A 230686-nucleotide genomic window follows, 5' to 3' on the forward strand; every position below is an offset into this window, starting at 1 on the left:
GCCAAACCATTGAGAAAACCACCGCCACCCTGACGCTGCTGGTGTCGATGATCGCATTGATTTCTCTGGTGGTGGGTGGCATTGGGGTAATGAATATCATGCTGGTGTCGGTGACCGAACGCACCCGCGAAATCGGCGTGCGTATGGCGGTCGGTGCCCGCGCCAGCGACATCATGCAACAATTTTTAATTGAGGCGGTACTGGTGTGCCTGCTGGGCGGCACATTGGGGGTTCTGCTGTCGCTGGGGATTGGCGTGGTGTTCAGTCAATTCAGCGACAATTTCACGATGGTGTATTCCACCGAGTCCATTGTCGCCGCGTTTATCTGTTCGACGCTTATCGGGGTGATTTTTGGCTTCTTCCCGGCAAGGCGCGCTGCCGGAATGGATCCGATACATGCGTTGGAAAGGGAGTAACCCTCAACCGAAAACGCCGGTGGAGAGGTAGCGATCGCCGCGATCGCAGATGATCGCCACAATCACGCTGCCCGGGTTCGCCGCTGCGATCCGCAACGCACCGGCCACCGCACCGCCGGAGCTGACACCGCAGAAAATGCCTTCGCGCTGCGCCAACTGACGCATGGTCTGCTCGGCGTCGGTTTGCTCGATATCCAACACCTGATCCACCAGATCCGGGCGGAAAATACCCGGCAGATAAGCCGGTGCCCAGCGGCGAATACCGGGAATATTGCTGCCTTCCGCCGGTTGCAGGCCAATGATCTGCACCTGCGGATTTTGGCTCTTCAGGTAGCCGCCCACGCCGGTAATGGTGCCGGTGGTGCCCATGCTGGAGACGAAATGGGTGACCCGCTGCTGGCTCTGCTGCCAGATTTCCGGGCCGGTGGTGGTGAAGTGGGCGTAGGGATTGTCCAGATTGTTGAACTGATCCAGCACCTTGCCCTGCCCCTGATTCTGCATGTCCAACGCCAGGTCACGCGCCCCTTCCATGCCCACTTCCCGGCTGACCAGGATCAGCTCGGCCCCGTAGGCGCGCATCGCCGCCTGGCGTTCCAGACTCATGTTTTCCGGCATCAGCAGCGTCAAAGCGTAGCCTTTCAACGCCGCGATCATCGCCAGCGCAATGCCGGTATTGCCGCTGGTGGCCTCAATCAGCCGGTCACCGGGTTTTATCTCACCGCGCAATTCCGCCTGCTGGATCATCGCCAGCGCGGCGCGGTCCTTCACCGAGCCCGCCGGATTATTGCCTTCCAGCTTGACCCAAACCTCGCTGCCCAGTCCTGCGGCCAGACGTTGTAATTTTACCAGCGGGGTATTGCCGATGCATTGTTCGAGCGTTGTCACGTGCTTTGCCTGTGTGTTGAAGTGCGTAATGTAAAAAGGCAACCCCAGGGTTGCCTTTAAAATGATGTTGGGAGGTAAAAACTATCAGGCGCTTTTAGCTAACGCAACAGGTTGTAGCAGCCGATCGCCAGCGTACAGGCGCGCATTCAGGCTGCCGACGTAATAACGGCCACCGCGAACCGGCGGCTCGTTGCCGTCAGGCAACACCACGCTGATAGGTTCCTGGTGCCAACCGATCGGCTGAACGGTCATCTGCCAGAAGTGGCCACGCGGGCTAACCTCCAGCACCTGCACCGGCAACGGGCAGCGTTCGCTGCTCTCGGTGCCCACTTCCATCTCCCAAGGCCGCAGGAACAGATCCACGCTGCCCTGATGCATCGGCTGGAACGACAGCGGCCACTGGTGCGCGCCGACGAACAGTTGCGAGCCGCGGATTTCGCCGCTCAGGCGGTTCACTTCGCCCATGAACTCCAGCACAAAGCGGCTGGCCGGTTCGCGAACAATTTCTTCCGGCGAACCTACCTGCTCAATATTGCCCTGGCTCATCACCACGATGCGGTCGGCCACTTCCATCGCCTCTTCCTGATCGTGGGTGACGAATACGCTGGTAAACTTCAGCTCTTCATGCAACTGACGCAACCAACGGCGCAGTTCTTTACGCACCTGGGCATCCAGCGCACCAAAAGGTTCGTCCAGCAGCAGAATCTGCGGCTCTACCGCCAGTGCACGAGCCAAAGCTACGCGTTGCTTCTGGCCGCCGGAAAGCTGTGAGGGATAGCGGTTGGCCAAATGACCCAGCTGCACCATCTCCAACAGTTGGGTCACTTTTTGTTTGATCGCCGCGGCATTCGGGCGCTCACGACGCGGCAGCACGCTCAGGCCAAAGGCAATGTTGTCGAACACCGTCATATGGCGGAACAGCGCGTAATGCTGGAACACGAAACCCACCCGGCGATCGCGCGCATGCACATGGCTGACGTCGGTGCCGTGGAAGCCCAGCTTGCCGCCGCTCTGGTTTTCCAGCCCGGCGATAATGCGCAGCAGCGTGGTTTTGCCGGAGCCCGACGGCCCCAACAACGCCACCATCTCACCGGAGGCAATATCGAGCGAGATATCGTTCAATACCTTGGTACGACCGAAGAACTTGTTGATACCGTTAATCTCAATGCTCATGACTTTCCTCCCGCTCGAGACGTGCATTCTGGCGTTCCAGACGCCATTGCAGGCCACTCTTCAAAAATAGGGTCACTATCGCCATCAGGGTCAGTAACCCGGCGGCGGTAAAGGAGCCAACAGTGTTGTAATCCTGTTGCAATAACTCGACCTGCAGCGGCAGGCTAAAGGTCTCGCCGCGAATAGAACCGGACACCACCGACACCGCGCCGAATTCGCCAATGGCGCGCGCGTTGGTCAGCACCACGCCGTACAGCAGCGCCCAGCGAATGTTCGGCAACGTCACCCGGCGGAACATCTGCCAGCCGGAAGCGCCCAGTAAAATGGCGGCCTCGTCTTCCTGGCTACCCTGGCTCAGCATCATCGGCACCAGCTCACGCACCACGAACGGACAGGTCACGAAAATGGTCACCAACACCATGCCCGGCCAGGAGAACATGATCTGGATATTGTGCGCATCCAGCCAACCGCCCAGCAGGCCATTGCTGCCGTAAAACAGCAGGTAAATCAGCCCCGCTACTACCGGTGACACGGCAAACGGGATGTCGATCAGCGTCAGCAGCAGCTGGCGGCCCGGGAAAGTGAACCGCGTCACCAGCCAGGCCAGCAAGGTGCCGAACACCAGGTTGAACGGCACGGTAATCAGGGCAATCAGCACCGTCAACCAGATAGCGTGCAACATGTCGCGATCGACCAGGTTGCTCCACATCGCGCCAGCGCCCTTGGAAAAGGCTTCGGCGAAAATCGAAATGATCGGCACCACCAGCAGCAATACCGAAAACAGCACGCCGATACCGATCAGCGTCCACTTGCCCCAATTGACGCGCGGGCGTTCGACGCCGTTGAACTCAGAGATATCCGCCATCAGTGCCCCCCGATGCGTCGGCCAAAGCGGCTTTGCAGAACGTTAATGCTGAACAGCAGCAGCAGCGAAGCCGCCAGGATCACCGATGCAATCGCACTGGCCGCCGGATAATCGAACTCCTGCAGACGAACGAAAATCATCAGCGAGGTCACTTCCGTCTTCCAGGCGATGTTGCCGGCGATGAAAATCACCGCACCAAACTCGCCCAGGCTGCGGGTAAAGGAAATGGCCGTACCGGCCAGCAGCGCCGGTGCCAACTCCGGCATCACCACGCGGCGAAAACTCTGCCAGCGGGTTGCGCCCAGGGTCTCTGCGGCCTCTTCATATTCGGGTCCCAGCTCTTCCAGCACCGGTTGAACGGTACGCACCACGAAGGGCAAGCTGGTGAAGGCCATCGCCACCGCGATGCCAAGCCAGGTGAACGTCACCTTGATGTCAAAATGCGCCAACCATTGGCCATACCACCCGGTGGTGGAGAACAGCCCCGCCAGCGTCAAACCGGCCACCGCCGTCGGCAGCGCAAACGGCAGGTCGATCAGGCCGTCCAGCAGCGTGCGCCCCGGAAAACGATAGCGAGTCAGGATCCAGGCCATCAGCATGCCGAACACCGCGTTGAACAAGCTGGCGACGCCCGCCGCCAGCAACGTGACCTTATAGGCGGCAACCACCTGCGGGTTGGAAACCACTTCCCAATATTGCGCCAGGCTCATCTGCGCCAGCTGCATCACCAGTGCGCTGAGCGGCAGCAGCAGGATCAGGCAAGTGTAAAACAGGCTGCTTCCCAGACTGAGACCAAACCCAGGCAGAACCCGTTTGCTGGACAACAACATTACTTATGCCCTGCCGCTAACAGTTGATCCAACTCGCCACCGGTAGAGAAATGCGTCTTCATCACCTGTGGCCAGCCACCAAACTGATCTTCTACACGGAACAGTTTGGTCTGCGGGAACTGGCCCTTCGCGGCCGCCATCGCCTGCTTGTCATACACGCGATAGTAGAAGCTGGTGATCACCTGCTGCGCAGCCGGGCTGTAGAGGTAATTCAAATAATCTTTGGCGGCCTGTTCAGTGCCGTTTCTTTCCACGTTTTTGTCGACCCAGGCGACCGGGAACTCCGCCAGAATATCGACCGGCGGCACGATCACCTGATACTTGTCTTCGCCATACTGCTTGCGGATATTGTTCACTTCCGACTCAAAACTGATCAGCACGTCACCCAGGCCGCGTTCCACAAAGGTAGTGGTCGCACCGCGACCGCCGGTGTCAAACACCAGCACGTTTTTCAGGAAACGGGTCATAAAGGCACGGGTTTTGGCCTGATCGTTGCCGTCAGCCTGGCTGGCGGCTCCCCAGGCAGCCAGATAGGTATAACGGCCGTTGCCGGAGGTTTTCGGGTTCGGGAACACCAGCTTCACATCGTCGCGCACCAAATCGTTCCAGCTATGGATGCCTTTTGGGTTGTCCTTGCGCACCAGGAAAGCCATGGTGGAATAGAAAGGGGAGCTGTTGTTCGGTAAACGAGCCTGCCAGTCAGCCGGGATCAGTTGGCCGCGATCGTGCAGGATCTGCACATCGGTCACCTGGTTGTAGGTCACGACGTCGGCACGTAACCCCTGCAATATGGCTAGCGCCTGCTTGGAAGAGCCGGCGTGAGATTGTTTGATGGTCAGCTTGTCGCCCGGATGCTGCTGGTTCCACTGCTGTTCAAAACCCGGGTTCAGCGCGGTAAACAATTCACGGGAAACGTCATAGGAGCTGTTCAGCAGCTCAGCGGCCGAAACGGTACCGCTGGCTAACAGCGCCGCCGCCAACCATCCTTTCAGCATGAAATTTTTAACCCGTGTTTGTTTCATTGTGCACCTTATAGCTGAATCAATCCGCCGGGCTTTCGCCCTGATGTTGACCAGTGTATTTATAACTAGGTGCGGAGCTGTAACGCTTTTATATACCGTTTAGTGATTTTCAAGCATCAAACGCTATAAGGCAGGGGCAGAGCGGTGTGGCAGAGGAGGAAGTTAATCCGGAGCCGGCATGGCCGACCCCGGAGGAAAGGTTAAAGCGACAGCAGGCGCGTCAGCGAAGGCGCAAAGTAATAGCTGCCGGTCACCGCACGGCTGAAACGCAGCATCGCATCACGTTTGCCGTCCAAATCGCCAAACATGCTCAGCAGCTGTTTTTCGATGTTATGCAGGCGGGCGCAATAGGCGATGAAATACAGCCCGTGTTTACCGCTGGCAGTACCGTAAGGCAGGCTCTGACGCAAAATCTTCAGGCCTTTGCCGTCTTCTTTCAGATCGACACGGCTGACATGCGAGGTGTCAGGACGCTGCTCCGGCGGCAACTCTTCGCTGTCGTGCTTGGTGCGGCCGATAATCTGCTCCTGCTGCTCGGTGGTAAAGCGCTGCCACTGACGCAGGTTATGTTCATAACGCTGCACCAGCACGTAGCTGCCACCTGCGTCTTCTTCACCTTCGGCGATGACCGCCACTTCAGGACGTTTGTCGCCCTGCGGGTTTTCAGTGCCGTCGATAAAGCCGCTCAGATCGCGCTCTTCCACCCAGCGGAATCCGTGGGTTTCTTCTTCAATCTTGATGGCGTTGCCGAACGCTGCCAGCGCCGCCTGCGCCACCGTAAAGTTAACGTCATGACGCAAGGATTGGATGTGGATCAACAGATCGCGCTGGGTGGCCGGGGCCAACCCCTTGCCCAACGGGGTGAATGGCTTCAGCTCTTTTGCGCCCTGACCGCTGGAAAGGTCGTGCCAGACGTCATAGCCAAAGGCGATCACCGCGCCCAAATGCGCATCGGGAAACTGCTGTTGCAGCTCGGTCAACGTCTGGCAAAACTGCTTGCAGCCCTGGCGCAAATCGGCGAATTCGCCCTGCACGGTGGCTTCCATAAAAATGGCGAAGCGGCAGTGTTCCAGTAAAATACCGCTCTGAACCTGGGTCATTATCGTTATCCTCAAAATCGAAATCGAGTAACAGGTTACTGTTTGTCCATGGGTTTCCTGTTAAGAATGCGCAGTATCATACCCGATGAAAACGGGATTGCCTTGCATCAGCGCAAAGAAAATAGGGATACCCGCAACCGGGCAATTTCGTCCAAAGGGAGCGGTGATTTAACGTTCAGCGGGGAGGGAAACCAGAGAAACCAGGGGCGCCGCGGATCGGGCGCCCAGGGGGGAAGCTTTATTGCGGTTTGGCGTGCCAGATGATCTTGCTGACCGTCCAGCTTTTCAGCGTGTCATCCGGTGGGATGATATCTTGCGGGCCGGCCCATTTGCCGTCGAAGATATAGGTGACGTACTTGCTCTGCTGTGCGACGCACTCGACCTTGCCGGCATCGTCGCCGTCGGCCGGTTTACAGGCACCGAACGCCTTGCTGTACAGGTCACTGAACGGCGTGCCCAGCTTGCTGCCCCACTCGGTCGCGACTTTGCTGTCCATCACGTCCACGCGCTGCACGTGGCCCTTGGGTTCCCCGGTGATCACCAGCTTCACGTCGTTGCCGTCCATCGCCTGGTAGTAGGAAACTATCTTGCCCTGGCTGGTGGCCATGCCACCGCGCAGGCGGTAATCGCCATTCAGCCCGTCGTTAATGGCGCTTTCCGACATCGGGGTACCGGCGTTGAGGTCACCAACGCCCTTGGCGCTGACTTCGAGGCTGTTGCCAAACCAGTTAAATGGCGACAGGCTGGACCAAGAGAAATTGGACATCGTCGAACAGCCGGTCAGTAACAGCGGAAGCCCTAACAACAGTGGGCGAACATTCATTTTTAGCTCCTTAACATCAATGACGGGGCACAGCCTGCTCTGCCCTGCCGCACTTGGCGTTTTGTTGCGTGTCAGCCTCTCACAACTGTCCACGCATCGCCATCGGTTGCGAGCTTGGAGTGCGGAAAATGAGAAAAGTGCCGTACTGTGCGGCAATTAACCCGCCTCATCCTGTACCACGAAACAGGCCTTAAGACGCGCACTCAGCAGCAAGTAAGCCAGCGCCAACGCATCGAGCAACGCCAGCACGATGTCCAACGCCGAAGGATTGTCGTCTTGTTGCCACAAGCTAAACAGGGAACCGCCCAGCGCTGCCAGCAGCGAAGCAATCAATACCCAGCGCCAGGCACGCCATAGCCGTGGCCACTGGTGACGACGCGGAGCAATCAAAAATGCCAACGCCGCCGGCAGCCCCAGCACGATGCCATACCAGAACCATTGGGTGTCCGGGTAAAACAGCGATAGCAGGGCTTCCCCCTGCTGGCGCGAAACCCCGGCCATCACAAACAGGATCCAGGTACGGGCCTGTAAAATCAGTACGCTCCAAAACCACAGCGGCAAACGCAACGCACCGTGCTGATCGTAATCGTCGGGGGAAAAACGGGGTGGAAGTGGCTTCAACATCGATTCCTTGCCAATATCATGATGATTTTTCAAATGGGTGCCGTGTTTATTGTTTTCAATGCGCGCGCTTAAGAACCCCTTAAGATTTTCATGCTTTACTTAACCCCATCAAACCAGCAGTCCTGATTGGCAGGGCTTTGATTCTAGATTGAGATAAGGAAGCTTAAGATGAAAAAATATACCCTGGCTGCATTAATTGCTCTGTGTAGCGCACCGGTTCTGGCTCAGCAAGGCGGGTTCCTCGATCCTGCGGCACCGCAAACGCACACCCAAAACACGCAGCAAGGCGGATTTTCCGGCCCTAGCGCCGCGTTGACCACCGTCGACAAGGTCAAGTCAATGAGTGATGACACCTGGGTGATGCTGCAAGGCAACATTGAGCAACGCGTCGGTGACGAGACCTATACCTTCCGCGACGCCAGCGGCACGCTGACGGTCGAGATCGACAAAAAACGCTGGAACGGTCAGACCATCACCCCGAAAGATAAAGTGCAGTTGGAAGGGAAAGTGGATAAAGACTGGAGCAACGTGGAAGTCGACGTGAAAACCATCAAAAAACTGCCCTAACGCGCAGTTTGGGCGGTGAAGCCTCACCGCCCAAAATATCGCTCAATATTCCTGATCTTCGATCAGTCGCTTGCCCAGGCTGGTAATGCTCTGGATCTCGTAACCGAGTTTCTCGTACATCTCGATCACCGTGTCGTTATCTTCCCGCACCATCAGTTGGATCTTCGGGCAACCGCGCGCGATCAATTTTTTCTCTAACCGGCTGATCAACGCATTGGCGATACCGCGTCCGCGATAATCCGGATGTACCCCGAGATAATACGCCGAACCACGATGACCGTCGTATCCCCCCATCACCGATCCCACGACTTCTCCGCCCACTTCCGCGACCAGAAACAGATCCGGATCGTGATTCAGTTTGCGCTCAATATCCATCTCAGGATCGTTCCACGGCCGCAGCAGATCGCAGCGCTCCCACAGGGTAATGACTTCTTCAAAGTCGTCTTGTCGAAATACGCGAATTTCCATCGATGTTCGCCGCTGTTAATTAAGATGTTTATCTGATTATCGCGGGATTATTCACTTACGCAATATCAAACTGCGATTTCCCCGGGCAATAATGCAGAAATCCCCGGTAACTCGCGTAATAAATGGACATAGTTATCCGGTCGATTAATGATTATCAATACGATATAACGTCGCAAAATAGAATTTGTCGATGGAGCGTAGCGTTATGAAAAAGCAGGTTAAACCCTTCCTCAATTTTAAACCGCTCCCCGTTTCCCCCACGCGACGTCAATTACTGCTTTCTGGTCTGGCGCTGGTGCTGCTCGGCAGTAAGAGCCAAACGGCCCAAGCCGAAACCGGCGGCATGCTGCGCAAGCAACACGCTAAAACGGCGCCCAAACCCAGCGGCAGCAAAAGGCTGGTGATGATCGACCCCGGTCACGGCGGCATCGATTCGGGCGCCGTCGGCAGAGAAGGTTCGCAGGAAAAACACGTGGTGCTGGAGATTGCCAACCACGTGCGTCGCATTCTGCACGAACAGGAACACGTTGAAGTGCGCCTGACGCGGGAAGAAGACGAGTTTATCCCCCTGTTTCAGCGGGTGGAGATTGCCCACCAGCATCAGGCCGATCTGTTTATCTCTATCCATGCCGACGGTTTTACCAGCCCGGAAGCCTCCGGTGCCTCGGTGTTTGCCCTGTCCAATCGCGGTGCCAGCAGCGCCATGGCGCGTTATCTGTCCAACCGCGAAAATGCCGCCGATGACGTGGCCGGCGGCAAATACAAAAATCAGGACAACTATCTGCAGCAGGTACTGTTCGACCTGGTGCAAACCGATACCATCAACAACAGCCTGACGCTCGGCCGCCACGTGCTCGGCCAGATCCGCCCGGTGCATCATCTGCACAGCAACAGCACCGAACAAGCGGCGTTCGCGGTGCTGAAATCCCCGTCGATTCCGTCGGTACTGGTCGAAACCTCGTTTATCACCAATCCGGCGGAAGAACGCCTGCTTGGCACCACCGCATTCCGCGAGAAAATCGCCCGCGCCATCGCCGACGGCGTGATCAGTTTCTTCAGCTATTACGATTCACACCAACGAAAACCCGGCTGATACTGCCAGTCACGGTGAATAAAGGTATACTCTGCGGCTTGTTCAGTCAGACGCTGTGAATTAATCCGTATGAGTTTATCGACCATCGCAGAAGTAAAATCCTTCCTGCTGGCACTGCAGGACCGCATCTGCACGCAGCTGGCTCAGGCCGACGGCGGCGCCGTTTTCAACGAGGACCGCTGGACGCGGGAAGAAGGCGGCGGTGGCCGCAGCCGGGTATTGACCGACGGCGCGGTGTTCGAACAAGCGGGCGTCAACTTCTCACACGTCTCCGGTGCCACCCTGCCCGCCTCCGCTACCGCGCACCGCCCCGAGTTGGCCGGCCGCAGCTTCCAGGCGATGGGCGTGTCGTTGGTGATCCACCCGCGCAGCCCTTATATCCCGACCAGCCACGCCAACGTGCGGTTTTTCATTGCGGAAAAGCCGGGCGAAGAACCGGTGTGGTGGTTTGGCGGCGGCTTTGATCTGACCCCCTTCTACGGCTTTGAAGAAGATGCCATTCATTGGCACCGCACCGCCGAACAGCTGTGCGCCCCCTTCGGCGAGCAGGTGTATCCCAAATACAAAAAGTGGTGCGATGACTATTTCTTTATCAAGCACCGCAACGAAGCGCGCGGCATCGGCGGCCTGTTCTTTGACGATCTCAACACGCCCGACTTCGCTACCTGCTTCGCGTTTACCCAAGCGGTGGGCGAAGGCTTCCTCGATGCCTATTTGCCGATCGTGGAAAAACGCAAGGCGCTGAGTTGGGGCGATAACCAACGTCAGTTCCAGCTGTATCGCCGTGGCCGCTACGTCGAGTTCAATTTAGTCTGGGATCGCGGCACGTTGTTTGGCTTGCAAACCGGCGGACGTACCGAATCCATCCTGATGTCGATGCCGCCGCTGGTACGCTGGGAATACAACTATCAACCGGCGGAAGACAGCCCGGAAGCGGCGCTGTACCGAGATTTCCTGCCGGTACGCGATTGGTTGAAGGAGCCGGAATAATGCAGATTTGGGTCGATGCGGACGCCTGTCCCAACGTGATCAAAGAAGTGCTGTTCCGCGCGGCGGATCGTACCGCCATGTCGGTAACGCTGGTTGCCAACCAACCGCTGAGAACGCCGCCTTCCAGGCATATCCACACTCTGCAGGTGGCGGCCGGTTTTGACGTGGCGGATAACGAAATCGTGCGCCGCTGCGAGAAAGGCGATCTGGTGATCACCGCCGATATCCCGCTGGCTGCCGAGGTGATCGAAAAAGGCGCGGTGGCGCTGAATCCGCGCGGGGAACGCTATACGCCAGACACCATTCGTGAGCGCCTGAACATGCGCGACTTTATGGACACCCTGCGCTCCAGCGGTATCCAGACCGGCGGCCCGAATACGCTGAACCAGCGCGACCGTCAGCAGTTCGCCAACGAGCTGGACAAGTGGTTGCAGCAGGCAAAACGGGCGCAGTGATTGCGCCCGTACTCAGCTTAGAATCGCACCTCCCCGCCGAAGATATAGGTTCGGCCGCGGGCGGTGTTGGTCGGTGTGAAGTCCTGTGACTGGGACGGCATCGAGTTCATCTTGTTCAACGCATCGGAATAGTCTCTGTCCATCAGGTTCTGCACGCTGAATTTCAACAGCAGGTTACGGTTGAACTGATAGGTGCTGTACAGATCGATAATCGTCGGGATGTGCGGCGCAGGCTCTTTCAGCAATTGCTCATTTTCGTCCCGATCCGAATTTGGCGACAGGCGAACCGCTTTACCCGTGTATTTGACCAATCCGCCCAGCGTCAGTTTCTCGTCCAGCAAACGAACGCCTGAATCTAACGTGAAATAAAATTCCGGCAGTTCGCTGATGTCACCGGCACCGAATTCGTTGCTGGCCTGATTGGTCGGTTGGCTGGTGTGCTCTTTGCTCAGGGAGAGTTTGGTGTAGGCGAAACCGGCGTCATACATTGCCTCTACTTCCACCCCACGCATTCTGACCGGCTCATAAGCATTGCTGTACATGGTCATCACGACATTCTCATTGGCGTTATCCCACTCTTCCTGCGTCGACTGAGCTCGGTTGCACTTGCGACGATTGCTGCACACCATGTAGTTTTGGCTGGAAATGTAATTTTTGATCTTTGATTCAAAATACACCGCCTTCAGCTGGAAGCTGTCCTGCTTGAACAACAGGTCATGAGCATTGGCGTTGAAGCCGGCCTGGTAGGTTTCAGCGGTTTCTCCCTTCAGGAACGGGTTCATCGACTGCCCGCCGCTGTTGGCGAAGAACACCTCCTGAATATTCGGCCCGCGCATCGACTTGCTGTAGCTGACAAACGGTTGCAACCATGGCGTCACCTGCGCCGATAACAGCACCGACGGATTAAAACCGTGCTCTTTCAAATTGATATTGCTGGCCCCCTGCGGGAAGCAGGCCACGCGCTCATCACAGGCAGGTTTATAACCGGAAATATCATAGGAACTGTAGTTCAGATCAAAGTTGCTCTGCCAGATGCCGTAGTTAAGCTGCAGCCCACTGTAAAGGCTGGCGATATTTTGTTTACCCGCGATCCCCACCGGCGAACTTTCCGCCTGGTTATCGTCGGTTACCAGCCCGGATGCGTGCTTCTTGTATTCGTTACGGATCAGCTTGCCACCATAGCTGAAGGCAAAATCGACTTCCTGCAGGCTGAAACGGCTGGTGTTATTGACGTCCAGCGCGTCCGAGATATTTTTCGCCTTGCTGTCGCTAAACCCTGCCATATTGTCAGACATGAATTTCTGCTCACCGCGGCTGGTACTGGCTGTCAGATTAAAATCAATCAGCTCGGAGAAAGGCGCATAGTGATATTTAATATAGAAGTCATTACTGTCGATATGACGGCGGGTTATTTTATTCTGGTAGGTCCTGGCCGACAGTTCGATACTATTAAAAGCGTCTGGCTTAATATCGACTTTGAATAACTGGGATTTAGGGTTCTGTCGATAAGTTTTATCAACGTTAAACTCTTCACTGTCAAAACCGGAGCCGTTTTTGTAATTAGACGTGATGGAACTGCCGCTGATGGCTGCCATCGCGCCCAGGCTGCCGCCTTCGCCAAAGGCGCCGGTTTTCCCGCCCACGGCAATCATGCCGCTGCGGCCAATGCCGTTATTGCCCACGGAAAATTTGGTGCGCACGCCAAAAGGATTATCGGAAAACACCACGTCATCCACACCCAGGGTGCGGAAGTTGGCGCTGCCTGCCAACGCATTCACTCCGGCGGAGCCCGTCGCATTGCCGCGCGCTACATCAACGCCGACGATAAAATTGGGGTCGATCAGCGCACCGAACTGGCTGGTGGGTAACCCGCCATGGGCTGCATCGCTCGGCGAACTGCCGTAGTAGTTCTGGGTAATACCGTCCACCATGGTATTAACGCGGCCAAAGCCGCTCATGCCGCGGATATTGACGCTAACCGAACCCTGGCCCGGATCGATTTGGGTATAGGTGCCCGGCATGCTGCGCAAAATGCTGTCTACCGATTCGAGATTCTTATTTTCCCCTCGTGAGCTGAAGGCACCCGGTTTTTCCAACGCCTCCTTTTCGCTACGGTCGCTTTCTGTCGCAGCCGAAACGTTCAACGGGCTAAACACCACGTTGCCCTTGCCATTGTCTGCCCCGTCTTGCGCAGCCGTCGCCGTCCCGCTCAGCGCTATTCCCGCACCGATCAGGCTTACCAGTAATTTAATTTTCATAGATCCCCAGAAATGACCAAAAAGATGTTATGGCCGACAATGCCCAGCACAAAGCCCGCCGAAATCGACGGTAAAATTAACGCTTTATCGTTTTAATAAGCCGCCAGGTTATTTCCTGGCGGCCAGAAGGGTTATTTCCGCGTTTTCTGATCCACCGCCAAAATAAAGCTGTATTCCAAGGCGCTATTTTCCAGCCGCGTCAGTCGGCCCGATTTTCCGCCGTGCCCGGCCGTCATATCGGTGGCCAGCAGCAGCAGCGAATCGCCCTGTTTAAAGCGACGCAGTTTGGCCACCCATTTTGCCGGTTCCCAATATTGCACCTGCGAATCATACAGGCCGCTGGTCACCAACAGGTTCGGGTACGCCTGCTTGCGTACGTTGTCGTAGGGGCTATAAGACTTCATCAGCGCATAGGCTTCTGGTTGATTTGGGTTACCCCACTCTTCATATTCACCGACGGTCAGTGGAATGCTGTCGTCGAGCATGGTGGTCAAAACATCCACGAAAGGCACCTGCGCCACCACCGCGTTATACAGCTGCGGCGCCTGATTGATCACCGCGCCCATCAGCAAGCCGCCGGCGCTGCCCCCCATGGCATAGATACGCCCCGGCTGGCCGTAACCCTGTTTGATTAACGCCTGGGTTGCATCGATAAAGTCGCTGAAGGTGTTGGGTTTATGGCTCAGTTTGCCCTGCTGATACCAGTTCTGCCCCAATTCACCGCCGCCACGCACGTGGACCAGCGCATAAACAAAACCGCGATCCAGTAAACTGATGCGGTTGGCGCTGAAGGCCGGATCCATACTCATGCCATAGGCGCCATAGCCGTACACCAGCAGCGGGCTGTGCCCCGGTTTGAACATCGCACGGTTGTAAACCAGCGAGACGGGTACCTTCACACCGTCACGCGCGCTGATCCACACCCGTTCGCTGTGGTACTGGCTGGGATCAACCCCTTTCACTTCCTGCTGTTTCAACAGAGTACGAGTGCCTTTATCAAGATCCCATTCGTAGGTGCTGGTCGGCGTGGTCATCGCCGAATAGCCGTAGCGCAGGTGCTGATTGTCCGGATCGGGGTTATAGCCCAGCCAGGCCATGTAGCTGGCGTCATCGAACGGAATGCTGCGCTGGGTTTTGCCGTCCCAACTGATTTGCCGTAGCTGTACCAGGCCATCGCCACGCTCTTTCACCACCAGCCAGTCGCGGAATAAGGTGAAACCTTCGACCTCGCGCTTTTCCTGCGGTGCAATCAGCGTCTGCCACGGGTTATCGAGCGCCGCGGTGTGATAGAGACCAAAATGCGGGCTTTGGTGATTGGAGCGTAAATAGAACTCGCCGCGATAATGGTCGAGGTAGTATTCATGGCCGTTGCGACGGGCGGCAAACAGCACCGGCGCTTTCAGCGGTTGGTTGGCATCGATCAGCCGCGCCTCAGAGGTAGTGTTGCCGCTGATGGTAATAATGACGTAGTCGCGGGAGGAGGAATGAGCCAGGCTCAGATAAAACGCCGCGTCATCTTCCTGATACACCAGTTTATCGTCCGCGACCGGCGTACCAAACTGATGGCGATAAACCTGATACGGCAACAGCGTTTGCGGATGGTTGCGAATATAAAACAGCGTCTTGCCATCGTTGGCCCACACCATGTCGCCAGAGGTGTTTTCAATCACTTCCGCGGCCCATTTCTCGCTGTCGACATTACGCAACGAAATACGGTACTGCCGGCGCCCCTGATAATCTTCGGCGATCGCCATCCGCTGATTGTCCTGGCTGATCTCCAGACCGCCAACACGGTAATAAGCCTGCCCTGTCGCGCGCTGGTTGGCATCCAGCAAGGTTTGCCATGGCGCATCGGCGGTAAGAGCCTGACGCTGGTACAGGGCAAAATCCTTGCCCGCCGCATAGCTTTCCTGATAGCGATAGCCGTTCAGTTGATAAGGTACCGAGCGATCTTCCGGGCTCATGCGGCCGAGCATTTCCTGGTACAGCGTATCGCGCAGTTTTTTGTACGGCTGCATCATCTGTTCGGTATAACGGTTTTCCGCCGTCAAATAATCCAGCATCCTTTTATTCTGACGGCTGTCGTCGCGCAACCAATAGTAATCATCTACCCGGGTTTCACCCTGGGCGGTCAACTTTTTCGGGATGATTTCCGCGCTGGGAGCCTGCGGTGCCGCCTGAACGGCCTGGCCCATTAAGCTTAATGAGATCACGACAGAGGTTGCCGCACGCCAACAACGACCCGGCAAAAGTGGATATTTCATAGTCCCTCACGATGGTTTGACATCGGCAACGCCTGCTTTTGTTTCAGCAAACAAAAGGCCGCTGCCGTCGGCATAAACTATTGGACGGCGTGCAACGCCGCCAGATTAAAATCGATGGGCATCGTCACCCGAACCTTGTCCTGCTGAAGCATCTCCACCGGCGGTTGCGGCAAAGGCTGCGCCCGAGTCACCACCGCCAGTGCCTCCCGATCCAGCGAGGCGGTACCTGACGACGCCTGCAATCTCAAATCAGACACCCGGCCCTGCGCATCCACCGTAAAGACCACCTGCGGCATGCCTGTACGGCGGCGGCGCTGTGCATCCGACGGATAGCGTTTGATGCGGTTCAGCAGCCCCTTAACCTGGCTTTCCCACGACAGCTTGGCCTGCAGTTGACTGGCGGAATCACTGTTCAGCGGTGCCGCCGCCTGCCGGGCAACATTCAACGCTTTCGGTGCCGCGGCGCTGGAGGCCGCAGCGTGTTTGGTCTCTTTTGCCTGCTCCTCGGGCTTCGGCTGAGTTTTCTGCGGCGGCCGCTGTTCAGTTCGCTTCTTTTCGGCCACGGCAATCTTGGTTTTTTCAGCCCTTGCCAGCTTTGGTAAGTCGGGTTGTTCTTGCTGTTCAGCCGGTTGTGCAGCAGACGACTGCGTCTGCTGTACGCCTAGCGGTAAGGGTTTGGGACTTTCCGGCGCTTCAATCTGCGCGGCCCAGCTCATCATTACCGCCGGAGGCGGCAATTGCATCGGCGGCAGCGAGCGTGGCGGCCAGTAAAACAACAGTACCAGCGCCACATGTGCCGCGATAGCGCACACAAAACCGCGCGCCCAGCGCGGTTGCGGCATCGCAGGGGCCGAAAAAGAGAAAGACTGACTTAGCATAGGGACATTAGATTACTTAATTGCGAATGATTGCAGATCACATTTGCTAATGATAATCATTTGTAATTATTATTAACAGTCCTTTTCACTGCCTTAACAGATTCATTTTACGGCCGGGGTGATCCACAGGTAATCGGCCACCTGTTTGTCGACCTGTACCCCGGGTTCCGCCAGCATCAGTACCGTTGGCAACGCAGCCGGTTGCAAATCCTGCACGTGCAGTGACACTCCTACGGATTTGGCGGCATGGTAGCCACCGGCAATCAACAGCGCGGGAGTGGGCGCGGCCAGCAGGCGTTCGGCCATGCGGCGGTCACGCTGCTGTTGGATCGCCAGCATCGCATGCAATTGTTGAGGTTCAATCTTGCCGCCGTGCGAAGTGCGGATAGTTTCCTCCAGCGCTTTCTGCACCACCGGACGCACCGACAGTTGGCCCTGCGGGAAACTTGGCTGCTGATAAAAAGCCATGATTTCATCGCGATCCAGATTAGCCGACCACAGCGGATAGGGTGCACGCATCGCCGCCATTACCACATCGCCGTACAGCGACCATTTCCACCCCGACTGCCAGCCGATCAACTCCGCTACGCGTCCGTCGCGAACGCTGGGGTCCCCCTGCAGCCACTGTTTCACCTGGTTAACCTTGTCTTGCTGATTCGGGTTAATCATTTCCATCAGCACGCTACCCTGGGGACGCTGCTGCGGTAGGTTTTGCACCAGCCACAGCTCAATCTGATGGTGATAGGGGTTATCGTGTTTTTCGCCGACAATGACCCGCGGTTGAGCGGCCAAACGGGCCAGAAGCTGGTCAGGTGACAGGCTTTCTCCACTGCGCAAATCCGTAATTTTGCCCAAACTATCAAGGGTAGTTTTTGGCGAGGAAACCGGGGTTTGGCTACAGGCGGCGAGCGCCAGCGCGGCCAATAAAATCAAAAGTCTCATGATGCTGCCCTGTCATAAAAAGTGGCGACATTATAGATAATAATTATCATTTGCATATAGACAACCCCCTTTCCTGCGACATCGATAACTATTTTTTTACTTTAGGATCTCTGACCACGCATTGATTTCATGAAGTATTGCAGGTATAACCAATAGCCATTTAGCAGCTTAGACGTCTATACGGGTAAAAACACCATGCACTCACCTGTCCCCGCCGAAGGGCAATTCAAACGCACCATGAAGGCCCGGCACCTGGTGATGCTGTCGCTGGGTGGCGTGATCGGTACCGGGCTGTTTTTCAACACCGGCTATATCATTTCCACCACCGGCGCCCTGGGTACCCTGCTGGCCTATCTGATTGGCGCACTGGTGGTCTATCTGGTCATGCTGTGCCTGGGCGAGCTTTCGGTGGCGATGCCGGAAACCGGCGCCTTCCATGTTTATGCCTCCCGCTATCTTGGTCCGGCGACCGGTTATACCGTGGCCTGGCTCTATTGGCTCACCTGGACCGTCGCACTCGGTTCCAGCCTGACCGCCGCCGGTTTCTGCATGCAGTATTGGTTCCCACAGTCGCCGGTTTGGCTGTGGTGTTTGATTTTCTGCGCGGCCATTTTCCTGCTCAACGTAGTCACCACTCGCTTCTTCGCGGAGAGCGAATTCTGGTTCTCGTTGATCAAGGTGATCACTATTTTGGCGTTTATCATCCTCGGCGGGGCAGCCATGTTTGGCCTGCTGCCGATGAAAGACGGCACTCCGGCTCCCTTTCTGCATAACCTGACCGCCTCCGGCTGGCTGCCCAACGGCACCCTGCCGATCCTGATGACGATGGTGGCGGTCAACTTCGCTTTCTCCGGCACGGAGCTTATCGGCATTGCCGCAGGCGAAACCGAAAATCCGGAAAAGGTGGTGCCCTGGGCGATACGCACCACGGTGATCCGCCTGATGCTGTTCTTTGTCGGCACGGTGTTTATTCTGGCTGCGCTGATCCCGATGGATCAGGCCGGGATTGTCAAAAGCCCGTTTGTGTTGGTGTTTGAACGCATCGGCGTGCCCTATGCCGCCGATATTTTTAATTTCGTCATCCTAACCGCCATCCTGTCGGCCGCCAACTCAGGCCTGTACGCTTCGGGCCGCATGCTGTGGTCGCTGGCCAACCAGCGCACCTTGCCGGCCTATTTTTCTCGCGTCAATAAACGTGGCATTCCGATCAATGCGCTGACCTTCAGTATGCTTGGCGGCGTACTGGCGCTGTTAACCAGCGTGATTGCGCCGGACACGGTGTTTGTTGCCCTGTCGGCCATTTCCGGCTTTGCCGTGGTGGCAGTTTGGTTGAGCATCTGCGCCTCACACTACGCTTTCCGCCGCCACTATCTGCGCAGCGGCCAGCCGATCGCCGGCCTGAAATACCGCGCGCCGGGCTATCCGTTAACGCCGATCGTCGGTTTTTCCCTGTGCCTGCTGGCCTGTATCGGACTGGCGTTCGATCCGGAGCAGCGCATCGCGCTTTACTGCGGGCTGCCGTTCGTCGCACTGTGCTACGCCGCCTATTATCTGACCCGCCGCAGCGGGCAAAAAACATCTTTGGGAGAAAATCATGTCGGTTAACAACCCCGTCGCCACGCTGTTGGCTACCCACAACACGCTGATTCTTGACGGCGCACTGGCGACCGAACTGGAGGCTCGCGGCTGTGACCTCAGTGATTCCCTGTGGTCGGCCAAGGTGCTGATCGAAAACCCCGAGCTGATTTATCAGGTTCATCTCGACTATTTCAACGCGGGGGCGCAGTGCGCCATCACCGCCAGCTATCAGGCCACGCCACAGGGCTTTTTGCGCCGGGGGCTGGATCACGAGCAGTCACTGGCGCTGATCGCCAAAAGCGTGCACCTGGCGCAACAGGCGCGCAGCGACTTTCTGGCTCAGCACCCGCAGGCAACCCCCTTGCCGATCGCCGGCTCGGTCGGCCCCTATGGCGCTTATCTGGCCGACGGCTCTGAATATCGCGGCGATTACGCATTACCGCAGGAGGAAATGATCGCCTTCCACCGCCCACGCATCCGTGCGTTGGCCGAGGCCGGCGTAGATCTGTTGGCCTGTGAAACCCTGCCATCGTTCAGTGAGCTGCAGGCGTTGCTCACGCTGTTGCAAGAATTCCCCACGCTCGGCGCCTGGTTTGCCTTCACCCTGCGCGACAGCCAACACCTCAGCGACGGCACGCCGCTGACGCAGGTGCTGGCAGCGCTGCACGGCAATCCGCAGGCGTTGGCGATTGGCATCAACTGCATTGCGCTGGAAAATGTGGCCCCCGCGCTGCGCCAATTTGCCGTGCTGACCGATAAACCGCTGTTGGTCTATCCTAACTCCGGCGAACATTACGACGCGGTGAGCAAAACCTGGCACGCCTGCGGCGGCGAGCACGGCAGCCTGATTGATCAGGTAGGAGAATGGCAACGCATCGGCGCACGGCTGATCGGCGGCTGCTGCCGGACTACGCCAAAGGATATTCGCCAGATCGCGGCACTCTGCAAGGCATAAAAAAGCCCCCTGCGCCAAGGCGTCAGGGGGCGGTTTAATGCCGAAGGCTTATAACGGTTCGGTCTGCGCTTCCACAACCGCCAGCGCCACCATGTTGACGATGCGGCGCACCGAGGCGATTGGCGTCAGGATGTGTACCGGTTTCGCTACTCCCATCAGCACCGGCCCCACGGTAACCCCTTCCGAAGACGACACACGCAGCAGGTTGTAGCTGATACGCGCCGCTTCCATGTTCGGCATAATCAGCACGTTGGCCGAGCCTTTCAGCGGGCTGTCCGGCATCAGATCATTACGAATGCTCTCAACCAACGCGGCATCGCCGTGCATCTCGCCGTCGATTTCCAGCTCCGGCGCCATCTGATTCACCAACTCGAGCGTTTTACGCATCTTGCAGGCTGCCGGGTTATCGGAAGAACCAAAGCTGGAATGGGACAGCAACGCGACCTTCGGCTCAATGCCGAAACGACGCACGGTTTCCGCCGCCATCAGGGTGATTTCCGCCAGTTGCTCCGGCGTCGGATCGTCATTGACATAGGTGTCAGCGATAAAGGTGTTGCCGCTTGGCAGCAGCAGCGCATTCATCGCCCCGGCGACATGGGCGCCCTCACGGAAGCCAAATACTTTTTCAACCACGTCGTAATGCTCGTGATAGCTGCCAATGGTGCCGCAGATCATCGCATCCGCCTCGCCACGATGCAGCATGATGGCGGCAATCAGCGTCGGGTTGCCGATCACCGCACGGCGCGCCTGTTCCTGCGAAACGCCGCGGCGTTTCATGATCTGGTAGTACTCGCCCCAGTATTCATTGAAACGCGGATCGGACTCGTTGTTCACCACTTCAAAGTCTTTACCCGGCGTCAGCTGCAGACCGAGTTTTTTCAGCCGCATTTCGATCACGCTCGGGCGCCCCACCAGAATCGGATAGGCCAAGCCTTGCGACACCAATTCCTGAGTGGCGTGCAGTACCCTTTCTTCTTCGCCTTCCGCCATCACCACCCGCTTCATTTCCTTCTTCGCCTGGGCAAAGATCGGTTTCATGAACAGGTTGGTTTTGTAAACGAATTCAGACAGCTTTTCGACATAGGCATCAAAGTCTTCGATCGGCCGCGTCGCCACGCCAGACTCCATCGCCGCCTTGGCCACTGCCGGAGCGATTTTAACAATCAGGCGCGGATCGAAAGGTTTGGGAATGATGTATTCAGGGCCAAATGACAGATCCTGATCACCATAGGCCGACGCCACCACGTCGCTTTGCTCTGCCAACGCCAGATCGGCAATCGCATGTACGCAGGCCAGCTTCATCTCTTCGTTAATGGTGGTCGCCCCCACGTCCAGCGCACCGCGGAAGATGAACGGGAAGCACAGCACGTTGTTTACCTGGTTCGGGTAATCGGAGCGGCCGGTACAGATAATGGCGTCCGGGCGCACGGCTTTCGCCAGCGGCGGCAGGATTTCCGGTTCTGGGTTGGCCAGCGCCATGATCAACGGATCCCTGGCCATGGTTTTCACCATATCCTGAGTCAAGACACCCGGGCCGGAACAACCGAGGAAGATGTCGGCGTTAGGGATAGCGTCACCCAGCGTACGCTGGCCGTTATCTTCAATAGCATAAGCCGCCTTGGTCTGCTCCATATTGGCGTCACGGCCTTTGTAGATCACCCCTTTGGAGTCGCAGACGGTAATGTTCTGCTGGCGCAGCCCCAGGGCCACCAGCAGGTTCAGACAGGCGATCGACGCGGCACCGGCTCCGGAAACCACCAGCCGCACGTCGGAAATATTCTTTTTCACTACACGCAGGCCGTTCAACACTGCGGCGGTCGTGATGATCGCGGTACCGTGCTGATCGTCGTGGAACACCGGGATCTTCATGCGCTCACGCAGTTTCTGCTCGATGTAGAAACACTCCGGCGCTTTGATGTCTTCCAGGTTAATGCCGCCGAAGGTCGGCTCCAGCGCGGCGATGATGTCGATCAGCTTGTCAGGGTTTAGCTCATCGACTTCGATATCAAACACGTCGATACCGGAAAATTTCTTGAACAGGACGCCCTTCCCTTCCATCACTGGTTTACCGGCCAGCGCACCGATATTGCCCAGGCCCAGCACGGCCGTGCCGTTGGAAATGACCGCCACCAGGTTGCCACGCGCGGTATATTTGTAGGCCGCCAGCGGATCGGCAGCAATTTCCAGACAAGGTGCCGCGACGCCCGGCGAATAGGCCAGCGCCAGATCGCGTTGCGTTGCCAGCGGCTTGGTGGGGGATACCTGGATCTTCCCTGGGACCGGATATTGGTGGAAATCAAGCGCACTCTGTTTGAGCTGTTCGTCCATTGTAGGTTCCTATGCTTTTTGCTTTTATGTTGAGGTAAGGCTATTAAGCTGTGTCCTGCCATTGTTCGTGCCAGCGTCGCAGACCCAAAAGCCCGTAACCAAGGCGGAGGATGCTGGACATAGCGTGCCTATGTTCAAACCCGACAACGCTAAGTACGGTTTTTTGGGCGCGGCCCGAAGGGCTGGCGCTCACGTACAATGGCAGGACGCAGCCTTGTAGTATAGTGAGAGAAACGTCACAAACTTTGAAGCGGGCCAAAACCTTGATCGAAATAGTTTTATAAAAGTAAAAAAAGAAGTACCACAGGACGAAGAAGAAAAACACTGCCATCAGTGCGCTGGCAGTTGGGCGCGCCAGGCATTCAGCGTGGCCACCCGGCCTGCGCAGATTTGTAACGAGGTTTGTAGCGCCAGGGTATAACTCAGCGCATCGCCCCAGGTATTGCCCAGCAGTTGCGGCTGCTCGCACGGAATAAACACCGTTTCAGGGGGCAACAGTACCACCGGCACTGCCGGCTGCGGCGGTTGGGCGCAGGAGCTCAATAACAGCGCCAGGCATAGGCTGCCCAGCGCAGGCGTCATTTTTAATCGCTTCACGGTATTTCCTCTGATAAACATCGCTTTGCTGCCGCAGCTGCTGCTCCTGTTGCTGCTGAGCCGCCATCAGCGCACGATTCTGTGCATCCTGAGTTTGCAGCGTGGCAATCAACCCCGCCTGCTGCGCCAGGGTCTTTTGCTGCTCTAACGCCTGCTGCCGCGCCAGCTCCAGCCGGTGCGACAACAGCGAGCTGTAGCCGCCAAGGCAGATGGCTACCAACAACAACAGCAGCAATCCGCCCTGCGCCAGCCTGTTCAGCCAACCGCTCATGCCGGGTAATCCTTAAAGGAAAGCTGGAAGTGCGGCCCGTCCTTCAGCGTCTTCCATTCCCCGCCCCACTCAACGGCAACCGCACACTCTCGCGCGGCACGACGGACCGCCACCGCGATTTGCGCATAATAGTCCCACTCCCAGGACACTACGCCTGCCGGCATGGCCACCACGTCCACCGCGTGGCCGGTCAAATGGCGGCTTTTCAGCGTCTGGCTTTGCCCACCGCGCACCAGGTCACGCTGACGCGCCATGCTGCGACGCCCTTCGGTGATGGAAAAAGGCACCAGCGAATAATACAGCGCCAGCCGCATCACCCGCACCAGATCCGGATGCACGTCCATTAAATTGGTCTCGCTGCGTGCGGTAAAACGAATGTCTTCAATTTCATTTATCATCTTTAAACCCCGTTTTTTTGCCAATAAATCTTTTAATTAATGCGCTGATATAATCAGCCCCAAGAAAACCAATCAGCACGCTGGCAAGGTTCGCCCACTTTAATTCCAGCCCGGTCAGCGCCAAGGCGTCGCGCACCGTCCAGGCCAATAACGCGCACATGCCTGCATTTAATAAACGGCGCCGCATACCGACATTGCGATAAGCCCCGTGCAATAGCGCCATGAGCCCTGCCAAAATGGCATTCATCACCGGCTGAAGATATTCACATGCTCGCTGAATAATTAAGCCAACAGCGTCTGGCTCTAAGCTGGACATAGCTACACTCCTATTTTATTTTAATTAAACGCCAATCACGGCCGGTGGAATATCGGTACCATCAGAATCTAGTTAAGGATGCTATAACAAAGCAAATGAATAAATACAGCCTCTAAAGTCAAATTCATTCATGCTCACCCATGGCACAACACCCCCCTGCCAAATAACTTGGCAAGCCGATAAAAAATTCATCTTTATTGTGATTTATTTCGACTTCTCTTTATCCGATAAATAAACATTAATAGCGGCGGGAGATTCACTCTCAATGACAAAAACCTTAACTCTGGAGAAATACCATGTCAGAACGTAAAGCCGTTATTGGTTATTATTTCATTCCTACTAACCAAATTAATCACTATACCGAGTCCGATACTTCAATCGTACCTTTCCCGGTGTCCAATATTACACCGGCCAAGGCCAGGCAACTGACCCACATTAATTTCTCGTTCCTCGACATTAACAGCAATCTGGAGTGCGCCTGGGATCCGGAAACCAACGACGCCAAGGCGCGTGATGTGGTTAGCCGTTTGACTGCGCTGAAGGCGCATAACCCGAATCTGCGCATCATGTTCTCTATCGGCGGCTGGTATTACTCCAACGATCTGGGGGTGTCCCATGCCAACTATGTCAACGCGGTCAAAACCCCGGCGGCACGCACCAAATTTGCGCAATCCTGCGTCCGCATCATGAAAGACTATGGCTTTGACGGCGTAGACATTGACTGGGAATACCCGCAGAGCAGCGAGGTCGACGGTTTTGTCGCCGCGCTGCAGGAAATCCGCACCCTGCTCAATCAGCAAACCCAGGCCGACGGCCGTCAGGCGCTGCCTTACCAACTGACCATCGCCGGTGCAGGTGGCGCGTTCTTCCTGTCGCGCTACTACAGCAAGCTGCCGCAGATCGTCGCCTCACTCGATTACATCAACCTGATGACCTACGATCTGGCCGGCCCATGGGAAAAAATCACCAACCACCAGGCAGGCTTGTTCGGCGACAGCGCCGGGCCAACCTTCTATAACGCGCTGCGTGAAGCCAATCTCGGCTGGAGCTGGGAAGAGCTGACTCGCGCCTTCCCCAGCCCGTTCAGCCTGACGGTAGACGCCGCCGTACAGCAACATCTGATGCTGGAAGGCGTGCCGAGCAGCAAGATCGTCATGGGCGTGCCGTTCTACGGCCGGGCGTTCAAAGGCGTCAGCGCCACTAACGGCGGCCAGTACAGCAGCCACAGCACGCCGGGGGAAGATCCCTTCCCTGGCACCGATTACTGGTTGGTCGGCTGTGAAGAGTGCGTCCGCGACAAGGATCCCCGCATCGCCTCTTACCGCCAGCTGGAGCAAATGCTGTTGGGCAACTACGGCTATCAGCGCCTGTGGAACGATAAAACCAAAACGCCGTATCTGTACCACGCGGCCAATGGCCTGTTCGTCACCTATGACGATGCCGAAAGCTTCAAGTACAAGGCGAAGTACATCAAACAGCAGCAGTTGGGCGGCGTGATGTTCTGGCACCTGGGCCAGGACAACCGCAATGGCGATCTGTTGGCCTCACTCGACCGTTACTTCAACGCACCGGACTATGACGACAACCAGTTGGATATGGGCACCGGCTTGCGCTATACCGGCGTTGGCCCAGGTAATCTGCCAATCATGAGCGCCCCGGCCTACGTTGCCGGTACCACCTATAACCAGGGAGCATTGGTGTCGTATCAGGGCTATGTCTGGCAGGCCAAGTGGGGCTATATCACTGCCGTGCCGGGTTCCGATACCGCCTGGCTGAAAGTGGGTCGCGTGGCGTAACGGTCAGCGACGACATAAAAAAACCCCGGGGCTGATGGCGACGGGGTTTTTACTGCTTTAAACGTTTAATTTTCGCATCCCTTCGTGGTCACTCCCTCAGTTGTTACACCAAGGATAACCCCCATCACGTATTACTTCCCGCCCCAGCAGACTGAAGACGTCGCTTTTGCGCGTCAGCCGCTCATGCCACCAGCTAAAACCGGCCCCTTTGCTGGCCGGATGCCAGGCCAGCCAAATCATTTCATCGCCTTTTTGCATATCGACCGGTACCGTCACCAACTCGCCGCTGGCCAGCTCTTTTTCTATCAGCGCCGGCGGCAAGAAGCCGTGCCCAATACCCCGCTTCAACAGCGCCAATTTGCTCTCGACATCGCATACCATCAGTTGGCGCTGCAACGGCATGGCGCCGTGGTTACGCTTGGGCAGCTCGTGGCTGCTGTCGGCAATGCCCACCACGATATCGTTCAGCCGCTGGTTTTTATCCACCGGCTTTTTCTGCGCCGCAAAGGGATGAGAAGGAGAAACGCACAGCACAAAATTCAGCTTGCCGAGCATCAGCGTCTTGGCCTGCACGCTGTCCGGGATCTGGCCAATGGCAATAATCAAATCCGCCCGGTTGTTCTTCAACGCATCCCAGGTGCCATTCAACGCTTCACGCTGCACGGATATGTTGGCGTTTGGGCTGTGCTGGATATAGTCGCGGATATCCTGGGTGAGCGTTTCCAGCGGAAAGAAATTATCAACCACGATGCGGATATTATTATCGAACTTTGGGATGTTTCTTACCCTACTCTCCAGATCCTGTACCGCATTTAAAATCCAGCCACCTTCCTGCAGCAGGAATTCCCCTTCATCCGTCAGGGTAATCATCGGGCCATTACGATGAAAAAGTTTCACGCAGAGTTTACTTTCTATATTGGAAACCCGGTAAGATATTGCCGAAGGGGTTTTATGCAACGCCTCCGCCGCCATTGAGAAAGAGCCGGTACTTTTGATGGTGCTGATTATTTTAATCGCATCCAGGGATAATCTAGTCATACAAATTCCTCTTTGACATAAAATAAGAAAAAAATGACACTAAATTCCCAAGTGGTTGGCGCGTAAAAGTCGTTCAAGTCACACAAGAGTAAGCAAAACCACAAGCAATATACTCTATATTGCAGCACGTCATCTGAAAGACTATTCATCAACACTTTAAATAAAATTCATCATGACGCCGTTTTTTTAGACAGCAGTGTTTAAATAAATTCAATCAAGAAATAAAAGACAATCATCATAATAATTTTAGTTAATAGCCTATAAAACATTCCACCCTGACAGCTGAGTCTAAGGGTAAAAATAAAACAAGCCGCCAAGAATGATGTTTTTAATTTTTTAATAACCTCTCTTTTTGTCGGTGAAAATAAACCCAACTTACAATACAACTTCAGTCAGGAGTGACTTATGAACAATACTTCCCGTACCCTTATGTCCCTTGGCCTGCTGAGCGCCGCGTTGTTCGGCGTATCACAACAGGCCGCCGCCCACGGTTACGTCGAAACGCCGGCCAGCCGCTCCTATCAGTGCAAACTGCAGCTCAATACCCAATGCGGCAGTGTGCAATATGAACCACAGAGCGTTGAAGGCTTGAAAGGCTTCCCACAGGCGGGTCCGGCTGACGGGCATATCGCCAGCGCCGACAAATCCACCTTCTTCGAACTGGATCAGCAAACGCCAACCCGTTGGAACAAGATCAATCTGCACACCGGCGCCAACTCCTTCACCTGGAGACTGACCGCTCGCCACAGCACCACCAGCTGGCGTTATTTCATTACCAAGCCGAACTGGGACGCGTCACAGCCACTGACCCGTGCGTCCTTTGACCTGACGCCGTTCTGTCAACAGAACGACGGCGGTGCGATTCCAGCCGCGCAGGTCACCCACCAGTGCAACATACCTGCAGACCGCAGCGGTTCGCACGTCATCCTCGCCGTGTGGGATGTAGCAGATACGACCAATGCCTTCTATCAGGCGATTGACGTTAACTTGACCAAATAATAAGGAAGGGAAATACCACAGGGTTCAGCCGGGTGCTGAACCCTTTTTTATTGCGAGTGCGCTATGCCACATCTTTTTCCCCTCGGTCAGCCCATACTGACACCGCCTTCGCAGGTGCGGTAAGCGGCTGCAAAACCGCGCCCTACCTGGCTCGTTTCGGGATCCATTGTTCTTATCCATCGCAACAATCAGAAAAAGCGCATTTTAATCATCGGGCTTCTGATGCAGTGTGTTCAGCCTACGATGAAAAACGTTCTCATTTCCCTACATTGACGTTTGGTCAAGGAGCTTATTAATGAACCAATTAGACGCACTCAAGCAGCTCACCACGGTGGTAGCCGACAGCGGCGATATCGAATCCATCCGCCAGTTCGAACCGCAGGATGCCACCACTAACCCTTCATTGATTCTGAAAGCCGCTGCGCTGCCTCAATATAAGCCACTGATCCTCGAAGCTCTGAACTATGCCCGCCAGCAAGGTGGCAATAAAGAAACCCAACTGATCAACGCCAGCGACAAGCTGGCGGTGAACATCGGCGTCGAAATTCTCAAAAGCGTGCCGGGCCGCATTTCCACCGAAGTGGACGCACGCCTGTCCTTCGACCGCGGCATGTGCGTGGCCAAGGCGCGTAAGCTGATCGGCATGTATCAGGAACAGGGTATTGATAAGTCGCGTATTCTGATCAAGCTGGCCTCCACCTGGGAAGGCATCAAAGCCGCCGAAGAACTGGAAAAAGAAGGCATCAACACCAACCTGACGCTGCTGTTCTCTTTTGCCCAGGCCCGCGCCTGTGCCGAAGCCGGCGTGTTCCTGATTTCCCCGTTCGTGGGGCGTATCTATGACTGGTATCAGGCCAAACAGCCTGCTGCAGACTATGACGCCGAGCAGGATCCGGGCGTCAAATCGGTGCGCAACATTTATGAATACTACAAACAGCACCGCTATCAGACCGTGATCATGGGTGCCAGCTTCCGCAAGGTTGAGCAGATCCTGGCGCTGGCCGGTTGCGATCGTCTGACTATTGCGCCGAACCTGCTGGAGCAGCTCAAACAAAGCGAGCAACCGGTAGAACGCAAACTGACGCCATCCACCGAGGCCTTCCACCAACCTGCCCCGCTGGCCGAAGCCGAATTCCGCTGGCTGCATAATCAGGACGCCATGGCCGTTGAAAAACTGGCCGAAGGTATTCGTCTGTTCGCCGTTGACCAGCAAAAGCTGGAAGACATGCTGTCCGCTGAACTGTAATCACTCTGGAGTAAAACATGTCCTCTCGTAAAGAGCTTGCCAACGCCATCCGCGCACTCAGCATGGACGCCGTACAAAAAGCAAATTCCGGTCACCCGGGTGCACCTATGGGCATGGCGGACATCGCCGAAGTCCTGTGGCGTGACTACCTGAACCACAACCCGACCAACCCGCACTGGGCTGACCGTGACCGCTTCGTCCTCTCCAACGGCCATGGCTCCATGCTGATTTACAGCCTGCTGCACCTTACCGGCTACGACCTGCCGATGAGCGAGCTGGAAAACTTCCGCCAGCTGCACTCCAAAACCCCGGGCCACCCGGAATACGGCTACACCCCAGGCGTGGAAACCACCACCGGCCCACTGGGCCAGGGCATCGCCAACGCCGTCGGCTTCGCCATTGCCGAACGCACCCTGGCCGCGCAGTTCAACCGCCCGGGCCATGACGTGGTCGACCACCACACCTACGCCTTTATGGGCGACGGCTGCATGATGGAAGGCATCTCTCACGAAGTCTGTTCCCTGGCCGGTACCCTCAAGCTCGGCAAACTGACCGCGTTCTACGATGACAACGGCATCTCCATCGACGGTCACGTGGAAGGCTGGTTCACCGACAACACCGCCGAGCGCTTTGAAGCCTACGGCTGGCACGTGGTGCGTCACGTGGACGGCCACAACCCGGATGCCATCAAGGCCGCGATTGAAGAAGCCCGCAAGGTCACCGACAAGCCGTCCCTGCTGATGTGCAAAACCGTGATTGGCTTCGGCTCCCCGAACAAGGCCGGTACCCACGACGTGCACGGTGCTGCGCTGGGCGCCGCCGAGGTGGCCGCCACCCGCGAAGCCCTGGGCTGGAAATACGCCGCCTTCGAAATCCCGCAGGACATCTATGCCCAGTGGGATGCCAAAGAAGCCGGCAAGGCGAAAGAAGCGGCCTGGAACGACAAGTTCGCCGCCTACGCCAAGGCCTTCCCGGAACTGGCGGCCGAGTTCAAACGCCGCATGAACGGCGAACTGCCGGCCAACTGGAAAGCCGACGCCAAAGCCTTCGTCGAGCAGCTGCAGGCCAACCCGGCCAACATCGCCAGCCGCAAGGCCTCGCAGAACGCGCTGGAAGCCTTCGGAAAGGTGCTGCCTGAGTTCCTCGGCGGCTCCGCTGACCTGGCGCCTAGCAACCTGACCATGTGGTCCGGCTCGAAAGCGCTGAACGTTGACCCGGCGGGTAACTACATCCACTACGGCGTGCGCGAGTTCGGCATGACCGCCATCACCAACGGCATCGCGCTGCACGGCGGCTTCCTGCCGTACTCCGCGACCTTCCTGATGTTCGTGGAATACGCCCGTAACGCGGTGCGCATGGCGGCGCTGATGAAAATCCGCAACGTGTTCGTTTATACCCACGACTCCATCGGTCTGGGCGAAGACGGCCCGACACACCAGCCGGTTGAGCAGATTGCCAGCCTGCGCGTGACCCCGAACATGAGCACCTGGCGTCCGTGTGACCAGGTGGAATCGGCGATTGCCTGGCAGTACGGCATCGAGCGCAATGACGGCCCGACCACGCTGATTTTCTCGCGTCAGAACCTGACCCAGCAGCCACGTACCGCGGAGCAGCTGGCCAACGTTTACCGCGGCGGCTACGTGCTGAAGGACTGTGCCGGTACGCCGGACGTCATCCTGATTGCCACCGGTTCGGAAGTGGGCATCACCGTGGAAGCGGCAGACAAGCTGAGCGCGGCGGGCACCAAGGTGCGCGTGGTCTCGATGCCGTCTACCGACGCTTTCGACAAGCAGGACGCGGCTTACCGTGAATCCGTGCTGCCGGCGGCGGTCACTGCCCGCGTGGCGGTGGAAGCGGGTATCGCGGACTACTGGTACAAGTACGTGGGCCTGAACGGCGCTATCGTGGGCATGACCACCTTTGGTGAGTCGGCACCGGCAGAGCAGCTGTTCAAAGAGTTCGGCTTCACCGTGGATAACGTGGTGGCCAAGGCGCAGGCACTGCTGAAATAAGGCATCTCGCGTCGCGTTACCCCAGGCCCGGCATCTTGCCGGGCTTTTTCGTTCTGGTGGAGACTCTTTTTAAAACTCCTATTAACTTCCACTCGATTGAGTTAACCACAAGCAGGTAGTTTATAACTTTACTTTATTTAAAATGACGTCAAAACCCGCAACAGACATAATGAAAATAAAATAACCCCCGCGATAGTTTTATTAAGAAATCAGTTTGCGAGATGTTTATTGATTTTTAGTGCCATTATTTTTATTGCAAAATGGCATATTAATAAGCACCTCATATAACTAATGAAACAGCGCCCCTTGGAACATGCTGTGCACATTTAAACAACAAAAACAAAACAACCAATAAAATCAGTTGATTATAAACAATCTCGACAAAACACAATAGCTAACAACTATTGATACTTATTTTTTGATCGATACTACCGATAGATTTAACCGATCAAAAGATAAAAATTAATAGATTGAACGATACGAACATAGCGTGTAATTTTCATTCCTATTTTAAAAACCCAAAAGGATAAAATAAAAAAACAAGAGAAAAGTGTTTCCTTCCGCATTTAGAATCAACTGAGACAATGATATAGGGATATTTAAAACTGACATGAGGGAGACACCATGATTATTATCAGCGAAACACTTGGAAACATAAATCGGCACAAAGAGTGGCAAGACAAGATCCGCGGAACCTCACCAGACTATCTCATTCTGGATTCCGCGCAGTTGGAAAAAGAATGTCATCAACAATCCACCCATGATGGGCTGAGGCTGGCCGTGTTTATGCCACCCAACAGCACGCTGGCGGATGGCGACATTTTAATCTGGGATGAGGAGACGAAAAACGCCGTTATCGTGAAGGTTATCTCGCATGACATTATGGTGATTAACCTGCAGCGCCTGCTCTGCGTCAATGCAGACGCCATTATTCACTATACGTTCAAACTGGGTTTGATTTTGGGGCAACATAAGCTGCACGCCATGATAAAGAACAACCTGGTTTACGTCCCGATCACCATCGCGACCAGCACGTTGGACGCCCTGTTCAAAGAGAACGGTTTTCACTCCCTGTCCTATTGGTATGTCAACGGTGCCGATATTTCGTCCTTGTTAACCCCCAATGAAATCGATCTGCTGTTCGACGGTATCTTTCCCTCTAGCCATGCGTGACATCAGGAACCTATCCCGCCCGCTGTCAGCATTCTTTTTATAAATCAGAGGCCATTCACCCAAGCAACAGAGTATGAACACCCCAAAAAGCCGATGTGATAAAAGGAGTTTTCCATGGCAATTAATATGCAGATTTTTATTAATGACATGATTAAATGGATAGAAAACAATTTGGGTGCAGAGCTGGATATTGAAACCATTGCCAAGAAATCCGGCTACAGCAGATTCCATATTCAGCGGCTTTTCAAATTGCATGCCGGACTGACCATTGCCCAATATATCAGAATGCGACGAGTCACCGAGGCGGCTATCGCCCTGAGGTTCACCGACAGAAAAATCATGGATATCGCACTAGACTATGGCTTTGACTCTCAGCAGGTTTTTACCCGAATATTCAAAAAACAGCTAAAGACCACGCCAGGCGAGCTGAGGAGAAGCAAGCAATTAAACAATAAGCGGCTCTGCCATTCCTTATACATGCCGACGATGCCACAAAAAATACCGACAGGCCCACCTAACGCCCACAAGCATAGTTAGCGAACGTGGGGTCATCTCGCCGTTCACCGGCGAGATGACCAGCAGGTCTCAGCCCATGATCCGATGAATTTGCAGGTACTGCAGCAGCATGATGGTTTTGCCGTCTTTAATACGGCCGTCGGCAATCATCGCCACCGCTTCGGTAAAGGGCAGTTCTACTACCTCAATATCTTCGTCTTCGATACCGCCGCCGGCCGCATTGCGCTCGTCGTCATGGTACTCGGCAATAAAGAAATGGACGATCTCGGTTACGCCGCCTGGCGACATATAGGCTTCGAAAATCTTCTGCACGTCACCGACCTGAAAACCGGTTTCTTCTACCGCTTCGCGACGTGCGCATTGCTCTGGAGAATCGGCATCCAACAAGCCAGCACAGGCCTCTAACAGCATGCCACTGTCGTTGCCGTTCACATACGTCGGCATGCGGAACTGATTGGTCAGCACCACGGTCCCTTTGGCACGGTTGTACAACAAAATGGTTGCGCCATTACCACGATCGTAGACTTCGCGCATCTGCTGAACGGAACCGCCATCCTTACGCTTGAGATCAAAAGTATATTTGTGCAGCACATACCAGTTATCCGAAAGCAGCTCTTTCTTCACATTCTCAATTTTCGCCGACATGAACCCTTCTTCTTTTCCGTTAGCTGAAACGCAAAAATGATACCGCGATTAAGCGCCGAAGGGGCAATGGATTTGCAACAAAAAGCCCCGCGGCTCATGGAGCGCTACGGGGCATTTGACCGCAAAAGATTTAGAACCCGTTAGGAACGTCGCGCATGTCCGGCAGCTTGTGCGCAATCCCCTTGTGGCAATCGATGCAGGTCTTGCCTTCCGTTACCGCCTTGTCGTGCATCTTCGCCGCCACGGTTTTCTGTGCGGTGAAGTCCATATACTCGAAGTTGTGGCAGTTACGGCACTCCTGAGAATCGTTGGCCTTCATTCGCGCCCATTCGTTGCTCGCCATCGCCAGCCGATGCTGGTCAAACTTCTGCGGCGTGTCGATCAGGCCGAACGCCTTGGCGTACAGCTCCTTGCTGGCCTTTATCTTGCGCAGCATTTTCGGCGCCCATTCATGAGGCACATGGCAATCCGGGCAGGTCGCACGCACGCCGCTGCGGTTGTTGTAATGAACCGTGCCCATGTACTCCTCGTAGACGTTTTCACGCATTTCATGGCAGCCGATACAGAACTGCTCGGTATTCGCCGCCTCCATGCCGGTATTGAAGCCGCCCCAGAAGATGATCCCGGCGCCAAAGCCCAGCAACAACAGCGTGCCCAACGCCAGGCGGCTTGGCCTGCGCCACCAGCGCCATAAACGTAACAGCAGGCCGGGCTTTTTCTCAGTCGTGGTGTGTTTGCGTTCGCTCATAGCTCCCCCGCTTAGCGCCCAAAGCCCGGCATGGGCTGGAAATCATTGCCGACAATCGGCGCCGCGTCGGTTTGCGGTACGTGGCACTGCAGGCAGAAGTAGCGACGTGGCGCGACATCGCTCAGCACCTTGCCGTCCCGGTCCATAAAGTGCGTCGGGCTGATGCGCGGTGCGCCGGTGGTGCGGTAATGCTCCACCCCGTGGCACTGCAGGCAACGGTTGGTGTTCTTGCTGATCTGGTAACCGTCAACGCTGTGCGGGATCATCGGCGGCTGATTGACATAGTTCAGCGCCATCCGCTCCTGCTGTTTCGGCATCGAAATCGGCCCGCCGACCGAGGCGGACACTTCCGGAGACTTGCTGAGATCAACATCACCCGCGGCAAACGCCAAGCCGGCGAACGCCAGCGACAATAAGGTCACCCACAGGGCAAGCGTCTTTTTCATAACAGGGCTTTTCATTTTTATTTGGCTCCCGGGTAATAAAATGGGGTCTTCATTCGCAATTCGTCAGCCTCACACCTTCTGCAACTTCACGGCGCATTTCTTGAAGTCGACTTCTTTAGAAAGCGGATCGGTGGCGTCCAGCGTCAGGTTATTCACCAACTGCGCCGCATCGAAGAACGGCATGTACACCAGTCCTCTTGGCGGGCGGTTACGGCCACGAGTTTCGACAGAACTGATCACCTCACCGCGGCGCGACAGCACCTTGACCTTGTCACCACGACGCAGGCCACGGCTTTTGGCATCCAGCGGATGGATAAACAACACCGCCTGCGGAAAGGCGCGATGCAGCTCCGGTACCCGTCGGGTCATGGTGCCGGTGTGCCAATGCTCCAGCACCCGACCGGTGGAAAGCCAAAGATCGTATTCGCCGTCCGGGCTTTCCGCCGCCGGTTCAAACGGCAGCGCAAAGATCACCGCCTTGCCGTCGGGTTTACCGTAGAAACGCACCGCTTCGCCCGCCTTCACATACGGATCCGTTCCTTCGCGGTAGCGCCACAGCGTTTCTTTGCCGTCCACCACCGGCCAACGCAGACCGCGTGCCTGGTGGTAACTGTCGAACGGCGCCAAATCGTGACCGTGGCCACGCCCGAAACCGGCATACTCCTCAAACAACCCTTTCTGCAGATAGAAGCCGACTTCCCGCGCCTCATCGTTGAGCTGGTCCGCCGGGATTTCCGACAGCGGGTACTTATTGACCTGGCCGTTGGCGAACAGCACGTCGTACAACGTTTTGCCGCGATATTCCGGCTTTTGCGCCAGCAGATCGGCCGGCCACACTTCCTCAACCTTGAAGCGTTTGGAGAACTCCACCAGTTGCCACAGATCGGATTTTGCCTCGCCCGGCGCTTTCACCTGCTGACGCCAGAACTGAGTACGACGCTCCGCATTGCCATAGGCGCCCTCTTTCTCCACCCACATGGCAGTCGGCAGGATCAGATCGGCGGCTAATGCGCTGACGGTCGGATAGGGATCGGACACCACCACAAAGTTGCGCGGATCGCGCCAGCCCGGCATCCTTTCTTCATTGATGTTCGGCCCGGCCTGCATGTTGTTGTTACACATCACCCAGTAGGCGTTCAGCTTGCCGTCTTTCAGCGCACGGTCTTGCGCCACCGCATGCAAACCGACTTTCGCCGGGATGGTGCCGGCCGGCAGTAGCCATTTCTGTTCGGCGATTTGGCGGTGTTTCTCATTGGTGACCACCATGTCAGCCGGCAGACGGTGAGAGAAAGTCCCGACCTCACGTGCGGTTCCGCACGCAGAAGGCTGGCCGGTCAGGGAGAACGGCCCGCAGCCGGGCTTGGAGATCTTGCCGGTCAGCAAGTGCAGGTTGTAGCACAGGTTATTGGCCCACACGCCGCGCGTATGCTGGTTGAAGCCCATTGTCCAGTACGACACCACCTTGATGTTCGGGTCAGCATACAGCTTCGCCAGCGCTTCCAACTGGTCTTCCGGCACGCCGCTCATTTGGGCCGTTTTTTCCAGCGTGTATTCCGCCACGAAGGCTTTGTACTCTTCGAAACTCATCGGCTCGGAAGCATCTGAACCTGGGTTTTTCGCTTTTTTCTCCAGTGGATGCGTCGGACGCAAGCCGTAGCCGATATCCGTCGCACCGCGGCGGAAATTGACGTGCCGATTCAGGAAGTCCTGATCCACCGCGTTGTTTTGAATGATGTAGTTGGCGATGTAGTTCATGATCGCCAAATCGGTCTGCGGCGTGAACACCATGCCGTTGTCCGCCAGTTCGAAGCTGCGGTGCTCAAAGGTGGACAACACAGAGACGTTGACGTGCTGGTTGCTCAGGCGACGGTCGGTAATGCGCGACCACAGGATCGGGTGCATCTCCGCCATGTTGGAGCCCCACAGCACAAAGGCGTCGGCCTGCTCGATATCGTCATAGCAGCCCATAGGCTCGTCCATGCCGAAGGTGCGCATAAAGCCCACCACCGCCGACGCCATGCAGTGACGTGCGTTAGGATCCAGGTTATTGGAACGCAGCCCGGCCTTGAGCAACTTGGCGGCAGCGTAGCCTTCCCACACCGTCCACTGGCCGGAGCCGAACATACCGACCGCCTCTGGACCTTTCTCTTTCAAAGCCTGCTTGAACTTGTCAGCCATGACGTCGAAAGCCTGCTGCCAGCTGACCGGGGTAAATTCGCCTTCTTTATGGTACTGGCCGTCTTTCATGCGCAGCAGCGGCTGAGTCAGACGGTCTTTGCCGTACATGATTTTTGGCAGGAAATAGCCTTTGATGCAGCTCAACCCACGGTTGACCGCCGCGTCCGGATCGCCCTGCGAGGCAACAATACGGCCATTCTGAGTGCCGACCAGCACCCCGCAGCCGGTGCCGCAGAAACGGCATGGCGCTTTGTCCCATTTGATAGCGTCAGCACTGCCCGCCACCGCCTGTGCCACCGTGGGAATAGTCAGCCCGGCGGCGGCCGCAGCGGCTACCGCGGCATTAGCTTTCATGAAGTCTCGACGACTGAGTTTCATGGCGTTACCTCACCTTGAGTGTCCTGCTGGTGATAAACCAGCGATACCGCCAGCACGCCATCCAGATTGCGCACCGACTCAATTTTTTCCAGCAGCCCTTGAGAGCATGCCGCTTGCATCACTACCACCAGCTTGCCGTTCTGCTGATCCTGCGCCGGAATTTCCGTGTCAGCGATCGCCAGCAAGGCCGTGACGAGTTGGGGAAAGCTTTCCGGTCTCGCCTGCACGACCAGACCGCTGACATGCCATTCGCTATTCATCATTATTATTTTCGCTCTGGGTTAAGGTGACGGCGCCGGTCGGGCAACCGGCGACACAGGCGCCGCAGCCGTTGCAGGCTGCTGCATCCAATACCGGCTGCGCCATTTCGCCCAAGCGGGGCCGAAAGCGGATCGCCTGGGGCTCGCAGCTGTCCTGGCAGCTGCGGCACTCCACGCCCCGCTGTGCCAGGCAGGCAGTACCGAATACCGCGTGTTGTCGCCAGGGGGTTTCCGTCAGTGGACGAAACACAGGTTCCGCGCAGGCCTGCGCACAACGCCCGCAAAACGTGCATTCCGCGCGTTGGAAATCAATTTCGGGAAAACCGCCGCTGCCGCTGATGAGCACCCCGGTTTCACAGGCGCGAACGCAGGCCTGACAGCGGGTGCAATCGGTAATAAAAAGGGATCCTTGCCGCGACCACGGGGGACGGATCGCAGCGGTTGGCTGACGCCATTGTCCTCCGAGCAGTTTGCGTCGCGACAATATGGTCATGCTGGTTATCCTTGACATTGCAAACACGGCATCGCGTGTAAATAGAACCTGTTTTTGTATTGTTATTGTTGCTGCTGTGCCCAGTGGGTTTCATCATGCTGACAGGCATAAACCCCTGAGAAAGACGGGGGTAAGATAAGAGGAGCGCGGGGGGTATATAATCCCCCTAAAGGGGTAAATACGGGGGTAGCTTGCGCCAGATCAATCTATTAATGGGGTTCGCGGGGTTTTCGTCCCCGATCTGCCGTCAAACGCTATCTAGTTGATTATATAACGTAGATGCTTACCGCTGCGACGAACGACCTGGCGCACAATGCCACGCATTTTAGTTGCAAAAGTTATAATTTTGCTTTCGAATGAAACCCGGCAATGCCCATTGCCTGCAAGAGAAGGATGAAGGATTGCTTGTTAAACGTTCAGTGACCAGCAGCCTGGCCAAGGCGCTGTTTTGCATTGTGATTCTGTCCGTGCTCTCTACCGGGTTGGCGCTGACCACCGTCGCGGACAGCCTGCGCGATGCCGAAGCGGTCAACATCGCCGGTTCACTGCGCATGCAGAGCTACCGGCTGGCGTATGATCTCACCCGCTCCGCCCCGGAGCTGGAACAACACCTGCTGCAGTATCAGCAGTCTCTGCAAGCCCCGGCATTGCAAAAGCTCGATCGTTTTTATGTGCCTGCGGACGTGCGGGAAAAATACCTGTCGCTGCAGCACGCCTGGCAACCACTGGCACAGCAAATCCAGGCCGGTCAGTCGGCCGATTATCAGGCCAATATCGCCGGCTATGTGAACCAGATTGACCATTTCGTGTTAGCGCTGCAGCGTTATTCCGAGTTGAAACTGACCATCGTGGCCACCATTAGCGTCGTGGGCTATATCGCCATCATCGGTCTGGTGCTGTTTTGCATCCGCTTTATGCGCCGTCAGGTAGTGGCGCCGCTCAAGCATCTGGTGGACGCCAGCCAGCGTGTGCAACAGCGCGATTTTAACCATCTCCCGTTGGATACCGCACTGCCGAACGAGCTGGGCGTGCTGTCGCAGGCCTTTACCGCCATGTCCGGCGATCTGGCCAAACTCTACCAGTCGCTGGAACAGAAAGTGCAGGTGAAAACCCAGCGCCTGCAGCAGGCGAACAAGACGCTGGAGGTGCTGTACAACTGCTCGCAGGCGCTGAGCGTGCGGCAGATAGATCAGCAGGCTTTTGAGAAAATCCTGCATATCGTGCGTCAAAGTGAAGATTTGCACTGCATCCGCTTAAAAGTGGCGGACAGCCTCAGCGAATGGCAGTTGCACAGCGGTCTCCCTTCATCGACGCTGGACTGGCAATCGCTGACCATCATCCAGGGCGACAAACCGCTGGGGGAACTGAGCTGGCAATATCAGGAACATCCGCCGCATCCGCACCTGATGCAGAGCGTGGCCAACATGCTCAGCCGCGGGGTTTATTTTAACCGTGCGCAGAAACAGCACATGCAATTCCTGTTGATGGAAGAGCGCGCCACCATCGCCCGGGAACTGCACGACTCTCTGGCGCAGGCCCTCTCCTTTTTACGCATTCAGCTCACCTTGCTCAAGCGCACGTTGGCGGACAGCACCCCCGACGCACAAGAGATTATCGCCGATTTTGATCGGGCTCTGGCCGATGCTTATCGCCAGCTGCGCGAGCTATTGACCACCTTCCGCCTGAACATTCAGGAAGCCGACTTGAACACCGCATTGAACCAATTGTTGGCGCCATTAAAGGTTCTTACCGCAGCACGGATTCAGTTACACTGTCGGCTTTCTTCCCAGGCGCTTAACGCTCAGCAGCAGGTACATGCGCTGCAAATTGTGCGTGAAGCGGTGCTCAACGCCATCAAACATGCCGATGCACGGGCGATCGTGATTCGCTGTGAGGTCACGGCCGAGGGTGACAACAGGATCAGCATCGCTGACGATGGCTGCGGTATTGCCAGCCTGAATGAACCTGAAGGTCACTACGGGCTGACCATCATGAGCGAACGCGCCGCGCGGCTGGGGGGAACGCTGCGCATCCAGCGGGGTGAGCCAGACGGCACGGAAGTCCGCCTGACATTTCCGCCATAAAACCACGGCCGTTCACCCTTCGTTACGGTTTAACGATGTCCGACGGTCATTTCAGGATGTTTGTGGCGCCAATTGCCACTATTTTATAAGAGTCAGTCCCACTGTGAAGCGTGCTGGACAGCGCGTTTGAGTGGCTTTACTCGCTACAGGGAGCATATTTCATGGTGATGAAGAATTACCGAGTGATGATCGTCGACGACCACCCGCTGATGCGCCGAGGCATCAAGCAGCTGTTGGGGCTGGATCCGCTGTTCAACGTGGTCGCCGAAGCCAGCAACGGCAACGAAGCCATTACTTTCGCGCTGCAGCAGGCGCCGGACGTGATCCTGCTCGATCTGAATATGAAAGGTTTGTCCGGCCTGGACACGCTGAAGGCGCTGCGCAATGAAGGCGTCGATGCGCGGATCATCGTGCTGACGGTATCAGACTCGCGCAACGACGTTTATGCGCTGATTGACGCGGGAGCCGACGGCTACCTGCTGAAAGACAGCGAACCTGAACAGCTGCTGGAGCATATTCGCTCAGCGGCGGAAGGACAAAACGTGATCAGCGACGCGGTGGCGGACTACCTGTTATCCCGCAGTGAACAACATAATCCCTTTGCCGAGTTGACCGAACGCGAGCTGGACGTATTGCAGGAAGTGGCGCGTGGCCTGTCCAATAAACAGGTGGCGGCGCAACTGCATATTTCTGAAGAGACGGTGAAGGTGCATATCCGTAACATGCTGCGCAAACTGGACGTGCGTTCACGCGTGGCCGCGACGGTGATGTATCTGGAACACCGGAGTCAATAAGGCTTCCCCGGCGCGCCGGGGAGGGTTTATTCGATGGCGGCAAGCAGCGCCTGATGATGCTGGTGAACCCAGCTCTTGTTGATCGGCCCCCAGCTTTCCAACTGGTAAAAACCGTCGTTATTGCGCACGCCCTGTTGAACAAACTGCAATGCCACTCCCAAGCCCGGCAAGGCTTTCAACACGTCTTGCAGGGTGCGACGCGGCCAACCGGTCAATTCCATCAGCCGCGGGACGTTTGGCCGTTCGCTGTGGCTGATTAACCAGCACAGATAAAGACGACGGGCAAATACCGGGTTAATTTCCATGCCTTGCTCCTGCTTTAAGGTGAGTCCTGATGACGTCGCGGGAACCCCAGCGGTCAGGTCCTTGATTGCAATAAAATTGTCTTAATGACGTTTTTAACGGCAATGATGGCAATATTGCGCGTTTATCCTACCGTTATTTACATTATCTCCTTTTTTTCTCCACGCTTTACTCCCACTTCCCGAGTAAAGTGCATAAGCGCCGGAATCCTTCCCAGCCGCTGATAAACGCAATTCTGATGCGTCTTAAAGATAGAACAAGTCACAACGAGGTTCGCGCTGCATGGCCAATTTTTTTATTGATCGCCCGATTTTCGCCTGGGTTCTGGCAATTATTCTTTGCCTGACCGGCGCCTTGGCGATTTTTTCGTTACCTGTGGAACAGTACCCTAACCTCGCACCGCCAAACGTTCGCATCAGCGCCAACTACCCTGGCGCCTCGGCGCAAACGCTGGAAAACACCGTCACCCAAATTATCGAACAGAACATGACCGGCCTGGACAACATGATGTATATGTCGTCACAGAGCACCAATACCGGCCGGGCTACGGTCACGCTGACCTTTGAGGCCGGCACCGATCCTAACGAGGCGATGCAGCAGGTGCAAAACCAGCTGCAGGCGGCCATCAAACGACTGCCGCAGGCGGTGCAGACCCAGGGCGTGACGGTGTCGAAATCCGGCGATACCACGCTGATGATGGTGGCCTTCGTCTCCACCGACGGCAGCATGGACAAGCAGGACATTGCCGATTACATCGTTTCCAACCTGCAGGATCCGCTCAGCCGTATCAACGGCGTGGGCAGCATGGACGTCTACGGCTCGCAATACGCCATGCGCATCTGGCTCGATCCCAACAAGCTCAACAGCTACCAGCTCACCACCCAGGACGTGGTCAGCGCGATCCAATCGCAGAATGCGCAGGTGGCGGTCGGCCAGCTTGGCGGTACGCCGTCGGTCGACAAGCAGGCGCTCAACGCCACCATTAACGCGCAATCGCAGTTGCAAACGCCAGAACAATTCAAGCAAATCACCCTGCGGGTCAATCAGGACGGCTCACTGGTGACGCTGGGCGATGTTTCCACCATTGAACTGGGTGGCGAAAACTACGATTACCTCAGCCGCTATAACGGTATGCAGGCCGCTGGCATGAACATCAAGCTGGCCTCCGGGGCCAACGAGCTGCAAACCGATCAGTTGGTTAAAGACAAGATTGCCGAACTGTCGCAGTATTTCCCGCACGGGCTGGAGGCGAAAGTCGCCTATGAAACCACCCCGTTCGTTAAGGCCTCAATCAAAGACGTGGTGAAAACCCTGCTGGAAGCCATTGTATTGGTGTTCCTGGTGATGTACCTGTTCCTGCAGAATTTCCGCGCCACGCTGATCCCCACCATCGCCGTGCCGGTGGTGCTGATGGGCACCTTTGCCATCCTTTCCGCCTGCGGATTCAGTATCAACACCCTGACCATGTTCGCCATGGTGCTGGCCATCGGGCTGCTGGTGGATGACGCCATCGTGGTGGTGGAAAACGTCGAACGCGTGATGAGCGAAGAAGGCTTGCCGCCACGGGAAGCTACGCGCAAATCCATGGGGCAAATCCAGAGTGCGTTGGTCGGTATCGCCATGGTGCTGTCGGCGGTATTTATCCCGATGGCGTTCTTCGGCGGCACTACCGGCGCCATTTACCGCCAGTTCTCCATCACCATCGTTTCCGCCATGGTGCTGTCGGTGCTGGTGGCGATGATCCTGACCCCTGCCCTGTGCGCCACCCTGCTCAAACCCATTGCCAAAGGCCACCATCACGGCAAGCGCGGCTTCTTCGGCTGGTTCAACCGCATGTTCAACCGCAACGCCGACCGCTACGAGCGTGGTGTGGCGCGGGTGCTCCATTCCAGCCTGCGTTATATGCTGATTTACGTGTTGCTGCTCGGCGGGATGGCGTTGCTGTTCATCAAGCTGCCGACCTCCTTCCTGCCTCAGGAGGACCGTGGCGTATTCACCGTTCAGGTGCAGCTGCCGCCAGGATCGACCCTGCAGCAAACCACCAAGGTCGTGGAAAAGGTGGAAAATTACTTCCTGACCAAAGAAAAAGAAGATGTGCTGTCGGTGTTCTCCACCATCGGTGCCGGGCCGGGCGGTAACGGACAGAACGTGGCGCGTATGTTTATTCGTTTGAAAGACTGGGAGTTGCGCACCTCAGGTGCCAACAGCTCTTTCGATATCATCGATCGCGCGACTCATGAGTTTAATAAGATTAACGAGGCTCGGGTGATAGCCAGCAGCCCGCCGGCCATCACCGGCCTGGGCAACTCATCCGGTTTCGATATGGAACTGGAAGATCACGCAGGCCTGGGGCACGACAAACTGATGGCGGCACGCGATCAGCTGCTGCAACTGGCTGCGGCCAATCCCCTGCTTTCACGGGTGCGTCACAATGGCCTGGATGACAGCCCGCAGTTGCAAATCGATATCGACCAACGCAAGGCGCAGGCGCTGGGCGTCTCCATCGATGACATCAACAACACGCTGTCGACCGCCTGGGGTTCCACCTACGTCAACGACTTTGTCGATCGCGGCCGGGTGAAGAAGGTGTATGTGCAGGCTGCCGCACCGTTCCGCATGCTGCCCGGCGATATCGACAAATGGTACGTGCGTAACAGCGCAGGCGGCATGGTGCCGTTCACCGCCTTCGCCACCTCGCATTGGGAATACGGCTCGCCGCGTCTGGAACGCTATAACGGCAACTCGGCGTTGGAGATTGTCGGCGAAGCGGCTGAGGGCGTCAGTAGCGGTACCGCGATGGCGGAAATGGAGAAAATCGTCAGCCAGTTACCGACCGGCTTCGGTCTGGAATGGACCGCCATGTCCTACCAGGAACGCCTTTCCGGTTCGCAAGCGCCGGCGCTGTACGCCATTTCACTGCTGGTGGTGTTCCTGTGCCTGGCAGCGCTTTATGAAAGCTGGTCGATTCCGTTCTCGGTGATGCTGGTGGTGCCGCTCGGCCTGATTGGTGCCGTTGCCGCCACCTGGCTGCGTGGGTTGGAAAATGACGTTTACTTCCAGGTGGGGATGCTGACCATTATCGGGCTGTCGGCGAAAAACGCCATTCTGATCGTCGAATTCGCCAACGAGCTGAATCAAAAAGGGCAGGATCTGATGTCAGCCACGCTGGAAGCCTCGCGCATGCGCCTGCGGCCGATTTTGATGACCTCGCTGGCCTTTATCTTCGGCGTACTTCCGATGACCATCAGCAGCGGCGCCGGCTCCGGCAGCCAACATGCGGTGGGCACCGGGGTGATGGGCGGCATGATTTCCGCTACCCTGCTGGCGATTTTCTTCGTGCCATTATTCTTCGTGCTGGTACGCCGCCGTTTCCCAGGCAAGCAACCTATACCCTAAATAATTGGAGTTGCATCGAGGCGGCAACGCAGCGAATCCCCAGGAGCTTACACTAGTAAGTGACTGGGGTGAGTGAGGAAAGCCAACAAAGATGCAGCTTTAAGTATGACGGGTATTTAGCCACTACAACGGAAGACGCAGGGGAATAACGGACATAAAAAAGCAGCGTCGGGTAACCGATGCTGCTTTATTTCGAACCCGAGGCTCGATCCCAAGGTGTTTCAATGACCAACCAATAAACCAACCTTGCTATCAACTTTACCGCAGTGTCAGTTACCTAACATCTCATCGATGAAGTCTTTCCAGTTTCCCAATTCACGATCAACCATAATAATTCACAACCTCAATTAATAGACGAAGCGAATTCTACGCTTGTTTTTTGAGCAAGTGAAGCACCTCGGGAACGATGCCACCCGCGAAAACAGGGGACAGTGCACATTTTCGTACTTATCTTATCGAGCAAGAACTGCGGCTATTCCCTTCCGATATCAATCCAGCAAATGAGATAGATAAAAGATCTAAACCGACCGCCATTGGCTGGCGGCCGGAGCTTTAACTCAGCGAGATTTAGAAATCAACGCGCAGGCCAAGGTTGTAGTGACGGCCTTCAAGCTGCGGATAAGCGCCCCAATTGGTGGTGCGTTTAGGGGCCGTATCCAAGATGTTATACACGCCGGCCATCACTTGGGTGTGCTTATCAAGGCGATAAATCACGCCGGCATCCAACAAGGCATAAGCGCTATAGCGGGTATGATTACCGGTATCCTCGTTGCGGCTGCGATAATTGACCTTGGACCAAACGTCCAATGCCGAAGCTGCGGCCCACTTGGCGGATAAGTTGGCCATGTGTTTCGGGAAGTCATTCAGCGCATAACCCTTGTTGATGCCGTTTTTCTGTTCACTCTTGTTAAACGTATAGTTTGCGCTGAGGTTCAAACTGTCGGTCGCCTGCCAATCGGCATTGAGTTCCACACCGTAGACATTGGCCTTGCCGATATTGAAATATTTATCAATGGAATCGGCGTTATAGCCGTTAACCACGCAAGGGTGATTCTCACTCGCCTCGCAGATGTTAACTTCTGCGATTTTGTCCTTGAAGTCGGTATAAAACACCGTGGCGTCGAGGGACAAATCACGGTTGTTATTCCAGTACAGGCCCAGCTCGGTATTCACGCTGGTTTCCGGCTTCAGCTCGCTGTTGCCCACCGACAGATAGGGATAAGGCGGGTTGCTGCCACGCGGCGTAATGAATTGATCCGAGTTTTCCCGCAGCGAAGGTTTTTTATAGCCGGAAGAGATCCCGCCCTTCAGCGCCCAGGCTTCGTCTAAAATCCAGTTGCCGTAGAGTTTCGGGCTGATGTGGGTGCCGAAGTAGTTGTCCCTGTCCATACGCGCCGAGGTTGTCAGCGAAAAGTCATCGATATTCCACTGCCCTTCGGCAAACAGTGCCCACCCATCACGCGAAATTTTGGTTACCGGATCGATCCCTGGCGCTTTTTTACTGTCGGCGTAGAAATCGTCATTGAGCGTTTCGCGGCTGTAATTGGCACCGACGGTCAGGTTATGTTCCCCCAAACTCAGTTTAGCCTGGCTATTCAGCACATAATTTTCGGTCTGGATATGCTGCGGGGCCAGGCTGACGGAGCGATATACCGATTCGCCTTTCTCGTACTGGAAATAACTGGTGGTGGCGACACTGTCATCCGCGTACCAACCTGAATGAGTCAGGCTCAGAGCATCGCGATCGAAGTCCCAGCCCCACGGCGTACCGCCGCCTTTGGCAGAACGGCTGCGTTTTTTCTCCCCTTTAGCCAGGTTCAGATCGAACAGGTTGGTTTCATTGGCGGCAAAGCCGAGCGTCATGTCGAGCGACTTCTTGTTGTTTTTGCTGAAGGCGTTAGGTTTTTCATCTTCACGGCGATCGAGGTAGTCCGCCGACAGGCTGAGGCCCAGTACATCGGGCACCAAGGGCCCCATCAAAAACAGATTGGCTTGTTGGGTGTTACCGAAGTCCTGATGCTGTTGCAGGAAGCTGTTGCCGGCAATCGAGCCAATCCACTCCCTTACGCCAAACGGCTTTTTGGTGATCACGTTGACCACACCGCCAATGGAGTCGGAACCGTATAACGATGACATAGGGCCACGGATCACTTCAATGCGGTCGATGGCCGCCAGCGGCGGTAAAAAACCGGCTTCGGTACCAATATTCTGACCATACGGGCGCGACTCGCCGGTATTTTGTTTGATGCTGTTGACCATGAACGAGGTGTAACTCGAGTCCATGCCGCGGATCATCACATCGCCGGTCACTTCGCTCCCGGCCCCGTTGCTGACGAACACCCCGGAAACATCCTGCACCGCTTCGGCGACATCCCGGCTGTTCTGCTTTTCGAAGGTCTTTTTATCGATGACGGAGATACTGGCGGGGGCATATTTTTTGTTCTGCTTGAACCCGGAGGCGGTCACCACGACCTGATCCTCTTGCAAGGCATCCTTGTCTTTTTCTGTCCCGCCTTCCTGTGCGTAAACCTGGGGTGCGCACATCAAAGCCAGCGCTATGGCCGTGGCGATGCGGGAGCCCTTTCCCATGGAGGATTGATTGATCATTTCCTTTCCTAATAAAGCCTGTTTCCGGTGGGTGTTGTCGCCCACAAAGCCTTCCCAAAACGGCTGACGCAATAAAACGCAGTACGCATCAATGCCACCACCAGCGTCGCCATAACGATCTGTCGTTATGATTTTTTATTTACACTTCTTAACAGTCGCCGGGCGAATATAGCGGATATTTTCAGACATTAAAACGAAATGAAAATCATTACATAGTTTAAACATACCGGAAACATCGCCATTTAATAACATGATTTTATAAGGGATATTTAATAAATCATTATATTTCAATGCCAAACAACCATATCTTCATATGATTAATTAAATGATATTGATATTAATAATCAATATCATTAGCATCTGCGAATCGTAAACTGATGTAAAGGAATGTATATGAAGATGCACCTGTCCACTTCAGGCAAAAGTTTCTCCCTCAGCGCCCTGGCGTCTGCCGTGCTGCTGTTGTCTTGTTCAACGCTGGCCGCTGACCTTCCCGAGAGTCAATTTCAAACCAAACCGGTCGGGCACGGCCTGTATGAACTGGCTTTTGATGGCACCAGCAACACCCTGTTTGCCGCCTCTACGCCTTCCTTCGCCAAAGAAAAAAACGGCGGTATCGTCTTTAGAGTCAACCCCGCCACGCTGGCCACCGACGCCAATATCGTCACTAAGCGACGCGCCTTCGCCACCGCATTGGATGAGCAGCGCCATCTGTTGTACATCGGCAACACCGTCGACGGCTCAGTCACGGTGATCGATACCCAGACAGGTAAAGAACTCGCGACTATTCAACTCAATGAAAGCGTGAAAGACGATCAGTTTGTCCCGACGCGCGAACTGCTGCTCGATAAGAAAAATCAGCGCCTTTATGTTTCCGGCACGGCGCAAAAAGGCGTGCTATGGGTCATTGATACCGCCAAGCGGGAAAAAATTGCCACGCTGGGCAACATGGGTGAATACCCGACCGGCATTGCGCTGGACAGCGAACGCGGCCATATCTATTGCGTTAACGGCCGTGGCGAACTGATTACGCTGGACGCCACCAGCCATAAGATCCTCAAACGCGTGGTGGTCGAACCGACCAAGAAACACTTCTTCCTCAATATCGCTCTGGACAGCAAAACCGGTCGTGCGTTTATCACCGATCCGGATCTGCCAAACGTACTGGTCGTGGACGTCAACAGCGGGAAAATCCTGCACCAGATTGACGTAATCAATTCTCTGGCGGTGCTATTTAACCCGCTGCGCAGCGAGATCTATATCACTCACCGTGAAGCCAAACGCATCAGCATCGTCGACAGCAACAGCTATCAGGTGAAAAACAGCATCACTACCCATGCATTGCCTAACAGCCTGGCGCTTTCTTCCGACGGCCAGCAGCTGTTCGCCAGCATCAAGCAGTCCAAGGAAGAGATGGAGAAAAAACAGGATTACCTGATCAAGATTGATCTTGGCGGATTGTGAGGCATCTCCATGGCTAGCTTTATGATTCGCCTCTCCGGCGGCGCACTGTTGTGCGTCCCGGTGATGATGGCGCAGGCGGCAGGCACCGAGCAGACCGCCCACAGCCAAAAAGAAGAAACCCTGGAGGTGGTCGCGTCCCCCTTCAGCGATGACGGCAGCACCGAGAATACCGGCTCCTACACCACCAAACAGATGACCACGGCAACCGGGTTGCCGTTGAGCATTAAGGATACGCCACAGTCGGTTTCGGTGATCTCGCGCCAATTGATTGACGATCTCAACGCCAACTCGCTGAAGGAAATTCTGCGCTGGTCTACCGGCGTCAGTGAAAGCAATTACGATAGCGAACGTTCTTCGTTCAACTACCGTGGTTTCAGCGTGGACAGCTATCAATACGATGGTATCCCTACTTTCTTTGACTCGGGCTATTCCGGCGGGGAATCCGAAATTGACTCGATCACGCTCGATCACGTGGAGATCGTCAGGGGTGCGGCAGGATTGTTGAACGGCGTCGGAAACCCGGGCGCTGCGATCAATCTGGTCAGGAAAAAAGCCTCCAGCCTTTCTCCTTTTGCCCGTACCGAGCTTTCGGCCGGTTCCTGGGATCACTATCGCACCACGATCGATGCCGGTACCCCGCTCAATGATGAAGGTACCGTCAGGGTGCGCGTCGCTGCCTCCGGTGAACGCAGCCACTCTTTCATGGATCGCCATCAAGAACGCAAAGGGACGGTCTACGGGACGTTGGAAGCTGACCTGACCAGCGCCACCCTGCTGCGTCTGGGGGCTGACTATCAGCAAAACCGGCCAAAAGCTTCCACCTGGGGCGGCGCGCTGCCGACCGGCTGGTTCAGCGACGGCAGCGAGATCAACTGGGATCGCCACTACAGCGGGGCTTCAGACTGGTCAAGCTGGGACACCACCCTCAGCACCCAGTTCGCCACGCTGGAACACCAGTTCGCTAACGACTGGAAAGGCGTAGCCAACTACACCCACAACCGTCAGGCCTTCGATGCCAAAATGGCGATGAGCCTCGGCGGCCTGATCGACCCGGACACCTGGGCGGTAAAGCCTTCAACCCCTTACGCCGGGCGCTATGAAGGCTATCGGGATCAGCACGCGGTAGACCTGAAGCTGAACGGGGACTTTTCACTGCTGGGCCGCACCCACAAGTTTGTGGTGGGCAGTTCCTCCGCCTGGCAACACAGCTACAGCACCTATCGCAGTGCCAGTACCACACAGCTGTTTAGCGGCAGCCTGAAGGACTGGAACGGCGGCCTGGGTGAACCTGCGTGGTCAGACAAAATGCCGCAGCAGGATTTCCGTACGCGGCAAATCGGGATTTACAGCAGCGCCGACTTCTCGGTGACGGATCAACTGGATCTGGTGCTCGGTGCCCGTTTCAACAGCTTTAAAAACACCACCACCACCACGGCGAACAAAGTGACTCCGTTCCTGGGGGCGGTGTATAAGCTGACCGATCAGGTCTCTGCCTATGCCAGCTACACCGACATCTTCAAGGACCAGAACTATCTCGACAGCAGCGGCCACTATCTGGCGCCGATCGAAGGGGTCAACAAAGAGGTGGGCATCAAGGCCGCGCTGCTGGATGAGCGTCTCAACGTTTCGCTGTCGGCGTTCCGCATTACTCAGGATAATCTGGGCGTACTGGATGAAAATCCGGAAAACATCAACGCGCTGCAACAGACCTATCATGAGAGTCAGGGCGCAACCAGCAAAGGGGTGGAGTTCGAGCTGAGCGGTGAACTGGCGCAGGGCTGGAATGCCCAGTTGGGCATCACCCATTTCTCCTTGAAGGACAAGGATAAGGTTGATCTCAACACCGAGCAGCCCCGCACTCGCATCACTCTGTTCACCACCTATCAGTTGACGGGTGCGCTGCGCGATCTGACGCTGGGCGGTGGCGCACGCTGGCAGAGTAATGTTTATGCCAACGTCCAGGGCGCCAGCAACGGTGAATTTGTCGAGCGCAAAGCCGAGCAAGGGTCCTACGTGCTGGTCGATGCGATGGCGCGTTACAAGCTGACGCCGCAAACCTCGGTGCAGTTGAACCTGAACAACGTTTTCGACGAGAAATACTACTCGCAGGTGAATTTCTACAGCACCCGCAACTATGGCGAGCCACGTAACGTTATGGTGACGCTGAAGCACGAGTTCTGATCGCCCTACAGTATTAAACGGCCCCGGATAACGGGGCCGATTTATTTCTAACCGCTATATCCCTTGTATGATGAATTCTTCCGTAGTAGCGTGCCAAAGGTATAAAAAACCCCCATTTCTCTGAGGCCATGTCATGTCCCCTACGCTGACCATCGAACAACTGAAAGAGCTGGGCCGTTATCAAGACGCCACCGAACTGGCGCAGCAGCAGTTGCTGCAACAACCGGAAGATGCCGTGCTGCACTACCAATTAGCCTGTCTGTACGACGTGCAAGGATTCGAGCAACAGGCAATTCCCTGCTACCAGGCTGCGCTGGCACGTAATTTACCGGCTCCGCAGCGACAGGAAGCCTGGCTTGGCCTGGGCAGCACCTATCGGGCGCTTGGCCTGTATCAGCAATCGCTGGCCACCTTCGACCAGGGGTTGGCCGAATTTCCCGAGGCCAAAGAGATCACCCTGTTTCGCGCCATGACGCTGTACAACCTGGGTGAAACCAAACAGGCAGTGGCCGATTTGTTGGTGCTGTTAGCGGAAACCTCCTCACACAGCGACATCAGCAGTTATCAGCGCGCCATTCGCCAATACGCTGCCGATCTGGACCGTATCGGCTAGGAGGAAAACATGGAAATTGTCACCGATCCAAATCGCTATGGCGTCGACTGGTCGCAATTGGCCGCGCTGTTGGAAGCTGCAGGGCTGGGCCAGCGTGACCCGCAGGTGCTGCAGCGCGTTTACCAACACAGCCAATTTTGCTACTGGGGCTATCGCGATGGCCGATTGATGGCCACCGCCCACGCCATCAGCGACATGACCTCGGTAGCCTATCTGGCCGACGTGGCAATCCATCCGGACTTTCAGGGGCTGGGACTGGGGCGACAGCTGATGGATCGGGTGATGCAGGATTTGGCGCCGCTCGGCAAAGTATTTATCTACTCGGTTCCCGACAAGCTGGCATTCTACAAAAAATACCGCTTCCGCGAGCTGACCACCGGTATGGTCTATGCTGACAGCGTGGCTTTGGAACGCCTGGAGCAGAATGGCTATGTCCGCTAAACAGTCAATTTAACGAGGAAAGTTGCAGAATATGTCTGACCTATGCTGGCTTGGTGAAACCGAGCTGAAAAGCGACAATGTCAGCCTGCTCCCACTGCGTAGAGAGCATGCGCAGCCCCTGGTACAGGCAGCCGCCGACGGACGCCTTTGGGAACTTTGGTTTACCTCGGTACCCACAGAAAATACCGTCTCAGATTATATCGACTTTGCCTTGAGTGAACAGGCCGCAGGACGAGCGTTGCCGTTCGTCGTCGTGCACAACGCCACGCAAAAAATCATCGGTACCACCCGTGTTTGTCATGCCGATGCGCAAAACCGTCGCGTTGAAATTGGCTACACCTGGTATGCCAAGAGTCATCAAAAAACCACCGTCAACACCGAGTGCAAATTACTGCTGCTCAGTTATCTGTTTGACTCTCTGGCGGTGATTGCCGTTGAGTTTCGCACTCACTGGCACAACCAGGCTTCCAGAGCGGCTATCGCGCGACTGGGTGCCAAGCAAGACGGAGTCCTCCGGAATCACCAGAAAAATGCGGATGGCAGCTATCGGGATACGGTGGTTTTCTCCATCATCGACCACGAATGGCCGATGGTGAAAAAGAACCTGGGTTATAAGTTGCGACAGGTCAGAGACGAGTAACGGTCCGCTAAGCTACAGCGTCTTCATCATGAAAACGCGGCTGGTGCCCGCCGGCAGACAGGGTACCTCGCCAAAGCGCGTCCAGCCGTTCAATTCATAAAACTTCGGCGCCTGGAAGCTGATGGTGTACAGCACGGCGGAAACGCAGCCTCTGCGCCGCCCTTCCAGCTCGAAACGGCGCAGCAGTTCGCTGCCCAACCCCGATCCGCGCAGCGATTTTGGCAAATGAAACAGATCCACAAACAGCATGCCCAACGATGAACGTCCGCTGATGCCGCCCAACACTTCACCGCTGGCCGGATCTCGCACCACCACCGCCAACGGGCGACGATCGTTGGTGCCGGTTACCTCGTCGTTATATTGATTCAGCCCGGCTTCAATCAGGGCTTCTATTTCTTCCGTCGCATTTTCGGCAACTTCAATCAGGTATTTTTCCATGCTCATCTTCTTCTTATGTAGGGTGACTGAATAGCGCACTAAGATTAGCAAAATCCGCCGCAATAAATGCGCGCCGTTTTTTTTCAGCTTTTCCCCGGCTTTCAGGCCATTGGACGGTGGAACTCCCCGCCATTTTTCGGCATGCTGGTCGCTGGTTTTCATTTCACCGCCCCGGCGGTTTACCACCGGCCACACGCGCCGGTGTGGGTTGCAGAGAAGGTTCTTACTCCATGACGTTGACCATGTACGGCATCAAAAATTGTGACACCATCAAAAAAGCACGCCGCTGGCTGGAAGAACAGGGCGTGGCTTATCACTTTCACGACTACCGCGCCGACGGGCTGGACGAACAGCAACTGCGTGGTTTTGTCGAACTTTTGGGCTGGGAACCGCTGCTGAACACTCGCGGCACCACCTGGCGCAAACTGGACGAAGCGCAGCGCAACGCCTGCGATAATGCCGATGCGGCCATCGAACTGATGCTGGCCCAGCCGGCCATCATCAAGCGCCCGCTGCTGAGCGACGGCAAGGGGCATGCTCTGCTCGGTTTCAACACCGACAGCTATCAGCAATTTATTTCCGAGGTGGCAGCATGACTTGCCCGGTAATCGAACTGGCCCAACAACTGATCAAACGTCCTTCCCTCAGCCCGCACGACGAAGGCTGTCAGGCGTTGATGATTGAACGTCTTGAAGCCATCGGCTTCACCGTTGAGCCTATGCCTTTCGGCGATACCCTGAATTTTTGGGCCTGGCGTGGCGAGGGGCAAACTCTGGCATTTGCCGGCCACACCGACGTGGTGCCGACCGGCGACGAAAAACGCTGGGACAACCCGCCGTTTGAACCGACCATCCGCGACGGCATGCTGTATGGCCGCGGCGCGGCGGACATGAAAGGTTCGTTGGCAGCCATGGTAGTGGCGGCCGAGCGCTTTGTGGCCGCCAATCCGCACCATCAGGGGCGCCTGGCATTCCTGATCACCTCCGATGAAGAGGCCAGCGCAACCCACGGCACGGTGAAAGTGGTCGAAGCCCTGATGGCACGCAACGAGCGTCTGGATTACTGCCTGGTCGGCGAGCCGTCCAGTACCGAACGCGTTGGTGACGTGGTGAAAAACGGCCGTCGTGGCTCTATCACCGCAAACCTGCACATCCACGGCATTCAGGGCCACGTCGCCTACCCGCACCTGGCGGATAACCCGGTACATCGCGCCATGCCGGCGCTTAATGAGCTGGTGGCGATAGAATGGGATCGCGGCAATGAATTCTTCCCGCCGACCAGCATGCAGATCGCCAACGTGCAGGCCGGTACCGGCAGCAACAACGTGATCCCCGGTGAGATGTTCGTCCAGTTCAACTTCCGTTTCAGCACCGAATCGACCGATGCGACGATCAAACAACGCGTGGAAGAGCTGCTCGAGCGTCATCAACTGAACTACAGCATCGAATGGCGTCTGTCTGGTCAGCCGTTCCTCACTGCGCGCGGCGCATTGGTGGATGCGGTGGTTAATGCCGTCGAACATTATTCTGAGCTGACGCCGCAGTTGCTGACCACCGGCGGGACTTCTGACGGTCGCTTCATCGCCCAGATGGGGGCGCAAGTGGTTGAGCTGGGCCCGGTAAACGCCACCATCCATAAGGTTAACGAATGCGTACACGCGGCCGATCTGCAACTGCTGAGCCGCATGTATCAACGCATCATGGAGCAATTGATCGCATGATCACGCCAGAAATGCTGACCGGGCGCTCGACCGACCATCTGGCGCCGCTAAGCGGTAACCACCGCATGCAGCCTGCCGCAGTGGCCGCGTTTCTCGCCATGCAGCAAGCGGCGCATGCCGCCGGGTTCAATCTGCAACCCGCCAGCACATTTCGCGATTTTGAACGGCAACAGGCGATCTGGAATGGAAAATTCTGCGGCGAGCGACCAGTATTAGATAAGGACAGCCGACCGATCGACATCACGCCGCTGTCTGACGCCGAGCGCTGCGAAGCGATCCTGCGTTGGTCGGCCTTGCCGGGCGCCAGCCGCCATCACTGGGGCAGCGACCTGGATGTCTATGACCCCGCACTGTTGCCCGAAGGGCAAAAGCTGCAGCTGGAGCCGTGGGAATACGAACAAGGCGGTTACTTTTACCCGCTTAATCAGTGGATGACGGAACACATGGGCGAATTTGGCTTTTATCGTCCGTTCACCGAAGACGGCGACGGCGTGGCGGTGGAGCCCTGGCACCTGAGCTACCGCCCGCTGGCGCAGGAAGCCGAACATCTGCTGACGCCTGCGCTGCTGTTGGCGGCCTGGAAAGATAAGGATATTGCCGGTGCTCAATGGCTTGAAGCCCATCTGCCAGCGATATTTTCGCGTTTTATACGCGCTGAAGGAAAGGAGTGAATATGGAATGGTTAGCTGACTACTGGTGGATTATCCTGCTGATTCTAGTAGGGATGATCATCAGCGGGATCAAAGAACTACGCCGCGTCGACGTGAAAGGCTATCTGGCCGATAAGCCGAAGCTGCCGCCGCACCGCGATAACAACGCCGAGTGGGATGACGAAGACGACTGGCCGAAGAAAAAATGACATCAGGGCGCATTATGCGCCCTGAAGCTTATTTAAAGGCGATCAAGTCGCCGCGCTTGCCGAACATAGCCTCTTCCCAGTAGCGCTGCGGCACGTAGTAATGCAGCCGTTCAAGCGCGCTGTCCATCATGTCCTGATTGATGGCATGCCCCACGCCCTCTTCCACGTCCAGCGTAAAATCGACGCCGTTGGCCTGCAGCCTTTCCGCCGCCGCCTGGGCATGTTGCACTGAAATCACCGCATCCTGCTCACCGTGGATCAAATGCACCACGCTGTCACCGAACGCCTGGTCGGGCAGACTGGCAAAGCGCCCGCTGAAAGCCACCACGCGGCCGGCCAATTTAGGCTCCGCCTTCAGAGCTTCCAGCGCCATGATAGACCCCTGAGAGAAGCCCACCAACGCCGTGCCGGCGTCATTCACGCCGCTGTGTTGCTGCCAGTAACGCACGGTTTCAATAAACAGTGGCATCACTTCAGCAATGCGCTCAACGCGATTTTCTTCGGTGACGTCCTGCACTGAAAACCACTGGCGGCCGCTGCCGTTACCAAAAGCAGAGGGGCCACCCACGCTGACCACCAGCGCCTGCGGGAATTCTTTAGCGAAATAACGGCCAATTTCCCCCATTGCCACCGGGGTATCGCCGACACCGTGAAACAGCAGGATCAGCTGCGCAGCCGGTGTTGCCGGGCTCTGGACAACGAAATGCTCATGTTTCATCGGTGACTCCTCGTGTGATTAAGATCCTGTCCGGCGCCAGATGCCCCGGTTTCTGCCAGCTACTATACGCCGCTGAGAAATCAGGAAAATCGGGTTTTATTGAGCAACATCTTCAATTTATTGCAACGACTGGGACCACGCTTTCCAGCGCAGACCGTGCTGCGCATCCAGCTGTTCGAGCGCCAGTCCTGCCTCGTGTCGCCAGCGGCGCAGCAAGGCTTTCTGCCCGCTAAACCCTAGCCGTTCCACGCAGACTGCCGGCGCCAGCGACTGCTGCAGATGCATCCGCAGTGCGGGCAATGATAGCGTACTGGCCAACAGTAAGCGTTGCAGTGCCCCGAGGCTGGCCTCCAGCGGCCGATGCGCGAAGGCAAATCCTGCCAGCTCACGCCAGTCGTCCTCCCCTAGCTGCGTATCGCCGTCGTCTCCGGGGATCTCTATCTGCAGATCAATACGCGGCTGCAACCAGCGCCAGTCACGTGCCAGGTGTTTATGGGCGGCATGGCGCAACGCCTCGCCCTGTTCGCTCAGCGGCAGGATCGCCATCGCGGTGTAACAACCACTACTGGCCTCTGTCTTGCTGCCGATACGAGCCAGTTCAAAACCGCAAGATTGCCAGAAACGCCACAGCGGCTCGGTATAGCCAAAGCTGACCGAGAGATAATCCAGCCCCTGTGCTTGCTGGCGCTGCCGAGCAATGAGATCGCGGGCAATGCCCTGTTGACGCAGTGCGGGTAACACCGCAATGCGGGTGATGCGCCGCGAACGTAGCGTAGGTGCCCACCACTGGCCCCCGTGCGCCGCCAGCGATTGTGCCACCAGGTTGCCACGCGGACGCCGTCGACCGGCCCAGACTTCGTGTGCCAGTTCGGCGCTCAGCCCGCCTTCTTCCACCAGCCACAGGGCGCCGACAACCTCATCGTCTACCTGAGCCAAACCAAAGTGCATGCCCGGCGCATCCATCAACCGCCGTAAGTCCAGTGGTGAAGTACGGTAATGGGCACTGCTCAACAAAGCGTAAAAACGCGCTAACCTTTGCGGATCGGCGCACAGCATGGCTTGCTCAGCCCCGCTGATGCTCACCGGCTTATCCGTTACCGGCCAGCAGGGTTGCTCGTTAAACAGCAGCGCGTTATCTATAATGCGCTCCAGCGCATCGCCCTGCGCCCAACGCATCGGTTGATCTAACCCCAATGGCTGGAACGCGGGCAGTCCGGCGCAGAATTTCAGTAAAAAACCCCGGCCGGTGCCTTCATAACCCTGCACCGTGGTGGTCAGCAAAACGCGCGGGAAATAGCTCACCAACTGCTGCAACAGTGGGCCAGGTATCGCCGCCGCTTCGTCCACCAGCAACCACCCTACGTCACTGACGTCCTGTTCGCGGCAATGGGCCAACAGCGCATCCGGTGCCCAGAATTGCGCACGTCCCTGTGCCCATTCGGCGGCGACTTCGGTGGCGGCGCGGCTCGGTCCGACCAACCAGCAGGTCTGCGAGGTGTTCGCCACCAGCATCCCCGCTACCGTTGACTTGCCGCGACCGCGTGCGGCGGTCAAAACCCAAATGCCCGACGCCGCGCTCAGTAATTGCGCCAGCAGCCGCTGCTGCTCGGCGGTGGGTTGGCCGTCTGGTGCCTGCCACTGTGGACGCAGCGGCAATGGCGCCAGCGTCAGCGCCTCACCCTGCCGCCAGACGGTGACTTCGCTGTCCGCCGTCAGATGCCGCTGCAGATGATGAATAAAATTTGGGGTGGTGATCGGTTGTGGGCAATCGCTCCAGCGCAGGCTGTCGTCATCCGGTTGCTGAGGCCACTGCTGCCACGGCGGCGTCAGCAACAGCAGCCAACTGCCGGCTCGCAGCGTGCCCGACAGCGCGGCCAGGGCTTCAACGTCCAGCCCTTTCGTCGCATCAAACACCGCGTGCAGGCGCTCTTGCCCCAGCAGCGTCCGCACCGCACCGCTCGCCAAGGCCTGCAGGCCCGGCGGCGGGTTTTCCCCTACCCACGGCCAGTCACCCGGCAGGGTACTCGCCAGTTGTAGCGCCTGCTGGCGACACCATTGCGGCTCGCCACTGATCACCAGCAGGCGCCTGATGCCCTGCTGCTGCATAAGTTGTTGCATTGCCAGTAACATAACCGTGGATCCAGACCTGAAAAAAATGCCGGAGTCAGGCTCCGGCATGGCATGTTAACGGGATGCGAAGGTGTTGCAGGTGTTCGGATCGCCGCTGTCGAAGCCCTGTTTAAACCAGGTGTAGCGCTGCTGCGAAGTACCGTGGGTGAAGCTGTCCGGCACCACCCGTCCCTGCCCTTGCTGCTGCAAACGGTCGTCGCCGATCGCCTGCGCGGCGTTCAATGCCGCCTGCAAGTCGCCCTCTTCCAACATCTGCTGTTTCTCGGCGTATTTGCCCCACACGCCGGCAAAGCAGTCCGCCTGCAGTTCCATTTTCACCGACAGGCGGTTCACTTCCGCCTGGCTGGCACCCTGCTGCATTTGGCGCACTTTCGGCTCGATACCCAGCAGGTTCTGCACATGGTGGCCGACTTCGTGCGCCACTACGTAGGCCTGGGCAAAGTCACCGCCGGCACCCAGCTTGGTTTTCATATCCTGATAGAACGACAGGTCGATATACACCGTTTTGTCACCCGGGCAATAGAACGGCCCCATCGCCGCCTGACCGGTACCGCAACTGGTGCGCGTTACGCCACGATACATCACCAGTTTGGGTGGCTGATAGGTTTTGCCCATACGCTGGAAAACTTCTTTCCAGTTATCTTCGGTAGACGCCAGCACCACCGAGGTAAATTTAGCCAGTTCATCGTCTTTTGGACTGATGCTGGCGCTTTGTTGCTGAGTTTGCGGGCTCACGTCCCCACCGTTCAACAGCGGCGAGAGATCGATGCCGTAATAGCCGGCCACCAACACCACCACCAGAATGGCGATACCGCCTTTGCCGCGAGGAACACGAAAGCCGCCACCGCCGCCACCCAGACCTGAAGACTGCCCGCGACGATCCTCAACATTGTCACTTTCCCGACGCCCTTGCCAACGCATAAATAAACTCCAGATTAGGTTTTTGTCATTGTACGCAATACCCAAAATAATTGGAGTTGCATCAAGGCGGCAAATGAGTGAATCCCGATGAACTTACTCATGTAAGTGATTCGGGTGAACGAGTGCAGCCAACACAGATGCAGCTTCAAGTATGCCGGGTATTATCATTATAAGTGCTGAGCAGCGGAGGAAATGTAGAATTTTTCCGGAAATGCAGTCAGAGAGAAATATTGCGGGAAGTTAACGGGGCCGAACGGCTCCGTGAGACTGCTGACAAACAGAGAATGTTTGGCGGCAGGCGCTAAAGGTTTTGAAAATAAATCTGGAAAATCAATTTATTGATTTTCGGCTGATAACACAAAGGGGGAAAAACCACGCTTTATCCCCCTTTGTCAAAATCTGACGGGGCCGGATGACCCCGTAGAGCGCGACAACGCTTAGTCGAGCTTGACGCCGATGCGACGGGCCACTTCTTCATAGGCTTCGATCAAGCCACCCAGGCTCTGGCGGAAGCGGTCTTTATCCATCTTGTCCAGGGTGTTTTTATCCCACAGGCGGCTGCCGTCCGGCGAGAACTCATCGCCCAGCACCACTTCACCGTTGAACAGGCCGAACTCCAGCTTGAAGTCGACCAGGATCAGGCCCGCGTCGTCAAACAGCTTGCTCAGCACGTCGTTTGCCTTGTAGCTCAGCTCGCGCATACGCGCCAGGTGCTCTTTGTTCACCCAGCCGAAGGTTTCACAGTAGGATTCGTTGACCATCGGATCGTGCATGGCATCGTTTTTCAGGAACAGGTCGAACAGCGGCGGGTTCAGTACCAGGCCTTCTTCGATGCCCAGACGCTTCACCAGTGAACCGGCAGCGCGGTTGCGGATCACGCATTCGACCGGCACCATGTCCAACTTCTTCACCAGCACTTCGTTGTCTGACAGCAGGCGTTCCATTTGCGTCGGGATGCCGGCCTCTTCCAGTTTGCTCATAATGAAATGGTTAAACTTGTTGTTCACCATGCCTTTGCGATCGAACTGCTCAATGCGCTGACCATCCAGTGCTGACGTATCGTTGCGGAACTCCAACACCAGCAAATCAGGGTTTTCGGTGGTGTAGACGGTTTTTGCCTTTCCGCGATACAACTCAGCTAGCTTTTGCATCTTACATACTCCAATAAAGAATTGTTTTAAAAATGCTTTAACACACAGGCGTGATATACCCAAAATAATTGGAGTTACAGCAAGGCGGCAGGTGCGGGACTCCCCGCGAGCTTACTCAAGTAAGTGACAGGGCGAATACACGTAGCCAACACGGTTGTAGCTTCAAAAATGATGGGTATATTGTGCCAAAACTGCGACGCAAACGATACCGTATTGTTCAAAGAAAAAGGGGCCGTAGCCCCTTTTCAATCAGTTAACGCTGGTTTTACTGAATGCTGCCTGGAAGGCCGCCACCAAGCCGTCGTTTTGCGACTGGGTCAATGGCTTCCCTTTAGGATCGATAAATTGCAGGCTGGTGCGGTTGTTCAAGTCCCCGACCTGCAGTTTGTAATCGCCCTCTTTCAGTTCAGGATCCTTGGCGCCCAACGCATCCCAATCGCTACCGCTCAGGGATTTGTAGGTGACGGCGACGGTGCCCTGCGGACGGCTGCGGTCACCCACTTTCATCCCCAGTTTCTCCAACGCCGCAGGCAGGCGATCCCATACCACGGTGTAAGGGCCGCGCACTACCAGCATCGGCAGGCCGGTGTCATCAGCGCTGCTCTGCACGTCCAGCGCGCCGAAGCGGTTGGCCGTCTGGCTGCTTGCCAGGTTGTCCTGCTTGTCCAGGCCTTCAACGATGGTGTTCATCATCATGCCGTTGTAGCGCTGCACTTCTGACGGGTCGGTAATCTGTTCGGTTTTACCCTGCTGCTGCAGGCCCACGGTTTTCACCGTCAGCGCCTGCTGGTAACCCTGCTGCTGTACGCTGATCTGGTAGCGGCCTTCGTACTGGTTGTCTTCATCCAGACGGTTCCACTTCACCCAGTCGGTGGTCAGCGTCTGACCGGCGTCCTGACGTGAGGCGATTGCGATATTTTTCGTCTGCAGCATGCTGACAACGCGCGACCACAGGTTCTGGTTCTGCGGGTTGTTTTCCAACAGCAGCGTACCGCTGTCGCCGGCATATTGCGCGCGTGAACCGCTCAGCAACGCCAGTGGCTGCACCGGCGGACGAATATCCAGTTGCTTGCCGACGCCGCCTTTCAGCGTGGTGGCCGGAACATCATAATTACCGCTTTGCACCGGCAGGATCATACCGGCTGGTGCGTTCAGTGGCTTGAGCACCGACGCATCGAGGTAAGACTCATCGCCGCTCACCTGGCGTTTGTAACGCTGATCGGTGGTGCAGGCGGCCAGCATCATAACCAGCGAAATACCCACGACTTTTGCTACCGTCGACTTTTGCAATGAATAAACCATCAAATTTCCCTTAGAGTTACAGCAAACCGGCGCTTTTCAACGCGCGTTCCACTACCGGACGGGCAGCGTCGGTCAACGGCGTCATAGGCAGACGCATCGTATCGGTTGCCATCAATCCCAATGCCTTACAGGCCCATTTCACCGGAATTGGGTTTGCTTCTACAAACAAATCCTGATGCAACGGCATCAAGCGCTGATTTAAGCGGCGTGCTTCAGCAAAGTCGCCCTGTGCTGCCAGCGCGCAAAGCTGCGCCATTTCACGCGCCGCCACGTTGGCCGTCACGGAAATCACCCCTTTGCCGCCCAGTTGCATGAAATCCAGACCGCTGGCGTCATCGCCGCTCAGCAAAATGAAATCTTCATCATCAACCAGCACTTGGATCTGACTTACACGACTTAAGTTCCCTGTTGCCTCTTTAACAGCAACAATATTCTTAATTTTTGCCAAACGCGCAATCACCGGCGGCAGCATGTCACACCCGGTGCGCGAAGGCACGTTATAGAGGATCTGCGGCAGTGCGGTGCTTTCGGCAATCGCCTTGAAGTGCTGGTACAGCCCTTCCTGAGTCGGTTTGTTGTAGTAAGGCGTGACCGTCAGGCAACCCACTACGCCGGTATTTTCAAAGCGCTGGGTCAGCGAAATGGCTTCGGCGGTGGCGTTGGCGCCGGTACCTGCGATCACTGGAATACGGCCTGCGGCCAGTTCCAGCGTCTGCAATACCACGTCAACGTGCTCGTCATGGGCAAGCGTTGCGGACTCGCCGGTAGTCCCTACGGAAACGATGGCCGCAGTTCCACTGGCTACATGATAATCAATCAATTTTTTTAGGCTCGCGCGATCGACAGCACCTGTGTCGTCCATCGGCGTAACCAGTGCAACAATACTTCCCGTAAACATTGGCCGTCCCCTCCACAAACAAGTCACTCATGGTACTTTTGCTGCCTATCCAAAAGCAAGCAAACAACGGCGTTGTAAGCGCTTGGCAGGCGGTTTTTTTTATGTTTACCATGGTAACCCCATTGAGCACGACAGGAAGCTCCATTTTGCCTAAGCCAGATGAACACTATCTCGTGATTACCGCGCTCGGCGCCGATCGCCCCGGAATCGTCAATGCCATCACCCGCCACGTCAGCAGCTGCGGGTGCAATATCGAAGATAGCCGTCTGGCCATGCTGGGTGAAGAGTTCACTTTCATCATGCTGCTTTCCGGCAGTTGGAACGCCATTACCCTGATCGAATCAACCCTGCCGCAAAAAGGCGCGGAGCTGGAGCTGCTGATTGTGATGAAGCGCACCAACTCACACGAAAGGCCACCGATGCCGGCCACGGTGTGGGTGCAGGTTGAGGTGAAAGACTCGCCGCACATCATCGAACGCTTTACCGATTTGTTCGACTCCAGCCAGATGAACATTGCCGAGCTGGTATCGCGCACCCAGCCTGCGGAAGGCGACCTGCCGCCGCAGCTGTATATCCAGATCACCGCGCACAGCCCCGGCAATCAGGATGCCTCAAATATTGAACAAGCCTTTCATCGCCTATGTACAGAATTGAAAGCACAAGGCAGTATTAGCGTTGTGAACTATCCACAGCATGATGAGAAAGATGGAGAGTAGTGATGAGCCCATTGAAAGCCGGTGACACAGCGCCGAAGTTTAGTTTGCCTGACCAGGACGGTGAGGAAATTAATTTGGCCGACTTCCAGGGACAGCGAGTGCTTGTTTATTTTTATCCCAAGGCGATGACGCCGGGCTGTACCGTACAGGCCTGCGGTTTGCGGGATAACATGGATGACTTGAAAAAAGCGGGTGTCGAAGTTCTGGGCATCAGCACGGATAAACCAGAGAAACTGTCGCGTTTTGCCGAGAAAGAGTTGTTAAACTTCACGTTGTTGTCTGATGAGGATCATCAGGTGGCGCAGCAGTTCGGCGTTTGGGGTGAGAAAACCTTCATGGGGAAAACCTATGACGGCATCCACCGCATCAGCTTCCTGATCGACGCCAAAGGCAAGGTTGAAAAAGTGTTTGATGATTTTAAGACCACCAATCATCACGACATCGTTCTGGATTACCTGAAACAATAATTCTCACGAAGCGCAGCGACCTGCTGCGCTTCGTTATCCACGCTTATTCCTGTTCCGTTTCTACCCGCAGTTCGTCCGGCCAGGCATGAATAACCGCCTTCACCAAGGTTGCCAGCGGGATAGCGAAGAACACGCCCCAAAAACCCCACAGCCCGCCAAAGATAATCACCGACAGAATGATCACCAGCGGATGCAGGTTGACCGCCTCAGAGAACAGAATCGGCACCAGCAGGTTGCCATCCAGCCCCTGCACCACCAGATAGGCGACGATCAGCGTCCAAAAATCGGCGCCAACACCCCATTGGAACATCGCCACCACCACCACCGGAATGGTCACCAGAACCGCACCGATATAGGGGATCAGCACCGAAAAACCGACCAGCACCGCCAGCAGCAGCGAATAGCGCATATCGAGAACCGCGAACACCAGATAGGTCGCCACCCCGACGATCACCATCTCCAGCACCTTGCCGCGAATATAGTTGGTGATCTGCTGGTTCATTTCGATCCACACCTGCCCGGCCAGCCCACGGTTGCGTGGCAGTACCCGGCGCACGGCATTGAGCATCTGTTCCTTGTCCTTCAACAGGAAGAACATCATCATCGGGACCAGGATCAGATAAATCGCCAGCGTCAGCAGGCCTACCAGCGACGCCAGCGAGAATTTCACCACCGACTCGCCCATGCCCGACAGGCGTCCGCGCAGGTTCTCTGCCATCATGTCGATGATGCCGGCATCCACCAGCGCCGGGTAACGCTTCGGCAGCGTCGCGGCGAAGTTATAGAACTGGTTGAGCATGCCCGGCAGATCGGTCATCAGGTTGATGCCCTGTTGCCAGGCGGTCGGCGCCACCACGAAGACCAGCAGCATCGCGATACCGGCAAACAGGATCATCACCATGCTTGCCGCCCAATTTCGCGAACAGCCGATGCGCTGCAACCGCGCGGTTGGCCACTCCAGCAGATACGCCAGCACGATGGCCACCAGCAGCGGGGTCAGAATACCATGCAGAAAATAGAGAATGAGGAACCCGGCGAGCAGGATCACCAACAGCGCGATGGCTTGCGGATCGGTGAAGCGGCGGCGGTACCACTGTAATAACATCTCCAGCATCAGAGAGGGCTCCTAGAGGTTTGACTGGCAGGCATTGCTGTTCCTGTAATAAGTATTATTGACCCTACGCTGGCCAAGCCAAAAAGAGGAAAGGCTGAAGGCCGGGCATTCAGCGTATGGTTGTACCATGCCGCCCCTTTGCCATCCAGCGATTGTCGGCACAGACCGGGGGAAAGAAAACGATCGATTTACCGCGGGGAAAGTCGCGGCGGTTTAACGGTGAGTCAAACCGCCGCTATGCCATCAGGCCTGAGAAGATCAGAAGTCGTAAGTCAGCGAGGCTTTAAGGGTGCGCGATTGCCCCTGGAAGATATAGGTGCCGTTGCTCTCCACGCTGGACCAATACTTCTCGTTGGTGACGTTATCCACGCCAACGCGCCAAACCATGGTGTTTTGATCCGCGTTCATGCGCATCCGGTAACGCACACCGAGATCCAGCGTGGTGTAACTGTCGAGTTTCCTGGTGTTCGCCGCGTCGGCAAACTGCGAGCCGGTATGGCGAACCCTGGCGGTCGCAGTCAGGCCTTCAACCGGTTGGATGTCATACTCGGCGCCCATCACCATATAGAAATTCGAAACGCCGATAGCATCCTTGCCGTCGTTGGTGCCATTTTTGGTTTTGGTCAGCTCAGGCGACAGCCAGGTGGTGCTGCCGTTAAGGCGCAACCCGAGCATCGGCTCACCGAACACGTTCAGTTCCACGCCGCGGTTACGTTGCTCGCCATCCAGCGCATAATAATTCTCGCTGTTGAGCATGGCTGAAGGCTTCTTGATTTCAAACAGCGCCAGCGAACCGCCCACGCGCTCGAAATCGACCTTCACCCCCACTTCATTTTGTTTGGAACGGGCAATACCGGTGCTCTGGCCAAAGTTCGTGGCTTCCTTCGGCGCGTTGCTCCCCGGCTGCAGAGCTTCGGTGTGGTTGGCGTAGAGCGACACTTCTTCCCACGGCTTGTAGACCAGACCAAAGGTCGGCATCCAGCGGCTTTGGGTATAACGGGACGAGGTGTCCTCCAAGCCGGTGGCGTTGCTGTAGTTGCGCACCACCACTTTCTGATGGCGCGCCGCTGCGGTAAACAGCACCCGATCGCTAAAGAACCCCAAAGTATCGCTGAACAGCCAGCCCTGGGTGCGATTACGGGCGGTGGTTAACGGATCGGAATAGTTGCCGCCAAAGTAAGCGTTATCCGGCACCGCCACATCGTGATTGTCATAAATATTGGTCGTCGGGTTGTTGGCCGACATGCGCCAGGCGGTTTTGTCGCGTTTGATTTGCGCAGAATAACCCAGGTTCACCTTGTGCGAGACATCCCAGGTATTGAATTCGCCGCTGACCCCGGCCATGCCGCTGAACGCATCGATAATGCGGTTGGTGTCCAGACGCCCTACCGTGGCGTCGCCGTTGGCATTGATCAGCTTGGGTGCGCTGTAGAGCCCGGTTTCATGAGCATGCTGCGCGCCCAACCCGGTATAAATTTTCCAGCGTTGAGTGAGGTCGTATTCCGCCTTCACCATACCGAATTCGTTTTCGATATCGCTGTAGCCCCATTTCTGGCTGTAGTTTTTGGTCGGATCCGGCACGGCTGGAATAAAGTCGACGCCGCTGATGTTGACCCCCATGGTTCCACCGTGGAAGGTCTTCTTCTGGTAGCCAAAATCCAGCGAAGTGCGGAAGCGATCGCCACGGTAATCCAGTCCCACCGAGGCCAGCGTGGTACGGCGTTTGTCGTCGTTGACGGCAGCTTCACCTTCGCGGTGCACCAGGTTCACCCGCGCGCCAAACTGGTTGTCGTCACCGAAGCGACGGCCTACATCCAGCTTGCCGCCGACCTGAGAGTCAGAGGTGTAATCGATGCCCACCTGCGTGGTAGGCGTCTCTTCCGCACGTTTGGGTTCGAGGTTAATCATACCGCCCACCCCACTGGTGGCTACGCCGTTCAGCAAGGCGTTAGCGCCTTTGAACACCTCCACGCGCTCCAGCATTTGGGTATCCATCACCTGACGCGGCACCACGCCCGACAGGCCGCCCATGGTCATGTCCTCACCATCCAACTGGAAGCCGCGAATGCGGTAGGTTTCGGCGAAGTTGCCGTAGCCCTGCACCGCCTGAACGCCTGCGTCATTGCTGATGACATCGGCAATGGTTTTCGCCTGTTGATCCTGCACCAGCTTCGCGGTGTAGCCGACCACGTTAAAAGGTACGTCCATGGCTTTTTGTTCGCCCAGCATCCCCAGACGTCCGCCATGCGCGATTTGTCCATCGAGATAAGCGGGAACCAGATCTTCGCCGCCGGCTTTAAAATCGCTCTCTTTGGTGGCCTGAACCACCAGGGTTTCTTCCTGATTTTTTTTGCTGCTTTCTGCCGGAGCGGCCAGCGCGCCCTGGCTTACCGCACCGATGGCCAGCGCCAATAACGTCAGGCGTTGCGGAAATGATGTTGAACTGGTGTTGTGCATAATTCACTCATGTATGAGGAGAAGTGGAACAAAATGGCCCGTTACCGGGCCGATAGAGCTTATTTATTTAAATCAATGCGAACGACGCTGTCCGGCCCCTGAGTAGAGTGATCCTTATTAAAGGGTTGCTTGACGGTGACAAACAGCACCTGGCCGTCTGGGGAAAGCTGCAGGCTGTTTGGATTTGGCGTTACCGCCCAGCTCTGTTTCACGGCATAGGTCGTGGCATTGAGGCTCAGCACCTTGCCGGACTCACGCTGCGAGAGGTAGATTTCATTGCGTTTGGCATTGAACAGCACTGCCAGAGAGTCGCCGACATCCAGCTGCTTGAGCAGTTTTCCACTATGAATATCCAGCACCAGCGTGGTTTTGGCTTTGGAATTGTCGGTCACAAACAGGCGCCCGGTTTCGCTGTCTTCCGCCAGGTTAAGCAGCAGCGCCGGCTTCTCGCCCAGTGGCTTCCAGCGTTTTTCGATTCGGTTGTTTTTCGGGTTGATGACCAGAATTTCACCGCTGCCGTTCGCGGCGTACAAACGCTGGGTTTGTTCCGAGTAATGCAGGCCGGTCATCCATTTGCCGGTGTTTTTGATCCGCGCTTTTAATTTCAGCGTGTTGGCGTCCACCACCCAAATCAACGCCGGGTCAGCCACAGCACCTACGTACAGCGTATCTTTGTGCAGCAGAATTTGGCGCGCGCCATACGGCAGCCCTTTCTCGTTGCGTTCGCTAAACAGAAAGCGGCCTTTCACTTTGCCGTCGGCGGTATTGATCGCGGTGATGCCGCCGTCCAGGGAGTTAGTGACATAAAGAGTTTTGCCATCCGGGGAGATCTGCATGGCGAAGTTTTTCAGATCGGTGTGGGTAGCGCCGAGCGTTTTCAGCGTTTTCGCATCCAGCTTATAAACCACCCCGCCCTGCACATCTTTAAAGCCTTCGGAACTGGCCACGTACAAGGCATCGCCCGCCGGCGACAGCGCCATCTCATACAGGCCATCCGCCAGATCGCGTCTAACCACGTTGTCGGCAGATTGAGCCGCCGCAGCGACAGGTTGGGCAATCGGAGAAGCGTCGTGTTGCTTAGGGGCGACGCAACCGCTCAGCGCCAGTGTCATCACCACGGCGAGCGCAGAAACTTTCATCTTCATCAGGAAATCCTTGGCCATATAAACTGATTGAGTGGAGGCTCTTGCGGATTATTTTTGGCTTTCTCAACAGGAGAAATGAGCCCCACCGTACGTCTCAATGTTTCCTTGTGAATGGGGTTCACTTTATCGCAGGCGGCTGGACCGCCTTAGCTGCGAATAACAAAGAGAATAATAATCATACTCATTACTTTTTTGGCGAGCAAATGTAATTGGTCATCTTGAACAGGGGAAAACGTCGTGCTGCGAATGCCCTCCGCCGCTCACAGAATTATCTCGCGACATTGGCAAACGCGGCGGGAAGTGGTCATGCTGTAAGGCCATCTCATCCTCATGTCTGACCAAGGAGAATTTATGTCAGTTTCAGCCCGTAACCAGTTATCCGGCATCGTGTCTGCCGTCGCTAAAGGCGCCGTAAATGACGAAGTGGAAATCACTTTGCCGGGCGGCGAGAAGTTAGTCGCTATTGTGACGGTACAAAGCCAGCAGTCGCTTGGCCTGGTCGCCGGTAAGGAAGCGGTGGCGCTGATTAAGGCCCCCTGGGTTATTTTGGCTTCGGAAGACTGCGGGCTGCGTTTCTCCGCCCGCAATCAATTCGCCGGGGAAGTCAGTGCAGTGGAGCAAGGGGCGGTGAACAGTACCGTGCACATTAAAACGGATGCCGGTTTCAAACTGACCTCGGTGATCACCAATGAAAGCCTGCAGGAGATGGCGTTAAAGAACGGGGCCCGTGTCATCGCTCTGGTCAAAGCCTCCTCCGTGCTGCTTGCCGTCAGGGTGTAGTTTCCAGGCCCTTTCAAGCCCGCATCGGCGGGCTTTTTAGTGAGGTAACTGCCTGAGACATTACTTTATCCCCTGCTCGACAAGCAGCCCGACGGCGATCAACACCATGGCCGCGCCGGAAAAACGGCTGACAACCCGAGCAGCCTGCGGGCGCGTCTGCAGTACCGACTGCGAGCCATACCCCACGATCAAATAAACCACCCCGCAGCTGATCAGATGCAACAAGCCAAGCGCGAGAATTTGGTTCGGGATCGACCAACTGGCACCTGCATCGGTGAACTGAGGCAGTAAAGCCAAAAATAGCAGGAATACCTTGGGGTTCAGGCCACTGACGCAAATGCCCTTGCCGGCCCAACGCAACCAGGAGCCGGACGCCTGCGCATCGCTGGCGCTCGGCGTCGGGGGATGGCGCAGCATGTTGATGCCAATCCACAACAGGTAGCCGGCCCCCAGCAGGGTGAGCGCCGTGAGGGCCATAGGATTGCCTGTCACCAAAGCGCCCACGCCTGCCGCCACGATCGCTATAGCGATAAGGTGCCCACACAGCAACCCTACTACTGCAGGCACCACCACCCGCCCACGGATACCGGCCGAGATGATGTACGCCCAGTCCAACCCCGGCGTGATAACGAACAGAATCGAAACGGCCCAGAAAGCCGCAAAAATGGCGAGCGTCATAAATATCGCCCCCGCCACCGACACCCGGCAGTCTGGCTTATCCATTTCATCACTTCGCGTTCCTCCGCTGGACAGCGTTAACAGGCCAAAAGCCATTTATGTCCAAAGTTGTTCAATTATTGAAAAGAATATCCCCAAGTTGTTAGAATGTGGTTTCAATTATTTGCTTATAAATCGCAAATTGAGGGAAATTTTTCCAAATGGACAAGATTGACCGCAAAATCCTTGCTGAACTTCAGTTTGATGGGCGTCTTTCTGTTACCGACCTGGCTGACCGAATTGGGCTGAGCGTTTCCCCCTGCCACCGCAGGGTGCGAGCGTTGGAACAATCTGGCGTGATCAGAGGCTATCGTGCTCACCTCGATCCCGGCAGTCTGGGCTTTAACTTTTCCGCGCTGGTTTTCGTCACCATGCGGGAAGGGGATCGCCAGGCTGTTGAAGCCTTCGAAAACGCCATGGTGGATATTCCCCAGGTTATCCAGGCGCAGCGATTGTTCGGCGATCCCGACTACCTGTTGCATGTCATCGCCCGCGATTTACCGGCTTTTCAGCGGCTTTACGACGAACAGCTTTCCGCCCTGCCTGGCGTTCAACGCCTGACCTCCACGCTGGTGATGAAAAGCGTGGTGCAGGACCGGCCCTTTCTGCCGTTGTAGATCCCAATCAAATCCAGAAGGATACAGTTATGAACAGTGGTTTCGAGGACTCAAAGGCCTTGTACATCGGCATATGCACGGTGGTAGGCGATGCCTTTCTGGCGTTGGCCAATGAAGAGCATGAAACGCAAAAAGCGGACGTGATCAATGAGCTTAAAACGGCGATCACCCGCGAAGGTCGTGATGTCAATTTGGATGAAGCGCGCGAATTGGCGATTGAGTGGCTGGAGCGATAAGTAGCGCCGGTTACCTTGCTTTTACGGGCGTTACCAGGGTCATTACCGCGCTCTGGGCTGCCGTTCTGGTGAAAAAAATGGGAGCGTCTCCGCTCCCATAGGGTATTCAGGGCACAATCACGTAGTCGGGATTGGCAACGGCGAACAACGCCTGCCGATCCGCTGCCGGTGGATAAATCCACTGCGTATTGATTTCCTGTTTGATCTTTTTGCCCTCTTCACGCGTAAAGCGCACCTGACGATCCCAACCTTCGGTGTAGAGCGCGCCCCAGGCTCCAAGATCAAGACAGGTCACATACTTTGGCTGGCTGTAAGGGTGCAGCGGCAAACCTACCAGTTCCGCTGCGGCATTATGGCCCGCTACACGGCCCAGACTCATCGCATGCTGGCATGTCATCAGGTTGTGATTGCCCAGCTCGTCGGTCGCTGCCTTGACCGTGTCCCCGCTAACAAACACGCCGTCCGCCGCAGGCGCGTGCAGGAAGGCATCACCGACAATACGTCCGGCACTGTCGCGCTCACCCGGGATTTGCTCAACTAATGGATGCGCCCGTACCCCGGCGGCCAGAATCACCGTATCGGTGGCGATGCGCTCACCGCTAGACAAGGTCACACTGCCTGCGTCAATAGCCGTAACGCGAACCCCGGCTCGAGACTCAACGCCACATTCTTCCAGTGCCTGGCGGATCACCACGGCAGGTTCAGCCCCCATGCCGGCGCCAACCTCGGCCGCCGTATCGACAATCACCACGCGAATATCAGCCTGGTTGCCCAAAATGGCACGTAAGCGCATCGGCATTTCAGCAGCGCTTTCCAGCCCGGTAAGCCCACCACCGACCACCACCACGGTATTGCGTGCCGGGGTCTCAGGTTGAGTCGCCAACGCTTTTAAATGGGCATCCAGCCGTTGCGCGCTTTGCAGCGTATCGACATTAAAACCATGCTCGGCAAAACCGGCGACCGCAGGCACGAACAGTTTGCTGCCGGTTGCCAGTACCAGCCGGTCATACGCCAACTGAAGTTTTTTCCCTTCGACGCTCTCCACCACCAGCGTCTTGTTTTCACCGTCTATCTGCTCAACCAGACCGGCCAAATGACGAACGCCAATCGCAGCGAGCTGTGCCGAAATGTCCGGGCTCATATTTTCCAGTACGGCTTCGTACAATCTAGGGCGGATGGTGACGTTCGGGGTCGGCGAAACCATCGTCACCTCAACGCTCTGTTCCTTACCGGCAAGCGCTACGGCTCGCATGGCGGAGACAGCGGCCCAAAACCCGGCAAAACCAGAACCGGCGATCACTATTTTCTGCGTCATGGAATGACTCCTTCAAATACCTGTTGTCGAGCGCCTGACGTATTTTTCAGGCGAGTTTTACCGCTGCCCCCTGAAAAAGGGTGCAGAAGGGTGACCGCCTGTGGCACACAGGCGGGTAAAAAGCATCAGAAAAATGACGGGGGCGTTATTGCGGTTTGGCGCGAGGGGGCTTGCCGCTGCGAGTCGTACGCTCGCTCAGGCGTTCATCAAGCCAGATATTGACCTCGCCAAAGAACCCTTCCGGCGCCTTGCGCCCAAAACGAGAGGCGACAGTGCCCAGTGTTTGTAGCGCCAGCGCATCGCGCATGGCCTTTTCGGCCTGCAGCATCACCGCATGGATCGCACACTTGCCTGATATGGCCCAGTCAGGCGGGTTATCATCGAATACCGCGCAGCGACCGCGGACTTCCTGACAATCGAACAACGGCTTGTGTCCTTCAATGGCATCGATAATCTCCAGGAAAGTGATCTCCTCTGCCGGACGGGCCAACCGATACCCACCGCGCACGCCTTCACTGGCAGCGACGATCCCCGCCTTCTCCAGCTTGGGGAAAATCTTGGCCAGGAAACTGGGTGAAATTCCCTGCAGTTCCGCGAGATCGCGACTGCTTAACGCGCGTTGATCCTCGCCGACCAACCAAAGCAAGCAGTGGATGCCGTATTCAACGCTGGTAGTGATGTAAGCCATATTGGGTTTGCGCTGCACTCTTGAATTCAATAACGCAGACTATATTAGTCCACGTTTATTCTGTCAATTAAAGCACGGACAAACTTTGTCTTTGTTTTTTTGTGAGTGGCGAAAAAGCGGTATCGACGAGGCCCAAGGACGTTGATCATCAAGCGAAGATTCAGAAATGAAAAATCAAACAATTCTGTCTGATTATTGCCGAACACAAGTTTCCTTGTCGTCTTCGGCTGACTATGATGTTATCTGCCGACAGGGCGCCGCAATGCGTGCATTTTTGTGAGCCAACACGCTTTCGCACTGATTGTTTTGGCGAGTCCGGCAAGGAAGAAGAACTCTTGTGTGATGCTGACGTCTTAGAGATGACTATTTAAGGGAAAGGCCTGACTATGACCACCCGGTTGACCAAAACAGCGATTGCAGTACTGTTGCTCGGCACACTCAACGCCACGGCGCTGGCGCCGGTGCAGGCGGAAACCCAGGATCAACTGCCGGATATGGGCACCTCTGCGGGTGGCACCCTGAGTATTGGCCAGGAAATGGCGATGGGTGATTTCTACGTGCGTCAGCTTCGCGCCAGCGCGCCCCTGATCAACGATCCCCTACTCACACAATATATTAACCAATTGGGTAACCGGTTGGTGGCGAGCGCCTATTCGGTACGCACGCCGTTTCATTTTTATCTGGTGCGCAACGACGAGATCAACGCCTTCGCCTTCTTTGGCGGTAACGTGGTGTTGCACTCAGCCCTGTTCCGCGAAACCGACAACGAAAGCCAACTCGCCTCGGTATTGGCGCACGAAATCTCGCACGTGACTCAACGCCACCTGGCGCGTGCGATGGAAGACCAGCAACGCAACGCCCCGCTGACCTGGGTAGGTGCCCTTGGCTCCATCCTGCTGGCAATGGCCAACCCGACCATGGGGATGGCGGCGTTGAGCGGCACTCTGGCCGGCACCCAGCAAGGCATGATCAGCTTTACCCAATCGAACGAACAGGAAGCCGATCGTATTGGCATTCAGGTGCTGCAACGCGCCGGGTTCGATCCTGAAGCCATGCCCGACTTTTTGCAAAAGCTGTCCGATCAGTCACGCTACGCCTCCAAACCGCCGGAAATGCTGTTGACCCACCCCCTGCCCGACAGCCGCCTGTCCGATGCGCGCAACCGCGCCAACCAGATGCCCAAGCACCTGGTGCAATCGACGCAGGATTATCTGATGGCCAAGGTGCGTTCGCTTGGTATGTACAGCTCAGAGGGGTACGGCCTGCGTGAAGAGCTGCTCGATACTTACAGCAAAGGTAACGTACGCGAGCAGACGGCAGCCAAATATGGCCGCGCCATTTTGTTCTACGAGGCCAAAAAGTATGACGATGCCCGTAACATCATTCAGCCACTGCTGACGCAAGATCCGAAAAACGTCTGGCTGATCGATCTAATGACCGATATCGACCTCGGTCAGAAACGTGCTCCGCAGGCGATTGCCCGTCTGCAGGCCGCCAATGCCGCTCAAAGCAACAACCCGGTGCTGCAACTCAACCTGGCCAACGCCTACGTGGAAGGTAACCAACCGGCGCAGGCGTCAAAAATTCTCAACCGTTACACCTTCGCCCATCCGGACGATCCCAACGCCTGGGATCTGCTGGCGCAGGCCAGCGCCGCACAGGGGCTACGCGATGAAGAGCTTTCCGCCCGTGCCGAAAGCCTGGCCCTGACCGGCCGTCTCGATCAGGCTATTGGGTTGCTCAGCAATGCCAGTTCACTGCAAAAACTCGGCAGTCTGAAACAGGCGCGTTATGATGCTCGCATCGACCAACTGCGCCAGTTGCAACAGCGTTTCCGCCAGTACCAGCGCAGCTGATTTTCATAAAGGATGAAGTTAAATGAAAAACGTCACTATTTACCACAACCCACGCTGCTCCAAGAGCCGTGAAACCCTGGCGCTGTTGGAACAGCATGGCGTGACGCCCGACGTGGTGCTGTATCTGGAAACGCCACCGTCGGTAGACCAACTGAAGAAACTGCTGAAAGAACTGGGTTTCAGTTCCGCACGCGAGTTAATGCGCAAAAAAGAAGATCTGTACAAGGCATTGAAGCTGGCGGATGAAAGCCTGAGCGAAGCCCAACTGTTGCAGGCGATGGTAGACAATCCAAAGCTGATTGAGCGTCCCATCGTGGTCAAAGGCACCCAGGCACGCATCGGTCGGCCACCGGAACAGGTGCTGGAGATTTTGTAAGTCTCCCGGCACTTTATTGAGCAACATTATGATAATAGCCCTTACCTGGGCTATTTTTAATTGATTGTTATATAAATACTTTTCATCATCCCCCTGAGTCCTGACTGATATTATCCTCCCGGTGTGTTGTATTAATGCACAGCCAGCGTTGACATATGTCAACAGCTAAAATATCCTCAATAAAGACGGCAGGCAGGTGATGAAAAACCATCCTAATAAACATATTCAGGCTGCGTTAGCCTATGCCATTTCGCAGGGTTGGTTATTTCGCGCCAGTAATGGACATGCGTTCGGCCGCCTCCAGTGCGCTCTTCCTCAGCACAGGGAGCATATGATGAGTATCTGGTCTACGCCGAAGAACCCAGAACAACATGCCAAACAGATACGCCGTAAAGTCGATGAATGTCTGGCTCTTTCCCAGAAAGGATAAAGGAGGTCCATCATGGCGCTCTATAATTTCTCGTTAACACTCTCCGGTGTGACGTCGCAAACTCCGGGTTTGGAAGATGCTCTCTACGCCAGTGGTTGCGATGACGGGTTGATTTGTTTCTATGGCAAAGCGGTTTACGTGGAGTTCGATAGAGAAAGCGATAGCTTCGCCAACGCCATTCTTGGGGCCATCAAAAATATCGAATCCGCCGGTCTGGGCGCGCAGGTAATGGCAGTCGACTCTCATCTGGTAGGATTAAGTGATATCGCAGCACTCACCGGCATGTCTCGGCAAGCTATCGCGATGCTAAAGGACGGTACTCGCGGCTCTGGAGACTTCCCTTCTCCCATTCAAAGGCTTAAGGGGTCATCCCCTTTGTGGCGTTGGCATAGCGTTGCGGCCTGGTTGGCAAGCAAGGGGAAAATTGGCCAGGCACTGGCCGAGAATGCGCAGTATCTGGAAAATATCAATTTAGCGTTGCAGCTCCGGGCCAACAATCAACGCAGCCAGATCGATAGCTACGTAACCCTGCTGGAGCACGGCGAGAATTGAGCCTGGCGAGCCAGAATTATAACCCGAGGATCTCTTTCACAAACGGGATGGTCAGCTTGCGTTGGGCGGTGATCGAGGCGTGATCGAGTTGATCCAGGGTCATAAATAAGGTGCGCATTTCGCGATCCAAGCGCTTCAACAGGAAGCGGCCGACGTCTTCCGGCAGCTCAAAGCCGCGCAGTTTGCCGCGCAGTTGCAGGGCCAGCAGTTTTTCTTCATCTGACAGCGGCTGTAACTTGTAGATTTGCCCCCAGTCCAGGCGAGAAGCGAGGTCGGGTAAATGAAGGTTCAATTGACGTGGCGGACGATCGCCGGTAATGAACAGGCGCGTGCGGCCGGTTTCCAGAATGCGGTTGTAGAGATTAAAGATCGCCATTTCCCACTCTTCGTCACCGGCAATGCATTCGATATTGTCGATGCACACCAGCGCCAGCTGCTCCATCCCGTCCAAGACTTCCGGCACGAAATAGGCTCGCTTATCCAGCGGCACATAGCCCACGGCTTCACCGCGCTGCGAAAGCTCCGCACAGGCCGCATGCAACAGATGACTGCGCCCACCGCCCTCGCGTGACCAGAAATAGATATAGCTGCCATGTTCCTGACGAACGGCGGACTGGATCGCGCTCAATAGGGATGGGTTCTCCCCCGGATAAAAACTGGCGAAAGTCTCATCATCGGGAAGATAAAGTGGCAGTGAAAGCTGTGCCGGCGTATTCAGAAAAGCACCTCAACCAAAACTGGCAGGAAAACGCGGTAAGTCTACCACAGAAAACGGGCTCTGTTGAACCGGCAGGATTTTATGGCGTAATAGTGAACAACGCTCAGCAGCAAGATTAAATTGCCAACGACTTTCACCGGTGAAATTTGTATTTTATCCAAGAGTTATCCTAGTATAGAGGGGCGAAACGCAATCTCCTTAAACAAGGTTTCTACAAGGATATAGACAATGAAAGTATGGAATAAAGTGCTTTTGGCCTCAATCATTGGGCTATTGCTTGCCGGCTGTGATGACTCATCCAAAGTCGACGCCAATCTTGAAAAAGCCAAAGACAGCGCTGAGCAAATGAAAGATGCCGCACAGAAAAAAGCGGACGATCTGACCGATAAAGCCGCCGCAGTGGCCAAGGACATCAAGAAAGAGGCCACCACTCAGGCCGACCAATTGAAAGACAAGGCTTCGGCAATCAAAGACGATGCCGCCAAGCAGGCTGATGCCATCACCAATGATGCGAAAGCTAAGGCTGACGCCATCAAAGAGGATGCCAGCAAGCAAAGCCAGCAGTTGGTCGATCAGGCTAAAACCATTAAGAACGATGCCATTAATGGTGCCAATGATTTGACCGAGCAAGCTAAAGCGAAAACCGAAGCGATTAAAAACAGCGCAGAAAATAAAGCGGAAGAATTAAAAAGTGATGCCGACGCAGCAGGGAAAGAAAATACCCCGCCGGCCGCACAACAATAATACTTAGCAATAAAGAAAGGAGCAGTAAATGGGGATTATTTCCTGGATTATCTTCGGTCTGATCGCCGGTATTTTAGCCAAGTGGATTATGCCAGGCAAAGACGGCGGCGGTTTTATTCTGACCGTTGTCCTGGGTATCGTCGGTGCCGTGGTTGGGGGCTATATCAGTACCTTCTTTGGCTACGGCAGAGTTGACGGTTTCAACTTCGGCAGCTTCGTGGTGGCGGTGATTGGTGCCATCGTGGTGCTGTTTGTATACCGTAAAATCCGCAGTTAATTTATTGCGCATCAACAAAACGGGCAGCCCATTGGCTGCCCGTGAGACGGCTGACAAACATATAATGTTTGGCGGCAGGCGCTAAAGGTTTTGAAAATAAATCAGGAAAATCAATTCATTGATTTTCGGCTGATAACACAAAGGGGGAAAAACCACGCTTTTATCCCCTTTGTCAATAATCTGACGGGCAGCCTATTGGCTGCCCGTTTTCCTTACTACTTCTGTTCGGCCGACTCGTCCGGCGCTTCGATCACTTCCTCTTCCTTGCGGTACAGGCTGATGACCTTAAACAGCAGGCTGAGGCCGATGCCGACGATGGTCGCCAGCGCCATGCCTTTCAATTCGGCAGCACCGATGTGCACCTTGGCCCCGCTGACGCCGATAATCAGGATCACCGAGGTCAGGATCAGGTTTTGCGCCTTGTTGTAATCCACTTTGGATTCAATCAGCACACGAATACCTGACGCGCCGATCACCCCATACAGCAGCAAAGAGACCCCGCCCATCACCGGCACCGGTACCGCCTGGATAGCCGCCGCCAGTTTACCGACGCAGGACAGCAGAATGGCCAGAACCGCCGCGCCGCCGATCACCCAGGTGCTGTATACCTTGGTGATAGCCATCACGCCGATATTCTCACCGTAGGTGGTGTTTGGTGTGGAACCGAAGAAGCCTGAAATCACTGTCGATATGCCATTAGCGAACATTGAACGGTGCAGGCCAGGGTCACGGAGCAGGTCTTTTTTGACGATATTCGCAGTCACCACCAAGTGGCCGACGTGCTCGGCGATCACCACCAGCGCCGCCGGCAGGATGGTGAAGATGGCGAACCATTCAAAACGCGGGGTGTAGAACGTCGGCAGCGCGAACCAGTGCGCCTCGCGGATCGGGGTCAGATCCACCACACCCATAAAGAACGACAGCGCATACCCTACCAGCACACCGATCAGGATCGGGATAATCGCCAGAAAACCACGGAACAGCACGGAACCCAGGATGGTCACGCCCAGCGTCACCAGCGAGATAGTGATAGTAGTGGTGTCTGCGCTGACGCCGTCAGCCGGCAACAAGCCCGCCATGTTCGCCGCCACACCGGCCAATTCCAGGCCGATGACCGCCACAATCGCCCCCATCGCCGCCGGAGGGAAAATGACGTCCAGCCAGCCGGTACCGGCTTTTTTTACCAGCAACGCGACCAGGCAAAACAGCACCCCGCACATGATAAAACCGCCCAACGCCACTTCATAACCCAACGGCAACAGCAGCAGCACCGGGGAAATAAACGCAAAGCTGGAGCCGAGATAGGCCGGGATCTTGCCCTTGCAGATAAACAGGTACAGCAAGGTTCCGACGCCGTTAAACAGCAGCACCGTCGCCGGGTTAATCTTGAACAAAATAGGCACCAGCACGGTCGCGCCAAACATGGCAAACAGGTGTTGGAAGCTGAGCGGAATAGTCTGGAGTAGCGGCGGGCGTTCGCTTACGCCTATCACGCGACGGGTCATGGATGTTTTTCCTCTGGGTCGTTATCAGTTGTGTAAGCCTAATGATATATGCTCAATGGATTTCAAGTTACAGCTAGGCGGCAAGGGCGTTAATCCCCTGGAGCTTATTTATAATAAGTGACTGGGGTTAGCGCCCGCAGACAACAACGCTGTAGCTTGAAAGACGACGAGCATTAAAAAGCCGACTCATCAGTCGGCTTTATTTTTGTTTATTTGGTACCAAATATCTTGTCGCCCGCATCACCCAGGCCCGGTACGATGTAGCCCTTCTCGTTCAGGCATTGATCGATAGAGGCCGTGTACAGCTCGACGTCCGGGTGCGCTTTCTCCAGCGCGGCGATCCCTTCCGGCGCGGCAACCAGCACCAGCACCTTGATGCTGTTGCAGCCGGCTTTCTTCAGCAGATCGATAGTGGCGATCATCGAGCCGCCGGTAGCCAGCATAGGGTCGACAACCAGTGCCAAACGCTCTTCGATGTTGGACACCAGCTTTTGGAAATACGGCACCGGCTCCAGAGTTTCTTCGTCACGGTAAACGCCAACCACGCTGATACGTGCGCTCGGTACGTTTTCCAGTACCCCTTCCATCATGCCCAGACCGGCACGCAGAATAGGCACAACGGTAATTTTTTTCCCTTTAATCTGGTCTATTTCAACCGGGCCGCACCAGCCATCGATGGTGACTTTCTCTGTTTCCAGATCGGCGGTCGCTTCATAGGTCAGCAAACTACCCACTTCTGAGGCCAGCTCACGGAAGCGTTTGGTGCTGATATCATTTTCACGCATCAGGCCAAGCTTGTGTTTCACCAGCGGGTGTTTCACCTCAACGATCTTCATCATTTTTCTCCTATTAAGGTGGTTTACGGCCAAAAAAATCGCCGGATTATACCTCCTTTTGCCGACTGCGCCACCCACAATAGCCCGATCGGGATCAACAAAAGTTTGAATAACAGTATAGATGACGAAAAAGCGGAGCTGGTTCACAAGCCACTCGCAAACGTTTGCCTGCGCTGTTAGAATTGCCGCGCCTTATTCCGGAATCAATGCCGGAAGCACAGTATTCAAACCGCAAACCGTCGTGGGGATCGCGCAGTGACCGACAAAACCTCTCTCAGCTATAAAGACGCAGGTGTCGATATCGATGCTGGCAATGCATTGGTAGACCGCATCAAAGGTGTAGTAAAACAGACCCGCCGCCCGGAAGTGATGGGTGGTCTGGGCGGTTTTGGCGCCCTGTGTGCGTTGCCGCAGAAATACCGCGAGCCGATACTGGTTTCCGGTACCGACGGCGTAGGCACCAAGCTGCGTCTGGCGATGGACCTGAAACGACACGACACCATCGGCATCGATTTGGTCGCAATGTGTGTGAACGACCTGGTGGTTCAGGGCGCTGAGCCGCTGTTCTTCCTAGATTACTTTGCCACCGGCAAACTGGACGTGGACACCGCGGCCAGCGTGATCACCGGCATCGCCGAAGGCTGTAAGCAGTCTGGCTGTGCTCTGGTGGGCGGTGAAACCGCTGAAATGCCGGGCATGTACCATGGCGAAGACTACGACGTGGCCGGCTTTTGCGTCGGCGTGGTCGAAAAGTCCGAGATTATCGACGGCAGCAAAGTGCAGTCCGGCGACGCACTGATCGCCCTGGGCGCTTCCGGCCCGCACTCCAACGGCTACTCGCTGGTACGCAAAATTCTGGAAGTCAGCAACACCGACCCGACCACTACCGTTTTGGAAGGCAAACCGCTGGCGGACCACCTGCTGGCGCCGACCAAAATTTACGTGAAATCGGTGCTGGAGCTGATCGAGAAAATCGACGTGCACGCTATCGCCCACCTGACCGGTGGCGGCTTCTGGGAAAACATCCCGCGCGTGCTGCCGGAAGGCATGCAGGCCGTTATCGAAGAATCCAGCTGGCAATGGCCGGCCGTCTTCAACTGGCTGCAGCAAAACGGCAACGTCAGCCGTCACGAAATGTACCGCACCTTTAACTGTGGCGTGGGCATGGTGATCGCGCTGCCGGAAGAAGCCGTGGAATCCGCCATCGCATTGTTGACCGCAGCCGGTGAAAAAGCGTGGAAGATCGGTAAACTGACCGCTTCTTCTGACGAACAACAAGTGGTCATCAACGGATGAAAAAGATCGTGGTGTTGGTCTCCGGCCAGGGGAGTAATCTCCAGGCGCTGATTGACGCCTGCCAGCAGGGCAGAATTGCCGGCGAGATTGTGGCGGTGTTCAGCAACAGGGCGCAGGCTTACGGTTTGCAACGTGCAGAAGCGGCAGGTATTGCCGCTCAGGCACTGGACGCCAAGGCCTTTGCCGACCGGGCCGCGTTTGACGTCGCCCTGGCGGATGCCATCGACCAATACCAACCGGATCTGGTGGTGCTGGCCGGTTACATGCGCATTCTCAGCCCGCAGTTCGTGCAGCGCTATGCCGGACGCATGCTGAATATCCACCCTTCCCTGCTGCCCAAATACCCTGGGCTGCATACTCACCGTCAGGCCATCGACAACGGCGACAGCGAACACGGCACTTCGGTGCACTTCGTGACCGAACAGCTCGACGGCGGCCCGGTGATCCTGCAGGCCAAGGTGCCAATCTTCCCCGGTGACGAGGAAGACGAGGTGGTTGAACGGGTACAGTCTCAGGAACATACCCTTTACCCGCTGGTGGTGAACTGGTTTGTCGAAGGCCGCCTGGCGATGCGCGATAACGCCGCCTGGCTGGATGGCGAGCGCCTGCCCGAACAAGGGCATGCGGCAGACTAAAAAGCCAATCTTAACCCCTTCTAAACGGTGCCGCTCACGGCGCCGTTTTTTTTTCGCCGCAACCCATCGCCGACGTTATACTTGCCCACAGTGGCAACCGCCCCTATCTATAACGACATTGAGGAACCCCCATGTCCAGCACTACCAACGTCAGGCTACGCCCACTGGAACGGGATGATTTGACGTTTGTCCATCAGATGGACAACAACGCCAGCGTGATGCGCTACTGGTTTGAAGAACCCTATGAAGCCTTCGTAGAACTTTCCGATCTCTACGACAAACATATCCACGACCAGAGCGAACGCCGCTTTATCATCGAACACCAGGGTGCCAAGGTCGGGCTGGTGGAACTGGTGGAGATCGACCATATCCACCGCCGCGCGGAATTCCAGATCATCATCGACCCGACGCATCAGGGCAAAGGCTACGCCACTATCGCCGCCAAGCTGGCGATGGACTACGGTTTCTCGGTACTGAACCTGTACAAGCTGTACCTGATCGTCGATAAAGAAAACCCGAAGGCAATCCACATCTACAGCAAATTGGGCTTTGAAGTCGAAGGCGAGCTGATTGACGAATTCTTCGTTAACGGTGAATACCGTACCGTGCTGCGCATGTGCATCTTCCAGCCGCAGTACATGGCGAAATTCAAAACCGCCGCCAGCGATCAACCTTTGGTTAAGTGACAATAAAAAACCCGCGAGAGCGGGTTTTTACTATCATGATATTCGGGCTTATCCCAACGGCAGAATAAGACAGCTGCGGCATCAACCATAGCGTCCGGTAATATAATCCTCGGTGCGGCGCTGGCGCGGTGAAGTAAAGATGTCGTCGGTGTCGTTGTACTCCACCAGCCGCCCCTGATGAATAAAGGCGGTGTAGTCGGAGACGCGTGCCGCCTGCTGCATGTTGTGCGTCACCAGCACCACGCTGTACTGCTGCTTCAGCGCGGAAATCAGCTCTTCAATGGTCAATGTGGAGATCGGATCCAACGCCGAGGTCGGCTCATCCAGCAGCAGCACTTCCGGCTCGATGGCTATCGCCCGGGCAATCACCAACCTTTGCTGCTGGCCGCTGGAAAGACGAAACGCGTTCTCGCGCAGCCGGTCTTTGACCTCGTGCCACAGCGCGGCGGCACGCAGCGAACGCTCCACCGCCTCATCAAGGATCCGTCGGTCACGCACGCCCTGCAGACGCAGGCCGTAAACCACGTTTTCATAAATCGATTTCGGGAAAGGGTTCGGCCGTTGGAAAACCATGCCGACCCGCCGTCTTAACGCCGCAACGTCGATTTGCGCGCCGCCAATGCTTTGACCGTTCAGTTGCAAATCGCCTTCAATCCGGCAGTTGTCCACCAAATCATTCATACGGTTGAAACAGCGCAGCAGCGTGGATTTGCCGCAGCCGGACGGGCCGATCAGCGCCGTCACCCGGTGCTTGGGAATACGCAGCGAGATATCGTGCAGCACCTGTTTTTCGCCATAAAACAGGTTGAGGTCGTTTACCGCCAGCGCGGTATGTTCATCATCAAGGTGCTGGACATCCAACCGGGGCAAACTGCCTGGCGTCATCAAACTCATTAGGCACTCCCCAGGAATAACATCGTTGTTACTGCGACCATGCTCTGTACCGCTCCCTCAGCGAATGGCGAATACCCATCGCCGCCAGATTCAAGCCCACGACAATCGCCACCAGCAGGAAGGCGGTGGCGAACACCAGCGGCCGGGCGGCCTCCACGCTCGGGCTCTGGAAGGCCATATCGTAGATCTGGAAGCTCAGGTGCATAAACTTCCGCTCCAGATGCAGATACGGGAAAATATCATCTACCGGCAGCACCGGCACGGATTTCACTACCCCCACCAGCATTAATGGTGCCGTCTCCCCGGCGGCGCGCGCCACCGCCAGGATCAGGCCGGTCATCATCGCCGGCGCCGCCATCGGCAACACAATACGCCACAGCGTTTCCGCCCGGCTGGCGCCCAACGCCAACGAGCCCTGGCGCAACGAAGCAGGAATGCGCGACAGCCCCTCTTCGGTAGCGACAATCACCACCGGCAACGTCAACAGCGCCAGCGTCAAGGCCGCCCACAGCACGCCCGGCGTGCCAAAGGTCGGATTAGGTAACGACTCCGGGTAGAACAGCTGATCGAGCGTGCCGCCAATCATATAGACGAAGAAGCCAAGACCAAACACGCCATAGACAATCGACGGTACGCCGGCCAGATTAACCACGGCAATGCGAATCAGCCGCGTCAGCAGATTATTGCCTGCGTATTCATGCAGGTAAACGGCGGCAATCACGCCAAACGGCATCACCACGATCGACATCAGGATCACCATCAGCACCGTGCCGAAAATCGCCGGGAATACGCCGCCTTCGGTATTGGCCTCTCGCGGGCTGTCGCTGAGGAATTTCTTCACCTGTTCGCCCCAGTGCACCAACTTTTGCGTGGTATTCATCGCGTTGGGGTACCAGGCATCACGCACCTGGCTTAGCGCAATGGTATGGGTCTGGCCGTGCATGTCACGCAGCAACAGCGCATCGCGGTGGCGATCGCGGTTCAAACCTTCCAGACGATCGGAAAGCAGTCGATATTGACGTTGCAGTTCCAGCCGCTCGGCATTGATTGACGCCTGTGCGCGGGCGTCTAACTTATCTTCCCGCTGTAAGCTTTTCTCTCGCAGACGCAGCGTATCGAACCGCTGGTTAATGCGCGCCATATCGCGAAACTGAATATCATGGGCCTGACGCGAAAGCGCGGCAATCTGCGGCAAACGCTGCAGCAGCGCCTGGCTAAGATTGCGGCCGGTCAACGGCTGACCATCCTCCAGCATACCGGCCAGATAACCGTAAGCGGTGCCGTTGTTATTACGTTCCAGCACCAGCAGATCGCGCGGCGTGCTTTGGCGAACAATGTCACCGGCCAGTAGCGTACGGAAGTCTTGTCCTTCGCTCTCGCGGTTGCCTACCTTGATCAGATAGCGCTCAAAACTTTGCGCATTCCCCGGCGGCAGTGCGATACCGGACTCCAGCAGTTGCCGACGCGGAATGCTTTGCTGCTGATACAGCTCGCCGATCATCGTCACCGGCCCTGCGGCACTCTGGTTGAGCTCAAACTGATAGACCGGGCTCGGCCAGAAATAGCGCATCCCCTGTCCGGCCAGCAGCAGCATGATGCCGATCAGCGCCAACAGGCTGACGGCCACCGACCCGGCGGTCAGCCAGATCCACGGCGAACCGCTCTTCGCCCAGCGCTTCATGGCGCCTCCTGGTTCAGGGTATAGCGCTCACGCAGCCGCAGTCGGATCGCCTCCGCCAGCGTGTTGAAGACAAAGGTGAAAATAAACAGCACCAGCGCAGTCAGGAACAGCACCCGGTAATGGCTGCTGCCGGCGACCGCTTCCGGCATTTCTATGGCGATATTGGCCGCCAGGGCACGCAGGCCCTGGAACAGGCTGCCGTCGATAACCGGCGTATTTCCGGTCGCCATCAGCACAATCATGGTCTCCCCCACCGCGCGGCCAAAGCCAATCATCAGCGCCGAGAAAATGCCGGCGCTGGCCGAAGGCAGCACCACGCGTATCACGGTTTGCCACTGGGTCGCCCCCAACGCCAGCGACCCTTGGCTCAGGGTTGCCGGTACGCTGAACAACGCGTCTTCCGCCAAAGAGAAAATAATCGGCACTAACGCAAAGCCCATCGCCACGCCAACCACCAGCGCATTGCGCTGGTCATAATCATCGCCCAGCCAGAAATGCAGCGGCTCGCCGAACAGCTTCACTTCCAGCCAGGGCCCCACGCTAAACGCCAGCCAGACGGTCAGTACAATCAGCGGCAACAGGATCAGCAGATCGACGCCCGGCGGCAGGCGCCGCGGGGCAAACCGGTTCATCAGCGCACCGCACGCCAGCACCACCGCCGCCAACAGCAAGGGGAGCGACAACACCGCCAGCAGATAATATTCAATCACCGGCGCCAGCCAGATGCCCGCCACCAGCCCGATCACCACCGTCGGTAAAGCCCCCATCACCTCAATCGCCGGTTTAATCACCCGCCGCAGTCCGGCCGACATGAAATAGGCGGTATAAACTGCCCCGGCCAGCGCCAGCGGAATGGCGAACAGCATGGCATAGGCCGCGGCCTTGAAGGTGCCAAAAATCACCGGCATCAGGCTGAATTTGGCCTGATAGCTGTCCTCGCCAGAGGTGGATTGCCAGACGTAAGCCGGTTCGGGGTAATTCTCGTACCACACCTTGTGCCAAAGCGAGCGCCAGGTGACGTCGGGATAAGGGTTGTCGATCGCATAATGTTGCCAGCCCTGTGCCGTTTCCAGCAGCAGGCCATCACCGCGTGGAGCGAACGCCATCTGCTGTACCCCGGCGCTCAGCCTGCCGTTCAACAGTGGCTGCGGCTGGATGCTGGAAAACAGCGAGAAACCGCCGTCCGGTCTCAGGGTGGCGAACACCCGGCGATAAGGTTCGGCCACCAGCAAATCCTGCGGCTCGGACTGGTGGTCGAAATGCTGCACCGGCGTCAGTTGCCAGCGCCGATCTTTTTCGACATCAAACCATTCGCGTACGCTGCCGTCAGGCGCTTCGATCAGCAACGCGCTGCCGCCAGGCAACGCCGTCAGTTGATAAGGAGAATGTTCGCCAAGCGTACGCGTTTCTTTTAGCTGCAGCTGCGTGTCGTTAATTTGGTAGCGCGCCAGCCGATTCCCCGCCAGCAGATACAATTGGCGACCGTCGGGCGTCAACACCAACTGCTGCACCGCACTGTCCAGCGTGATCTCACTTAGCTGCGGCGGGTGGTCGCTGCCGAAACGGCCAAACACCAAACGACGATCTTCGGTCACACCGGCCAGAAGGTACTGCCCACGGCGTGCTTCAGCCAACGTCAGCAGCGTTAATGCTCGCCCCTGTTTATCCAACGTCAGCGGTCGTTGCCCAAGCGGAAACAACCACTGCGGTGCCGACGCCCCGGCTGCTGCGAAGTCCGCGCTGGCGACAATAAACCGGCCGTCGGCCTGTGCCAAAGCAAACAGATCGCGTTCGCCGGCCGCCTGAGTCAGCAGCGTCGGTTTGGCCAGCAGCGTCTGTTGCGTCAGAGGATGGGCGTTCTGCTGCGTCAGAGGATAGAACTGCCCCTGCCCTTGCGCATCGATGCGGTAACCTATCCGCTGCTGCACATCCATACCCAGCGCCAGCGCAGGTGCAGAGGCACTGATCGTCAGCGGTTTCGCCTGCCCCATTGCCGCCGGTTTAAACAGCGGCAGCACCGCAAACAGCAGGTAAACGAAGATCAGCATCAGCGTCATCAACACCAGCAGCCCGCTGACGGTAACCGCCGCCTGAACGCTACGGTCGATGCGCGCGCGCAGGCGATCCCGGGGATGTTGGTTTACCGTAGTTTGTGCCATGTCTCTCGCTGTCGCTGATGTAAGCAGGCTTGCGCCATAGAATAACCGGGCATCTTATGTCAGTTTTGTGACGTTTGCATGACAAAGTTGCCTGCCGCCATTATCGAATTTAACGCTATTCATTAGCATTATTAACCCTATATATTGCTGAAAAATGATGGTTAAGCCGATCATCTGTAGAGATATTTAGCATTATTGTCTTCATTTTATATTGCTCCGACATGTTCAACGCCCCGGACGCCGCAGAGAATATTTTTACGCCTTAAAATGCCTCGCCCCAAGGTAATGGATATGTTGGACTTTCCTGTCAATCTCTCGCAATAATGATGAAGGACACTAGAGCGGCATCCGGGCGCTGCGTCCCGGATCCTTTTCTAAAATTGAACTGGAGTGGCAATGGGTCAGGAAAAGCTCTACATCGAAAAAGAACTAAGCTGGTTATCCTTTAATGAACGCGTGTTGCAGGAAGCCGCAGATAAGAGCAATCCCCTGATTGAACGCATGCGTTTTCTGGGCATTTACTCCAATAACCTTGACGAGTTCTATAAGGTCCGCTTTGCCGATCTCAAACGACGCATTCTGATCAGCGAAGAACAGGGCTCTGGCGGCGCTTCACGCCATCTGCTGAAAAAGATCCAGGCCAAGGTATTAAAAACCGATCAAGAATTCGACAGCCTGTATAACGATTTGCTGCTGGAAATGGCACGCAACCAGATCTTCCTGATCAACGAACGCCAGGTGTCGGAAAACCAGCAAATCTGGCTGCGGCAATACTTTAAACAGCATCTGCGCCAGCACATCACGCCGATCCTGATCAACAATGAAACCAACCTGGTGCAGTTCCTGAAAGACGATTACACCTATCTGGCGGTGGAGATTATCCGCGGTACGCGTATCGATTACGCGCTGCTGGAGATCCCGTCCGACAAGGTACCGCGCTTCGTCAACCTGCCGCCGGAAGCCCCTCGTCGCCGCAAGCCGATGATCCTGCTGGATAACATTCTTCGCTACTGCCTGGACGACATCTTCAAGGGCTTCTTCGATTACGACGCGCTCAACGCCTATTCGATGAAAATGACCCGCGATGCGGAATACGATCTGGTTACCGAGATGGAATCCAGCCTGCTGGAACTGATGTCTTCCAGCCTGAAGCAGCGCCTGACTGCAGAGCCGGTGCGCTTTGTTTATCAGCGCGACATGCCCAATGAAATGGTGGAACTGCTGCGCGGCAAGCTCGGTATTTCCAACTATGATTCGGTCATTGCCGGCGGCCGTTACCATAACTTCAAAGACTTCATCGGTTTTCCGAACGTCGGCAAGGCCAACCTGGTCAACAAACCGCTGCCGCGCCTGCGCCATACCTGGTTCGAAAAATTCCGCAACGGGTTTGACGCCATTCGCGAGCACGACGTGCTGCTTTACTACCCGTACCACACCTTTGAACACGTGCTGGAGCTGGTGCGCCAGGCGTCGTTCGACCCCAGCGTGCTGGCGATCAAAATCAATATTTACCGCGTGGCAAAAGACTCGCGCATCATCGAATCGATGATCCACGCCGCCCATAACGGCAAAAAAGTCACGGTGGTGGTGGAGCTGCAGGCGCGCTTTGATGAAGAGGCCAATATCCACTGGGCCAAGCGCCTGACGGAAGCAGGGGTGCACGTTATTTTCTCCGCGCCTGGCTTGAAAATTCACGCCAAACTGTTCCTGATCTCACGCCGTGAAGGCGACGAGATTGTGCGCTATGCTCATATCGGCACCGGTAACTTTAACGAGAAAACCGCGCGCATTTACACCGACTATTCATTGCTGACCGCCGATTCGCGCATCACCAACGAAGTACGCCGGGTGTTCAACTTTATCGAAAACCCGTACCGGCCGGTCACCTTCGACAACCTGATGGTGTCGCCGCAGAACTCGCGTCTGAAACTGTATGAGTTGATCGACAACGAAATTGCCAACGCCGAAGCCGGGCTTCCGGCCGGCATTATGCTGAAAATCAACAATCTGGTGGATAAAGGGCTGGTAGATCGGTTATATACCGCCTCCGGCGCCGGCGTAAAAATCCGCCTGTTGGTGCGCGGGATGTGTTCTTTGATTCCCAACCTGCCGGGGATCAGTGACAATATTCAGATAATCAGCATCGTCGACCGCTATCTGGAACACGATCGGGTTTACGTTTTCGAAAACAAAGGTGACAAACTGGTTTATCTGTCCTCTGCCGACTGGATGACCCGTAACATAGATTACCGCATCGAAGTCGCGGTCTCGCTGCTGGATCCAACGTTGAAACAACGGGTTCTGGATATTCTGGAAATCCTGTTCAGCGACACGGTCAAGGCGCGTTACCTCGATAAAGAACTGAGCAACCAGTACGTGCCGCGCGGCAACCGCCGCAAAGTCCGTTCTCAGGTTGCCATTTACGAGTATTTAAAAGCTCTGGAACAACCAGGACAGTAGGCCAGCAACTATGCCGCTAAAAAGCACTGCAACGAACAAACCGCAGGAAATCGCTGCCATCGACCTCGGGTCGAACAGCTTCCACATGGTGATTGCCCGCGTCGTCAATGGCGCCTTACAGGTATTGGGGCGTTTAAAACAGCGGGTCCACCTCGCCGATGGATTGGACAGCAACAATGTGCTCAGTGAAGAGGCAATAGAACGCGGCCTGGCCTGCCTGGCGCTGTTCGCCGAACGGCTGCAAGGCTTCCCGGCGGATAACGTCACCATCGTCGGTACCCACACCTTGCGCCAGGCGGTGAACGCCGAGGTATTCCTCAAGCGCGCAGCCAAAGTGATCCCCTACCCGATCGAAATCATCGCCGGGCAGGAAGAGGCGCGCCTGATCTTTATGGGTGTGGAACATACCCAACCGGAAAAAGGTCGCAAGCTGGTGATCGACATCGGCGGCGGTTCTACCGAACTGGTGATCGGCGAAGATTTTGAACCCCTGCTGGCGGAAAGCCGCCGCATGGGCTGCGTCAGCTTCGCCCAACAGTTCTTCCCGGGCGGGGAAATCAGCAAAAACAACTTCAAACGCGCACGCCTGGCTGCGGCACAGAAGCTGGAAACGCTGGCCTGGCAGTACCGCATTCAGGGCTGGCAATATGCTCTGGGCGCGTCGGGCACCATCAAGGCCGCGCACGAAGTGCTGGTGGCAATGGGCGAAAAAGATGGCCTGATCACCCTCGAGCGACTGGAAATGATGGCGGAACAGGTGCTGCAGTTTAAAAATTTCAGCGCAATGAGCCTGCCGGGGCTGTCGGAAGACCGCCAGTCGGTGTTTGTGCCGGGGTTGGCAATTCTGTGCGGCGTGTTCGATGCGTTGGCGATCCGCGACCTGCGCCTTTCCGACGGTGCGCTGCGCGAAGGCGTGCTGTATGAGATGGAGGGCCGTTTCCGTCATCAGGACATTCGCAGCCGCACCGCCAAGAGCCTGGCCGATCACTACAATATCGACCGCGAGCAGGCCAAACGGGTGCTGGATACCACTGAGCTATTGTATGCGCAGTGGATGGCGCAAAATACCAAGCTGGCGAACCCGCAGTTGGAAGCCTTGCTGAAATGGGCAGCGATGTTGCACGAAGTGGGGTTGAGCATCAACCACAGCGGCATGCATCGCCACTCGGCCTACATTCTGCAAAACACCAACCTGCCGGGCTTCAACCAGGAGCAGCAGTTGCTGCTGTCGGCGCTGGTACGCTTCCATCGCAAGGGTATCAAGCTGGAAGAATTGCCGCGCCTGAACCTGTTCAAGAAAAAGCATTACCTGCCGCTGATCCAACTGTTGCGTCTGAGTACCCTGCTCAACAACCAGCGCCAGTCGACCACCACGCCGGAAACGCTGCGCCTGAGCACCGACGATAACCACTGGACGCTGCGCTTCCCGGCCGGTTATCTGGCGCTGAACAACCTGGTGCAACTGGATCTCGAACGTGAACAAGCCTATTGGAACGACGTCGTGGGCTGGAAACTGATTTGCGAAGAGGAAGGTTCGCAAGACGAGCAGCGCTCGGCCTGAGTCTGTCGCCCCCGTACTGCGGGGGCGACCATCAATTCTGTTCTGATAGCAACGTCACCAAGGGTTGCGGTTCGCCGACGAAATACCCCTGCATATAGTCTACGCCCACCCCTTTCAACGCGACCAACTGCTCCATGCTTTCTACGTATTCCGCCACAATGGTCAAGCGCTTCATTCGCGCGACTTTACAGATAGAGGCAATCACCTGGAAATCCACCGCGCTGGTCAGCATGTCACGTACAAAGCTGCCGTCGATTTTCAGCATATCAACCGGCAACATCTTGAGCCGATCGTAACCGGCATAACCGGTGCCGAAGTCATCCAGAGCAATGCGGCACCCCATCTCGCGCAGCGCCTGCAGATTGGCGCCGGCGTAATCCGTATTCTGCAGCAGATGCGACTCGGTCACTTCCAACGTCAGTTGATATGGCTCAATTCGGTACCGCTGTAACAGGTTGCGCACATCCTGGCTGAGCATTGGACGGCACAGCGAAGAAGGCGACAAGTTCACCGCAAAGCGCGCGCTGGGCAGCGCAATACGGTGCTGGTCCATAAACTTCAACGTATTGCGCAGGACCCACAGATCCAGCCGATAAGCCAGGCCAAACTCATGCGCCACCGGCAGAAAATCATTCGGCGATACTGTGTTCCCCTGATCGTCGCGCATACGCAGCAGAATCTCATAATAACGATCACCGCGCAGGCCCACTATCGGCTGCGCCATTAAGATAAAGCCGTCGTTATCCAACGAACGTTGTACTCCATGCAAGAGCGCCACCTTGCGTTTGACTTCATCCTGCACCAAATTGCCGCTGCTCTGCACATTCTCCGGCTTACCGCTGGTCAGAGACACTTCCGCCAACGCGCTAAGCTCCCCCAACAACTGGTAGAGGTGTTCAAAATCGGGCAGCACGCTGCAATACCCTAACCCCAGCGGAGGATGGAGCGGCAAACCGTTCCAGATCAGGCGGAATTTTTCCAACGCGCGGTAAATCGCTTCGACCTTTTCTTCGCTATTGTCCGCATCCACTCGCAGCAACAAGTCATAGCCCGGCAGATGATAAACCCCTTCACCAAGGGCCAATACCTGATGCAGCAGCGCCGCCAGTTGCTGTTTGAAACGAATACGAAGCTGCATGCCATAGTTACGGCTCAGCAAATCCAGTTCGCTGACGCGCAGGAAACACAGGGTTGAAGGCGGAGACTGAGCCAGATCACGCTTGAGGGCACGCAGGTTCGGCAGGCCAATTACCGGATCTTGCAGCGAGGCACTTTGTGCCCTGGCATGGCTTAACCGTTGGTGAGTATTGAGCGCCGACATCAGGAAAATGCACAGGGTGAACACCACCATCATCGAAGAGATGACCGCCAGGTTATGCAACAGGTTGTCGGGTTGTGAAGCGCCGGGATAATGAAAAAACAGCACCAACAGAGTGGCAGACCAGATAAGGCAGTTGAATTGATAGCCAAAACGCATCGCACCGTAGAGCATTACCGGCAGCAGTAAGACCAGTCCGTACCCCCCGAGCAACAGGGGAATGGCTTCTTTGGCGTGATGGGACAGCACCGCCACCATCCCCACCAGCACCAACAGCCACAGCGACAGCTCTTTTTTATCGACGTTTGGCGCCATTTCACGACCAAAGCGTCGCCAGAGCGTCAGGGCAAAACGGGGTTTATTCAAGATGCGCAACATGATGTAGAGCAAGGGCATGGCGGAGAGACAGCCCAGCAGTAGCGCTTGAAAATTAACCAGCGCCATCAGGTAGCTGTTATCGCCGGGCATCATCCCGAGTTCGTCGGGCAACCGGGCAAAGGCGACCAGCAGCTTCAGGCCGAAGACAAACAGCAATGCCGGTAGCACCACCAGCCAGATTAGCCGCTCCTTCACCAGCGCCGCGCCACCCGGGGCCGCACACCAACGGCGTTGCGTTTGCCTGCGATACCCCAGCCAACACAGGCTCAGGCAAGACAGGTACAGCAGCGTCACCAGCAAGCCGCTTTCCAGGCCCAGCCGGTGGGCGTAACGCAGCATGATGGCGAGGGCAATACCCGGCAGCGCCCGCCAGTCGTAGACCATCAACAGCGCAATACAGGCGGTGAGCGGTAGATAGAGCAGATAGACTTTGCCTTCAGGCAGCATTATCCGCGGCGATAGCCAACCTGCGAACGGGATCAATAACAGGCTCCAGAGGAGGGGACACCCCCACCAGCGCTCGCGTAAATGCTTCCAGAATATTGGCTTGATCATAAAAATAACGAGTCCGTCAGGGCGTAATTCCATTCACGCGTTCGGGTAACAAGGCAGGTTCCTTTTCGTACCTCTATCCATTCATGAGGCAAGCTGAAAGTATCATATGCGACAGGAGAATGGCGGAAATTTTAGGCGCCAGGCGGGGGTGAGGCTTGACTCCGATCAACCAAAGAGGAAAAGTTGGGTAAAAATGTGTAAGCCTATTTTTTGTCTCATCTTAAGCTGCTGATCCGACAGATAAAGCCAAACTTAAGCTAAACAGCGGCGAGATACCGGGTTTTGCTGTCCGGAAATAAATAGACAATATTTGTCATCAATGGCTAGAATTCCGTTTACACTCTATCGGCCTGCATCAGCGTTCAATATCTCTATAAATTTCAAGTGGCCGCAGCACGGCCAGCGTGAAAGATGGCGGGCATAACACAGGAAACCGGCATGCCGGGTGATATATGCGTAGAAAATCCACCGGACAGATGACCAAAATAGTGCTGTTTGTCAGCTTTATCATTTTAGTCGGCCGTCTGCTGTATGCCGCGGTCGTCGCGGTGCCCCACCATCAGGAAAAAAAACTCGCCCCTCAGCAAAGCACCACTGAGATGAGCGACGAAAACCGGGACACCACTCCCTGAACTCACAGATTCAAGTTATCCCGCAGGGCTTGCGAATAGTTAAGCAGCCTGCCGTCGGCCAGTATCTCGGCGCGCCAGACCCCTTACTTATTCCTCAGCAACTGCTCCCATTTCATAAAAATGACGCCTGCATTCACTATGCTCTATCTAGTCCAGAGTGGGTCTTAAGGATCACTGAGTGCCAGTAAGGAAGACCATGTCAGCTGCAACACATAACGTTAAAAAAGTCGCTGAGTACCGCCAGCGCATTCTTTCTCTGCTGTTAAACAACAAAGATCTGGTCGATGGCATTCTCGGCCGGCCAGGGGATGAGAACGCCCTCAGCAAAAGCGAGCTGCTAAACCAGACTGCAGAAATCACCGGCCTGCTGGACGACATGCACGCCGCTGACCTGGCGGACCTGCTGGAAGCGCTGCCCCAAGACGAGCGTCTGGCACTGTGGCGGCTGGTGGGGAACGCCAAACGCGGTCAAACGCTGGTGGAAGTTGCCGAGCCCGTGTGGGACAGCCTGATCGAAGAGATGAGCGACAAGGACCTGCTCAAAGCGATCAAGACGCTGGACGTCGATGAACAGGCCTATTTGGCACAATACCTGCCGCGTAACCTGATGGGCCGCCTGTTGACCTCCATGGAACCGGATCAACGCGCACAGGTGCGCGAGATGATCCACTACGGCAAGGACACCGTCGGCTGGATGATGGATTTTGAACTGGTCACGGTACGCCCCGACGTCACTATCGGTGCCGTACATCGCTTCTTGCGCCTGCGCAAAACCATCCCGGAAGCCACCGACAAGCTCTTCGTCACCGATCGTAAAAATACTCTGCTGGGCGAACTGCCGCTCACCGCCGTGCTGCTTAATGACCCGGAAACCCTGGTCCAGACGGTGATGGACAGCGACCCTACCAGCTTCCAGCCAGATGACAAGGCCGAAGCGGCAGCCAGCGCATTCGAACGTTATGACCTGATCAGCGCCCCGGTGGTCGACGCCAAGGGCAAGCTGATGGGCCGTTTGACCATCGAAGAGATCGTCGACGTGGTCAATGAAGAAAGCGACAGCAACCTGCGCCGCATGGGGGGCTTAAGCCCGGAAGAAGATGTGTTTGCCCCGGTCAGTAAGGCGGTGAAAACCCGCTGGGCGTGGCTGGCCATCAACCTGTGTACCGCGTTTATCGCCTCGCGCGTCATCGGTCTGTTCGAACACACCATTTCACAACTGGTGGCGCTGGCGGCGTTAATGCCGATCGTCGCGGGTATCGGCGGCAATACCGGTAATCAGACCATCACCATGATCGTACGCGCGCTGGCACTGCACCAAATTGAGGTCGGCAACATTTCCCGCCTGATGTTCAGAGAACTGGGGGTGGCCATTATCAACGGCGTGGTCTGGGGCGGCATCATGGGCGTCGTGACCTGGCTGCTGTACGGCGACTGGGCGATGGGCGGCGTCATGACGCTGGCGATGATCCTCAACCTGCTGGTAGCCGCGCTGATGGGGGTGGTGATCCCGATGACCATGCTCAAACTGGGACGCGATCCGGCGGTAGGTTCCAGCGTATTGATCACCGCTCTGACCGATACCGGCGGCTTCTTTATCTTCCTCGGGCTGGCCACCTTGTTCCTGCTTTAAACCTCCAGAAGGCCGGCCCCGCGCCGGCTTTTGCGTTTGCTCACTAAAGCTGTCTGATTCAGTGGGTTTTATTGCCGCGCTGTACTACCCTTTGCCAATAAACTTTCCATCTCATTCGCGTCATGACTTCGTTCAGCGACAGATGCCAGAGTTAAGGGTTGTCTATGGATATCAGCGCACCGAATCATCTCATCACGCGTCAGGGCGCCTTGTTGACGCACAGCCTGCTGGCGGCGGTGGCAGTATTTTTACTGGCATTGCTGTGCCTGACGCTGTCGAACGAATCCAGCCACTTTACCCCGCTGTGGTTCCCCACTGCCGCCATTATTGCCGTGCTGTTTCGCCACTCGCCACGCCAATGGGGGTTACCGCTACTGGCATGCGGGGTTGGCATCGTAGCCGCCAGCTTCACGCTGTTCGGCTTTAGCTGGTTCCCGGTAAAACTGACCCTGATCAACCTGCTGGAAGCCGTGGTTTGCACCCTGCTGTTGCGCCGCATGCTGCTGCAGGACGATCCGCTGAACAGCCTGGCCAGTTGGCTTAAATTTGTCGTCTGCGCGGTGATATTCACCCCGTTGTTCAGCGCCCTGCTGGCCGCCTGGTGGGTTCCGGCCCCGGGGCACCCTTTCTGGCACCCCTTCAGTACCTGGTTTATTTCAGAAGCTATTGGCGTCCTGTCGCTGACGCCCATCGGGCTGGTCTATCGCCGTCGCATGCTGGATACGCTGAATCTGTACACTCTGCTGCTAACGTTGATAGTCGCGCTGACCTTCAGCTATCTGGCACTGAGCTACCTGCCCTTTCCGTTCACCTTTGTCATTCTGCCGCTGCTGTGGGCGGCAATCGCGCTGCCGCGGCTCGAGGCTTTCGTCATCTGCTTTTGCACCACGCTGATGATCACCGTGATGATTTCCATCGGGTTGCTGCATTTTCATGCACCCACCGGTCCGTTCAGCGATATCGAGATTTACCTGCCGATCCTGTTAATTTTGATCCCGGCGCATTCGATGGCCATGGTGATGCACGCCTTCCGGGTGGAAAAACAGCATATCGTCGAGAGTGAAACTCGCTTTCGTAATGCGTTGGAATATTCGGCCATCGGCATGGCGCTGGTGTCGCCGCAGGGGAAATGGCTGCAGGTCAATCAGGCGTTGTGCAAACTGCTCGACTATACCCCGGAGGCTCTGCGGCGCCTGACTTTCCAGGAAATCACCCACCCGGACGATCTGAACGCCGATCTGACGCAGCTGCACGATCTGCTCGACGGGCATATCAGCAGTTACACCCTGGAGAAACGCTATATTCGCAGCGACGGCGAGCACGTCTGGGCGTTACTGGCTGTATCGCTGGTGCGCGATGCCGAAGGGCTGCCGCTGTATTTTATTTCGCAGGTAGAAGACATCAGCGAATTGAAACGCACGGCCGCAGAGAACCATCGACTGATGGAGCGTATTACGCTGGCGAATAAAGTGGGCGGCATCGGCGTTTGGGAATGGATGATGCACGGCGAAGAGCTTACCTGGGACAAGCGTATGTTTGAACTTTACGACCTCAGCCCGGACCAGACGCCAACGTTTTCGCTATGGCGGACGCTGCTGGTACCGGAGGATCGTGAACGCACCGACCGTGAGATGGCCACATTGTTGAAGCGGCCGGGCCCCTTTGTACTGGAGTTCCGACTGCTCACCCGCGAGGGAAAAGTGCGGCATATCCGCGGCCAGGGTAACGTTATTTTAGACGCTCAGGGTCTGCCGCTGCGCATGATCGGCACCAATATCGACATGACGGAAGTCCGTAATCTGACCGAAGCACTGCACGAAGAAAAAGAGCGCCTGCACATTACGCTCGATGCGATCGGCGAAGCGGTGATATCCACCGACGACGAAATGCACATTACCTTTATGAACCCGGTGGCCGAACAAATGTGCGGCTGGCCGCTCAGTCTGGCGATCGGCATGCCCGTCGCCGGCGTGGTTCGAATGACCAACGGCAAAGACGGTGAAGAGGTAGAAAACCCGATCCAGTGCTGCCTGCAGGAAAACCGGCAGCTGTCCGCAGACTATGCCCTGGTGCTGCATGGTCGCGACGGTCGCTGTTTTGACATCCAGCAGTCGGTATCACCATTGAAAACGATCGACGGCAACGTCATGGGCGCGGTGATGGTACTGCAGGATGTCACGGCCTCGCGCGAACTGATGCAGAAGTTGAGTTACAGCGCGTCCCACGATGCCCTGACCACGCTGCCCAATCGCACCAGTTTTGAAAAGCGCCTGAAGGCCGCTATTGCCAACGCCACTGAAAAACGACTGCAGCACGCGCTGGTGTTCCTCGATCTCGACCGTTTCAAGGCGGTCAATGACAATGCCGGCCACGCCGCGGGCGACGCGCTGTTGAAAGATCTTTCCCTGTTGATGCAGCACCATCTGCGTAACAGCGACTGTCTGGCCCGGCTTGGCGGCGATGAGTTCGGGCTGATCCTGTTCGACTGCACGCGGGAACAGGCCCAGTCGCTGATACAGCAATTGGTTAATCACATCAGCCAGCATCCGTTCTTTTGGGAAGGGAAGATTTACCACGTCGGCGCCAGTGCAGGCGTAACCCGTATTGATGCCGATGCCGGCAAGAGCAGCGAGCTGCTGGCGCAGGCGGATATTGCCTGTTATACCGCCAAGCATCGCGGACGTGGCCAGGTTTATCTCTATGAGGCGCGTCAAAAAATGATCCTGGAACGTCAGCATGAACTGCTGACGCGTCAGGAAGTGACGGACATCATCAACGATGGGCAATTATTGCTGCATGTCAGGGCGGTCGCACCGCCAAAAACGCCGCTGGCGGTCTGTTTCTATCAGTTGAAACTGCAGGTGAGGGATCAGGACGGTCAGGCGCTGGCGAGCGACGATTTTATCTCCGCTGCCCGGCTATACGATCTGACGCAAGAGGTTGACCGCTGGATCATCGGGCAGATTTTGACGCAGCGCGCCCCTGATATTGCCCGCAAGGGGTTGTCCATCGCGCTGCCGCTGACAACCGACAGCCTGCTGGACGCCAGCTTCCAGGACGATCTGCTGGCAGCGCTGGACGCCTCCCCCTTGCAACCAGGGGCATTGCTGCTGGCGGTCGATGATGCGGTGGTGCTGGAGCACGCCGGTATTTGCAGGCCGTTCCTCCAGCAGTTGCAGCAACGGGGCTGCAAGCTGATCGTTAACGGTTTTGGGCACAGCCTCAACGCCTTTGACGAGTTGCATGGCCAAAAGATTGACTATATCCGCGTCGACGAACGCTTCATCACCAACGTGCACTGCAACCAGATGGACGAACTGATGGTGTCGATGCTCAATGGGGCGACGCATCGGGTGCACGCCCAAACGCTGGCCGGCCCGGCACACCAGCAGATAACGCTGAACACCCTGCAGGCGATTGGCATCGATCTGTCGGACGGCGACGCCATCGCACTGGAACAATCGCTGACGGAACTGCTCAGCGGCGGTTACTTTGGTATCCGCTAGTCGCCATTCCCAGCAATATCCCCCTGCCTTTCGAGCGGCGGCCTCGCCGCCGCATCTCATCCATTCTGCTTTTTTTGCTTAGCCCGCCTGAGGTTAGTGGTATAACTAACAGGTCAAAGTTAATCGCTTGCATAACACCTCGATACGGAAATCAGCATGCGAATTAATTTTTTCCTCTCTCAATACACCTAATTGTTCAGGGATGAATGGCTATGAAAAAAGAGTGGTTTGCCGCCAGAGAGCTGACCGGCATTGCAGGACTGCCCTCCTCGCCACAGGGCATCAATTTAATGGCCCGCCGCGAAGGCTGGATCAGTCGCCGGCGCAAAGGCGTGCAGGGCAAAGCGGTGGAATACCACATCAATAGCCTGCCGACCGGCGCGCGCAGCTTACTGATACTGCAAGAAGATCCTGCTGAATATCAGGTTGAACGCCAGGATCCGCTGGCGGTGTGGATTGAGTATTACCATCATCTGAGTGAAAGCGAGCGCGAGAAGGTACTGGCCTTCCTGATGCGCGAAGGAATAGACGGCCTGCTGACGCGCATCGCTGCCAAAGACTAGCCCGTCGCCGCTACCCGACAGCCTCCGTTGACGGCGCCCAGCCATCGTTATGCCACAGATGCAGCGTGGCGTAGGAACGCCAGGGTCGCCAGCTTTCAGCATAGCGCTCAATCTGGCGTGGCGTCATGCCGGGAAAACGCTGTTTGATCAGATAATCCCCCGCCAGGAACACGTCCGGCCACGACCAGGCTCGCATGGCGATGTAGCTGGCGGTCCAACTGCCAATCCCCGGCAGCGCAGTCAGCGCCTTGATCCCCTGCTCAATATCCAGCACGTTCTCCAGTTGCAACCGCCCTTCGGTCACCGCCTGCGCAATACCGATTAACGCCGCCGCTCGTTTCAGTTGCACGCCCAAGGGGCGCAGCGCCTCAGGCTGTAATCGCGCAATCTGTTCGGCAGTGGGAAAGACGTGGGTAATGCCACCGTAGGGCTGTTCCAGAGGGGTGCCCCAAAGTTCAGCCATCCGTCCGGCAAAGGTCGCCGCCATTTTGACGCTGACCAACTGCCCAAGCACCGCGCGGGTCGCCTGTTCGAATGCGTTGACGCAGCCCGGTAGCCGCAGGCCCGGCGCATCGGCAGCCAACGGCCCCAATGCCTGAGCGATAAGGTCCGGCGCGGCGTCGAGATCAAACAGTAGGCGAGTGCGGCGCAGCACTTCCGTCGTCACCCGGCTCAGGGAAGGTGCAATTTCCACCCGTACCCGATTATGCGCCTCTTCCGGTTGCACGCTGACCCAGCCACGATATTCGATGCCGCCCTGAGTGATGGCTATCGCCCGCAGGTACTGTTGCCCCTCCACCCGCTCCACACCGCTCACCGCACGGGTTTGCAAAAAACCCAGCATGCGCGACCAGTCATAGGGCGGTCGATAGCCCAGATGAAACACCAGCCCGCTGGCGACGGTACGTTCGTTACGGCCACTGCTGTTGCGCAGTGCCGAAGGGATCAGCCGGTAGCGCGCCTTGAACAGTTCGTTAAAACGCCGCAGGCTGCCGAAACCGGCGGCAAAGGCCACCTCACTCAACGGCATATCGGTATCCGCCAGCAGGCGTTTGGCCTGTAACAGCCGGTGCGACTGGGCATAATCAATTGGCGAGGCGCCAAACTGATCGGCAAAAATACGCCGCAGGTGGCGATCGGAAATGCCTAGCCGCGTCGCCAGTTGCTCGCAGCTGTGCTCCGACAGATACCCCTGCTCAATCAACTGCACCGCCACCTGAGCATAACGATTACCGAGATCGATCAACGCCAACCCCGGTGCCAATTCCGGCCGACACTTCAGGCAGGGGCGAAACCCCGCCAGTTCCGCCGCCGCCGCGCTCGGGTAAAAGGTGCAGTTTTCAATTTTTGGCGTACGGGCGCTGCACACCGGGCGACAATAAATACCGGTCGACGAAACGCCGACGAAGAAGCGACCGTCAAATTTGCGATCGCGCGCACTCAGTGCTTCATACAACGCCTGCTGTTGGTTTTTCATAGCCACGCTCGGGGTCAGTTTTTTGTGCATTATGCGACTCGATGGGTGCGCTGACGTGCGAGATTCGGACATTAAGTTAAGCATGCTAGCGCCGTCGCCGCTAAATTTTTCGTCAGTTAAGCGCTCTCAGATTGCCCAGGGGCCGAGTCTCGGGTAAAGTCGCCCCCCTTCATTGGCATGGGGATAGAGAAAAGACATGTTTATTGGATTTGACTACGGAACGGCCAACTGTTCCGTCGCAGTGATGCGAGAAAATGGCCCCGAGCTGCTGACGCTGGAAAACAACGAACCCTATCTGCCGTCGATGCTGTGTGCTCCGACGCGCGAAGCCGTCAGCGAGTGTTTGCACCGCCACTGGCAGGTGCCGACCGCCAGCGAGGAAAACCAGCAACTTCTGCGCCGGGCAATCAACTATAACCGCGAAGAAGATATCCCGGTCGCCAGCGACAGCGTGCTGTTTGGCCTGCAGGCGCTGGCGCACTACGTTGAAGATCCGGAAGAAGTGTATTTTGTCCGCTCCCCGAAATCCTTCCTCGGCGCCAACGGCCTGAAACCACAACAGATCGCGCTGTTTGAGGATCTGGTGTGCGCCATGATGTTCCACATCAAACGTCAGGCGGAAAACGTACTGCAAGACAGCATCAGCCAGGCGGTGATCGGCCGTCCGATCAACTTCCAGGGCATCGGTGGCGAAGAAGCCAACCGCCAGGCGCAGGGGATTTTGCACCGCGCTGCCGAGCGTGCAGGCTTCAAAGACATTGAATTCCAGTTCGAACCGGTCGCCGCAGGCCTGGATTTCGAAGCGACTCTGGAAGAAGAAAAAACCGTGCTGGTGGTGGATATTGGCGGCGGGACAACCGACTGTTCGGTGCTGTTGATGGGGCCGCAATGGCGTGACCGTGCCGATCGCCAGCAAAGCCTGCTGGGCCACAGCGGTTGCCGCGTTGGCGGTAACGATCTGGACATCATGCTGGCGTTCAAGCAGTTGATGCCGCTGTTCGGTATGGGTGGCGAAACTGAAAAAGGCATCGCTTTGCCTGCGTTGCCTTACTGGAACGCGGTAGCCACCAACGACGTTCCGGCGCAGATCGACTTTTACAGCGCTGCCAATGGTCGCATGCTGCGCGATTTGATCCGCGATGCCGCCGAGCCTGAAAAAGTTAAACGCCTGCTGAAAGTTCATCAGCAACGCCTGAGCTACCGTCTGGTGCGCGCCGCGGAGGAGAGTAAAATCGCCCTGTCAGCACAGCAAAACATCAGCGCTCCGCTGGCCTTCGTCCAGACTGATTTGGCAGAAACCATCAGCCAGGATCAGCTTGCCGAGGCCATCTCACAGCCGCTGCTGCGCATTCAGGAGCAGGTCAGCGCCGCGCTGGCCAGTAGCCAGACCGCACCGCAGGTGATTTATCTCACCGGCGGCAGCGCACGTTCCCCGCTGTTGCGCGCCGCGCTACAACAGCAGTTGCCGGGCATTCCTATCGTCGGCGGCAACGACTTCGGCTCGGTCACCGCCGGGTTGGCTCGCTGGGCGCAGACGCTGTTCCGTTAAGGGCACTAGGGCGCGGTAGCTCAATGCCGCGCCCCGCCGCCAAGCCATTCGCTGCGAAATCAGGTACTGTATCGGCTGGAACCATAATCATGGCAGGAACAACAATGCTGATCGTTCTTTCCGGGCTGCCAGGCAGCGGTAAAACCACGCTCGCACGGGCGCTGGCTCGCGCATTACCGGCAATGCATCTCCGTATCGATACCCTTGAACAAGCTATCCGTAACAGTGGCTCCCTGGCCGATGACGTCGGCCCCGCCGGGTATTTTGCCGCTTATGGCGTTGCCGAAGACAACCTGCGTCTGGGCCACAGGGTGATTGCCGACTCGGTCAACCCGTTGCCGGTCACTCGCGAAGCCTGGCATAACGTCGCACAACGGGCTGGTGTAGCCTGCATAGATTTTGAGGTGGTTTGCTCAGACAGTGCCGAGCACCGTCGCAGGGTTGAAACCCGCGACGGGGACGTTGCCGGACTGCGGCTCCCTAACTGGCACAGCGTCACCCGCCACGATTACCTACCCTGGCATACCCCGGTGGCCCGTATTGATACCGCAGGCCAGCCAGTGGAAGCCAGCGTGGCTCAGTTGCTGTCCTTGATTAACGCCGTCGGCAACTGAGCAGGTCACCAGGCGCTGGCGTCGTTCAGGATGCGGATATCCTCGGCATCCAGTCGCAGCCGGGTAGCGCTGATCAGCTCATCCAACTGCTTTAGCGACGTGGCGCTGACGATCGGCGCGGTGATGTCCGGCCGCGCTATCAGCCAGGCCAGTGAAACCTGCGTTGGCGAGGTGTGGTGTTTTTCCGCAACCCGATCCAGCGCAGCCAAAATCTTGAAACCGCGTGGATTAAGGTAGCGCTCAACGATGGTGTCACCACGTTGGCTCTTGCCGATATCTTTTTCACTGCGGTATTTGCCGGTCAGGAAACCGCTGGCCAGCGAGAAGAAGTTAATCACGCCCAATCCATGGCGCTGCACCACCGGCGCCAGGCTGCGTTCATACTCCTCACGCGCATAAAGATTGTACTCCGGTTGCAGGGTCTCATAGCGCGCCAACCCATTCTCTTCACTGACTTTCAATGCCTCCTCCAGACGATCGGCCTGATAGTTGGAAGCGCCTATCGCCCGCACCTTACCGGCCTTGATCAAGCCGTCGAACGCCGCCAGGGTTTCCGCCAACGGCGTGTCCCGGTCGTCGTCGTGCGATTGATAAAGGTCGATATAATCGGTCTGCAAACGCCGCAGTGAATCCTCTACCGCCTGCTGGATATAGCGTGGTGACAGCCCCTGCTTACCCTCGCCCATCGGCTTGCCGACTTTGGTAGCGATGATCACCTGGTCACGCTTGCCGCTCTTTTTTAGCCACTGGCCGAGGGTGGTTTCCGATTCACCGCCCTGATTGCCCGGCACCCAGCTCGAGTACACGTCGGCGGTATCGATAAAGTTGAGCTGATTTTCCACCAGCGCATCCAACAGGCTGAATGAAGTTTCGCGATCCGCCGTCCAGCCAAACACGTTACCGCCGAAGGTCAATGCCGGCACTTTGATGCCCGAACGGCCCAGTTCTTTATGACTCATTGCATGCTCCATAGAGTTGATGATTCGCAGGATAATTATTAGCGCGAAAGCAGGAAATCCGCTAAAACGCATTCGCTATAAGCCGGATGGCAACGCTTATAAACATAGCATGATCAAATCTACAACTTATTCGGACAATGCTGACGGTTCCTCCATATTTCCTTCATTTTTATGCCGTCTTTCCTCGCTAAACTAGTATTCTGTAAGGAGTGTAACTTTTTTGGCAATGAGTGCCCGCACGCCTGCCTTTTGGAGAGATTTTCGCCACCATGAATGCAAAAAACCCACGTCGTTCACTGTTACTGCGCCTGTTGGTGGTGGTTATTGTGGCTATTGCCGCCGTGCTGATTTGGCGTCACTTCAGCGCTCCGCAGCCGGCCGACAATGCTGCCCCTGGGGCGCGTCACGCCGGTGGGGGCAAAGCGGCGGCAGGCGCAGGACGACGGGGAGCGCCAATGTCACCGGTACAGGCTGCGACCGCCACACAGCAAACGGTGCCGCGTTACCTTTCCGGGCTGGGCACGGCTACCGCCGCTAACACAGTGACCGTCACCAGCCGGGTCGATGGCCAACTGATGGCGATCCACTTCACCGAAGGGCAACAGGTCAAAGCCGGCGATTTGCTGGTTGAAATTGACCCGCGTCCGTTCCAGGTACAGCTGGCTCAAGCGCAGGGACAACTGGCCAAAGATCAGGCCACCCTCGCCAATGCCCGGCGCGATCTGGCACGTTATCAGCAACTGGCCAAAACCAATCTGGTGTCGCGGCAGGATCTGGACACTCAGCTGTCGCTGGTGCAACAGACCGAAGGCGCAATCAAAGCCGATCAGGGCTCCGTCGACAGCGCCAAGCTGCAAATCACCTACAGCCGTATCACCGCACCAATTGACGGTCGTGTCGGTCTGAAGCTGGTGGACGTCGGTAATTACATCACCAGCGGCAGCACCACCGGCATTGTAGTGATCACCCAAACTCACCCTATCGATGTGGTATTTACCCTGCCTGAGGCTACTATCAGCGATTTGATCAAAGCGCAAAAAGCCGGCCCGGTCAGCGTCGAAGCCTGGGATCGCACCAACCAAAATCTGCTGTCGACCGGTTCACTGCTGAGCCTGGATAACCAGATCGACACCACCACCGGCACCATCAAACTGAAAGCGCGCTTCACCAACGAGGACGACGCGCTGTTCCCCAACCAATTTGTTAATGCACGCCTGAAAGTGGCAACGCTGCTGGATGCGATCGTTATCCCTACGGCGGCCTTGCAGATGGGCAACGAAGGCAACTTCGTCTGGACCCTGAGCGAAGATAACAAGGTCAGTAAACATTTGGTGACCACCGGCGTGCAGGACAGCCAAAAAGTGGTGATTAACGCCGGGCTGAACGCCGGTGACCGGGTGGTGACCGACGGCATAGATCGCCTGACCGAAGGCATGCAGGTTGAGGTGGTCACGCCGCAGGCGGCTTCTGCGGCCGGCAAACCAATCCACTCACCTCGCACCCAGGGGAAATCCTGATGCAGGTGATGCCACCTAACGCCGGCGGCGGTCCATCCCGCCTGTTTATACTGCGGCCGGTTGCCACCACGCTGTTGATGCTGGCGATCCTGCTGGCGGGGATCATCGGTTATCGCGCTCTGCCGGTGTCCGCCCTGCCGGAGGTCGACTATCCGACCATTCAGGTGGTCACGCTGTATCCCGGAGCCAGCCCGGACGTGGTCACCTCGGCGATCACGGCCCCGCTGGAGCGTCAGTTTGGCCAGATGTCCGGCCTCAAGCAGATGGCATCGCAAAGTTCCGGTGGCGCCTCGGTCGTCACCTTGCAATTCCAGCTTGAGCTGCCGCTCGACGTCGCCGAACAGGAAGTGCAGGCGGCAATCAACTCCGCCACCAACTTGTTACCGAACGATCTGCCCTACCCGCCGATTTACAGCAAGGTTAACCCGGCTGATCCACCGATCCTGACGCTGGCCGTGACCTCCAGCGCCATGCCGATGACCCAGGTGGAAGACATGGTGGAAACCCGTGTCGCGCAGAAAATATCGCAGGTCACCGGCGTCGGACTGGTGACCATTTCCGGTGGCCAACGGCCAGCGGTCCGCGTGAAGCTCAATGCGGCGGCCGTTGCCGCCTACGGTCTGGACAGCGAAACCATCCGCACCGCCATCAGCAACGCCAACGTCAACTCTGCCAAAGGTAGCCTGGACGGCCCGACGCGTTCGGTCACCCTTTCGGCCAATGACCAAATGAAATCAGCCGACGACTATCGTCAGCTGATTGTCGCTTACCAGAACGGTGCGGCTATCCGCCTGCAGGATATCGCCACCATCGAACAAGGCGCGGAAAATACCCGGCTGGCGGCCTGGGCCAATAAGCAGCCGGCCATCGTGCTCAATATTCAGCGCCAGCCAGGCGTAAACGTCATCACCACCGCCGACAGCATCCGCGAGATGCTGCCTCAGTTGATTAAAAGCCTGCCCAAGTCGGTCGACGTCAAGGTGCTGACCGATCGAACCACCACCATTCGCGCCTCGGTCAGCGACGTGCAGTTCGAGCTGCTCTTGGCGGTAGCGTTGGTGGTGATGGTGATTTACGTGTTCTTGCGCAATGTCCCGGCCACTATTATTCCCAGCGTCGCTGTACCGCTGTCGTTGATCGGTACCTTCGCCGCCATGTACTTTTTGGACTTTTCGATCAATAACCTGACGCTGATGGCGCTAACCATCGCCACCGGTTTTGTGGTCGATGACGCCATCGTGGTGATCGAGAACATTTCACGCTATATCGAAAAGGGCGAGAAACCGCTCGACGCCGCCTTAAAAGGCGCCGGCGAAATCGGCTTCACCATTATTTCACTGACCTTCTCGCTGGTAGCCGTGCTGATCCCCTTGCTGTTTATGGGCGATATCGTTGGCAGGTTGTTCCGTGAATTTGCCGTGACGCTGGCGGTGGCAATTTTGATTTCGGCGGTGGTTTCGCTGACGCTGACGCCGATGATGTGCGCACGCATGCTGAGCCACGAATCCCTGCGCAAGCAGAACCGTTTTTCCGCCGCTTCTGAACGCTTCTTTGACCGGGTCATCGCCCGCTACGGCAAATGGCTGAAAACCGTGCTGAATCATCCCTGGTTGACGCTAGGCGTGGCGTTCAGCACGCTGGTGCTCACCGTCTTGCTTTACCTGCTGATCCCGAAAGGATTCTTCCCGGTACAGGACAACGGCATTATTCAGGGCACGCTGGAGGCGCCGCAGTCGGTGTCGTTCAGTAATATGGCCGAGCGCCAACAGCAGGTGGCGGCAGAAATCCTCAAGGATCCGGCGGTGGAGAGCCTGACGTCGTTTGTTGGCGTCGATGGCAGCAACGCCACGCTCAACAGCGGCCGGTTGCAAATCAACCTCAAACCCTTGAGCGAACGCAGCGACCGTATTCCGGCCATCATCACTCGTCTGCAGCAGTTGAGCGCACAGTTTCCTGGCGTGAAGCTGTATCTGCAACCGGTGCAGGATCTGACCATCGACACCCAGGTCAGCCGCACCCAGTACCAGTTTACCCTGCAGGCCATGTCGCTGGACGAGCTCAGCCTGTGGGTACCGCAGCTGATGGCGGAATTGAAACAGGCACCGCAGTTGGCGGACGTCACCAGTAACTGGCAGGATCAAGGACTGGTGGCCTACGTGAACGTCGATCGCGATTCGGCTTCCCGCCTCGGTATCAGCATGAGTGACGTGGATAACGCCCTGTACAACGCTTTCGGCCAGCGGTTGATCTCCACCATTTACACCCAGGCCAATCAGTACCGGGTGGTGCTGGAACATGACGTCAGCACCACGCCAGGATTGGCGGCGCTGAGTGAAATCCGCCTGACCAGCAGCAACGGCACCATCGTGCCGCTGAACACCATTGCCAAAATTGAAGAGCGCTTCGGGCCGCTATCGGTCAATCATCTCGATCAGTTCCCGGCGGCCACCATCTCCTTTAACGTGGCCGGCAATTATTCGCTTGGGGAAGCGGTCGACGCCATCACTCTGGCGGAAAAAAACCTCGATATGCCGAAAGATATCACCACCCAGTTCCAGGGCGCGACGCTGGCGTTCCAGGCGGCGTTGGGGGGGACCCTGTGGCTGATCCTGGCGGCGGTGGTAGCGATGTATATCGTGCTGGGCGTGCTGTATGAGAGCTTTATTCATCCGGTTACCATTCTTTCTACCTTGCCCACCGCCGGGGTCGGTGCCTTGCTGGCACTGATGATGGCCGGCAGCGAACTGGATGTGATCGCCATCATCGGCATCATCTTGCTGATCGGCATCGTGAAGAAAAACGCCATCATGATGATCGACTTCGCGCTGGCCGCCGAACGTGAGCAAGGTATGACGCCGTACGATGCGATTTATCAGGCCTGCCTGCTGCGTTTCCGGCCGATACTGATGACCACGCTGGCGGCGTTGCTGGGGGCACTGCCGCTGATGCTCAGCACCGGCGTCGGCGCGGAACTGCGACACCCGCTCGGGGTTTGCATGGTCGGCGGGCTGGTAATGAGCCAGATCCTGACGCTGTTCACCACTCCGGTGATCTACCTGCTGTTTGACAAGCTGGCGCGTAACACTCGCCGGCAGCCGGATGTGCAGGAGCTGCCGTGAAATTCTTCGCCCTGTTCATCTACCGACCGGTGGCCACCACGCTGCTGACGTTGGCAATTGCCATCAGCGGTGTGATTGGTTTTAGCCTGTTGCCAGTATCGCCGCTGCCACAGGTCGACTATCCGGTGATTTCGATCAGCGCTTCGTTGCCGGGGGCCGATCCGGAAACCATGGCCTCGTCGGTAGCTACACCGCTGGAACGCGCTCTGGGCCGGATAGCCGGGGTCAATGAAATGACCTCGATGAGTTCACTCGGCAGCACCCGGGTCATTTTGCAGTTCGATCTCGACCGTGATATCAACGGCGCGGCCCGTGACGTGCAGGCGGCGATCAACGCGGCGCAAAGCCTGTTGCCCACCGGTATGCCGAGCCGCCCGAGCTACCGTAAGGTCAATCCGTCAGACGCGCCAATCATGATCCTGACGCTGACCTCCGACACCTACAGCCAGGGCCAGCTTTACGACTTCGCCTCGACTCAGCTGGCGCAAAAAATCGCCCAGACCGAAGGGGTGGGCGACGTCTCGGTGGGCGGCAGTTCGCTGCCTGCGGTACGTGTCGAACTTAACCCAAGCGCGCTGTTCAATCAGGGGATATCGCTCGATGCGGTGCGCCAAACCATCAATGATGCCAACGTACGCAGACCGCAGGGTTCGGTAGACAATCAGCAGCAGCGCTGGCAGATTCAGGCCAACGATGAATTGAAAACCGCCGAGGCTTACCGCCCGCTGATTATCCACTACAACAACGGCGCGGCGGTACGCCTGAGCGACGTGGCCGAGATCAAAGACTCGGTACAGGACGTACGCAACGCCGGGATGACCAACGCCAAACCGGCGATTATTCTGGCCATCAGCCGGGCACCGGACGCCAACATCATCGAAACCGTCGATCGCATTCGCGCCGAATTGCCCGCCTTGCAAGACAACATCCCGGCGTCCATTCAATTGAATATCGCGCAGGACCGCTCGCCAACCATCCGCGCCTCGCTGGCGGAAGTGGAACAGTCGCTGGTGATCGCCATTGGGCTGGTGATATTGGTGGTGTTCATCTTCCTGCGGTCCGGGCGCGCGACGCTGATCCCGGCGGTGGCAGTACCGGTGTCGCTGATCGGCTCTTTTGCCGCGATGTACCTGTGCGGCTTCAGCCTGAATAACCTGTCGCTGATGGCGCTGACCATCGCCACCGGCTTTGTGGTCGATGATGCCATCGTGGTGCTGGAAAATATTTCGCGCCACGTCGAAGCCGGCATGAAACCGCTCAACGCCGCGTTGCAGGGGGTTCGGGAGGTCGGCTTTACCGTGCTGTCGATGAGCGTGTCGCTGGTGGCGGTATTTATCCCGCTGCTGCTGATGGAAGGCCTGCCCGGCAGGCTGTTCCGCGAGTTTGCCGTCACTCTGTCAGTCTCGATCGGGCTGTCGTTGATTATCTCTCTGACGCTGACGCCGATGATGTGCGCCTACCTGCTGCGTCACCAGCCGCCGCGAGCGCAGCGGCGCATTCGTGGTTTCGGTAAAATGCTGCTGGCGCTGCAAAAAGGCTATGGACGCTCGCTGAGCTGGGTGCTTGGCCATTCACGCTGGGTATTGGCCCTATTTCTCGCCACCATCGCGCTCAATGTCTGGCTGTATATCAGCATTCCGAAAACCTTCTTCCCGGAGCAGGACACCGGCCGACTGATGGGCTTTATCCAGGCAGACCAGAGCATCTCCTTCCAGGCTATGCGCGTTAAGCTGGAAGATTTCATGAAGATCGTGCGTGAAGATCCGGATGTGGAAAACGTCACCGGTTTCACCGGCGGTTCACGCACCAACAGCGGATCGATGTTTATCTCGTTAAAACCGCTGTCAGTGCGCAGCGACGATGCACAGAAAGTGATTGCCCGGCTGCGTGCCCGGTTAGCGAAAGAACCAGGAGCCAGTCTGTTCCTGATGGCGGTGCAGGATATCCGCGTCGGCGGCCGGCAGGCTAACGCCAGTTACCAGTACACGCTGTTGGCGGACGATCTCGCCGCGCTACGCGAATGGGAACCGAAAATTCGTATTGCGCTGGCTGCACTGCCAGAGCTGGCAGACGTCAACTCCGATCAACAGGACAAAGGTTCAGAAATGGATCTGGTTTACGATCGCGAGACCATGGCCCGTTTGGGTATTTCAGTTTCCGATGCCAACAACCTGCTGAATAACGCCTTTGGCCAACGTCAGATTTCGACTATCTATCAACCGCTCAATCAGTACAAAGTGGTGATGGAAGTCGCCCCCCCATACACCCAGGACGTCAGTTCACTGGACAAAATGTTTGTGATCAACAAAGACGACAAGGCAATCCCGCTGTCCTACTTTGCCAGTTGGCGGCCCGCCAATGCACCGTTGTCGGTCAATCATCAGGGCCTGTCGGCCGCGTCGACTATTTCGTTTAACCTGCCGGATGGCGGCAGCCTGTCGGACGCCACCTCCGCCGTAGAGCGAACCATGACGGCGCTCGGCGTGCCTTCCACCGTACGCGGCGCTTTTGCCGGGACCGCCCAGGTGTTCCAGGAAACGCTGAAATCTCAGTTGCTGCTGATCGCCGCCGCCATCGCTACTGTGTATATCGTGCTGGGCATTCTTTATGAAAGTTACATTCATCCGCTGACCATTCTGTCCACCCTGCCTTCCGCCGGGGTGGGTGCCCTGCTGGCGCTGGAGCTGTTCGGTGCGCCGTTCAGCCTGATAGCGTTGATAGGCATTATGCTGTTGATCGGTATCGTGAAGAAAAACGCCATCATGATGGTCGATTTTGCCCTCGACGCGCAGCGCAATGGCGGCATCAGCGCACATGACGCCATTTTCCAGGCGTGCCTGCTGCGCTTCAGGCCAATCATGATGACCACCCTGGCGGCGCTGTTTGGCGCATTGCCGCTGGTGTTGACCCACGGCGACGGCGCCGAGCTGCGCCAACCGCTCGGCATCACCATCGCCGGCGGCCTGATCGTCAGCCAGCTGTTGACGCTGTACACCACCCCGGTGGTGTACCTGTATTTTGACCGGCTGCAGATGAAATTCCGTCGCGGCAAGAAACTGGATCCATTGCCCCAATAATGGCCACCCGATGCTGATAAAACACACCGCCTCCGTACAATGGCAACTTTGGATCGTGGCGTTCGGCTTCTTTATGCAGACGCTGGACACCACTATCGTCAACACCGCCCTGCCGTCGATGGCCGTCAGCCTGGGGGAGAACCCGCTGCGCATGCAGTCGGTGATTGTCTCCTATGTGCTGACGGTGGCGGTGATGCTGCCTGCCAGCGGCTGGTTGGCGGATCGATTTGGGGTGCAGCGGGTGTTCTTCAGCGCCATAGTGTTGTTTACTCTGGGGTCCATTCTGTGCGCCCGTTCTGAGACGCTGAATGAGCTGATCGCCTCGCGCGTGATCCAGGGCATCGGCGGCGCCATGATGGTACCGGTGGGTCGCCTGACGGTGATGAAAATCGTCCCGCGCGAACAGTATATGGCCGCGATGACCTTCGTCACCCTGCCCGGCCAAATTGGCCCGTTAATGGGGCCGGCGTTGGGCGGTTTTCTGGTGCAGTACGCCAGTTGGCACTGGATTTTCCTGATCAATATCCCGGTGGGGATCGCCGGTGCCATCGCCACGTTGCTGCTGATGCCCAATTACCGCATGCAGACCCGTCGCTTCGACATCAGCGGCTTTATCATGCTGGCGATCGGCATGGCGACGCTGACGCTGGCGCTCGACGGCCACAAAGGGATGGGGCTCTCCTCTCCCGCCATCGCCGCGCTGGTGGTTGCCGGCATCGCGGCACTGGCGGGTTACTGGTGGCATGCGCATGGCAACAGCCGCGCATTGTTCTCACTGCGGTTATTCAAAACCCAAACCTATAAAGTGGGGCTGACGGCCAGCCTGCTGGGCCGTATCGGCAGCGGCATGTTGCCCTTTATGACACCGCTGTTTATGCAGGTCGGCATGGGCTTCTCCCCGTTCCACGCCGGGCTGATGATGATCCCGATGATTATCGGCAGCATGGGAATGAAACGCATTGTGGTGCGGGTGGTTAACCGCTTCGGTTACCGTAACGTGCTGGTTGCCGCCACGCTGATGCTGGCGTTGATCAGCCTGAGTTTCCCGCTGGTGGCGATGCTGGGCTGGATCTGGCTGCTGCCGGTAGTACTGTTCTTCCAGGGCATGGTCAACTCATTGCGCTTCTCGGCCATGAACACCCTGACGCTGAAAGATCTGCCGGATCGGCTGGCCAGCAGCGGCAACAGCCTGCTGTCGATGGTGATGCAGCTGTCGATGAGCCTTGGCGTCAGCATCGCCGGTATTCTGATCGGCAGCTTTGCCCATCATCAGGTGGTTACCGACAGCCCGGCCATCCATAGCGCATTTATTTACAGCTACTGTTGCATGGCGTTGATCATCGCGCTGCCCGCGCTGGCCTTCGCCCGCGTTCCGGCTGATACCGCCCCCAACCGTACGCTGACCAAAGAGCCGGGGACCGGCTCCACGAGGTTGCAATAATGAAAATAGGCATCACCGGCAAGCTGTTCATGGCCATTTTCGCCACCTGCATGTTGGTGCTCATTACCATGCATTGGGGCGTTCGCATCAGCTTCGAGCGCGGTTTTATCGACTACATCAAAAACAGCAACGAGCAGCGCATCAACATGCTGAGCGAAGCATTGGAAGAACAGTACAGTCGTCACGGTAACTGGGTTTTTCTGCGTAATAACGATCAGGTGATTTACCAGATCATGCGTTCGTTCGAACAAAACAGCGACAGCAGCCACAATTTGCCGCCCAAAGGCTGGCGCACCCAGTTTTGGGTGGTGGACAGCCAGTACAACCGGCTGGTGGGGCACTCCGGCCCGGTACCGAAGGAGGGTCCGCGTCATCCGATTCGCTACAACAATGAAATCGTCGGCTGGGTAATTACGACGCCCATAGAGAGGCTGACACGTAATACCGACATCAGTTTCGATCAGCAGCAAAGACGCACCAGTTGGATGATTGTCGCCCTGTCCACCCTGCTGGCAGCGGCGGTCACCTGGCTGATGTCGCGCGGGTTGCTGGCGCCGGTCAAACGGCTGGTAGCCGGTACCCACCGGCTGGCGGCTGGCGATTTCAGCACCCGCGTAGCCGTCAGCAGCCAGGATGAACTGGGTCGGCTGGCGCATGACTTCAACCAGCTCGCTACCTCATTGGAAAAAAATGAGCAGATGCGCCGCGCCGTGATGGCCGACGTCTCGCACGAGTTGCGTACCCCGCTGGCGGTGCTGCGCGGTGAGCTGGAGGCGCTGCAGGACGGCGTACGTCAGCCTACGGCTGCTTCGCTGGGATCCTTGCAGGCCGAAGTCTCCACCCTGACCAAACTGGTGGACGATCTGCATCAACTGTCGTTATCCGATCTCGGTGCGCTCGCCTACCGTAAATCGCAGGTTGATTGCGTGCATTTACTGCAAATCGCGGTTGCCAGCTTCCGCGAGCGTTTTCACGCCAAAGGGTTGGACATCGAGACCCAACTGCCAGAACAGGCACCGCTGTTTGGTGACCCGGACAGGCTTAACCAACTATTCAACAACCTGCTGGAAAACAGCCTGCGTTACACCGACGCCGGTGGCAAGCTGGAGATTGGCGCCCAGACGCAGCCAGGCCGCCTGCTGATTTACTGGCAGGATAGCGCACCGGGCGTCAATGACGATCAGTTGGCGCGCATTTTCGAACGTTTTTACCGTACCGAAGGTTCGCGTAACCGCGCCAGTGGCGGCTCCGGTCTGGGGTTGTCAATCTGTCAAAACATAGTGGAAGCACACAACGGGACGATCTACGCCCAGCACTCGCCTTTGGGCGGCGTGCGGATTACAGTAGAATTCGCCACCCCGGTAATGAATAAGGCGTCATGATGGAAACCCAGAATCAACCGTTGCAAATTATGATTGTTGAAGATGAGCCCAAGCTCGGCCAACTGCTGGTGGACTACCTGCAAGCGGCGGGATATGCCACGCGCTGGCTGACCAACGGCAGCGAGGTGGTCCCGGCGGTACATGAACATTCGCCGGCGCTGATCCTGTTGGATCTGATGCTGCCGGGCAGCGATGGGTTAACGGTATGCCGAGAACTGCGCCGTTTCACCGATATTCCGGTGGTGATGGTGACGGCAAAAATTGAAGAGATCGACCGCCTGCTGGGGCTGGAGATCGGTGCAGACGATTATATCTGCAAACCTTACAGCCCGCGTGAAGTGGTTGCGCGCGTAAAAACCATTTTGCGCCGCTGCTATCGCCCATTGGACAATATGCAGGAAGAAACGCAGCTTCACATTGACGAACCGCGCTTTCAGGCCAGCTATCAGGGGCAGATGCTGGATCTCACTCCGGCGGAGTTTCGCCTGCTGAAAACCCTGGCCAGCCAGCCGGGCAACGTGTTCTCGCGCGAGCAGCTGCTGAATAATCTGTATGACGACTACCGGGTGGTGACCGACCGTACCATCGACAGCCACATCAAAAACCTGCGGCGCAAACTGGAGCTGATCGACGGCGAGAAATCATTTATCCGCTCCGTGTACGGCGTCGGTTACCGCTGGGAGTCCGAACCTTGCCGCCTGGTGAACGGGCTTTAATCGGCCCTAGGTCCAGTCTTCTACCGTCAGGCCTGGCACCATGGCAAACGCCCGGTCGTTAGTCACTATTGTCGCTCCGCGGCTCTGCGCGTGGGCGGCAATAAGCTGATCCAGGGCCCCCATCACCCGCCCCTTTTGCGTCATTTCCGCCCGCAGCGTGCCATAGCAATGCGCGGCTTCACTGTCCCAGGCATATACCGTCACGGAATCAAGAAATGCCGCGACCGTCGCTTTCAGCGCAAGGTTCTGCCGCTTGGCTACGCCATAAAGCAGTTCCGCCTGCGTAATGCTGGAAATGCATACCGCAGAAGGCGGGATTTTTTCCATTAGGCTCAGCAAGCGGGGATGCCGACGGAACAGTTGGCTGACCGTATTGGTGTCAAACATATACATGCTTACTCTTCCCCGGCGAACGGATCGCGGGTGGCACTGCCCTGCTGACGTTCATCAGCCGCCAGAAAGTCATGCGGTACCTGCGTTTTTTCGATCATTTGCAGCAGCGGAGCCCAGCTGTCAGGTTTGGCCGGATATTTAGATAAAATCACGTTTCCCTCCCGATCGCGGCGGATATACACACGATCTGTATCAAATTCGAATTCCACGGGTAACCTCACCGCCTGATTTCTGCCGTTTTTAAACAGTTTCGCGACCCTTTCCATTTCCATCCCCCTTAACAGGCATAGGCCTAAGCATATGCCTGTTAAGGGGAGATGCCAATATGCGGTGCTTATTTTTTGACCGCAATAATGCAACGGCCTCACCCTAGCCTTCCCAGGTTGCGGTTGAAATACTGCGGGCTCAAGAATGCGGCGGGCTGCGCAAACTTTCGGCATGACAATCCCCCGTTAGCTTCCCGTGCTACAGCAGTATCCGCTGCACAAAACTCCCTGTCAGCGCAAAAAAATGGCGTTTTTTTTGCGCTACCCTTCTCAAGTCCGGTTTATTAGCCGCTCAATTTCAAGCCATTGGCTACACTTACATCACTAATCGGAACCCACAGGAGAAGAACCATGGCAATCGGTCACTATGAGCTGAAAAAAGCAAAGAATGGGCAATACCACTTCAACCTGAAAGCCAGCAATGGCGAAATCATTCTGGCCAGCGAGATGTACGCCAGCAAGGCCTCGGCGGAGAATGGCATTGCCTCGGTGCAAACCAATTCCCCCCACGAAGCACAATACGAACTCAAGCACAGCACCAGCAATCAGCCTTATTTCGTGCTGAAAGCCAAAAACCATCAGGTGATCGGCGTCAGTGAGATGTACAGCTCTGAAACTGCGGCAAAGAACGGTATTCAGTCGGTGATCAAAAACGGTCCAGCCACCGACGTGCGCGATCTGAGCGCTTAATGCATCTGTAAGGCGCGCGATGCCCGCCATCGCGCGTTTTTCTTATGACCAGGATCAATCTCCCTGTAATAAATCCGGTTACCTGCTGATTTCTCGCCGCGCTGCGGCTACAATTCCCCGCTTTTACTGCGCCATTTGGTGGTGTGGTACTGACCTGAAATCAGACCGAGACTCATTATGTTTACACCGGAACTCCTCTCCCCAGCCGGCACGCTGAAAAACATGCGTTACGCCTTTGCCTATGGCGCCGACGCGGTTTATGCAGGCCAGCCGCGTTACAGCCTGCGGGTACGTAACAATGAATTCAACCACGAGAATCTGGCGCAGGGAATTAACGAAGCCCATGCGTTGGGAAAACGCTTCTACGTGGTAGTGAATATCGCCCCGCACAATGCCAAGCTGAAAACCTTCCTGCGCGATCTTAAACCCGTGATCGACATGGGTCCGGACGCGCTGATCATGTCCGATCCCGGCCTGATCATGATGGTACGTGAAGCCTTCCCGCAGATGGATATCCACCTATCGGTGCAGGCAAACGCAGTAAACTGGGCGACGGTAAAATTCTGGCAGCAAATGGGTCTGACGCGGGTGATCCTGTCGCGTGAACTGTCGCTGGAAGAGATCGCAGAAATCCGCACCCAGGTGCCGGAGATGGAACTGGAAATCTTCGTCCACGGTGCGCTGTGCATGGCCTACTCCGGCCGCTGCCTGCTGTCCGGCTATATCAACAAACGCGATCCTAATCAGGGCACCTGCACCAACGCCTGCCGCTGGCAGTACAAAGCGGAAGAAGGTAAAGAAGACGAGACCGGCAACATCGTGCATATGCATGAACCGATCCCGGTGCAGACCGTCGAGCCGACGCTGGGCATCGGGGCCCCCACCGACAAGGTGTTCATGCTGTCCGAAGCGCAGAAACCGGGTGAATACATGAGCGCCTTTGAGGATGAACACGGCACTTACATCATGAACTCGAAGGATTTGCGCGCCATCCAGCACGTGGAGCGCCTGACGCAACTTGGTGTGCATTCGCTGAAGATTGAAGGCCGCACCAAATCCTTCTACTACTGCGCGCGTACCGCGCAGGTCTATCGTCGCGCTATCGATGACGCCGTCGCCGGCAAGCCTTTCGATCCCACTCTGTTGACCACGCTCGAAGGCCTGGCACATCGGGGTTACACCGAAGGCTTCCTGCGCCGTCACGTACATGAAGCGCAGCAAAACTACGATTACGGTTCATCGCTGTCTGAGCGCCAACAGTTTGTCGGCGAATTCACCGGGGTACGGCGTGACGGCTGGGCTGAAGTTGATGTGAAAAACAAATTCCTGCTCGGCGACAGCGTAGAAATGATGACCCCAGGAGGTAACGTCTTGTTTACCCTGGAGAGCATGCAAAATAAGAAAGGTGAAGCGATCGATGTGGCGCCGGGTAACGGCCATATCGTTTATTTGCCGATCCCGCAAGATATCGATCTCAATTACGCGTTGCTGATCCGAAATTTGCCGGATACCAATACTCCTGCGGCATAAAATGCAGGGAGTGATCCTTTAATGGCATTTTTTAGCAAATATTAGAATTGGATCACATCAATTACTCCGCAGCTTGGTTAACATCAGGCTGCTTAAAACTAAGAACGAAAAAGATTTGCATAGCAATACTAGGAACCACCTCCTTAGCCAGTCCAATCTCCCTTGGACTGGCTTTTTCTTTGCTGTCGTAAAATAATCCTATCTAATATATCCATTAGCTTTCAATTCACTGACTTGCCTATTTTTCATTACGGCCTGTTGTCATGGCGATATAAAAATAAAGCTACAACGATTAATTAATGCATTAACAAAAACCACTAACTTGCCCACGGATATATCTTAATTTAAGTCAATCCTGCAGAAATAATCTCTGCCAGGTCAGGATTAATCAGAATTAACTGAATATTCTGATGGCCTGCCGCCGATGGGTAGTTTATCGTTGCCCTATAGTTTACAGCCGGGAGATATCGGAATGCATTCACCAGCACCAGCGCTTCTTATCATTAACGGCAAAGGCGCCGGCAACGACGAGGTTCGCCTTGCCGTACAAAAGTTGCGAGATGAAGGCCAGCCTCTGCACGTTCGCGTAACCTGGGAACAGGGTGACGCAGCGCGTTACGCACGGGAAGCCTGCCAACTGGGTGTTAAAACGCTGATTGCCGGCGGTGGTGACGGCACTATCAACGAAGTGGCTGCGGCGCTAACGGCCTTGCCGGCGGCCGGGCGCCCGGTACTGGGTATTCTGCCGCTGGGCACCGCCAATGACTTTGCCATGGCCTGCAACATTCCTTTGATGCCGGAACAGGCATTGCGGTTGGCAGTAAAAGGCCGCGCGGTGCCGATAGACCTGGCGAAAGTGAACGATGAACGCTATTTCATCAATATGGCAACCGGCGGATTCGGCACACGCATCACCACCGAAACACCAGAAAAGCTGAAGGCGGCGCTGGGTGGCGTGTCCTACTTTATCCACGGTTTGTTGCGCATGGATACGCTCAAGGCCGACCGCTGCGAGATCCGCGGGCCGGATTTCCACTGGGCAGGTAATGCGTTGGTCATCGGCATCGGCAATGGCAAACAGGCCGGAGGTGGCCAGCAACTCTGCCCGGACGCGCTGATCAACGACGGCTTGCTGCAACTGCGCCTGTTGATCGCGGATGAACTACTGCCGGCGCTGGTAGCCAGCCTGTTTAACGACGAAGAAAACAAAAACGTCATCAGCGCCGCACTGCCCTGGTTGGAGATCAAAGCCCCGCACGAGATGACCTTTAACCTCGACGGTGAACCCCTGAAGGGCAAGCATTTTCGCATTGAAGTGTTGCCGCATGCCATTGAATGTCGCCTGCCGCCTAACTGCGGGCTGCTGGGTCAAGGCCCTACCCCCGAATAACCTTCTATGGCGCTCACCGGCAAGGCTGAGCGCCACTCGTCATAGCATCAGCCTCTTTCTCCCAAATAATTTACCGCCTGTCGCCTGCACTTTATTCCGCATCGAAATGTGATCCTCTCCGGCAAATTCTTTAAATCATACTTGTATGGTAGTTAGTTCATGACGTATTTTCCGTCCAATATGATGACCCGTGGGAACAGGATAAAGACGTTATGAAGATTGTTAACGCAGAGGTGTTTGTGACCTGCCCAGGCAGGAATTTTGTCACGCTGAAGATCACTACCGACGAGGGCATTACCGGTATCGGTGACGCCACGCTTAATGGCCGTGAACTACCGGTGGCGTCCTATCTGAAAGATCATGTCTGTCCGCAGTTGATCGGCCGGGACGCCCATCAGATCGAAGACATATGGCAGTTCTTCTATAAAGGCGCCTACTGGCGCCGCGGGCCTGTCACCATGTCCGCCATCTCTGCCGTAGACATGGCGCTGTGGGACATCAAGGGCAAGGCCGCCAATATGCCGCTGTACCAATTGCTCGGTGGCGCATCGCGTACCGGCGTCATGGTGTACTGCCACACCACCGGCCATTCCATCGACGAAGTGCTCGACGACTACGCCAAACATAAAGAGTTGGGCTTTAAAGCCATTCGTGCCCAGTGCGGTGTGCCTGGCATGAAAACCACCTACGGCATGGCCAAAGGCAAAGGCCTGGCTTATGAACCCGCCACCAAAGGCAACTGGCCGGAAGAACAGCTGTGGTCAACGGAAAAATACCTCGATTTCACCCCCAAGCTGTTTGAAGCAGTACGTAACCGTTTTGGTTTCGACGAACACCTGCTGCACGACATGCACCACCGGCTGACCCCTATCGAAGCCGCCCGTTTCGGTAAAAGCATTGAACAATACCGCCTGTTCTGGATGGAGGATCCGACCCCGGCAGAAAATCAGGAATGCTTCCGTTTGATCCGCCAGCATACCGTGACCCCTATCGCCGTCGGCGAAGTCTTCAACAGTATTTGGGACTGCAAGCAACTGATCGAAGAACAGCTGATCGACTATATCCGTACCACCCTGACCCACGCCGGCGGCATTACCGGCATGCGCCGTATCGCCGACTTTGCCTCGCTGTATCAGGTACGTACCGGTTCACACGGGCCATCCGATTTATCCCCTATCTGCATGGCGGCGGCGCTGCACTTTGATCTGTGGGTCCCTAACTTCGGCGTACAAGAATACATGGGCTACTCCGAACAGATGCTCGAAGTATTCCCGCACAGTTGGAGCTTCAACGACGGCTACATGCATCCGGGCAACAAACCAGGGCTGGGTATCGAGTTCGATGAAAAACTGGCAGCCCGTTATCCCTATGAACCGGCTTATCTGCCGGTCGCACGCCTGGAGGATGGCACCTTATGGAACTGGTAAAAGAAGAACGCACCATGCACAGCGTGGTCATTGAAAAACCAGGCCAACTGGTTATCCAGCAACGCCCCTTGCCGCAACCGGCAGCCAACGAAGTGCGGGTGAAGATAAAGTTCGCCGGTATTTGCGGCTCAGATGTGCATATCTACCATGGCCATAACCCTTTCGCTCGCTACCCGCGCGTCATCGGGCATGAGTTTTTTGGCGTCATTGACCAAGTGGGGTGCGATGTCGATCCACAACGCATCGGGGAACGCGTTGCTGTCGATCCGGTCGTCAACTGCGGGCATTGCTACCCTTGCTCTATAGGCCGCCCTAACGTCTGCACCGAGCTGCAGGTAATTGGCGTGCACCGCGACGGGGGATTCAGCGACTACGCCTGCGCCCCGGCGCGCAATGCCTACCGCATCCCGGACAGCATCAGCGATCGCCATGCCGCCATGGTCGAACCCTTCACCATTGGCGCCAATATCACCGCCCACCTGCAACCCACTGCCGATGACATCGCGCTGATCTACGGCGCCGGGCCGATGGGGCTGACGGTGATCCAAACGCTGAAAGGGGTCTACGGCGTGAAGCAGGTGATCGTGACCGACCGCATCAGTGAGCGCCTGGTGATGGCGCAGGAAAACGGTGCCGACTGGACCTTCAATAACGCTGAAGGCTCGCTGCAAGCCGAGTTGGAGCGGCGCGGACTCCAGCCGACGCTGATCGTCGACGCCGCCTGCCATCCGGCCATTTTGCAGGAGGCGATTAACCTGGCATCACCGGCGGCGCGTATCGGCATCATGGGCTTCTCCGGCGAGGCCTGCACCCTGACCCAGCAAAGCATCACCAGCAAGGAGCTGTCGATTTTCTCCTCACGCCTAAACAGCGGACGCTTCCCGCAGGTCATCGATTGGATGGCCAACGGCAAAATCGATCCACAACGATTAATTACCCACTGCGTGTCGGCCAGCGAGGTTGAGCAGGCGATGCTGATGTTCGAACAAGATCAGCGCACCTGCTGCAAGGTGTTACTGCAATTTGACTGATGAATTTACCAGGGCTGAGGGATGCAGGAAGCGCCCTCTTCAACCATGAAGCTTCGCAATTAAGCCAGGCTGCGCCTCGTCACTGTACGTGAACGCCGCTGGTGGTCATTTGAACGCGCAACAAGGCGCGAGCTGTGAGGTTTGGCAGGCCAAATAAGCAGCATGCAATACACGCGCGCGTTCGAATGGCCCCAGCCCTCCGGGTCGCGCCCCAAAGACCCGTACTCTGTGTTGTCGGGCTTGAACGTAGGCCCACTATGCCCAGCACCCTCCGCCTTGATTACGGGCCTTTGGGTCTGCGACGGCGCCACGGACAATGACGGGACACAGCCTATACCAAGTGGAGTGATTTTATGTTTAAAAACCTGCGTTGGACCATAGTGTTCCTGCTGTTTATGGTCTACATGATCAACTACCTCGACCGCGTTGCGCTGTCGATTACCGTGCCGATGATCGAGAAGGATCTGATGTTGAATGCCGAACAGTTCGGCATCATCTTCGGCAGCTTCTTCTTCGGTTACGCCATTTTCAACTTTGTCGGCGGGCTGGCGGTAGACAAGTTCGGCCCGACGCTGGTGCTCGGTGTCGCCGTTGGCCTGTGGTCGATTTTCTGCGGCATGACGGCATTAGCCACCGGTTTCTATTCCATGCTGATCCTGCGCGTGCTGTTCGGCATGGCGGAAGGGCCAATCTGCGCCTCGGCCAATAAGATGATCAACGGCTGGTTCCCGAAGAAACAGGCCGCAACCGCCATGGGGCTGCTCAGCGCCGGTTCACCTTTGGGTGGTGCCGTCGCCGGGCCAATCGTCGGCTATCTGGCACTGGCGTTCGGCTGGCGACCGGCGTTTATGATTATCTGCTCGATCGGTATCGTCTGGATGCTGGTGTGGTTCTTCGTGGTGGCGGATAATCCGGCGAAAAGCAAACGGGTCAGCGATGAGGAACTTGCGCTGGTCAACCGGATGAAACAGGAAACCCACAGCGCGGAAGAAGAGCTGAGCAACGCGGCACACGGGCTGGGTTACTACCTGAAACAGCCGATCATCCTGGTCACTGCGTTCGCTTTCTTCTGCTACAACTACATCCTGTTCTTCTTCCTGAGCTGGTTCCCTTCCTATCTGGTTCAGGCGCATAACCTGAACATCAAGGAAATGAGCCTCACCACCATGATCCCGTGGATTGTCGGCTTTGTCGGGCTGGCGCTCGGCGGCTACATCTCCGACAAGATTTTCAATATCACCGGCAAGCTATTGCTGTCGCGCAAGATCGTGCTGGTCACCAGCCTGCTGGCGGCGGCCATCTGCGTGGCCCTGGCGGGTACCGTCAGCAGCGTAGTACCGGCGGTGGTGCTGATGTCGGTGTCGATCTTCTTCCTGTACATCACCGGCGCCATTTACTGGGCGATTATTCAGGACGTGGTGCATAAGTCCCGGGTCGGCGGTGCCAGCGGCTTTATCCATTTGGTCGGCAGCGTTTCCGGCATCATTGGCCCTATCGTGACCGGCTACATTGTGCAAAACACCGGTAAGTTCGACAGCGCCTTTATGTTGGCAGGCGGCGTGGCTGCGCTCGGTGCAGTGCTGGTGCTGTTGGTGATCAAGGCACCGCGCAACACCGTACAGCCGCAAATCTCGAAATCTTAATGCTTCAGGGGCGGCCAAGGTCGCCCCGCTTTCCCCTTCTTCAGGAACGACAACATGACGCTTTCCAGCACCGCCGCGCTACCGGCGGCAATTGCAGCTCCAGGCTACGATCGCCAACGGCTAAAACCCCGAATCGTACACCTCGGTTTTGGCGCATTTTTCCGGGCTCATCAGGCGATTTACGCCGAGCGTCTGGCAAAGGATCACGCCAGCGATTGGGGCTACGGCGTGATCAGCATGCACAACGGCCAGCAAAAAATCGCCGATATACAACGTCAGGACCTGTTATATACGGTGGCCGAAATGGACGACAGCGCCTGGCGAGGTCAGGTTGTCGGCATTATCAGGCAAGCGCTGCATCTGCAGGTCGACGGGCTGGAAGCCGTACTTGAAGCTATGGCGCAGCCGGAAGTCGCTATCGTTTCACTGACCATCAGCGAGAAAGGCTACTGTTATCATCCCGCCAGTGGCCAGTTGCTGGCTGAACATCCGGACATTCAGCATGATATTGCCCACCCGCAGCGGCCAAAGTCGGCCCCCGGTTTGCTGCTGGCGGCGCTGCGGCTACGTCGTGAGCGTGGGCTGCCGGCATTCGCCGTGATGTCCTGCGACAACATGCCGGCCAATGGCCAGGTGACCCGCAACCTGCTCTGCCAACTGGCGCAGCGACAGGATGCGGAACTGGCGGCGTGGGTTCAACAGCATGTCGCCTTCCCCTCCACCATGGTCGACCGCATTGTTCCGGCGATGACGACGGAAACGCTGCGGCAGATTGAAGGTTTACTGGGTGGTATCGTCGATCCGGTCGCTGTCGCCTGCGAGCCCTTCAGCCAATGGGTAATAGAAGATAACTTCCCACAGGGGCGTCCGGCGTGGGAAAAGGTCGGCGTCGAACTGGTCCACGACGTGCTGCCTTATGAAGAAATGAAGCTGCGGATGCTCAACGGCAGCCACTCTTTTCTGGCTTATCTGGGCTATTTGGCCGGCTATGCGCATATCAGCGACTGCATGCAGGATGCGCATTTTGTGCGTGCGGCGCGCCATCTGATGTTGGCGGAACAGGTGCCGACGCTGCAAGTCAGCGGTGTGGATCTGACGCAGTACGCCGAATCGCTGTTGGCTCGCTATCGCAATGGTGCGCTGAAACACCGCACCGGACAAATCGCCATGGACGGCACGCAAAAACTGCCACAGCGTTTGCTGGACGCCATCCGCTGGCACCTGGTACAGGGCAGCGATTTTAGCTGCCTGGCTTTAGGGGTTGCCGCCTGGATGCGTTACGTCGGCGGCCAGGACGAACAGGGTCAGATTATCGAAATCAACGATCCCCTGCGTGAACGTCTTGCCGAACGGGTCGGCAACAGCCGCGAAGGCGCCGAACGGGTATTGGCGCTGCTGCAGCTTGAAACGGTGTTTGGGCGCGATCTGCCGGACAGCTTACGGTTCGTCAAGGCGGTGACCGATGCCTACCTTACGCTGCTGGCGCAGGGGGCTCGAGCCACCGTTGCCGCGCTGCCCGTCACGGAATAACGATACTGGCAGACCTCCCGCATGTCCCTCCTGCCGACGGAGAGCATCGCTGAGTTATCCTATTTGGCGGGTGGATTAATCCGCCCGCCATCAAAGAATAATCTGCTAGTATGGTGGCACCCGAATCTCAGCCAGATTACCGATCTTCACCATGTCTGAAACCTACAGCCTTACCAACAACCTCCCGGTCAATCAGCAAATCTATCGGTTCCTGCGTAAGGATATCGTCGATTGCACCATTCCCCCCGGCACCTTGTTGTCTGAGAAAGAGATCTCCACCCGCTTTTGCGTTTCACGTCAGCCGGTGCGCGAGGCCTTTATCAAGCTGGCGGAAGCGGGACTGGTGCAGATCCTGCCACAGCGCGGTACTTTCGTGATGAAGATTTCCGCCAAGCGGGTAGCCGACGGGCGCTTTATTCGTCAGGCAGTGGAATGCGCGATTGTTCGTCGTGTCGCAGAACGGATCACGGCGGAGCAGCTGATGACGCTGGAGCATAATTTGCATCGCCAGACGTTGGCGGCGCAAAATCGGCAAACCCGTGAGTTTTTGGCTCTGGACGACGAGTTCCACCAGTTGCTAACCCAGTTTGCCGACTGCCCGCTGGCCTGGGAAACCATCGAAACCATCAAGGCCACCATGGATCGGGTGCGCTTTCTCAGCCTGAGCGAGGTTTCGCCGCCGGAAAGCCTGATCCAACAGCATTACCGCATTTTTGAAGCGCTGAAAGCACAGGATGCCGACGCCGCCGAGCGCGCCATTCATGAACACCTGCAAGAGATGATTTACTCCATTACCCCTATCTCTATGCAAAATACCGAGTGGTTTGAAGTCGAATAATCAGCCACAAATCTTCCGTGGGGCGATCGTCCCCACGTATTTGGCCACGCAAATGGCAATTCCTCTCAATCGCATCTATTGTTTCTCCTTGCCGTCAGGATTTCATTACTATCGTTCTATCAGCTTCAATCACCGCTTTTTGCTACGCCGGTGGTCAGATACCTTAGGTTGCCGGTGTATGAAGAAGCTAAATCGGGAGTTAATCATGACTGATATTGCACAGTTGTTAGGAAAGGAAGCGGAAGACCTGTTGCAACACCGCTGTACTACCATCCCTGCTGAAAATCTCTACCTGCCGGGCGCCGACTTTGTTGACCGGATAATGATCGATAACAACCGCCCCAACACCGTGTTGCGTTCAATGCAAAGCCTGCTTAACCATGGCCGCCTGGCCGGCACCGGCTACCTGTCTATTCTGCCGGTCGATCAGGGCATTGAGCATTCTGCCGGCGCGTCTTTCGCCGCTAACCCGCTGTATTTTGATCCGAAAAATATCGTCGAACTGGCCATTGAGGCCGGTTGTAACTGCGTCGCCTCCACTTATGGCGTGCTGGCGTCAGTCTCGCGCCGCTACGCGCACAAAATTCCGTTCCTGGTCAAACTGAACCATAACGAAACCCTGAGCTACCCGACCCAATACGACCAGACGCTGTACGCCAGCGTCGAGCAAGCGTTCAACATGGGCGCGGTTGCGGTCGGCGCCACCATTTACTTTGGTTCCGAGCAGTCACGCCGCCAGATTGAAGAAATTTCCAGTGCCTTCGAGCGCGCGCACGAGCTGGGTATGGTCACCGTGCTGTGGGCCTATCTGCGCAACCCGGCGTTCAACAAAGATGGCGTGGACTATCATTCCAGTGCCGATCTCACCGGCCAGGCCAACCACATTGCCGCCACCATCGGCGCCGATATCGTTAAGCAAAAAATGGCGGAAAACAACGGCGGCTACCGCGCGGTGAAATTCGGTTATACCGATGACCGCGTTTACAGCAAGCTGACTACCGACCACCCGATCGATTTGGTGCGTTACCAACTGGCCAACTGCTATATGGGCCGCGCCGGGTTGATTAACTCCGGCGGTGCCGCTGGTGAGAATGACCTGCAGGAGTCGGTTCGCACCGCGGTCATCAACAAACGCGCGGGCGGCATGGGCCTGATTCTGGGGCGCAAGGCGTTCAAGAAATCGATGAAAGAAGGCGTGGCGTTGATCAATGCCGTTCAGGACACCTACCTGGACAAGAAAGTCACCATCGCCTGATCCCAAGCCACACCCAGTTCGTTTCTCCAGCCCGGTTCGCCGGGCTTTTTTGTCGCGTTTTTCTGCCGATCCCCGCTCCCCTTTTCTGTTCCCCCCGCCGCTTAATTTTATTTTTCTTTCATTATTAACTTTCACAATAAAATATTTATCTTTCGAATTGTGATCTATTTAAAACAAATGAATCCATAAAGTGATTAGTGTAAGGCCCATGGCGACAGAGCCGCCGTTCGCTCCAGGCCATACCTTCCATCACAGGAGAATAATAATGATTGAGCTAATCACCCACGGAGCCGAATGGTTTATCGGCCTGTTTCAGAAAGGCGGTGAAGTGTTTGTCGGCATGGTGACGGGCATTTTACCTTTGTTAATCAGCCTGTTGGTCATTATGAACGCGCTGATCAAATTTGTAGGCCAGGAACGTATCGAACGCTTGGCGCAGCGCTGTGCGGGAAACCCGGTTTCTCGTTATCTGCTGCTGCCGCTGATCGGCACCTTTGTTTTTTGCAACCCGATGACCCTCAGCCTCGGGCGCTTTATGCCCGAGAAATATAAACCCAGCTACTACGCGGCAGCGTCCTACAGTTGCCACTCGATGAACGGTCTGTTCCCACATATCAACCCCGGCGAACTCTTCGTTTATCTCGGCATTGCCAGCGGGTTGACCACCCTCGGCCTGCCACTGGGGCCGCTGGCGGTGAGCTATTTTCTGGTCGGGCTGTTCACCAACTTTTTCCGCGGCTGGATCACCGATCTCACCACCAGCCTGTTCGAACGCAAGATGGGGATCCGCCTGGATCGCCAGGTGCAACTTTAATTCGTGGAGTGCAGCATGAGTGCTTATATCCGTATTGAGAAAGGCGCCAGCGGCTGGGGTGGCCCATTAACGTTGCCGATCGAACCTGGCAAAAAAGTGGTGTACATCACTGCCGGTACCCGCCCATCGATCGTCGACCGGATTAGCGAACTGACCGGCTGGCCTGCCGTCGATGGCTTTAAAGAAGGCGAACCGCCGGCAGACGAAATTGGCGTCATGGTGATCGACTGCGGCGGTACCCTGCGCTGCGGCCTGTACCCGAAGCGCCGTATTCCGACGGTCAACATTCACGCTACCGGCCAATCCGGCCCGTTGGCGAAGTTTATCCTCGAGGATATTTACGTCTCCGGCGTGCGTGATAGCAACATCAGCCGGGTGGAAGCGGCTACCGATCAGATCCCGACAGCCACGTCGCAACCCAAGGGACGGGATTACGACACCAGCAAAAAAATCACCGAGCAGAGCGACGGCCTGTTGGCCAAAGTGGGTATGGGCATGGGATCGGTGGTGGCGGTGTTCTTCCAGGCCGGGCGCGACACCATCGACACGGTGCTGAAGACCATACTGCCGTTTATGGCGTTCGTCTCGGCGCTGATCGGCATCATCATGGCTTCCGGCCTGGGGGATTTTATCGCCCATGGCCTGACGCCATTGGCCAACAGCCCGATTGGGTTGGTGACGCTGGCGCTGATCTGCTCCTTCCCACTGCTGTCGCCGTTCCTCGGCCCTGGCGCGGTGATCGCTCAGGTGATCGGCGTGCTGGTCGGGGTGCAGATAGGCCTCGGCCATATTCCGCCGCAGCTGGCGCTGCCCGCGCTGTTCGCGATTAACGCGCAGGCCGCCTGTGACTTTATTCCCGTCGGCCTGTCGCTGGCGGAGGCCAAGCAGGACACGGTTAGGGTCGGCGTTCCTTCGGTATTGGTCGGACGTTTCCTGACCGGCGCACCGACGGTGCTGATCGCCTGGGCCGCATCCGCCTTCATCTACCAATAACTTCGTTTGCCAGGGAGCCGTTATGAATACCATTTTCCAGACCATCATCACCCAGATTGGCGACTGCGCCCGCGAGGCGCTGCAAGATGACATGTTGATCACCTTCCGTGAAGGCGCACCGGCAGACATCGAAGAATTCTGTTTCATCCACCAGCACGGCAACACTTCCGGTGAATTGCAGGCCGGGGGGTGGATGGAGCTGGCAGAGCAACGTTATCCAATCACCGCCGTCGGTGACGTCGCCACTCAAAACCTGCGTGAATTGGGTCACCTCACCGTACGTTTCGACGGAGAGCCGCAGGCCGAATTCCCCGGTTCGATCCACGTATCCGGCACCACGCCGGCGGATATCCCACTGGGCAGCACGCTGAAATTTATCGCATAAGGAGTAAACCATGTCTGAAGTAGCTGTAGTGATTGGCGGTGGCCAAACGTTGGGTGCATTTCTGTGCCAGGGTCTGGCGCAGGCGGGCTATCGCGTGGCGGTCGCCGATTTAAACGCGGATAACGCCCGGCAGGTAGCACAACAGATTAACGACCAATACGGCGCGGGCAGCGCGCGTGGTTTCCAGGCCGACGCCACCGACGAACAAAGCGTGATTGCGCTGGCGGCAGCGGTTGACGATGAATTCGGCCCGGCCAACCTGCTGGTGTACAGCGCCGGTATCGCCAAGGCGGCACCGATCACCGATTTCCCGCTGGGGGATTTCGACCGCTCGCTGCAGGTCAATCTGGTGGGCTATTTTCTCTGTGCCCGCGAGTTTTCTCGCCTGATGATCCGCGACGGCATTGCCGGACGTATCATTCAGATCAACTCTAAATCCGGCAAGGTCGGCAGCAAGCACAACTCGGGCTACAGCGCCGCCAAGTTCGGCGGCGTGGGGCTGACACAGTCGTTGGCGCTCGATCTGGCGGAATACGGCATTACCGTGCATTCCTTGATGCTGGGCAACCTGTTGAAGTCGCCGATGTTCCAGTCGCTGCTGCCGCAGTACGCACAAAAACTGGGGATCGCGCCGGATCAGGTTGAAAAGTATTACACCGACAAGGTGCCGCTGAAACGCGGATGTGACTATCAGGACGTGCTCAATACCCTGCTGTTTTACGCCAGCGATAAGGCTTCTTACTGCACCGGCCAGTCGATCAACATTACCGGCGGTCAGGTGATGTTCTGATCTTGTCAACGCTCCCTCTCCTTCGGGAGAGGGAAAACAAACAGGAGGCTATATGACTCAGGCATTGATCACCTTCGCAGTTATGGCCTGGCTACTGCAAATCGCCCTCGGCTGGTGGCAGATCCAACGTTTCAACCGTGCCTTCGACGGCCTGTGCCGACTGGGTGCCGTCGGTGTCGGGCGTTCCGGCGGGCGCTTTCAACCCCGGGTGGTGCTGGCGCTGGCCTTTGATTCCGAGCGGCGGGTTTGCGGCAGCATGTTAATGCGCGGCCTGACCATTTTTGCCCAACCGAAACCTATCGCCCGGCTGCACGGCCTGCATCAGCGCGATCTTCGCCCGGATGTGATCTTCCCCGAGGATCCCGCATGCCAGACTGCACTATCGTTAGCGATTGCCCCTAAATCATGATATTTTCACATTAAAAGACATTACCTTTCATATTGAATTGTTAGCCGAAGGGAAATGCGCAACTCTTGTGAACAGGACGGGCTATGAAACCAAAGCAGCGGCAGGCCGCTATCCTTGAATATCTGCAGCGGCATGGCAAAACGGCAGTGGATGCCCTGGCAGCGCACTTTGCCACCACCGGCACCACCATCCGCAAGGATCTCACCCTGCTGGAAGAGGAAGGTGAAGTGATCCGCACTTATGGCGGCGTGGTGCTCAGCCGCGACGATGGCGATCAGCCTATCGACCGCAAAACCCATATCAATACCGAAAAGAAACGCCAGATCGCCTATGCCGCCATCGGGCTTATCAACGACGGCGACTCGCTGATTTTCGACGCCGGCAGCACCGTGCTGCAAATGGTGCCGCATCTGGCGCAGTTCAATAACATCACGGTCATGACCAATAGCCTGCACATCGTCAATGCGCTGGTGGAGCTGGATAACGACCAAACCATCCTGATGCCCGGCGGCACCTATCGCAAAAAGTCGGCGTCCTTTCACGGCAGCCTGGCGGAATCGGCTTTCCAGCAGTTCAGCTTCGACAAACTGTTTATCGGGGCGGACGGCGTGGACCTTAATGCCGGTGTCACCACCTTTAACGAAGTGCACAACGTCAGCAAGGCGATGTGCGAAGCCGCCAGCCGCATTATCCTGCTGGTGGACTCGTCAAAGTTCGGCCGCAAAAGCCCGAACGTGGTCTGCGACCTGAGCGCCGTGGATACCCTGATCACCGATAAAAACATCAATCCGGATTACCTCGCCGCATTGCAGGCGAAAGGGATCAATATCATTCTGGTAGGAGATTTTGATGAGTAACGCCGCTGCCCTGCTGGCCTTTGCCCGCGAAACGCTGGAAATTGAGCTGACTGAAGCACAACGCCTGCTGGCGCGACTGGACGATAATTTCGTCTGCGCCTGCGAACTGCTGCTGAACTGCCGGGGCAAGGCGGTGATTTCCGGCATCGGCAAGTCCGGCCACATCGGTAAAAAAATTGCCGCCTCGCTGGCCAGTACCGGCACTCCGTCGTTCTTCGTGCACCCGGCAGAAGCACTGCATGGCGATCTCGGCATGATTGGCGCCGACGACGTGGTGGTGTTTATCTCTTATTCCGGCCGCGCCAAAGAGCTGGATTTAATCCTGCCGTTGCTGGCGGAAAATAACATCCCGGTGATTGCCATCACCGGCGGCAAAGAGTCACCTCTGGCGTTGGCTGCGGCCTGCATGCTGGACATCAGCGTCGAACGCGAGGCTTGCCCGATGGGTTTGGCGCCGACCTCCAGCGCGGTCAATACGCTGATGATGGGCGACGCATTGGCAATGGCTTTAATGCGCCAGCGCGGTTTCAACGCCGAAGACTTTGCCCGTTCACATCCGGGCGGCAGCCTGGGTGCGCGCTTGCTCAACCGGGTGCATCATCTGATGCGCACCGGCGATCGTCTGCCGAAAGTCAGTGAAAGCGCCAACGTGATGGAAGCCATGCTCGAACTGAGCCGCACCGGGCTGGGGTTAGTCGCGGTGTGCGATGCACAGCAGAAAGTGGTGGGGGTATTTACCGATGGCGACCTGCGCCGCTGGCTGGTAAAAGGCAATAGCCTGCAGGATGCGTTGAGCCCGGCCATTACCCGCCCTGGCTATCGCTTGCCGGAGCAGTGGCGCGCAGGGGAAGCCCTGGAAGCTTTGCATGAACAGCATATCAGTGCCGCACCGGTGGTCAATCTGGACGGCGTGCTGGTCGGCGCGATCAACCTGCACGACTTGCATCAGGCCGGGATCGGCTAATTAAACTGAAGAAACCCGCAGCAATGCGGGTTCCTCCTTGCCTATTCATCTCGGGTATCAATTCGGTACAGCCTCGACGATCGACAAATAACAACCGGTATCGATAATCCGGTTCAGCTTCAGGTCGGCGCTGGCTAACAGCGCCTTCAGTTCTTCTTCGGTGCGCACCTGCCCACCGTCAAAACTGCCCATCAGAACCAAATCAAGCTCCCGGCAGCTGTCCCAGGCGGTGTTATTCGGCACTATTACAGGTTCAATAAGCAATAGCTTCGATTGCGGGTGCATCGCATTACGACAGGTGCGTAATATGCAACTGGCCGGCTCATCGGCCCAGTCCATTACGATAAATTTCAACAGATAAAAGTCTGCCGTCGGACAAGCTTCAAAGAAACTGCCCGCGCAGGTTTCCCAACGCGAATCATCACCCAACTCACCAAGGCGGTTTCTTGGCAATACCTGCGGTTGGTCAAAAAGAATGCCTTTAACCGTCGGATTGGCGCGTAATACGCTCAGCAACAATCCGCCAAATCCCCCGGCGATATCTACCACCGTAGAATGCTCGGGGAATTTATAACTGCGCATCAAAATTTTATTTTCCAACGCCGACATCGATGCCATGCCGATATGAAAATCATTTTCCGCGTCAGGAATATCCTCTTGCGACCAATAATCATAGAATGGCATGCCGAATATTTGTTTAAATACCGGTTCGCCGCGTAACGTTGCCGCCAATTTTCCCAACGGACGCCACATTGTTTCATCCGTCAGCATCATTACACCGCCGCGCAGTGAATCCGGCAAGTCTGAACGTAAATATTGCGCTACCGGGTTAAGCGAGAAACGTCCGTCTTCGGACGCGGAAAAAATATTGCGCGATGCCAGAATACTCAAGACCCGATGCAGCATTCTGCTATTTACTTCCAGCTTCCTTGCCAGCTCCTGGGCCGTTTTGGGGCCGTCGATCAGATGATCGGCCACGCACAGCTCAGCCGCAGCCCGCAAGGCGGCCTGCACGGTGAATCCCATCGTTTGATCCAACAAATACAAAGAGGCTTTTTCATCTTCAGAAAGAGTGACGTGATTAGTTGCCATGATCATAATGCTCCGTTTGGATATTTAACCCCAGACACCATTGCAAAATTAACAATGATTATTTATTTCAGGTGAAATAAATTCGCCAAACAAGATCATAGACACTAAATAAAATAAAACCATAAATCCAACAAGGTTATCAGGCAAAAATAACCATAAATCATGCAACCAATTAAATGACAAAGGAATATATATAACAGGAAAAACAAAATGATAAAGCATAGATACAATTAGATAATCAATTCATGATGAAGCAATATATTCCTAACTAGGATTTATTTTATATAAATTTCATTTCAATAATAGACACATACCTTAAAAATTCGGCTGAAGGCATCTGCATTCAGCCGAAAACTGATTATTTCCAGTCGGGATTATTCTCAAACTGTTGTTTCAGCAACGCCTTCATATCGTCGTTCGGTTTACCCATCCATTGGTATTTGGCGTATTTCTTCGGATGGTCAACCGCTTCCGGCTTATCCGCCACCTCAACGCGCACGGCCCAGGCCTGTGATTTGTCTTCCTTAAACGCCACTATCATAAAGTTGTTGGCGCAGTCATGCGGCTTGCACAGATTGCCCACCAGATAGTTCTGCCCTTTCCAGCTCAGGCTCTGCGCCGGCGTGGAGGTTCCCATCCCCTTGCGCGCCCAACCCGGCAAGCGAGCCTGCCCTTTGACCATATTTTGCCAACTGGTCTGGTAACCCGGCTGTTGGATCACGTCCGAGGTGGTGACGATCTGCTGAGCGAAACCACCCACGCTGAAGCTGAGTAACGCGCCGAAGATGGCGCCGCGAAGTGCGTTTTGTCCTGTCATGGCCTTCTCCCTAGAAAAAATTCGGTTGCACCCGGCCCAAGCCGGGTCTGGATCTAGTCAGACCACAAGGGTAGCAAAAAGTTGACTTACCACCAGGCATGAAAATGATGTACCGGCCCAATACCGTGCCCCACTTCCAGGGTATCCGCCTGCAGCAGGGCCTGTTGCAAATAGTCCTTGGCGGCAGCGACCGTTCCGGCCCAGTCGTTGTGACGCGGTCGCAGCGCCGCCAGGGCGGCAGACAGCGTACAGCCGGTGCCGTGAGTATGTCGGGTCGCCACGCGCGGCGCGGTAAAGCGCAGCTCCTGCTCGGCCGTAAACAGCCAATCCGGACTTTCGCTTTCGCTAAGGTGACCCCCTTTCATCAACACCGCCTGACACCCCATCGCCAGGAGCGCCCGGCCCTGCTCGCGCATCTGGCGCTCATTTTCCGCCGGGGCGCACGCCAGCAGCGCCGCCGCCTCCGGCAGGTTCGGCGTGATGATCGACACCAGCGGCAACAATTCACGACGGATCGAATCCACCGCCTCCGGCGCCAGCAGCGGATCGCCGCTTTTTGCCAGCATCACGGTATCCAGTACCACAAACGACGGCTGATAATGGCGCAAACGCTCCGCCACCGCCTGCACAATATCGGCGTTGGCCAACATGCCAATCTTGGTGCTGTCGATACGCAGGTCGCTGAAGACGGAATCCAGCTGAGCGGCGACAAAGGCCGGATCTATGTTGTAGACCGACTGCACACCACGGGTGTTTTGCGCCACCAGCGCGGTAATCACCGAGGCACCATAGGCCCCCAACGCAGAAAAAGCTTTTAGATCGGCCTGAATGCCGGCGCCGCCGCTCGGATCGGTCCCGGCAATTGTCAGTGCGTTAATGCGTTTCATTGCAGTTCCTCCGGGCGCAGTTGATACAGTGCGTCGAGGAACGCCGGGGTGAAACTGCCCGGCCCGGCGGCACGGCGCGTGGCCCGTTCACCGCAAAGCGACATCACCCGGCAGGCGGTCGCCACGTTATCGAGCCGATCGCCCGGTAAACTGCAAAACGCCGCCACCACCGCAGAAAGTGCACAACCGGTACCGACCACCCGCGTCATCAGCACATCGCCGCCGGTGACTGCCCAGTCACGCTGGCCATCGGTGATGTAATCAACAACGCCGGTTACTGCCACTACCGCACCGCTGTTGCGCGCCAATTCGCGCGCCGCCGGCAATGCCGCCAGCGAGTCGTCTGCACTGTCTACGCCACGTCCGTTAGCCTGCAGACCACTCAGCGCCATGATTTCAGAAGCGTTACCGCGGATCGCCGCCGGCTTCTCACCCAACAAGCGATGGGCAAACGCGGTGCGATAGACCAACCCGCCGACCGCTACCGGATCCAGCGTCCAGGGGGTTTGTGCCACGTTGGCAGCTTCCACCGCGGCTAACATGGATTCAGCGCGTGATGCATTGAGGGTGCCAACGTTGATCAGCACCGCATCCGCCAGTCGGCTGAATTGCGCCGCTTCGGTCGGTTCCACCACCATCGCCGGCGAAGCGCCGAGCGCCAACAGGACGTTAGCCGTCAGTTCCTGCACCACTTCGTTGGTCAGGCAATGGATCAGGGGCGATTGGCGTTTAAATTGAGTCAAACAGGCCGCGGCGCGGGCGCCGGGGAAAACATCAGGTCGAGCGAGCATATTCCTCCCAACCGGCGTTCAAGAAGGCGGGTACCGGTTGGGGCACCGAGACTTCCCTACGCTGGCATAATCCAGATCAGGTAATACGGGTAAAATCTCAGCCACCGCACATCGCGCAGGGCACCCCGAGTCAAGACGGTCATTATTGGGGTTGCCGCCGGTGAGGTCAATCGCGCTATAGTGTCAAAAAATAAAAAGGAGGCGCCATGCAGATAAGAAAATACCAAGAGGCCGATCGCCCCTTCCTGCGCACCCTGTATCTGGCTTCGCGCAAAGCGGCATTTACGTGGCGCGATACCGAAGATTACCGGCTGGAGGATTTCGATCGCTCAACGCTGGGCGAAGATATTTGGGTGGCGGAAGATCAGGGGAAGCGGCTGGGATTTGTGTCGATTTATCGCCAGGACAACTTTATTCACAACCTGTATGTCGATCCGCATCTGCCGCCGCTCGGCGTCGGCAGCGCTCTGTTACAAGCGGCAGAACAGACCTTTACCGCCACCGGTTCGCTGAAATGCCTGGTGAAGAATGAGAAGGCGCTGGCGTTCTACCACAAGCACGGTTGGCGAATCATCACTACCGGCAATGACGGCGGGGAAGAATATTACCTGCTGCATTCCCCGGCAAAATAAAATAAGGGCACAGCGCAAACCGTGCCCGTTCATTAAAGCCCCCGGCTCAGGCGACAGAAGCTGCCGGGGTCAGTTTTGCGCGTGCGCGGATATTTCTGACCAACAGCCCCGACACTATGATCCCGGCACAGGCAAACATACCCATCAGCCCGAAAACAATCTTGTAACCGGTCAGTCCTGGGAAGGCATCGAGAATATGACCGTACAGGCTAAAACAGAACATCGCCGGGGCATAACCGATAAAGCTGCCCAGCGCCATAGCCGCACCGGTATGTTCTTCGTCAATGCCGGCCTCACCGATGGGGGCAAAGAACACCGCTCTCTGGGTAAAGATCACAGCACCAAATCCCAGCGTACAGGCCATGCCCAAGTAAACCGGCATTTGTTCATGCGGTAACAGGATCAATAGCGCCAGCGCAATGGCGCTGATAATAAAGGTATAGAATAAATACTTGCTGGGAGACTTTAATACTTTATCGGCAATGAGACCACCAATCGGTCCACCCACCATTTTTAAGCAGTATTGATTAATGATCCCGTAAGCACCCACCAGTGCAATCGGCAGCGCATAGACATGACTCAGGAAAGGAATAAAGAACGTCAATCCGCAATACACCGCGTAAACACAGAAAACGCTGAAGGCAATCAGCCATACCGTTTTGTTTTTCAATACGCTGCCCATGCCAGGCTTTTTATTGACAGGGGTTTGTTCTTTAGCGGGTAACTTTTCCTCTGGGCTTTCTTTCATCACCAACAGAATAATAATCCCTACGCAAATGGCGATGGCCGAATAAAACAATATGCCGACTTTAAAACCCAGGTAGCCGCTACCAAATGCGGTAAACAGCGCCAGCGCAGAAAAGGCAACCACCGTGTCGACAACCCCGCGCCCGGTTTCAAAAAAGCCGAACAACCGCCCCTGCTGAGTATTATCCCCCAGCATACTCACCGATTTGAGCAGCACCGGCCAATTCAGCATGTCACAGGTCACGCCGAACAGCGCCCAGACGAACAGTATGCCCCAGTACCCCGGCATGCTGGACAGGTAGATGCCAAGCAAGCCAGTAGCAATCAGCGAAAACGACATGGTAAAACGTCGCGGCAGACGATCGGAAAAATAGATTGATAAGAAGAAGCCAATGGTCGTCACAATCGAGTTAACCGACATGGCATTGCCTATTTCGCCGTTACTCAAGTGAAAATACTGTTGCATCGGAACATAAAAAGCATCTTTAAGGGAAGGCAATTTATAGATTGTCCCTCCACATAAAACCAACAAGCTAAATAATGCCCATCTTTTTTTAGTTAACATAGTCCCCTCACAGCCAATAATTAATAAGCGGTGTTGTTTACCCGATAATGAGGCGAGCGTTGATCGCTCATCAGCGAGAATATGTGATTTATAGATTTATTTTTATATTATGCCGGATTTAGCAGTTCCTGAGCTTGCTGCGTTAAACTGTCAATGATGGTGCGAACATAGTGAATTTGATTTAAAGCATCTTGAGATTCTTTCTTTAATCGCGCTTCCAACCCTTGCTCCGGTAACGCTGTTTCACTCATTTCTCGCCATGGAATGGGTGGATTATTCCCTTCGTCGCTGAAACGAAACGGCGGTGCGTAATAATCCACCTCTTCTTCCAGCCCGTAGGCGGTGACCTGCGGTTGATCTTCACCCAGACAGATCAGCCCCAATAACAGTTCTCGGAATGGCAGATCTCCCTGTCCGGAAATACAGGCACGATGCCCCATCCCCTTGTTCTCTCGCACAATAATTGCGTCCTTGATATGCACCTGAGTGATTTCCCCACTCATTGCCGCCAGTGCCGGCAGCGGCTCTTCATTGGCGTTAATCATGTTGGCGAAATCAAACAGCAGGGAAAGCTGAGGGAAATCTGCCGCCCGGACCAGGCTGACCAATTCATGGCTCTTGAGATCTTCATGCTGTTCCAGAGTAAAACTCAGACCGCTGTGTTGATAACGCTGTTTGATGTACTGAATATCCGCACCGATACGCGCCAACACCTCTTGCAAAGGGCCCTGATAGCGCGGATAAAAACGCACTGAGCTGGCCCCACATTTCAGCGCGATATTCACCGCCTGATCGATAGTTTGCGAGTCGGAGGCACTGGTTTCGATATGAATATCCAATCCATAGCGCCGAGCCTGTTCGCCAAACCGGCGCAGCCGGGCATCATCAGCATGGCAAAGCGCCTGACTTTCCCCATCCAGCACATGCACCTTCACCCCTCGCAACCGCTGCTGATGGGCGATGCTCAGCAAATCCTCTGGCAGGATCTTCTCCATACGCATATTGAGATGAAAGGCGTAAGCATGCAGGTAAAGGGGCAAGTTATGCGCCCGTAGAAGGACTTTCTCCGCCGTTAAGCGATCCATGATATTCACCTATAAGTTAATAAAGAAATCTACCGACTCGAAGCGCCAGTGCTCGATATCCACCTGCACGATACGGCGTTCGGCATCGGCACGATGCTTTTCGACCAAAATCGCAGGCGTGCTGGCGTTTCCGCCCATCACCTTGCAGGCCTCTCCGGATAACCGAGTGGGTTTAAAGGCCAGATGACGGGTTCGCGTGGAAGTGCCATAAGCCTGTTCCCAGACCTCGGCAAACGAGTTCTCACCCAGGCGTTCGATAAAACCGGGTGCCACTCGCGGGCTGATAAAGGTTTCGTGATAAAACACGATGTGATTATCCAGCGCTCCCCAACCAGAAATCTTGTAGATCTCGCTCGCCGCGTCGACCTGCAATAACTCTTTGATAAACCCCGGAGCTGCCAATACGCACTCTTTGGTCATATAGTCCCAGGAGGGACAACGGCCCTGCTCGATAGCCGCCTGTTTGAAACTGGTAGAGGAATTAGGGTTGTAGTTAAAACGCGGCAGTGCCGCAAACCAACCCCGTCGATCCTTGCGGAAGATCCTCGATTCGCTTTCCAGGAACAACAGCGCCTGACGTAACGTCATGCGTTTGATGTTCAGCAATTCTCCCAGTTCTCGCTCCGAAGGAAGCTTGTCACCGGGGGCGATTGCCCCCAGGCTCAGCCAGTCATTCAACCTGGCCTTTGCCAATTCAACGGTTGAGCTGTTTTCCATATCCATACCTAATTGGTTTAAACCAGATTGCACAACAGTATCGCGGTGAATTATGACAAACAATGGGGGTATTGGATTTTATGTGTGACTTCGGTCCCAGAACAGAAGGGATCTTGGCAACCTTGGGCAAGATCCCCCCTCCGGTCCTCTCTTACTGCGGATTAAGCAAGGGGCCAGGCAGAATCAAAAACGCCGTCATTTTCCCAATGCCATCGGCATCGCACGCAGCGTCAGGCCCCAGAACACCAGGGCAATAAAGCTGACGCCCGCCCCCAGCCAGCACACCCCCTGCCAACCAGCCAGTGCAAATACGTGAGTGCTGGCAAAAGCGCCGAGCCCACTGCCAATGGCATAGAACAGCATGTAGACGCCCACTAACCGGCTATGCGCCTGCGGATGTGCGCTGAAAATCAGGCTCTGATTCAACACATGAATGGCTTGGCCTGCCAAATCGAGCAATACAATGCCGATAATCAACCACCCCAGGCCATAACCCAGCATGCCGAGCGGCAGCCAGGCCAGCACCAACAGCAGCAGACAGATGCCGCTCGCCACCTGCGCCAAGCCGCGGTCCGCCAGGTGCCCTGCTCTTACCGCCGCCAGCGCCCCCACCGCGCCCACCAGGCCAAAGGCGCCAATCACCGCATGCGAAAAGTTGAACGGTGCCTGACTCAGCGGCAGCACCAATGCGCTCCAGAAGATGCTGAATGCCGCAAACATCAACAGCGCCAGCATGCCGCGAATTTGCAACGTGCGATCGCGCAGCAACAGCGTCAGCATCGAACGCAGCAAGGCGGTGTAGCTAAGCGTTGAAGGCGGCGTGCTCGGCGCAGGCAGCAAACGTGCCAGAATCGGCAGCAAGATCAGCGTCACTCCGGCGGAAAAAAAATACACCGTGCGCCAACCTCCTGCGTCTGCCAACGCACCGGACAGGGTTCTCGCCAATAGCAGACCCAGCACCACACCGCCCTGCGCCGCCCCCACGACCCGCCCACGCTCATGAGGTGCCGCCAGCGTGGCGGCAAAAGCGATGAGTCCCTGTGTCATGGCGGTGCCCAATAATCCCACCAGCAACATGCCGATCAGCATAAGCAGGCTGCTGTTTGCCCAACCGACCATACACAATGCGGCAATCAACAACAGTTGCTGTACCGCTAACAGCCGATGGCGATTAATGCGATCCCCCAGCGGGACCACCAATACCAGCGCCAACGCGCAACCAAGCTGGGTGGCGGTGATCACCATACCCACCGACGCCACGCTGATAGCAAACTCCTGGGCTATGGCATCCAACAACGGCTGGGCGTAATAGACATTAGCCACGCTAAAAGCGCTGGCGCCGGCCAGCAACAACACCAGCGAAGCCGGCAGCCGACTCAGTCCCCCCGCCTGAGATACGCAGATCGGATCCAGCGTTTTGTCACTCATCGTTTTCTCCAAAGTGGTTTCATTATTAAACCCAATGGACATTACGCGCAGAGGTTTTATAATGCAACCAGATAGTGTGGCAGGAGGGATAACGTGAAACGTAAAAGCCTGGAAGATGCGCCGTGCCCGGTGGCACGCACTTTGGATGTGATTGGCGACTGGTGGTCACTGTTGATTGTGCGCGACGCGTTCGACGGCGTGCGCCGCTTCAGTGAATTCCAAAAGGGGCTGGGGATGGCGAAAAATATCCTTTCCACCCGTCTGCGCACCCTGGTGGCACAGGGCATTCTGGAGATCGCACCGGCCTCAGACGGCAGCGCCTATCAAGAGTATATTCTCACCGACAAGGGCCGAGCCTTGTTCCCGGTGATCGTCGGCTTGCGCCAATGGGGGGAAGACCATCTGTTTGCCGAGCAAGAGGCGCATTCAACCTTAGTCGAAAGCGACAGCGGCCAACCGATCCCACGCATGACGCCGACCGGCAGCGTCGGGCAAACGCTCACACCGCTGAATACCCGGGTGGTAAAGGTGGGTGAAGAGTAAAATCACATTAGTTGAACCTACAGCCGCTGAGACAGATGTTTGGCTGGAACGCAGCTTTGGTGCAAAACTGCAAGAATGGTAATTTCGCTGTTTGCTGTAGCGTAATAAATCATATGGCTGAGGTAGGGAAAGCTATAAACACCGTTCCCTGGATCCTCGACTCGATGCTGCCCAATGCCTGGTATTTCCGTCAGGTTGGTTAATCCTTGGCACAGTCTTACAAGGTAATCTCTGGATTGCTGTATGCCCCAGTTGCTCAATGTGTAGTCGCGAATCTCCAGGATATCGCTTTGCGCCTCACCGGTCAGTCGGTAACTGGCCATTTATCCTTTATTCTGCTCCAGCAGTTCAGAGAAAAACGTCTCGCCATCAACGGTATTGCCGATCGCCATATCATGCTGGGAACGCTGAATCTTCATTTGTAACAGTTGGAGTTTCATCGCTTCAATTTGCTCGTAATCTTCGGCAGACACCACAACCGCAACGGGCTTGCCATTACGGGTGATTTGCACCGGTTCACCCGGAACCTTAAGCAGCAAATCGCCAAACTGGGTTTTGGCTTCATTGGCTGTCAGAATATGCATTTTCATTACCTTTCGACTGAATCGTTCGATTCGCTCATTCGATTTCTTGAGCAAAAATTATTCACACGATTTTATTGGGGGCGATCTTTCGGTTTACGCATTACCCCATATGCCCCTTCGCAAGGCCTCAAGGGTTACTGTATAGTCCGCGTTTTACGGGGAAATCATGCTGACTCAATCATCCATTCGCCTTAATAAATACATTAGCGACAGCGGCATCTGTTCACGCCGCAGTGCCGATCGTCATATCAAACAGGGCAACGTTTTCATCAACGGCAACGTAGCCGCCGTGGCCGCTCAGGTATTTGTCGGGGACGTGGTGCTAGTTAACGGCCAGCGGATTGAGCCACGTAATGCGGAAGATTTGGTGCTTATCGCGCTGAACAAGCCGGTCGGCATCATCACCAGCATGGGAAAGCACGTGCAAAATAACATCGGTGATTTCGTCAATCACAGCAAACGCACCTTTCCTATAGGCCGTCTGGACAAAGATTCCCAGGGGCTAATTCTCCTGACCAATCACGGCGAACTGGTCAATAAGATCCTTCGTGCCGGCAATAACCACGAAAAAGAGTATCTGGTTACCGTCGATAAGCCGCTGACCGACGCGTTTATTCAGGGGATGAGCGCCGGTGTCCCCATCCTGGATACGGTGACGAAAAAGTGCCGGGTGGAGAAAATCGCGCCGCAGATGTTTCGCATCACGCTGGTTCAGGGCCTTAACCGCCAAATCCGCCGTATGAGCAAATACTTTGGTTATCACGTCACCAAACTTGAGCGTGTGCGCATTATGAACGTCGATCTGACAGGATTGCCGCTGGGCGAATGGCGAGATTTGACCGGTGACGAAAAGAACGTGCTGTTTAAGCTGATTGAGCACTCATCTTGCGAGGATGTTCGCCTGCCCGTTTCGCTAGCGCCTGATGTCAGCGAAAATCTCGACACGGAGTGAAGGTTTTCTGGAGCAGAGATATCGCCAGGCAACCAGGTAAAACTGCAAGTTGCCCAACGACATCTCAAGACCAAAGGCCCTTTTCCTCAGTGAATCAGAACGACCATCTGATATTGGCATTGACCGAATTGACCTGGGTATCAGAACCGTACTGCCCCTGATAACCGAGAGCCAACGTAGTGGAACGCGACAGCTTCACGCTCACCCCCACATCCGCCACCAGCAAATTGTCATCTACCGCCTGTCCCTGCGTGATAAATGCGTCGCTGCCGGCAAATGCCATGCGCGATGACGTATTTTTATCGCCGTAAGCGTGCTGCCAGCCTAATGAACCGTAAAGGCTGACGTTTTTCGGCAGTTCGGTAGATCCCCGCACGCCCAGCGTTGAATAGAACGTATTCATCGTTTCATTACGGACGCTCAGCGCTGCTGCCCCGCCTTTCTCCTGGAAGTTATCGGTATGCAAACGGATATAACTCAGGTTGACGAATGGCTCGATATTCGCATCCAACTGACCAAAACGGTAACCCGCTTCGGTGAACGCCAGCAGCGAGTCTGCGTCATAGTCCGCCTTGAGCCGATCCGAGTAATTGCCGAAATTAACGTTGCGCTCATTTTCGAGCCGGTGCCAGGTATAGCCCAGCGCACCGCGCAGGGAGAAGGCATCCTGCTGCCCTGCAGCGTACAGACCCAGGTGGTAATTATCGCTGTCGGAACTGGAGCGACGGCTATCGACATCATAGTCGCCACGGCTATAGCCTACGTATCCCCCAACGCGGATACTGTGGTCAGCGAGTTTACGATCGGCGCCCAACAGGAAACCGCTGGTGTGGCCGTCCAATTTCCCAACGTTGTCATTACCGCTGTTTCTCATCCAGGAGCCGAACGTCTGCCCCCAAACGCCGTTATTTTCAGCCTGAGCCGGTTGAACCAACGTCATCGCCATCGGTGGAACAGGCAGCGCATCATTATCAAATACGCGAAGCATGCGCTGATTCAACACGTTGAGCAGCATGCTACTGCCGGCGATCAGGTTAGACTGAATGGACGGATAAACTTCACCGGACAGTTGATTGAACGCCTCGCGCGCTTCCGGTGCGCTCAACAGCAGCACAGAGTTATACAAGGCCAGCGAAGGACCGCTTTGCGTTAACGTCGAGAGCGCACCGGCGGTATTCCACTGGTTGCTGGTTTGCGCGACCGTCTGGAAAATACCGGGCTTGCCGCCCTCGCCTGGGTTACCACCTTCACCTGGGTTACCGCCCTCACCTGGGTTGCCGCCCTCACCTGGGTTGCCGCCCTCACCTGGGTTGCCGCCCTCACCTGGGTTGCCGCCCTCACCTGGGTTACCGCCCTCACCTGGGTTACCGCCCTCACCTGGGTTGCCGCCCTCACCTGGGTTGCCGTCCTTTTGTGCAATCGTCAGATCCACGGCGTTGGTGCTGTGGTTAAGCGCAACGTCCAAAAATGCAGATTTTGAGACGGCTTCAGCAAACCGACCGTCAATCCCGCCATCCGAGGTCAAAATGCGATAGCTTTGGCCAGTTTGATAGCTGGTTTGCGGATCCAACGCGGTCACCTGCACCTTGGCCTGATCGCTGATGGTGGTTTTGCCTGAAACGACCAGTTTGTCGCTGCTGCCATCACCGGCGATATCGACGTCATAGAAGGATTCACCCAGGAAATTCAGATAGCGTTTCAGCGTCAGGGTACCGATGTTGCCGTCGCCAGGGGAAATATGGCCGCCGGACTGGATTTCAGTCTGCCCCAAGGTGCCGTTGCCGCCCAGCGTCCCGCCGGCTTTGATTGACGCGGCGCTGCTGTAACCCAGACCATTGCTGACGTCGGAACCGGCAGTGGCGTTCAGGATCAGCGTGCCGCCATTCTCGGCGCTCAGCGTCTGCACATCGAAAACGTTGTCTTCTTGCTGCGTATTGATGTCGCTGGCGATGGTGATTTTGCCGCCGCGTGCGGTGACATTCGCCTGGAGTTGAGTCAGATCGCCGCTCAGCGTCGTCTGGCCGGCCGTGTTGATGACTTCGCCTTCGCCGACCATCTTGTTGCGGAAGTCGTAGTTATCTGAGTTGTGATTAAAGTAAACGTAGCTGCCGAACAACCCGCCACGCAGATTGACCACCGTTTGGGCATCGACAGTACCCGCACCACCCGCCGCGCCGAGCGTAGGTTCGGTCAAGCCGGTGCCGGTATCCATGTTGCCGCGGCTGCCGATAATCAACGCGCCGCGGTTAGAGCCGGACCCGGTATCCCCCAGCCGCAATTCGTTGCTGCCGGCAGAGAATGAGCCGCCATCAACAACCGACAGCACCCCGTTGCCATAATCCCCAACGTTGACATTGCCCGCACTGGTAAAGCGTGAGCCGTTGCCGGCGATGTAAAGCTCTGCGGTTTTTCTTGAGCCTGAAACACCGGCAATCTCCGCGCTACCAACGTTGACCGCACCGCCGTTCAGCACGTCCACATCGCCATTGGCGGTGAGCGACTGGGTGATATTCCACAGAGAGTTATTACCGGTCACCGTGGCTTTGGGGTTGAGCTTGTCAGCCTCGTCGGGGCGAAAACCGCTGTCGATTCTGGCGGCGGCCGTGGTGGTCACTACCCCGCCATCTTCAATCAGCAAGGTTGAACGTGCGCCCTGTCCGAAGCCGAGACCGAGTCTCTCACTGATCACCTGGGAACCGGCCCCTTTGACATTAAGATGGCTGTCATACCCCCCGGTGGTGCCGACGATAATCTCTTCCGCCGTCGCCAATCCGCCCTCTTCTACCCGTAACGTCCCCAGCCCCAGATTCAGACTGCCGTGCATAACGGATTGGTCATTGATCGCATTTAATACGGCATTCGGCCCTTTGACCGTGACCAGGCTTTCGTATATCTGGCCATTAGCACGACGGCCAATATTGACGTTATAGGCATTGATTTGGCCATTATCGATCAACAGGTTTCCGCTTTGATTACGGCCGACGTAAACATCCCCGGTGTAAGTCAAAGATTCGGTAATACGTGATTCACCATCAAAAATAGCATCATCGGCACGCGCCACGTCGGCTGGGCCAATCAATATCAACGGTGCGGAAAAAAGTGCGAGGTAAACTTTCGAAAGCGGTTTTCTTACCGCTAAGTTATGCGATGTTTTATCTTTCATGTTTTCTCTCCGGCCCAATTATCTTGATGCCATCAAAGTTATTATTTATATGAAAAACTCAATGCATTAGAGGATGCGCGGCGCGTTGTGCGAGAACACAGGCTGATTTGTCATCGAGACACTAGCTTATTGCCCCCCAGCGCTAACGTCTCGATGCCAAAATTATGGGGACTGCGGATCGGTATTGATCATCCACCCTCGCTAAACGCGTCAGGTGAATTATTTATGCGTAACGACCGGGGTACAGCTTGGTGTGCTTAACGACGGGGCTGAACCTAAAATACCCGGCATCATCATCGAGGAACAGTCAAAGATTCGTCCTTTCTCCGTAGTGGCACGGTAAGAAAGTTTTTGCCCGCCAAGGGCGTCGGGTTGGGCACCATTAACATTGGTGACGGTAATTTCATCAGATGAACCCAGGCCCAGCATTTTGGCCGTTTCCGCCTGCAGCAGCGGTATTGCCTGATCGGTTTTCAATGTGGAACAGCCAGCTACCAGAAGCGTAACGGTTAATGCGATAAGTGGTTTTCTCATAAATTGTCCTTTGTAACCAAACAGTTCCAAATGCTGAATGGCTTTATGTTTTACCTTATCAAAATCCCTGAATAATATATTTCCCTTTCCTAACCGAAAAAACCCTCCTAAAGTAGGGAGGGTAGAAAATAACAAGTCGTCAGACCAATCTGATAGGTTTTAGCAAAAGGAGATACCCTTGGGGCAGGATTATGCGTTGGTCGTTGATGACCATCCGTTGGTGGCAAGTGGCATCGCCAATTTCCTGAATACGCACTGTCGATTTAAACACGCCTACGTGATGACAAACGAGGAGAGTTGTTATCGACATATTCTGGAAAATGGCGCCCCGCGTTTAATCGTCATCGACTTTTGGTTATCCGACGGCACGGCATTAAAATTACTCAAAGAGATCAGACAGCTTTACCCACAGGTAAGATTATTAGTGGTCAGCGGCGATGAAAATAATGAAATAGGCCAAAAGGTACGTGATGCCGGAGGCCATGGTTTCGTGCTCAAAAATGAGCCGCCAGAATTATTCGCCAAAGCCGTTGCTGCGCTGTTAGAAAATCAAAACTGGTTTCCTATGGATAATCTATTGGAGGCTTCCAGTGCCAAAAACCATCTTCAAAACTTCAATTTAACGCCGCGACAAATTGACGTTTTGACCATGATGATGCGCGGTTTTCCCAATAAGAGAATAGCCTCTCAGCTTGCTATTTCCGAACCTACGGTTAAAGAGCACATCAGCAATATCCTTAAAAAAATAGGCGTAAACAGTCGGGTAGAAGCTATTACGTTACTGCATGGCAGGCAGGGGCCGTCCGAATGAAACTACTTAAATCTTTACAAGATGATGGCATTTCGTCGCACGCGCAAATCCGATTATTGAACAATACGTTTATTCGATTGGTCTTTAGTTTCAGTGCTGTGCCCTGCGTCGGCATCCCCTTTGCTATTTGGATTTATTTACTGGGTGAACCGCTGTGGCCGATAATCAGCTGGATAATAGTGTATTTATTCTGCGCTTTGGCTATCCGATTATGGCACCAAAGATATCAACGCGAAGCGGAGAAAGAGGATGCTGGCGTTATTCTTAACCGCTGGCTCCCACATATCAACAAAGTCGCCTTCGTACATGGGATAGGTATATCCTCATTATATTTAATAACCCCACAAATAAATAATTTCGATTTTTTCCTGTTATTAAATATCAGCATCGCGGCCATCGTCGCGGCGAACGCGACCCATTTGACGCCCATCATCAGTACCTTTACCCTGTTTTTCTTTGCCTGCTGGGGCATGCTTAACGTTGGCATCATTTGGCGTTTAAACGACGTCATGCTCATTGTGTTGATGCTCAACCTGCTTTACGGGTTCGCCATCTACCGCCACGCATTGAGTTCTCATCAGTTTTTTATTCAGCAAGCCCGTCTCGAAGAGAAGAGCTCTCGCCTTGCGGAGCAATTCCGCCAGGCCAAAGAGGAGGCGGAACAAGCCCTGCTCGATAAAAACCAGTTTCTGACCACCGCCAGTCACGACTTGCGCCAACCGGTACATGCCATGGGTTTCCTGATCGAGGCCATCATCCATAAAAATCGCGATGCCTCTTTAACCCCCCAGCTGTTGGATCTGCAGCAGAGCGTGCGCTCCGTGCACCTGATGTTCAATTCTTTGCTCGATCTCAGCAAGATTGAGTCCGGCAACGTCAGTACGGCGACCACCCATGTCGATATTGGAACCCTGCTTGACTCGGTGATTACCCTGTTCCGTGAAGAAGCGAACAGCCGGGGATTATCCCTGCGGACATGGCGCCCCAAGCGACGCATTGCCGTGATGGGCGATCAATTGCTCATCCGACAATCGCTGATTAACCTGATACAAAATGCGCTGCGCTACACCCAGAAAGGCGGCGTATTGATTGCCATCCGCCCACAAAAGGGAGAATGCCTGATCGAAGTCTGGGACACCGGCGTGGGCATCGCCGACGAAGAAAAAGGCAAAATCTTCTCCCCCTACTATCGTCCCGAACTGGCGTGGAAAATCGATAGCGCCGGTCATGGGTTAGGCCTTGCGGTAGTGGCCCGCTGCGCCAAATTGATGAAGGTGAAATACGGCATGCGCTCCGTGGAGGGCAAGGGATCGCATTTCTGGATGCGTTTTGCCCTCTATACCGGCGAAGTCAAAGCGCCAGAAAACCTCAACGCCTATACCCACAGCCAGATCCCTACCCGCTATGAGTCATTGAGCGGCGCCTGCCTGGTGGTTGATGATGATCCGCTGGTCACCTCCGCCTGGTCGAGTTTGATGAGTACCTGGGGGATCACCGTGCGTTGCGCCGCTTCCGCCGAGGAGGCTTTTGCGATTATCGACGCAGGCTTCACCCCCTTCGCCGTGCTTTGCGATCAACGGCTTCGCTCCGGTGAAAGCGGCTTCGATATATTGAAAGCGCTGTTCGAACGCCTGCCGAACACCAGCGGCGCCATGGTCAGCGGGGAATTCAACTCCCCCATTTTGCAAGAGGCCGAACAGGAAGGTTATCTGGTATTAAGAAAGCCGCTGGAACCTGCGAAGCTGCATGCCTTGCTGTCGCAGTGGTCATCCTGCTAGCCGGTGCCAGGCCTGTTCGGGGCTTTATCCTGCCGACGTTGCATTTCCGGCATCGGCAAGATTGCGGCTGAGACTGCCGCTTAGGCACCAAGATTGCGCAGCAGGCCTTCGAGGTTGCGCTCACCCACTTTGGTTTGGGCGCCTGCCTTCAGTCCGCCCCGAATGAGTCTCTCCGCTGCAGGGCGTTCAAAAAGCCCCGCCCAGGCCTCATGCTCACGATAAAAACCTTCCCGCAGATCTGCCGCCGGCATCGCCTGCTTGGCCGCCGCGATAACCCCTTCGGGCAGTGCCGCAATGTTGTGCGCCAGGCGTTCGACAAAGTCGTCGAGTTCGGATGCGGGCAAGGCGCGGTTAATCCAGCCATAGCGCTCTGCGGTCGCCGCGTCGATAAGATCGGCTCCCAGGATCACTTCAAGCGCGCGACCACGCGTCATGCGGTTCGTCAGGTATTGCGTCGCGCCGCCACCGGGCGTAATGCCCATCAAGGCTTCGCATTGGGCCAGTCCTGCCCGCCCTTCGGCGGCAAAAGCCATGTCGGCCGCCGCAACGAATTCTGCGCCGCCCCCACGCGCCAACCCGGCAAGCTTAACGATAGTCACCTGGGGCTGGCTGCGCAGCAACTCACCGAATGCCTGGAACGGGTTGAGCCCTTCCGGCGCATTACGCGCCAGCTCATCGAAAGCATGCGGTTCATCGATTAAGGTCATGTCGACATGAGCGATGAAGAACTCCGGATCCGCACTCTGGAAAACCAGCACGCGAGTATCCGGGTCGCCACGCAAGGCACGCAGTAAGCGGCTGATTTCCGACATCAAAGCCACATCAAGCACGTTGACCGGCGGATTATTGAGGGTGATCGTCAAGACCCCCTTTGCGTGAGACAAGCTGAGTTTGCTGAAATCGGTATCTTTCATGTCGATGTCCTTGTTTGTCAGGCGTATCGGCGCTGGACTTTCGCGCCGCTGATCGAATGGTATACTTTGCATACCTGGCGTCAATTACGCACTTGAAGCATCCCAGGGATGCTGGAGGATACCGATGGAGACGAATGAAACTGTCTACCGCGCTGACTGCCCGAGCCGAATCATTCTCGACCAGATCGCGGACAAATGGTCAATGATGGTGCTGGAGGTGCTGCGTGAGCCGAGGCGCTTCAATGCGATCAAGCGTCGCCTTGATGGCGTCACTCAACGTGTGCTCACCCAGACGCTGCGCAAGCTGGAGCGTAACGGCATGGTGAACCGCAAGGTTTTGGATGGGCGGGTGCTCGGCGTCGAGTATTCGCTGACGCCGCTCGGCCAGTCATTGCAAGGGCCGTTCTCTATTCTGTTTGAGTGGACTATGGGGAATATGGAGGCTATTCAGGACTGCCGGCGCAGATATGATGAGCAAAACCAGCAGCTTGAACAGTGAGGCTCCTGCCTCACTTTTCCTTGCGATGAATGGCCGCGTACATCCAGTAATCACCCGGCGATAACCGAAACTCTAGAAATGAGAGGGAGGCGATCAGAGGTTGCGGAATATTCCCGAGATCAGCGTCCTGGAAAGCAGAGACGTCGGGTCAGCCCACTCCATCAGCACATCGAAATGGTTGCAATGGGGCACCTCGAGCAGATCCGTTTCCGCACCGGCCGCTTTATACAAAGAGGCAAAGGCTTCGGACTGCCGCTTGAAGCCGGGCGGATCGCCTTCAGCCCAGGCAACGGTGATGGGGCACCCCGGCGCAGGGATGTGACGCATCGGGCTGTAATCGGCCACGCTGGTGTCGGAGAGTGCCAGCCATGCCTGCACGGGCGTCTTCATCAAAGGTGCGAGTTCAAAAAGCCCGCTGATGGGAAAAGCAAACTTCACCACATCGGTCGGCACGCCAAAAGCTACATGCCAGCCTGGTGCTAATAGTGTTGCAAGCAAATGGCCACCAGCAGAACTGCCACCCAGCGAGATCCGTTGCGGATCCAGCCCAAACTCATGTCCCCGCCGCCAAATGAACGCCACGGCACTGCGTACGGCATGGACGATGTCACCGATGCCGGCTGCCGGCGCGAGTGGATAATCTATAACCACCGTGGCAATGCCATTTGCCGCTAATGTGCCCGCCATCATCGCGGAATCTTCTTTCGACAGCGCTCGCCAGTATCCCCCGTGAATAAAAAGAAAAACGGGCAGCAGCGGCCCGTTTCCATTCACCGTTGGCCCATAAATATCCAGAGCCTGACCACTTTTCTGGCAATAGGTGATATCAAAATGGAGGCCATAAGCCAGTTTCATCTTTTCAGACTGCGAGCGATAACGCGCCATTTCTTTGGCAAAGCCATCGACACCTACCGTAGCGCGTGCATCGTAATCCTCATTGAGGCGTGCCGGATCCATAAACACTTCGTCTGCCAAAAGCGTCATTTTTCAACCTCCCTGATGAATACCGCCATATCCCAGCGGCTGCGGACAAAAAAAGTGGTTAGTCCCGGCCCCGTTTCTCGGGCCGGAGCAATGATCAGGCCAAAGTGCCCGTCGGCAGGCTTAATGCCGTTTTCATACGCTCTGCGCCGATCTGCTCGCAGCGTCCGGTGATACGCAAAACGGCCGATCGAACGTCGTCTGGCCACAGGTTCATATGCCCCATGCGTTCCGCCGTATCTTGGGTATGTTCGGTCAACGGCCTTTCCTGCGCTTCCCAGGCTGCCAGCGCCGCCGGAATATCCCGGTTATTTTCCAGACTGACCGCCAATCCAAGAGCATTCATCAGTGCGCAACCGCCCCCTTGGCCGAGGTAAGGCGGCATCGCATGGGCTGCATCGCCGAGGATCGCCACCTGCCCTTTGCTCCAGGCCTTGAGCTTCAGCACCTCAAACGCATCCCAGCGGCCGGCCTCGCCAAAACGTGCGATCAGGCCGGAAAGGTGTGGGAAGGATTTGCGCCAAAGTGCCGGGGCAATCGGAAGCTGATAGGCACCCACATCGTCCTCAGCGCAGCACAGTGCAACATAAAGATCGGTCGCGCTGGCGGGCGTATAAAGGATCCGCCTCGTGCCTGAAAAGTACTCAATGTAGTTCGAACGATCTGCAGGCGGTACGTCATCGTCATCACGCTTCAACATCATTCTGACCGCGCCATAGTGCAGCGGCTTGCGGTACATCAGCAGGTCCAGAGACTCTCTCACCCGCGAGTTGATACCGTCAGCGCCGATCACCAAATCGGCTGACAGCGTTCGCTTGTCCGCCATCAGCAGCTTTCCATCCGGTGTCGCCCCCACCGCCTCGGAATCGCTGACAATTTCGGCACCGGCGCGGCGAGCCGCATTGAGCAAAGACAGCAGCAGCCGCTCGCGCAGGATGGTAACCAGACGTGGGGCACCGCTGCTGTTGATCGGAATATCCTCCATCGTTGCGTTGCCGTGATCCCGTGTCTGGAATACGGCCCCTTCGTGTGCCCCCACCATAGCTTCGTCATAGGCTCCAATCGCCTCGAGCACACGCAGCCCATTACTCCAGATATAGATGCCCGCACCAAAGGTGCGCAGGTTTGCCGAACGCTCATGCACTCTCACGCTCCAGCCACGCTGAGCCAGCGCCGCCGCCGCCGTAAGCCCGGCGATACCTGCCCCAGCAATTTCTGCATGCAGTTGCTTCATACCCTCTCCTCAGCCCCGTTTGTTTTTGATCGTACCCGTCGTTAAGAACCCGCCTGTACCGCAAACAGATCCTTTCTCCTGGTCATGCAGAACAACGCCAAAGCGGCAATTAATGCGGGAATCGCCATCCAGTAGAAAAAATTCTGCAAATCACCAACCACGGTATATAGCCAAGAGCCAAGATAAGCCCCCGTGATGGAACCCACATGACCCACGCCGATCCCCCATGACACTCCGGTCGCACGTGCCGTGGTGGGATAAAGGCCAGCGCTCAAAATACTGATGTTGTTCAATGCTCCCGTGAGGGTAAAACCCACGAAAAAAACGCAAACCAATAAACGGGTAGAACTGCCGAGCTGGCTGCCGGTAACCAGCAGCGCGACCGAGGCCAATAAGGCTAAAGGAGGAAGTATTTTGGCGATACCGATTCGATCGATGAGAAGTGCTGTGATGATGCCACCGATCATGCCCCCCAGCGGCAGCATTGCGGCAACATATAAGGCCATCCGAGCGTCAAACCCGCTGCTGCGCAATACCGTGGGTAGCCAATTGCTCAACAGGTAGAACGAGAATAAGCAGCAGAAAAAGGTCAGCCAGAGTAGCAGCGTACGCTCGGTTCGCCCTTCAGAAAATAGCGCCGCCACGGGAGACAGCTGCAGGTTTTTTTCACCGGGCTTTCTGTCCATACCGTCGGTAAAGATTACGTCCTGCCACTTCCTATGGCCGCCAATCCGTTCGACGATCCGCAGTAATTTAGCTCTCTGTTGCGGCCTGTTGGCCAGGAAACAGATCGACTCAGGGAGCATGAAATACAGCACTGGCAGCATCACCAAAGGAGCGATACTGCCCACAAAGAGCAGGCCTCTCCAGCCCAGCACCGGCAGCAGCAAGTCGGCCACCCAGCCGCCGAGCGCCATACCCAAGGTAAAGCCGGAAAAGCTCAAGGTGACCAGCAACATGCGCCAGCGAATGGGCGAATACTCTGACACCAGAGTAATGCAACCGGGCAATACGCCGCCTAGTCCCATGCCAGTCAGCAACCGCAGTGCCACAAGCACGCTAATCGATGAGGAAAAGGCATAACCCAGGGTGCCTAAAGCGACGATAACCGAGCAGATCAGCAACACCGTTTTGCGCCCATAACGGTCCGCCGCGGGGCCACAAATGAAACTGCCGAGTAACATGCCGAACAGACCTGCCGCGAAAGCCGGGCCCAACTCGGCGCGATCAATCCCCCATTCTTGAGCCAATTCAGGGGCGATATAACCCATCGCGCTGGCATCCAGACCATTAATCATCAATACAATAAAACACAAGAGCAGCGTCATTATCTGTAAACCACCGATCGGGCTTTGATCGACAATGTCGGTGACGGATTGTTTGTTCATGGCAAAAATCCTCTTTTCTTGTTTTTGTATTACCTTGCATCATGAAAAGCACGCCACCACCGGCAGGAAGACCCGGGATTAACCGGTGAATAAAATGGCATCAACATACTGATTAGTAATAATTTACCTTCTGCCAGTTCCGGAGCTTATGCATAACCTGGTGTTTTACTGGGTAGCGCTGCAGGGGCAGGTTTTCCAGAGAGCAGGGATTGATCGAGTATAGGGCTGTGCTGATATCAGGGAATAATCAAAAAAGGGATCTTTGGTATAACCAAAATGAATACAAGGAGGCGCGCAAAGGGAATATTTTGTGGGCGTCGGAAAAAAGAAAACCCCCGTACAGCCTAGCCGCAACGGGGGTTTTAAAATCATCACTGATAGTCAGTGATTAGCGGTTCATCATTCCCACTCAATGGTAGCCGGTGGCTTACCGCTGATGTCATAAACCACACGGGAAATGCCGTTGACTTCGTTGATGATGCGGTTGGAGACGCGACCGAGGAAATCGTACGGCAGGTGCGCCCAATGTGCGGTCATAAAGTCGATGGTTTCCACTGCGCGCAGTGAAACAACCCAGTCGTATTTACGGCCATCGCCCATCACGCCAACCGAACGCACCGGCAGGAACACGGTGAATGCCTGGCTGACTTTGTTGTACAGATCGGCTTTGTGCAGCTCTTCGATGAAGATCGCATCGGCACGGCGCAGCAGATCGCAGTACTCTTTCTTCACTTCGCCCAGTACGCGCACGCCCAAACCTGGGCCCGGGAACGGGTGACGGTAAAGCATGTCGTACGGCAGGCCCAGTTCCAGACCGATTTTGCGCACTTCGTCTTTGAACAGCTCTTTCAGCGGCTCGACCAGGCCCAGCTTCATCTCTTTCGGCAGGCCACCCACGTTGTGGTGCGATTTGATCACGTGCGCTTTGCCGGTGGCGGAGGCGGCGGATTCGATCACGTCCGGGTAGATGGTGCCCTGCGCCAGCCATTTCACTTCAGTCTGCTTGCAGGCTTCTTCGTCGAACAGTTCAACGAACACGCGGCCGATGATCTTGCGCTTGGCTTCCGGTTCGTCAACGCCGGCTAACGCGCTCAGGAAGCGATCTTCCGCCGCCACGTGAACGATGTTCAGGCCGAAGTGGTCGCCAAACATTTCCAGCACCTGGTCTGCTTCATTCAGACGCAGCAGGCCGTTATCGACGAACACGCAGGTCAGGCGTTTACCGATGGCGCGATGCAGCAGCATTGCGGTCACGGAAGAGTCGACGCCGCCGGACAGGCCGAGGATCACGTGATCTTCGCCCACCTGCTCACGAATGCGCTCTACCGCATCTTCGATGATGGTCGCCGGGGTCCACAGGGCTTCACACTGGCAGATATCCAGCACGAAACGCTCCAGCATGCGCTGGCCCTGACGGGTGTGGGTCACTTCCGGGTGGAACTGCACGCCGTAGAAGCGTTTTTCTTCGTTGGCCATAATGGCAAACGGGCAGGTATCGGTGCTGGCAACGGTCACGAAGTCGGACGGGATAGCGGTCACTTTGTCGCCGTGGCTCATCCACACGTCGAGCAGCGGTTTACCGGTTGGGCTCAGCGCGTCTTCGATGCCGCGAACCAGTGCGCTGTCGGTGGTAATTTCCACCTGCGCGTAACCGAATTCACGCTCGTTGGAACCTTGCACATGGCCGCCCAGCTGCATTGCCATGGTCTGCATGCCGTAGCATACGCCCAGCACAGGTACACCGGCGGTGAACACGTATTCTGGCGCACGCGGGCTGTTGGTTTCGGTGGTGCTTTCCGGGCCGCCGGACAGGATGATGCCGCTCGGATTGAATTCGCGGATTTGCTCTTCGCTAACGTCCCAGGCCCACAGCTCGCAGTAAACGCCGATTTCGCGCACGCGGCGGGCGACCAGTTGGGTGTATTGCGAACCAAAGTCCAGAATCAGAATGCGATGCTTATGGATATTTTTTGTCATGTGAGGCGAATTCCAGCAACAGAGAAAAAGGAAAATCTAAAACGTTAGGACAGTTTCAGTCGGCGAGGCCAAACAGTTGGTGGTCGCCCGCAGCACAGCATGCGCAGTTGACATAAAGTCAATGAGCAATGCGAGCAGCGGACGGCGAACAAATGCGCCGGCCGCAGCCCCTGAAATTAACCCATGCGGTAGTTCGGTGACTCTTTGGTGATGGTCACGTCATGCACGTGGCTTTCCTGAATACCGGCGCCGCTGATGCGAACAAATTCAGCCTTGGTACGCAGGTCGTCGATGGTGGCGCAGCCGGTCAGGCCCATGCAAGAACGCAGGCCGCCCATCTGCTGGTGTACGATCGCTTTCAGCATGCCTTTGTAAGCCACGCGGCCTTCGATACCTTCCGGCACCAGTTTGTCGGCGGCGTTATCGGTCTGGAAGTAACGGTCGGAAGAGCCTTTGGACATCGCGCCCAGTGAACCCATACCACGGTAGGATTTGAACGAACGGCCCTGATACAGCTCGATTTCGCCCGGTGATTCTTCGGTACCCGCCAGCATGGAGCCGACCATTACGCAGGATGCGCCGGCCGCGATAGCTTTGGCGATGTCACCGGAGAAGCGAATGCCGCCGTCGGCGATGACCGGGATACCTGTCCCTTCCAGCGCTTCAACCGCATCGGCGATGGCTGTGATCTGCGGTACACCTACGCCGGTTACGATACGAGTAGTACAGATGGAGCCAGGGCCGATACCTACTTTGACCGCGCTGACGCCGGCGTCAGCCAGCGCTTTGGCACCGGCTGCGGTAGCCACGTTGCCGCCCACGATCTGCAGATCCGGGTATTTGGCGCGCGTTTCGCGAATACGCTGCAATACGCCTTCGGAATGGCCATGCGAGGAGTCGATCAGCAGCACGTCAACGCCGGCGGCGACCAGCGCATCAACGCGCTCTTCGTTACCTGCACCTGCACCCACCGCTGCGCCAACGCGCAGACGGCCATGCTCGTCTTTACAGGCGTTTGGCTTGCGTTCCGCTTTCTGGAAGTCTTTTACGGTGATCATGCCCAGCAGGTGGAAGCTGTCGTCCACTACCAGCGCTTTCTCAACGCGTTTTTCGTGCATTTTCTGCAGCACGACTTCACGCGCTTCGCCTTCTTTCACCGTAACCAGACGCTCTTTCGGCGTCATCACGGCGGTAACAGGCTGGTTCAGATCGGTGACGAAGCGGACGTCGCGGCCGGTAATGATACCGACCAGTTCGTTCTCTTCGGTGACGACAGGGTAACCGGCGAAGCCGTTACGTGCGGTCAGCTCTTTCACTTCTTTCAGGGTTGTGGCAGGGGTTACGGCTTGTGGATCGGTTACCACGCCGCTTTCATGTTTTTTCACGCGGCGGACTTCTTCTGCCTGACGCTCGATAGACATGTTTTTGTGAATGAAGCCCAGACCGCCTTCCTGCGCCAGCGCGATGGCCAGGCCGGATTCGGTAACGGTATCCATGGCTGCGGACAGCATAGGGATATTCAGGCGGATATTTTTGGTCAGTTGGGTGCCGAGCTCAGCGGTATTAGGCAGAACCGTAGAGTGAGCTGGAACCAGGAGAACGTCGTCAAACGTTAGTGCTTCTTTCGCGATACGTAGCATGGGCAATATCTCACCAGAGTGGGCTGTGAAAAAGATAAAATATTGCCGCGGCATTATACAGAGCGTAATCGGTTGCCTCCAGCACTTTCTCACAAAAACTCTTGATTACCTTTTTCAGCCATGTAGTATCGACCAATTAAGTGCTTGTTTTGAAATTTGATCTGGGTCACATGTCGATACCTGTTTCGCCTTCCATTTTTACCGTAAGCCGCCTGAATCAGACGGTTCGACAGCTGCTGGAAATGGAAATGGGCCAGATTTGGCTCTCCGCCGAGATCTCCAACTTCTCCCAGCCGTCTTCAGGTCATTGGTATTTCACGCTGAAAGACGACCGCGCGCAGGTGCGTTGCGCGATGTTCCGCAACACTAACCGTCGTACTACCTTCCGCCCGCAAAATGGCCAACAGGTGCTGGTGCGCGCCAGCATCACGCTGTATGAGCCGCGCGGCGACTATCAGCTGATCGCCGAAAGCATGCAGCCCGCCGGCGACGGCCTGTTGCAACAGCAGTTCGATCAGTTAAAACAGCGACTGAGCGCCGAAGGCCTTTTCGACCAACAGTTCAAACAGCCGCTGCCCAGCCCGGCCAAACGCGTCGGGGTGGTCACCTCCGCCAGCGGCGCGGCGCTGCACGATGTGCTGCAGGTGCTGCAACGGCGCGATCCGTCATTGCCCATCGTTATCTACCCTACTTCGGTGCAGGGCGCGGAAGCCCCCCTGCAGATTGTACGTGCCATCGAAACGGCCAACCGCCGTGACGAGTGCGACGTGCTGATCGTCGGCCGTGGCGGGGGTTCACTGGAAGACCTGTGGAGCTTTAACGACGAACGCGTTGCGCGGGCGATTTTCGCCAGCCGCATTCCGATTGTCAGCGCCGTCGGCCACGAAACCGACGTCACCATTGCCGACTTTGTCGCCGATCTGCGTGCGCCAACCCCTTCTGCCGCTGCCGAACTGGTCAGTCGCAATCAGTTGGAACTGCTGCGTCAGTTGCAATCACAGCAACAGCGGATGGAAATGGCGATGGACTACTACCTGGCGCAGCGCCAGCAGCAGTTCACCCGCATCAACCACCGTTTGCAGCAGCAGCACCCGCACCTGCGTCTGGCGCGCCAACAAACGCTGTTGTTCAAACTGCAACGTCGGTTGGAAGACGGCATGCAAAACCAACTGCGTCTGTCTTCGCGTCGCAGCGAGCGGGTTCAGCAACGGCTGGCGCAGATGCAACCGCAGGCGCGTATTCACCGCTACCAACAACGCGTGCAGCAACAGGAATACCGTTTGCAGCAGGCATGGGATCGCCAGCTTAACGGCCTGCGCCAGCGCTTCGGCGTCGCCTGCAGCCAACTCGAGGCCGTCAGCCCGCTGGCGACGCTGGCCCGCGGCTACAGCGTGACGCAAACCCCGCGCGGCGAACTGCTGAAAACCACCAAGCAGGCTCAGGTTGGCGAACTGCTGAAAACCCGTCTGCAGGATGGTTGGGTGGAAAGCGAGGTGAAAACCATCACCGTTGCCAAAAAGCCGCGCAAGAAACGCGCGGCCGAATAATCCCGCTTACTCCAGCGTAAAACGGCTGCCCGGTACGCCGTTAATCCACAGTTCTCGCGTCTCTCCAGTTGGCAAACTGCAGGCCAACGTCTGCCACGCCGGTTTGAACCGGCCTTCGGCAGTGATGTTCAGCATAATGCGTTGAGTGTCGCTGAGCATCTCCCAGCGCAGCCACAGCGCATCGCCCTGCTGCCAGCCATAACTTTCCCCGTCATCTTCGAATAACAGCCCAGAAGCGCTGCCACAGCCTTTGAGCGGATACAGCTTCAGCTCGCGCCGATCGTCCGCCGTCACGTCAACATGCGCCAATCGCGACGACAAAGGTATCGCGGCACCGGCACGTACCAGCAGCGGCAAGCGCTCCAGCGGTGCCTCCAGCAGCACCGCCTGGCCGCCGCTGAACCATTGGCCGCTGTAGAAGCAGTACCAGCCGTCGCCGTTATCCGGCAGATACACCGGCCGCTGACGCTGCCCCTGCTCCACCACGCTGGCCACCAGCAGATCGCGACCTATCATAAAATCATCGGTTTCGTTCAGCGTGCGCTCATCATGCTCGTGGTCGAGGAAGGTCGGGCGCAGCATCGGTTCGTCGTCGACGCAGGCCTGCCACAGCAAGGTGTAGAAATACGGCATCAGCCGATAACGCAAAGCAATCGCCTCGCGCACTGCCGGCGTCACCGCAGGGTACATCCAGGGTTCGTTAACCGTGGCGTCGTCGTTCCAGGAGTGAATGGTGAAACGCGGATGCATCACGCCATTTTGCACCCAACGCACCAGCAGTTCGGCGTCCGGCCTGTCGCCGGAGAAACCGCCCACGTCGTGCCCGAGGTTGTACAAACCGGACAGGCTCATGCCCAGCCCCATGCGAATGTTGTAACGCAGGGTTTGCCAACTGGTACGGTTATCGCCGCTCCAGGTCTGCACATAACGTTGCATACCGGCACAGCCGGAGCGTGAAATCAGGTACGGCCGCAGCTCAGGAGCAAAGCGCTGCTGCGCCTCCATCGAGGCGCGCATCATCAGCAACGGCATCACCGGGCGAATATGCTTGATGGCGATCGGCTGGCCAAAACCGTGGCAACGCGCCTCGCCGTCCCACACTTCATATTCGTTATTGTCATTCCAGGTGGAATCGATGCCCATTTCCAGCAGTTGCTGAGTCACGCCCTGCTGCCACCAGTGCACTGCCGCCGGATTGGTGAAGTCCAGATGTGAGCCTTCGTCGTCCCAAAAGCTCGAACGCTCCGGCCTATCGCTTTCTGAATCGCGGATAAACAGCCCTAACTGCGCCGCCTGTTGATACTGCGGATGATCCTGCAACAGGCACGGCTTGATGTTGGCCGCCAATTTCAATCCGGCATCGTGGAAAGCCTGACTCAACTGCTTGGGTTGCGGCACCTTGTCGTAGTTCCAGTTGAACACGTAACGCTTGTTGCCGATCGAGGTATAACCCGAGGACAGCTGGAAGGAGTCACAGGGAATGTCATGTTGGTGACAAAGCTCAATAAACTGCCGTAGCTGCTGTTGAGCATCCGGCGCATCGGTGTAATGCATGGTGGATCCGCTGTAGCCCAGGCTCCATTTTGGCCCGAAGTGTGTCTTGCCGGTCAGGCGTACAAACGCCTTGGTGACATCCAGCACCTTTGGCCCGAGGAACAGGTAATAATCCAAATCCCCCGCCTCGGCCTGATAGCGGCGATAGGCCAGGTGGTAATTGTCGATCTCGTTACCCAAATCCAGCCAGCAACTGCTCAGGTTGTCGTAAAACAGCCCAAAGCTGGCCTCTTCTCCACGGGTGATGGTGAAAGGAATGTGCTTGTACAGCGGGTCAGTGCTGGCGGCGTTGTAACCCATCGCATCCAGATTGCGCATTTCAAAACGGCGGCCGCTGCGCTCCAAATCACCGGCCTTCTCGCCCAGGCCATAATAGCGCTCGGCGGCATGGCGACGTTGATAATGGGCCACGCCGTCACCGTGCGGGTTAAGCAAATAGGCGCTGGTGGGCCGATCGGCTGCCAGCGGACGCCATTCACCGGCGGCGTTACAGTGTTCCCATTCCAGCCACAGCGGCTGATGCACGGTCACGCGCAGCGCAGAGGTGGTCAGCACCAACCGATCCTCATGCTGCTGCAAGTGGTAACCCGGCAGGTTGAAACCGGCGACGCTCAGCCGGTCGCGCCCTTCCCAGGGCACGTCGGTCTGTGGCGCAATGCTCCAGGTGCGATCCAGCGCCAGCTCTCCGCTGCGCTTGATCAACACGCGACACAGGTGGTTTTCCAACACGTACATGCAAAACAGATGGCGTTCATCGACCAGCAGTTCAATACGATCGGCATACTGTCCTGCCAGCGTCCAGTTTTTTAAGGTTTTCATAGGCATCCAACTTAACTATTGAGTGTTTTTTTACCGCCGCGTTCGGCGATCAAAGCAATCAGGAACAGGGCGCCGATCAGGTCGAAGAAGCCCATGGCGATGAATAAGGGGTTAAAACCGACGGTGTCGGAGACCGCACCGATCAGCAACGTAAACAGGAAGCTGGCGATCCAGGCGCTGGAGCCGCGCATGCCGTTGACGGTCGCCATTTGGTTTTTATCGAACGACTCCACCACCAGCGCGCTGAGCATGCAGGAGATCACCTGGTGCCCGAAGCCACCGATCGAGATCAGGGCGATCGCCACGTAGGGATCTTTGGTGATCGCCACAAATGCCAGCGAAACCATCATAAAGGCGCCCGTCACCGAGCTGGCGACCACCGAGTTGACGCGGCTGCAGCCGAACCATTTGCGGTACAGGGTGGTGAGATAGCCGCTGGCAACGCTGCCGATGTCCGCCGCCAAAAACGGCAGCCAGGCAAACATGGCGATGTGCTTTAAGTCCATGCCGCGCTCGGTGGCCAGGTACAGCGGCACCCAGAAACTGAACACCGCCCAGGCCGGTTCGGCGAGAAAGGCCGGAATGGCGATGCCATAGAACTTTTTGTTGCGGCACAAAATCGCCAGCGACTTGAGAAACGGCAATCTGGGCAGTTCCGGTTCATTGTCTTCGCGGATCAGATCCAGTTCCTGTTGGCTCAGATTGGGGTGCTGCTGCGGCGAGTGATAGAACAACCACCACAACACTACCCAGATCAACGCCAGCGCGCCGGAGAACAAAAAAGCGCCCTGCCAGCCAAAGGAAACGTGGGCAATCACGATAATTGGCGGAGCCAGCATGGCGCCAATAGAGAAACCGACGCCCGCCCAACCGGCGGCGATCGGCCGCTCCTTTTTAGGGAACCAGTCGGATATCGCCTTGGCGTTGGCCGGTGTGGCCGCCGCTTCCGCCCCGCCCATAAAGAACCGCAGGATAGCCAGTTGAACCCAACTGCCCGCGCCGGCATGCAGCATGCAAACAACCGCCCAGATACTGGCGCAGATCAAAAAGCCCATCTTCAGGCCGATAACGTCGATCAGCCAGCCGCAGATCGGCTGAAATACCGTATAGGCCAGTTGGAACGATGCCACCACCCAGGAGTACTGCTCGGTGGTCATGTTGAGGCTGGTTTTCAGTTCAGGTGCCAGAATGCCCAGCGAATTACGGGTGATGTAGTTGACCGTTACGCCCAGTAAAAACAGCGCCAGCATCCACCAGCGCAGCGATTTGAACTTGCGCCGGCCGGTATCGGCGACCCTTTGATTAATTTCAACACTCATCTGTCTTCTCTCCACGACGGCTGCCCGGTGCAACAGCGCGCCTTTTGGTAGGGTACGTTTTGGTATCGAAGGTATGGGCCGTGGAAAACTGCGGTATGTCTGACAAAGACCAACGCATCACGTTCACAACCACATGATTTATTTTCGTTTTATTTATAATTCAGCCCATTAATTGGACTGATAAATCTATAAAGTTGGTATACCAATTCAGACTAACCAGCCGGAAGCGTGAGCGAAACGAGGTTTTTTGCAAAAATTCTCATGCATAGAATAAAAGCTCGCCATAATGGCGACAGAAGCCTGACAGTACGCTGAAAAAACACCGTGAAAATATTTTCATTACCGAATTTGAAGGAGATCACAGAATGAACGGAAAGCTGAAAATACAGGAAATTGCCCGGCAAACCGGGCTGTCGATCAGCACCGTTTCACGTGTATTAGCCGGTAAGTCCAATACCAGCGTCGAAGCTCGCCAAAAGGTGTTGGCCTGCGCTCAACAGAACGGCATTCTGCAGGGAATTTCCAGCGGCAGGCTGATGCTCAATAACGTGATGGTCTTCGCCCCCCAGCGCGCTTTTGATGTGCGCACCGATATCTTCTACTACAAGGTGATCCAGGGGATCTCCGCCGCATTAGCTGAGCATGAAGTGCGGATCCGCTATTGTGGGCTGGAAGAACTGCACAGCGACGGCGCGTTGTTTCTGGAAAAAATGAGCGATCCGCAAACTCAGGCAGCGCTAATTATCGGCATCGACGACGAACACATTCACCAGTTGGCCGCCGACCTGAATAAACCCTGCGTACTGATTAACTGCACCGACCGCCAGATGCGGCTCGACAGCGTGTCACCCGATCACCAACTGATTGGCGAGTTCTCCGCCAACTATCTGATGCAACAAGGGCATAGCCATATTTTGAATCTGCAATGCCTGCGCCGCCACACCATGGAACTGCGGCTGGCGGGTATTAAACAAGCCTATGCGCGGCACAATATCGCCTTTGACGACGGCCGCCATCTGGTGACTACTTCCGGCTTCGGCAGCGAAGAGGCCGAACAGGCGCTTACCACCTTTATCAACCGGGTGAGCCACCGCTCGCAGCTGCCAACGGCCATTCTTGCCGGTGGCGACTACATGGCGGTCGGCGCGGTCAAAGCACTGAACAAGCTGCAGCTGAGCGTGCCGGGGGATATCTCGGTGATGAGCACCGACGGCTTCAATCTGGCGGAAATTCACGACGTGCCGCTCACCTCGGTGCAGGTACCGCGCGACGAGCTGGGTTATGAGGCGATCCAACTGCTGCAACGCCGCATGCTGCGCGCCGATGCACCGCCTTGTAACCTGCTGCTGCACGGCAAACTGGCGGTACGCGCCTCGGTCAAACGCATCAGTCCCCATAAAACCAGCCCGGCGGTCAGCACCCATGACCACCGCCTTTACGATGTCTGAACTACACTTAGTGGCGCCCCGTTCATTTATTGAGGGCAATTTTTTGGTTCATCGCGTATTGGCGTGAACTAATGGATAACGGCAGTAATAATGTTTAGGTTTGTATTCGCCAAAACTCACCCTAAGCCACGTACAGAGTCTGCGAAGGAGGCGCGGTACCGTACTTCATCACGCAGCTGGCAGACGAGGCCTCAACTGCGCAGCGGGGACGCCGGTAAGGCCACAAAAAGGCTTCATGGATAGAGTAAATTTCCAGTTGGTGCGCCAGCTACCCGAGGATGGCCATCGCTCGGTGAGATATGTCGACGTTTATGTGGAATACAAAATCAAGAAAAACGGCTCCAAAGAGCCGTTCGTAAGGACGTTAGATTTACGACAATCCTGGCCTGCAGTGTTACTTGGTTACCTTCGCTAGCACCAGCATGCGCAAAACGTGCTTAATCTCATACTTTTGGGAACAGGAAGTTACTCAGGCTTCTCAAGCAATCCAAGCAACTCCATATCATAAAGCAAGTCCCTTTTTTCGTCATCAGAGATGTCTTTAATGAGAATACTCAAAGGCGTTTCGTTTATAATCAAATAGATACCATCACGAGTGATGTCTTCTGCTTTCTTCGGCCCTCTTCCGGCCCTTAAAATTAGAGTAAATACCTCGAACATTAGCTTTTCTATCGGCGAAAAAGGGGTATTTTCGCATTGATAGCTTGCATACCCAATTTCCAGGCCATCATAAGATGATTTTTCACCAGTCTTTTTATTAATGTAAAGTATGTTTCTACAGCAATCATAGAAACATCCTAATATCATTTCTCGTATTTCACCGTAAGTCATACGTTCTTCGTCCATTACTTCAACCTCCCAGGAATTAACATTACATTGTTGTTGTCAAGGACATCTATTTTGATCCCGGGGTATTTTTTCTGAAATTGATCCACGACGCCCAAACAACTCCCACATGCAGTACGTTCAGTAAAAATGGTGACTTTTCCCTTGGCTGCCACATTGTTACCCAGTTTATCAGCCAGGTTGTCCAGGATTTTGTACTCCGAGTCTGTATTTCGAGGTATTGGTTCACCCTTTGAATTGTTGATGGTGTTAAATTTAAAATTGCCGCTACCTTTCCCTATAAAGCCTTTGTCTGCTACGTCGACACGGCTGTGTGCAGCGAGTGTTTTCGGCATACCAGGAACATCGATTTTTGCAACGGCGGCATTCCCCGTCTTCCTGATATTTTGTGAAAACGGCGCCCTGGCATCCAACACCTGCTGTCTGAACGTAGCCGCCTGCTGAATGGTCTTCTCATTGACCAAATACCCTTTCCAGGCGTTGGTTGGCCCGACCAGTTTTGATGACAGATACTGGTTGCCGACATTTGCTTTACCCATACCGGCAAACGTACTGGCGATAGAAACTGCCATCACCGAGGCATTCACCCAGTTCGGTGACCACCCGGTCAGCTTGCTGATTTGCTCTATCTGTTGGTTTCGTGCAAACAGCTGGCCGTCGGTTATCTGGTCACCCAAGTCATACGTGAATAACTTTTCACTGTCATAACCGGCAAACGCCGGGTAGTTGCCGAAGCGCTGACGCTCTTTTTGCACCCAGTAGTTGGCAATAAGCCCATCTTCGTCCCGCGTTGACGGGTATTTCTTCATCAGGTCTTCAAACTGCTTGCGCTCTTCCGAGTTTAACGCTTCCTGCGTAGTACAGGCTACTTTTCGGCAAGATGCTGCCATCAGACGCGCTTCTTTTTCCTTGTCGCCCTTCGACAGCACTTTAATAGCGTTGAGTTCTTCCTGATGCAGCTGGCGATTGAAGCGTTCAACAAATTCACCCGCGTTTGCACCGCTGTTGGTACCCGAGGCTTTGCCGGTAGCTATAGCTCCCGCGAAGGCACCTGCAACACGGCTGATTTGTGACTGACGCTCCTGCCATCCTTCGGTTTTTACCAGGTTATCGTTGATGATCACCCCGGCCAGTTCCGCCGCCAATGCCCCAGCAGCGGCCCCTTTACCGTCTCCTCTGCCGATTTCCGCGCTGATTCCCGCTAGCACCACATGACTCACGGCCCGGCCCGGTACACCGAGAACCTGACCATTATCCCCTATCAGGTTGGCACCCTCAGCCTGAACCTGGCTGCCAATATTCGCCAGCAGCGCATTGGTCAAATTGTCTTTGAAGCTGCCGCCATTGATGGTCGTATTCAGGCTAGAGCTGATGACCGATTGCCCAGCCACACGCTGCGCCACCTTGCTCCAGTCGCCATTGCTCAGCTGTGGCAGCTTGACGTTGTTCGGGTTGAGCGGTTTGCCCGCCGCGTCCTTGCTCCAGCCCATCGCACTGTCGAAGCCGTTGAGCGCGCCCCCCACTGCCATTGCCGTGGCCGTCGCCTTCACGCTCTCGCTACTGCCCAGCACTTTCAGGGTTTTTGACAGATTGCCTCTGTTTTCGACCAGCGCCACCGCCGCCTGAGAGGCCAACGATGACATACCAGCCGTGACCGCGCCGCTGGTAACGGCGCCGCCGCCGATGGCCCCGGCGACATTACTGGCCGCCAGCGCCGTTAGCGAACTGCCCGCCGTCACTGCGGCTGCCGCGATGGCAATCACTGCCGCCACCGCCGGGTTCAGATGCTGGCTCTTGTAATCCCAGCTGTCGTAGGCGTCCTTGACCTTATTCCACTGCACGTCATTGCGCTTGTTCAGATCTTTGACCCAGGTGGTGCCCGGCGTGTTGCCCAGCGCATCGATGGCGCTTTGCAGTGCTTGGCCGTTTCTCACCTTCACGTCGGCGCTGACGCCTTTGGCGGCATCGACCGTCAACGTACCGCCAGTATGAATACTCGGCAGTACCCACTTATTGTCTTCGTACCCTTTGTTGGCCTGCTTGATGAAGAACCCTTTCGAATTAGTGACGGTCTGTTCGAAGTTGGTGTTTTTCACCGCACGGAAGTTGACCTGTCCGTGGGTACTGGTCAGTCGGGCATTCTTACCGGCCTCAATCTTGCTCGCCTCATAGGTGCTGTCGTCACGGCTCATCAGGGTGATATTGCCGGGGGAGGTAAACTCGGTCACCTTATTGGTCACGTCATGGCGGGTTTGCTTGACCTCAGTTTTTTTACCCCACCACTTGCGCTTGGTTTCCGTTTTCTCGTAGTGGCTGGACTCTTCCATCGCCTGGGCATAGAGATAGCCGCCCTTGGCGGCGATATCCATGGAACCGGTGCGGACCGCCAGCTCCCTGTTTCTGGCGTTTTCCTGATCCTTACGTTGCCTCTCCGCATCATACTGGCGCTGTCTTTCCGCCCGCGCCACATTCAGTTGATTTTCAGCAGCATTTTTTTCTTTCGTCGGCTGCGCGATCTGTTGCTGGGCCTGGTCGAATGCGTGTTGAGCCGTAGTGAACGCGTTCTGAGCGTTATTGACCGCGTTCTGCCTGTCTATCAGGCGTTGACGAATTTTGTCATATTCCTCGATGGTCGATTCTTTTATCGCGTTCCCGACTTTGACACCGTCTTGAGTCGGTGCCGAAACATCTCCCCATTGAAGAACATTATTGACAAACGCCCGGCCCCCTTCTTGCAATAACCGGTCGAGGTGTGCCTGGTTATCGATCAACGCCGAAGCGTCATAATTGGCGCCCCCTCCGCTATAGCTCGGCACTGAAACAAATCGGGACGACGACGAGGTAATGGGGTGTGCGCCAACATTGAACAACGATAAGGTATCAGGATGCTGTCGTGCGCTGTCCAACTCGCGCCGACGGTCATTCAGCTGACCTTCGGCCTGAGTCCGGTTATTCATCGCCTGGTCAAATCGTTGTCTGGCCTCCTGCGCCAGGCGTTCAGCCGTTGAAAATACAGCATCAACCCCAGAAAGGTCTGCGGGTGTATTCACCTGCCCGGATTGCCCTTTCGACTGCAGTTTAGTCGCCTGGAACAGGATGCTGCCGTTGGCAATGGCCGTCAGCAGACCGCCGGCACTCAGTTCTGTGCCCTGCTGAGTGCGTGTTTCGGTAAATTCTTTGCCGCCTTCACGATAGCTGTGGTTCTGCACCGCCTCAAAGCGCATGTCGCCGCCGGAGGTCAGCGTCATGTTGCCGTCAGACGAAAGGTGTGAGCCATAGGTTAGGATATCGCGATTGGCGGACAGGGTCAGTGTCTTGCCACCGTGCAGGCCAGTGACCCACTGACGGTCATCCTTGTTGTTGTCATTGGTTGCATCGATAGCGGAATAACCTACAGCTGCCAGCCACAGTGTCTGTCCCGCAATCAGCGTCGCATCGCCGCCTGCCCACACGTCACTGCCCTGCAGGCCGATATCGCGCCCCGAGTTAATTAGCAGGTTGCCGTTCGCCTTGACCTGGCTGCGTAATTCGGGTGTGCGGGTCGCAGCAAATAGAGAACGGTAGGCATCACCCAGGGGGCGCATGTTAAGGTCGATATTCTGTGCGGCATTAAGGTTGACATTCCCCCCGGCCGTCATTTTGATGCCGTTCAGCGACAGGCCGCTGCCGCTGTTCATCGTTATCGACCCGGTCGCGTTCATGGTGCCAGCCTGAAGCAGGTTGTTGAAGTACTGCAACCGCTGGTCCGCCGACAGGTTTTCGCCGGGACGGGTACGCACCAGAACAGCATCATTATTGATGATGCCGATGCTGCCGGGGGCGGTCATGCTGATATTACGACTCTGCGCTAGCAGTGTATTGACCAGGGTTATAGTGCTGCCCGCCGTCAGCGTCAAGTCGTGCGAGGCTTCCAGGCTGCCCAGCCAGCGCACCCCGTCAGGATGGTAATAGTGGGGTTTCTCGCTGGTGTGCACCTTTATTTCGCCGGTACGGGCGGTCAGAGTAACATCCTGCCCTTTCAGTTCGCTTTGCCAGGCATCGATGGCATTGCCGGCACTCAAATCCAGCGCTTTACCTGCGGACAGAATGCCCTGCCCCAGTACGATGCGGTCTTCGGCAATGGCGGTGAGATTGCCGCTGGCGTTAATGGCGTCGGTATTGATGATATTGGCCGCATGCAGCACCACGTTTTGCGCCTTAATGGACTCCAGGCGTCCGGTCGTTTTCACCTCCGTGAACTGACTTTCAGACGGCGTTGGGGTTTTGATTTCTATCTTGTTTTTGAAATCTGCGACCAGGTTGTTTCCGGCACTCAAACTGGCACGGGGTAAGGGGGACAGAGTGGACTGCCAGACTTGAACGTTATCACCTCGAGTGAAGTAATTCGTTAACCGCAGCTCTTTTGCAGTTAACGGATTGAAGGTGGTTTTCCCATGTTCCTTATTGGCTTTTTCATCAGGGACATAACGAATGTAATTCAACAGTGTTCCTGTGGACACCTGTTCATTGGTGAAATTCTGCCCCGTCAGGATCAGGTCTGATTTGGCACTCAGTAGGCTGCTGTGGTTATAAACGTCATCACCATAAATATAGAGATGCCGGCCGGATGTGATTTCCGCGGGCGCCGACCATTTCCCTGTATCGAACAAGGTCTGTTGGTCGTTTACCAAAACCCCCTGCTCAATATTGCTGAAATCCGCTTTTCCAAACCATCTCTCCGGTAAGGGCGATGTCAATTCTGCGGTGATGATCACGGGATAGTCGCCGCTTTCCGCCATGACGTTAGCCACCTGCATGTTTTTATCCGTAGATGTCGGCGTCAGCTTGGTTTTGTTAACAATTCCAACGTTTCTAACATTATTCACCTGCTCTGCGCGTATCACCAAATCGCCGCTGTTGGTTTGAATGCGCGCGGAGCGGTTTTCTATCTGTTTGGACTTATTTCCCTGCGCATCCTTCTGGATCCACAGATTATTGTTGCTGTGTAACGCCGTATTGTCTCCGTCACGTAATTCAACGTTGCGCACCGTGTCTGCAAACACTCGCATATCGCGGTGCGCAGTCACATTACCGTTGTTGTTGAGCGTATCGGCCGCCAGCGTCACGTCATGTTCGCCACGCACCTTAACGCCGGAGGCAATATGAACCTCCCTGGCGCTGACGTTCAAATCCGTCTGTGCATGCGCGTGTCCCAGCTCAATACGCCCATTGGCGGTCAAGGTGATATCCTGTTGCGCGCTATTGATATTATTCAGGTTGACACCCACCCCGTCCTCGGTGGCCACCAGGCGAATTTTGTTGGCGTACATGCCACCCAGCGCCTTGGTATCGACCGCCAGTTGCGGTTTGGCCCCGTCGCCGGCAATGGGTTTTACCGTGCCGTCTTTAAAACTGATGCGGTTGGTCCCCTGAGTCAGCGATAGGTTTTTGGCGTTGATTTTGCCGTTGAGTTCAGTGGCACGGCTGAGGATGTCGACGTAGTCGGCGCCACTACCATCGAGTCCCTTGCCCCCGATGGTGACGCCGCCTTTTTTGACCTCCAACGCCTCCAGTGCGCCCTGCTTGTCGAACTGCGGCTTGCCGGTGGTCAACGTCACGCCCGGGGCATTGATAAAACCACAGCCGTCGCAGGTGATGCCATTGGGGTTGGCAATCATCACGTTGGCCTTGTTGCCGAACACCTCGAGTTTACCCTGCAGCTCAGAGCGACTACCGCCGGTGACTTCATTGATGATGAGCTCCGCCGCCTTCCCCTTCAGATTCGGGTTGCCTTTGGCATTCTCTATAATTACGCCCAGTTGGGTCTTGCCACCTTGGGTGGCATTGTTGAGCACAGCGCCTGGCGTGCCGACGTTGAAGTCCTTATAGACGTTGTGCGAAATTCCCGCACTGTTCGGCGTGGCAATATTCACCACCGGCACGTTGCCAGGTTTCATGTGTACCTGGGTGTTGCCGTTGGCGGCGTTGATGCCGGCAGCGAAGGCCGGATGCAGCGGCGTCAGCGCCGTGGTGTAAATCAGCAGGTAGCTGACGGCGCGCGCCAGCGGATGAAGAGGCTTGTCCATAGGAAGGTCCGTTCTCTTAATATAAAATTCAGTCGTGCACTGACGTCCGTGCCGTGTGTCGGTTACTGCAATAAATCGTTTACCTTACAGGGTGATACCGGCCTGCCAGTAAGCCACCCAGCGGTCCGGTTGCAGGCTGTTCGGGTGTGCCAACGGTTTACCGACGGTGAACGCCTGGTTGAACCACCTGTTGTTGATCGCCAACCCCAGAGCGGCACCGGCCACGCTGCCGCCGTCCACCTGGTGCGTCTCGCTGCGCAGCCAGCCACCGTCCAGCGCGGCGGTCAACGATACGTCGCCTATAACCGGCACGGGGCCGAGTTGCCAGTTGAGTTCGTTGCGCCAGTAAGCGCCGCGGTTGCCAGTGAGGTACTGCTCCTTGAAGCCGCGCACCGAATACTGCCCGCCAAGGGAAATGCGCTCACCGCTGTACAGGTTGTCGGCGCTGGCCTGTCCGTAGGCGGAGGTCAGGTAATAGAGCGACGGCGTCAGCGGATAAAAGTAGCTGGCGCTTAGACTGAGTTTGCGAAATTTGCTGCGCGCGGCGTAAGGAGCTGCGGGGTCGTCCCGGCTTGCACCCAACCCACTCAGGCCGTGCGACACAGTCGGGTTCAACGTCAGGTAACCGCCGCTCAGCGTGCGGCTGTAGTTGAGGCCAGCGGACAGGCTGGCCACCGTCACGCTGCTGTTGGTCAGGCGCTGCCCGGCCAGCTTGTTCTCGGTGCGCCGGCGCGATACCCCCAGGTCCAGTGCCAGCTTCTGCCGGCCGTCGCGCAACAGGGTGCGGTTAACGTCCAGGCGCTGCACCACGGCGTTGCCCGCATAGCGATAGCGTGCATCCTGAATGGGAATGTGCTGATAAAAGTCGTTCCAGGCGGCCTGATAGCTGAACAGCCAGTAACCGTAAGGCAACGTGACGCCGCCACTCAGACTGCGGCTGCGCCGGTCATGATGAAATGCATCATCCCGTGAGGCTGACAGCGACCACTGGTCGGCCAGGCGCAGCGGATTGTCCAGCACCACGCCGGCATTCATTTGCCCGGTTCCGGTGCTTTTCTGGCCGCCGTTGTCGGCGCCGAAGGACACCGAGACGGGCAAACGTGTCGACGTCCGGCGCAGCGCCACCGAGGAATAGCCCGGCCGTTTGCCTGGCTGAATGTCGATGGCGACCTGCTGCGAGGGCAACCGGTTGAGCTGCTCCATGCCCTGCTCGATATCACGCAGGTTAAGCACGTGGCCGACCAGTCCGGGGAACGCCATTTTCAGTGCCAGCGTTTCCTGTCCGTCCAGACTGATACCTTCAACGCGCCCCTCACTGACGGCGACGGTCAGTTCACCACCGGCGATATCCTGTTCCGGCAGCCAGGCCTGCGACGTGACATAGCCTCGCGTGATATAGGCGTTGGTGGTCTCCCGAACCAGATTATTGATGCGCAATAGCGTCAGGCAGCGGCCCTGATAGAAAGACGCCAGTTTATCTTTCACCGACCAGGACAGATGTTCGGCGCCCTGAAAGACGATGCGGTTGACGTGATGGCAAGTTTTATCTTCCATCTCCGGCACGGGCAGAGGGAGAGTCGGCAGGTCGGTGGTATTTTGCAGGTCGTCACGCTGCTGCTGCGCCTGCTCCAACAAATTCTTCTGTCGGCGCTCGATAATATCCTGGTCGGCAGGGTTAAGGGTTGATGCCGCCTGGGCCAGGCCAGACAGCCCAAGCCAGGTAACCAATAACCAACATTCCTTGTTGATATGCAAATGAGACTCACTACCATTAAGTTGTAATGGTTGCAAAGTGTAAATATTTGTCAGTAAAAGTCTAGTAGTTTATTTTTTATCAATCATGAGGGATCAAGAGGCCGTAAGGCGACTGCCTGATTGGGCACCCAAACTTCTCACAGCGGTTCCTATCAATCAGCCACCGACTCGGCTTTATGTGCTTGCTAAGCCAACCAACAATGTAGACCTGTAGACTGATTTAAAGACCAAAGAGGATAACGGCGGCGTACAACTTAACTCCGGCATTCCAAAGCGCGCCTCCTATCTGAGGCCGCCGCACTGGGTGGTTTTTCCTGGGAAGGCGCTCCGCAGGCATTGATCGACCTTTGGAAAACCGGTCAGGTCGATGAGTGAACGGTTCTAAAGTTAGGGACGCAACGGCGAGTTAATCAGGGCGAATTTATTCGCCCTCTACCCAAGGTATATAGCTGAACAACACGCGCTTTTTCGATATCAGCCCATGACCGTTTTGGCATAGATAATCTACCGCGCCGCAGGCCTTCAATTCTTGCAGCGGCTGCTGGCATTCCGGACACTCTGCCAACTGGCGATAATCGCGGTGACAGGCTTCGCAATGATAGTGACCCTTCACCCACTGCATTGCCTGGTGACATTGCGGACATAGCGCTTCCATAGACTCTCCCGAGTTAAATTACGCCCCATGAGCGTAAGAAATAGATCCCCAGCGCGGTGGTGAAAAACGACCCGACGGTGGTGATGGCGATAATGTTCGCCGCCAGCGTGGCATTGCCGCCCATGGCGCGCGTCATGACATAACTGCCGGAGGCGGTTGGCGTGGCCGAGAACAGGAAGATAATCCCCAATGCCGCGCCCTGGAAACCGCATAGCCAGCCACCCAACGTCATCAATATCGGCACCAGAAACAGTTTGGCACTGGAGGACAGCGCCGCCACATTGGACGAGCGGAACATGGCGCGCAAATCCAGGCTGGCACCGGTGCACAGCAGCGCCAGTGGCAACGACAACCCTGAGATATAGCTGCCGGTTTGCCGGATAACCTGTGGGATTTCCAGCCCGGTCTGGGCGAACAGCAACCCACACACCAGGCCGATAATCAGCGGGTTAGTGACGATACTGCGCAACAGCGACAGCCGGCTGATCTTCTTACCCTCTCCACCCTGCAGGCTGCGGGTCAGGGTCACCACCGACAATACGTTAAACAGGATCACCGTGACCGTCAGGTATAACGACCCCAACGCAACCCCTTCGCTGCCATAAGCGGTCATGGCATAAGCCAGGCCGACGATGGCGGTATTGGCACGGAAACCACCCTGAACAAAGACGCCGCGCTCACGCGGTTCTTTCACCAGCCAGACGGCGGCTATCTCCAGCAACAGGAAAGTGGCGACGGTGCCGACCGCACCGTAGATCACCAGCGACAGGTTACCCAGCAGTTGCGGATGATTGGTGGCAATGCTGAAGAACAGCAAGCAAGGCAGCGCCAGATTGAACACCAACCGCGTGGCGCCATCAATAAAGCGGTCGTCCATCATCCGCCAGTGGCGTAGCAGCACGCCCAGCAACATCATTAACAGATTGGGTACGGTGACGCTGAACGCAAAACTCCAGGTTTCCCAGGACATGGTGTTCCTTCAGGCTGACGGCGGTAATCTTCAGATAATAAAACGATTTCGGCGCAATAAAAAAGGGGCGCGGTATGGTTACCGCGCCCCTCGTACTGATTATTTGCTTTTCTTCAGGTGGCTCATCAGGCGTTTACGTTTACGCATCTGGTTCGGCGTCAGCAGGTTGCGCTTGCCGGCGAACGGGTTTTCACCCTCTTTGAACTGGATGCGAATGGGCGTACCCATCACTTTCAGAGAACGACGGAAGTAGTTCATCAGATAGCGTTTGTACGAGTCGGCCAGATCGGTTACCTGGTTGCCGTGGATCACCACAATCGGCGGGTTGTACCCACCGGCGTGCGCGTATTTCAGCTTCACGCGGCGGCCACGCACCAACGGTGGCTGGTGGTCATCGGCAGCCATCTGCATGATTTTGGTCAGCATCGAGGTGTTCACGCGACGCGTCGCGCACTCGTAAGCTTCCTGTACCGATTCGAACAGGTTACCCACGCCGCTGCCGTGCAAAGCGGAAATGAAGTGCACACGGGCGAAGTCGACAAAGCCCAGGCGCAGATCGAGCATCTCTTTGACGTGCTCACGATCTTCTTCGCTCATGCCATCCCACTTGTTGACCGCAATCACCAGTGAGCGCCCACTATTGAGGATAAAGCCGAGCAGCGAGAGATCCTGATCGGAAATGCCTTCGCGCGCATCGACGACCAGCAGCACAACGTTTGCGTCTTCGATCGCCTGCAGGGTTTTGATTACCGAGAATTTCTCTACGGTTTCCGTTACCTTGCCGCGTTTACGCACCCCGGCGGTGTCGATCAGCACGTATTCGCGCTCGTCGCGGACCATCGGGATATAAATGCTGTCACGGGTGGTGCCCGGCATGTCGTACACCACCACACGCTCCTCGCCGAGGATACGGTTAGTCAGTGTGGACTTACCAACGTTAGGACGGCCAACGATTGCCAGCTTGATCGGCAAATCTTGCGGGTTGAAGTCGTCTTCCGGCTCTTCTTCCTCGTCTTCAGGCAGTTCACCTTCTTGCTCGGCCCAATAAGCAGCGTTAGCCTCTTCTTCGGTCAGCTCGACTTCTTCCGGTTTTTCACCGACAAACGGCACCAGCACGTGTTCGATCAGCTGCGCCACGCCACGACCGTGGGAAGCGGCAATCGCATGCACGTCACCCAGCCCCAGCGAGTAGAAATCGGCGGTGGCCATGTCTGGATCCATGCCGTCGGTTTTGTTGGCGACCAGGAAGGTGGCTTTCTGGCGGTTGCGCAGATGCTGGGCGATGCCTTGATCGGCAGGCATCAGACCGGCGCGGGCATCGACCATAAACAGCACGATGTCTGCTTCTTCGATCGCCAATAGCGACTGGCCAGCCATGCGGGTTTCAACGCCGTCTTCGGTACCGTCAATACCCCCGGTATCGACGATGATGAATTCATTGCCCTCAACTTCTGCACGACCATACTTGCGGTCTCGCGTTAGCCCGGGGAAATCCGCCACCAGCGCATCGCGCGTATGTGTTAAACGGTTAAACAAGGTGGATTTACCCACATTCGGGCGCCCAACTAGCGCGACGACAGGTATCATTGTGAAGCCTCATTACTTAATAATCAATGCGTTACTGCACTATGGATAGACACCAGAAGTGCAGCTTATAAAATACGAAACGGCCCCTGAACACTCAGGAGCCGTTTTCCCCTTCATCTTTCGCGCCACAGCGGCGTTGTCTGCGCACCTTCGCCCCGGTCACTTAGTTCACTAAGCTCCCGAGGACTCATGCGCTTGCCGCCTGGCTGCAACCCGAAAGCTTTCGGGTGCAAGAAGGGTCACGACGAGCGGCGTTAGCGGGTGAAAGCGTAAACTTTTCCGCCCTTCGCCTGGATGACCAGCTTATCGCCGGCTACCATCGGCGCAGACAGGAAGCCGGAGCTATCCACTTCCTGCTGGGCAACAAAACGGCCGTCCGTGGTGTTAATCCAGTGCAGGTAACCTTCGGAGTCACCGGTCACCAGGTAACCATTATACATCACTGGCGGGGTCAGGTTGCGGTGCAACAACTCGCTCTGCGTCCATACGGTGACGCCACCTTCGGTGCTCAGCGCTACCACGCGATCGTTCTGATCGACCAGGTAAATGCGGCCTGCATCAACGATAAAGTCGTTTACCGAGCCCAGTTCACGTTTCCACAAAATCTGGCCGGAACGCAGATCCAGCGCCGTCAGGTTGCCATTGTAACCTAATGCGTAGACAACGCCTTCAACAATCACCGGCGTAGTGTCGACATCGTTCAGACGATCGATTTCGGTCGCGCCGCTAGGCTGGGAAATACGCTGCTGCCAGATCAGCTGACCTTGCTGCATCAGCACGGCACTGACGCGGCCGTTATCACCGCCGACAATGGCTGCGCCAAAGGCAACGGCCGGAGCAGACTCGCCGCGCAACGACAGCGAAGGCATATCCAGGTTAACCGTCCACTTCACTGCGCCATCAGATTCATTCAGCGCCTGCAATTGACCGTTAGAGGTATGGATCAGTACCATGCCGTCGCTGATCACCGGACGCGAAATCGCTTCACCGGCCACCTTGGTCTGCCAGGCGACCTTACCGTCAGCGGTGTTCAGAGCATAAACAACGGCTTTCTCGCTGCCGACATAAACTTTGTCGCCCGCAACAGCCATACCGCCCGACAGCAGCGCCGGCAGGTTGCTGGAGAAGAAGCCGGTCTTCTCGGAGATATCAACCTTCCATTTTTCGTTACCGCTATCGGCATCCATCGCTTTCACGAGACCGTGGCGATCGGCAGCATAAATGGTGTTGTCCTGGAAAGCAGGACGCAGGTGAGAATAGAACTCACCGACGCCGTCGCCGACCGAGGTACTCCACGCCTTACTTGGCGTGAACTGATTTTCAACTTTCGGCAGCGGCGACATGGTAACCACGTCTTCTTCACTGTTGAACAGTGAGCAACCACTCAACAAGGCAACGGAAACCAGTCCGACCAAGAGTGTTTTACGCAATTGCATGGGAATTCCCCTTAGCTGGACAAGTTATTCAATTTCATGCGCAGCAGAACCTGCAGCGCCTGAGAAGCGTTAGACTCAATGCCTTTGCTGTACGCCTCGCGCGCACCTTTGGTGTCGCCTTTGGCCAACAGCACGTCGCCGCGCGTATCCTGCGCCATCGCCGCCCAGCCTTCGCCTTTCACGCCATCCAGCGTTTTCAGCGCTTCATCCAGCTTTTTCTCCTGCAACTGCACACGGGCCAGACGCAGGTTAATCATCGAAAGCAGGTTTTCATCTTTGGTCTGGCCCTGAGCCAGCACCAGCTGTTGGTCCGCTTTGGCAAAGTCGTTCTGCTCAACAAAATGCTTCGCCAGTTCCAGCGAGGCCATCACGCCGTAGCTGTTGCTGTTGGCCTGGGCGAACTTCTCCGCAGCGGCCACGTCGTCCGGTTTACCGACCGCCAGACGATCGCTGGCTTCCTGATAAGATTGGGACGCAATCATCATGTTGGAGTTCTCGTGGCTCTGCCAGTAACGCCAGCCGACCAGGGCACCAATTCCGAGCACCACGCCCACTGCCAGCGCTTTGCCGTTTTCGGCAAAGAACCGACGCACGGCGTCGACTTGTTCGTTTTCAGTGGTATAGACTTCCACGGTGTCCTTCTCCTTAACCTAACATCAAAGCCAGACGCACAGCGACTTCGCTCTGCGCCAGCGTTTCTTGTTCACCACTGCGCAGGTCCTTGACGACCACCTGCTCGGCTGCGACTTCGTTCTCGCCCAGGATCAAGGCAACGCGCGCGCCCCATTTATCCGCACGGGTGATCTGCTTCTTAAAGTTACCGCCGCCGTAGTTGGTCATCAGTTTCAACTGCGGCGCGGCATCGCGAACGCGTTCAGCCAACTGCATCGCCGCGCTCTGCGTACCGGCACCGGAAGAGATCACGTACACGTCAATGGTTGCCGGAGCTTTAAACTCTGGGTTAACCGCCTGAACCAGCAGCACCAAACGCTCCAGACCCATCGCGAAACCGACTGCCGGCGTTGCACGACCGCCCAGTTGCTCGACCAGACCGTCATAACGGCCACCGGCGCACACCGTCCCCTGAGCGCCCAGACTGGTGGTCACCCATTCGAATACCGTACGGTTGTAATAGTCCAGACCGCGCACCAGGCGTTCATTGATGGTATATGGGATACCTGCCTGGGCCAAAAGTTCACACAGGCCTTCAAAGTGGGCTTTGGATTCTTCATCCAAATACTCGGACAGGCGCGGCGCATCGTTCAACAATGCTTGCACTTCCGGATTTTTGGAGTCCAGCACGCGCAGCGGATTGCTGTACATGCGGCGTTTGCAATCTTCGTCCAGCTTGTCTTGATGCTGTTCCAGGAACGCCACCAAAGCATCACGGTAATTGGCGCGAGCTTCCAGTGAGCCGATGGAATTCAGCTCCAGTTTAACGTGATCAGCGATGCCCAGCGCTTTCCACCAGCGGGCGCTCAGCAGGATCAGCTCGGCGTCGATATCCGGGCCCTGCAGGCCAAACACTTCGGCACCCAGTTGGTGGAATTGACGGTAGCGGCCTTTTTGCGGACGCTCGTAGCGGAACATCGGACCGACGTACCAAAGACGCTGCTCCTGATTGTACAGCAGACCATGTTCGATGCCGGCGCGAACGCAACCAGCGGTCCCTTCCGGACGCAGCGTCAGGCTTTCGCCATTGCGATCGTCGAAGGTATACATCTCTTTTTCTACGACGTCGGTCACTTCGCCGATCGCGCGTTTGAATAACGGGGTCTGCTCTACAATCGGCAAGCGGATTTCGCTGTAACCGTAGCCGCTCAGCACCTGCTTGAGGATGCCTTCAATACGCTGCCATAATGCCGTTTCTTCCGGCAGGTAGTCGTTCATGCCGCGAATGGCTTGAATGTTCTTTGCCACGTGAGTTCTCTGTCCGTTGTCTATAAAAATGAACCCGATTATAGGGACTTTGCCGTCCCGTATTCAACGCGAATGCAGAGTTCTGCTCCCGGGTTCATAAACAAGCGGGCTAAAAAGCCCGCCGTATCGGTATAATGCTTATTTTTCCAGCAGGTTGACCGAGATGCGATTGCTCTCATCCATCATCGACGCCTTGGCGCGAATTTTGGCTTCCAGCTGGTCAATCATCTGCTCGTTGTCGAAACGATCTTTCTGGCGCACGCCGTCTTCGTAGAAGCCGCTCTTTTTATGGCCGCCGGTAACGCCCAGCGTGGACACCAGCGCTTCGCCCGGCCCATTGACCACGCAGCCGATAATCGAAATGTCCATCGGTGTGATGATATCTTCCAGGCGCTGTTCCAGCGCGTTCACCGTACCGATAACGTCAAACTCCTGACGTGAACAGGTCGGGCACGCGATGAAGTTAATGCCGCGAGCGCGGATACGCAGCGACTTCAGAATGTCGAAACCGACCTTGACCTCTTCCACCGGATCGGCCGCCAGCGAGATACGCAGGGTATCGCCAATGCCTTCCGACAGCAGCAGACCCAGGCCAATCGCCGACTTGACCGAACCACTGCGTGCGCCACCGGCTTCGGTAATGCCGAGATGCAGCGGCTGATCGATACGCGCCGCCAGCAGCCGGTAGGATTGCACCGCCAGGAACACATCGGAAGCCTTGACGCTGACCTTGAACTGGTCGAAGTTGAGGCGATCGAGGATATCAACGTGGCGCATGGCGGATTCAAGCAGGGCTTCCGGCGTAGGTTCACCGTACTTTTCCTGGATGTCTTTCTCCAGCGAGCCGCCGTTCACCCCGATACGGATTGGGATGTTTTTATCGCGTGCGCAGTCCACAACTGAACGGATACGCGACTCGTTACCGATATTGCCCGGGTTGATACGCAGGCAGTCTACGCCGTATTCAGCCACCTGCAGCGCAATGCGGTAATCGAAGTGGATATCGGCGACCAGCGGCACGTTGACCTGTTGCTTGATCAGCTTGAATGCCTCGGCGGCATCCATGGTGGGGACTGAAACGCGGACGATATCGACGCCCACGCGCTCCAGCGCTTTAATCTGATTGACCGTGGCTTCGACATCGGTAGTACGGGTGTTAGTCATCGACTGCACAGCAATCGGCGCACCATCACCAATAGGCACATTGCCGACGTAAATTCGCGTTGATTTTCGACGGATGATGGGCGATTGGTTATGCATTACTTACTCTCCATTGTTGCTCTGACTTAACGACAATGGCCGCGCAATTACTGCGCGGCAACGGTCAGACGAGCAACACGGTTTGACTTAACAAACCGGCTTAAATCAACCGGCTTACCTTGATATTGAATCTGTACTGCGGCCGGTGCGCCAATGGTCAGTTTATAAGGCGCGGTGCCCGCCAGGCTCAGCTTACCGCCGTTCTTCTGGCTACCGCTGTACAACGTTTTGCCACTGGCGTCAGTCACCTGTAACCAGCAGTCGGCGGTGAAGTTCATCACCAGCGCGTTAGGATCAACCGCCGGTGCAGCTACGCCCGCATCTGCAGTCGGCAACGGTGCGGTTGGCGCCGCAGGCGTTGTCTCAGGCAACGTGGTTTGGCTTGGTGAAACCACCGCAGGCTGCTGCGCGGTTGCACTGCCGGTCACGGCCGGAGTCTGTGATTGCTGTGCTGCTGCGCCCGCACCGGTGTCAACCGGTGTGGAGCCATTGTCGGCCAAAGGTGCGCTGTTGTCGGCATTGCTGTCGGTCAACGGTACGGATTGGCCTTCATTGTTCTGTGAAAGCTGGGCAGAAGATTGATCGGCCATGGTGGCGATCTCTTCCTGTTGGGCCTTGTGATTTTGCCACCACCAGGCACCGGTCAAGCCGACCACCACGAAAACGATCAACCAGGTGAAGCTCATCAGCCAGCCGTCGCGTTTTTTACGGCGCTTGCCCAGAGAGAAGCTTTGCATCGGAGCCACTTTCGCGACCTTCAACGGCGCCTGCTTGGCCAGCATCGGCAGCAGTTCATCCTCTGGCAAACGCACCAGCTTGGCATAAGAGCGGATATAACCACGCACGAAGGTTGAAGCCAGGTCTGCGGACAGATTGTCTTCTTCAATATCGCGCACGGTAGACATTTTGAGGCACAGGCGTTCTGCAACGGCCTGTTGACTCAACCCGAGTTGTTCACGGGCCTGACGCAGACGTTCGCCTGTCGTCATTGATACGGTTTTATCTTGGGAGGCTTCAGTATTCATTAGCTAAGAACTGCTGGTACTGTTTGGATTGTGGAAAACTTCGCGATAACTGCTTGCCATAACGTTGCACGCTATCTTGGCGCCCGGCTAACGCGGCGAAACGAATCTGTAACCATAAGCTGTCGGCGCTGGCCGGCAGAACATGTTGATAACTATCCAATAAAAGTTGCGACTGTGCGCGCTTCCCTTCTCCAAATTGCTTTTCTGCCTCCACCAACAGTGGAGTGCCCTTGTCCGGATCGATCTTCAAAGCACGTGTTAACAAAATACGTGCCTCGTCGTTTTGTCCGGCTTTGAGAAAACAGTAACCTGCGTTTTCCAGGCTGTCGGCAACCTGACCGTAATCCGGTGCCACGGCTGCTGCGCTAAACTGCTGTTGTGCCGGTACATACTGCCCTAAACTGCAAAGAAACGCACCGTAATTATTCAGCACTGTGCCATTGTTCGGCGCAAGTTTGAGCGCCTGCTGATAACGCTGTTCAGCCGCGCTGTTCTCGCCAATCCGCTGCTCGTAGAGCGCCATACCCAATTGGGTACGGTAATCCTGTGGGGCGGCGTCTGCCGCTTTCTCCAGATTCTGGCGCGCGGCGTTTAAATCGCCCTGCTTCAGATATTCCAGACCCAGTTGCAATCGCGTCTGACTGGCTTCAGGCAGCGCGTCTTTTTCTTCCGGCGCTGAACCGGAACAACCGGCCAGTAACCCGGCCGCCAGCAACGTACCCCACAGAATCAGCTTCATGCCTGCATTCATTTCCTTGTCAGATGTTACCTTGACGTCTTTTCACATAACAGACTGTAAGATAACAAAAATCATGCTATAGGATTCAGACCGCACGCACGGTGATAGGTTCCCCGGCCATTTTCTTTTTCAGGGTACGCTTGGTGCGGTCGATCACTTCACCCGCCAGTTGCCCGCAGGCGGCATCGATATCGTCACCACGGGTTTTACGAACAATAGTCGTAAAGCCGTATTCCATCAACACTTTGGAAAAACGATCCACGCGGCTGTTGGAGCTGCGGCCGTAAGGTGCGCCCGGGAACGGGTTCCATGGGATCAGGTTGATCTTGCATGGCGTGTCCTTGAGGACTTCCGCCAGTTGGTGTGCGTCGTCGGTGCTGTCGTTGATATGATCCAGCATCACGTACTCGACCGTCACCCTGCCCTGATTGGCGTTGGATTTTTCCAGATAGCGGCGTACCGCAGCCAGGAAGGTCTCAATGTTGTATTTGCGGTTGATCGGCACGATGTCATCGCGGATCTTGTCGTTCGGCGCATGCAGCGAGATCGCCAGCGCGACGTCGATCATATCACCCAGCTTGTCCAGCGCAGGCACTACGCCCGAGGTCGACAGGGTCACGCGGCGTTTTGACAGGCCAAAACCGAAATCATCCAGCATGATTTCCATCGCCGGCACCACGTTGGTCAGGTTAAGCAAGGGCTCACCCATGCCCATCATCACCACGTTGGTGATCGGGCGCTCGCCGGTGACTTTCAGTGCACCGATGATTTTCGCCGCACGCCACACCTGGCCGATGATTTCCGACACGCGCAGGTTGCGGTTAAAGCCCTGCTGAGCGGTCGAACAGAATTTGCATTCCAGCGCGCAACCCACCTGGGAAGAAACACACAGGGTCGCACGGTCGCCGTCCGGGATATACACGGTTTCGACCTGCTGATCGCCCACCTTGATAGCCCATTTAATGGTGCCGTCGGCTGAGCGTTGTTCTTCCGCCACTTCTGGCGCACGGATTTCGGCGACGCTTTGCAATTTATTGCGCAGGACCTTGTTGATATCGGTCATCTGCTCAAAATCATCGCAGCAATAGTGGTACATCCACTTCATCACCTGATCGGCACGGAAGGGTTTCTCGCCCATTTTGGCGAAAAACTCACGCATTTGCTGACGGTTCAGATCCAGCAGATTAATTTTGGCCACAGCCGGTTTTTCCGCGTTAACGGATTGAGTAGTCAGCGAATTATTTTCAGACACGATGTGCTCGGACGTGATGGGTTCTAACATAATTGATCTCTGGCCTCGTTGTTACACTTTATGGCGCGAAAGAGTGGAAAGTAAGTGCGTCGCTCAGCCCATAAAAATCGGGCGACGGCGCTAAAAGCGCGCCCCTGACAAGATGACTCATCAGGGGCGCGGCATTGTACAAATTTTAGTAGCTGCTTTCCACGTCTGAAAGGCATTCAGGGCATTTTTATTGTTTCAGCCAGTGAATGCCATACTTCAGCGTCGAAATGACAGCAATTAACGCGGGCAGATTTCGCTTTCGTTGAAGAAGTAAGCGATTTCGCGCTGAGCAGATTCTACTGCGTCAGAACCGTGTACGGCGTTGGCAGTGAAGCTGTCCGCGTAGTCAGCACGCAGAGTGCCGGCCAGAGCGTTGTCTGGGTTGGTTGCGCCCATGATGTCACGGTTGCGCTGTACTGCATTTTCCGCTTCCAGAACCTGAACCACGATCGGGCCAGAGGTCATGAATTCAACCAGACCATCGAAGAATGGGCGGCCTTTGTGCTCAGCGTAGAAGCCTTCGGCTTGTTCGCGAGTCAGACGCAGCATTTTGGATGCGATGATTTTGAAACCGGCACGCTCAAAGCGAGCATAGATTGCGCCGATGTCGTTGTTAGCTACAGCGTTTGGTTTAATGATGGAAAAGGTACGTTCTACGGTCATGATGGCCTCTGTATAACTTCCAAAACAGGCCGGTCTGAAAACAGGTGCCGGCCTTCTCAAGTGGCGCAGATTATATGTGTGCCGTTAACGCTTGCCTACGGGAAAATCAACATTTCATTAAAAAATTATTATCCTGATTCTTCACTTTGCGGCCCAGAGCACAGGTTGTACGAACTCATACGGACCGAGTCTCAAAACGCGCTGCCGTTACCGACCCTTCCCTGCTTCACAACGAACTGCCATGCCGATCACAGTGCGTGACACTCTGAGTTGAGTTTATGACTATATTCTTTTAAAACAAAAAGATAATAAAAATCATCCAGACTTGGCTCCGCCCACTTCGGCAGCCGCGAAACCAGCAGGAAATGATATGGCCACCATGAAAGACGTTGCCCGACGCGCTGGCGTTTCCACCGCCACCGTCAGCAGGGTGATCAACAGCACCGCTTATGTTGAACCCGTCACCCGTGAACGCGTTGAAAAAGCCATGCGCGAGTTTAACTATCATCGAAATGCCGCCGCGCTGGCGCTGGCGAAACGCAGCGGCAATATGCTGGGGTTGCTGACCGGTAACCTCGACGATCCGTTTTTCTCGCGACTAGCCCGAGGCGTGGAAGATATCACGCGCAAAGACGGTGTAAAATTGATGGTCTGCAGCGGTGGCCATCAGGCCGAACTGGAGAAAAACGGCCTGGATTTCCTGATCAATCAAGGCTGCGAATCGATTGTTGCCCACGTCACCCGCATGAGCGATGCCGATATTCTACGTTATGCCGCCCACACTCCGGCGATGGTGGTGATCAACCGTTATTTGCCCGCCATCGCCAATCGCTGCATCTGGCTGGACAACGTCAGCGCTTCTCAGGCTGCCACCCGAATGCTCATCGAGCGCGGACACCGCAACATTGCCTGCATCACCACAGATCTGCCGATCGATGACCGCAAGCAGCGTCTCGAGGGATATCGAACCGCGATGGCCGAAGCCGGGATTGCGGTGCCGGGGGATTGGATCATCAGCGTCCCCTTCAATGAGCAAGGGGGTGAAGCAGCGGCAGAGAAAATCCTCTCCAGTAAGCAGGCTTTTACCGCCGCGCTGACATTCAACGACGTAATGGCCGCCGGCATGATGCGCACCTTTCGCCAGCGGCGGATGAACCTGCCCGAAGATATCTCGATTGTCGGCTTCGATGACGTAGCCCTGGCAAAATACCTCCACCCGCCATTGACCACCGTGCATTATCCGATTGAGAAAATGGCCCGACGCGCGGCCAATTTGGCGCTGCAACTCAATTCAGGCACCGCCGTTACGCCGCAGAACAATCGGTTTTCCGCTGAGCTGATCCTGCGGGACTCGGTGGCCTTTGTGGAAAAAAATCCCCCATTTGAAGAAAACAAGGCTGCCAAGTGAGAGTTCTCTCACATAACGCGCCTTCATGTAACCGATTACATCGCCAATGGCCCGCGCTCACACCTCATCACGGCAAATTCATTAGGCTTGCGTCACTTCCCCATCCTTAACCGGAGTTGTAAATGAATGACAAAAAGAAGCTCAACCTGGGGTTAGCGATGCTCCCCATTGTGGCCATGCTGTTGCTGCTTATCATAGGCTATGGCCAACTGGGTCTGCGGATCGAACCGCTGCTGCTGGCTTCCGCCGGCATTGCCGCTGCGCTGGCCTACTGGCAGGGCTACCGCTGGGACGACATCATTGATTCCATCGTCGCCAAACTGGCCAAAGCCATGCCGGTGATTATGATATTGATTTGCGTGGGCGGGCTGATCGGCACCTGGATGTTCAGCGGTACCATTCCTTATATGGTTTATTGGGGGCTCAAACTGATCAGCCCTCAATATATCCTGATCGCCGCGTTCTTCATTACCAGCGTGATTTCCGTGTGTACCGGTACATCCTGGGGGGCAGCAGGCACCGTCGGGGTCGCGCTGATGGGCGTAGCCGCCGGGCTGGATGTGCCATTGGCCGCCGCCGCGGGCGCCGTCGTTTCCGGGGCCTATTTTGGCGACAAAATCTCCCCATTGTCTGACTCAACCAATTTCGCGGCCATCGTTGCGGACACCGACCTTTACAGCCATATCCAGCACCTGATGTATACAACGCTTCCGAGCTTCATTTTAGCGGCGGTGGTGTATCTTATTGCCGGACACACCAGCGCCGTCGGCAGCGTGGCTACACCGGAAAAAGTCACCGAGATCGTGACGGCGCTAGAGAGCCTTTATCACTTCAACCTGTTGCTAATCCTGCCCCCGGTTTTGGTGCTGTGGGGCGCGGTGACCAAACGCCCGGTGATCCCGGTCATGCTGGCAGCCTGTGCGCTGGCTATCGCCATCGGCGTACTTCTGCAGGGGTTCAGTCTGCAACAAGGCTTAAATGCGCTGATGGATGGTTTTAACCTTTCAATGTTTGCCACTCAAGGGCACGGCATCAACGGTATCGTCGAAGATGTGCCTCGCCTGCTCAACCGGGGCGGTATGTTTTCGATGATGAGCACCATCCTGCTGGTCTTCTGCGCCTTTTCCTTTGCGGGCGCATTAACCCTGACCGGGGCATTGACCGTCATCATCAATCGGCTGCTGAAAGTGGTTCACACTACCGGCCAACTGATCGCCGCAACGGTTGCAACCACCATTCTGGTCACCGGCGCCACCAGCGACGGCAAATTGGCGCTGCTGATCCCCGCTGAACTCTTCAAAGGCGCCTATCGCCGCATGGGCCTGGACAATAAAAACCTGTCGCGGACCGTAGAAGATGCAGGCACCGTCATCGAACCGTTAATTCCGTGGACCGCCGCAGGCATTTATATGGCGACCACCCTGGGGGTCAGCACGCTGGATTTGCTGCCCTGGGCCATCCAATGCTACGCCGCCGTAGTATTCGCCCTGATTTACGGATTTACCGGTTTCGGCATTGCCAAGATACAGCCACAGCAAGATTTACAGCGTAAGGAAGCCTGACGTGAAACAAACCGATTTTAACCAGATCATCAACCGCCACCACACCGGCTCGGTGAAATGGGACTTTATCGACCGCTATCTGCAGCTCGATGAAACCGATCTTTTGCCGATGTGGGTGTCCGATTTTGACTTTCAGTGTCCGCTGGAAGTCCGACAGGCGCTGCATCACCGCGTTGAACACGGCATATTCGGTTACAGCGAACGCGATGACCAGTATTACCAGGCGGTGATGGATTGGTTCTCAAAACGGCACCAGTTGCCTTTGCAGCGGGAGTGGTTCACCTCCATCGAAGGCGTGGTTCCCGGTCTGGCGATCCTGATCCAACTGCTAAGCCAGCCCGGAGATCCGATCGTGATCCAGGGGCCGTACTACGGATCTTTTGCCAAGATCGTTACCCTGAACGGCAGAGAGGTGCTTGAAAATCCTTTAGCCCTCGGCCCGCAAGGCTATCAATTCGACTTCGATCATCTGGAGGCGTGTTTTGAACAGCGCAAGCCCCCGTTGCTGCTGCTGTGCAATCCGCATAACCCAACGGGCCGGTGCTGGACCCGCGACGAACTGACGCAGTTGATGACGCTGTGCAGCCGCTATGGCGTAACGGTTATCTCCGATGAAATCTGGGCCGATCTGCTGCTGCCTGGCGAGACCTTCACCTCCGTGCTGCATCTGGACGAGAGCTGGCAAGACCATGTGATTTCTGCGACTTCCGCCAGCAAGAGCTTTGGCCTGTCGTCACTGCGCATCTCAAACTTCCTGATCCCCAACGATCAAACCCGAAATGCGTTTGTCGAACGCCTCAATGCCCATGGGTTGGATGTCTTCAATGCGCTGTCGATGACCGCCGCCACGGCCGCCTATCAGCAAGGGGAAAACTGGCTTGATGCTCTGCAGCAATATCTGGCAAACAACCGGCGCTGGTTTGAACAGGCCTTAGCCTATGCCGCCCCCTGGTGCAAAATGACCCGGGCCGAAGGCACCTATCTTGCTTGGCTGGATTGTCGCGCTTTGGGCCTGGATGACAATGCGCTTCAACAGGCGCTGATCCACCAGTCAAAAATTGCTGCCTCCATGGGCGTCAGCTTTGGCGAACAGGGAAAAGGGTTTATCCGCCTCAATCTCGGCTGCCCGCGTCAATATCTTGAAAGCGCCATTGCAGGGCTTGCGCGATTAAAACCGTCGCTTTGATCAGCAGGAAAAAGCAAGCGCTACCGGCAGAATGTGCGCCGGTAGCGAAAAGCAGGATTACTGGGTTTTATCGGTCGAAGGAATGATATTACGCAGCCAACTGCCCCAGCGGCGCTGGTAGAAGGGTTGGGTATGGGTGATCAGGTAATGGCTGACCCCACGCTCCTTTTCAGAGACCAGACAAAAATCTACCGGCTCGTCGTTGGGCGCAGTTTCGCTGGCAACGCTTCCGGCTTCGTTGATCAGCGCTTCAATTTCCGCCGGCTCACCGTCCACTTCCAGTCCGACCAACAGATTTGGTTTTTCGTCGACCGCCTGATCGTGCATCAGTGCCAAAAACGCACGGCGTACCGGCTTGCGTTGACTGAAAAGCGTGGTCAAGGCATCGACCATCGCCGACGGGTACTCCTCCGGCTGACCCAACAGGATCTGGGTATCCTTGTCGATATAACGTTCCGCCGGTTTGGCTACGCCACCGGTGGCCAGCAGCATTGCCACTTCTTCAGGATAAAACTCTTTGCCGTACTCGGCCTTAGGGTTGAGGAACAGATCCGCGCCCTGAGTGATTTCGAACAATACCCGCGCCGGCATGGCGATAAACGGCTGTTCGTCTTCAACGGCCTTTTGCAGCGCTTCTACCGAGCTAAAAAACGGAATGATGCTGCCGCCGTCCTGTTTTTCCCAGTGCTGAATATTCACCGGCGTATCGGCGTTAAGCGTGATGTCACCGCCATGCTGTACCTGTTCGCTGTCACCGAGGATCAACACCGTCGCGTCGAGCAACTCACGGAAAAACGCCGGGCGATGGGCCGGCTCGGTCACCGCCAGCTTCAGCAGGCGTTCAAGTTCGTTTTCGCCTGTGGCGGTATCGTGATGGTGAGAACTCATGACAAACTCCAGCAATCAAATAACGGGGCCCAGCATGCTGGGCCCCGACAATAAAACGACGTTCAAGCCGCCCGCCAAGGCGGGCATGCCATTATTTGGCTTTGCTCAGCAACAGGTTGGCCAGGGCACGCACACCCAGACCGGTCGCACCGGCAGACCATTGATCCACCGCGCCCTTACGGTAAGTGGCGGAGCAGTCAATGTGCAACCAGCCTTTCTGATAATTCTGCACAAAATGCGACAGGAATGCAGCCGCGGTGCTGGCACCAGCAGTGTAGGCCGGACCGGCAATATTGTTCAGTTCAGCAAAGTTGGACGGCAGTTGACTGCGGTGGAACTCAGCCAACGGCAGGCGCCAGAAAGGCTCTTGCTCGGCAGCCGCGCTGGTCAGCAGTTCCTGTGCCAAAGCATCATCGAAGCTGAACAACGCATGGTAATCGTTACCCACCGCCGTTTTCGCCGCACCGGTCAGGGTGGCGCAGTCGATGATCAACTCAGGGTTTTGTGCAGAAGCATCGATCAGTCCGTCAGCCAGTACCAGGCGCCCTTCCGCATCGGTGTTCATAACCTCAACGGTTTTGCCGTTACGATAACGGATGATGTCGCCCAGTTTGAAGGCGTTACCGCTAACCATGTTATCGGCGCAGCACAGATAGAGTTTCACGCGCTGTTTCAGACCACGTGCCGCCGCCAGCGCCAGTGCGCCGGTAATGGTGGCCGCCCCGCCCATATCCGCTTTCATGGAATCCATAAAGGCACTTTGCTTCAGGCTGTAGCCACCGGTGTCAAAGGTGATGCCTTTGCCCACCAGGCAAGCAAATACCGGCGCTTCCGGGTTGCCGGTCGGGTTGAAGTCCAGTGCCAGCAGCACCGGTGAACGATCGGAACCCCGGCCCACGGTGTGAATACCGGCGTAGTTTTGCTCGCGCAGATCTTCACCCTTGGTAATACGATAGCTGACGGCATCGCAGCCAACGTCACACATCAGATCAACCGCGCGCGTAGCCAGTTGTTCCGGCCCCAGCTCTTCCGCCGGCATATTGATGGTGTCGCGTACCCAGTCAACAATCTTCAGACGCTGTTCCAGCTCTTTGCGTTCCGCTTCCGGCAGCTCTGCCCATTCGACGCTGCGCTTGCCTTTCGGTCCGCGGAAACCTTGCCAGAACGCCCAGCTGTTCTCCAGATCCCAGCCATCGCCGGCCAGTTTGACGTTCTTGACACCTTGGCCGTCAATCTTGCGGGCGGCACGCTGGATGCCCCCCAGCTTGTCGTTGCCGGTCAGGTGAATGGTCATTCCTCGACCATCAGTGCTCAGCAGCGCTTTCTCGCCCCAGCGAGCGTCGGCAGGTTGGTTCGACAGCGTTACCTGCATGAATTCAGTTGTCATAGCCTTCTTACTCCGGATTATTCTTTTATTAATCGTGTCGGATACAAAATAAACGGGCCGCCTATGGCAGCCCGTTACGCTATTTACTCCGCTTCATCTAACCAGACCAGCAGGATCGCTTCCAGTATTTTCTCATTGGAAGCCTGTGGATCGTCGTCAAAATCTTCCAGATCGCAAATCCACTGATGCATGTCGGTAAAACGTACGGTTTTCGGATCGGTATCCGGGTATTGGTCGTACAGGGCTTCGCCGATTTCACGGCTATCGGTCCACTTCAGTCCCATTATTATCTCCAGCTCTGCGCCGCGGCTAGCAATTAATGCTCACGCGCATGGTTAACGGTATAACGCGGCATTTCGACCACCAAATCTTCGTCGGCCACCAGCGCCTGGCAGCTCAGGCGGCTTTCCGGCTCCAGACCCCAGGCCTTGTCCAGCATGTCGTCTTCCAGCTCGCTGCTCTCTTCAAGAGAGTCAAAGCCTTCGCGTACGATGCAGTGACAGGTGGTGCAGGCGCAGGATTTCTCGCAGGCGTGCTCAATTTCGATACCGTTGCGCAGTGCAACGTTGAGGATTGACTCCCCTTGCTCAGCTTCCAGTACCGCCCCCTCCGGGCATAAATCTTGATGGGGCAGGAAAACAATTTTAGGCATGATTAAACCTCATCCACAGAATGGCCAGCCAGCGCACGGCGAATGGAAGCATCCATGCGGCGCGCGGCAAAGTCTTGCGTTTGTGCATCTAATGTTTTTATTGCGGCTTCGATAGCGGCAGGATCGGAGCCCTGCGTCGCCTGTTGCAAAGCTTCCACCGCCGCGGCGATCGCCGTACTTTCGGCCTCGCTCAGTAAAGCAGCATCGCTTGCCAGTGCGCCCTGCAGGCTTTCCAGCACCCGAGACGCCTCAACCCGCTGTTCTGCCAGTTTGCGTGCGACGACATCGCTCTGCGCATTGGCCATCGAGTCTTTGATCATACCGGCGATTTCGGCATCGGAAAGGCCATACGACGGTTTAACCTGAATCGAAGCCTCAACGCCGGTGGATTTCTCCATCGCGGTAACGCTCAACAGGCCGTCGGCATCCACCTGGAAGGTGACGCGAATATGCGCGCCACCGGCAGGCAGCGGCGGTAAGCCACGTAGCGAGAAGCGCGCCAGCGAACGGCAATCCTGCACCAGCTCACGCTCACCCTGCAGCACGTGGATCATCATCGCGCTTTGGCCGTCTTTGAAAGTGGTGAATTCCTGGGCACGCGCCACCGGAATGGTGGTGTTGCGCGGGATCACTTTTTCGACCAGACCACCCATGGTTTCCAGACCCAGCGACAGCGGGATCACATCCAACAGCAGCATGTCGCTGTCCGGTTTGTTGCCCACCAGAATATCGGCCTGAATGGCGGCACCGATGGCGACCACTTTATCGGGATCAATCGAAGTCAGCGGCGTGCGGCCAAAGAACGCGCCTACCTGCTCACGCACCAAAGGTACGCGAGTGGAACCGCCAACCATCACCACTTCCAACACGTCTTCAGCATTGACGCCGGCGTCTTTCAGCGCACGGCGACAAGCCATCAGGGTGCGTTTAACCAGTGTGGCGATCAAGGCGTCGAACTGTGCTCGCGTCACTTCGCCCTGCCAACCGGCAACTTCCACGCTCACACTGTCGGCATCACTCAGTGCTATCTTGGCGGCAATGGCCGCGTCCAGCAGTTGACGCTGAACGCCATGATCGCTACGGTCGGCCACGCCGGCCTGTTCCCGCAGCCAATCGGCCAGCAGGTGGTCAAAGTCGTCGCCGCCCAACGCGGAATCGCCGCCGGTGGCCAACACTTCGAACACGCCGCGGCTCAGCCGCAGAATGGAAATATCAAAGGTGCCGCCGCCCAAATCGTAAACCGCGATAATGCCTTCCTGCCCGGAATCCAGGCCATAGGCAATCGCTGCCGCCGTAGGTTCGTTCAGCAGGCGCAGCACGTGCAGCCCGGCCAGACGCGCAGCGTCCTTGGTGCCCTGGCGCTGTGCATCGTCAAAATATGCGGGAACGGTGATCACCACGCCGTCCAAATCCCCTTCCAGCGCGGTTTGCGCACGCGCGGCAAGCGCTTTGAGGATATCGGCGGAAACACCTACCGGGTTAACCGGTCCGGCGGCGGTCAGGATCATCGGCAAGCCGTTTTCACTGGCCTGGAACTGGTACGGCAGGTTCGGGTAACGCTGCTGTACGTCGGCCAGAGAGCGGCCCATCATGCGTTTGATTGAGCTGATGGTGTTGGCGGGATCCTGTGCGGCCTGCTGGCGCGCATCCCAACCGACACGCAAGGTATCAGCCTGATAGTGCACCACCGAGGGCAGTAAATCGCGCCCCTGAGCATCGGCCAGCGTTTCCGCCTGCCCGCTGCGCACCGTGGCGACCAGAGAGTTGGTGGTGCCTAAATCAATACCGGCAGCCAGACGGCGCTGGTGCGGCGCGGCGCTAAGGCCGGGCTCACTAATTTGTAATAAGGCCATATTGAAGCTTCCCATATCCTTCATACTTGAAGCTGCTTGGGTGTTGGCTGCCTTCACTCACCCCAGTCTCTTACTTGAGTAAGCTCCTGGGGATTCACTCAGTTGCCGCCTACAAGCAACTCCAATTATTTTGGGTATAAATGAAAAGAATTACTCAAAACCCAGCAGTTTTTCTTCGAGTTGTTCAACCTGTTGCTGGAGTTTGTCCAAAAAGCGTAGCTTACGCACGGTATCGGCGGCCTCGGGCCACTGCTGGTTATCCAGCTGCTGCACCATCAGCGCAGTGCGCTGTTTGACCGTTTCGTTCACCCGCGCGCCAAAGTCGGCCAGCAGGCTTTCCGCCTCCGCTTTGCGCTCAATGGCGTCGAGCTCTTCACGCAATTCCAGCTGTTCCATCAGGAAAGCGGTATCCCGCAGGGTATGCTGCTCGTTGCCCAAATCAAAACCGTGCAAAGATAACATATACTCTGCGCGTTTTAATGGGTGCTTCAGCGTTTGGTAGGCTTCATTGATAGTCGCCGCCTGTTGCAACGCCATCAGGCGTTCGCGTTCCGGCTGGAGAGCATTGCGATCGGGATGGAATTGGCGTTGCAGATCCTGATAGCGAGATGCAAGCAGGCTGCCGTCCACGAGATAGCGAACTGGCAGCCCGAATAAAGTAAAGTAATCCATAGCGTGCTCTGGGCTTTATCGGATGAAGTTCCCCCGCGCCGGCGGGGGAGCTTGACGGACTGTCAGACGTTGAAACTTTCGCCGCAGCCGCACTCGCTTGAGACATTGGGGTTGTTGAACTTGAAGCCTTCGTTCAGGCCTTCCTTAACGAAATCAAGCTCGGTGCCGTCAAGGTAGACCAGGCTCTTGCCGTCAATGATCACCTTAACGCCTTTGTTTTCAAAAACGATGTCGTCATCGTTCATTTCGTCAACAAATTCCAGCACGTACGCCATCCCGGAGCAGCCAGAGGTTCTCACCCCCAGACGCAGGCCAAGACCCTTGCCGCGGTTATTCATAAATGCCTGAACACGCTGCGCAGCGCTGTCGCTCATGGTAATTGACATCACAACCTCATACTCAATATTCCCAACCTGTAGCAAAACCGATGTTGGGGGGCTAACCGGTGTAGGGGGCGAATATATTCGCCCCAATCAATGCGGGCGCGGCATACAGCGCCCCTACACAAGAATTACTTGGCGTTATGTTTGCTCTTGTAGTCGGCAATCGCTGCTTTAATGGCGTCTTCCGCCAGGATAGAGCAGTGAATTTTTACCGGCGGTAATTCCAGTTCTTCGGCGATTTGGGTGTTTTTAATCGCTTCGGCCTGATCAAGAGATTTGCCTTTCATCCATTCGGTCACCAGCGAGCTGGAAGCAATGGCGGAACCGCAGCCGTACGTTTTAAAACGCGCGTCTTCAATGATGCCTTCATTGTTGACCTTGATCTGCAGCTTCATGACGTCGCCACAAGCCGGTGCGCCAACCATACCGCTACCGACGCTAGGATCTTCGTTGTCGAAAGAACCCACGTTACGCGGGTTTTCATAGTGATCGATTACTTTTTCGCTGTAAGCCATGACCTTGCTCCTGAATCCTGAGAATTAATGATGTGCCCATTCGATGCTGTTGATATCCACGCCCTGCTTGAACATATCCCACAGTGGAGACAGGTCTCGCAGACGGCCAATGGATTTACGCACCAGTTGAATGGTGTAATCGATCTCTTCTTCCGTGGTGAAACGCCCCAGGGAGAAACGGATCGAGCTATGCGCCAACTCGTCGGTCATACCCAACGCGCGCAGCACGTAAGATGGCTCAAGGCTAGCGGAGGTACAGGCGGAGCCTGAAGAGACGGCAAGGTCTTTCAGCGCCATGATCAGCGATTCACCTTCAACATAGTTGAAGCTGACATTCAGAATGTTAGGAACGCCGTGTTCCAGATCGCCGTTCAGATACACTTCTTCCATATCTTTCACGCCGTTCCACAGGCGGTCACGCAGCGTACGCAGGCGCGCCATTTCGGTCGGCATTTCTTCTTTGGCGATACGGTAGGCTTCACCCATACCGGCGATCTGATGCACTGGCAACGTACCTGAACGCATACCGCGCTCATGACCGCCGCCGTGGATCTGGGCTTCGATACGGATACGCGGTTTACGACGCACGTACAGCGCACCGATACCTTTCGGGCCATAAATCTTGTGGCCGGAGAAGGACATCAGATCGACTTTCAGCTTGCTCAGGTCGATAGGCAGTTTGCCCACGCTCTGGGTCGCATCAACGTGGTAGATGATACCGCGTGCGCGGCACATTTCGCCGATCGCTTCGATATCCTGCACCACGCCGATTTCGTTGTTCACGTGCATGATCGAAACCAGAATGGTGTCGTCGCGCATCGCGGCTTCGAGGGCTTGCAGGCTGATGATACCGTTGCTTTGCGGTGCCAGGTAGGTCACTTCAAAGCCTTCACGCTCGAGCTGGCGACAGGTGTCCAGCACGGCTTTGTGTTCGGTTTTGCTGGTGATGATGTGCTTGCCTTTCTTTTGATAGAAATTGGCAGCGCCTTTAATCGCCAGGTTGTCGGATTCGGTTGCTCCGGAAGTGAACACGATTTCGCGCGGGTCAGCGCCAACCAGTTCAGCAATTTGGTTACGGGCGATATCTACCGCTTCTTCCGCCTGCCACCCGAAACGGTGGGAACGGGAAGCCGGGTTACCGAAAGTCCCGTCCAGAGTCAAAAACTGCATCATTTTCTCAGCGACGCGCGGATCAACCGGCGTCGTTGCTGAGTAATCCAGATAAATCGGTAATTTCATTGCTCTTGTGCTCCGTACATCACTTCCAAAAACTAAAAAAAGTATCGCCAGCTGCTTATGCGCGCAGATTAACGTTGATAGTTTCTTGCGGACGACCGTTGGCCGTGCGACGGGTATCGTTGTTTTGACGGTCCGCCACCACCAGCACTTCCTGGTTGTTCACCAGTTCAGCCAGCGTAATGTTGTTCAGGAACCCGCTGATGCGCTCACTCAGATCGCGCCACAGGGTATGGGTCAGGCAGCGATCGCCACCCTGACAGCCTTCTTTACCCTGGCAACGGGTTGCATCTACCGATTCATCGACGGCAGTGATAACTGCACCAACGGCAATCTCACCCGCGTCTTTGCCCAGCAGATAACCACCGCCCGGTCCGCGTACGCTGGCCACCAGGCCATTTTTACGCAGACGGGAGAATAATTGTTCCAGATAAGAGAGCGAGATACCTTGGCGCTCAGAAATATCCGCCAGAGGGACTGGCCCTTCCTGGGAGTGCAATGCCACGTCAAGCATAGCGGTTACGGCATAACGGCCTTTAGATGTCAGTCTCATAGCTAAGTGGTTACCTGTTGGTCAAACATGGCCGAAAGTCTGACATTCCCGAGTAAATCAGTCAACTATTTAACCTAGTAATTTACTCAAGTATTAGCACATTTTGTACTTAGCCATGCAAAATGCATATAAAATGCATGTTATAACCCTTGGATAACTAATGCTATTACCGTTAACCGTTACGCAGCCCCAAAATTAATGACCTTGCTGTTTGTCCTGTTTCTCTATCGACGTCAGCATGCCGCGCAGAATATTCAGCTCTTGAGCTTCCGGCCGTGCGCGGGTGAATAAACGGCGTAAACGACTCATCACCTGCCCCGGATGGGACGGACGAATGAAGCCGCTATTTTGCAGCGTTTGTTCCAGATGCTGATAGAAACGCTCGAGGTCATCGACCAGCGGATACGGCGTCTCTTCCAACGGCGGCACGCCCGCCTGTTGACGATCGAGGTAAGCCACGCGCACTTCATAGGCCAGGATCTGCACCGCCATCGCCAGATTCAGCGAGCTGTAATCCGGGTTGGCAGGAATGGCGACGTGATAATGACACTTTTGCAGTTCGTCATTGGTCAGGCCGACACGTTCACGGCCGAAGACCAACGCCACTGGCGCATGCTCACCTTCGTGCACCGCGCGTACGCCGCATTCACGGGGTTCCAGCATCGGCCACGGCAAAGTGCGTGAACGCGCGCTGGTACCCACCACCAGGCTACAGCCGGCAATGGCGTCGTCCAAAGTGTCAACAATAGTGGCGTTGCCGATCACGTCGCTGGCGCCAGCGGCCAGGGCGATCGCCTGAGAATCGGGTTTTATCAGCGGGTTAACCAGATAAAGGTTGGTTAGCCCCATGGTTTTCATGGCTCTGGCGGTCGAGCCCATGTTGCCGGTATGAGAGGTTTCTACCAGAACAATGCGGATGTTATGCAGCATACAAACTCTGAGCGTAGCGGAAAATCACAGCATCTTAACACAGCCGTAGGCATTTTACCGAACACCTGCTATACTTCGCGCCGTTTCCTGTTCTTTAACATCCTAGTTGGAAGATACCCATGCATCCGATGCTGACGATCGCCGTGCGCGCTGCGCGCAAGGCCGGTAACCTGATTGCCAAAAACTACGAAACCCCAGACGCTGTAGAAGCGAGTCAAAAAGGGACCAATGACTTTGTCACTAACGTCGATCGCGATGCAGAGCATCTGATCATCGAAGTCATTCGCAAGTCCTATCCGCAACATACTATTGTTACCGAAGAACGCGGCGAATTGGTCGGCGAAGATAAAGACGTACAATGGGTGATCGATCCACTGGATGGCACATCAAACTTCATCAAACGTTTCCCACACTTCTCAGTTTCTATCGCTGTACGCATTAAAGGCCGTACCGAAGTCGCTGTGGTTTACGATCCAATGCGTAACGAACTGTTCACCGCTACCCGCGGTCAGGGCGCACAGCTCAACGGTTACCGTCTGCGCGGCACCAACGCCAAAGACCTGGATGGCACCATCCTGGCAACCGGCTTCCCGTTCAAAGTTAAGCAGCACGCAACACCATACATCAACGTGGTTGGCAAGCTGTTTACCCAATGTGCCGACTTCCGTCGTACCGGTTCTGCCGCACTGGATCTGGCCTACGTGGCTGCCGGTCGCGTGGACGGTTTCTTCGAAATTGGCCTGAAGCCATGGGATTTCGCCGCGGGTGAACTGCTGGTCCGCGAATCTGGCGGCCTGGTGACCGACTTCGTTGGCGGCCACAACCACTTCAGCTCCGGCAACGTGGTAGCCGGTAACCCACGCGTTGTGAAAGCCATGCTTTCTACCATGCGTGATGAACTGAGCGAAGCGCTGAAGCGTTAATTCAGGCTATTACGCTGGCCATTTTAGGCTTGGGCAGTGCTCGAACTCCTCACGTACTGCGTGTACGCTCCGGGTTCTCCGCGCTGGCCGTACCCAAACTGCCTGCGCTCATCACGCCTGAACCTGTTTTGAATAATGAAGCGCTGCAATCACTGCAGCGCTTTTTTTATGCCTGCTAGCGGGAGAAAGGCCGAATGCCGCCGCCGAATTCCGGCTGGGCACTGGCGTATAACAACAACCCGGCAAACAGCAAAATCAAACCGCCGGCCAGCGCCAGCGAACCCCAGGCCACCGCACTCCAGGCGGCAGGCGCACGTGAGCGGCTGAGTCGCACCGCCAATCGGCGGCTGTAATGCACCAGCAAGGCCAACAACGAGATAGTCAGTGAAGTGCCGAACGCCATCGCCAATGCGGAAACCACTCCCCAGGCGAAAACGCCAATCACTTTGGAAAACAGCAACACCAGTATCGCCCCCGAGCAGGGCCGCATACCCATCGCCAGTACGATGGCAGTCTGTGTACGCCAATCGCTGCCGGCCTGCAGCTCTGTATCACTCGGCAAATGGCGGTGACCACAGCCACAATGCTCGCTGTGAACGTGATCCGCCGGCAGAGGTTGCAGGCTGTTGATTCGCAACGCCGGTTGCGGACGCAGGGTTTTCAGCGCGTGATACAAACGCTTCAACGCGCGCCAAGTGAGCAGCACCCCAAGCAACATCACCAGAACAAAACTGCCCTTCTCCAACCAGAAACTGCTCTGATGCAACTGCCGTGATGACAGTTGCAGCACCACCAGCATCAGCGTTACCAGGACGATAGCCACCAGCCCCTGCACCAACGAGGCAGCAAAGGTCAGTTTCAGACTGCTTTTCAGCCGCGCCGGATGGGTAGCCAGATAGGTGGCAATCACTACCTTGCCGTGACCGGGGCCGAGCGCATGCAACACCCCATAGCTCAGGCTGAACAGCATCAAAGCCAATCCGGCTTGCTGCGGTGCCGCTTTGACCTGCTGCAACAGACCGGCCATCTGCAGATGCAAACCTTTTTGCCACACCACGCTTTGCAACAGCAACTGCGGCCAATAGTGCCACGCCAACCGGGCACCCAGTGCCAGCAGCAGCGCAAACAGCAACAGCGGCCACAGGCTTAAGACCCAGTGCCGTTTACGCGTGACGGGCTGGCTGAGATTTACTGACATTGCAGGCTGACCTTCTGCGCAAACTGTTGCCCCAGCTCCATATCTTCGCCAGGGGAATCGTTCTTATCAAGGGATAACGCATAAGCCTGCAAGGAGGAGTTCGGTTTTGGCGTCATCAGCTTGAACTTGCATTGGGCGGCCATTTCCGGCGGCAAATGCAGCGCCGTTTTATCTTTATAGGTCATATCGACAAAGTAGGTGGGATCGTAGGTAGCGATTTCAAACGGCTTGCCCGCCAGCGGCTGCGGCTCGGCCAGCGGCAACACAAACTCCAGCACCGCCTGATGCCCCTGACGCGACAGGTGATATTCAGTCGGCAGGTTCAGGTACTTCACTCGTTTGCCGTCGCGATACATGTCGGTGAAATAGTGTTGGCCAAGCACGTTGGCCATCACCTGCGCCGCCAACTTCTTCCACACTTCCGAGTCGTCTTTGGCGTTTTCCGCATCGTACAGCAGATCCGCCGAGGTAATTTCATCCATAACCCAAACCATTTTCAAGCCAACCAGCTGTTGATCCTTAGCCACGAAAGTGGTGTTCATATCAATAAAGCTGTGTGGGTGAGCGACAGCACCGGCGCTGAAAAGCGTCAAAAAACCGGCCAGAATAAATCGTAACTTCATCATCAAACGATACTCATTATTGTTATAAAGTAACATCAACCAACCTTAAACCGTCGCCATTACAGCCAATAATTGTGACGAAAGTTGTAAGCCGAAGTAAAACCGGGTGCCGTCGCCGCGCCGCGCATCGCCTTTTGCTATGCTTATTCATAATTTAATCGTTACCCGCCAGAAGGTGATATGAGCCTGGACACTTCCCCCGTGCCTGAGCTCTCCGGTCAACAGCGACGCTGCCATCTGTTATTGATGCTGTACGCGCCGGTGCCCGCAGTACAACTGGAGACTATCAGCCAAATTAATGGCGTCGCCCCCCTCATCACCCGGCAAGATATAGCCGAGGTTGCCAGTGAAATCCAGCGTTTCCATCACCTGGAAATTGACGGCAATCCCGACGAAGGCTACCGGATCAGAGGCAGCGCGCTCAACCAACGCCTCTGCCTGATCCACTGGCTGCGACGAGCCCTGCGCTGCAGCCCGGAGTTTGTCGAACATCACTTTTCCCAGTGGTTACAGCAGGCGCTGGGACGAGGTGCAGAGCTGACGCCAGAGTTGGAGCAGTGCATCGGCGAATGCGAAGCGTTGCTCAACCGCAGTTTTGATCGACGCGATCGTCAGTTTCTGCAGCACTACCTGCGCTTTTGTGTCTGGGAAAACCAGCGCCAACGACACCCTGTTTTCACCCCCGCTCAGCACGACTGGCTGCATCAGAAACCGGAATACCAGGCGGCCGCTTTGCTGCATCATTCGTTAAATCAGCTCTTTACCCTGCCGCCCGTGGCCAACGAAAGTGACTTTTTGGTATTGACGTTCACCATGTTGAAAAACCACAGTTACCACAGCAACGACTCAGCGGAAGATCTGCGGCTGATGGCGGCGATAAAAAACATGGTCGATCGCTTCCAACAGATCTCCGGCATGACCTTCAGCAGTGAAGAGGATTTGATTAGCCAGTTATTTGCTCATCTGGCGCCGGCGGTGGAGCGCTGTCGCTTTGAGATTGGCATCGATAACCAGCTGCTGGAAGAGGTCGAACGTAAGTATCCACGCCTGATGCGTACCGCTCAGGAGGCACTGGCGCCGCTGGAGCAGGAGTACGACATTCATTTTTCCAGTGAGGAAGCGGGCTTGGTCGCCATCAGTTTTGGCGCCTGGCTGATGCAGGGCAATGCGCTGCAGGAAAAGCAGGTGCTGTTGCTGACGCTGGACAACCCGCAGTTGGAAGAGCAAGTGGAGTATCAAATCCGTGAATTAACGCTGCTGCCGTTGAACATCAAATATTTGCCGCTACGCGATTATCTGCGCTCTGGCGCGCCGCAGGGCATCACGCTGGTGATTACCCCTTATGCCGCAGAACACACCGAGTCGGAGCCACCGCTGATTTACACCGAATTACCGCTGGAACGCCAGCAGCGCAAAGCCATCCGTGCGCTGCTGGAAACCTCTTAACGGCTGCCGCTGACTGCCACCGCCGGCGGGCGAATAAACATCGCCGGCAGAGCCACCGCTGCCATCACCCAGAACACCCCGCCCTGCAAATGTTCGAACAGGAAACCGGCAATCACCGTCATAATCGCAATGCCGCCGCCCATCGCCAGCGCCGAGTAGACTGCCTGCAACCGGATCACTTCCGGCCCCTTGCGCGCGGCGATAAAACGCATGGCCGCCAGATGGCAAACGGTGAAAGTGCCGCAATGCAGAATTTGGATCACCAGCAACCACCCCAGTTCGGTACTGGACGCCATCAGGCCCCAGCGCAGTACGCCACAGCAGGCGGAAAGCAGCAGCAGGTTACGGGCATTCCAGCGACGGAACAGGAAATTACTGCTAGCGAAAATGATCACTTCCGCTACCACACCCAACGACCACAGGTAGCCAATGGTCGAAGCCGAATACCCCGCTTCCTGCCAATAGATCGAACCGAAGCTGTAATAGCCTGCATGTGCGCCCTGCAACAAGGTGACGCACAGCAGGAAGCGCCAGACCGGCCCCTCTTTTAACATCTCCCACAATGAACGGTCGGCTTCGCTGTGGCTGCGCGCTTCTCCCTGTGGCATCACGCTCGGTTTCAGCATCATGCCCAACAGCATCGCCAAAATACTGATGATCAGGCTGTAAAGGATCGCGTTATGCCCCCAGACGGAAACCATCTGTCCGGTCAGCGCCGAACCGATGACAAACGCCAGCGAGCCCCACAGTCTGACCCGGCCGTAATCCATGGTGATCTGTTTTTGCCAGGTCGCAGCCAGTGCGTCGGTCAGCGGCACCAGCGGCGAAAAGAACAGGTTGAAACCGGCAATCACCAGCATCAGCCAGCCCCAGCCGTTACCGAAACAGAACCCGATGGCAAAAGCCAGCGTCAGCAATGCCAGCAGCCGCAAAGCCGTCACCAAATGAGAGGGATCCTTAACCCGGGGAGCAATCAGCAAACTTCCGAGGAAACGCGCAACCAACCCGGCACCGAGCAGAATACCGATGGTTTCAGGGGGTATCCCCTCGCCTTTTAACCAAACGCCCCAAAAGGGTAAGAAAATGCCGTAAGAAAAGAAGTAGGTGAAATAACTGAGAGCGAGCCAACGCGTTGATTGCAGTACCATGATCCCTCCGGTGTGAAGGCAATACTTTGACAGAGCTCACACTGGCTAGCAATGTACATTCAGGTGCGAGGCCATAGACTGCTAGGCAGTTCACAGTTTGCCTACCACGGGCATAAAAAAACCCGCCGAAGCGGGTTTTTAAACAGAAAGCGGAATTAAGCGTAAACCGGCAGGCGGGCGCAAATATCCAACACTTTCTTCTTGGTGCGTTCGATGGTGGCCTCATCATTGATGTTGTCCAACACGTCGCAGATCCAACCGGCCAGCTCACGCACTTCCGCTTCTTTGAAGCCGCGACGCGTTACAGCCGGAGTACCGATACGCACACCTGAGGTGACGAACGGGCTCTTAGGATCGTTTGGTACGCTGTTTTTGTTCACGGTGATGTTGGCACGGCCCAGGGCGGCGTCGGCTTCTTTACCGGTCAGGTTCTTGTCAACCAGATCCAACAGGAACAGGTGGTTATGGGTGCCACCGGAAACCACTTTGTAGCCGCGCTCCAGGAACACTTCCACCATCGCTTTGGCGTTATCGGCCACTTGCTGCTGGTAGATCTTGAACTCAGGCTCCATCGCTTCTTTCAGCGCTACCGCTTTACCGGCAATCACGTGCATCAGCGGGCCGCCCTGGCCACCCGGGAACACGGCGGAGTTCAGCTTCTTGTACAGATCTTCATCACCGCCTTTCGCCAGGATCAGGCCGCCGCGCGGACCCGCCAGGGTTTTGTGGGTGGTGGTGGTCACGATGTGAGCGTGTGGAACCGGGTTCGGATAAACGCCGGCGGCGATCAGGCCCGCAACGTGCGCCATATCAACGAACAGGTAAGCGCCGATGCTGTCGGCGATTTCACGCATTTTTGCCCAGTCAACGATACCGGAGAAGGCAGAGAAGCCGCCGATGATCATTTTTGGCTTGTGAGTTTGCGCCTGCTTGGCCAGATCTTCGTAATCGATTTGACCTTTATCGTCGATACCGTAAGGCACCACGTTATACAGTTTGCCGGACAGGTTAACCGGAGAACCGTGGGTCAGGTGGCCACCGTGCGCCAAGTTCATCCCCAAAATGGTATCGCCCGGCTGCAGCAGCGCGGTGTAAACGGCGAAGTTAGCCTGGGAGCCGGAGTGCGGCTGTACGTTGGCGTAATCGGCACCGAACAGCTCTTTGGCACGGTCGATAGCCAGTTGCTCAACGATATCCACGTATTCGCAGCCGCCGTAATAACGCTTGCCCGGATAACCTTCAGCGTATTTGTTGGTCAGCTGGGAACCCTGAGCCTGCATTACGCGCGGGCTGGTGTAGTTCTCAGACGCAATCAGCTCAATGTGCTCTTCCTGACGCACCACTTCTTGCTCCATTGCACGCCACAGTTCGGCATCGTAATCAGCAATGTTCATTTCACGCTTTAACATCCGGCTTCTCCTGACTTAAATCGGCTAACTAAAAAATCACCAAATAACTACCCGTTTGGGTTCTGGGGCACAGTGTAAACTGTTTCCCCCCACCGAGGATAGGCCTTGACAGAGGTTTTTACGCAAACGATTGGCATTAGGCGCGGCAAGGCTTTGATCCGATAAATCTCCCCATTCGGCAACGGACTTTTACTCATGCTGGGAATGCGGTTTTTTCATGTTCTGTGAGCGGGATCGCCGCTCGCCGACCCCGCAACAAAAACAGGGGTATTTACAGCCACCACAGAAACCGTTAGGATGCGCTTAAACTTAAAGATGTATTTAAAATACATCATTACATTATTCCAATAATGATCGACCAAGGAGCGCTGCCATGCTGGATAGCCAAACCATCGCCACCGTAAAATCTACTATTCCCCTGCTGGCCGCTACCGGGCCGAAGCTGACCGCACATTTCTACGATCGTATGTTCGAGCACAATCCCGAGCTCAAAGACGTGTTCAATATGAACAATCAGCGTAATGGCGATCAGCGTCAGGCGCTGTTCGATGCGATCTGCGCCTATGCCGCGAATATCGAAAATCTGGCGGCGCTGCTACCGGCGGTAGAACGTATTGCCCAGAAGCACACCAGCCTGAATATTCAGCCGGATCAATATCAGATTGTCGGTGGCCATTTACTGGCGACCCTGGACGAAATGTTCAGCCCGGGTCAGGAAGTGCTGGACGCCTGGGGCAAAGCCTATGGCGTACTGGCGGACGTATTTATCCAGCGTGAAGGCCAGATTTATCAGGCCAGCGAAAGCGCCGACGGTGGCTGGCGCGATCTGCGCGCTTTCCGCATCGTCAAAAAACAACCGCAGAGCGAGGTGATTTGCAGCTTCGTGCTGGCGCCGGTTGACGGTGGCCGGGTGATCGACTTCAAACCGGGGCAATACCTGGCGGTCTATATCAAGCACGACAGCATGGAGAATCAGGAGATTCGCCAATACTCGCTGACCACCTCACCGAACGGCGAATACTATCGCATTGCGGTAAAGCGTGAAGATCAGGGTAAGGTTTCGAATTTCCTGCATCAGCAGGCCAAAGAAGGCGACGTAATTTACCTTGCTCCGCCGCACGGGGATTTCTTCCTCGAAGCCAAGCCGGATACTCCGGTGGCGTTGATCTCCGCCGGCGTTGGCCAAACGCCTATGCTCGGCATGCTCAATACCCTGCACGATAACCAGCATCAGGCGGACGTGCACTGGCTGCACGCGGCGGAAAATGGCAGCGTTCACGCCTTTGCAGATGAAGTGGCGGACATCGCCGGGCGCATGCCAAACCTGAGCCGCCACGTGTGGTACAACCAACCGAATGCTAATGATGTGGAAGGCCGAGACTACCAGAGCCGTGGCCTGATGGATCTCAGCGCCCTGCGCGAAACGCTCAGCACCCCGCAGATGCATTACTACTTCTGCGGACCGGTGCCGTTTATGCAACACGTGGGCAAACAGTTGCTGGAGATGGGCGTCAGCGCCGATCGTATCCACTACGAATGCTTCGGCCCACATAAAGTGATGTAATTGAAAAGGGCGCAGTTCATCCACAACCGCGCCCTATACGCTAAATAATTGGCGTTGCATCGCGGCGGCAACTAAGCGCATCCCCAGAAATGTACAATAAGTACGTGACTGGGGTAAGCGCAGGCAGCCAACAAAGAGGCAGCTTCAAGTATGACGGGTATGATTATTTCTCCGCCAGCTTGCGTGTCTCCTGCACCTGCTGTGCCGTCACCGGTGCCGCCTGATTCCCCCAACTGCCTCTTAGATAGCTCATCAGATCGGCTGCCTGCTGGTCGTTCAACGTCCAGGCGTAGCCCGGCATGGCGATCGCGGTGGCGTGCTGGGTGATTGGCGTGTGTGCACCTTCCAGCACCACGCGTAGCGCAGTGATCGGATTTTCCGCCGTCACCGTCGTGTTGCCCGCCAGCGCAGGAATGGTGTTGTCGCTGCCCTCGCCCTTATTGCCATGACAGGTTGAACAGTACATCGCATAGCTGCGCTGCCCCGCCTGCTGATGGTCGGCGGCCAGCGGCGTCACTTTCTGCGCCGCGGGTTGTTCCGCCGCCAGGCTGTGCAAATAGGTGGCAATAGCGTTCAGATCGCCGTCGGTAAGATACTGCGTACTGTGGCTCACCACTTCGCTCATCGGCCCGGAAACCGCGGCATGTTGGCTGCGCCCGGTTTTCAACAGGGCAACCACTTCGTCCTGCTTCATTCCGCGTAACCCGGAAGCGTACCAATCGTCCAGCTCAGCGCCGCTCAGGAAGGCCGGCTCTTTGCTGTCCAGACCTTTTTCCTGCATCGCCCAGCCACGCGGCGTATGGCAACTGCCGCAGTGCCCCGCCCCCTGAACCAAATAGGCGCCGCGATTCCACTCTGCGCTCTGGTCGTGGTCAGGCTGGTAAGGCGTATCGTCATGGAACAGCTGATTCCATACCGCCAGCGGCCAGCGCATCGACAACGGCCAACTGATGTCACTGGCGCGGTTGGCGGTATTCTGCGCCGGCACTTCGTTCATCAGGTAGTCATACAGCGCGCGCATATCTTCCGCATTCATTTTGGCGTAAGAGGTATACGGCATCGCCGGATAAAGCCGGTGGCCGTCTTTAGCGATCCCCTGACGCATGGCGCGGTCAAACTCATCAAAAGAATAAGCGCCGATGCCCTGCTGTTTGTCCGGCGTGATATTGGTGGCGTAGATATTGCCCAGCGGCGTCGGGAACTTCATGCCGCCGGCAAACAATGCGCCGCCTGACGAGGTATGGCAGGCGGTACAGTCACCGGCCTTGGCCACGTATTCCCCGGCCGACATCGCCTGGGCCGAACCGCCCGCCGCCAGTAAGGTCAGCAAATACAGTGAACGCATTCTCATGCTCCCTCCTTCGCGGCAACCTTGCCATAGGCCAGCTCATTGACCGCACGCCATGCCTGGTCGATCGCCGAGTTGGCGTACGGGCTCCAGTCTGAATCCGAGTTGGCAATCACGATTTTGCCGATCGGCTGGCGCGCCGTCTCAATGATTTTCTTCGCTTCGTCCTCGTCGTCAAACAAGCCGTTGAGGAAATAGGAGTAACCGTGCGACCAGCGGTTGACGGTAATGGCTTCAATATCACGCTGGTGATCGAACCCGGCCGACCCCAGCATGCCCTGCAATTGTTCGCGGATCATCTGCTCATGCACTTCAAACGGTGTGCCCAACAGCAGGGCACGGCCTTTACGTGACTGTTCGCGCGGGCTGAGTCCGCTGCCCGCCAACGTCGGCACGTATACCATATGCAGGCCAATGGGCTGGTTGGGATCGCGCGGGTGCTGATAGCCGCCCATACTCACTGGATAATCCAGCTTCACGCGGCAATAAGGGGCGGTTGGGGAGTAAACTTCATGTACGCCCAGTTTGATAAACGGCTGCCAGTTGCGGATCACCACTTTGCTGTACACCAGCGGTGACTTCACGTTCTGCTTCAGCGCCTCTTGCTGTTCGGCCGACATTTCCGGTACCAGGTACGGGATCATCATGTTGTACCCGGCCATCACCACCTGCCCGGCGCGCACCTTGGTCATTTTCTCGCCGGTCATATAGGTCACTTCGACCTTGTCACCGACGTTAGCCGCGTGCAATCCGGTGCTGTTCAATCGCAGTTTTACCGGCGAATCGGCCCGGTCTAGCTGGCTGTAATCGAACCTGGCGAGAACGATGTCATTCATGTCTTTGCCGCCCGGTGAAACCGCCGGGATCAGATGGCGTACCATCAGACGCGTCAGGGTAGCGTTGCCGTCCGGGAAGTGGAACACGTAAGGATCGTCGAGATCCGCCTGCGACTCTTCGTCCAGCGGCGGCAGGTTCATACCGTTCAGGCCCGGCAGGTCACAAATACGGGCGTCGCTGCATGAAGTGGCGTCAATGCCCACCGCCTGGAAATCACTGGTAGTTTGCTGGAAATAGCGGATAGCCATTTCGCTCAGCCCCACCTTTTCACGCAGGAATTCGGTATAGCTGTGCTTGTCGAGCCATTCGCTTTTCTGCTCCTGGCTCATTTCCGGCAGGTAGTCCTTGTTCACCGTATGCAGTGCAATCAGCGCCTGACGGTCGCTTTCCGGCAGCGGGAAATCGCCGATAAAAGCTTCATAGGAACGGCCGTTGAGTCGGTCATGCGGAATATCGTCCGCCACCATACGCCCGGGATCGCCGCTCACCACTTTGTCGACGCCAAAGTTCTTACGGTCGAAATAGACACCGCGGCTCAGGTTCAGATTGGGGTAAAAAGTGGTGTCGAAAGCCTTTTCCAGGTTGTCGATGCTGACACCCAGTTTTTTCAGCAGCCCCATCGCTACCGGGCTAAAGTTGGAACGCGGCGACTGCAGCGACTCGCTGCCGCCATAGCCGAGGATGGTCCCGTTCTCACTGCTGAATTCATTGCGTTTGGCATGGCCACCAAAATCATCATGGTTGTCGATCAGCAAAATACGCTGCTGCGTCCCCTTCATTTGCTGCCAGAAACAGGCCGCGGCCAGCCCGCTGATCCCGGCACCGACCACCACCAGATCAAACTCTTCCGTCGCCGGTACGGCGGCAAAATCGAAGGCCCGACCGTCACGCCCCAATTGGTGCGCATGTTCAAAGGAACCGGGGTGATTGCCCCGCAGTCCGGTCAGCGTCGGCGGATAGTAGAGGGTTTGATTGGCGGTTTGCGGCGATGCCCGCAGGATCTGCATCGGCGTCAGCCCGGCAGCGATGGTGATCGCCACCCCATTAAGAAAATCGCGTCTGGTGATGCCCATAATTGGCTTCCTTTCAGTTTTTATTATCATCAGACCGGCGGGGCCGGTCTGAAGGCCGCGTTATTTTGCGGATAAATACAATAAAATCAATGTTTGAACATCACATGACGTATCGCAGTGTAGTCTTCCAGGCCATACATCGACATATCCTTGCCGTAGCCGGACAGCTTCTGGCCACCGTGCGGCATCTCGCTCACCAGCATGAAATGGGTATTCACCCAGGTGCAGCCATACTGCAGACGAGCGCTTAGACGGTGTGCCCGACCAACATCCCGGGTCCACAACGACGACGCCAGGCCATACTGTGACTCGTTGGCCCAGGCCAATACCTGCGCCTCATCTTCGAACTCCGTGACGGTTACCACCGGCCCGAACACTTCACGCTGCACAATCTCATCTTCCTGACGCGCACCGGCCAGCAGCGTTGGCTGGAAATAGTAGCCTTGGCCGTTGACTCGCTCACCGCCGGTTACCACCTGCACGTGCGGCAGCGCCTTGGCTCGCTCCACAAAACCCACCACCCGCTCCAGATGCTGAGCGGTGATCAACGGGCCCAGCTCGCTGTCTGGATCTTCCGGCGGGCCTATCTTCAGGCTGCCAATAGCCTCACCCAAGGCCTTTACCAACTGCGGGTAAATGCCTTTCTGGGCGTAAATCCGGCAGGCGGCGGTGCAATCCTGGCCAGCGTTGTAGAAACCAAAGCTGCGAATGCCGTCCACCACCTGTTGCAGATCGGCGTCGTCGAACACCAGTACCGGCGCCTTGCCGCCCAGTTCCATATGGGTACGTTTAATGCCGGGCGCGGTATGGGCAATGATGTGTTCGCCGGTAGCGATTGAGCCGGTCAGCGACACCATGCGCACCTTGTCATGGCCGGTCAGTCGGTCACCGACGCTGGCACCGCGGCCAAACAGCACGTTGAATACGCCCGCAGGGAACACATCGGCGGCCAGCTCCGCCAGCTTGAAGGTGGTCAGCGGGGTTTGTTCCGAAGGCTTGAGCACCACGCAGTTACCTGCCGCCAATGCCGGAGCCAGCTTCCACGCCGCCATCATCAGCGGGTAGTTCCAGGGAGCGATTGAAGCGACCACCCCCAACGCATCGCGGCGGATCATCGACGTGTGCCCGGCCAGGTATTCACCGGCCGCCAGCCCACTCAGGCAACGGCTGGCACCGGCGAAGAAGCGGAACACATCCGCCACCGCCGGCAACTCATCGTTCAATACGCAGTGGTAAGGTTTGCCGCAGTTAAGCGACTCCAGACGGGCAAAGGTTTCCGCATGGTGGTCGATCAGGTCCGCCAGCTTCAGCAGGTGCTCGGCACGCTCTTTCGGTGTGGTCTGGCCCCATTCGCCAAACGCGGCGTCGGCTGCCAACACCGCCTGATCGACCTGCTCCGCACTGGCTTCAGCCACCTGCACCACCACCTCTCCGGTCGCCGGGTTATACACCGGCAACAACGCCCCCTGGCCGGCAACCAGTTGGCCGTTAATCAACAATTGGCTTTGCATATAGACGAACCCCTCAGTTATTTATTTTTAGCGACATGATCCCTTTCCCCAATGGATTTCAAGTTGCAGCTAGGCGGCAAGAGCGTAAATCCCCCGGAGCTTATACAAAATAAGTGACTGGGGTTTACGCTCGCAGCCAACAACGCTGCAGCTTGAAAGACGAAGGGGAAAGCTATTTGCCGCTGCCGGCGACGCTTTCGCCACCTTTGGTCAGGTAATAGGCCCCCAAAATCGGGATCATGGTCAGCAGCATCACCGACAGCGCCACCACGTTGGTGATCGGCACGTCACGTGGGCGACCGAGCTGGTTCAGCAACCACAGCGGCAGCGTGCGCTCATGGCCGGCGGTGAAAGTGGTGACAATGATTTCATCAAACGACAACGCGAACGCCAGCATGCCACCGGCCAGCAGCGCCGAGCCAAGGTTGGGCAATATCACGTAGCGGAAGGTTTGCCAGCCGTCGGCACCGAGATCCATAGAGGCCTCGATCAGGCTGTAGGAGGTTCGGCGGAAACGGGCAATCACGTTGTTGAACACGATCACCACGCAGAAGGTGGCATGGCCAATGACGATGGTCAGCACCCCCGGTTCGATATTCAGCGCCTTAAACGCCGCCAGCAGTGCCAGACCGGTGACAATGCCCGGCAGCGCGATCGGCAACAGCAGCAGCAACGAAATGCTGTCTTTGCCGAAGAAGTCACGCCGGTAGAGAGCCGCTGCCGCCAGCGTGCCCAGCACCAGCGCCACAACGGTGGCCAGCGCGGCAATCTGCGCGGACAGCAGCATCGCATCGATAATGTCCTGGCGCCCGGCGGCAACGCTGAACCAATGCAGCGTAAACCCCTTCGGCGGGAAGCTGAAAGCCGCATCCTCGGTGTTGAAGGCGTAGATGGCGATAATCGCCAACGGGAAATGCAGGAAAATCAGTCCGCCCCAGGCGGCCAGTTTTAGCCCTAACGGCGCGCGTTCAGAGTGCATCGAAAGCCCCCAGACGTTTCACAATGGAAAGATAAATCGCGATCAGCACGATCGGCACCAGAGTAAAGGCCGCAGCCATCGGCATATTGCCGATCGCCCCTTGCTGGGCGTACACCATGCTGCCGATAAAGTAGCCCGGCGGCCCCACCAGTTGCGGCACGATAAAGTCCCCCAGGGTCAGCGAAAAGGTAAAGATTGACCCGGCGGCGATCCCCGGCACCGCCAACGGCAGGATCACGTAACGAAAGGTCTGCGCAGGGCGTGCGCCCAGATCCGCCGAGGCATGCAACAGCGAAGGAGGCAGGCGTTCCAGTGCCGCCTGGATCGGCAGGATCATGAACGGCAGCCAGATATAAACAAACACCAGAAAACGGCCTAACCCGGAGGTGGATAGCGTGTTACCGCCGACACCCGGTACGGTCAGGATCGCCGCCAGCAACGGCTCCAGCCCGAGATGCTGCAGGAACCATTGCGCTACGCCATCCTTCGCCAACAGCAGCGTCCAGGCGTAGGCCTTGACGATATAGCTGGCCCACATCGGCATCATCACCGCGATGTAGAAAAACGCCTTGGTGCGGCCGCTGGTGTAGCGCGCCATGTAATAGGCAATGGGAAACGCCAGCACCGCGCTGGCCAGGGACACCAGTACCGCCATCGTCAGCGTGCGCAGAATGATGTCGTAATTGGCCGGGTTGAACAGCGCCCGCAGGTTATCGAAGGTCAGATCCGGCGTCACCGTCATGGTGAAGTCGTCGAAGGTGTAAAACCCCTGCCACAGCAGCGTCAGCAGTGAGCCGAGGTAGACCGCGCCAAACCACAGCAGCGGCGGCACCAGTAACAGCAGCAGGTACAGCGTCGGCCGGCGATAAAGGTAGGTCGACAGGGTGCGCAAGGTTCCGCGGCGCGGCGCGGGATAATCGATGCTCATCTCCATTTCACCTCGCCTCCAGCAATGGCACCATCGCCTCACGTGACCAGCAGGCGGTGACCGGTTGGCCGATCAGATGCGGCTGCCCGTCGGCGAGCCACTGAGGATTCGCCTGGCTGACCAGCAGTTTTTCACCGCTGTTCAACGCAATTTCGTAGCGCGTCGCCGCCCCCTGGTAATGGATCTCCTGCAGCGTACCCTGCACCTGAATTTCCCCCTGCGCTGCGCCGGCCTGATCCGCGAGCCGAATATGCTCGGGACGGATCGAGAAGGTGGCGGCCTGGCCCAACAGCCGCTGCGCCAAATCGCTGCGCACCACGTTAGAGGTGCCGACAAACTCGGCGACAAACGGCGTCTTCGGTCGCATGTAGAGTTCGCGCGGCGCGTCCACCTGTTCAATACGGCCATTGTTGAACACCGCCACCCGGTCGGACATCGACAACGCTTCGCTCTGATCGTGGGTGACGAAAATAAAGGTGATGCCGAGCTGGCGCTGCAACTTTTTCAACTCCCCCTGCATCTGCTCGCGCAGCTTGAGATCCAGCGCGCCGAGCGGTTCATCCAACAGCAGCACCCGCGGCCGATTGACCAGTGCGCGAGCCAGTGCGACACGCTGCCGCTGGCCGCCGGAAAGGTGCGCCGGTTTGCGCTCGGCTACAAACCCCAACGCCACGCTGTCCAGCGCTTCCTGCGCACGGGCCAGGCGTTCTCGCTTGGCGACGCCTTTAACCATCAGCCCGTAAGCGACGTTTTCCAGCACCGACATATGTGGGAACAGCGCGTAATCCTGGAAGACGGTATTCACGTCGCGCTGATACGGCGGCAAATTGGCGGCCTCCTGCCCGTGAATACGAATCGAGCCGGCAGTGAGCTGTTCGAAACCGGCGATCAACCGCAGGCAGGTGGTTTTCCCCGAGCCGGAAGGCCCGAGCATGGAGAAGAATTCCCCGTCTTGTATCTCGATTGAAACCCGGTCCACGGCGCGAACCTCGCCGAAGCTTCGCGAAACATCGATAAATTGCACGGCAATGGTCATGATCTGCGCTCCTGATTGACGTTAATCGGGCGTAGCGAACTACGCCCGCACGGGTTACCGACCGCCCATGATGGCGATGTAATCCTGAGTCCAGCGGCTGTAGGGCACGAATTTTCCGCCCTGCGCCTGTGGCGTTTTCCAGAAGGCAATCTTGTCGAACTGGTTGAAACCGTTGGTCTCGCAACCTTTATCACCCAGCAGCGTGCTGGCCTTGCAACCCGCCGGTGACGCCGGAACAGAACCGAACCAGGCGGCAACGTCGCCCTGCACTTTCGGTTCCAGCGACCAGTTCATCCACAGATAGGCGCAGTTCGGGTGTTTGGCATCGGCGTGCAGCATGGTAGTGTCGGCCCAACCGGTCACCCCCTCTTTCGGGAATACCGTACCGATCGGCTGGCCTTCCCCTTTCAGGGCATTGGCCTGATACGGCCAGGCGCTGGAGGCGACCACGCCTTCGTTTTTGAAATCGCTCATTTGTACCGAGGTGTCATGCCAGTAGCGGTGGATCAGTGCATGCTGGGTACGCAACAGCTTCAACGCCGCCTGATACTGCTCTTCGTTAAGCTGATACGGATCGCTGATGCCAAGCTGCGGTTGCGTGGCCTTCAGGAACAACGCCGCATCGGCGATATAGATTGGCCCATCGTAGGCCTGAACCCGGCCCTGGTTGGTTTTGCCATCCGGCAGGTTCTGCTGCTGGAACACTACTGCCCAACTGTCCGGCGGTGTCGGGAAAGTTTTGGTGTTATACATCAGCAGGTTCGGGCCCCACTGATAGGGCGTGCCGTAAGTTTTGCCGTCCAGGGTGTACCAGGCACCGTTTAACAGGCGCGGGTCGATGTTTTTCCAGTTAGGGATCAACGCGGTATTGATCGGCTGCACCCGCTTGCCGAAAATCAGCCGCAGCGAAGCGTCGCCGGAAGCGGTGACCAGGTCGTAGCCTCCTTTGGCCATCAGGCTGACCATTTCGTCGGAAGTGGCGGCGGTTTTCACATTCACCGCGCAGCTGGTTTGCTTTTCAAACTGGCTGACCCAGTCGTAGTTTTTATCGGACTGACCGCGTTCGATGTAACCGGGCCAGGCAATGATATCCAGTCGCCCTTCGCCCTTGCCGAGCGCCTGCGGCAGATCGGCCGCCTGGGCCAAACCGCAAAGTACGGTGAAACAGAGCGCGGAAACTGTGGTGGTGACTGCGGTAGTTTTTCCCATCGTAATTACCCCTGTGTGGCCTATCTGTGTGCGGCAGGGAACGGCTGCCGCCCTAGTCTCATTTTATTTACCCTATGAATTTCAAGTTGGCCGCTTTAGCGCGTCCATGCGCTCGCGGCATTTGTACATCCCTGTACAGCACAGCCAGGCGACCAGCTCACTCATCCCCAGGCGCTTACTTGAGTAAGCAACTGGGGATGAGTGCAGGTAACATCGCTGCAGCTTGAAAAGCGACGGGTATGCTGCCTTTAGAAGCTGGCTTTAAATTTCGCCATCACATGCCTGACAACGCTGTAGTCCTGCAGTGAATCGCTGGAAAGATCTTTGCCGTAGCCGGAGCGTTTCAGGCCCCCGTGCGGCATTTCACTCGCCAGGGTGAAATGGGTGTTGATCCAGGTACTGCCGTATTGCAGATGGGCGGCGATATGCAGCGCCCGATCGATATTCTGCGTCCAGACCGATGAGGCCAGGCCGTATTCGGAATCGTTTGCCCAGTTGACCGCCTGCTCCAGATGTTCAAAGCGGGTGATGCTCACCACCGGGCCAAACACCTCCCGCTGGACGATTTCATCGCTTTGCAGACAGCCGGCAAGCAGCGTGGGCTGGTAATAGAAACCCGGACCGGAATGCGCGGCGGCGCCGGTGATCAATTCAATGTGTGGCTGGCTGAGCGCACGTTCGACAAAACTGGCGACGCGATCGCGCTGGCGACTGCTGATCAGTGGACCGATTTCGTTATCCTCATCGCGTTTGCGGGCAAAGCGCAGGCTGGCAACCGCCTCGCCCAACGCATCCACCAGCTTCGGATAGATCCCCGCCTGCGCGTAGATACGGCAGGCCGCGGTGCAGTCTTGCCCGGCGTTGTAGTAGCCATAGGTGCGAATGCTGTTGACCACCTCGTCCAAATCGGCGTCATCGCAGACAATCACCGGTGCCTTGCCCCCCAACTCCAGGTGCGTGCGTTTGACGCTTTTCGCCGCCGCCTGCAGAATTTTCTGCCCGGTAACGATATCGCCGGTGACCGAAACCAGCCGTACCTGCGGGTGGCCGACCAAATGGCTGCCGACCCCTTCCCCGCCGCCGTAGACGATATTCAGCACCCCCGGCGGCAGGATCTCCTGTAACGCGGGCACCAGCGCCAAAATGGTCAGAGGGGTGTGTTCGGAAGGTTTGAATACCACGGTGTTGCCCGCGGCCAGCGCTGGCGCAATTTTCCACGCTGCCATCATCAACGGGTAATTCCAGGGCGCAATAGAGGCCACCACGCCGATCGGGTCACGGCGGATCATTGAGGTGTGCCCTTCGATATATTCCCCGGCCAACTGCCCCTGCTGGGTGCGCACCGCGCCGGCAAAGAAGCGAAAGACGTCGATGGCCGCCGGCAGGTCGTCATTAAGCGCCTGATGCAGCGGTTTGCCGCAGTTAAGCGCCTCCAGACCGGCCAGGCGCTCGGCCTGACGCTCGATGGCATCGGCAATACGCAACAGAATAGCCGCGCGGTAGGCGGGGGTAGTCCGCGACCAGGAAGCGAACGCCTGTTGCGCCGCTTTCACTGCGTTGCCGACCTGGACAGATGAGGCTTCGGTGATCGAGACCAGCGTCTCGCCATTCGCCGGATTAACGATGCACTCTTGCTGGCCTTCGCCTTCGACCGATTGACCGTTAATAAATTGCTGACAGGATAAACCTGAAAGGAGGTGCACATCTGCCATTGCGTATCGCCTCTGAGTGACAAAAACGTTAACTAAATGTGAAATAAGTTAGTTTTAATCAGACTAAGCGAGCATCAGGCAGCCAACAAATTCTAAATACTGAACGACGCGTTCGATTAAATCGAATGCTTCAGCCCAGCCGCGTGCATATTGCCGTTTTCACGCGCAATAGTGAGGAACGGCGTAACCAGCTCCGGCCGCGCACTGCCGCGCCGCCATGCCAAACCGATATCCAACGGTTCCAGCAGATCCGCCAGCTTGCGCGCCTCAATCATATTGCCTTCCAGAGACCAGGCACGGTAGGCCATGTCCGGCAAGATAGAAACGCCCATTCCCGCCGCCACCAGGCTGCGTACCGCCTCGGTTGAAGCGGTTTTCATGGCTATTTCCGGTTTTAAGCCTGCGCGCGCCCAGATACGCCGCGCATGCACGTCCATTTCGTCGGCATTAAGCTGGATCAGCGGCAGCTTCGCCACATCCGCCAGGCTGATGCTTTCATGATCCAGCAGTGGATGCAGCGGCGGTAACCACAGGCGATAAGGTGAATGCATCAGGACTTCGCTTTGCAGCGCATCGCGGTCTTCGATGTTTGACAGGATCAGCACGCCGATATCGATTTCCCCACTGACCAGCAAATGCTCAATATAGGGCCGCTCGTCTTCAATCACCTGAATGGTGACGTTGGGGTATGCCGATTTAAAGCGCTTAAGCAGCTCGACCAAAAAATAGCCCGCTACCAGGCTGGTCACGCCGATGGTCAGCTTGCCGGTCAGGCTTTCGGTTCCCAGTTGCAAACTGCGCTTGGCGTTATCCACCGTGGCAAGGATCAGATATGACTGGCGCAGAAACTGGTGACCCTGATGCGTCAGGTTCATGCCCTTGGCGTGACGCTCAAACAGACGTACGCCGATGTCGGTTTCCAACTGCTGGATAGCCAGCGTCAGCGAAGACTGGGAAACAAACACCGCCTGGGCGGCGGCAGAGATCGAGCCGGTTTCGGCCACCGCGATAAAATGGCGGATTTGGCGCAGCGTCATCATCCCCATCGCCTTTCAAGCCGCTGCGTTGTTGTCTGCGTGCGCTTACCCCAGTCACTTACTTGAGTAATCTCCTGGGGATGCACGCCCTTGCCGCCTAGCCGCAACTTGAAATTCATTGGGGATCGCCTTAATCAAAATAGTTGAGTTGAGTGTAGACGCCGCGCGTAAAGCGATCGGGAAAAGTATCAAAAACGCGATAGCCTTCGCTTTTTTAGAATGCTAATGATGAAAACAATCAGAACAGCGGAGAGGTTGAAGGAGATTTGGGGCGTAGCGAGCGCCAGCCAGATTGGGTGCGGCCTGCGCGCAGTGCCCCGGAGTGTACACGCAGTACACGAGGAGGCCGAGCACAGCCCAAGCTCAAGCTGGCGGTGCTCGGTAGAGGATCACAGACTCGGGAATCAAGGGCGTAGCGAGCACCAGCCAGATTGGGTGCGGCCTGCGCGCAGTGCCCCGGAGTGTACACGCAGTACACGAGGAGGCCGAGCACAGCCCAAACTCAAGCTGGCGGTGCTCGGTAGAGGATCACAGTCTCGGGAATCAAGGGCGTAGCGAGCGCCAGCCAGATTGGGTGCGGCCTGCGCGCAGTGCCCCGGAGTGTACACGCAGTACACGAGGAGGCCGAGCACAGCCCAAGCTCAAGCTGGCGGTGCTCGGTAGACGATCACATTAAATAGCTTCTTCGTCTTGTTCGCCGGTCCTGATACGCACCACCCGCGCCACGTCGAAGACAAAGATTTTACCGTCGCCGATTTTACCGGTCTGCGCGGTCTGCATGATGGTTTCCACGCAGGTATCGACGATATCGTCGGCCACGACGATCTCAATTTTCACCTTCGGCAGAAAATCGACCATGTACTCAGCGCCACGGTACAGCTCAGTGTGCCCTTTCTGACGGCCGAAGCCTTTCACTTCGGTCACGGTCATCCCGGTAATGCCAACTTCAGCCAGCGCTTCACGGACATCATCCAGTTTGAACGGCTTGATAATAGCGTCGATCTTTTTCATCTTCTTTCCTTTACCAATTTTTGCGGCCAAAGCCGGATGTGATTGGGTAGCGGCGGTCTTTGCCGAAATTGCGGGCGGTGATGCGCGGCCCGACAGCGGCCTGACGCCGCTTGTATTCGTTAATATCCACCAGGCGTATCACCTTGCGAACAATCGCCTCGTCGAAGCCTTCGGCCACCAGATCGGCAACCGATTTATCGCGCTCGACGTAACCTTCCAGAATCGCATCCAGAATGTCGTACGGCGGCAGGCTGTCCTGATCGAGCTGATCCGGCGCCAGCTCGGCGGACGGTGGACGATCGATAACGCGCTGCGGGATCACGTAAGAGACGGTATTGCGGTATTCGGACAGCTTGAACACCAGCGTTTTAGGCACGTCCTTCAACACATCGAAGCCACCGGCCATATCACCATACAGCGTGGCGTAACCTACGGCCATCTCGCTTTTGTTGCCGGTAGTCAACACGATGCTGCGACGCTTGTTGGAGAGCGCCATCAACACCACGCCGCGACAGCGCGCCTGCAGGTTCTCTTCCGTGGTATCACGCTCGGTCCCAGCGAACATTGGCGTCAGTTGGCCCATAAAGGCGTCGAACATCGGCTCAATCGAGACGATATCGAATTCAATCCCCAGGATTTCCGCTTCTTCCTTGGCGTCGGCAATACTGATGTCCGCGGTATAACGGAACGGCATCATCAGCGCCTGCACCTTGTCTTTGCCCAGCGCATCGACGGCAATCGCCAGCGTCAACGCCGAATCGATACCGCCAGAAAGCCCCAGCACGGCACCCTTGAAGCCGTTTTTGGTCACGTAATCGCGCACCGCCAGCACCAGGGCTTCATAGACCTGTGCCAACTGCGGCAGCTCGGCGGCCGGAGCGGTCATCGGCACCACGTCCAGCTCGTTGAATTCCAGCAGGGTTACCTGCTCGGCAAACGCCGCCAGGCGATGGGTCATGTTGCCAGCCGCGTCGAAGACTTTCGAACAACCGTCAAAAATCAGTTCATCCTGTCCGCCAATCTGGTTCAGATAGACCAGCGGCAAATGGGTGCGCTGGCAATGACCGGCCATCAGGGTTTTACGGATGTACGGTTTTTCGCGGTTGTAAGGTGAGGCGTTGATCGACAGAATCATTTCGGCTCCGGCGGCCTTGGCGGCATCCACCGGCTCCGGGAACCACAGATCTTCGCAAATCAGCAGGCCCAAACGGTAGCCTTTCAGCTCAACCACGCAGGTGTCGTTACCGGCCTGGAAGTAGCGTTTCTCATCGAATACGCCGTAGTTCGGCAACTGCTGCTTGAAGTAACGCGCCAGCAATTGCCCTTCAGAAAACAGCGACAGCGCATTATAGAGTTTGTCGCCTTCGCGCCACGGGTGGCCGACCAGGATCGCCACGTCGGTGGAAGCCTGCTGCAAACGCAGAAGTTGCTCGTCACAACGTTGGTAAAAATCGTTGCGATACAGCAGGTCTTCCGGCGGATAGCCGGACAGCGCCAGTTCGGTGAACATGACCAGATCGGCTCCCGCCTTCTGCTGCTGTTGCACGGTTTGCAACATTCGTTCGGTGTTGCCTTCGATGTCACCGACCAACAGATTCAACTGGGCCAGTGCGATGGAAAGTGATCTGCTCATTGTTTAGGGTCCCGCTTAATACGTTCCATGGTGCTTTGCGTTTGGTCATGCCAGCAATTGAGAACGGAGTGTAAATCATTCCGCCGCGTTTGTTGAGAACCTGCGTGCGCAGGCCGCGGCGGAAAACATCATTCTTTAAAGTCGTTGGCGTCCAGTTCATGGCGCGACAGCAATTTATAAAACTCGGTACGGTTACGGCCCGCCATGCGCGCGGCCTGGGTGACGTTACCCTTGGTGATCTGCAACAGTTTGCGTAAATAATGCAATTCAAACTGATTACGCGCCTCGACAAAGGTCGGCAAGGCGGTGTTTTCCCCTTCCAACGCCTGCTCTACCAGCGCTTCGCTGATAACAGGTGCGGAAGTCAGGGCCACGCACTGCTCGATCACGTTCACCAATTGGCGCACGTTGCCCGGCCAGGTGGCGGTCATCAGGCGTTTCATGGCGTCCGAAGAGAAGCTGCGGACAAACGGCTTGTGTCGCTTGGCAGATTCGCGCAGCAGATGATTGGCCAGCAGCGGAATATCCTCGGCCCGCTCGTTCAGCGCCGGGATCTTCAGGTTCACCACGTTGAGGCGATAATACAAATCCTCGCGGAATTCATTTTTCGCCATCGCCTTTTGCAGATCGCGGTGGGTAGCGGAAATAATGCGTACATCGATGTCCAGATCGCGGTTACTGCCCAGCGGACGCACCTTGCGTTCCTGCAGCACGCGCAGCAACTTCACCTGCAGCGAAAGCGGCATATCGCCAATCTCGTCGAGGAACAGCGTCCCACCTGCCGCCGCCTGGAACAAACCTTCACGGCTGCTGACCGCGCCGGTAAACGCCCCTTTGGCATGACCGAACAGCTCGGACTCCAGTAGTTGCTCCGGCAACGCACCGCAGTTAATGGCGATAAACGCCTTCTTGCCGCGCGGGCTGGCGCCGTGGATCGCCTGTGCCAACACTTCTTTACCGGTGCCACTATGGCCGTTGATTAAGACGCTGACGTCTGACTGCGCCACCATTTTCGCCTGCTCCAGCAGGCGCAGCATAATAGGGCTGCGGGTGACGATATCCTCACGCCAGCTGTCGTCACCGGCCGGTAATGATTGGGACAGCGCTTCGTCGATGGCTTTGTACAGCGCATCGCGGTCCACCGGTTTGGTCAGGAAGCTGAACACTCCCTGCTGAGTGGCCGCCACCGCGTCCGGGATCGAACCGTGGGCGGTCAGGATGATCACCGGCATGCCCGGTTGGTGTTTTTGGATCTCGGCAAACAGCGCCATGCCGTCCATTTCATCCATCCGCAGATCGCTGATCACCAGATCAATCTTCTCGCGCCCTAACAGGCGCAGCGCTTCCTGGCCGCTTTCGGCGGTGGTGACATGAAACCCTTCGCTGGTCAGGCGCATGCCCAACAGCTTGAGCAGGCTGGGATCGTCGTCAACCAATAACAAATTGGCCGGTTTGCGTGCTGTCATTGCGCGTGAGACTCCTTATTAACGGGCGGCGCGTAGGTATCTTCCGGCTCGACCGGCAGGGCGGTGCCCTTTTCCGGCTCGGCGTCCGATTCTTCGGCCTTGGCCGGCGCCACTTTCTTGCCCGCTGCGTCGGTTTTTGGCTGTGTCCCGCTGTTATCCGGGATTTCACTTTGCAGCTGCTTGCGCGAAGAGAGCTGACGTTCGATATCGGTCAGGTTTTCCAGCTTGCGTGACGTATCCTGCAGCTGCGCTTGTAGGCGTATTTGATTCTGGCGTAGCAGATCTATCTGGCTGTCGGAGCTTTCCTGCAGGTGCTGATAACGTGCTTTTTCATCAAACAGGGTGACCTGCAGTACCTGCTGTTGACGCCACAACTGCAGCAGCGGGCGCAACGAGCTTGGGAACTCCAGGCGATAGCTGTTCAGGCGATCGATAATCTGACGGCGCTCGCCCGAAGTCGGTTCGGCGCTGCCCAGCAGAATGCTCTGTTTGAAAATGCCGTCCCAGCTGTTGCCGGGTAGAGTTTTCGCCAGCGCACGTGCCTGGGTAGAACCGATACGATCGGCACAGTCCATAGCGCGCAGCCAGTACAGTGAATTATTCAACGCATCTTTATCATCCAGCGCCCACAGACTGTCACAGGCCGCAATGCGGTAATCCACCACTTTGGTGTCCGGGATCGCTTCCTGCTGCGGTTGATTCAGACCACCGCTGACTGCGCGATCGACACAGCCTGCCAACAGAAACGGCATAAAAAGCACGCTGCCTAAAAAAGAAAATCGACGCTTGCCGAGTGGCGTACCCAGTGCGGCACGCGGTGAACGTTCGGTCTGCGTAAGACGAAGGCGTTTAGACCATGTGTACATTATTATTCATTCTCGGCGGTTAATGGCAATTCAATACGGAAACAGACGTCTGTGCCGGCGACTTCAACCAGCTGCAGTTCACCGCGCATCCGGCGGATACAATCCTGCGCGATGCTCAGCCCCAGACCGCTTCCTTTTACCGCCCCTTTTCGCTGGTGGCTACCCTGGAAAAAAGGCTCGAAAATCATGGTTTGCTCGGCCTCGGGGATTGGCGTGCCGCTGTTGGCGACATCAATCTGCACCCGTTGTCCAACCTGACGGCTGCGGATCCAAATGTTACCGGATTCCTTGCCGTAGTGCACCGCATTGGAGTAGAGATTATCCAGCACGCGCATTAATAGAGTAGGCTCTGCCCAGCATATTTCCGCATCCAGTTGGATCTCGGTGCGGATCATTTTTGCCCGGGCCGGCAAACTGTGCGCAGCCACGACCATCTCGACCATTTCGGTCAACTCGACATTTTCATGTTCCGCCGGGCCATCGGCCAGCTTGCGGTTGTAATCCAGCAGTTGTTCAATCAGTTGCTGCAGGTGTCGGCTGCTTTGATCGAGGATGGTCACCACCTCTTTTTGATCGGAGGTCAGCGGCCCTGCTACTTCATCTGCCAGCAGTTCGGTGCCTTCACGCATGCTGGCCAGCGGCGTTTTCAGTTCATGCGAGATATGGCGCAAGAACTCATGGCGCTGCGACTCCAGCCAGGCCAGGCGCTCGCTCAACCAAATAATGCGCTGTGCCAGCGAACGTAATTCACGCGGCCCTTTAAAGGAAGCCGTACTGCCCAAGGCTCGCCCTTCCCCCAAACGGTTGATCATTCGCTCTACCGCCTTGACCGGGCCGATAATCATGCGGGTGAACAATACCACCAGCATCACGCTGACCAAAAACAGCATCAGCGCCTGCCAGCCGAAGAACTGACCGCGCTCGGCAATCGCCTGCTGTAGCTGCTGGCCACGGGAAAACACCACGGCGCGCGTGGCCTGTACCATCTCGGCATTGGAGCGTGAAAACGATTCTAACAGCGTGGAAGCCTGCGGATCCGGACCGCTGCTTTGGCATTTAATCGCTGCCAGTTGAGTCAACAGATCGCGCAAGGTTTGATAGTAGCGTTCATCCGGCAGGATTGGGGCATGGGCATCCAGCATTTGCGAATACTGTTTGCGCTGATTCTGATAGAGGCGCGCCAGTGTGGGATCCACCAGCACGCAATATTGGCGATAGCTACGCTCCATTTCCAACGCCACGCTGGTCATCGCCTCGCTGCGTCGTGCATCCACCAACGTAGTGCGGTTGATGTCCGCCGCCTGGGCGCTGAGGTGATCCAGGCTCTGGTAAGCCTGATAGGCCAACACCAGCAGCGGCAACAGCACCAGCAAGAACGCCATCAACACCAGTTGACGTAGCGAACGGGGAAATAAACGCCATCTTTTCAACGAAATCATCTCATTGTCTCTAGTCTGCTTCGATGCTAACCGAGTCGCCGATGAGAGGAAAGCCCGGCGTTCAGCGGAGCGTCAGGAAATAAGGAGAATCAGGCCATAGGTAGGGAGTACGGGTCAGAACTTATCGGTAAAGAGTGGTGAGCATGCTTTGGTATTTGACGTTGGGGCAAGACTGCCCCATCGCAAGAAAGTGTGGATGCCCTTAATTTCTCGTCCCCAGGATGATGTAGCCCAAGGGCTGGCATCGAACAGGACGAATAGCATCCGTAAGTATCCGGAATTGATGAACATTCATCACAGTTGGATACAGGCGGTGCCTCACTCCACGTGTCGCCCGATGCTTGATAAAGCGCTTACGCGGCTATTATCGGTTTAGTTGGACGATAGGCACCATTTCTTTGGCATCATTCGGGTGGCTTATGAGGCGACTGTTCCGTCTATTTACGGGGCCGTCATAAAAAGTTGAATGAGCAACTGGGCAGAATAATGCACTTAACATGCCAACTTTTCAACAAATTTATTAACGCAATGAATTTAAAGTAAAATAAATTAAATTAACACCAAAGTACTCTCATTCTCAGGCATGCGGGCGAAGAAAAAAACACCGTCCTGTCGCCAAAAACCGACAACTTAAGCCAATTAATTTCTGGTCATTAAAAATCAATGAGTTACGTGTCTCTTTTTGGAGACAATGAAAATACCCTCTGTCGCAAAATGCAGACAATCGCCATCGTCTTAACCATGGCCATAAATAAATTGAAAAGGGACGCAATCTCTTGCGTCCCTTTCGGCTAGCACAACGTTATCGCTTAGCCCAGCTGCTTACGGGCGTTGCGGAACATGCGCATCCACGGGCTGTCTTCACCCCACTCTTCCGGATGCCATGAGTTGCTGACGGTGCGGAACACACGCTCCGGATGCGGCATCATTACCGTCGCACGCCCATTGGCGCTGGTGACGGCGGTGATACCGTTCGGCGAACCGTTCGGGTTGGCCGGGTAGCTTTCCGTTACCTGACCGGCATTATCGACAAAGCGCAACGCTACCAGACCATGATGCTCCAGCGCCGCCAGATGTGCCGTATCGCGCACTTCGACGTGACCTTCACCATGCGATACCGCAATCGGCATACGCGAACCCGCCATCCCCTGCATGAACAGCGACGGGCTGGCCGCCACTTCCACCAGGCTGAAACGGGCCTCGAAACGGTCTGACAGGTTACGTACGAAACGCGGCCAATGTTCGGCACCGGGGATCAGATCGCGCAGGTTCGACATCATCTGACAGCCGTTGCACACGCCCAGTGCCAGGGTCTGCGGACGGTGGAAGAAAGATTCGAACTCGTCGCGCACGCGCTCGTTGAACAGAATCGACTTCGCCCAACCTTCGCCTGCGCCCAACACGTCACCGTAAGAGAAACCGCCGCAGGCCACCAGGGTATGGAAGTCCTGCAGGTCACGGCGCCCTTCCAGCAGATCGCTCATGTGAACGTCCACCGCATCAAAGCCGGCGCGATGGAATGCTGCCGCCATCTCAACGTGGGAGTTAACGCCCTGCTCGCGCAGTACCGCCACTTTAGGACGTGCCCCCTTGGCGATATAAGGTGCCGCAATATCTTCTTCAGGTGCGAAGCTCAGTTTGACGTTCAGGCCAGGATCGCGTTCATTCTGCTTGGCCTGGTGCTCCTGATCGGCACATTCAGGGTTATCGCGCAGGCGCTGCATCTGCCAGGTCGTTTCCGCCCACCAGGTGCGTAACGTGGCACGGCTTTCGCTGTACACCGGTTTGTTGCCCTGGGTAATCACAAAGCGATCGCCGGCCTGTACGCTGCCGATGTGGTGCACATTGTCCGTCAGGCCATGCTGAGCAAACGCCTGTTGTACCGCTTCAAGCCGATCGGCCGTCACCTGGATCACCGCGCCCAACTCTTCGTTGAACAGCGCTGCCAGCGCGTCGTCGCCCAACCCTTGAATATCTACCTGTACACCGCAGTGGCCGGCAAACGCCATTTCCGCCAGCGTCACCAACAGGCCGCCATCGGAGCGGTCGTGGTAGGCCAGCAGTGCGCGGTCGGCGACCAATTGTTGCATCGCGTTGAAGAAGCCTGCCAGTTGCTCGACGTTACGCACATCGGCCGGTTTGTCGCCCAGTTGACGGTAAACCTGTGCCAGCGCAGTGGCGCCCAGCGCGTTATGGCCGTTACCCAGGTCGATGAGCAGCAATGCCGTGTCGCCCTTGTCGGTACGCAGTTGTGGCGTCACGGTGTGGCGAACATCTTCCACGCGGGCAAAACCAGTGATCACCAGGGACAACGGCGACGTCATTTCGCGCTGCTCGTTGCCTTCCTGCCAGCGGGTTTTCATCGACATTGAGTCTTTGCCCACCGGAATGGTGATGCCCAGCGCCGGGCAAAGCTCTTCGCCCACCGCTTTTACCGCTTCATACAGGCCGGCATCTTCACCCGGGTGACCGGCTGCCGCCATCCAGTTAGCGGAAAGTTTGACGCGCTTGAGCGAGCCAATCTCGGTCGCCGCCAGGTTGGTCAGCGCTTCCCCCACCGCCAGACGGCCGGAAGCGGCAAAGTCCAGCAGGGCAACCGGCGCACGTTCGCCGATCGACATCGCTTCACCGTAGTAACTGTCCAGGCTGGCGGTGGTAACCGCGCAGTCGGCTACCGGGATCTGCCATGGCCCGACCATCTGATCGCGTGCCACCATGCCGGTCACGGTACGGTCGCCGATGGTGATCAGGAAGGTTTTCTCGGCAACTGCCGGCAGGTGCAGAACGCGTTTAACCGCATCGGCCAGAGTAATGTTTTCGCGCTGTACCGGCTGGCCTTTAGCCTGCAAACGAGTCACGTCGCGCGTCATCTTCGGCGTTTTGCCCAGCAGCACGTCCAACGGCATGTCGATCGGCTGGTTGTCGAAATGGCTGTCGTTCAGCGTCAAATGCTGTTCTTCGGTGGCTTCACCGATCACCGCATAAGGGGCACGCTCACGGCGGCAAATCTCGTCGAACTGCGCCATCTGCGCCGGGGCAATCGCCATCACATAGCGTTCCTGTGATTCATTGCACCAGACTTCCAGCGGGCTCATGCCCGGTTCGTCGTTAAGGATATCGCGCAGTTCGAAACGGCCGCCGCGGCCACCGTCGCTGACCAGCTCCGGCATGGCGTTAGACAAACCGCCCGCCCCCACATCGTGGATAAACAGAATCGGGTTCTGTTCGCCCAACTGCCAGCAGCGGTCGATCACTTCCTGGCAGCGGCGCTCCATTTCCGGGTTGTCGCGCTGTACCGAGGCAAAATCCAGATCGGCGTCGGACTGGCCGGAGGCCATAGAAGAGGCTGCGCCGCCGCCCAGACCGATGTTCATCGCCGGGCCACCCAGCACCACCAGTTTGGCGCCGACGGTGATTTCACCTTTTTGCACGTGATCGGCGCGGATGTTGCCGATACCGCCCGCCAGCATGATCGGTTTGTGATAACCGCGCAGCTCGACGCCGTTATGGCTGTTAACCTGTTCTTCGTAGGTACGGAAGTATCCCACCAGCGCCGGACGGCCAAATTCATTATTGAACGCCGCGCCGCCCAATGGGCCGTCGGTCATGATATCCAGTGCGGTTACGATGCGATCCGGCTTGCCAAAATCCTGCTCCCAGGGCTGCTCGAAGCCGGGAATGCGCAGGTTGGAAACCGAGAAGCCCACCAGACCGGCTTTGGGTTTGGCACCGCGACCTGTAGCGCCTTCGTCGCGGATCTCGCCACCGGAACCGGTAGCGGCACCCGGCCACGGGGAGATCGCCGTCGGGTGGTTATGGGTTTCCACCTTCATCAGGATATGGGCCTCTTCCTGATGATAGTCATACTGACCGCTTTGCGGCGCAGCGAAGAAACGGCCAACCTGTGAACCTTCCATCACGGCGGCGTTGTCTTTATAAGCCGACAGCACATAATCCGGCGTCTGCTCGAAGGTGTTTTTGATCATTTTGAACAGCGACTTCGGCTGCTGTTCGCCGTCGATGATCCAATCGGCGTTGAAAATTTTATGACGGCAGTGCTCCGAGTTGGCCTGCGCGAACATATAGAGTTCGATATCCGTCGGGTTGCGCCCCAGCCCGGTAAAGGCATTCAGCAGATAGTCGATTTCGTCTTCGGCCAGCGCCAGACCCAGCTTGAGGTTGGCCTGTTCCAGCGCGCTGCGCCCTTCCCCCAGCATATCGATCGCCTGATAAGGCGCCGGCTGATGCTGAGCAAACAGCTGTTCTGCCTGTTGCAAGCTGCTGAAGACGGTTTCCATCATCCGGTCGTGCAGCAATGCGGCAAGCTGTTGCCACTGCGCTTCAGTCAGCGTCGGTGCCTTGACGTAAAACGCCAGACCGCGCTCCAACCGCACCACCTGCTTCAAACCGCAGTTATGGGCGATATCGGTGGCTTTGGAAGACCAGGGAGAAATGGTGCCCGGACGCGGTGTCACCAACAGCAGGCGACCTTCAGGGGCATGTTCGGCGAGAGAGGGACCGTACTTGAGCAGGCGCGTGAGCTTGCCGTGTTCTTCGGCATTGAGCGGTGCGCTAACATCGGCAAAGTGGACGTACTCGGCGTAGATATCACTGACCGGAAGTTGGGCGTCCTGACAGCGGGACAACAGTTTGGTAACACGAAAAGCCGACAAAGCGGGCGAACCACGCAGTATTTCCATAATCAAAGTTCTCTCGTCTTCGAAGCAACTGACTTCAGCACTTCATTGGGCGCAACAGGGGGAAAACGCGCGCCATTATAGAGAATCTGCGCGACAGACGAAACCGTTTGCGTAGCTATTATTGATAAAAGCTGTTCGCGCCATCGAATTGTCATAACGTATCAATAAAGTTGCACGCTGGCGTTTTGTTGCGCAAAATGCCCCGGCACTGGTGATTTAACCATAAGAAAAAGCGTGATGACAATCGGCAGTGCACCTGTGCCACCACTGGATAACTATTTGAAACGCCTTAAAATAAACTACATTCTAATCGGTGTTGTCACCCTGCTTCTGGCGCTCGCCCTGTGGCCCAATATTACCTGGCGCGGCGGCCAGGGCGGGCAACTCGAAGAGATCAAATCCCGCGGAGAGTTGCGTATCAGTACGCTAAACTCGCCGTTAACCTATTTCACCACCAAGCAGGGGCCAAGTGGCCT

The 230686-nt window shown here is 56.3% G+C and carries 201 protein-coding genes, 1 pseudogene and 1 riboswitch (2 of these 203 cut by a window edge); of the genes and pseudogenes, 86 read left to right on the forward strand and 116 right to left on the reverse strand.

The annotated features are described in order from the left end of the window. Positions 1-416: the end of a MacB family efflux pump subunit gene (locus tag M495_RS17440; protein WP_041415563.1), read on the forward strand. 1537 nt of this gene lie to the left of the window's left edge; the window shows 416 of its 1953 coding nt (coding positions 1538-1953); its start codon lies beyond the left edge, outside the window; it ends in the stop codon at positions 414-416. Positions 417-419: 3 nt separating this feature from the next. On the opposite strand, the gene cysM is transcribed toward M495_RS17440, so the two are convergent. The 8 genes from cysM to M495_RS17480 form a co-directional block, all read right to left on the reverse strand. After that, positions 420-1301: a cysteine synthase CysM gene (cysM, locus tag M495_RS17445; RefSeq protein ID WP_020827996.1), complete on the reverse strand. Its 882-nt coding sequence runs from the start codon at positions 1299-1301 to the stop codon at positions 420-422. Positions 1302-1385: 84 nt separating this feature from the next. Further along, entirely contained in the window at positions 1386-2474 is a 1089-nt protein-coding gene (cysA, locus tag M495_RS17450; protein ID WP_020827997.1) for a sulfate/thiosulfate ABC transporter ATP-binding protein CysA, read from the reverse strand. Then, on the reverse strand, positions 2464-3339 hold the full coding sequence (cysW, locus tag M495_RS17455; protein WP_020827998.1) for a sulfate/thiosulfate ABC transporter permease CysW: 876 nt from the start codon (positions 3337-3339) through the stop codon (positions 2464-2466). Before cysW ends, cysA begins: the two co-directional genes overlap by 11 nt. After that, positions 3339-4169, reverse strand: a complete 831-nt coding sequence (gene cysT / locus M495_RS17460; protein WP_020827999.1) for a sulfate/thiosulfate ABC transporter permease CysT — start codon at positions 4167-4169, stop codon at positions 3339-3341. The genes cysW and cysT overlap by 1 nt, the downstream gene beginning before the upstream one ends. Then, positions 4169-5191, reverse strand: coding sequence for a sulfate ABC transporter substrate-binding protein (locus M495_RS17465; protein WP_020828000.1), 1023 nt, complete (start codon positions 5189-5191; stop codon positions 4169-4171). Before M495_RS17465 ends, cysT begins: the two co-directional genes overlap by 1 nt. Positions 5192-5391: 200 nt before the next feature. After that, on the reverse strand, positions 5392-6291 hold the full coding sequence (locus M495_RS17470; protein WP_020828001.1) for a Dyp-type peroxidase: 900 nt from the start codon (positions 6289-6291) through the stop codon (positions 5392-5394). 238 nt (positions 6292-6529) lie between these two features. Continuing rightward, positions 6530-7114, reverse strand: a complete 585-nt coding sequence (locus M495_RS17475) for an RpoE-regulated lipoprotein (protein ID WP_020828002.1) — start codon at positions 7112-7114, stop codon at positions 6530-6532. Between the two features lie 156 nt (positions 7115-7270). Further along, positions 7271-7735: a DUF2919 domain-containing protein gene (locus tag M495_RS17480; RefSeq protein ID WP_041415566.1), complete on the reverse strand. Its 465-nt coding sequence runs from the start codon at positions 7733-7735 to the stop codon at positions 7271-7273. Positions 7736-7906: 171 nt separating this feature from the next. Here M495_RS17480 and M495_RS17485 point away from each other — a divergent pair, with 171 nt between their 5' ends. After that, the gene (locus tag M495_RS17485) at positions 7907-8305 is read left to right on the forward strand and encodes a YgiW/YdeI family stress tolerance OB fold protein (RefSeq protein WP_020828004.1); all 399 of its coding nucleotides are present in this window, start codon (positions 7907-7909) and stop codon (positions 8303-8305) included. Positions 8306-8347: 42 nt separating this feature from the next. On the opposite strand, the gene M495_RS17490 is transcribed toward M495_RS17485, so the two are convergent. Then, positions 8348-8773 carry a GNAT family acetyltransferase gene (locus M495_RS17490; protein WP_020828005.1) on the reverse strand — a complete coding sequence of 142 codons (426 nt, stop codon included), beginning with the start codon at positions 8771-8773 and terminating at the stop codon, positions 8348-8350. Positions 8774-8978: 205 nt separating this feature from the next. On the opposite strand from M495_RS17490, the gene amiA reads away from it, so the two are divergent. The 3 genes from amiA to M495_RS17505 all read left to right on the forward strand — a co-directional run bounded on the left by amiA (position 8979) and on the right by M495_RS17505 (position 11311). Continuing rightward, entirely contained in the window at positions 8979-9866 is an 888-nt protein-coding gene (amiA, locus tag M495_RS17495) for an N-acetylmuramoyl-L-alanine amidase AmiA (RefSeq protein ID WP_020828006.1), read from the forward strand. Between the two features lie 69 nt (positions 9867-9935). Then, the gene (gene hemF, locus M495_RS17500) at positions 9936-10856 is read left to right on the forward strand and encodes an oxygen-dependent coproporphyrinogen oxidase (RefSeq protein WP_020828007.1); all 921 of its coding nucleotides are present in this window, start codon (positions 9936-9938) and stop codon (positions 10854-10856) included. Beyond that, on the forward strand, positions 10856-11311 hold the full coding sequence (locus M495_RS17505) for a YaiI/YqxD family protein (protein WP_020828008.1): 456 nt from the start codon (positions 10856-10858) through the stop codon (positions 11309-11311). Before hemF ends, M495_RS17505 begins: the two co-directional genes overlap by 1 nt. 17 nt (positions 11312-11328) lie before the next feature. Here M495_RS17505 and M495_RS17510 read toward each other — a convergent pair whose 3' ends face one another. The 4 genes from M495_RS17510 to M495_RS17525 form a co-directional block, all read right to left on the reverse strand. Next, positions 11329-13569 carry a TonB-dependent receptor domain-containing protein gene (locus M495_RS17510; RefSeq protein ID WP_020828009.1) on the reverse strand — a complete coding sequence of 747 codons (2241 nt, stop codon included), beginning with the start codon at positions 13567-13569 and terminating at the stop codon, positions 11329-11331. Positions 13570-13700: 131 nt separating this feature from the next. Continuing rightward, a complete protein-coding gene (locus M495_RS17515; RefSeq protein WP_081667710.1) occupies positions 13701-15833 on the reverse strand; it encodes a S9 family peptidase in 2133 nt (710 codons plus the stop codon). Between the two features lie 77 nt (positions 15834-15910). Then, positions 15911-16711: a TonB family protein gene (locus M495_RS17520; RefSeq protein ID WP_051150516.1), complete on the reverse strand. Its 801-nt coding sequence runs from the start codon at positions 16709-16711 to the stop codon at positions 15911-15913. Positions 16712-16813: 102 nt separating this feature from the next. Then, entirely contained in the window at positions 16814-17653 is an 840-nt protein-coding gene (locus tag M495_RS17525; protein ID WP_041414808.1) for a ChaN family lipoprotein, read from the reverse strand. 195 nt (positions 17654-17848) lie between these two features. Between M495_RS17525 and mmuP the strand changes: the two genes are divergently transcribed. Next, the gene (mmuP, locus tag M495_RS17530; RefSeq protein WP_020828013.1) at positions 17849-19258 is read left to right on the forward strand and encodes an S-methylmethionine permease; all 1410 of its coding nucleotides are present in this window, start codon (positions 17849-17851) and stop codon (positions 19256-19258) included. After that, on the forward strand, positions 19248-20186 hold the full coding sequence (gene mmuM, locus M495_RS17535) for a homocysteine S-methyltransferase (RefSeq protein ID WP_020828014.1): 939 nt from the start codon (positions 19248-19250) through the stop codon (positions 20184-20186). The genes mmuP and mmuM overlap by 11 nt, the downstream gene beginning before the upstream one ends. A gap of 48 nt (positions 20187-20234) precedes the next feature. Here mmuM and maeB read toward each other — a convergent pair whose 3' ends face one another. From maeB to M495_RS17565, 5 genes are all read right to left on the reverse strand, one after another. Then, a complete protein-coding gene (maeB, locus tag M495_RS17540; RefSeq protein WP_020828015.1) occupies positions 20235-22514 on the reverse strand; it encodes an NADP-dependent oxaloacetate-decarboxylating malate dehydrogenase in 2280 nt (759 codons plus the stop codon). A 330-nt stretch (positions 22515-22844) separates the two neighbouring features. Next, entirely contained in the window at positions 22845-23009 is a 165-nt protein-coding gene (gene lysC / locus M495_RS25870) for an Rz1-like lysis system protein LysC (RefSeq protein ID WP_162302858.1), read from the reverse strand. Then, on the reverse strand, positions 22999-23382 hold the full coding sequence (locus M495_RS17555; RefSeq protein ID WP_020828018.1) for a DUF2570 family protein: 384 nt from the start codon (positions 23380-23382) through the stop codon (positions 22999-23001). The genes lysC and M495_RS17555 overlap by 11 nt, the downstream gene beginning before the upstream one ends. Then, on the reverse strand, positions 23379-23780 hold the full coding sequence (locus tag M495_RS17560) for a M15 family metallopeptidase (protein ID WP_020828019.1): 402 nt from the start codon (positions 23778-23780) through the stop codon (positions 23379-23381). Before M495_RS17560 ends, M495_RS17555 begins: the two co-directional genes overlap by 4 nt. Further along, positions 23770-24096 (reverse strand): phage holin, lambda family, encoded by a 327-nt coding sequence (locus tag M495_RS17565; protein ID WP_020828020.1) that lies wholly within the window; start codon positions 24094-24096, stop codon positions 23770-23772. The genes M495_RS17560 and M495_RS17565 overlap by 11 nt, the downstream gene beginning before the upstream one ends. 296 nt (positions 24097-24392) lie before the next feature. Between M495_RS17565 and M495_RS17570 the strand changes: the two genes are divergently transcribed. Beyond that, positions 24393-25892 (forward strand): glycosyl hydrolase family 18 protein, encoded by a 1500-nt coding sequence (locus M495_RS17570; protein ID WP_020828021.1) that lies wholly within the window; start codon positions 24393-24395, stop codon positions 25890-25892. 96 nt (positions 25893-25988) lie between these two features. Here the strand turns inward: M495_RS17570 and M495_RS17575 are convergent, their stop codons facing one another. Further along, a complete protein-coding gene (locus tag M495_RS17575; RefSeq protein WP_020828022.1) occupies positions 25989-26930 on the reverse strand; it encodes a LysR family transcriptional regulator in 942 nt (313 codons plus the stop codon). Between the two features lie 405 nt (positions 26931-27335). On the opposite strand from M495_RS17575, the gene M495_RS17580 reads away from it, so the two are divergent. The 5 genes from M495_RS17580 to M495_RS17600 all read left to right on the forward strand — a co-directional run bounded on the left by M495_RS17580 (position 27336) and on the right by M495_RS17600 (position 32897). Continuing rightward, positions 27336-27929 carry a lytic polysaccharide monooxygenase gene (locus tag M495_RS17580; RefSeq protein ID WP_020828023.1) on the forward strand — a complete coding sequence of 198 codons (594 nt, stop codon included), beginning with the start codon at positions 27336-27338 and terminating at the stop codon, positions 27927-27929. 295 nt (positions 27930-28224) lie between these two features. Then, entirely contained in the window at positions 28225-29175 is a 951-nt protein-coding gene (gene tal, locus M495_RS17585) for a transaldolase (protein ID WP_020828024.1), read from the forward strand. 17 nt (positions 29176-29192) lie between these two features. Further along, on the forward strand, positions 29193-31187 hold the full coding sequence (gene tkt / locus M495_RS17590) for a transketolase (RefSeq protein WP_020828025.1): 1995 nt from the start codon (positions 29193-29195) through the stop codon (positions 31185-31187). Positions 31188-31811: 624 nt separating this feature from the next. Next, positions 31812-32360: an urease accessory protein UreE gene (gene ureE, locus M495_RS17595; protein WP_020828026.1), complete on the forward strand. Its 549-nt coding sequence runs from the start codon at positions 31812-31814 to the stop codon at positions 32358-32360. Between the two features lie 114 nt (positions 32361-32474). Beyond that, positions 32475-32897 (forward strand): helix-turn-helix domain-containing protein, encoded by a 423-nt coding sequence (locus M495_RS17600; protein ID WP_020828027.1) that lies wholly within the window; start codon positions 32475-32477, stop codon positions 32895-32897. A gap of 48 nt (positions 32898-32945) precedes the next feature. Here the strand turns inward: M495_RS17600 and nudK are convergent, their stop codons facing one another. From nudK to napF, 6 genes are all read right to left on the reverse strand, one after another. Continuing rightward, positions 32946-33521, reverse strand: coding sequence for a GDP-mannose pyrophosphatase NudK (gene nudK / locus M495_RS17605; RefSeq protein ID WP_020828028.1), 576 nt, complete (start codon positions 33519-33521; stop codon positions 32946-32948). A 130-nt stretch (positions 33522-33651) separates the two neighbouring features. Then, positions 33652-34269 carry a cytochrome c-type protein NapC gene (gene napC, locus M495_RS17610; protein WP_020828029.1) on the reverse strand — a complete coding sequence of 206 codons (618 nt, stop codon included), beginning with the start codon at positions 34267-34269 and terminating at the stop codon, positions 33652-33654. Between the two features lie 11 nt (positions 34270-34280). Further along, positions 34281-34730, reverse strand: coding sequence for a nitrate reductase cytochrome c-type subunit (gene napB, locus M495_RS17615; RefSeq protein WP_041414810.1), 450 nt, complete (start codon positions 34728-34730; stop codon positions 34281-34283). 54 nt (positions 34731-34784) lie between these two features. Further along, entirely contained in the window at positions 34785-37271 is a 2487-nt protein-coding gene (napA, locus tag M495_RS17620) for a nitrate reductase catalytic subunit NapA (RefSeq protein WP_020828031.1), read from the reverse strand. Next, on the reverse strand, positions 37268-37534 hold the full coding sequence (napD, locus tag M495_RS17625; protein WP_020828032.1) for a chaperone NapD: 267 nt from the start codon (positions 37532-37534) through the stop codon (positions 37268-37270). Before napD ends, napA begins: the two co-directional genes overlap by 4 nt. Then, positions 37524-38024: a ferredoxin-type protein NapF gene (napF, locus tag M495_RS17630; protein ID WP_020828033.1), complete on the reverse strand. Its 501-nt coding sequence runs from the start codon at positions 38022-38024 to the stop codon at positions 37524-37526. The genes napD and napF overlap by 11 nt, the downstream gene beginning before the upstream one ends. Before the next feature lie 401 nt (positions 38025-38425). Between napF and narQ the strand changes: the two genes are divergently transcribed. After that, complete coding sequence (narQ, locus tag M495_RS17635) at positions 38426-40108, forward strand: nitrate/nitrite two-component system sensor histidine kinase NarQ (protein WP_020828034.1); 1683 nt, start codon at positions 38426-38428, stop codon at positions 40106-40108. A gap of 161 nt (positions 40109-40269) precedes the next feature. Further along, a complete protein-coding gene (narL, locus tag M495_RS17640) occupies positions 40270-40902 on the forward strand; it encodes a two-component system response regulator NarL (RefSeq protein WP_020828035.1) in 633 nt (210 codons plus the stop codon). 26 nt (positions 40903-40928) lie between these two features. Here the strand turns inward: narL and M495_RS17645 are convergent, their stop codons facing one another. Further along, the gene (locus tag M495_RS17645; RefSeq protein WP_020828036.1) at positions 40929-41207 is read right to left on the reverse strand and encodes a winged helix-turn-helix domain-containing protein; all 279 of its coding nucleotides are present in this window, start codon (positions 41205-41207) and stop codon (positions 40929-40931) included. A gap of 280 nt (positions 41208-41487) precedes the next feature. Here M495_RS17645 and acrD point away from each other — a divergent pair, with 280 nt between their 5' ends. Continuing rightward, a complete protein-coding gene (gene acrD, locus M495_RS17650) occupies positions 41488-44601 on the forward strand; it encodes a multidrug efflux RND transporter permease AcrD (protein ID WP_020828037.1) in 3114 nt (1037 codons plus the stop codon). Between the two features lie 269 nt (positions 44602-44870). Here acrD and ypfM read toward each other — a convergent pair whose 3' ends face one another. Beyond that, the gene (ypfM, locus tag M495_RS26135) at positions 44871-44930 is read right to left on the reverse strand and encodes a protein YpfM (RefSeq protein ID WP_100396732.1); all 60 of its coding nucleotides are present in this window, start codon (positions 44928-44930) and stop codon (positions 44871-44873) included. 238 nt (positions 44931-45168) lie between these two features. After that, a complete protein-coding gene (locus M495_RS17655) occupies positions 45169-47208 on the reverse strand; it encodes a TonB-dependent receptor domain-containing protein (protein ID WP_020828038.1) in 2040 nt (679 codons plus the stop codon). A gap of 393 nt (positions 47209-47601) precedes the next feature. Here M495_RS17655 and yncE point away from each other — a divergent pair, with 393 nt between their 5' ends. The 5 genes from yncE (at position 47602) to M495_RS17680 (ending at position 52547) form a co-directional block, all read left to right on the forward strand. Beyond that, positions 47602-48672, forward strand: a complete 1071-nt coding sequence (yncE, locus tag M495_RS17660; RefSeq protein ID WP_020828039.1) for a 7-bladed beta-propeller protein YncE — start codon at positions 47602-47604, stop codon at positions 48670-48672. 9 nt (positions 48673-48681) lie between these two features. Next, a complete protein-coding gene (locus M495_RS17665) occupies positions 48682-50853 on the forward strand; it encodes a TonB-dependent siderophore receptor (RefSeq protein ID WP_020828040.1) in 2172 nt (723 codons plus the stop codon). A 133-nt stretch (positions 50854-50986) separates the two neighbouring features. Further along, on the forward strand, positions 50987-51466 hold the full coding sequence (locus tag M495_RS17670) for a tetratricopeptide repeat protein (protein WP_020828041.1): 480 nt from the start codon (positions 50987-50989) through the stop codon (positions 51464-51466). Positions 51467-51475: 9 nt separating this feature from the next. Then, entirely contained in the window at positions 51476-51907 is a 432-nt protein-coding gene (locus M495_RS17675) for a GNAT family N-acetyltransferase (protein WP_020828042.1), read from the forward strand. Positions 51908-51938: 31 nt separating this feature from the next. Further along, positions 51939-52547, forward strand: a complete 609-nt coding sequence (locus tag M495_RS17680; RefSeq protein ID WP_020828043.1) for a GNAT family N-acetyltransferase — start codon at positions 51939-51941, stop codon at positions 52545-52547. Between the two features lie 12 nt (positions 52548-52559). Here M495_RS17680 and M495_RS17685 read toward each other — a convergent pair whose 3' ends face one another. Beyond that, entirely contained in the window at positions 52560-52985 is a 426-nt protein-coding gene (locus M495_RS17685; RefSeq protein WP_041415576.1) for a GNAT family N-acetyltransferase, read from the reverse strand. 230 nt (positions 52986-53215) lie between these two features. Between M495_RS17685 and M495_RS17690 the strand changes: the two genes are divergently transcribed. The 4 genes from M495_RS17690 to M495_RS17705 are packed head-to-tail and all read left to right on the forward strand — an operon-like array spanning position 53216 to position 55564. Further along, a complete protein-coding gene (locus tag M495_RS17690; protein WP_020828045.1) occupies positions 53216-53581 on the forward strand; it encodes an ArsC family reductase in 366 nt (121 codons plus the stop codon). Then, complete coding sequence (gene dapE, locus M495_RS17695; protein WP_020828046.1) at positions 53578-54705, forward strand: succinyl-diaminopimelate desuccinylase; 1128 nt, start codon at positions 53578-53580, stop codon at positions 54703-54705. Before M495_RS17690 ends, dapE begins: the two co-directional genes overlap by 4 nt. Next, on the forward strand, positions 54702-55376 hold the full coding sequence (locus tag M495_RS17700; RefSeq protein ID WP_020828047.1) for a M15 family metallopeptidase: 675 nt from the start codon (positions 54702-54704) through the stop codon (positions 55374-55376). The genes dapE and M495_RS17700 overlap by 4 nt, the downstream gene beginning before the upstream one ends. A gap of 2 nt (positions 55377-55378) precedes the next feature. Continuing rightward, the gene (locus M495_RS17705; RefSeq protein ID WP_020828048.1) at positions 55379-55564 is read left to right on the forward strand and encodes a YpfN family protein; all 186 of its coding nucleotides are present in this window, start codon (positions 55379-55381) and stop codon (positions 55562-55564) included. Positions 55565-55592: 28 nt separating this feature from the next. Here M495_RS17705 and ypfH read toward each other — a convergent pair whose 3' ends face one another. The 6 genes from ypfH to dapA form a co-directional block, all read right to left on the reverse strand. After that, positions 55593-56282, reverse strand: coding sequence for an esterase (ypfH, locus tag M495_RS17710; RefSeq protein WP_020828049.1), 690 nt, complete (start codon positions 56280-56282; stop codon positions 55593-55595). Positions 56283-56399: 117 nt separating this feature from the next. Continuing rightward, on the reverse strand, positions 56400-58412 hold the full coding sequence (locus M495_RS17715) for a tRNA(Met) cytidine acetyltransferase TmcA (RefSeq protein ID WP_020828050.1): 2013 nt from the start codon (positions 58410-58412) through the stop codon (positions 56400-56402). Positions 58413-58466: 54 nt separating this feature from the next. Next, entirely contained in the window at positions 58467-59333 is an 867-nt protein-coding gene (gene ypfJ / locus M495_RS17720) for a KPN_02809 family neutral zinc metallopeptidase (protein ID WP_012146218.1), read from the reverse strand. Between the two features lie 437 nt (positions 59334-59770). Next, positions 59771-60484, reverse strand: a complete 714-nt coding sequence (gene purC / locus M495_RS17725) for a phosphoribosylaminoimidazolesuccinocarboxamide synthase (protein WP_020828051.1) — start codon at positions 60482-60484, stop codon at positions 59771-59773. Positions 60485-60733: 249 nt separating this feature from the next. Further along, positions 60734-61786 carry an outer membrane protein assembly factor BamC gene (gene bamC, locus M495_RS17730; RefSeq protein WP_020828052.1) on the reverse strand — a complete coding sequence of 351 codons (1053 nt, stop codon included), beginning with the start codon at positions 61784-61786 and terminating at the stop codon, positions 60734-60736. A 16-nt stretch (positions 61787-61802) separates the two neighbouring features. Next, positions 61803-62684, reverse strand: coding sequence for a 4-hydroxy-tetrahydrodipicolinate synthase (gene dapA / locus M495_RS17735; protein WP_020828053.1), 882 nt, complete (start codon positions 62682-62684; stop codon positions 61803-61805). A 110-nt stretch (positions 62685-62794) separates the two neighbouring features. On the opposite strand from dapA, the gene M495_RS17740 reads away from it, so the two are divergent. Beyond that, positions 62795-63400, forward strand: a complete 606-nt coding sequence (locus M495_RS17740; RefSeq protein WP_197022814.1) for a glycine cleavage system transcriptional repressor — start codon at positions 62795-62797, stop codon at positions 63398-63400. Between the two features lie 2 nt (positions 63401-63402). Further along, positions 63403-63867 (forward strand): thioredoxin-dependent thiol peroxidase, encoded by a 465-nt coding sequence (bcp, locus tag M495_RS17745; RefSeq protein WP_020828055.1) that lies wholly within the window; start codon positions 63403-63405, stop codon positions 63865-63867. Between the two features lie 43 nt (positions 63868-63910). Here bcp and M495_RS17750 read toward each other — a convergent pair whose 3' ends face one another. The 3 genes from M495_RS17750 to M495_RS17760 all read right to left on the reverse strand — a co-directional run bounded on the left by M495_RS17750 (position 63911) and on the right by M495_RS17760 (position 68583). Beyond that, on the reverse strand, positions 63911-64981 hold the full coding sequence (locus tag M495_RS17750) for an AI-2E family transporter (RefSeq protein WP_020828056.1): 1071 nt from the start codon (positions 64979-64981) through the stop codon (positions 63911-63913). 258 nt (positions 64982-65239) lie between these two features. Beyond that, a complete protein-coding gene (locus M495_RS17755; protein ID WP_020828057.1) occupies positions 65240-67438 on the reverse strand; it encodes a TonB-dependent receptor in 2199 nt (732 codons plus the stop codon). A 59-nt stretch (positions 67439-67497) separates the two neighbouring features. Further along, positions 67498-68583: a YncE family protein gene (locus M495_RS17760; RefSeq protein ID WP_020828058.1), complete on the reverse strand. Its 1086-nt coding sequence runs from the start codon at positions 68581-68583 to the stop codon at positions 67498-67500. 351 nt (positions 68584-68934) lie between these two features. On the opposite strand from M495_RS17760, the gene M495_RS17765 reads away from it, so the two are divergent. Next, positions 68935-69363, forward strand: a complete 429-nt coding sequence (locus M495_RS17765; RefSeq protein ID WP_020828059.1) for a TOBE domain-containing protein — start codon at positions 68935-68937, stop codon at positions 69361-69363. A 60-nt stretch (positions 69364-69423) separates the two neighbouring features. On the opposite strand, the gene M495_RS17770 is transcribed toward M495_RS17765, so the two are convergent. Then, the gene (locus tag M495_RS17770; protein ID WP_041415579.1) at positions 69424-70041 is read right to left on the reverse strand and encodes a LysE family translocator; all 618 of its coding nucleotides are present in this window, start codon (positions 70039-70041) and stop codon (positions 69424-69426) included. Between the two features lie 200 nt (positions 70042-70241). On the opposite strand from M495_RS17770, the gene M495_RS17775 reads away from it, so the two are divergent. Continuing rightward, positions 70242-70697, forward strand: a complete 456-nt coding sequence (locus M495_RS17775) for an Lrp/AsnC family transcriptional regulator (RefSeq protein ID WP_020828061.1) — start codon at positions 70242-70244, stop codon at positions 70695-70697. 29 nt (positions 70698-70726) lie between these two features. Next, positions 70727-70933, forward strand: a complete 207-nt coding sequence (locus M495_RS17780; RefSeq protein ID WP_020828062.1) for a DUF2767 family protein — start codon at positions 70727-70729, stop codon at positions 70931-70933. Positions 70934-71039: 106 nt separating this feature from the next. Here the strand turns inward: M495_RS17780 and M495_RS17785 are convergent, their stop codons facing one another. Then, positions 71040-72248, reverse strand: a complete 1209-nt coding sequence (locus tag M495_RS17785) for an NAD(P)/FAD-dependent oxidoreductase (RefSeq protein ID WP_020828063.1) — start codon at positions 72246-72248, stop codon at positions 71040-71042. Positions 72249-72393: 145 nt separating this feature from the next. Continuing rightward, positions 72394-72936 carry an RrF2 family transcriptional regulator gene (locus M495_RS17790; RefSeq protein WP_041415582.1) on the reverse strand — a complete coding sequence of 181 codons (543 nt, stop codon included), beginning with the start codon at positions 72934-72936 and terminating at the stop codon, positions 72394-72396. A 386-nt stretch (positions 72937-73322) separates the two neighbouring features. On the opposite strand from M495_RS17790, the gene bepA reads away from it, so the two are divergent. The 4 genes from bepA (at position 73323) to M495_RS17810 (ending at position 76150) form a co-directional block, all read left to right on the forward strand. After that, positions 73323-74792, forward strand: a complete 1470-nt coding sequence (bepA, locus tag M495_RS17795) for a beta-barrel assembly-enhancing protease (RefSeq protein WP_020828065.1) — start codon at positions 73323-73325, stop codon at positions 74790-74792. 22 nt (positions 74793-74814) lie between these two features. Continuing rightward, a complete protein-coding gene (arsC, locus tag M495_RS17800) occupies positions 74815-75168 on the forward strand; it encodes an arsenate reductase (glutaredoxin) (protein ID WP_020828066.1) in 354 nt (117 codons plus the stop codon). Positions 75169-75367: 199 nt separating this feature from the next. Further along, positions 75368-75598 (forward strand): hypothetical protein, encoded by a 231-nt coding sequence (locus tag M495_RS26050; protein ID WP_020828067.1) that lies wholly within the window; start codon positions 75368-75370, stop codon positions 75596-75598. A 12-nt stretch (positions 75599-75610) separates the two neighbouring features. Continuing rightward, the gene (locus M495_RS17810) at positions 75611-76150 is read left to right on the forward strand and encodes a helix-turn-helix transcriptional regulator (protein WP_020828068.1); all 540 of its coding nucleotides are present in this window, start codon (positions 75611-75613) and stop codon (positions 76148-76150) included. A gap of 16 nt (positions 76151-76166) precedes the next feature. Here M495_RS17810 and hda read toward each other — a convergent pair whose 3' ends face one another. Beyond that, positions 76167-76868: a DnaA inactivator Hda gene (gene hda / locus M495_RS17815; RefSeq protein ID WP_041414814.1), complete on the reverse strand. Its 702-nt coding sequence runs from the start codon at positions 76866-76868 to the stop codon at positions 76167-76169. On the opposite strand from hda, the gene M495_RS25875 reads away from it, so the two are divergent. The 3 genes from M495_RS25875 to M495_RS17825 all read left to right on the forward strand — a co-directional run bounded on the left by M495_RS25875 (position 76838) and on the right by M495_RS17825 (position 77889). Continuing rightward, on the forward strand, positions 76838-76987 hold the full coding sequence (locus tag M495_RS25875; RefSeq protein ID WP_153263174.1) for a hypothetical protein: 150 nt from the start codon (positions 76838-76840) through the stop codon (positions 76985-76987). The genes hda and M495_RS25875 overlap by 31 nt on opposite strands. 109 nt (positions 76988-77096) lie before the next feature. Further along, complete coding sequence (locus M495_RS17820) at positions 77097-77612, forward strand: hypothetical protein (protein ID WP_020828070.1); 516 nt, start codon at positions 77097-77099, stop codon at positions 77610-77612. Between the two features lie 28 nt (positions 77613-77640). Further along, a complete protein-coding gene (locus tag M495_RS17825) occupies positions 77641-77889 on the forward strand; it encodes a GlsB/YeaQ/YmgE family stress response membrane protein (protein WP_002487967.1) in 249 nt (82 codons plus the stop codon). A gap of 215 nt (positions 77890-78104) precedes the next feature. On the opposite strand, the gene uraA is transcribed toward M495_RS17825, so the two are convergent. Together uraA and upp are read right to left on the reverse strand one after the other, a co-directional pair. Beyond that, positions 78105-79394 (reverse strand): uracil permease, encoded by a 1290-nt coding sequence (gene uraA / locus M495_RS17830; protein ID WP_020828071.1) that lies wholly within the window; start codon positions 79392-79394, stop codon positions 78105-78107. A 209-nt stretch (positions 79395-79603) separates the two neighbouring features. Further along, positions 79604-80230 (reverse strand): uracil phosphoribosyltransferase, encoded by a 627-nt coding sequence (gene upp, locus M495_RS17835; protein ID WP_020828072.1) that lies wholly within the window; start codon positions 80228-80230, stop codon positions 79604-79606. Positions 80231-80485: 255 nt separating this feature from the next. Between upp and purM the strand changes: the two genes are divergently transcribed. The 3 genes from purM to speG all read left to right on the forward strand — a co-directional run bounded on the left by purM (position 80486) and on the right by speG (position 82847). Next, a complete protein-coding gene (gene purM, locus M495_RS17840) occupies positions 80486-81526 on the forward strand; it encodes a phosphoribosylformylglycinamidine cyclo-ligase (protein WP_020828073.1) in 1041 nt (346 codons plus the stop codon). After that, a complete protein-coding gene (gene purN, locus M495_RS17845; protein WP_020828074.1) occupies positions 81523-82161 on the forward strand; it encodes a phosphoribosylglycinamide formyltransferase in 639 nt (212 codons plus the stop codon). The genes purM and purN overlap by 4 nt, the downstream gene beginning before the upstream one ends. Positions 82162-82292: 131 nt before the next feature. Next, positions 82293-82847, forward strand: a complete 555-nt coding sequence (speG, locus tag M495_RS17850) for a spermidine N1-acetyltransferase (RefSeq protein ID WP_020828075.1) — start codon at positions 82293-82295, stop codon at positions 82845-82847. 81 nt (positions 82848-82928) lie between these two features. Here the strand turns inward: speG and pstB are convergent, their stop codons facing one another. The 3 genes from pstB to M495_RS17865 are packed head-to-tail and all read right to left on the reverse strand — an operon-like array spanning position 82929 to position 87581. Beyond that, on the reverse strand, positions 82929-83741 hold the full coding sequence (gene pstB / locus M495_RS17855; RefSeq protein WP_020828076.1) for a phosphate ABC transporter ATP-binding protein PstB: 813 nt from the start codon (positions 83739-83741) through the stop codon (positions 82929-82931). Between the two features lie 28 nt (positions 83742-83769). Beyond that, the gene (gene pstA, locus M495_RS17860; protein ID WP_020828077.1) at positions 83770-85422 is read right to left on the reverse strand and encodes a phosphate ABC transporter permease PstA; all 1653 of its coding nucleotides are present in this window, start codon (positions 85420-85422) and stop codon (positions 83770-83772) included. Beyond that, positions 85419-87581, reverse strand: coding sequence for an ABC transporter permease subunit (locus M495_RS17865; RefSeq protein WP_020828078.1), 2163 nt, complete (start codon positions 87579-87581; stop codon positions 85419-85421). Before M495_RS17865 ends, pstA begins: the two co-directional genes overlap by 4 nt. A gap of 396 nt (positions 87582-87977) precedes the next feature. On the opposite strand from M495_RS17865, the gene ppk1 reads away from it, so the two are divergent. Further along, on the forward strand, positions 87978-90041 hold the full coding sequence (gene ppk1, locus M495_RS17870; protein ID WP_020828079.1) for a polyphosphate kinase 1: 2064 nt from the start codon (positions 87978-87980) through the stop codon (positions 90039-90041). A gap of 10 nt (positions 90042-90051) precedes the next feature. Continuing rightward, positions 90052-91602 (forward strand): exopolyphosphatase, encoded by a 1551-nt coding sequence (ppx, locus tag M495_RS17875; RefSeq protein ID WP_020828080.1) that lies wholly within the window; start codon positions 90052-90054, stop codon positions 91600-91602. Positions 91603-91633: 31 nt separating this feature from the next. Here the strand turns inward: ppx and M495_RS17880 are convergent, their stop codons facing one another. Continuing rightward, positions 91634-93781: an EAL domain-containing protein gene (locus M495_RS17880; protein WP_236615014.1), complete on the reverse strand. Its 2148-nt coding sequence runs from the start codon at positions 93779-93781 to the stop codon at positions 91634-91636. A gap of 524 nt (positions 93782-94305) precedes the next feature. Between M495_RS17880 and M495_RS17885 the strand changes: the two genes are divergently transcribed. From M495_RS17885 to M495_RS17900, 4 genes are all read left to right on the forward strand, one after another. Then, positions 94306-94485 (forward strand): YfgG family protein, encoded by a 180-nt coding sequence (locus M495_RS17885; protein ID WP_020828082.1) that lies wholly within the window; start codon positions 94306-94308, stop codon positions 94483-94485. A gap of 196 nt (positions 94486-94681) precedes the next feature. Then, positions 94682-96115 carry a magnesium transporter gene (gene mgtE, locus M495_RS17890; RefSeq protein WP_020828083.1) on the forward strand — a complete coding sequence of 478 codons (1434 nt, stop codon included), beginning with the start codon at positions 94682-94684 and terminating at the stop codon, positions 96113-96115. Between the two features lie 164 nt (positions 96116-96279). Continuing rightward, positions 96280-99621, forward strand: coding sequence for a diguanylate cyclase (locus M495_RS17895; RefSeq protein WP_020828084.1), 3342 nt, complete (start codon positions 96280-96282; stop codon positions 99619-99621). Between the two features lie 212 nt (positions 99622-99833). Beyond that, positions 99834-100184, forward strand: a complete 351-nt coding sequence (locus M495_RS17900; RefSeq protein WP_020828085.1) for a DNA-binding protein — start codon at positions 99834-99836, stop codon at positions 100182-100184. Between the two features lie 10 nt (positions 100185-100194). Here M495_RS17900 and alkA read toward each other — a convergent pair whose 3' ends face one another. Continuing rightward, entirely contained in the window at positions 100195-101691 is a 1497-nt protein-coding gene (gene alkA, locus M495_RS17905; protein WP_020828086.1) for a DNA-3-methyladenine glycosylase 2, read from the reverse strand. A gap of 166 nt (positions 101692-101857) precedes the next feature. Between alkA and yegD the strand changes: the two genes are divergently transcribed. Together yegD and M495_RS17915 are read left to right on the forward strand one after the other, a co-directional pair. Then, on the forward strand, positions 101858-103210 hold the full coding sequence (yegD, locus tag M495_RS17910) for a molecular chaperone (RefSeq protein ID WP_020828087.1): 1353 nt from the start codon (positions 101858-101860) through the stop codon (positions 103208-103210). Positions 103211-103299: 89 nt separating this feature from the next. After that, on the forward strand, positions 103300-103824 hold the full coding sequence (locus tag M495_RS17915) for an AAA family ATPase (protein WP_041414818.1): 525 nt from the start codon (positions 103300-103302) through the stop codon (positions 103822-103824). 5 nt (positions 103825-103829) lie between these two features. On the opposite strand, the gene M495_RS17920 is transcribed toward M495_RS17915, so the two are convergent. Beyond that, positions 103830-104783, reverse strand: coding sequence for an aldo/keto reductase (locus M495_RS17920; RefSeq protein ID WP_020828089.1), 954 nt, complete (start codon positions 104781-104783; stop codon positions 103830-103832). 269 nt (positions 104784-105052) lie between these two features. Between M495_RS17920 and M495_RS17925 the strand changes: the two genes are divergently transcribed. Genes M495_RS17925 through baeR form a run of 6 tightly spaced genes read left to right on the forward strand, consistent with a single transcriptional unit; the run spans position 105053 to position 116035 of the window. Next, positions 105053-106300 (forward strand): MdtA/MuxA family multidrug efflux RND transporter periplasmic adaptor subunit, encoded by a 1248-nt coding sequence (locus M495_RS17925; RefSeq protein ID WP_041415587.1) that lies wholly within the window; start codon positions 105053-105055, stop codon positions 106298-106300. Continuing rightward, the gene (locus tag M495_RS17930; RefSeq protein ID WP_020828091.1) at positions 106300-109419 is read left to right on the forward strand and encodes an MdtB/MuxB family multidrug efflux RND transporter permease subunit; all 3120 of its coding nucleotides are present in this window, start codon (positions 106300-106302) and stop codon (positions 109417-109419) included. The genes M495_RS17925 and M495_RS17930 overlap by 1 nt, the downstream gene beginning before the upstream one ends. After that, a complete protein-coding gene (gene mdtC / locus M495_RS17935) occupies positions 109416-112496 on the forward strand; it encodes a multidrug efflux RND transporter permease subunit MdtC (RefSeq protein ID WP_020828092.1) in 3081 nt (1026 codons plus the stop codon). Before M495_RS17930 ends, mdtC begins: the two co-directional genes overlap by 4 nt. Before the next feature lie 10 nt (positions 112497-112506). Next, a complete protein-coding gene (gene mdtD, locus M495_RS17940; protein ID WP_020828093.1) occupies positions 112507-113937 on the forward strand; it encodes an MFS transporter in 1431 nt (476 codons plus the stop codon). Then, complete coding sequence (gene baeS, locus M495_RS17945) at positions 113937-115319, forward strand: envelope stress sensor histidine kinase BaeS (protein ID WP_020828094.1); 1383 nt, start codon at positions 113937-113939, stop codon at positions 115317-115319. The genes mdtD and baeS overlap by 1 nt, the downstream gene beginning before the upstream one ends. Continuing rightward, positions 115319-116035: an envelope stress response regulator BaeR gene (gene baeR / locus M495_RS17950; protein ID WP_020828095.1), complete on the forward strand. Its 717-nt coding sequence runs from the start codon at positions 115319-115321 to the stop codon at positions 116033-116035. The genes baeS and baeR overlap by 1 nt, the downstream gene beginning before the upstream one ends. A 6-nt stretch (positions 116036-116041) precedes the next feature. Here baeR and M495_RS17955 read toward each other — a convergent pair whose 3' ends face one another. Both M495_RS17955 and M495_RS17960 read right to left on the reverse strand, forming a co-directional pair. Beyond that, on the reverse strand, positions 116042-116428 hold the full coding sequence (locus tag M495_RS17955; protein WP_020828096.1) for a type II toxin-antitoxin system VapC family toxin: 387 nt from the start codon (positions 116426-116428) through the stop codon (positions 116042-116044). A 2-nt stretch (positions 116429-116430) separates the two neighbouring features. Further along, positions 116431-116694, reverse strand: coding sequence for an antitoxin (locus tag M495_RS17960; RefSeq protein ID WP_020828097.1), 264 nt, complete (start codon positions 116692-116694; stop codon positions 116431-116433). Between the two features lie 351 nt (positions 116695-117045). Here M495_RS17960 and M495_RS17965 point away from each other — a divergent pair, with 351 nt between their 5' ends. The 16 genes from M495_RS17965 to gutQ all read left to right on the forward strand — a co-directional run bounded on the left by M495_RS17965 (position 117046) and on the right by gutQ (position 133240). Then, complete coding sequence (locus M495_RS17965) at positions 117046-117384, forward strand: YegP family protein (RefSeq protein WP_020828098.1); 339 nt, start codon at positions 117046-117048, stop codon at positions 117382-117384. Positions 117385-117561: 177 nt separating this feature from the next. Beyond that, positions 117562-118914: a prephenate-dependent tRNA uridine(34) hydroxylase TrhP gene (gene trhP / locus M495_RS17970; protein ID WP_041414820.1), complete on the forward strand. Its 1353-nt coding sequence runs from the start codon at positions 117562-117564 to the stop codon at positions 118912-118914. Positions 118915-119386: 472 nt separating this feature from the next. Beyond that, the gene (yegS, locus tag M495_RS17975; RefSeq protein ID WP_020828101.1) at positions 119387-120304 is read left to right on the forward strand and encodes a lipid kinase YegS; all 918 of its coding nucleotides are present in this window, start codon (positions 119387-119389) and stop codon (positions 120302-120304) included. 212 nt (positions 120305-120516) lie between these two features. Then, complete coding sequence (manD, locus tag M495_RS17980; RefSeq protein ID WP_020828102.1) at positions 120517-121731, forward strand: D-mannonate dehydratase ManD; 1215 nt, start codon at positions 120517-120519, stop codon at positions 121729-121731. Between the two features lie 14 nt (positions 121732-121745). After that, positions 121746-122762, forward strand: coding sequence for a Zn-dependent oxidoreductase (locus tag M495_RS17985; protein ID WP_041415589.1), 1017 nt, complete (start codon positions 121746-121748; stop codon positions 122760-122762). Positions 122763-123115: 353 nt separating this feature from the next. Beyond that, positions 123116-124405: an MFS transporter gene (locus M495_RS17990; protein ID WP_020828104.1), complete on the forward strand. Its 1290-nt coding sequence runs from the start codon at positions 123116-123118 to the stop codon at positions 124403-124405. Between the two features lie 54 nt (positions 124406-124459). Further along, positions 124460-125935 carry a mannitol dehydrogenase family protein gene (locus M495_RS17995; RefSeq protein WP_020828105.1) on the forward strand — a complete coding sequence of 492 codons (1476 nt, stop codon included), beginning with the start codon at positions 124460-124462 and terminating at the stop codon, positions 125933-125935. Positions 125936-126086: 151 nt separating this feature from the next. Further along, positions 126087-126773: a GntR family transcriptional regulator gene (locus tag M495_RS18000; protein WP_020828106.1), complete on the forward strand. Its 687-nt coding sequence runs from the start codon at positions 126087-126089 to the stop codon at positions 126771-126773. 205 nt (positions 126774-126978) lie between these two features. Next, on the forward strand, positions 126979-128028 hold the full coding sequence (gene fbaB, locus M495_RS18005) for a class I fructose-bisphosphate aldolase (RefSeq protein ID WP_012146277.1): 1050 nt from the start codon (positions 126979-126981) through the stop codon (positions 128026-128028). A 265-nt stretch (positions 128029-128293) separates the two neighbouring features. Continuing rightward, the gene (srlA, locus tag M495_RS18010) at positions 128294-128842 is read left to right on the forward strand and encodes a PTS glucitol/sorbitol transporter subunit IIC (protein ID WP_020828107.1); all 549 of its coding nucleotides are present in this window, start codon (positions 128294-128296) and stop codon (positions 128840-128842) included. 15 nt (positions 128843-128857) lie between these two features. Then, positions 128858-129835, forward strand: coding sequence for a PTS glucitol/sorbitol transporter subunit IIB (gene srlE, locus M495_RS18015; protein WP_020828108.1), 978 nt, complete (start codon positions 128858-128860; stop codon positions 129833-129835). 22 nt (positions 129836-129857) lie between these two features. Beyond that, positions 129858-130220, forward strand: a complete 363-nt coding sequence (gene srlB / locus M495_RS18020) for a PTS glucitol/sorbitol transporter subunit IIA (protein WP_020828109.1) — start codon at positions 129858-129860, stop codon at positions 130218-130220. Positions 130221-130230: 10 nt separating this feature from the next. Beyond that, positions 130231-131010, forward strand: coding sequence for a sorbitol-6-phosphate dehydrogenase (gene srlD / locus M495_RS18025; protein ID WP_020828110.1), 780 nt, complete (start codon positions 130231-130233; stop codon positions 131008-131010). A 52-nt stretch (positions 131011-131062) separates the two neighbouring features. Beyond that, a complete protein-coding gene (gene gutM, locus M495_RS18030) occupies positions 131063-131419 on the forward strand; it encodes a transcriptional regulator GutM (RefSeq protein ID WP_020828111.1) in 357 nt (118 codons plus the stop codon). An 83-nt stretch (positions 131420-131502) separates the two neighbouring features. After that, positions 131503-132276 carry a glucitol operon DNA-binding transcriptional repressor SrlR gene (gene srlR, locus M495_RS18035; protein ID WP_020828112.1) on the forward strand — a complete coding sequence of 258 codons (774 nt, stop codon included), beginning with the start codon at positions 131503-131505 and terminating at the stop codon, positions 132274-132276. Continuing rightward, on the forward strand, positions 132269-133240 hold the full coding sequence (gutQ, locus tag M495_RS18040) for an arabinose-5-phosphate isomerase GutQ (RefSeq protein ID WP_020828113.1): 972 nt from the start codon (positions 132269-132271) through the stop codon (positions 133238-133240). The genes srlR and gutQ overlap by 8 nt, the downstream gene beginning before the upstream one ends. 57 nt (positions 133241-133297) lie before the next feature. Here the strand turns inward: gutQ and M495_RS18045 are convergent, their stop codons facing one another. The 4 genes from M495_RS18045 to thiM all read right to left on the reverse strand — a co-directional run bounded on the left by M495_RS18045 (position 133298) and on the right by thiM (position 136827). Continuing rightward, on the reverse strand, positions 133298-134332 hold the full coding sequence (locus M495_RS18045) for a methyltransferase (RefSeq protein WP_041415591.1): 1035 nt from the start codon (positions 134330-134332) through the stop codon (positions 133298-133300). 358 nt (positions 134333-134690) lie between these two features. Next, positions 134691-135149 carry an inhibitor of vertebrate lysozyme family protein gene (locus tag M495_RS18050; RefSeq protein ID WP_020828115.1) on the reverse strand — a complete coding sequence of 153 codons (459 nt, stop codon included), beginning with the start codon at positions 135147-135149 and terminating at the stop codon, positions 134691-134693. Positions 135150-135235: 86 nt separating this feature from the next. Next, a complete protein-coding gene (gene thiD, locus M495_RS18055) occupies positions 135236-136036 on the reverse strand; it encodes a bifunctional hydroxymethylpyrimidine kinase/phosphomethylpyrimidine kinase (RefSeq protein WP_020828116.1) in 801 nt (266 codons plus the stop codon). Further along, positions 136033-136827, reverse strand: coding sequence for a hydroxyethylthiazole kinase (gene thiM, locus M495_RS18060; RefSeq protein ID WP_020828117.1), 795 nt, complete (start codon positions 136825-136827; stop codon positions 136033-136035). Before thiM ends, thiD begins: the two co-directional genes overlap by 4 nt. Before the next feature lie 36 nt (positions 136828-136863). Beyond that, a riboswitch (TPP riboswitch) is annotated at positions 136864-136965 on the reverse strand. 68 nt (positions 136966-137033) lie between these two features. Here thiM and M495_RS18065 point away from each other — a divergent pair. Further along, positions 137034-137459 (forward strand): GNAT family N-acetyltransferase, encoded by a 426-nt coding sequence (locus tag M495_RS18065; protein ID WP_020828118.1) that lies wholly within the window; start codon positions 137034-137036, stop codon positions 137457-137459. Between the two features lie 46 nt (positions 137460-137505). Here M495_RS18065 and M495_RS18070 read toward each other — a convergent pair whose 3' ends face one another. The 4 genes from M495_RS18070 to M495_RS18085 all read right to left on the reverse strand — a co-directional run bounded on the left by M495_RS18070 (position 137506) and on the right by M495_RS18085 (position 142001). Next, positions 137506-138771: an MFS transporter gene (locus M495_RS18070; protein ID WP_041414822.1), complete on the reverse strand. Its 1266-nt coding sequence runs from the start codon at positions 138769-138771 to the stop codon at positions 137506-137508. Between the two features lie 107 nt (positions 138772-138878). Next, on the reverse strand, positions 138879-139856 hold the full coding sequence (locus M495_RS18075; RefSeq protein ID WP_041414824.1) for a sugar phosphate isomerase/epimerase family protein: 978 nt from the start codon (positions 139854-139856) through the stop codon (positions 138879-138881). A 9-nt stretch (positions 139857-139865) separates the two neighbouring features. Further along, a complete protein-coding gene (locus M495_RS18080) occupies positions 139866-140573 on the reverse strand; it encodes a GntR family transcriptional regulator (protein ID WP_020828122.1) in 708 nt (235 codons plus the stop codon). A 195-nt stretch (positions 140574-140768) separates the two neighbouring features. Beyond that, a complete protein-coding gene (locus tag M495_RS18085; RefSeq protein WP_020828123.1) occupies positions 140769-142001 on the reverse strand; it encodes an MFS transporter in 1233 nt (410 codons plus the stop codon). 93 nt (positions 142002-142094) lie between these two features. Here M495_RS18085 and M495_RS18090 point away from each other — a divergent pair, with 93 nt between their 5' ends. Continuing rightward, positions 142095-142544 carry a winged helix-turn-helix transcriptional regulator gene (locus M495_RS18090; protein WP_020828124.1) on the forward strand — a complete coding sequence of 150 codons (450 nt, stop codon included), beginning with the start codon at positions 142095-142097 and terminating at the stop codon, positions 142542-142544. A gap of 17 nt (positions 142545-142561) precedes the next feature. Here M495_RS18090 and M495_RS18095 read toward each other — a convergent pair whose 3' ends face one another. Then, entirely contained in the window at positions 142562-142867 is a 306-nt protein-coding gene (locus M495_RS18095; protein WP_020828125.1) for a type II toxin-antitoxin system RelE/ParE family toxin, read from the reverse strand. After that, positions 142868-143128 carry a type II toxin-antitoxin system Phd/YefM family antitoxin gene (locus tag M495_RS18100; protein WP_041414825.1) on the reverse strand — a complete coding sequence of 87 codons (261 nt, stop codon included), beginning with the start codon at positions 143126-143128 and terminating at the stop codon, positions 142868-142870. A gap of 166 nt (positions 143129-143294) precedes the next feature. On the opposite strand from M495_RS18100, the gene rluF reads away from it, so the two are divergent. Next, positions 143295-144080: a 23S rRNA pseudouridine(2604) synthase RluF gene (rluF, locus tag M495_RS18105; protein WP_020828127.1), complete on the forward strand. Its 786-nt coding sequence runs from the start codon at positions 143295-143297 to the stop codon at positions 144078-144080. A 94-nt stretch (positions 144081-144174) separates the two neighbouring features. Here rluF and M495_RS18110 read toward each other — a convergent pair whose 3' ends face one another. Both M495_RS18110 and M495_RS18115 read right to left on the reverse strand, forming a co-directional pair. After that, a complete protein-coding gene (locus M495_RS18110) occupies positions 144175-147243 on the reverse strand; it encodes an autotransporter outer membrane beta-barrel domain-containing protein (protein ID WP_020828128.1) in 3069 nt (1022 codons plus the stop codon). Positions 147244-147462: 219 nt separating this feature from the next. After that, positions 147463-147777: a lipoprotein gene (locus M495_RS18115; protein WP_041414827.1), complete on the reverse strand. Its 315-nt coding sequence runs from the start codon at positions 147775-147777 to the stop codon at positions 147463-147465. Between the two features lie 178 nt (positions 147778-147955). Between M495_RS18115 and M495_RS18120 the strand changes: the two genes are divergently transcribed. Then, complete coding sequence (locus tag M495_RS18120) at positions 147956-148588, forward strand: response regulator transcription factor (RefSeq protein WP_020828130.1); 633 nt, start codon at positions 147956-147958, stop codon at positions 148586-148588. Beyond that, the gene (locus M495_RS18125; protein ID WP_020828131.1) at positions 148585-150366 is read left to right on the forward strand and encodes a hybrid sensor histidine kinase/response regulator; all 1782 of its coding nucleotides are present in this window, start codon (positions 148585-148587) and stop codon (positions 150364-150366) included. The genes M495_RS18120 and M495_RS18125 overlap by 4 nt, the downstream gene beginning before the upstream one ends. 80 nt (positions 150367-150446) lie before the next feature. On the opposite strand, the gene M495_RS18130 is transcribed toward M495_RS18125, so the two are convergent. Beyond that, on the reverse strand, positions 150447-151280 hold the full coding sequence (locus M495_RS18130) for an enoyl-CoA hydratase/isomerase family protein (protein WP_020828132.1): 834 nt from the start codon (positions 151278-151280) through the stop codon (positions 150447-150449). Between the two features lie 124 nt (positions 151281-151404). On the opposite strand from M495_RS18130, the gene M495_RS18135 reads away from it, so the two are divergent. Beyond that, positions 151405-151779, forward strand: coding sequence for a winged helix-turn-helix transcriptional regulator (locus M495_RS18135; protein WP_020828133.1), 375 nt, complete (start codon positions 151405-151407; stop codon positions 151777-151779). A 93-nt stretch (positions 151780-151872) separates the two neighbouring features. On the opposite strand, the gene M495_RS18140 is transcribed toward M495_RS18135, so the two are convergent. From M495_RS18140 to guaB, 5 genes are all read right to left on the reverse strand, one after another. Further along, positions 151873-152763 carry an alpha/beta hydrolase gene (locus tag M495_RS18140; protein WP_020828134.1) on the reverse strand — a complete coding sequence of 297 codons (891 nt, stop codon included), beginning with the start codon at positions 152761-152763 and terminating at the stop codon, positions 151873-151875. A 94-nt stretch (positions 152764-152857) separates the two neighbouring features. Then, positions 152858-153994: an FAD-dependent oxidoreductase gene (locus M495_RS18145; protein ID WP_020828135.1), complete on the reverse strand. Its 1137-nt coding sequence runs from the start codon at positions 153992-153994 to the stop codon at positions 152858-152860. 41 nt (positions 153995-154035) lie between these two features. Beyond that, on the reverse strand, positions 154036-155382 hold the full coding sequence (locus M495_RS18150; RefSeq protein WP_020828136.1) for an MFS transporter: 1347 nt from the start codon (positions 155380-155382) through the stop codon (positions 154036-154038). Positions 155383-155781: 399 nt separating this feature from the next. Then, positions 155782-157359 carry a glutamine-hydrolyzing GMP synthase gene (guaA, locus tag M495_RS18155; RefSeq protein WP_020828137.1) on the reverse strand — a complete coding sequence of 526 codons (1578 nt, stop codon included), beginning with the start codon at positions 157357-157359 and terminating at the stop codon, positions 155782-155784. Positions 157360-157535: 176 nt separating this feature from the next. Then, the gene (gene guaB, locus M495_RS18160; protein WP_020828138.1) at positions 157536-158999 is read right to left on the reverse strand and encodes an IMP dehydrogenase; all 1464 of its coding nucleotides are present in this window, start codon (positions 158997-158999) and stop codon (positions 157536-157538) included. A gap of 170 nt (positions 159000-159169) precedes the next feature. On the opposite strand from guaB, the gene xseA reads away from it, so the two are divergent. After that, positions 159170-160546 (forward strand): exodeoxyribonuclease VII large subunit, encoded by a 1377-nt coding sequence (gene xseA / locus M495_RS18165; RefSeq protein WP_020828139.1) that lies wholly within the window; start codon positions 159170-159172, stop codon positions 160544-160546. A 6-nt stretch (positions 160547-160552) separates the two neighbouring features. On the opposite strand, the gene M495_RS18170 is transcribed toward xseA, so the two are convergent. Further along, on the reverse strand, positions 160553-162919 hold the full coding sequence (locus tag M495_RS18170; protein WP_020828140.1) for a glycoside hydrolase family 31 protein: 2367 nt from the start codon (positions 162917-162919) through the stop codon (positions 160553-160555). Between the two features lie 11 nt (positions 162920-162930). After that, entirely contained in the window at positions 162931-164238 is a 1308-nt protein-coding gene (locus tag M495_RS18175; protein ID WP_020828141.1) for an MFS transporter, read from the reverse strand. 365 nt (positions 164239-164603) lie between these two features. Here M495_RS18175 and M495_RS18180 point away from each other — a divergent pair, with 365 nt between their 5' ends. Next, a complete protein-coding gene (locus tag M495_RS18180; RefSeq protein ID WP_020828142.1) occupies positions 164604-165686 on the forward strand; it encodes a LacI family DNA-binding transcriptional regulator in 1083 nt (360 codons plus the stop codon). A 465-nt stretch (positions 165687-166151) separates the two neighbouring features. On the opposite strand, the gene M495_RS18185 is transcribed toward M495_RS18180, so the two are convergent. The 3 genes from M495_RS18185 to M495_RS18195 all read right to left on the reverse strand — a co-directional run bounded on the left by M495_RS18185 (position 166152) and on the right by M495_RS18195 (position 174325). Next, the gene (locus tag M495_RS18185; protein WP_020828143.1) at positions 166152-166532 is read right to left on the reverse strand and encodes a hypothetical protein; all 381 of its coding nucleotides are present in this window, start codon (positions 166530-166532) and stop codon (positions 166152-166154) included. Then, positions 166532-172597 carry a DUF637 domain-containing protein gene (locus M495_RS18190; RefSeq protein WP_020828144.1) on the reverse strand — a complete coding sequence of 2022 codons (6066 nt, stop codon included), beginning with the start codon at positions 172595-172597 and terminating at the stop codon, positions 166532-166534. Before M495_RS18190 ends, M495_RS18185 begins: the two co-directional genes overlap by 1 nt. Positions 172598-172681: 84 nt before the next feature. After that, positions 172682-174325, reverse strand: coding sequence for a ShlB/FhaC/HecB family hemolysin secretion/activation protein (locus M495_RS18195; protein WP_020828145.1), 1644 nt, complete (start codon positions 174323-174325; stop codon positions 172682-172684). Positions 174326-174572: 247 nt separating this feature from the next. On the opposite strand from M495_RS18195, the pseudogene M495_RS26055 reads away from it, so the two are divergent. Continuing rightward, positions 174573-174697: pseudogene (locus tag M495_RS26055) on the forward strand (peptidase M4 family protein); the annotation flags it as partial. 76 nt (positions 174698-174773) lie between these two features. Here the strand turns inward: M495_RS26055 and M495_RS18200 are convergent. The 11 genes from M495_RS18200 to ndk form a co-directional block, all read right to left on the reverse strand. Beyond that, positions 174774-175007, reverse strand: coding sequence for a zinc ribbon domain-containing protein (locus tag M495_RS18200; protein ID WP_041414830.1), 234 nt, complete (start codon positions 175005-175007; stop codon positions 174774-174776). Between the two features lie 13 nt (positions 175008-175020). Further along, entirely contained in the window at positions 175021-175977 is a 957-nt protein-coding gene (locus tag M495_RS18205) for an AEC family transporter (RefSeq protein ID WP_020828147.1), read from the reverse strand. A gap of 99 nt (positions 175978-176076) precedes the next feature. Next, positions 176077-177564, reverse strand: coding sequence for a ribosome biogenesis GTPase Der (der, locus tag M495_RS18210; RefSeq protein ID WP_020828148.1), 1488 nt, complete (start codon positions 177562-177564; stop codon positions 176077-176079). Between the two features lie 254 nt (positions 177565-177818). Beyond that, complete coding sequence (gene bamB / locus M495_RS18215) at positions 177819-179000, reverse strand: outer membrane protein assembly factor BamB (protein WP_020828149.1); 1182 nt, start codon at positions 178998-179000, stop codon at positions 177819-177821. Positions 179001-179011: 11 nt separating this feature from the next. Then, a complete protein-coding gene (locus M495_RS18220) occupies positions 179012-179632 on the reverse strand; it encodes a YfgM family protein (protein ID WP_020828150.1) in 621 nt (206 codons plus the stop codon). Positions 179633-179645: 13 nt separating this feature from the next. Continuing rightward, positions 179646-180920 (reverse strand): histidine--tRNA ligase, encoded by a 1275-nt coding sequence (hisS, locus tag M495_RS18225; protein WP_020828151.1) that lies wholly within the window; start codon positions 180918-180920, stop codon positions 179646-179648. A gap of 138 nt (positions 180921-181058) precedes the next feature. Further along, positions 181059-182180, reverse strand: a complete 1122-nt coding sequence (gene ispG, locus M495_RS18230; RefSeq protein ID WP_020828152.1) for a flavodoxin-dependent (E)-4-hydroxy-3-methylbut-2-enyl-diphosphate synthase — start codon at positions 182178-182180, stop codon at positions 181059-181061. A gap of 47 nt (positions 182181-182227) precedes the next feature. Continuing rightward, positions 182228-183205 carry a cytoskeleton protein RodZ gene (gene rodZ, locus M495_RS18235; RefSeq protein WP_020828153.1) on the reverse strand — a complete coding sequence of 326 codons (978 nt, stop codon included), beginning with the start codon at positions 183203-183205 and terminating at the stop codon, positions 182228-182230. Beyond that, entirely contained in the window at positions 183195-183944 is a 750-nt protein-coding gene (pilW, locus tag M495_RS18240; RefSeq protein WP_041414833.1) for a type IV pilus biogenesis/stability protein PilW, read from the reverse strand. The genes rodZ and pilW overlap by 11 nt, the downstream gene beginning before the upstream one ends. A gap of 85 nt (positions 183945-184029) precedes the next feature. After that, positions 184030-185226: a bifunctional tRNA (adenosine(37)-C2)-methyltransferase TrmG/ribosomal RNA large subunit methyltransferase RlmN gene (locus M495_RS18245; RefSeq protein WP_020828155.1), complete on the reverse strand. Its 1197-nt coding sequence runs from the start codon at positions 185224-185226 to the stop codon at positions 184030-184032. 237 nt (positions 185227-185463) lie between these two features. Beyond that, a complete protein-coding gene (gene ndk, locus M495_RS18250; RefSeq protein ID WP_004952077.1) occupies positions 185464-185889 on the reverse strand; it encodes a nucleoside-diphosphate kinase in 426 nt (141 codons plus the stop codon). Between the two features lie 370 nt (positions 185890-186259). On the opposite strand from ndk, the gene M495_RS18255 reads away from it, so the two are divergent. The 3 genes from M495_RS18255 (at position 186260) to M495_RS18265 (ending at position 190045) form a co-directional block, all read left to right on the forward strand. Continuing rightward, positions 186260-187297 (forward strand): LacI family DNA-binding transcriptional regulator, encoded by a 1038-nt coding sequence (locus tag M495_RS18255; protein WP_020828156.1) that lies wholly within the window; start codon positions 186260-186262, stop codon positions 187295-187297. Between the two features lie 122 nt (positions 187298-187419). Then, a complete protein-coding gene (gene nhaC, locus M495_RS18260) occupies positions 187420-188859 on the forward strand; it encodes a Na+/H+ antiporter NhaC (protein ID WP_020828157.1) in 1440 nt (479 codons plus the stop codon). A 1-nt stretch (position 188860) separates the two neighbouring features. Further along, positions 188861-190045 (forward strand): MalY/PatB family protein, encoded by a 1185-nt coding sequence (locus M495_RS18265; protein WP_020828158.1) that lies wholly within the window; start codon positions 188861-188863, stop codon positions 190043-190045. Between the two features lie 57 nt (positions 190046-190102). On the opposite strand, the gene sseB is transcribed toward M495_RS18265, so the two are convergent. From sseB to trmJ, 11 genes are all read right to left on the reverse strand, one after another. Next, positions 190103-190933, reverse strand: a complete 831-nt coding sequence (sseB, locus tag M495_RS18270) for an enhanced serine sensitivity protein SseB (protein ID WP_020828159.1) — start codon at positions 190931-190933, stop codon at positions 190103-190105. A 91-nt stretch (positions 190934-191024) separates the two neighbouring features. Further along, positions 191025-192320, reverse strand: coding sequence for an aminopeptidase PepB (pepB, locus tag M495_RS18275; protein ID WP_020828160.1), 1296 nt, complete (start codon positions 192318-192320; stop codon positions 191025-191027). A gap of 83 nt (positions 192321-192403) precedes the next feature. Beyond that, positions 192404-192604, reverse strand: a complete 201-nt coding sequence (gene iscX, locus M495_RS18280; protein WP_020828161.1) for a Fe-S cluster assembly protein IscX — start codon at positions 192602-192604, stop codon at positions 192404-192406. Positions 192605-192636: 32 nt separating this feature from the next. After that, positions 192637-192972: an ISC system 2Fe-2S type ferredoxin gene (gene fdx / locus M495_RS18285; RefSeq protein ID WP_004952086.1), complete on the reverse strand. Its 336-nt coding sequence runs from the start codon at positions 192970-192972 to the stop codon at positions 192637-192639. A 2-nt stretch (positions 192973-192974) separates the two neighbouring features. Then, positions 192975-194825 carry a Fe-S protein assembly chaperone HscA gene (gene hscA / locus M495_RS18290; RefSeq protein ID WP_041415599.1) on the reverse strand — a complete coding sequence of 617 codons (1851 nt, stop codon included), beginning with the start codon at positions 194823-194825 and terminating at the stop codon, positions 192975-192977. Positions 194826-194975: 150 nt separating this feature from the next. Further along, on the reverse strand, positions 194976-195497 hold the full coding sequence (gene hscB / locus M495_RS18295; protein ID WP_020828163.1) for a co-chaperone HscB: 522 nt from the start codon (positions 195495-195497) through the stop codon (positions 194976-194978). A gap of 62 nt (positions 195498-195559) precedes the next feature. After that, positions 195560-195883 carry an iron-sulfur cluster assembly protein IscA gene (gene iscA, locus M495_RS18300; RefSeq protein WP_004952089.1) on the reverse strand — a complete coding sequence of 108 codons (324 nt, stop codon included), beginning with the start codon at positions 195881-195883 and terminating at the stop codon, positions 195560-195562. Between the two features lie 125 nt (positions 195884-196008). Beyond that, positions 196009-196395, reverse strand: coding sequence for a Fe-S cluster assembly scaffold IscU (gene iscU, locus M495_RS18305; RefSeq protein WP_020828164.1), 387 nt, complete (start codon positions 196393-196395; stop codon positions 196009-196011). Between the two features lie 24 nt (positions 196396-196419). Beyond that, entirely contained in the window at positions 196420-197634 is a 1215-nt protein-coding gene (locus tag M495_RS18310) for an IscS subfamily cysteine desulfurase (RefSeq protein ID WP_020828165.1), read from the reverse strand. Between the two features lie 55 nt (positions 197635-197689). After that, positions 197690-198184 carry a Fe-S cluster assembly transcriptional regulator IscR gene (gene iscR / locus M495_RS18315; RefSeq protein WP_020828166.1) on the reverse strand — a complete coding sequence of 165 codons (495 nt, stop codon included), beginning with the start codon at positions 198182-198184 and terminating at the stop codon, positions 197690-197692. A gap of 195 nt (positions 198185-198379) precedes the next feature. Beyond that, positions 198380-199114 carry a tRNA (cytosine(32)/uridine(32)-2'-O)-methyltransferase TrmJ gene (gene trmJ, locus M495_RS18320; protein WP_020828167.1) on the reverse strand — a complete coding sequence of 245 codons (735 nt, stop codon included), beginning with the start codon at positions 199112-199114 and terminating at the stop codon, positions 198380-198382. A gap of 119 nt (positions 199115-199233) precedes the next feature. Here trmJ and suhB point away from each other — a divergent pair, with 119 nt between their 5' ends. Beyond that, complete coding sequence (gene suhB / locus M495_RS18325) at positions 199234-200037, forward strand: inositol-1-monophosphatase (RefSeq protein WP_020828168.1); 804 nt, start codon at positions 199234-199236, stop codon at positions 200035-200037. A gap of 175 nt (positions 200038-200212) precedes the next feature. On the opposite strand, the gene M495_RS18330 is transcribed toward suhB, so the two are convergent. Beyond that, entirely contained in the window at positions 200213-201235 is a 1023-nt protein-coding gene (locus M495_RS18330) for a nickel/cobalt transporter (protein ID WP_020828169.1), read from the reverse strand. Next, positions 201226-201894, reverse strand: coding sequence for a DUF1007 family protein (locus tag M495_RS18335; protein WP_020828170.1), 669 nt, complete (start codon positions 201892-201894; stop codon positions 201226-201228). Before M495_RS18335 ends, M495_RS18330 begins: the two co-directional genes overlap by 10 nt. A gap of 144 nt (positions 201895-202038) precedes the next feature. Here M495_RS18335 and csiE point away from each other — a divergent pair, with 144 nt between their 5' ends. Beyond that, positions 202039-203304, forward strand: a complete 1266-nt coding sequence (csiE, locus tag M495_RS18340) for a stationary phase inducible protein CsiE (protein ID WP_020828171.1) — start codon at positions 202039-202041, stop codon at positions 203302-203304. Here csiE and M495_RS18345 read toward each other — a convergent pair. Both M495_RS18345 and glyA read right to left on the reverse strand, forming a co-directional pair. Next, positions 203301-204452, reverse strand: coding sequence for a 3-phenylpropionate MFS transporter (locus tag M495_RS18345; protein ID WP_020828172.1), 1152 nt, complete (start codon positions 204450-204452; stop codon positions 203301-203303). The two genes, csiE and M495_RS18345, sit on opposite strands and share 4 nt — an antisense overlap. A gap of 155 nt (positions 204453-204607) precedes the next feature. Continuing rightward, positions 204608-205861, reverse strand: a complete 1254-nt coding sequence (glyA, locus tag M495_RS18350) for a serine hydroxymethyltransferase (RefSeq protein WP_020828173.1) — start codon at positions 205859-205861, stop codon at positions 204608-204610. A gap of 373 nt (positions 205862-206234) precedes the next feature. On the opposite strand from glyA, the gene hmpA reads away from it, so the two are divergent. Continuing rightward, on the forward strand, positions 206235-207425 hold the full coding sequence (gene hmpA / locus M495_RS18355; RefSeq protein WP_020828174.1) for an NO-inducible flavohemoprotein: 1191 nt from the start codon (positions 206235-206237) through the stop codon (positions 207423-207425). 163 nt (positions 207426-207588) lie between these two features. Here the strand turns inward: hmpA and M495_RS18360 are convergent, their stop codons facing one another. The 15 genes from M495_RS18360 to purL all read right to left on the reverse strand — a co-directional run bounded on the left by M495_RS18360 (position 207589) and on the right by purL (position 230213). Then, complete coding sequence (locus tag M495_RS18360; protein ID WP_041414839.1) at positions 207589-208776, reverse strand: cytochrome c; 1188 nt, start codon at positions 208774-208776, stop codon at positions 207589-207591. Continuing rightward, the gene (locus tag M495_RS18365; RefSeq protein WP_020828176.1) at positions 208773-210683 is read right to left on the reverse strand and encodes an NAD(P)-binding protein; all 1911 of its coding nucleotides are present in this window, start codon (positions 210681-210683) and stop codon (positions 208773-208775) included. The genes M495_RS18360 and M495_RS18365 overlap by 4 nt, the downstream gene beginning before the upstream one ends. An 86-nt stretch (positions 210684-210769) precedes the next feature. Further along, positions 210770-212194 carry an aminobutyraldehyde dehydrogenase gene (gene patD, locus M495_RS18370; RefSeq protein WP_020828177.1) on the reverse strand — a complete coding sequence of 475 codons (1425 nt, stop codon included), beginning with the start codon at positions 212192-212194 and terminating at the stop codon, positions 210770-210772. A gap of 172 nt (positions 212195-212366) precedes the next feature. After that, positions 212367-213173, reverse strand: coding sequence for an ABC transporter permease (locus M495_RS18375; RefSeq protein WP_020828178.1), 807 nt, complete (start codon positions 213171-213173; stop codon positions 212367-212369). Next, the gene (locus tag M495_RS18380; protein ID WP_020828179.1) at positions 213163-214107 is read right to left on the reverse strand and encodes an ABC transporter permease; all 945 of its coding nucleotides are present in this window, start codon (positions 214105-214107) and stop codon (positions 213163-213165) included. The genes M495_RS18375 and M495_RS18380 overlap by 11 nt, the downstream gene beginning before the upstream one ends. A gap of 1 nt (position 214108) precedes the next feature. Continuing rightward, entirely contained in the window at positions 214109-215137 is a 1029-nt protein-coding gene (locus tag M495_RS18385; RefSeq protein WP_020828180.1) for an ABC transporter ATP-binding protein, read from the reverse strand. 54 nt (positions 215138-215191) lie between these two features. Continuing rightward, complete coding sequence (gene ydcS / locus M495_RS18390; protein ID WP_020828181.1) at positions 215192-216346, reverse strand: putative ABC transporter substrate-binding protein YdcS; 1155 nt, start codon at positions 216344-216346, stop codon at positions 215192-215194. 248 nt (positions 216347-216594) lie between these two features. Then, positions 216595-218058, reverse strand: coding sequence for a gamma-aminobutyraldehyde dehydrogenase (locus M495_RS18395; protein ID WP_020828182.1), 1464 nt, complete (start codon positions 218056-218058; stop codon positions 216595-216597). 116 nt (positions 218059-218174) lie between these two features. Next, positions 218175-219098, reverse strand: coding sequence for a LysR substrate-binding domain-containing protein (locus M495_RS18400; RefSeq protein WP_020828183.1), 924 nt, complete (start codon positions 219096-219098; stop codon positions 218175-218177). Between the two features lie 669 nt (positions 219099-219767). Beyond that, positions 219768-220106 carry a nitrogen regulatory protein P-II gene (gene glnB / locus M495_RS18410; protein ID WP_004847623.1) on the reverse strand — a complete coding sequence of 113 codons (339 nt, stop codon included), beginning with the start codon at positions 220104-220106 and terminating at the stop codon, positions 219768-219770. 10 nt (positions 220107-220116) lie between these two features. Then, positions 220117-221739, reverse strand: coding sequence for an NAD+ synthase (locus M495_RS18415; protein WP_020828185.1), 1623 nt, complete (start codon positions 221737-221739; stop codon positions 220117-220119). A 128-nt stretch (positions 221740-221867) separates the two neighbouring features. Beyond that, positions 221868-223205 carry a two-component system response regulator GlrR gene (gene glrR / locus M495_RS18420; RefSeq protein WP_020828186.1) on the reverse strand — a complete coding sequence of 446 codons (1338 nt, stop codon included), beginning with the start codon at positions 223203-223205 and terminating at the stop codon, positions 221868-221870. Then, the gene (qseG, locus tag M495_RS18425; protein ID WP_020828187.1) at positions 223202-224071 is read right to left on the reverse strand and encodes a two-component system QseEF-associated lipoprotein QseG; all 870 of its coding nucleotides are present in this window, start codon (positions 224069-224071) and stop codon (positions 223202-223204) included. Before qseG ends, glrR begins: the two co-directional genes overlap by 4 nt. Before the next feature lie 2 nt (positions 224072-224073). Beyond that, positions 224074-225510 (reverse strand): sensor histidine kinase, encoded by a 1437-nt coding sequence (locus M495_RS18430; protein WP_020828188.1) that lies wholly within the window; start codon positions 225508-225510, stop codon positions 224074-224076. An 809-nt stretch (positions 225511-226319) separates the two neighbouring features. After that, positions 226320-230213, reverse strand: a complete 3894-nt coding sequence (gene purL / locus M495_RS18435; RefSeq protein WP_201766300.1) for a phosphoribosylformylglycinamidine synthase — start codon at positions 230211-230213, stop codon at positions 226320-226322. 276 nt (positions 230214-230489) lie between these two features. Here purL and mltF point away from each other — a divergent pair, with 276 nt between their 5' ends. Then, positions 230490-230686 carry the start of a membrane-bound lytic murein transglycosylase MltF gene (gene mltF, locus M495_RS18440; RefSeq protein WP_041415604.1) on the forward strand. It continues 1264 nt past the right edge of the window, so the window shows 197 of its 1461 coding nt (coding positions 1-197); the start codon lies at positions 230490-230492; its stop codon lies beyond the right edge, outside the window.

The sequence above is a fragment of the Serratia liquefaciens ATCC 27592 genome (genome assembly GCF_000422085.1).
GTDB lineage: Bacteria > Pseudomonadota > Gammaproteobacteria > Enterobacterales > Enterobacteriaceae > Serratia > Serratia liquefaciens.

Bases quoted from the DNA above. Each gene is read 5' to 3' on its own strand.
- pstB (WP_020828076.1), bottom strand. From the start codon at position 83,741: ATGAGTTTGATGACGCCAGGCAGTTTGCCCCGGTTGGATGTCCAGCAC.
- M495_RS18375 (WP_020828178.1), bottom strand. From the start codon at position 213,173: ATGCACTCTGAACGCGCGCCGTTAGGGCTAAAACTGGCCGCCTGGGGC.
- guaB (WP_020828138.1), bottom strand. From the start codon at position 158,999: ATGCTACGTATCGCGAAAGAAGCACTAACGTTTGACGACGTTCTCCTG.
- M495_RS17465 (WP_020828000.1), bottom strand. From the start codon at position 5,191: ATGAAACAAACACGGGTTAAAAATTTCATGCTGAAAGGATGGTTGGCG.
- M495_RS18050 (WP_020828115.1), bottom strand. From the start codon at position 135,149: ATGACAGGACAAAACGCACTTCGCGGCGCCATCTTCGGCGCGTTACTC.
- M495_RS17505 (WP_020828008.1), top strand. From the start codon at position 10,856: ATGCAGATTTGGGTCGATGCGGACGCCTGTCCCAACGTGATCAAAGAA.
- yncE (WP_020828039.1), top strand. From the start codon at position 47,602: ATGAAGATGCACCTGTCCACTTCAGGCAAAAGTTTCTCCCTCAGCGCC.
- M495_RS18360 (WP_041414839.1), bottom strand. From the start codon at position 208,776: ATGAGAATGCGTTCACTGTATTTGCTGACCTTACTGGCGGCGGGCGGT.
- napA (WP_020828031.1), bottom strand. From the start codon at position 37,271: ATGAAACTCAGTCGTCGAGACTTCATGAAAGCTAATGCCGCGGTAGCC.
- pstA (WP_020828077.1), bottom strand. From the start codon at position 85,422: ATGAAGCGCTGGGCGAAGAGCGGTTCGCCGTGGATCTGGCTGACCGCC.
- M495_RS17700 (WP_020828047.1), top strand. From the start codon at position 54,702: ATGATCACGCCAGAAATGCTGACCGGGCGCTCGACCGACCATCTGGCG.
- napB (WP_041414810.1), bottom strand. From the start codon at position 34,730: ATGAAAAGCCCTGTTATGAAAAAGACGCTTGCCCTGTGGGTGACCTTA.
- der (WP_020828148.1), bottom strand. From the start codon at position 177,564: ATGATACCTGTCGTCGCGCTAGTTGGGCGCCCGAATGTGGGTAAATCC.
- hscA (WP_041415599.1), bottom strand. From the start codon at position 194,825: ATGGCCTTATTACAAATTAGTGAGCCCGGCCTTAGCGCCGCGCCGCAC.
- M495_RS17955 (WP_020828096.1), bottom strand. From the start codon at position 116,428: ATGTATATGTTTGACACCAATACGGTCAGCCAACTGTTCCGTCGGCAT.
- guaA (WP_020828137.1), bottom strand. From the start codon at position 157,359: ATGACAAAAAATATCCATAAGCATCGCATTCTGATTCTGGACTTTGGT.
- M495_RS17705 (WP_020828048.1), top strand. From the start codon at position 55,379: ATGGAATGGTTAGCTGACTACTGGTGGATTATCCTGCTGATTCTAGTA.
- M495_RS17520 (WP_051150516.1), bottom strand. From the start codon at position 16,711: ATGCTAAGTCAGTCTTTCTCTTTTTCGGCCCCTGCGATGCCGCAACCG.
- ypfJ (WP_012146218.1), bottom strand. From the start codon at position 59,333: ATGCGTTGGCAAGGGCGTCGGGAAAGTGACAATGTTGAGGATCGTCGC.
- hmpA (WP_020828174.1), top strand. From the start codon at position 206,235: ATGCTGGATAGCCAAACCATCGCCACCGTAAAATCTACTATTCCCCTG.
- M495_RS17685 (WP_041415576.1), bottom strand. From the start codon at position 52,985: ATGGAAAAATACCTGATTGAAGTTGCCGAAAATGCGACGGAAGAAATA.
- M495_RS18085 (WP_020828123.1), bottom strand. From the start codon at position 142,001: ATGAGTGACAAAACGCTGGATCCGATCTGCGTATCTCAGGCGGGGGGA.
- M495_RS18200 (WP_041414830.1), bottom strand. From the start codon at position 175,007: ATGGAAGCGCTATGTCCGCAATGTCACCAGGCAATGCAGTGGGTGAAG.
- baeR (WP_020828095.1), top strand. From the start codon at position 115,319: ATGGAAACCCAGAATCAACCGTTGCAAATTATGATTGTTGAAGATGAG.
- napF (WP_020828033.1), bottom strand. From the start codon at position 38,024: ATGACCATATTGTCGCGACGCAAACTGCTCGGAGGACAATGGCGTCAG.
- M495_RS17755 (WP_020828057.1), bottom strand. From the start codon at position 67,438: ATGCACAACACCAGTTCAACATCATTTCCGCAACGCCTGACGTTATTG.
- hscB (WP_020828163.1), bottom strand. From the start codon at position 195,497: ATGGATTACTTTACTTTATTCGGGCTGCCAGTTCGCTATCTCGTGGAC.
- M495_RS18255 (WP_020828156.1), top strand. From the start codon at position 186,260: ATGGCCACCATGAAAGACGTTGCCCGACGCGCTGGCGTTTCCACCGCC.
- M495_RS17470 (WP_020828001.1), bottom strand. From the start codon at position 6,291: ATGACCCAGGTTCAGAGCGGTATTTTACTGGAACACTGCCGCTTCGCC.
- M495_RS17865 (WP_020828078.1), bottom strand. From the start codon at position 87,581: ATGGCACAAACTACGGTAAACCAACATCCCCGGGATCGCCTGCGCGCG.
- srlR (WP_020828112.1), top strand. From the start codon at position 131,503: ATGAAACCAAAGCAGCGGCAGGCCGCTATCCTTGAATATCTGCAGCGG.
- uraA (WP_020828071.1), bottom strand. From the start codon at position 79,394: ATGACCCGTCGCGTGATAGGCGTAAGCGAACGCCCGCCGCTACTCCAG.
- glnB (WP_004847623.1), bottom strand. From the start codon at position 220,106: ATGAAAAAGATCGACGCTATTATCAAGCCGTTCAAACTGGATGATGTC.
- speG (WP_020828075.1), top strand. From the start codon at position 82,293: ATGTCCAGCACTACCAACGTCAGGCTACGCCCACTGGAACGGGATGAT.
- gutQ (WP_020828113.1), top strand. From the start codon at position 132,269: ATGAGTAACGCCGCTGCCCTGCTGGCCTTTGCCCGCGAAACGCTGGAA.
- acrD (WP_020828037.1), top strand. From the start codon at position 41,488: ATGGCCAATTTTTTTATTGATCGCCCGATTTTCGCCTGGGTTCTGGCA.
- M495_RS17990 (WP_020828104.1), top strand. From the start codon at position 123,116: ATGTTTAAAAACCTGCGTTGGACCATAGTGTTCCTGCTGTTTATGGTC.
- M495_RS17555 (WP_020828018.1), bottom strand. From the start codon at position 23,382: ATGAGCGGTTGGCTGAACAGGCTGGCGCAGGGCGGATTGCTGCTGTTG.
- dapA (WP_020828053.1), bottom strand. From the start codon at position 62,684: ATGTTTACGGGAAGTATTGTTGCACTGGTTACGCCGATGGACGACACA.
- M495_RS17645 (WP_020828036.1), bottom strand. From the start codon at position 41,207: ATGGAAATTAACCCGGTATTTGCCCGTCGTCTTTATCTGTGCTGGTTA.
- M495_RS17525 (WP_041414808.1), bottom strand. From the start codon at position 17,653: ATGAGACTTTTGATTTTATTGGCCGCGCTGGCGCTCGCCGCCTGTAGC.
- mdtD (WP_020828093.1), top strand. From the start codon at position 112,507: ATGCTGATAAAACACACCGCCTCCGTACAATGGCAACTTTGGATCGTG.
- M495_RS17820 (WP_020828070.1), top strand. From the start codon at position 77,097: ATGAAAGTATGGAATAAAGTGCTTTTGGCCTCAATCATTGGGCTATTG.
- M495_RS17925 (WP_041415587.1), top strand. From the start codon at position 105,053: ATGAATGCAAAAAACCCACGTCGTTCACTGTTACTGCGCCTGTTGGTG.
- M495_RS17600 (WP_020828027.1), top strand. From the start codon at position 32,475: ATGGCAATTAATATGCAGATTTTTATTAATGACATGATTAAATGGATA.
- M495_RS18310 (WP_020828165.1), bottom strand. From the start codon at position 197,634: ATGAAATTACCGATTTATCTGGATTACTCAGCAACGACGCCGGTTGAT.
- gutM (WP_020828111.1), top strand. From the start codon at position 131,063: ATGACTCAGGCATTGATCACCTTCGCAGTTATGGCCTGGCTACTGCAA.
- patD (WP_020828177.1), bottom strand. From the start codon at position 212,194: ATGCAAAGCCAATTGTTGATTAACGGCCAACTGGTTGCCGGCCAGGGG.
- ndk (WP_004952077.1), bottom strand. From the start codon at position 185,889: ATGACCGTAGAACGTACCTTTTCCATCATTAAACCAAACGCTGTAGCT.
- M495_RS17560 (WP_020828019.1), bottom strand. From the start codon at position 23,780: ATGATAAATGAAATTGAAGACATTCGTTTTACCGCACGCAGCGAGACC.
- M495_RS17715 (WP_020828050.1), bottom strand. From the start codon at position 58,412: ATGTTACTGGCAATGCAACAACTTATGCAGCAGCAGGGCATCAGGCGC.
- ureE (WP_020828026.1), top strand. From the start codon at position 31,812: ATGATTATTATCAGCGAAACACTTGGAAACATAAATCGGCACAAAGAG.
- ypfH (WP_020828049.1), bottom strand. From the start codon at position 56,282: ATGAAACATGAGCATTTCGTTGTCCAGAGCCCGGCAACACCGGCTGCG.
- napD (WP_020828032.1), bottom strand. From the start codon at position 37,534: ATGATGAATAGCGAATGGCATGTCAGCGGTCTGGTCGTGCAGGCGAGA.
- M495_RS18065 (WP_020828118.1), top strand. From the start codon at position 137,034: ATGCAGATAAGAAAATACCAAGAGGCCGATCGCCCCTTCCTGCGCACC.
- M495_RS18175 (WP_020828141.1), bottom strand. From the start codon at position 164,238: ATGAGTGTTGAAATTAATCAAAGGGTCGCCGATACCGGCCGGCGCAAG.
- M495_RS18330 (WP_020828169.1), bottom strand. From the start codon at position 201,235: ATGTCAGTAAATCTCAGCCAGCCCGTCACGCGTAAACGGCACTGGGTC.
- M495_RS17665 (WP_020828040.1), top strand. From the start codon at position 48,682: ATGGCTAGCTTTATGATTCGCCTCTCCGGCGGCGCACTGTTGTGCGTC.
- alkA (WP_020828086.1), bottom strand. From the start codon at position 101,691: ATGCACAAAAAACTGACCCCGAGCGTGGCTATGAAAAACCAACAGCAG.
- M495_RS17785 (WP_020828063.1), bottom strand. From the start codon at position 72,248: ATGACGCAGAAAATAGTGATCGCCGGTTCTGGTTTTGCCGGGTTTTGG.
- cysA (WP_020827997.1), bottom strand. From the start codon at position 2,474: ATGAGCATTGAGATTAACGGTATCAACAAGTTCTTCGGTCGTACCAAG.
- M495_RS17985 (WP_041415589.1), top strand. From the start codon at position 121,746: ATGCACAGCGTGGTCATTGAAAAACCAGGCCAACTGGTTATCCAGCAA.
- M495_RS17580 (WP_020828023.1), top strand. From the start codon at position 27,336: ATGAACAATACTTCCCGTACCCTTATGTCCCTTGGCCTGCTGAGCGCC.
- M495_RS17565 (WP_020828020.1), bottom strand. From the start codon at position 24,096: ATGTCCAGCTTAGAGCCAGACGCTGTTGGCTTAATTATTCAGCGAGCA.
- M495_RS18185 (WP_020828143.1), bottom strand. From the start codon at position 166,532: ATGGACGAAGAACGTATGACTTACGGTGAAATACGAGAAATGATATTA.
- M495_RS18400 (WP_020828183.1), bottom strand. From the start codon at position 219,098: ATGATGACGCTGCGCCAAATCCGCCATTTTATCGCGGTGGCCGAAACC.
- yegS (WP_020828101.1), top strand. From the start codon at position 119,387: ATGCATTCACCAGCACCAGCGCTTCTTATCATTAACGGCAAAGGCGCC.
- M495_RS17885 (WP_020828082.1), top strand. From the start codon at position 94,306: ATGCGTAGAAAATCCACCGGACAGATGACCAAAATAGTGCTGTTTGTC.
- glyA (WP_020828173.1), bottom strand. From the start codon at position 205,861: ATGTTAAAGCGTGAAATGAACATTGCTGATTACGATGCCGAACTGTGG.
- M495_RS17490 (WP_020828005.1), bottom strand. From the start codon at position 8,773: ATGGAAATTCGCGTATTTCGACAAGACGACTTTGAAGAAGTCATTACC.
- napC (WP_020828029.1), bottom strand. From the start codon at position 34,269: ATGAGCGAACGCAAACACACCACGACTGAGAAAAAGCCCGGCCTGCTG.
- M495_RS17915 (WP_041414818.1), top strand. From the start codon at position 103,300: ATGGCAGGAACAACAATGCTGATCGTTCTTTCCGGGCTGCCAGGCAGC.
- rodZ (WP_020828153.1), bottom strand. From the start codon at position 183,205: ATGAATACTGAAGCCTCCCAAGATAAAACCGTATCAATGACGACAGGC.
- M495_RS18150 (WP_020828136.1), bottom strand. From the start codon at position 155,382: ATGAACAAACAATCCGTCACCGACATTGTCGATCAAAGCCCGATCGGT.
- M495_RS18430 (WP_020828188.1), bottom strand. From the start codon at position 225,510: ATGATTTCGTTGAAAAGATGGCGTTTATTTCCCCGTTCGCTACGTCAA.
- tkt (WP_020828025.1), top strand. From the start codon at position 29,193: ATGTCCTCTCGTAAAGAGCTTGCCAACGCCATCCGCGCACTCAGCATG.
- M495_RS18070 (WP_041414822.1), bottom strand. From the start codon at position 138,771: ATGTTAACTAAAAAAAGATGGGCATTATTTAGCTTGTTGGTTTTATGT.
- qseG (WP_020828187.1), bottom strand. From the start codon at position 224,071: ATGTACACATGGTCTAAACGCCTTCGTCTTACGCAGACCGAACGTTCA.
- M495_RS17740 (WP_197022814.1), top strand. From the start codon at position 62,795: ATGGTAACCCCATTGAGCACGACAGGAAGCTCCATTTTGCCTAAGCCA.
- iscR (WP_020828166.1), bottom strand. From the start codon at position 198,184: ATGAGACTGACATCTAAAGGCCGTTATGCCGTAACCGCTATGCTTGAC.
- ppx (WP_020828080.1), top strand. From the start codon at position 90,052: ATGCCGCTAAAAAGCACTGCAACGAACAAACCGCAGGAAATCGCTGCC.
- M495_RS18125 (WP_020828131.1), top strand. From the start codon at position 148,585: ATGAAACTACTTAAATCTTTACAAGATGATGGCATTTCGTCGCACGCG.
- M495_RS17930 (WP_020828091.1), top strand. From the start codon at position 106,300: ATGCAGGTGATGCCACCTAACGCCGGCGGCGGTCCATCCCGCCTGTTT.
- srlB (WP_020828109.1), top strand. From the start codon at position 129,858: ATGAATACCATTTTCCAGACCATCATCACCCAGATTGGCGACTGCGCC.
- trhP (WP_041414820.1), top strand. From the start codon at position 117,562: ATGTTTACACCGGAACTCCTCTCCCCAGCCGGCACGCTGAAAAACATG.
- bepA (WP_020828065.1), top strand. From the start codon at position 73,323: ATGACCACCCGGTTGACCAAAACAGCGATTGCAGTACTGTTGCTCGGC.
- M495_RS18395 (WP_020828182.1), bottom strand. From the start codon at position 218,058: ATGGCAGATGTGCACCTCCTTTCAGGTTTATCCTGTCAGCAATTTATT.
- M495_RS17810 (WP_020828068.1), top strand. From the start codon at position 75,611: ATGGCGCTCTATAATTTCTCGTTAACACTCTCCGGTGTGACGTCGCAA.
- M495_RS18190 (WP_020828144.1), bottom strand. From the start codon at position 172,597: ATGGACAAGCCTCTTCATCCGCTGGCGCGCGCCGTCAGCTACCTGCTG.
- M495_RS17965 (WP_020828098.1), top strand. From the start codon at position 117,046: ATGGCAATCGGTCACTATGAGCTGAAAAAAGCAAAGAATGGGCAATAC.
- M495_RS17760 (WP_020828058.1), bottom strand. From the start codon at position 68,583: ATGAAGATGAAAGTTTCTGCGCTCGCCGTGGTGATGACACTGGCGCTG.
- M495_RS17575 (WP_020828022.1), bottom strand. From the start codon at position 26,930: ATGACTAGATTATCCCTGGATGCGATTAAAATAATCAGCACCATCAAA.
- M495_RS17680 (WP_020828043.1), top strand. From the start codon at position 51,939: ATGTCTGACCTATGCTGGCTTGGTGAAACCGAGCTGAAAAGCGACAAT.
- srlA (WP_020828107.1), top strand. From the start codon at position 128,294: ATGATTGAGCTAATCACCCACGGAGCCGAATGGTTTATCGGCCTGTTT.
- M495_RS17510 (WP_020828009.1), bottom strand. From the start codon at position 13,569: ATGAAAATTAAATTACTGGTAAGCCTGATCGGTGCGGGAATAGCGCTG.
- M495_RS17895 (WP_020828084.1), top strand. From the start codon at position 96,280: ATGGATATCAGCGCACCGAATCATCTCATCACGCGTCAGGGCGCCTTG.
- M495_RS17515 (WP_081667710.1), bottom strand. From the start codon at position 15,833: ATGAAATATCCACTTTTGCCGGGTCGTTGTTGGCGTGCGGCAACCTCT.
- M495_RS18385 (WP_020828180.1), bottom strand. From the start codon at position 215,137: ATGACCATTGCCGTGCAATTTATCGATGTTTCGCGAAGCTTCGGCGAG.
- arsC (WP_020828066.1), top strand. From the start codon at position 74,815: ATGAAAAACGTCACTATTTACCACAACCCACGCTGCTCCAAGAGCCGT.
- xseA (WP_020828139.1), top strand. From the start codon at position 159,170: ATGTCGATACCTGTTTCGCCTTCCATTTTTACCGTAAGCCGCCTGAAT.
- purN (WP_020828074.1), top strand. From the start codon at position 81,523: ATGAAAAAGATCGTGGTGTTGGTCTCCGGCCAGGGGAGTAATCTCCAG.
- pepB (WP_020828160.1), bottom strand. From the start codon at position 192,320: ATGACAACTGAATTCATGCAGGTAACGCTGTCGAACCAACCTGCCGAC.
- manD (WP_020828102.1), top strand. From the start codon at position 120,517: ATGAAGATTGTTAACGCAGAGGTGTTTGTGACCTGCCCAGGCAGGAAT.
- iscA (WP_004952089.1), bottom strand. From the start codon at position 195,883: ATGTCAATTACCATGAGCGACAGCGCTGCGCAGCGTGTTCAGGCATTT.
- maeB (WP_020828015.1), bottom strand. From the start codon at position 22,514: ATGGACGAACAGCTCAAACAGAGTGCGCTTGATTTCCACCAATATCCG.
- M495_RS17675 (WP_020828042.1), top strand. From the start codon at position 51,476: ATGGAAATTGTCACCGATCCAAATCGCTATGGCGTCGACTGGTCGCAA.
- srlE (WP_020828108.1), top strand. From the start codon at position 128,858: ATGAGTGCTTATATCCGTATTGAGAAAGGCGCCAGCGGCTGGGGTGGC.
- M495_RS18095 (WP_020828125.1), bottom strand. From the start codon at position 142,867: ATGGCCAGTTACCGACTGACCGGTGAGGCGCAAAGCGATATCCTGGAG.
- rluF (WP_020828127.1), top strand. From the start codon at position 143,295: ATGCTGACTCAATCATCCATTCGCCTTAATAAATACATTAGCGACAGC.
- M495_RS18140 (WP_020828134.1), bottom strand. From the start codon at position 152,763: ATGACGCTTTTGGCAGACGAAGTGTTTATGGATCCGGCACGCCTCAAT.
- M495_RS18335 (WP_020828170.1), bottom strand. From the start codon at position 201,894: ATGTTACTTTATAACAATAATGAGTATCGTTTGATGATGAAGTTACGA.
- bamC (WP_020828052.1), bottom strand. From the start codon at position 61,786: ATGGTTTATTCATTGCAAAAGTCGACGGTAGCAAAAGTCGTGGGTATT.
- ppk1 (WP_020828079.1), top strand. From the start codon at position 87,978: ATGGGTCAGGAAAAGCTCTACATCGAAAAAGAACTAAGCTGGTTATCC.
- hemF (WP_020828007.1), top strand. From the start codon at position 9,936: ATGAGTTTATCGACCATCGCAGAAGTAAAATCCTTCCTGCTGGCACTG.
- M495_RS18380 (WP_020828179.1), bottom strand. From the start codon at position 214,107: ATGGAGATGAGCATCGATTATCCCGCGCCGCGCCGCGGAACCTTGCGC.
- M495_RS17770 (WP_041415579.1), bottom strand. From the start codon at position 70,041: ATGACGCTCGCCATTTTTGCGGCTTTCTGGGCCGTTTCGATTCTGTTC.
- M495_RS17790 (WP_041415582.1), bottom strand. From the start codon at position 72,936: ATGGCTTACATCACTACCAGCGTTGAATACGGCATCCACTGCTTGCTT.
- dapE (WP_020828046.1), top strand. From the start codon at position 53,578: ATGACTTGCCCGGTAATCGAACTGGCCCAACAACTGATCAAACGTCCT.
- cysT (WP_020827999.1), bottom strand. From the start codon at position 4,169: ATGTTGTTGTCCAGCAAACGGGTTCTGCCTGGGTTTGGTCTCAGTCTG.
- nhaC (WP_020828157.1), top strand. From the start codon at position 187,420: ATGAATGACAAAAAGAAGCTCAACCTGGGGTTAGCGATGCTCCCCATT.
- mmuM (WP_020828014.1), top strand. From the start codon at position 19,248: ATGTCGGTTAACAACCCCGTCGCCACGCTGTTGGCTACCCACAACACG.
- M495_RS17900 (WP_020828085.1), top strand. From the start codon at position 99,834: ATGAAAAAAGAGTGGTTTGCCGCCAGAGAGCTGACCGGCATTGCAGGA.
- ispG (WP_020828152.1), bottom strand. From the start codon at position 182,180: ATGCATAACCAATCGCCCATCATCCGTCGAAAATCAACGCGAATTTAC.
- M495_RS18135 (WP_020828133.1), top strand. From the start codon at position 151,405: ATGGAGACGAATGAAACTGTCTACCGCGCTGACTGCCCGAGCCGAATC.
- mmuP (WP_020828013.1), top strand. From the start codon at position 17,849: ATGCACTCACCTGTCCCCGCCGAAGGGCAATTCAAACGCACCATGAAG.
- M495_RS17690 (WP_020828045.1), top strand. From the start codon at position 53,216: ATGACGTTGACCATGTACGGCATCAAAAATTGTGACACCATCAAAAAA.
- M495_RS18180 (WP_020828142.1), top strand. From the start codon at position 164,604: ATGAACGGAAAGCTGAAAATACAGGAAATTGCCCGGCAAACCGGGCTG.
- M495_RS17475 (WP_020828002.1), bottom strand. From the start codon at position 7,114: ATGAATGTTCGCCCACTGTTGTTAGGGCTTCCGCTGTTACTGACCGGC.
- baeS (WP_020828094.1), top strand. From the start codon at position 113,937: ATGAAAATAGGCATCACCGGCAAGCTGTTCATGGCCATTTTCGCCACC.
- M495_RS18100 (WP_041414825.1), bottom strand. From the start codon at position 143,128: ATGCATATTCTGACAGCCAATGAAGCCAAAACCCAGTTTGGCGATTTG.
- ydcS (WP_020828181.1), bottom strand. From the start codon at position 216,346: ATGGGAAAAACTACCGCAGTCACCACCACAGTTTCCGCGCTCTGTTTC.
- csiE (WP_020828171.1), top strand. From the start codon at position 202,039: ATGAGCCTGGACACTTCCCCCGTGCCTGAGCTCTCCGGTCAACAGCGA.
- M495_RS17670 (WP_020828041.1), top strand. From the start codon at position 50,987: ATGTCCCCTACGCTGACCATCGAACAACTGAAAGAGCTGGGCCGTTAT.
- M495_RS17960 (WP_020828097.1), bottom strand. From the start codon at position 116,694: ATGGAAAGGGTCGCGAAACTGTTTAAAAACGGCAGAAATCAGGCGGTG.
- M495_RS18000 (WP_020828106.1), top strand. From the start codon at position 126,087: ATGTCTGAAACCTACAGCCTTACCAACAACCTCCCGGTCAATCAGCAA.
- M495_RS17570 (WP_020828021.1), top strand. From the start codon at position 24,393: ATGTCAGAACGTAAAGCCGTTATTGGTTATTATTTCATTCCTACTAAC.
- amiA (WP_020828006.1), top strand. From the start codon at position 8,979: ATGAAAAAGCAGGTTAAACCCTTCCTCAATTTTAAACCGCTCCCCGTT.
- M495_RS26050 (WP_020828067.1), top strand. From the start codon at position 75,368: ATGAAAAACCATCCTAATAAACATATTCAGGCTGCGTTAGCCTATGCC.
- suhB (WP_020828168.1), top strand. From the start codon at position 199,234: ATGCATCCGATGCTGACGATCGCCGTGCGCGCTGCGCGCAAGGCCGGT.
- M495_RS18075 (WP_041414824.1), bottom strand. From the start codon at position 139,856: ATGGATCGCTTAACGGCGGAGAAAGTCCTTCTACGGGCGCATAACTTG.
- M495_RS18245 (WP_020828155.1), bottom strand. From the start codon at position 185,226: ATGTTAGAACCCATCACGTCCGAGCACATCGTGTCTGAAAATAATTCG.
- cysW (WP_020827998.1), bottom strand. From the start codon at position 3,339: ATGGCGGATATCTCTGAGTTCAACGGCGTCGAACGCCCGCGCGTCAAT.
- M495_RS17780 (WP_020828062.1), top strand. From the start codon at position 70,727: ATGAACAGTGGTTTCGAGGACTCAAAGGCCTTGTACATCGGCATATGC.
- M495_RS17995 (WP_020828105.1), top strand. From the start codon at position 124,460: ATGACGCTTTCCAGCACCGCCGCGCTACCGGCGGCAATTGCAGCTCCA.
- M495_RS17485 (WP_020828004.1), top strand. From the start codon at position 7,907: ATGAAAAAATATACCCTGGCTGCATTAATTGCTCTGTGTAGCGCACCG.
- narL (WP_020828035.1), top strand. From the start codon at position 40,270: ATGGTGATGAAGAATTACCGAGTGATGATCGTCGACGACCACCCGCTG.
- thiM (WP_020828117.1), bottom strand. From the start codon at position 136,827: ATGCTCGCTCGACCTGATGTTTTCCCCGGCGCCCGCGCCGCGGCCTGT.
- nudK (WP_020828028.1), bottom strand. From the start codon at position 33,521: ATGTCGGCGAAAATTGAGAATGTGAAGAAAGAGCTGCTTTCGGATAAC.
- M495_RS18170 (WP_020828140.1), bottom strand. From the start codon at position 162,919: ATGAAAACCTTAAAAAACTGGACGCTGGCAGGACAGTATGCCGATCGT.
- M495_RS18365 (WP_020828176.1), bottom strand. From the start codon at position 210,683: ATGGGCATCACCAGACGCGATTTTCTTAATGGGGTGGCGATCACCATC.
- M495_RS17775 (WP_020828061.1), top strand. From the start codon at position 70,242: ATGGACAAGATTGACCGCAAAATCCTTGCTGAACTTCAGTTTGATGGG.
- M495_RS18345 (WP_020828172.1), bottom strand. From the start codon at position 204,452: ATGGTACTGCAATCAACGCGTTGGCTCGCTCTCAGTTATTTCACCTAC.
- sseB (WP_020828159.1), bottom strand. From the start codon at position 190,933: ATGAGTTCTCACCATCACGATACCGCCACAGGCGAAAACGAACTTGAA.
- mgtE (WP_020828083.1), top strand. From the start codon at position 94,682: ATGTCAGCTGCAACACATAACGTTAAAAAAGTCGCTGAGTACCGCCAG.
- fdx (WP_004952086.1), bottom strand. From the start codon at position 192,972: ATGCCTAAAATTGTTTTCCTGCCCCATCAAGATTTATGCCCGGAGGGG.
- purC (WP_020828051.1), bottom strand. From the start codon at position 60,484: ATGCAAAAGCTAGCTGAGTTGTATCGCGGAAAGGCAAAAACCGTCTAC.
- fbaB (WP_012146277.1), top strand. From the start codon at position 126,979: ATGACTGATATTGCACAGTTGTTAGGAAAGGAAGCGGAAGACCTGTTG.
- M495_RS18130 (WP_020828132.1), bottom strand. From the start codon at position 151,280: ATGAAAGATACCGATTTCAGCAAACTCAGCTTGTCTCACGCAAAGGGG.
- M495_RS18115 (WP_041414827.1), bottom strand. From the start codon at position 147,777: ATGAGAAAACCACTTATCGCATTAACCGTTACGCTTCTGGTAGCTGGC.
- M495_RS17825 (WP_002487967.1), top strand. From the start codon at position 77,641: ATGGGGATTATTTCCTGGATTATCTTCGGTCTGATCGCCGGTATTTTA.
- upp (WP_020828072.1), bottom strand. From the start codon at position 80,230: ATGAAGATCGTTGAGGTGAAACACCCGCTGGTGAAACACAAGCTTGGC.
- thiD (WP_020828116.1), bottom strand. From the start codon at position 136,036: ATGAAACGCATTAACGCACTGACAATTGCCGGGACCGATCCGAGCGGC.
- tal (WP_020828024.1), top strand. From the start codon at position 28,225: ATGAACCAATTAGACGCACTCAAGCAGCTCACCACGGTGGTAGCCGAC.
- M495_RS17655 (WP_020828038.1), bottom strand. From the start codon at position 47,208: ATGATCAATCAATCCTCCATGGGAAAGGGCTCCCGCATCGCCACGGCC.
- pilW (WP_041414833.1), bottom strand. From the start codon at position 183,944: ATGAAGCTGATTCTGTGGGGTACGTTGCTGGCGGCCGGGTTACTGGCC.
- M495_RS17750 (WP_020828056.1), bottom strand. From the start codon at position 64,981: ATGCTGGAGATGTTATTACAGTGGTACCGCCGCCGCTTCACCGATCCG.
- M495_RS17920 (WP_020828089.1), bottom strand. From the start codon at position 104,783: ATGAGTCATAAAGAACTGGGCCGTTCGGGCATCAAAGTGCCGGCATTG.
- glrR (WP_020828186.1), bottom strand. From the start codon at position 223,205: ATGACAGCACGCAAACCGGCCAATTTGTTATTGGTTGACGACGATCCC.
- M495_RS18080 (WP_020828122.1), bottom strand. From the start codon at position 140,573: ATGGAAAACAGCTCAACCGTTGAATTGGCAAAGGCCAGGTTGAATGAC.
- iscU (WP_020828164.1), bottom strand. From the start codon at position 196,395: ATGGCTTACAGCGAAAAAGTAATCGATCACTATGAAAACCCGCGTAAC.
- iscX (WP_020828161.1), bottom strand. From the start codon at position 192,604: ATGGGACTGAAGTGGACCGATAGCCGTGAAATCGGCGAAGCCCTGTAC.
- bamB (WP_020828149.1), bottom strand. From the start codon at position 179,000: ATGCAATTGCGTAAAACACTCTTGGTCGGACTGGTTTCCGTTGCCTTG.
- yegD (WP_020828087.1), top strand. From the start codon at position 101,858: ATGTTTATTGGATTTGACTACGGAACGGCCAACTGTTCCGTCGCAGTG.
- M495_RS18415 (WP_020828185.1), bottom strand. From the start codon at position 221,739: ATGAGCAGATCACTTTCCATCGCACTGGCCCAGTTGAATCTGTTGGTC.
- bcp (WP_020828055.1), top strand. From the start codon at position 63,403: ATGAGCCCATTGAAAGCCGGTGACACAGCGCCGAAGTTTAGTTTGCCT.
- M495_RS17765 (WP_020828059.1), top strand. From the start codon at position 68,935: ATGTCAGTTTCAGCCCGTAACCAGTTATCCGGCATCGTGTCTGCCGTC.
- M495_RS18045 (WP_041415591.1), bottom strand. From the start codon at position 134,332: ATGGCAACTAATCACGTCACTCTTTCTGAAGATGAAAAAGCCTCTTTG.
- trmJ (WP_020828167.1), bottom strand. From the start codon at position 199,114: ATGCTGCATAACATCCGCATTGTTCTGGTAGAAACCTCTCATACCGGC.
- M495_RS18110 (WP_020828128.1), bottom strand. From the start codon at position 147,243: ATGAAAGATAAAACATCGCATAACTTAGCGGTAAGAAAACCGCTTTCG.
- M495_RS18145 (WP_020828135.1), bottom strand. From the start codon at position 153,994: ATGAAGCAACTGCATGCAGAAATTGCTGGGGCAGGTATCGCCGGGCTT.
- M495_RS18205 (WP_020828147.1), bottom strand. From the start codon at position 175,977: ATGTCCTGGGAAACCTGGAGTTTTGCGTTCAGCGTCACCGTACCCAAT.
- srlD (WP_020828110.1), top strand. From the start codon at position 130,231: ATGTCTGAAGTAGCTGTAGTGATTGGCGGTGGCCAAACGTTGGGTGCA.